General features: G+C 54.6%; 180 protein-coding genes and 1 pseudogene. 89 read left to right on the plus strand and 92 right to left on the minus strand.

What is annotated here, in order from left to right:
* Window positions 1-532: 532 nt before the first annotated feature.
* Together IV433_RS17405 and IV433_RS17410 are read right to left on the minus strand one after the other, a co-directional pair.
* Window positions 533-1453, minus strand: coding sequence for a L,D-transpeptidase family protein (locus IV433_RS17405; protein WP_152327030.1), 921 nt, complete (start codon window positions 1451-1453; stop codon window positions 533-535).
* A 265-nt stretch (window positions 1454-1718) separates the two neighbouring features.
* A complete protein-coding gene (locus IV433_RS17410) occupies window positions 1719-3272 on the minus strand; it encodes a DHA2 family efflux MFS transporter permease subunit (protein ID WP_195815207.1) in 1554 nt (517 codons plus the stop codon).
* 81 nt (window positions 3273-3353) lie between these two features.
* Between IV433_RS17410 and IV433_RS17415 the strand changes: the two genes are divergently transcribed.
* Window positions 3354-4478: an HlyD family secretion protein gene (locus tag IV433_RS17415; protein WP_195815208.1), complete on the plus strand. Its 1125-nt coding sequence runs from the start codon at window positions 3354-3356 to the stop codon at window positions 4476-4478.
* A gap of 38 nt (window positions 4479-4516) precedes the next feature.
* Window positions 4517-5122 carry a TetR/AcrR family transcriptional regulator gene (locus IV433_RS17420; protein ID WP_195815209.1) on the plus strand — a complete coding sequence of 202 codons (606 nt, stop codon included), beginning with the start codon at window positions 4517-4519 and terminating at the stop codon, window positions 5120-5122.
* A gap of 88 nt (window positions 5123-5210) precedes the next feature.
* Here IV433_RS17420 and IV433_RS17425 read toward each other — a convergent pair whose 3' ends face one another.
* The gene (locus tag IV433_RS17425) at window positions 5211-7328 is read right to left on the minus strand and encodes a TonB-dependent siderophore receptor (RefSeq protein WP_195815210.1); all 2118 of its coding nucleotides are present in this window, start codon (window positions 7326-7328) and stop codon (window positions 5211-5213) included.
* Window positions 7329-7733: 405 nt separating this feature from the next.
* Between IV433_RS17425 and IV433_RS17430 the strand changes: the two genes are divergently transcribed.
* Entirely contained in the window at window positions 7734-8417 is a 684-nt protein-coding gene (locus tag IV433_RS17430) for an O-methyltransferase (protein WP_195815211.1), read from the plus strand.
* Window positions 8418-8428: 11 nt separating this feature from the next.
* Here the strand turns inward: IV433_RS17430 and IV433_RS17435 are convergent, their stop codons facing one another.
* The 3 genes from IV433_RS17435 to IV433_RS17445 all read right to left on the minus strand — a co-directional run bounded on the left by IV433_RS17435 (window position 8429) and on the right by IV433_RS17445 (window position 11626).
* Window positions 8429-10390, minus strand: coding sequence for a glycoside hydrolase family 3 protein (locus IV433_RS17435; RefSeq protein ID WP_195815212.1), 1962 nt, complete (start codon window positions 10388-10390; stop codon window positions 8429-8431).
* 133 nt (window positions 10391-10523) lie between these two features.
* Window positions 10524-11042, minus strand: a complete 519-nt coding sequence (locus tag IV433_RS17440) for a chromate transporter (protein ID WP_370530269.1) — start codon at window positions 11040-11042, stop codon at window positions 10524-10526.
* On the minus strand, window positions 11042-11626 hold the full coding sequence (locus tag IV433_RS17445; protein WP_195815357.1) for a chromate transporter: 585 nt from the start codon (window positions 11624-11626) through the stop codon (window positions 11042-11044). The genes IV433_RS17440 and IV433_RS17445 overlap by 1 nt, the downstream gene beginning before the upstream one ends.
* A gap of 123 nt (window positions 11627-11749) precedes the next feature.
* Here IV433_RS17445 and IV433_RS17450 point away from each other — a divergent pair, with 123 nt between their 5' ends.
* Window positions 11750-12667 (plus strand): LysR family transcriptional regulator, encoded by a 918-nt coding sequence (locus tag IV433_RS17450; protein ID WP_195815358.1) that lies wholly within the window; start codon window positions 11750-11752, stop codon window positions 12665-12667.
* Here IV433_RS17450 and IV433_RS17455 read toward each other — a convergent pair.
* Entirely contained in the window at window positions 12664-13017 is a 354-nt protein-coding gene (locus IV433_RS17455) for an ArsR/SmtB family transcription factor (RefSeq protein WP_152327037.1), read from the minus strand. The genes IV433_RS17450 and IV433_RS17455 overlap by 4 nt on opposite strands.
* Before the next feature lie 261 nt (window positions 13018-13278).
* On the opposite strand from IV433_RS17455, the gene fusA reads away from it, so the two are divergent.
* Window positions 13279-15384, plus strand: coding sequence for an elongation factor G (fusA, locus tag IV433_RS17460; protein ID WP_195815213.1), 2106 nt, complete (start codon window positions 13279-13281; stop codon window positions 15382-15384).
* Window positions 15385-15539: 155 nt separating this feature from the next.
* Here fusA and wrbA read toward each other — a convergent pair whose 3' ends face one another.
* The 3 genes from wrbA to IV433_RS17475 all read right to left on the minus strand — a co-directional run bounded on the left by wrbA (window position 15540) and on the right by IV433_RS17475 (window position 17462).
* A complete protein-coding gene (gene wrbA / locus IV433_RS17465) occupies window positions 15540-16139 on the minus strand; it encodes an NAD(P)H:quinone oxidoreductase (RefSeq protein ID WP_195815214.1) in 600 nt (199 codons plus the stop codon).
* Between the two features lie 301 nt (window positions 16140-16440).
* On the minus strand, window positions 16441-17013 hold the full coding sequence (locus IV433_RS17470; RefSeq protein WP_195815215.1) for a helix-turn-helix domain-containing protein: 573 nt from the start codon (window positions 17011-17013) through the stop codon (window positions 16441-16443).
* A 206-nt stretch (window positions 17014-17219) separates the two neighbouring features.
* Window positions 17220-17462, minus strand: coding sequence for a hypothetical protein (locus IV433_RS17475; protein ID WP_195815216.1), 243 nt, complete (start codon window positions 17460-17462; stop codon window positions 17220-17222).
* 343 nt (window positions 17463-17805) lie between these two features.
* On the opposite strand from IV433_RS17475, the gene IV433_RS17480 reads away from it, so the two are divergent.
* The 12 genes from IV433_RS17480 (at window position 17806) to IV433_RS17535 (ending at window position 28709) form a co-directional block, all read left to right on the plus strand.
* Entirely contained in the window at window positions 17806-18333 is a 528-nt protein-coding gene (locus IV433_RS17480; protein ID WP_195815217.1) for a fimbrial protein, read from the plus strand.
* A 119-nt stretch (window positions 18334-18452) separates the two neighbouring features.
* Complete coding sequence (locus IV433_RS17485; protein ID WP_195815218.1) at window positions 18453-19010, plus strand: fimbrial protein; 558 nt, start codon at window positions 18453-18455, stop codon at window positions 19008-19010.
* Window positions 19010-21565, plus strand: coding sequence for an outer membrane usher protein (locus tag IV433_RS17490; RefSeq protein ID WP_195815219.1), 2556 nt, complete (start codon window positions 19010-19012; stop codon window positions 21563-21565). Before IV433_RS17485 ends, IV433_RS17490 begins: the two co-directional genes overlap by 1 nt.
* A 90-nt stretch (window positions 21566-21655) precedes the next feature.
* Window positions 21656-22414, plus strand: a complete 759-nt coding sequence (locus IV433_RS17495; RefSeq protein WP_229893473.1) for a fimbria/pilus periplasmic chaperone — start codon at window positions 21656-21658, stop codon at window positions 22412-22414.
* A 34-nt stretch (window positions 22415-22448) separates the two neighbouring features.
* Window positions 22449-23006: a fimbrial protein gene (locus IV433_RS17500; protein ID WP_195815220.1), complete on the plus strand. Its 558-nt coding sequence runs from the start codon at window positions 22449-22451 to the stop codon at window positions 23004-23006.
* Window positions 22999-23553: a fimbrial protein gene (locus IV433_RS17505; RefSeq protein ID WP_195815221.1), complete on the plus strand. Its 555-nt coding sequence runs from the start codon at window positions 22999-23001 to the stop codon at window positions 23551-23553. Before IV433_RS17500 ends, IV433_RS17505 begins: the two co-directional genes overlap by 8 nt.
* Window positions 23554-23563: 10 nt before the next feature.
* Window positions 23564-24061: a fimbrial protein gene (locus IV433_RS17510; RefSeq protein WP_195815222.1), complete on the plus strand. Its 498-nt coding sequence runs from the start codon at window positions 23564-23566 to the stop codon at window positions 24059-24061.
* An 8-nt stretch (window positions 24062-24069) separates the two neighbouring features.
* Window positions 24070-24603, plus strand: coding sequence for a fimbrial protein (locus tag IV433_RS17515; protein WP_195815223.1), 534 nt, complete (start codon window positions 24070-24072; stop codon window positions 24601-24603).
* An 18-nt stretch (window positions 24604-24621) separates the two neighbouring features.
* Window positions 24622-25542, plus strand: coding sequence for a fimbrial protein (locus IV433_RS17520; protein ID WP_195815224.1), 921 nt, complete (start codon window positions 24622-24624; stop codon window positions 25540-25542).
* A gap of 20 nt (window positions 25543-25562) precedes the next feature.
* Window positions 25563-27245: a PglL family O-oligosaccharyltransferase gene (locus IV433_RS17525; RefSeq protein ID WP_195815225.1), complete on the plus strand. Its 1683-nt coding sequence runs from the start codon at window positions 25563-25565 to the stop codon at window positions 27243-27245.
* A gap of 392 nt (window positions 27246-27637) precedes the next feature.
* Window positions 27638-27997 carry a hypothetical protein gene (locus IV433_RS17530; RefSeq protein WP_195815226.1) on the plus strand — a complete coding sequence of 120 codons (360 nt, stop codon included), beginning with the start codon at window positions 27638-27640 and terminating at the stop codon, window positions 27995-27997.
* A 52-nt stretch (window positions 27998-28049) separates the two neighbouring features.
* Window positions 28050-28709 carry a DUF3313 domain-containing protein gene (locus IV433_RS17535; RefSeq protein WP_195815227.1) on the plus strand — a complete coding sequence of 220 codons (660 nt, stop codon included), beginning with the start codon at window positions 28050-28052 and terminating at the stop codon, window positions 28707-28709.
* A 49-nt stretch (window positions 28710-28758) separates the two neighbouring features.
* Here the strand turns inward: IV433_RS17535 and IV433_RS17540 are convergent, their stop codons facing one another.
* From IV433_RS17540 to IV433_RS26180, 4 genes are all read right to left on the minus strand, one after another.
* Complete coding sequence (locus tag IV433_RS17540; protein WP_195815228.1) at window positions 28759-29286, minus strand: phospholipase D family nuclease; 528 nt, start codon at window positions 29284-29286, stop codon at window positions 28759-28761.
* Between the two features lie 42 nt (window positions 29287-29328).
* Window positions 29329-29562 (minus strand): hypothetical protein, encoded by a 234-nt coding sequence (locus IV433_RS17545; RefSeq protein ID WP_195815229.1) that lies wholly within the window; start codon window positions 29560-29562, stop codon window positions 29329-29331.
* Complete coding sequence (locus tag IV433_RS17550) at window positions 29559-29975, minus strand: hypothetical protein (RefSeq protein WP_195815230.1); 417 nt, start codon at window positions 29973-29975, stop codon at window positions 29559-29561. Before IV433_RS17550 ends, IV433_RS17545 begins: the two co-directional genes overlap by 4 nt.
* 67 nt (window positions 29976-30042) lie before the next feature.
* Window positions 30043-30942: a YadA C-terminal domain-containing protein gene (locus tag IV433_RS26180; RefSeq protein ID WP_229893474.1), complete on the minus strand. Its 900-nt coding sequence runs from the start codon at window positions 30940-30942 to the stop codon at window positions 30043-30045.
* Between the two features lie 328 nt (window positions 30943-31270).
* On the opposite strand from IV433_RS26180, the gene IV433_RS17560 reads away from it, so the two are divergent.
* Window positions 31271-31597, plus strand: a complete 327-nt coding sequence (locus IV433_RS17560) for a hypothetical protein (RefSeq protein ID WP_195815231.1) — start codon at window positions 31271-31273, stop codon at window positions 31595-31597.
* Window positions 31598-31696: 99 nt separating this feature from the next.
* Here the strand turns inward: IV433_RS17560 and IV433_RS17565 are convergent, their stop codons facing one another.
* Window positions 31697-32011, minus strand: a complete 315-nt coding sequence (locus IV433_RS17565; protein WP_326838663.1) for an EthD family reductase — start codon at window positions 32009-32011, stop codon at window positions 31697-31699.
* Between the two features lie 164 nt (window positions 32012-32175).
* Here IV433_RS17565 and IV433_RS17570 point away from each other — a divergent pair, with 164 nt between their 5' ends.
* Window positions 32176-33522 carry a cation:proton antiporter gene (locus tag IV433_RS17570; RefSeq protein ID WP_195815233.1) on the plus strand — a complete coding sequence of 449 codons (1347 nt, stop codon included), beginning with the start codon at window positions 32176-32178 and terminating at the stop codon, window positions 33520-33522.
* A 72-nt stretch (window positions 33523-33594) separates the two neighbouring features.
* Here IV433_RS17570 and znuB read toward each other — a convergent pair whose 3' ends face one another.
* Entirely contained in the window at window positions 33595-34380 is a 786-nt protein-coding gene (znuB, locus tag IV433_RS17575) for a zinc ABC transporter permease subunit ZnuB (RefSeq protein WP_195815234.1), read from the minus strand.
* Window positions 34377-35135, minus strand: coding sequence for a zinc ABC transporter ATP-binding protein ZnuC (gene znuC, locus IV433_RS17580; RefSeq protein ID WP_104921747.1), 759 nt, complete (start codon window positions 35133-35135; stop codon window positions 34377-34379). The genes znuB and znuC overlap by 4 nt, the downstream gene beginning before the upstream one ends.
* A gap of 95 nt (window positions 35136-35230) precedes the next feature.
* On the opposite strand from znuC, the gene znuA reads away from it, so the two are divergent.
* The 3 genes from znuA to lpxM all read left to right on the plus strand — a co-directional run bounded on the left by znuA (window position 35231) and on the right by lpxM (window position 38579).
* Window positions 35231-36151: a zinc ABC transporter substrate-binding protein ZnuA gene (znuA, locus tag IV433_RS17585; RefSeq protein WP_195815360.1), complete on the plus strand. Its 921-nt coding sequence runs from the start codon at window positions 35231-35233 to the stop codon at window positions 36149-36151.
* Window positions 36152-36171: 20 nt separating this feature from the next.
* Window positions 36172-37506 carry a murein DD-endopeptidase MepM gene (gene mepM / locus IV433_RS17590; RefSeq protein WP_165057806.1) on the plus strand — a complete coding sequence of 445 codons (1335 nt, stop codon included), beginning with the start codon at window positions 36172-36174 and terminating at the stop codon, window positions 37504-37506.
* A 92-nt stretch (window positions 37507-37598) separates the two neighbouring features.
* Complete coding sequence (lpxM, locus tag IV433_RS17595) at window positions 37599-38579, plus strand: lauroyl-Kdo(2)-lipid IV(A) myristoyltransferase (protein WP_195815235.1); 981 nt, start codon at window positions 37599-37601, stop codon at window positions 38577-38579.
* A 61-nt stretch (window positions 38580-38640) separates the two neighbouring features.
* Here lpxM and IV433_RS17600 read toward each other — a convergent pair whose 3' ends face one another.
* The 6 genes from IV433_RS17600 to IV433_RS17625 form a co-directional block, all read right to left on the minus strand.
* On the minus strand, window positions 38641-39861 hold the full coding sequence (locus IV433_RS17600; RefSeq protein ID WP_195815236.1) for an MFS transporter: 1221 nt from the start codon (window positions 39859-39861) through the stop codon (window positions 38641-38643).
* Between the two features lie 79 nt (window positions 39862-39940).
* Window positions 39941-42325 (minus strand): GNAT family N-acetyltransferase, encoded by a 2385-nt coding sequence (locus tag IV433_RS17605; protein ID WP_195815237.1) that lies wholly within the window; start codon window positions 42323-42325, stop codon window positions 39941-39943.
* Window positions 42326-42339: 14 nt separating this feature from the next.
* A complete protein-coding gene (locus IV433_RS17610) occupies window positions 42340-43665 on the minus strand; it encodes a lysine N(6)-hydroxylase/L-ornithine N(5)-oxygenase family protein (protein WP_195815238.1) in 1326 nt (441 codons plus the stop codon).
* 13 nt (window positions 43666-43678) lie between these two features.
* Window positions 43679-45247, minus strand: coding sequence for a pyridoxal phosphate-dependent decarboxylase family protein (locus IV433_RS17615; protein ID WP_229893476.1), 1569 nt, complete (start codon window positions 45245-45247; stop codon window positions 43679-43681).
* 633 nt (window positions 45248-45880) lie between these two features.
* Complete coding sequence (gene pyk / locus IV433_RS17620) at window positions 45881-47323, minus strand: pyruvate kinase (RefSeq protein ID WP_195815239.1); 1443 nt, start codon at window positions 47321-47323, stop codon at window positions 45881-45883.
* Between the two features lie 233 nt (window positions 47324-47556).
* Window positions 47557-48426 carry a MurR/RpiR family transcriptional regulator gene (locus IV433_RS17625; RefSeq protein WP_195815240.1) on the minus strand — a complete coding sequence of 290 codons (870 nt, stop codon included), beginning with the start codon at window positions 48424-48426 and terminating at the stop codon, window positions 47557-47559.
* 410 nt (window positions 48427-48836) lie between these two features.
* Here IV433_RS17625 and zwf point away from each other — a divergent pair, with 410 nt between their 5' ends.
* Window positions 48837-50312, plus strand: coding sequence for a glucose-6-phosphate dehydrogenase (gene zwf / locus IV433_RS17630; RefSeq protein ID WP_152327060.1), 1476 nt, complete (start codon window positions 48837-48839; stop codon window positions 50310-50312).
* 204 nt (window positions 50313-50516) lie between these two features.
* Window positions 50517-51158 (plus strand): bifunctional 4-hydroxy-2-oxoglutarate aldolase/2-dehydro-3-deoxy-phosphogluconate aldolase, encoded by a 642-nt coding sequence (locus IV433_RS17635; RefSeq protein ID WP_195815241.1) that lies wholly within the window; start codon window positions 50517-50519, stop codon window positions 51156-51158.
* 179 nt (window positions 51159-51337) lie between these two features.
* Here the strand turns inward: IV433_RS17635 and IV433_RS17640 are convergent, their stop codons facing one another.
* Window positions 51338-51682: a RidA family protein gene (locus IV433_RS17640; RefSeq protein ID WP_101080008.1), complete on the minus strand. Its 345-nt coding sequence runs from the start codon at window positions 51680-51682 to the stop codon at window positions 51338-51340.
* A gap of 144 nt (window positions 51683-51826) precedes the next feature.
* Between IV433_RS17640 and IV433_RS17645 the strand changes: the two genes are divergently transcribed.
* The 5 genes from IV433_RS17645 (at window position 51827) to rnd (ending at window position 58474) form a co-directional block, all read left to right on the plus strand.
* Complete coding sequence (locus IV433_RS17645; protein ID WP_195815242.1) at window positions 51827-53740, plus strand: ATP-dependent DNA helicase; 1914 nt, start codon at window positions 51827-51829, stop codon at window positions 53738-53740.
* 72 nt (window positions 53741-53812) lie between these two features.
* Window positions 53813-54514 carry a tRNA (adenosine(37)-N6)-threonylcarbamoyltransferase complex dimerization subunit type 1 TsaB gene (gene tsaB / locus IV433_RS17650; RefSeq protein WP_195815243.1) on the plus strand — a complete coding sequence of 234 codons (702 nt, stop codon included), beginning with the start codon at window positions 53813-53815 and terminating at the stop codon, window positions 54512-54514.
* 62 nt (window positions 54515-54576) lie between these two features.
* On the plus strand, window positions 54577-55209 hold the full coding sequence (locus tag IV433_RS17655) for a Slp family lipoprotein (RefSeq protein ID WP_195815244.1): 633 nt from the start codon (window positions 54577-54579) through the stop codon (window positions 55207-55209).
* Window positions 55210-55562: 353 nt separating this feature from the next.
* Window positions 55563-57260, plus strand: a complete 1698-nt coding sequence (fadD, locus tag IV433_RS17660) for a long-chain-fatty-acid--CoA ligase FadD (protein WP_195815245.1) — start codon at window positions 55563-55565, stop codon at window positions 57258-57260.
* A gap of 92 nt (window positions 57261-57352) precedes the next feature.
* Complete coding sequence (gene rnd / locus IV433_RS17665) at window positions 57353-58474, plus strand: ribonuclease D (protein WP_195815246.1); 1122 nt, start codon at window positions 57353-57355, stop codon at window positions 58472-58474.
* A 349-nt stretch (window positions 58475-58823) separates the two neighbouring features.
* Here rnd and minE read toward each other — a convergent pair whose 3' ends face one another.
* The 3 genes from minE to minC are packed head-to-tail and all read right to left on the minus strand — an operon-like array spanning window position 58824 to window position 60629.
* Entirely contained in the window at window positions 58824-59099 is a 276-nt protein-coding gene (gene minE, locus IV433_RS17670) for a cell division topological specificity factor MinE (protein ID WP_152327067.1), read from the minus strand.
* Between the two features lie 3 nt (window positions 59100-59102).
* Entirely contained in the window at window positions 59103-59915 is an 813-nt protein-coding gene (minD, locus tag IV433_RS17675) for a septum site-determining protein MinD (RefSeq protein WP_013575324.1), read from the minus strand.
* Window positions 59916-59939: 24 nt separating this feature from the next.
* Window positions 59940-60629, minus strand: coding sequence for a septum site-determining protein MinC (gene minC / locus IV433_RS17680; protein ID WP_152327068.1), 690 nt, complete (start codon window positions 60627-60629; stop codon window positions 59940-59942).
* A 136-nt stretch (window positions 60630-60765) separates the two neighbouring features.
* Here minC and IV433_RS17685 point away from each other — a divergent pair, with 136 nt between their 5' ends.
* From IV433_RS17685 to IV433_RS17700, 4 genes are all read left to right on the plus strand, one after another.
* Window positions 60766-61038 (plus strand): YcgL domain-containing protein, encoded by a 273-nt coding sequence (locus tag IV433_RS17685; protein WP_195815247.1) that lies wholly within the window; start codon window positions 60766-60768, stop codon window positions 61036-61038.
* Between the two features lie 122 nt (window positions 61039-61160).
* Window positions 61161-62336: a lytic murein transglycosylase gene (locus tag IV433_RS17690; protein ID WP_195815248.1), complete on the plus strand. Its 1176-nt coding sequence runs from the start codon at window positions 61161-61163 to the stop codon at window positions 62334-62336.
* A gap of 22 nt (window positions 62337-62358) precedes the next feature.
* The gene (locus IV433_RS17695; RefSeq protein ID WP_195815249.1) at window positions 62359-63015 is read left to right on the plus strand and encodes a fumarylacetoacetate hydrolase family protein; all 657 of its coding nucleotides are present in this window, start codon (window positions 62359-62361) and stop codon (window positions 63013-63015) included.
* A gap of 106 nt (window positions 63016-63121) precedes the next feature.
* Window positions 63122-63571, plus strand: coding sequence for a YcgN family cysteine cluster protein (locus IV433_RS17700; RefSeq protein ID WP_101080018.1), 450 nt, complete (start codon window positions 63122-63124; stop codon window positions 63569-63571).
* 324 nt (window positions 63572-63895) lie between these two features.
* On the opposite strand, the gene iraP is transcribed toward IV433_RS17700, so the two are convergent.
* The 4 genes from iraP to nhaB all read right to left on the minus strand — a co-directional run bounded on the left by iraP (window position 63896) and on the right by nhaB (window position 67893).
* A complete protein-coding gene (gene iraP, locus IV433_RS17705) occupies window positions 63896-64237 on the minus strand; it encodes an anti-adapter protein IraP (RefSeq protein WP_152327073.1) in 342 nt (113 codons plus the stop codon).
* A gap of 133 nt (window positions 64238-64370) precedes the next feature.
* Window positions 64371-65495, minus strand: coding sequence for an AI-2E family transporter (locus IV433_RS17710; RefSeq protein WP_195815250.1), 1125 nt, complete (start codon window positions 65493-65495; stop codon window positions 64371-64373).
* 161 nt (window positions 65496-65656) lie between these two features.
* A complete protein-coding gene (gene dsbB / locus IV433_RS17715) occupies window positions 65657-66187 on the minus strand; it encodes a disulfide bond formation protein DsbB (RefSeq protein WP_195815251.1) in 531 nt (176 codons plus the stop codon).
* Window positions 66188-66369: 182 nt separating this feature from the next.
* Window positions 66370-67893 carry a sodium/proton antiporter NhaB gene (gene nhaB / locus IV433_RS17720; RefSeq protein WP_195815252.1) on the minus strand — a complete coding sequence of 508 codons (1524 nt, stop codon included), beginning with the start codon at window positions 67891-67893 and terminating at the stop codon, window positions 66370-66372.
* A 244-nt stretch (window positions 67894-68137) separates the two neighbouring features.
* Between nhaB and fadR the strand changes: the two genes are divergently transcribed.
* The gene (gene fadR, locus IV433_RS17725; RefSeq protein WP_195815253.1) at window positions 68138-68857 is read left to right on the plus strand and encodes a fatty acid metabolism transcriptional regulator FadR; all 720 of its coding nucleotides are present in this window, start codon (window positions 68138-68140) and stop codon (window positions 68855-68857) included.
* 85 nt (window positions 68858-68942) lie between these two features.
* Here fadR and IV433_RS17730 read toward each other — a convergent pair whose 3' ends face one another.
* Together IV433_RS17730 and IV433_RS17735 are read right to left on the minus strand one after the other, a co-directional pair.
* Window positions 68943-70478 (minus strand): SpoVR family protein, encoded by a 1536-nt coding sequence (locus IV433_RS17730; RefSeq protein WP_152327078.1) that lies wholly within the window; start codon window positions 70476-70478, stop codon window positions 68943-68945.
* 252 nt (window positions 70479-70730) lie between these two features.
* Window positions 70731-71561, minus strand: a complete 831-nt coding sequence (locus IV433_RS17735) for an alpha/beta fold hydrolase (protein ID WP_195815254.1) — start codon at window positions 71559-71561, stop codon at window positions 70731-70733.
* Window positions 71562-72131: 570 nt separating this feature from the next.
* Between IV433_RS17735 and IV433_RS17740 the strand changes: the two genes are divergently transcribed.
* Both IV433_RS17740 and dadX read left to right on the plus strand, forming a co-directional pair.
* Window positions 72132-73433, plus strand: a complete 1302-nt coding sequence (locus IV433_RS17740; RefSeq protein WP_195815255.1) for a D-amino acid dehydrogenase — start codon at window positions 72132-72134, stop codon at window positions 73431-73433.
* Window positions 73434-73505: 72 nt separating this feature from the next.
* Window positions 73506-74579 carry a catabolic alanine racemase DadX gene (gene dadX, locus IV433_RS17745; RefSeq protein WP_195815256.1) on the plus strand — a complete coding sequence of 358 codons (1074 nt, stop codon included), beginning with the start codon at window positions 73506-73508 and terminating at the stop codon, window positions 74577-74579.
* Between the two features lie 6 nt (window positions 74580-74585).
* Here dadX and IV433_RS17750 read toward each other — a convergent pair whose 3' ends face one another.
* Window positions 74586-75782 carry a multidrug effflux MFS transporter gene (locus IV433_RS17750; protein WP_195815257.1) on the minus strand — a complete coding sequence of 399 codons (1197 nt, stop codon included), beginning with the start codon at window positions 75780-75782 and terminating at the stop codon, window positions 74586-74588.
* A gap of 155 nt (window positions 75783-75937) precedes the next feature.
* Window positions 75938-76768 carry an ammonia-dependent NAD(+) synthetase gene (gene nadE, locus IV433_RS17755; RefSeq protein WP_195815258.1) on the minus strand — a complete coding sequence of 277 codons (831 nt, stop codon included), beginning with the start codon at window positions 76766-76768 and terminating at the stop codon, window positions 75938-75940.
* Window positions 76769-77234: 466 nt separating this feature from the next.
* Here nadE and IV433_RS17760 point away from each other — a divergent pair, with 466 nt between their 5' ends.
* Window positions 77235-77999, plus strand: coding sequence for a DUF481 domain-containing protein (locus IV433_RS17760; RefSeq protein WP_195815259.1), 765 nt, complete (start codon window positions 77235-77237; stop codon window positions 77997-77999).
* A 75-nt stretch (window positions 78000-78074) separates the two neighbouring features.
* Here IV433_RS17760 and IV433_RS17765 read toward each other — a convergent pair whose 3' ends face one another.
* From IV433_RS17765 to yeaG, 3 genes are all read right to left on the minus strand, one after another.
* Window positions 78075-78266 carry a hypothetical protein gene (locus tag IV433_RS17765; RefSeq protein ID WP_195815260.1) on the minus strand — a complete coding sequence of 64 codons (192 nt, stop codon included), beginning with the start codon at window positions 78264-78266 and terminating at the stop codon, window positions 78075-78077.
* A 212-nt stretch (window positions 78267-78478) separates the two neighbouring features.
* Window positions 78479-79753, minus strand: coding sequence for a YeaH/YhbH family protein (locus IV433_RS17770; RefSeq protein ID WP_195815261.1), 1275 nt, complete (start codon window positions 79751-79753; stop codon window positions 78479-78481).
* A 34-nt stretch (window positions 79754-79787) separates the two neighbouring features.
* Complete coding sequence (gene yeaG / locus IV433_RS17775; protein WP_195815262.1) at window positions 79788-81722, minus strand: protein kinase YeaG; 1935 nt, start codon at window positions 81720-81722, stop codon at window positions 79788-79790.
* A gap of 520 nt (window positions 81723-82242) precedes the next feature.
* Between yeaG and IV433_RS17780 the strand changes: the two genes are divergently transcribed.
* Entirely contained in the window at window positions 82243-82992 is a 750-nt protein-coding gene (locus IV433_RS17780) for a MipA/OmpV family protein (protein ID WP_195815263.1), read from the plus strand.
* A gap of 120 nt (window positions 82993-83112) precedes the next feature.
* Window positions 83113-83967 carry an aldo/keto reductase gene (locus IV433_RS17785; RefSeq protein ID WP_195815264.1) on the plus strand — a complete coding sequence of 285 codons (855 nt, stop codon included), beginning with the start codon at window positions 83113-83115 and terminating at the stop codon, window positions 83965-83967.
* 73 nt (window positions 83968-84040) lie between these two features.
* Here the strand turns inward: IV433_RS17785 and IV433_RS17790 are convergent, their stop codons facing one another.
* Together IV433_RS17790 and gapA are read right to left on the minus strand one after the other, a co-directional pair.
* Window positions 84041-84910 (minus strand): D-hexose-6-phosphate mutarotase, encoded by an 870-nt coding sequence (locus tag IV433_RS17790; protein WP_195815265.1) that lies wholly within the window; start codon window positions 84908-84910, stop codon window positions 84041-84043.
* A 171-nt stretch (window positions 84911-85081) separates the two neighbouring features.
* Window positions 85082-86080: a glyceraldehyde-3-phosphate dehydrogenase gene (gapA, locus tag IV433_RS17795; RefSeq protein WP_193333173.1), complete on the minus strand. Its 999-nt coding sequence runs from the start codon at window positions 86078-86080 to the stop codon at window positions 85082-85084.
* A gap of 349 nt (window positions 86081-86429) precedes the next feature.
* Between gapA and msrB the strand changes: the two genes are divergently transcribed.
* On the plus strand, window positions 86430-86843 hold the full coding sequence (msrB, locus tag IV433_RS17800) for a peptide-methionine (R)-S-oxide reductase MsrB (RefSeq protein WP_195815266.1): 414 nt from the start codon (window positions 86430-86432) through the stop codon (window positions 86841-86843).
* Between the two features lie 82 nt (window positions 86844-86925).
* Window positions 86926-87198: a YeaC family protein gene (locus IV433_RS17805; RefSeq protein WP_195815267.1), complete on the plus strand. Its 273-nt coding sequence runs from the start codon at window positions 86926-86928 to the stop codon at window positions 87196-87198.
* A gap of 72 nt (window positions 87199-87270) precedes the next feature.
* Here the strand turns inward: IV433_RS17805 and pncA are convergent, their stop codons facing one another.
* From pncA to sppA, 3 genes are all read right to left on the minus strand, one after another.
* On the minus strand, window positions 87271-87900 hold the full coding sequence (pncA, locus tag IV433_RS17810; protein ID WP_195815362.1) for a bifunctional nicotinamidase/pyrazinamidase: 630 nt from the start codon (window positions 87898-87900) through the stop codon (window positions 87271-87273).
* 20 nt (window positions 87901-87920) lie between these two features.
* The gene (ansA, locus tag IV433_RS17815) at window positions 87921-88934 is read right to left on the minus strand and encodes an asparaginase (RefSeq protein ID WP_165057761.1); all 1014 of its coding nucleotides are present in this window, start codon (window positions 88932-88934) and stop codon (window positions 87921-87923) included.
* Window positions 88935-89090: 156 nt separating this feature from the next.
* Window positions 89091-90944 carry a signal peptide peptidase SppA gene (sppA, locus tag IV433_RS17820; protein WP_195815268.1) on the minus strand — a complete coding sequence of 618 codons (1854 nt, stop codon included), beginning with the start codon at window positions 90942-90944 and terminating at the stop codon, window positions 89091-89093.
* A 179-nt stretch (window positions 90945-91123) separates the two neighbouring features.
* Here sppA and IV433_RS17825 point away from each other — a divergent pair, with 179 nt between their 5' ends.
* The 3 genes and pseudogenes from IV433_RS17825 (at window position 91124) to IV433_RS26420 (ending at window position 94188) form a co-directional block, all read left to right on the plus strand.
* Window positions 91124-91675 carry an NAD(P)H nitroreductase gene (locus IV433_RS17825; RefSeq protein ID WP_195815269.1) on the plus strand — a complete coding sequence of 184 codons (552 nt, stop codon included), beginning with the start codon at window positions 91124-91126 and terminating at the stop codon, window positions 91673-91675.
* Between the two features lie 247 nt (window positions 91676-91922).
* Entirely contained in the window at window positions 91923-93869 is a 1947-nt protein-coding gene (locus tag IV433_RS17830) for a DNA topoisomerase III (protein ID WP_195815270.1), read from the plus strand.
* Between the two features lie 22 nt (window positions 93870-93891).
* Window positions 93892-94188, plus strand: a pseudogene (locus IV433_RS26420) (DUF1496 domain-containing protein).
* Between the two features lie 82 nt (window positions 94189-94270).
* Here the strand turns inward: IV433_RS26420 and IV433_RS17840 are convergent.
* Both IV433_RS17840 and xthA read right to left on the minus strand, forming a co-directional pair.
* Window positions 94271-94660, minus strand: a complete 390-nt coding sequence (locus IV433_RS17840; protein WP_195815271.1) for a pyrimidine (deoxy)nucleoside triphosphate diphosphatase — start codon at window positions 94658-94660, stop codon at window positions 94271-94273.
* 5 nt (window positions 94661-94665) lie between these two features.
* Window positions 94666-95475, minus strand: coding sequence for an exodeoxyribonuclease III (gene xthA, locus IV433_RS17845; RefSeq protein ID WP_195815272.1), 810 nt, complete (start codon window positions 95473-95475; stop codon window positions 94666-94668).
* Between the two features lie 254 nt (window positions 95476-95729).
* Between xthA and tyrR the strand changes: the two genes are divergently transcribed.
* On the plus strand, window positions 95730-97304 hold the full coding sequence (gene tyrR / locus IV433_RS17850) for a transcriptional regulator TyrR (protein WP_195815273.1): 1575 nt from the start codon (window positions 95730-95732) through the stop codon (window positions 97302-97304).
* 108 nt (window positions 97305-97412) lie between these two features.
* Here the strand turns inward: tyrR and tpx are convergent, their stop codons facing one another.
* Complete coding sequence (tpx, locus tag IV433_RS17855) at window positions 97413-97916, minus strand: thiol peroxidase (protein ID WP_152327103.1); 504 nt, start codon at window positions 97914-97916, stop codon at window positions 97413-97415.
* Window positions 97917-98048: 132 nt separating this feature from the next.
* Between tpx and ycjG the strand changes: the two genes are divergently transcribed.
* Complete coding sequence (gene ycjG / locus IV433_RS17860) at window positions 98049-99026, plus strand: L-Ala-D/L-Glu epimerase (RefSeq protein WP_195815274.1); 978 nt, start codon at window positions 98049-98051, stop codon at window positions 99024-99026.
* A gap of 208 nt (window positions 99027-99234) precedes the next feature.
* Window positions 99235-100791 (plus strand): ABC transporter substrate-binding protein, encoded by a 1557-nt coding sequence (locus IV433_RS17865; protein WP_305079900.1) that lies wholly within the window; start codon window positions 99235-99237, stop codon window positions 100789-100791.
* Window positions 100792-100855: 64 nt separating this feature from the next.
* Here the strand turns inward: IV433_RS17865 and IV433_RS17870 are convergent, their stop codons facing one another.
* The gene (locus IV433_RS17870; RefSeq protein WP_195815276.1) at window positions 100856-102061 is read right to left on the minus strand and encodes an MFS transporter; all 1206 of its coding nucleotides are present in this window, start codon (window positions 102059-102061) and stop codon (window positions 100856-100858) included.
* Window positions 102062-102173: 112 nt separating this feature from the next.
* Between IV433_RS17870 and IV433_RS17875 the strand changes: the two genes are divergently transcribed.
* The 3 genes from IV433_RS17875 to IV433_RS17885 all read left to right on the plus strand — a co-directional run bounded on the left by IV433_RS17875 (window position 102174) and on the right by IV433_RS17885 (window position 105232).
* Complete coding sequence (locus IV433_RS17875; protein ID WP_195815277.1) at window positions 102174-103130, plus strand: LysR family transcriptional regulator; 957 nt, start codon at window positions 102174-102176, stop codon at window positions 103128-103130.
* A gap of 158 nt (window positions 103131-103288) precedes the next feature.
* Window positions 103289-104272 (plus strand): zinc transporter ZntB, encoded by a 984-nt coding sequence (gene zntB / locus IV433_RS17880; RefSeq protein ID WP_195815278.1) that lies wholly within the window; start codon window positions 103289-103291, stop codon window positions 104270-104272.
* A 282-nt stretch (window positions 104273-104554) separates the two neighbouring features.
* Window positions 104555-105232 carry a hypothetical protein gene (locus IV433_RS17885; RefSeq protein WP_195815279.1) on the plus strand — a complete coding sequence of 226 codons (678 nt, stop codon included), beginning with the start codon at window positions 104555-104557 and terminating at the stop codon, window positions 105230-105232.
* A 57-nt stretch (window positions 105233-105289) separates the two neighbouring features.
* Here the strand turns inward: IV433_RS17885 and ttcA are convergent, their stop codons facing one another.
* A complete protein-coding gene (gene ttcA / locus IV433_RS17890; RefSeq protein ID WP_195815280.1) occupies window positions 105290-106225 on the minus strand; it encodes a tRNA 2-thiocytidine(32) synthetase TtcA in 936 nt (311 codons plus the stop codon).
* A gap of 430 nt (window positions 106226-106655) precedes the next feature.
* On the opposite strand from ttcA, the gene IV433_RS17895 reads away from it, so the two are divergent.
* Window positions 106656-107897, plus strand: a complete 1242-nt coding sequence (locus tag IV433_RS17895) for a diguanylate phosphodiesterase (protein WP_195815281.1) — start codon at window positions 106656-106658, stop codon at window positions 107895-107897.
* Between the two features lie 87 nt (window positions 107898-107984).
* Here the strand turns inward: IV433_RS17895 and IV433_RS17900 are convergent, their stop codons facing one another.
* The 4 genes from IV433_RS17900 to ycgZ all read right to left on the minus strand — a co-directional run bounded on the left by IV433_RS17900 (window position 107985) and on the right by ycgZ (window position 109393).
* On the minus strand, window positions 107985-108242 hold the full coding sequence (locus IV433_RS17900) for a biofilm development regulator YmgB/AriR family protein (protein WP_195815282.1): 258 nt from the start codon (window positions 108240-108242) through the stop codon (window positions 107985-107987).
* 109 nt (window positions 108243-108351) lie between these two features.
* Window positions 108352-108687 (minus strand): biofilm/acid-resistance regulator YmgB/AriR, encoded by a 336-nt coding sequence (locus IV433_RS17905; RefSeq protein WP_326838664.1) that lies wholly within the window; start codon window positions 108685-108687, stop codon window positions 108352-108354.
* Window positions 108668-108961, minus strand: a complete 294-nt coding sequence (locus tag IV433_RS17910; protein WP_195815284.1) for a hypothetical protein — start codon at window positions 108959-108961, stop codon at window positions 108668-108670. Before IV433_RS17910 ends, IV433_RS17905 begins: the two co-directional genes overlap by 20 nt.
* Window positions 108962-109153: 192 nt before the next feature.
* Window positions 109154-109393, minus strand: a complete 240-nt coding sequence (gene ycgZ, locus IV433_RS17915) for a regulatory protein YcgZ (RefSeq protein WP_152327116.1) — start codon at window positions 109391-109393, stop codon at window positions 109154-109156.
* A gap of 277 nt (window positions 109394-109670) precedes the next feature.
* Between ycgZ and IV433_RS17920 the strand changes: the two genes are divergently transcribed.
* The 3 genes from IV433_RS17920 (at window position 109671) to nudI (ending at window position 110772) form a co-directional block, all read left to right on the plus strand.
* Entirely contained in the window at window positions 109671-109904 is a 234-nt protein-coding gene (locus IV433_RS17920) for a YgdI/YgdR family lipoprotein (RefSeq protein WP_195815285.1), read from the plus strand.
* A gap of 32 nt (window positions 109905-109936) precedes the next feature.
* The gene (locus IV433_RS17925; RefSeq protein ID WP_195815286.1) at window positions 109937-110164 is read left to right on the plus strand and encodes a YgdI/YgdR family lipoprotein; all 228 of its coding nucleotides are present in this window, start codon (window positions 109937-109939) and stop codon (window positions 110162-110164) included.
* A gap of 182 nt (window positions 110165-110346) precedes the next feature.
* Window positions 110347-110772: a nucleoside triphosphatase NudI gene (gene nudI, locus IV433_RS17930; RefSeq protein WP_195815287.1), complete on the plus strand. Its 426-nt coding sequence runs from the start codon at window positions 110347-110349 to the stop codon at window positions 110770-110772.
* Window positions 110773-110828: 56 nt separating this feature from the next.
* Here the strand turns inward: nudI and IV433_RS17935 are convergent, their stop codons facing one another.
* Window positions 110829-112628: a sodium:solute symporter family transporter gene (locus IV433_RS17935; protein WP_195815288.1), complete on the minus strand. Its 1800-nt coding sequence runs from the start codon at window positions 112626-112628 to the stop codon at window positions 110829-110831.
* Between the two features lie 241 nt (window positions 112629-112869).
* Here IV433_RS17935 and IV433_RS17940 point away from each other — a divergent pair, with 241 nt between their 5' ends.
* The 4 genes from IV433_RS17940 (at window position 112870) to IV433_RS17955 (ending at window position 117932) form a co-directional block, all read left to right on the plus strand.
* Window positions 112870-114207, plus strand: coding sequence for an alginate lyase family protein (locus tag IV433_RS17940; RefSeq protein WP_195815289.1), 1338 nt, complete (start codon window positions 112870-112872; stop codon window positions 114205-114207).
* On the plus strand, window positions 114204-116342 hold the full coding sequence (locus IV433_RS17945; RefSeq protein ID WP_195815290.1) for a heparinase II/III domain-containing protein: 2139 nt from the start codon (window positions 114204-114206) through the stop codon (window positions 116340-116342). Before IV433_RS17940 ends, IV433_RS17945 begins: the two co-directional genes overlap by 4 nt.
* 10 nt (window positions 116343-116352) lie before the next feature.
* Window positions 116353-117129, plus strand: coding sequence for an SDR family NAD(P)-dependent oxidoreductase (locus IV433_RS17950; protein ID WP_195815291.1), 777 nt, complete (start codon window positions 116353-116355; stop codon window positions 117127-117129).
* 92 nt (window positions 117130-117221) lie between these two features.
* Window positions 117222-117932 carry a FadR/GntR family transcriptional regulator gene (locus IV433_RS17955; protein ID WP_195815292.1) on the plus strand — a complete coding sequence of 237 codons (711 nt, stop codon included), beginning with the start codon at window positions 117222-117224 and terminating at the stop codon, window positions 117930-117932.
* A 610-nt stretch (window positions 117933-118542) separates the two neighbouring features.
* On the opposite strand, the gene fhuB is transcribed toward IV433_RS17955, so the two are convergent.
* From fhuB to IV433_RS17990, 7 genes are all read right to left on the minus strand, one after another.
* Window positions 118543-120465, minus strand: a complete 1923-nt coding sequence (gene fhuB / locus IV433_RS17960) for a Fe(3+)-hydroxamate ABC transporter permease FhuB (RefSeq protein ID WP_195815293.1) — start codon at window positions 120463-120465, stop codon at window positions 118543-118545.
* Entirely contained in the window at window positions 120458-121378 is a 921-nt protein-coding gene (locus IV433_RS17965; protein ID WP_195815294.1) for an ABC transporter substrate-binding protein, read from the minus strand. The genes fhuB and IV433_RS17965 overlap by 8 nt, the downstream gene beginning before the upstream one ends.
* Window positions 121378-123729: a TonB-dependent siderophore receptor gene (locus IV433_RS17970; RefSeq protein ID WP_195815295.1), complete on the minus strand. Its 2352-nt coding sequence runs from the start codon at window positions 123727-123729 to the stop codon at window positions 121378-121380. The genes IV433_RS17965 and IV433_RS17970 overlap by 1 nt, the downstream gene beginning before the upstream one ends.
* Before the next feature lie 128 nt (window positions 123730-123857).
* Entirely contained in the window at window positions 123858-124889 is a 1032-nt protein-coding gene (locus tag IV433_RS17975; protein ID WP_195815296.1) for a FecR family protein, read from the minus strand.
* Window positions 124882-125490, minus strand: coding sequence for an RNA polymerase sigma factor (locus IV433_RS17980; RefSeq protein ID WP_326838665.1), 609 nt, complete (start codon window positions 125488-125490; stop codon window positions 124882-124884). Before IV433_RS17980 ends, IV433_RS17975 begins: the two co-directional genes overlap by 8 nt.
* 315 nt (window positions 125491-125805) lie before the next feature.
* Entirely contained in the window at window positions 125806-129336 is a 3531-nt protein-coding gene (gene nifJ, locus IV433_RS17985) for a pyruvate:ferredoxin (flavodoxin) oxidoreductase (protein ID WP_195815297.1), read from the minus strand.
* Between the two features lie 239 nt (window positions 129337-129575).
* Window positions 129576-130232, minus strand: a complete 657-nt coding sequence (locus tag IV433_RS17990; protein WP_195815298.1) for an MgtC/SapB family protein — start codon at window positions 130230-130232, stop codon at window positions 129576-129578.
* Window positions 130233-130481: 249 nt separating this feature from the next.
* On the opposite strand from IV433_RS17990, the gene IV433_RS17995 reads away from it, so the two are divergent.
* Window positions 130482-130766, plus strand: a complete 285-nt coding sequence (locus IV433_RS17995) for a putative hemolysin (RefSeq protein WP_195815299.1) — start codon at window positions 130482-130484, stop codon at window positions 130764-130766.
* Between the two features lie 32 nt (window positions 130767-130798).
* Here the strand turns inward: IV433_RS17995 and IV433_RS18000 are convergent, their stop codons facing one another.
* Both IV433_RS18000 and IV433_RS18005 read right to left on the minus strand, forming a co-directional pair.
* A complete protein-coding gene (locus IV433_RS18000) occupies window positions 130799-131215 on the minus strand; it encodes an META domain-containing protein (RefSeq protein ID WP_152327128.1) in 417 nt (138 codons plus the stop codon).
* Window positions 131216-131417: 202 nt separating this feature from the next.
* Entirely contained in the window at window positions 131418-132143 is a 726-nt protein-coding gene (locus IV433_RS18005; protein ID WP_195815300.1) for a pirin family protein, read from the minus strand.
* A gap of 157 nt (window positions 132144-132300) precedes the next feature.
* On the opposite strand from IV433_RS18005, the gene IV433_RS18010 reads away from it, so the two are divergent.
* The 4 genes from IV433_RS18010 to IV433_RS18025 all read left to right on the plus strand — a co-directional run bounded on the left by IV433_RS18010 (window position 132301) and on the right by IV433_RS18025 (window position 136813).
* Window positions 132301-133191 (plus strand): LysR family transcriptional regulator, encoded by an 891-nt coding sequence (locus IV433_RS18010; RefSeq protein WP_195815364.1) that lies wholly within the window; start codon window positions 132301-132303, stop codon window positions 133189-133191.
* A gap of 131 nt (window positions 133192-133322) precedes the next feature.
* The gene (locus IV433_RS18015; RefSeq protein WP_195815301.1) at window positions 133323-134105 is read left to right on the plus strand and encodes a phytanoyl-CoA dioxygenase family protein; all 783 of its coding nucleotides are present in this window, start codon (window positions 133323-133325) and stop codon (window positions 134103-134105) included.
* A 707-nt stretch (window positions 134106-134812) separates the two neighbouring features.
* Window positions 134813-135655, plus strand: a complete 843-nt coding sequence (locus IV433_RS18020; RefSeq protein ID WP_195815302.1) for an AraC family transcriptional regulator — start codon at window positions 134813-134815, stop codon at window positions 135653-135655.
* A gap of 99 nt (window positions 135656-135754) precedes the next feature.
* Window positions 135755-136813 (plus strand): NAD(P)-dependent alcohol dehydrogenase, encoded by a 1059-nt coding sequence (locus IV433_RS18025; protein WP_195815303.1) that lies wholly within the window; start codon window positions 135755-135757, stop codon window positions 136811-136813.
* Between the two features lie 123 nt (window positions 136814-136936).
* Here IV433_RS18025 and IV433_RS18030 read toward each other — a convergent pair whose 3' ends face one another.
* The gene (locus tag IV433_RS18030; protein ID WP_195815304.1) at window positions 136937-137383 is read right to left on the minus strand and encodes a VOC family protein; all 447 of its coding nucleotides are present in this window, start codon (window positions 137381-137383) and stop codon (window positions 136937-136939) included.
* An 85-nt stretch (window positions 137384-137468) separates the two neighbouring features.
* Between IV433_RS18030 and IV433_RS18035 the strand changes: the two genes are divergently transcribed.
* Complete coding sequence (locus IV433_RS18035) at window positions 137469-138404, plus strand: helix-turn-helix domain-containing protein (RefSeq protein ID WP_195815305.1); 936 nt, start codon at window positions 137469-137471, stop codon at window positions 138402-138404.
* 39 nt (window positions 138405-138443) lie between these two features.
* Here IV433_RS18035 and IV433_RS18040 read toward each other — a convergent pair whose 3' ends face one another.
* Window positions 138444-139367: a DMT family transporter gene (locus tag IV433_RS18040; RefSeq protein WP_195815306.1), complete on the minus strand. Its 924-nt coding sequence runs from the start codon at window positions 139365-139367 to the stop codon at window positions 138444-138446.
* On the minus strand, window positions 139364-139951 hold the full coding sequence (locus IV433_RS18045) for a TetR/AcrR family transcriptional regulator (RefSeq protein WP_195815307.1): 588 nt from the start codon (window positions 139949-139951) through the stop codon (window positions 139364-139366). The genes IV433_RS18040 and IV433_RS18045 overlap by 4 nt, the downstream gene beginning before the upstream one ends.
* A 220-nt stretch (window positions 139952-140171) precedes the next feature.
* Here IV433_RS18045 and IV433_RS18050 point away from each other — a divergent pair, with 220 nt between their 5' ends.
* The gene (locus tag IV433_RS18050; protein WP_195815308.1) at window positions 140172-140603 is read left to right on the plus strand and encodes a CopD family protein; all 432 of its coding nucleotides are present in this window, start codon (window positions 140172-140174) and stop codon (window positions 140601-140603) included.
* A gap of 196 nt (window positions 140604-140799) precedes the next feature.
* Window positions 140800-142854 (plus strand): FUSC family protein, encoded by a 2055-nt coding sequence (locus IV433_RS18055; protein ID WP_195815309.1) that lies wholly within the window; start codon window positions 140800-140802, stop codon window positions 142852-142854.
* Window positions 142855-142922: 68 nt separating this feature from the next.
* Here IV433_RS18055 and yahO read toward each other — a convergent pair whose 3' ends face one another.
* Window positions 142923-143201, minus strand: coding sequence for a DUF1471 family periplasmic protein YahO (gene yahO / locus IV433_RS18060; RefSeq protein ID WP_195815310.1), 279 nt, complete (start codon window positions 143199-143201; stop codon window positions 142923-142925).
* A gap of 370 nt (window positions 143202-143571) precedes the next feature.
* Between yahO and gntK the strand changes: the two genes are divergently transcribed.
* The 5 genes from gntK to IV433_RS18085 all read left to right on the plus strand — a co-directional run bounded on the left by gntK (window position 143572) and on the right by IV433_RS18085 (window position 149988).
* Complete coding sequence (gene gntK, locus IV433_RS18065; RefSeq protein WP_255562187.1) at window positions 143572-144129, plus strand: gluconokinase; 558 nt, start codon at window positions 143572-143574, stop codon at window positions 144127-144129.
* Window positions 144126-145463 carry a gluconate transporter gene (gene gntU / locus IV433_RS18070; RefSeq protein WP_195815311.1) on the plus strand — a complete coding sequence of 446 codons (1338 nt, stop codon included), beginning with the start codon at window positions 144126-144128 and terminating at the stop codon, window positions 145461-145463. Before gntK ends, gntU begins: the two co-directional genes overlap by 4 nt.
* 15 nt (window positions 145464-145478) lie before the next feature.
* Window positions 145479-147293 (plus strand): phosphogluconate dehydratase, encoded by a 1815-nt coding sequence (gene edd / locus IV433_RS18075; RefSeq protein ID WP_195815312.1) that lies wholly within the window; start codon window positions 145479-145481, stop codon window positions 147291-147293.
* Window positions 147294-147324: 31 nt separating this feature from the next.
* Complete coding sequence (locus IV433_RS18080) at window positions 147325-147966, plus strand: bifunctional 4-hydroxy-2-oxoglutarate aldolase/2-dehydro-3-deoxy-phosphogluconate aldolase (RefSeq protein WP_195815313.1); 642 nt, start codon at window positions 147325-147327, stop codon at window positions 147964-147966.
* Window positions 147967-148653: 687 nt separating this feature from the next.
* On the plus strand, window positions 148654-149988 hold the full coding sequence (locus tag IV433_RS18085; protein ID WP_195815314.1) for an MFS transporter: 1335 nt from the start codon (window positions 148654-148656) through the stop codon (window positions 149986-149988).
* A 65-nt stretch (window positions 149989-150053) separates the two neighbouring features.
* Here IV433_RS18085 and IV433_RS18090 read toward each other — a convergent pair whose 3' ends face one another.
* From IV433_RS18090 to IV433_RS18105, 4 genes are read right to left on the minus strand one after another with little or no spacing between them, the layout of a single operon-like run.
* Window positions 150054-150743 carry a GGDEF domain-containing protein gene (locus IV433_RS18090; protein WP_195815315.1) on the minus strand — a complete coding sequence of 230 codons (690 nt, stop codon included), beginning with the start codon at window positions 150741-150743 and terminating at the stop codon, window positions 150054-150056.
* The gene (locus IV433_RS18095; RefSeq protein ID WP_195815316.1) at window positions 150727-151137 is read right to left on the minus strand and encodes a DUF1987 domain-containing protein; all 411 of its coding nucleotides are present in this window, start codon (window positions 151135-151137) and stop codon (window positions 150727-150729) included. Before IV433_RS18095 ends, IV433_RS18090 begins: the two co-directional genes overlap by 17 nt.
* Window positions 151138-151152: 15 nt before the next feature.
* Window positions 151153-151707 (minus strand): SiaB family protein kinase, encoded by a 555-nt coding sequence (locus IV433_RS18100; protein WP_195815317.1) that lies wholly within the window; start codon window positions 151705-151707, stop codon window positions 151153-151155.
* A 9-nt stretch (window positions 151708-151716) separates the two neighbouring features.
* The gene (locus IV433_RS18105; RefSeq protein ID WP_195815318.1) at window positions 151717-152973 is read right to left on the minus strand and encodes a SpoIIE family protein phosphatase; all 1257 of its coding nucleotides are present in this window, start codon (window positions 152971-152973) and stop codon (window positions 151717-151719) included.
* A gap of 281 nt (window positions 152974-153254) precedes the next feature.
* Between IV433_RS18105 and IV433_RS18110 the strand changes: the two genes are divergently transcribed.
* The 6 genes from IV433_RS18110 to efeB all read left to right on the plus strand — a co-directional run bounded on the left by IV433_RS18110 (window position 153255) and on the right by efeB (window position 160079).
* The gene (locus IV433_RS18110) at window positions 153255-154454 is read left to right on the plus strand and encodes a ceramide glucosyltransferase (protein WP_195815319.1); all 1200 of its coding nucleotides are present in this window, start codon (window positions 153255-153257) and stop codon (window positions 154452-154454) included.
* A gap of 7 nt (window positions 154455-154461) precedes the next feature.
* The gene (locus IV433_RS18115) at window positions 154462-155031 is read left to right on the plus strand and encodes a DedA family protein (protein WP_195815320.1); all 570 of its coding nucleotides are present in this window, start codon (window positions 154462-154464) and stop codon (window positions 155029-155031) included.
* Window positions 155028-155705, plus strand: coding sequence for a glycosyltransferase family 2 protein (locus tag IV433_RS18120; protein ID WP_195815321.1), 678 nt, complete (start codon window positions 155028-155030; stop codon window positions 155703-155705). Before IV433_RS18115 ends, IV433_RS18120 begins: the two co-directional genes overlap by 4 nt.
* Window positions 155706-155934: 229 nt before the next feature.
* Window positions 155935-157560, plus strand: coding sequence for an iron uptake transporter permease EfeU (gene efeU / locus IV433_RS18125; protein WP_195815322.1), 1626 nt, complete (start codon window positions 155935-155937; stop codon window positions 157558-157560).
* A gap of 14 nt (window positions 157561-157574) precedes the next feature.
* On the plus strand, window positions 157575-158801 hold the full coding sequence (gene efeO, locus IV433_RS18130) for an iron uptake system protein EfeO (protein ID WP_195815323.1): 1227 nt from the start codon (window positions 157575-157577) through the stop codon (window positions 158799-158801).
* 3 nt (window positions 158802-158804) lie between these two features.
* Window positions 158805-160079 carry an iron uptake transporter deferrochelatase/peroxidase subunit gene (gene efeB, locus IV433_RS18135; RefSeq protein WP_195815324.1) on the plus strand — a complete coding sequence of 425 codons (1275 nt, stop codon included), beginning with the start codon at window positions 158805-158807 and terminating at the stop codon, window positions 160077-160079.
* An 18-nt stretch (window positions 160080-160097) separates the two neighbouring features.
* Here the strand turns inward: efeB and IV433_RS18140 are convergent, their stop codons facing one another.
* Complete coding sequence (locus IV433_RS18140) at window positions 160098-161120, minus strand: LacI family DNA-binding transcriptional regulator (protein WP_195815325.1); 1023 nt, start codon at window positions 161118-161120, stop codon at window positions 160098-160100.
* Between the two features lie 222 nt (window positions 161121-161342).
* Between IV433_RS18140 and IV433_RS18145 the strand changes: the two genes are divergently transcribed.
* A complete protein-coding gene (locus IV433_RS18145; RefSeq protein WP_195815326.1) occupies window positions 161343-162539 on the plus strand; it encodes an L-talarate/galactarate dehydratase in 1197 nt (398 codons plus the stop codon).
* Window positions 162540-162554: 15 nt separating this feature from the next.
* Here the strand turns inward: IV433_RS18145 and IV433_RS18150 are convergent, their stop codons facing one another.
* Window positions 162555-163481, minus strand: a complete 927-nt coding sequence (locus IV433_RS18150) for a LysR family transcriptional regulator (RefSeq protein WP_195815327.1) — start codon at window positions 163479-163481, stop codon at window positions 162555-162557.
* Window positions 163482-163664: 183 nt separating this feature from the next.
* Between IV433_RS18150 and IV433_RS18155 the strand changes: the two genes are divergently transcribed.
* Together IV433_RS18155 and IV433_RS18160 are read left to right on the plus strand one after the other, a co-directional pair.
* Window positions 163665-164414, plus strand: a complete 750-nt coding sequence (locus IV433_RS18155; RefSeq protein WP_195815328.1) for a glucose 1-dehydrogenase — start codon at window positions 163665-163667, stop codon at window positions 164412-164414.
* Between the two features lie 177 nt (window positions 164415-164591).
* A complete protein-coding gene (locus IV433_RS18160; protein ID WP_195815329.1) occupies window positions 164592-166220 on the plus strand; it encodes a dipeptide ABC transporter ATP-binding protein in 1629 nt (542 codons plus the stop codon).
* On the opposite strand, the gene IV433_RS18165 is transcribed toward IV433_RS18160, so the two are convergent.
* The 7 genes from IV433_RS18165 to IV433_RS18195 all read right to left on the minus strand — a co-directional run bounded on the left by IV433_RS18165 (window position 166217) and on the right by IV433_RS18195 (window position 173765).
* Window positions 166217-167038, minus strand: a complete 822-nt coding sequence (locus IV433_RS18165) for a sulfurtransferase (RefSeq protein WP_195815366.1) — start codon at window positions 167036-167038, stop codon at window positions 166217-166219. The two genes, IV433_RS18160 and IV433_RS18165, sit on opposite strands and share 4 nt — an antisense overlap.
* 49 nt (window positions 167039-167087) lie before the next feature.
* A complete protein-coding gene (locus IV433_RS18170; RefSeq protein ID WP_195815330.1) occupies window positions 167088-168071 on the minus strand; it encodes an ornithine cyclodeaminase in 984 nt (327 codons plus the stop codon).
* 2 nt (window positions 168072-168073) lie between these two features.
* Window positions 168074-169072 (minus strand): 1-aminocyclopropane-1-carboxylate deaminase/D-cysteine desulfhydrase, encoded by a 999-nt coding sequence (locus IV433_RS18175; protein ID WP_195815331.1) that lies wholly within the window; start codon window positions 169070-169072, stop codon window positions 168074-168076.
* A gap of 62 nt (window positions 169073-169134) precedes the next feature.
* Window positions 169135-170517, minus strand: a complete 1383-nt coding sequence (locus tag IV433_RS18180) for a M20 family metallopeptidase (protein ID WP_195815332.1) — start codon at window positions 170515-170517, stop codon at window positions 169135-169137.
* Window positions 170514-171428 carry an ABC transporter permease gene (locus tag IV433_RS18185; protein ID WP_195815333.1) on the minus strand — a complete coding sequence of 305 codons (915 nt, stop codon included), beginning with the start codon at window positions 171426-171428 and terminating at the stop codon, window positions 170514-170516. The genes IV433_RS18180 and IV433_RS18185 overlap by 4 nt, the downstream gene beginning before the upstream one ends.
* A 1-nt stretch (window position 171429) precedes the next feature.
* On the minus strand, window positions 171430-172275 hold the full coding sequence (locus tag IV433_RS18190; RefSeq protein ID WP_195815334.1) for an ABC transporter permease: 846 nt from the start codon (window positions 172273-172275) through the stop codon (window positions 171430-171432).
* Window positions 172272-173765 carry an ABC transporter substrate-binding protein gene (locus IV433_RS18195; protein WP_195815335.1) on the minus strand — a complete coding sequence of 498 codons (1494 nt, stop codon included), beginning with the start codon at window positions 173763-173765 and terminating at the stop codon, window positions 172272-172274. Before IV433_RS18195 ends, IV433_RS18190 begins: the two co-directional genes overlap by 4 nt.
* Before the next feature lie 185 nt (window positions 173766-173950).
* Between IV433_RS18195 and IV433_RS18200 the strand changes: the two genes are divergently transcribed.
* Window positions 173951-174616 carry a GntR family transcriptional regulator gene (locus IV433_RS18200; RefSeq protein WP_195815336.1) on the plus strand — a complete coding sequence of 222 codons (666 nt, stop codon included), beginning with the start codon at window positions 173951-173953 and terminating at the stop codon, window positions 174614-174616.
* A gap of 82 nt (window positions 174617-174698) precedes the next feature.
* On the opposite strand, the gene IV433_RS18205 is transcribed toward IV433_RS18200, so the two are convergent.
* Window positions 174699-176210 (minus strand): anion permease, encoded by a 1512-nt coding sequence (locus IV433_RS18205; protein ID WP_152327167.1) that lies wholly within the window; start codon window positions 176208-176210, stop codon window positions 174699-174701.
* 635 nt (window positions 176211-176845) lie between these two features.
* On the opposite strand from IV433_RS18205, the gene IV433_RS18210 reads away from it, so the two are divergent.
* On the plus strand, window positions 176846-179623 hold the full coding sequence (locus IV433_RS18210; RefSeq protein WP_195815337.1) for a flavocytochrome c: 2778 nt from the start codon (window positions 176846-176848) through the stop codon (window positions 179621-179623).
* A 774-nt stretch (window positions 179624-180397) separates the two neighbouring features.
* Window positions 180398-182713: a molybdopterin-dependent oxidoreductase gene (locus tag IV433_RS18215; protein WP_195815338.1), complete on the plus strand. Its 2316-nt coding sequence runs from the start codon at window positions 180398-180400 to the stop codon at window positions 182711-182713.
* 17 nt (window positions 182714-182730) lie between these two features.
* Here IV433_RS18215 and IV433_RS18220 read toward each other — a convergent pair whose 3' ends face one another.
* Window positions 182731-183618 carry a LysR family transcriptional regulator gene (locus IV433_RS18220; RefSeq protein WP_195815339.1) on the minus strand — a complete coding sequence of 296 codons (888 nt, stop codon included), beginning with the start codon at window positions 183616-183618 and terminating at the stop codon, window positions 182731-182733.
* 104 nt (window positions 183619-183722) lie between these two features.
* Here IV433_RS18220 and IV433_RS18225 point away from each other — a divergent pair, with 104 nt between their 5' ends.
* A complete protein-coding gene (locus IV433_RS18225) occupies window positions 183723-184355 on the plus strand; it encodes an NADPH-dependent F420 reductase (RefSeq protein WP_195815340.1) in 633 nt (210 codons plus the stop codon).
* 86 nt (window positions 184356-184441) lie between these two features.
* On the opposite strand, the gene IV433_RS18230 is transcribed toward IV433_RS18225, so the two are convergent.
* The 10 genes from IV433_RS18230 to IV433_RS18275 all read right to left on the minus strand — a co-directional run bounded on the left by IV433_RS18230 (window position 184442) and on the right by IV433_RS18275 (window position 193241).
* On the minus strand, window positions 184442-184921 hold the full coding sequence (locus IV433_RS18230; RefSeq protein ID WP_195815341.1) for an Hcp family type VI secretion system effector: 480 nt from the start codon (window positions 184919-184921) through the stop codon (window positions 184442-184444).
* A 268-nt stretch (window positions 184922-185189) separates the two neighbouring features.
* Window positions 185190-185843, minus strand: a complete 654-nt coding sequence (locus tag IV433_RS18235; RefSeq protein WP_195815342.1) for a hypothetical protein — start codon at window positions 185841-185843, stop codon at window positions 185190-185192.
* A gap of 763 nt (window positions 185844-186606) precedes the next feature.
* Entirely contained in the window at window positions 186607-187284 is a 678-nt protein-coding gene (locus tag IV433_RS18240) for a DUF1989 domain-containing protein (RefSeq protein ID WP_195815343.1), read from the minus strand.
* Window positions 187285-187298: 14 nt separating this feature from the next.
* Window positions 187299-187964, minus strand: a complete 666-nt coding sequence (locus IV433_RS18245) for an amino acid ABC transporter permease (protein ID WP_195815344.1) — start codon at window positions 187962-187964, stop codon at window positions 187299-187301.
* Window positions 187964-188617: an amino acid ABC transporter permease gene (locus IV433_RS18250; RefSeq protein ID WP_195815345.1), complete on the minus strand. Its 654-nt coding sequence runs from the start codon at window positions 188615-188617 to the stop codon at window positions 187964-187966. The genes IV433_RS18245 and IV433_RS18250 overlap by 1 nt, the downstream gene beginning before the upstream one ends.
* A 3-nt stretch (window positions 188618-188620) precedes the next feature.
* Entirely contained in the window at window positions 188621-189268 is a 648-nt protein-coding gene (locus IV433_RS18255) for an urea carboxylase-associated family protein (protein WP_195815346.1), read from the minus strand.
* Entirely contained in the window at window positions 189252-189881 is a 630-nt protein-coding gene (locus IV433_RS18260) for a DUF1989 domain-containing protein (RefSeq protein ID WP_195815347.1), read from the minus strand. The genes IV433_RS18255 and IV433_RS18260 overlap by 17 nt, the downstream gene beginning before the upstream one ends.
* Before the next feature lie 3 nt (window positions 189882-189884).
* The gene (locus tag IV433_RS18265) at window positions 189885-190721 is read right to left on the minus strand and encodes a transporter substrate-binding domain-containing protein (RefSeq protein ID WP_195815348.1); all 837 of its coding nucleotides are present in this window, start codon (window positions 190719-190721) and stop codon (window positions 189885-189887) included.
* 250 nt (window positions 190722-190971) lie between these two features.
* The gene (locus tag IV433_RS18270; RefSeq protein WP_195815349.1) at window positions 190972-191823 is read right to left on the minus strand and encodes a MurR/RpiR family transcriptional regulator; all 852 of its coding nucleotides are present in this window, start codon (window positions 191821-191823) and stop codon (window positions 190972-190974) included.
* Between the two features lie 779 nt (window positions 191824-192602).
* The gene (locus IV433_RS18275; protein WP_195815350.1) at window positions 192603-193241 is read right to left on the minus strand and encodes an NAD(P)H-dependent oxidoreductase; all 639 of its coding nucleotides are present in this window, start codon (window positions 193239-193241) and stop codon (window positions 192603-192605) included.
* 619 nt (window positions 193242-193860) lie between these two features.
* Between IV433_RS18275 and IV433_RS18280 the strand changes: the two genes are divergently transcribed.
* A complete protein-coding gene (locus IV433_RS18280; protein WP_195815351.1) occupies window positions 193861-194475 on the plus strand; it encodes a helix-turn-helix transcriptional regulator in 615 nt (204 codons plus the stop codon).
* Between the two features lie 42 nt (window positions 194476-194517).
* On the opposite strand, the gene IV433_RS18285 is transcribed toward IV433_RS18280, so the two are convergent.
* Entirely contained in the window at window positions 194518-195102 is a 585-nt protein-coding gene (locus IV433_RS18285; protein ID WP_195815352.1) for a hypothetical protein, read from the minus strand.
* Window positions 195103-196337: 1235 nt separating this feature from the next.
* Between IV433_RS18285 and IV433_RS18290 the strand changes: the two genes are divergently transcribed.
* From IV433_RS18290 to IV433_RS18305, 4 genes are all read left to right on the plus strand, one after another.
* Window positions 196338-197564 (plus strand): TolC family outer membrane protein, encoded by a 1227-nt coding sequence (locus tag IV433_RS18290; protein WP_229893485.1) that lies wholly within the window; start codon window positions 196338-196340, stop codon window positions 197562-197564.
* Window positions 197565-197672: 108 nt separating this feature from the next.
* On the plus strand, window positions 197673-215654 hold the full coding sequence (locus IV433_RS18295; protein ID WP_195815354.1) for an Ig-like domain-containing protein: 17982 nt from the start codon (window positions 197673-197675) through the stop codon (window positions 215652-215654).
* Between the two features lie 107 nt (window positions 215655-215761).
* Window positions 215762-217939 carry a type I secretion system permease/ATPase gene (locus IV433_RS18300; protein ID WP_195815367.1) on the plus strand — a complete coding sequence of 726 codons (2178 nt, stop codon included), beginning with the start codon at window positions 215762-215764 and terminating at the stop codon, window positions 217937-217939.
* Entirely contained in the window at window positions 217939-219114 is a 1176-nt protein-coding gene (locus IV433_RS18305) for an HlyD family type I secretion periplasmic adaptor subunit (RefSeq protein WP_195815355.1), read from the plus strand. The genes IV433_RS18300 and IV433_RS18305 overlap by 1 nt, the downstream gene beginning before the upstream one ends.
* The last annotated feature ends 164 nt before the right edge of the window (window positions 219115-219278 follow it).

Below are 219278 nucleotides of genomic sequence, written 5' to 3' on the forward strand. Positions count from 1 at the left end.
CGCCTATTCGCCTTGTATATACAGAGTCAGAGCTCTTGGTAACCGTCCAATTTCAATGCTGGCGTGAAAGGTGAAACAGAGGGCTTTTACTTAGGTCCAGGATTTTCTCATGAGGCTCGAATCCGGCTCACTCTGTTTCATGTAATGGTAGCTAACCACTACGAAAAACAAGATACAAGGCTCGAAGACCGAAATGAAGGCACCGCGAAGCGGCAAGTTTTCGCGGCAATAGCTGTCGCACCTGAAACATAGCCAGCGAGCGGAGCGCGTGTTGAGAAAAAGCGTGGGAGATCAAAGAGGGAGGCGCTTTCCTCCCTCTTTGTCGGTTTCGGCGTCAGCCGCTGAGCGATCACTGCTACTAAAAAACCGAAATATTCTCGGTCTTTCGACATCGCCTCACTGCAAGTGAAAACCCCAAATTTTCCCCCTCAAGCCCATAACCGCAGGTCTTAGGACTGCAAGTCCTAAAAAAATCCCAAAAAAAAAGCCCCGAAACAGTTTCGGGGCTTTCTAAATCAGCAACCAATTAATGTTAGTTGATTTGCACCGGCATACCTGCACGCATCTCGATTGCGCGCTGAACCACAGTCTGGTTAACAGACGGAGACGATGCAACGGTGTTTGCGCTGCCAGTCAGTGTGATCGGAATCGGCTGCTGGGAATCAAACTCTTCCTGGTTGGAAGACAGCGGGTTGTGGATCTCAATATAACGTTTGCCGTCCGGCTCAACGGTGGCTTTCACCGGCTCGTTGATGAACTGAACGCGGGTGTCTTGCGGCACATTGTCGTACAGCCATTTGATGTCCGCGTCACGCAGACGCACACAACCGTGACTTACACGCAGGCCGATACCGAAGTTGGCATTGGTACCATGAACCGCATACAGACGGCCAACGTACAGCGCGTACAGACCCATCGGGTTGTCCGGGCCAGCAGGGAAGACGGCTGGCAGGAATTCACCGCGAGCGGCATATTCCTGATGCATTTTTGCAGTCGGGGTCCAGGTCGGGCCCGCTTTTTTACGCTGAACAGTCGTCACCCAGTTCATCGGGGTGTCTTTGCCCAGTTCGCCGATACCGATTGGCAGAACGACAACGGTATTGGTGCCTTTCGGATAGTAATACAGACGCATTTCGGCACTGTTGATGACGATGCCTTCGTGTGGCGTTTCCGGCAGGATCAGTTGCTGAGGGATAGTCAGCACGGTGCCCGGCGTAGGCAGGAACGGGTCAACGCCAGGGTTGGCTTCAAGCATGTTGCTCAAACCCATCTGGTATTGCGCTGCAAAATGTTCCAGCGGCAGGCTGCTGCCCTGCGGAACGGTTACCGTAATGTTTTCACCGACCAGACGACCATTGTTCGCCGGAAGAGGATAGACCACAGCAAAAGACGCCTGGCTATATGCAGCAACTGCCAAAACCAGGGTAAGGATTGCGCGAATGCTCATTTTCATATTTTCGTTGGTCGTTAATGCCACACTGGCAGTTGTTGTCAGGATGTTGATTTCCCCCCGATGCGGAAGTTTTCGCCCGGAGGAATAGTGTACTTGCACATAGCTCTTGAAAGGGACTCAGTAACTGTAACGAATCGCATTTCAGGGCCGCCAATTATAAGGATTTATTTCAAACAGGCCAAAGCTTTCTCACCCTGTTCGAAAAGTTCCCTTCCGCAAACGCATTTTATGAGTGCAACTGCACAATTCCTTCACATTTCCACCTTCATTTACGGCAAAACGGCACCATGATCAGCGCGGCAATGAACATCCACGCCATGACCTGGAAGATATCGTTGAAAGCCAGCGTCAGGGACTGCGCCGCCACTTTTGCGCCGAACAAACCTTTGGCCATCAGCAGCGCGTGTGCGGTATCCGGCGTCAGGTGGCCGATTTTTTGCGCCAGTGATCCAATCACGTCCTGTGCGTGGTCGCCGTATTGCCCCAGACTTTCACCGAAACGCGCCGCGTGAACGCGCGTCCAGTCCTGCAACCAGGTATTCACCGTCGCAATACCGACAGCGCCGCCCAGATTTCTCATCAGGTTAAACAGGCCTGACGCATAGCGCAGTTCCGGCCCCTGAAAGGCGGTCAGCGCCATATTCACGCTCGGCACGATGCATAACATAATGAATAACCCGCGCACTACCTGCGGCCAGAAAAACTGTTCCGCGCCCCAGTAAGGCGTGACGGCGGTCGTCAGCCATAAGCTCAGCGCGAAACCGGATAATCCCACGGTGATTAATATCCGGCGATCCACACGATTGATCAGGCGCGCAGCGATAATCGTGCTGAAAAACTGCCCGACACCGACGACAAAGACCGTTGTGCCAATCTCCAGACTGTTGAAATCACGGATACGGCCGAGGAAAACCGGCGTCAGGTAGGTCGAGGCGTACAAACCAAAACCGACGACCAGATTGAATAAACAGGCAAAAGTAAAGGTCGGATCGCGAAAGGGCGTCAGGCGCACAATCGGGTTTTTGGAATAGAAGGAACGCTCGAGAAACAGAACAAAGGCCACCAGCGAAAACCAGGCGGAAATCTGGATCTGCGGATCGCTGAACCAGTTTTTACGCGGGCCTTCTTCGAGCACGTATTCCAGGCAGCCGAGTGCCACGGCCATCGAAAACAGATGCACCCAGTCGATACGTTTAAGCATGGAAAAATCCGCTTTATCAACGTGGATGAACATTACCGCGCCGGTCGCCACCAGCACGCCGGGTAATATGTTGATGAAGAAGATCCAGCGCCAGTCGAGAACCTGCGTCACCACGCCGCCCACGGTTGGCCCAAGCGTCGGTGCCAGTACGCTGACCATCCCGAGGATCGCCGGAATAATCGCCTGCTGTTTGCCCTGAAACATGGCGAAGCCGGTCGCGAAAACCGTCGGCACCATCGCGCCGCCGGTAAAGCCCTGTAGCGCGCGGAAGAAGATCATCGACTCAATATTCCACGACAACCCGCAGCCGATGCTGCTGAGCGTAAACAGAGCGGCGGACGCGCTGAACAGCCAGCGTGTCGAAAGCGCCTGCGCCAGAAATGCCGAGAACGGGATCATCACCAGCTCGGCGATCAGGTAGGAGGTTTGCACCCAGCTGATTTCGTCGGGCCCGGCGGAAAGCCCGGCCTGAACATCATTGAGCGAGGCGGCAACGATCTGGATGTCGATCAGCGCCAGAAACATGCCGAACGCCATTATGCTGAAAATCAGAAACTTGCGTGATGTCGGGTAATCCGCTGGCGAGATCGCGGCGGGGTGATTCAGGGTGGCTGACATTTTTGTGAGATCCCGGAACTTGTTTATATGATGATCATCATATTAATATGATTACCATCATGCAATCAGGTGCGAAAAAAAATGAGCGAAGCTACAGTGGATGACGGGGTTGTGGCCCCGCAGTCAATAGTGAATAAGCGATCAAAACGGATCTGGGTGGTCAGTGCGGTTGCGCTGGCTGTGGCGCTAGGCGGGGCGGCCTGGTTGCTGGCGGCGCCTTCATCAGAGTCCACCGATGATGCGTATCTGACGGCCGACGCGACCACCGTTGCGCCAAAAGTGAAAGGCTTTGTGTCGCAGGTGCTGGTGCGGCACAACCAGCAGGTTCATGCGGGCGATAAGCTTGTGCTTATCGACAGCGAAGAATTTACGGCGCGATTAGCCGCCGCGCGGGGCGATCTGGATGATGCCCGTGCGCAGGTCGCGCAGCAGCAGGCGGCGTTGCTCAGCCAGCAGGCGCAGGAACAACTGGCGCTGACGCAAATCGATGCGGCGCGAACCGCCATCCGATCCTCGAAAGCCGAACAACAACACGCCGAGGCCGAGCAGCAACGCTATCAGTCGCTGGCGGTCAGCGGCGCGACGTCCCGTAATGATGCGGACCGCTATAGAACCGTGGCGGTGACGGCGGAACAGACCTCGGCACATGCGGCTGCCATGCTGAATGTCGCACAAAATCAGGCGGCGGTGACGCACGCGCAGCGGGCTGAAATTGAAGCGGCGCTGGCACTGGCGAATGCGGCAGTGGTAAAAGCGCAGGCGGCAGAAGATCTGGCGCAGCAGGATCTCAACCACACGACAATTTTTGCGGCGGTGGATGGCGTGGTCGGAAACCGTCAGGTGCAGGTCGGCGATTACGTGACGCCCGGACAGCGGCTGATGGCGCTGGTCCCCGATGAAGGGATTTACGTCACCGCCAATTTTAAAGAGACACAGACCGGCAGAATGCAGCCCGGCCAGAAAGCCGATGTGCAGGTGGATGCGCTGCCCGGCGTGACGTTCAGCGGGGAAGTGGACAGCCTCGCGCCCGGTTCCGGCTCAACGTTTGCGCTGCTGCCGTTTGAGCCCGGCACCGGCAATTTCACCAAAATTGTCCAGCGCGTGCCGGTGCGTATTCGTCTGGATCCCGGTCAGCCGGAAGCCAGCGCGCTGAGGCCGGGGTTATCTGTTGATGCGCGCGTTTCGTTAACAGAACCGGTCAGGTAAACTGAGGCGGCAATTTATTCGATTATCAGGGTCTTACTATGCGCTACGAAAGTGAACATAAGCCTAAAATCCGCGAGCGGATTGTGAAGGAAGCGGCAAAAGCCATCCGCGCCAAAGGGCCGTTGCAGGTCAGCGTGGCGGGCGTGATGAGCAAAGCCGGGCTGACGCATGGCGGATTTTATGCGCACTTTGCCTCGAAAGACGCCCTGATCGAAGCCGCCATTCAGCAGATGTTTAATCAGGTGATGCAGCGCTGGGACAAAGATAATCAGGGGCTGAGTGCGCCGCAGCAACTGGCCGGATACATCGATTTTTATCTGTCGCCGTGGCATCGCGATAACCGTTCGCAGGGTTGTCCGGTGTCGGCGCTGGCTTCTGAAGCACCGCGCATGACCGCGCCTTGTCAGGCTGAATTTGCGCGCGGGATTGAAAGAATTCGCGGCATGATTATCCGCCAGCTCAATGAAATGGGTGTGGAAGATCCGCAGGCGACAGCGGTGTCAGTCAGTTCGGAGCTGATGGGCAGTTTATCGCTGGCGCGATGCGAACCCGACCGGCAGGCCTCGGATGCTTTGCTGCACAGTGCAAAGGAAAATCTCAAAGCACGGCTGCATTTACCTGTGCAGAACATACCGGCGCAATAGAAAAGAAAAAGCCCTGAAAATTCAGGGCTTTTTTATCACGGAAATTTGAGGGGACGTGTGAAGGTTTTCCCTTTTCCGCCGTCAGCTATCAGAAATCATAACCGACAGTGGCGACCACGGTACGTTCCTGACCCCAGTAGCAATAGCTGGTGCCGTAACAGGCCGCGACGTATTTTTTGTCGAACAGGTTGTTGGCGTTCAGCTGCACATACGCGCCTTTCAGCTGCGGATTGAACTGCACCAGATTCATACGCAGTGACGCATCAACCAGCGTTGCGGATGGCATGTGACGGGTGTTTTCGTTATCTGCCCACTGTGTGCCGATGTAACGAACGCCAGCGCCCAGATCCACGCCGATTGGCGTGTTGTACTGACCCCAGATGGAGGCCATCTGTTTTGGCGTCACGTACGGCGTGTTGCCGTTGTTCTGCGCCGCGTCGCGGATACGCACTTTATTGTAGGTATAACCCGCCATCACGTTGAAACGCTCGGTGACCTGTTTCTTGGCTTCCAGTTCCAGACCCTGTGAACGGATTTTACCCGCCGGCTCGTAGTAGCTGCCCACAACCACGCGGTTACCCACGTCTTTTTGCGTCAGGTCATACAGCGCCGCGGTGTACATATCGGACGTACCAACCGGCTGGTATTTGATCCCCGCTTCGTATTGCTCACTCTGCATCGGTTTCAGCAGCGTGCCATCTGCGCCCGGCAGGGCAGACGGTGTCATTGCCTGGCTGTAGCTGACGTACGGAGAAATCCCGCTGTCGAATGCATAAAGCAGGGAAGCGCGGCTGCTGAAGTGTTCGTCTTTACGTTCGCTGTTGGAGGTTTGCGCGTAAATACTTTCGTAGCTGCGGCTCGAAGTTTTCAGGGTGTCGTAACGGCCGGATAAAGTCAGGAACCACTTGTTCCAGCTCATTTCGTCCTGCAGATAAGTGCCCATCTGCTCGTAACGGTTTTTGCCGCGCGAATGGCTGTAGTAATCCAGCGCATCGCCACCCACACCGGTGTACGGGTTAAGCGTCTCAGCCGTTGCGCCGTCAGATTTCACGTCGTTGATGAAGTGAGAATAGTCAAAGCCCAGCACCACTTTGTGCGCGACTTCGCCGGTGGCGAAATCAGCTTCCAGCTGGTTATCGATAGCAAACGTGTCGAGGGACGATTTCTCACCGGAATAGTAACGGTTCATCAGCGTGCGATCCGCGTTCCAGCCTGCCTGATACACCTGATCCAGTTCGGTATTGGAATGGGTGTAGTTGGTGTTCTGGCGGAATGACCAGACATCGTTAAACGTGTGCTGGAATTCGTAGCTGTAAATTTGTTCCCAGCGTTTGAACTGGTTGCGCGTGCTTTCGCCGTCAAAGAAACCACGGCTCAGTTTCTGACCGTACAGGCTGCCGTCGGCCGGAACTGCGGCGTGATAACCCCCGGACGGATCTTTTTGCAGATACGCGCGCAGCAACAGGGAGGTGTTTTCATCCGGCGTCCACAGAAGTTGCGGGGAGATCGCATAACGTTCTTCGCGCTGATGATCGTACTGCGTGTCGCTGCTGCGGGTCATACCGGTCAGACGGAATGCCAGCGTATCGCTGAGCGCATTGGTGTAATCGAATGCGCCGCCTTTGGTGTTTTGCGTCCCGCCGGAAAGCTGGAAGTGACCTTCTTCAGCAAATTGCGGACGTTTGGTGGATTCCACCACGACGCCACCGGGAATGCTCTGGCCGTAAAGCGCAGAAGACGGGCCTTTGACCACATCAATACGCTCAAGGAACCACGGATCAACCTGAATGGAGTTGTAAGTTGCGCCGTCGCTCAGAATACGCAGGCCATCAAGGAATGTGTTGTTGACGTCACCGCCGTGGAAACCGCGCAGGGAGATGGTGTCATAACGCGTTGCGCCACCGGCAAAGTTGGTGAAAACGCCCGGCGTATAGTTCAGTGCCGCGTTGACGGTCGTGGCGTTCTGGTCAGTCATTTGCTGACGCGTGACCACAGAAACCGCCTGACCGGTGGTGATTAACGGCTGATCCGTTTTGGTCGCGCTTTTACTGGTTTTCGCACTGTAACCCTGCGTCGGAGCATCTGCGGTATCAGCAGGCGCGGCTTTGACAACGACGGTATCTTCGGCTGCAAGAGAAGCTGCCGGAACGGACAGCGCCATAGCGCACAGAAGCACCGAGCGTTTGAGGGGGAAAGCCAACAACATATTCATAGTCCCTATAAATAACCCGATAAATAATCGAGTAATTAATTGATGCGAGTGTATTGATGCGTGTGTATAGACCCAAAAGCCAACAACGTTCCGTACTAAAGCGCCTGTACAGAAAATGACAGGGATTAACAGAAACGAGACGAATGTTAAACTTAATGATAATTGTTATCATTATTATTTTACAAATTCAAGTGAACTTTCTGCAAAAAGTGTGAAGTGGCGACATTTTATCCGCATGAAATGAATGGGTTTTTTGATTATTTAACGGGCAGATGGACGGTTTTTCAATCGTAGGGGAGCAGCGATAAACCCTAAAAAGGTGAAATAAAATCAGGCAAAACGGGTGGAAATGATTAGTTTTAAAGGGACGTCATAAAACACTTTTAAACAGGAGGCCGCATGAGTCAGGTAAGCCCTGAGAAGTACGCTGAAAAATGGACTGAGGTGGATCACTATCTGGTCCACCATCTGGTAGAAAGCGATCCGGTGTTAAAACAGGTGCTGGAAAACAATCACCAGGCCGGATTACCGGCGCATGACGTTGCGCCCAATCAGGGGAAATTGCTGGCGATGTTTGTGCAGATGACCGGCGCGCAGAAAGTCCTGGAAATCGGGACGCTCGGCGCGTACAGCACAATCTGGATGGCGCGGGCTCTTCCTGCATCGGGCAGCGTCATAACGCTCGAAGCGGATCCGCATCACGCCCGGGTGGCACAGACCAATATCGAACTGGCGGGTTTGCAGGATAAAATTACGCTGCATACCGGCGCGGCGTCCGACACGTTGCCGTCTCTGGTCGCGCATGCGCCGTTTGATTTGATTTTTATTGATGCAGATAAACCCAATAATCCGCTGTATCTGGAATGGGCGCTGAAGTTGTCAAAACCGGGGACATTAATTATCGGGGATAATGTTGTGCGTGATGGCGAAGTTGCCGATCCGCACAGCGACGACGCCCGGGTTCAGGGCGTGCGTCGCTTTATTGAGATGATCGAAAAAGAACCGCGCCTGTCGGCAACGGCATTACAAACCGTCGGCAGCAAAGGTTGGGACGGTTTTGTGCTGGCGCGCGTTACCGGCTGATTCCTGACAGTTTACCGCGCCAGCCCGAAGCCAATCTCAAATAACGGTGATTCGCTGTCATGCGGCATATCCGACTTCTGTTGCAAAACGGCTTCCATGGAAGAAGGCAGTTCGAAAGGCAGTTTTCCGGTATAGGCTTCCGTTCCGGTGAGGCGGGTAAACAGCACGGTATCACTGACGCCAAAATTGCCGATAACCGCTTTGGCTTTATCGACGACGTTGGTGAGAATCGCCGGGCGATCCAGATAAACCGTCACGATGGTCGGGACGGATTTGCTGGCTTTCACGATGGCCTGATAACCGGCGTTGTCTTCAGTGAACGCCAGCGAACCTTCATGATGGCGTTTGCCGAAGAACCACTGCTTATGCGGCTGTTCATACGGCGCTTGTGCGCGGATCAGCGCCACATCAGCTTTTTCCGGGGAATCCACGACGGTGAAACCCGCTGCCTGCGCGGCTTTCGGTTCGATGCCGTGCAGCCAGATTTTTTTGCCTTTTTTCAGCGGCAAAATCTCATCTTTGTTTTGCAGCAGAACCAGCGAATGGCCCTGCGCCGCATTCGCTTCTTTCTGCCAGCTCTCGCGGCCCACGGTTTGCACCGCTTTCTGGGGGTCCACATACGGATTTTCAAACAGGCCGGTCTGGAATTTCTGTACCAGAATGCGGGTCACGGATTCGTCCAGACGTTGCTCTGTCAGCTGTTTCTCATTAACTGCGTTCACCAGCAGTTGCGAATCGGTCACGCCACCGAACTGATCGACACCGGCTTTCACCGCTTTGACGAAACGCTCCTGCGGCGTCAGGTTTTCCACGCCCCACGACATGCCGCCCGGCACCGGTTCTTTTCCTTCCGGCGCGCCGTTCAGGCATTCATCGCTGCAATCATTGGTGATCAGCCAGTCGCTGAGGATCACCCCTTTAAAACCGTACTGCCCGCGTAAAATATCGTTCAGCAACTGATGGCTGAACCCGGCACCGACCTGTTCCAGCGGTTTGCCTTCGAACATGGCATTTTTCAGGATGGAATAGGTGGGCATGACGCTGGCGACGTTGGCTTCAAACGCGCCGGTAAACGGGTAGATATGTTCTTTCAGATTGTTACCGGGGAAGATGGCGTTCTTGCCATAAACGTTGTGGCTGTCGTAGCCGTTTTCCGCCGCGCCGTAGCCGACCCAGTGTTTTACCACCGAAATGACGCTGCCGCTGTTCAGCCCGTCGGCCCCGTTTTGCATGCCTTCGATGTAACCGCGCACCATGTTATGTACGCGCGCCGGATCTTCGCCAAAAGTTCCGCTGATGCGCGCCCAGCGGGGTTCGGTTGCCAGATCGGCCTGCGGCGAAAGTGCTTCGCGAATACCGACCGCCAGGTATTCCTGACGCACAATATCGGCGTAACGGCGGGTGACTTTTTCATTTCCAACGGCCGCCAGCCCGAGCGTTTCCGGCCATTGGGTGAATTTGCCGGATGAGGTGCTTGCGCCAATCAGATATTCAAAGGAATTACGCGGATCGCTGCTGATGGTCACCGGGATCCCCAGCCGCGTCCCTTCGGCAATCTGCTGAAGCTTGTTGTTTTCTTCGGCCATAATGGCCGGATCTTCCGCCGAAAGACGGGTAATGAGGCTGTTGACTTTGGCACCGGCGATCATCTTTTTCGCGGCGTCCGTATCGTAGTGCGTTCCGGCTCCAATCGGGCTGTTGGCCGTTGGCGCCGAGCCGTGCATCATCACGCCCGCTTTTTCTTCCAGCGTCATACGTTTGATCAGATCCGCCGCACGCGCTTCAGGCGTCAGCCGCCAGTCTTCGTAAGGTTCCAGCATGCCCGAATGATTGAGATCTTTGAATTTCAGGCCGTCAACGGTCAGTAACGGGGCCTCACGCTGGCTGAGTTCGGGCTGAGTGTCACTGGCGAAAACGGGCGGAGCGGAAAGCAGCAGGGCAGAAACAGCAAGGCTCAGAGGTTTGATCTTCATTATCATCCTTAATGATTGATATATATAGATACTCAATCCTCAATCAATAACCTATTTGCGGGCTGGATATTGCGATCGGGTTCGCAAATAAAAATCCTCGGGGATCAGGGGGCATTGCGCCCCGTAAAATAATTCAGCCCAGCGCCATCCCTAATACCGCGCCTACCGCCAGCACCCATAACGGATGGATGCGTTTGTTCAGGGCCATCAGCGTACACAGCGCGATCACACCGGCGAGGGGTAATGTGGTAGCGGAGGCTTTGGCGATTAACAATCCGCTGGAAACCACCAGCCCGACGGTGACCGGCACCAGGCCGCGCTGGATCACCTGCCGCCACGGTTTATCTTTGTAACGCTTCCAGCCGCCCATGACGACAATTGTCACAATGGAAGACGGGCCGAATTTTGCCAGCGAAGACACCAGCAGCCCGGACCACCCGGCGACCTGCCAGCCAATGAGCGGCACGATCATCATATTCGGGCCCGGCGCGGCCTGCGCCAGGGCAAACAGGGCGCTGAACTCCTGCGCGCTCATCCAGTGATGGATATCCACCACCGCGCGCTGCATCTCGGGGAGAATGGTATTTCCGCCGCCAAATGCCAGCAGGGAAAGTTCGGTAAACAACAGGGCGAGTGAGAGTAAAACGGCCATCAGTTTTTACTCCGTGCGCAGATAAAAATGCTGACCGGTGCCAGAACCAGCATGACCGGCAGCATCGGGATACGGAACGCGGCGATGGCGATCACGCCCGCAGCGACCAGCGCCAGTTGCAGCCATTTTCCCCACAGCGGCGCGAGCATTTTGAGGCCTGTCGATAACAGCAATCCCGCCGCCGCCGCGGCCATACCGGCGAACAGATGTTCTACCAGCGGTTCATTCTGATAACGCGCATACACCAGACCCAGCAGCACGACGCAAATCGTCGGCGCGAGGATCAGCCCGAGAATGGCGGAAAGCGCACCGCGCAGCCCGCGAAATTCCATCCCTAATGCGACTGATAAATTGATGATATTGCCGCCGGGCAAAAACTGGCACAGCCCGAGCAGTTCGGTGAACTGTGCAGCGGTCAGCCAGCGGCGTTTATCTACCAGCATGTGCCGCGCCATGGGCAGCACACCGCCAAAGCCCGTCAGACCTAAAATGAAAAAGCCCATGAAAAGTTGTCCGCAATCGGGTGCGGGCGCAGTCTGGTCTTCGGTACTGAGCATGATTTTTTCCTGCGTGTAATCGGCCATCTCGACACTCTCCCTCAAATGTAATTCAAAGCCGCCAGAGGCGTAAATTTCGTTACGGATCATGCGCGCTGTCGTGACATGATGTCTAATGCCTTTAATAACGAGGAAAGATACCCTGTGAGTATGGCAATGATTGAACTGAAACGGCTTAACGCCTTTGTCACCGTGGTGGAAGCCGGCAGTATTACCCGCGCTGCCGAGTTGTTGTTTATTCAGCAACCGCCGCTGACGCGCCTGTTGCAGGGGCTGGAGCAGGATTTCGGCGTGCCTTTATTGCAGCGTTTGCCGCGCGGGGTGATTCCGACCGAAGCCGGTGAAGTGTTGTTGCAGGAAGCGCGCGCGGTGCTGGCGCGGGCGGAGCAGCTGAATGCGGCGATGCGTCGCGCGGCACAGGGCGAACAGGGGCGCATCCGGATTGGGTTCACCAGCTCGGCGGCGCTGCATACGTTTGTGCCCGCGCTGTTGCGCCGGTATCGCGAGATTTATCCGTCTGTCAGCACGCAGCTTGAGGAAAGTGGCAGCGGCGAGTTGCTGGAAGCCGTGGTCGCCGGGCAACTTGACGTGGCGTTTGTGCGCATGCCGGTCAAAGACATGCCGGAACTGGAGATGGAAAAGGTGCTGGAAGAGCCGATGTGGGTCGCCGTTCCCGCCGGACACCGGCTGGCGGCGCGGGTTTCCGGTCAGCCGCTGAAACTCGAAGAACTGAGCAACGAACCCTTTGTGCTTTACCGACGTCGCGCCGGGCAGGGGTTGTACGATGCGATACTCGCGGCGTATGTCCGCGCCGGATTCAGCCCGCATATTGTGCAGGAAGCGCCACGGCTGACGTCGTGCCTGAGTCTGGTCGGCGCGGGGCTGGGGATTTCGATTGTTCCGGCGTCCATGACGCGGCTCGGCGGCGACGGCGTGGTGTTTTTGCCGCTGGATGCCAGCACGCGGCTCAGCGCGCCGTTATATCTCGCGCGGCGGGAAGACAGCCATGCATCGTCTATAATAAGTACGTTTTGTCAGTTGGTCAGAAAGCAGCTGGCCGGAGATTAAAGGTGTTGCTCGGAGATGTGTTTTTGCGTGGATTCGACGGTAATGCCGTCGGATTCGATGGCGCTGAGCAGACAATCGAGCAGACCGGGGAAGCGGGCGTCCAGATCCTCACGGCGCAGGGAAAGTAAGTTAGCGCGTCCGTCCGGGCGCTGCCAGATCACGCCGCTGTCACGCAGCACGCGCCAGTGGTGAGTCAGCGTCGATTTCGATAATCCCTGCAACAGGGTGCCGCACGGGTGTTCGCCGCCTTTCGCTAAGGTGCGGATCACCGCCAGGCGTAGCGGATTTCCCAGCGCAGTCAGCACATTTTCGAGACGAATCTGCTCGCGTTCAGGGTGGTTGGCTATCATCGGATCATCCTCAGTTTTAAATCTGGAGCGGGGCTTACTAACGGCCGCGCAATATAACTTATCCGTCTGCGGCTGTACAACGCGACGGCCTCTGACCGATTTCATCAATAGAATAAAATTATTGTACGACTATACACGTACAATTGTAGTATACTCTCCGCATTAAGAATTTTAGTAGTCACTTTATTTCTTAACTCAACTTTGTGACGGGATGTGAAATCACTCTCCGCCAACTTAGCCATCAACCAGTAAGGACGTTATATGGCTCGCAAAACGCCAATCGAGCGCTACCGCAATATCGGTATCTCAGCACACATCGACGCAGGTAAAACCACCACCACCGAGCGTATTCTTTTCTATACCGGCATGAACCATAAGCTGGGAGAAGTGCATGACGGCGGTGCGACCACAGACTGGATGGCTCAGGAACAGGAACGCGGCATTACCATTACGTCCGCTGCGGTGACCTGTTTCTGGCGCGGGATGGATCACTCGTTTGATGAGCATCGCATTAATATTATCGACACCCCGGGGCACGTGGATTTCACCATTGAAGTGGAACGTTCCATGCGTGTGCTCGACGGTGCGGTAATGGTGTACGACGCCGTGGGCGGCGTGCAGCCACAGTCTGAAACCGTCTGGCGTCAGGCAAATAAATACAAAGTGCCGCGTCTGGCCTTCGTTAACAAAATGGACCGTCAGGGTGCAGACTTCTTCCGCGTTCGCCAGATGATGGTTGACCGCCTGAAGGCCAATCCGGTGCCGATTGTGATTCCGATTGGCAGTGAAGAACATTTCACCGGCGTGGTCGATCTGCGCAAAATGCGTGCCATTCTGTGGGATGACGAGACGCAGGGTATGACGTTTACCTACGAACCGATCCCGGCTGATTTACAGAAGCTTGCGGAAGAATGGCGCGAAAAAATGGTCTCAGCGGCGGCGGAAGCCAACAATGAGCTGATGGATAAATATCTCGAAGAAGGCACGCTGACCGAGGATGAAATTACTCAGGGTCTGCGTCTGCGCACCATCGCCGGTGAAATCCAGCCGATGCTGTGTGGCAGTGCGTTCAAGAATAAAGGTGTTCAGCGCATGCTCGACGCCGTGGTCGAACTGATGCCGTCGCCGCTGGATATTCCGCCGGTTGCCGGTACGGACGAAGACGGCAACGAAGTGTTCCGTCATTCCGACGATAGCGAGAAGTTCTCGGCGCTGGCGTTCAAACTGATGACTGACCCGTATGTCGGCCAGCTGACGTTTGTCCGCGTTTATTCCGGCGTGCTGAAAAAAGGCGACAGCGTCTACAACCCGGTGCGCGGCAAGAAAGAACGCATCGGGCGTATCGTGCAGATGCATGCCAACGACCGCATCGAGATAGATGAAATCCGCGCCGGTGATATCGCGGCCTGTGTCGGCCTGAAAGATGTCACTACCGGTGAAACGCTGTGTGACCCGAGCGACATTATTACGCTGGTGCGCATGGAGTTCCCGGATCCGGTGATTTCGCAGGCGATTGAACCGAAGACCAAGGCCGACCAGGAAAAAATGGGGATCGCACTGTCGCGGCTGGCGTCGGAAGACCCGTCGTTCCGCATCCGCACTGACGAGGAATCCGGCCAGACGATTATTTCCGGGATGGGCGAGTTGCATCTGGAAATCATCGTTGACCGTATGAAACGTGAGTTCGGCGTGGAAGCTAACATCGGTAAACCGCAGGTTACGTACCGCGAAACCGTGCGCAAAATCGTTCAGGATGTCGAAGGGAAATTTGTGCGACAGTCCGGTGGTAAAGGCCAGTACGGCCACGTTGTCTTCACGCTCGAACCGCTGCCAGCGGGCACCGGCTTTGAGTTTGTCGATGCGACCAAAGGCGGCGTCGTGCCGCGCGACTACATTCCGGCGGTCGAAAAAGGGGTTACGGAAGCGCTGAACAACGGCATTCTGGCCGGTTATCCGGTGGTGGATGTGAAAGTCACGCTGACGTTCGGTTCCTATCACGAGGTCGACTCCTCGGAAATGGCGTTCAAAATGGCGGCCATCTTTGGTTTCAAAGAAGCAGCCAAACGCGCGGACCCGGTGATCCTCGAACCGATGATGAAAGTGGAAGTGGAAACCCCGGAAGAGTACGCCGGTGGCGTGATGGGCGATTTATCTTCCCGTCGCGGTACGGTTCAGGGCATGGAAGAGATTGCGGGCGGCGGCGGTAAAATCATTAAAGCCGAAGTGCCGTTATCTGAGATGTTCGGCTACTCCACCGTTTTGCGGTCGATGTCGCAAGGTCGTGCAACCTACAGCATGGAGTTTAATCACTATGCCGAGGCACCGCGCAATGTTGCAGAAAACATCATTGCATCGCGTGGTAAATAACTGAAACGGGCGTACTCTCCGCTCAAGACAAAACGGTCCGCAAGGGCCGTTTTTTTTTGGGGTTTATTTGGAGATATAAAAAGTTCGCAGCACCGTGCTTACTCGTGATGGGAATTTAAGGCGCAAAGATTTGCGCCTTTTGCAGAGGTTACGCGTTAGCTGAACAATTTTTGGGTAATGGTGGCAACGTGTTTGCCCTGATGCACGGCAATTCGCAGCTCTTCTGCGCTTGGCTGACGTGAACCGTCGCCGCCTGCGATGGTGGTTGCGCCGTAAGGTGTGCCGCCACGAACCTGGGAAATGTCGAACAACTCAGGGGTGGTGTAACCGATTGGGACGATGATCATGCCGTGGTGGGCGAGGGTGGTCCAGGTTGAGGTAATCGTCATTTCCTGACCGCCGCCGGTACCGGTTGAGCTAAATACGCTGGCGACTTTACCGGCCAGTGCGCCTTTGGCCCATAAGCCGCCGGTCTGGTCGAGGAAGGTTCGCATCTGGCTGGACATATTCCCGAAACGGGTTGGTGTGCCGAGGATGATGGCGTCGTAATCGGCAAGTTCTGCCGGTGACGCGACGTCTGCTGTCTGGCCGGTTTTCCCGCCTGCGGCTTTAAATGCCTCTTCAGGAATGGTTTCCGGGACGCGTTTTACCGTGACTTCAACACCGGGAACGCTGCGGGCGCCTTCTGCAACACTCTGCGCCATCGTTTCAATATGACCGTACATAGAATGGTAAAGAACCAGTACTTTTGCCATTTTTAACTCCTCATGAGGTGGTGTTTGTTCCGTACTTTGTTCCGGTTTCTGGCCGGCAATACGGGCGAACAATCCGCTTAAAAATCCCACATTAACTCCTCCGCCAGTATGGCGGTTGTGGTGAGCAAGAGACTCCATCGTCTGCGCACAGGCAGTTAGTTACAAACGCAAATTTTTGAATAGACTCATCAATTAATTAGGGCAATGCGAAAACCGGGACGTGATAAGTGCGGCTCGCCGGCTGTTTGCGTCTCTATAGCGTAGGACAGATCGCCTGTTTACGCGGGCACACAAACCTGAATTAAAATCGCTCGGGGATTGAATTAACACTTTTCAGTACTCCGTTTTCGATCACGACATATTCGCCTTTCCTGAGTTCAGAAAGAATATGCATGACGGCACTGCGGGATGCCTGAACTTTAGCGCGGATAAAATTCTCGACAATAATCTGCTCACGAATGGATTCCGGTTTAGCCATCAGTTCATAAAGTTGCATGCGCACGGCTTCGTATATTCTGCGCGAATTGAGCCGGAATATGACTTCGGGGGCGAGGCTCGCGAGAAGTTGCATATGTCGCGCAAAAGGTTCCCAAAGATTTAATTCACTCAGCAGAATATCGAAGACATCGATATCGATAATGGCAATTTCGGCTTCCTCGAAGATTTTAATGACGTATAACGATTCAAAATCATCGGGGATCGGGATAATGCCCCGGATTGTCGGGGCCGGGATGTAATCAATCAAAATATCATCCGGTTGCCGGTGAATGGACACGGCACCCGTGCGGACGATGTAACATTTCGACTGTTCCTTCACGCTGCGCGTGAAACGGTGCCCGGCAGCATAGGTTTTGTATTCAAGCCAGGGGCTCATTTTTTGCAAAAGTATATGGCAGTAAGTGTTATCAACCATCGTGGGAGCAGGCGTGAATTTTTTAGTCATGAAGTTTCAAAATCTAGTGAAGACGAATACTTTAAGCGTAGCAACAGGCAGGGAGAATCACGAACCGCGGGCCTGAAATAGTGAAAATAAAGCCAGCGGGGAATCAACCGGAATAGCCATCAAAACAATTCGTTAGGCTAAACTGCGGTAAACCAGTGGGTGACCAGATCGATGCCAATATAAATCACTTCATGATCTTCATCGGACATCAGGGGAATGCAGGGATAAAAATCCGGCTTTTCCTCTTCCAGTAACGCCTTCACATCCCGGTCATCAAACATACTGAAGTCACACTGACTCAGGTACCACGTACTGAAATCATCAAAAGACGACAAAACCTGTACATCGTTTTTACTGTTATCTCTTTTATAGACATGCATATTTTCTCATTTTCCCGGTTCATCTGTTAATAAATAAAGCGCAATGCTTTTTTCAGAATACAGAGACGACGCAAACACGCATGTAAAATTCGCTCCAAAAATGGACTGAACTGATTTTGCCCGAAACAGTAACACTCATTACTATTTGCACATCGGATGGCTACTGAATTCCGAAGTGTGTTGTCCTGAATTAATTATCAAGGATGACGAAACCGCCTTTCATGATTTTTTAAAGCAATTCCAATAAACCGAATACGCATTTATTCGACGGATTATTAATGTGCTTTATTAAGTGATGAACGTTGTGCGGATATTAACTGAGAAAGACAAATAAAGGTTTTATATGAATATCCAGAAAATCGTTTTAATTTTAGCTATGGCTTCCGGTGTGGCAATGGGCGCTGCAAATGCGAAAGACCAGGGCCACGGCACAATCACTTTCACCGGTTCTATTATTGATGCGCCTTGCTCAATTACGCCTGAAAGCTCCGATCAGACTATCGACCTGGGTCAGGTTTCCAATCTGGCGCTGAAAGACGGCGGCCGTTCAATTCCGCAGGTTTTCACTATCAAACTGGAACAGTGTGATATCACGACGTCCAAAACCGTGACTACCACGTTTTCCGGTACCGCATCGTCTGCAAATAAAGACCTGTTAGGTCTGGCGGGTACGGCGAAAGGGGCTTCTATCGGCATCAGCACTACCACCGGTGATCTGGTCAAATTAGGCTCTGCGTCTCCGGCGCAGGCGCTGCTGACGGGCACCAATAACCTGTCCTTTGCCGCTTATCTGCAAGGCGACGGCGCGAGTGCAACTATCGTTCCGGGAAGCTTCCAGTCAGTGGCTAACTTCGCACTCGACTACCCGTAAGAAACTGAGCGGCGGATACCCCGGTATTCGCCTTCACGTCGCCATGCTGGTGCTTATTAAAGCCATACCAAAACGCTCAGCATGGCGTGTGTCAGCGATGTACAAACCCGGATTTTCGCATGTCATTAGCCTGCTCAATTTGCAAGAAAGCGCTGCCTTCTCTGCTGGCACTGTCCGCTCTGGGCGCGACCTTTAGTTTTGCACTCGCCTCGCCGTCTGCCCCTGAATTTGGTCACGTCCACATGCAGGGCAGCATCATCGATACGCCTTGCGCAATATCCACCGCAGACATTCATCAGAGCATCGAAATGAGTGTATCGACGGTTGGCGAGATGGTGCTTAACGGCCGGGGCTCACAAAAGGCTTTTTCACTGAATCTGGTGAATTGCGATCTGAATTCACACAGCCAGGAACAACCCGACAGCACGCATTTCAGCACTACGTTTGACGGGCCTTCTGATCACGGTTTGTTTCGCATCAGCGGTGCCGAAGGTGTCGGATTGCAGATCACTGACGCGCTGGGCCATCCCGCGACGCCGGGGCAGCCTCTCCCCTCAGGGGCATTAGTGCCGGGAACTCAGCGACTGGATTATATCCTGCGTCTGGTGAGTAACGATCAACCTCTGAAAGTGGGCGAGTATCACGCCATTTTGCGTTTTAAAGTTGACTACTTCTGATGATTTTAAAAGTGAAAAACCGTATTCCGTCCGCCAGAAACAGTCGGTTACCTGCACCTTTTTACGGGGTTTTATGCCCGATAGCCGTAGGTGTTCTGATGGCGCTGTTTCCGGTTCGCAGCGTCCTCGCTGAAGAGGCCGTGCAGTTCAACACCGATGTGCTGGATGTGAAAGAGCGCGCCAATATCGATCTGGGGCAGTTTTCTCAGCCGGGCTATGTGATGCCGGGGAAATATCAGCTTTCGCTGCACGTGAATAAATTCGATATCCCGGATCAGAGCGTTGAGTTTCTGGCTCCCGAAGGTGACCCGAAAGGCAGTGAAGCTTGTCTTACGCCGGAAATGGTCGGGAAATTTGGCCTGAAAGCGGCGACGTTAAAAGGGGCGACCTGGTGGCACGAAAACCAGTGCCTCGATTTGAAATCTCTGGATGGCATCACGGCAACCGCCGATCTCGGCACCGGCGCGCTGAACATCAACGTGCCACAAGCCTACATGGAGTACACGTCGGAAACCTGGGAACCGCCATCCCACTGGGATAACGGCATTGCGGGCGTGCTGTTTGATTACAACGTGAATGCGATGAACTCAAGCCAGAGCGACGGCGGGCGCAGCCGTACCGTCAGTGGCAACGGGACCACCGGCGTGAACCTCGGGCCGTGGCGTCTGCGCGCTGACTGGCAGGCGCAGTACAACAAGTCCACCGGCGAAAACAGCACAACGCAGAAGAACTGGGACTGGAACCGTTTTTACGCTTACCGCGCCGTGACGTCACTGCGGGCGAAAATGGTGCTCGGCGAAACGTCACTGAACTCCGCCATGTTTGACAGCTTCCGGTTTAGCGGTGCCAGTCTGGTCACCGACGACAACCAGCTGCCGCCAAACCTGCGGGGCTATGCGCCGGAAGTGGTCGGTGTGGCGAAAACCAATGCCAAAGTCACCATCAGTCAGCAGGGGCAGGTGTTGTATGAAACGACGGTCGCGGCAGGGCCGTTCCGGATCCAGGATCTGAACTCTGCGGTCTCCGGCAAGCTTGATGTGAAAGTCGAGGAGCAGGACGGCAGCATTTCTACTTTTACCGTCGATACCGCCAGCATTCCTTATCTGACCCGTCCGGGGCTGGTGCGTTACAAAGTCTCCGCCGGTAAGCCTGAAGATTACAGTCACCACATGCAGGGCCCGGATTTCGCCACGGGGGAATTTTCCTGGGGCGTCAACAGCGGCTGGTCGCTGTACGGCGGCGCGCTGTTAGCCGGAGATTATAACGCAGCGTCACTCGGTGTCGGGCGTGACCTGCTGGCCTTCGGGGCGATGTCGGTGGACGTCACGCAGTCGCAGGCTCAGTTACCGGATGAAGGCACTAAAAGCGGCAAATCTTTCCGTGTCAGTTACTCAAAACGCTTTGATGAGTACGACAGCCAGGTGACCTTCGCCGGTTACCGCTTCTCGGAAAAAAACTTCATGAATATGTCGCAGTATCTGGACAGACGTTACGGCGAAAACACCAGCGACGGCAGCGACAAAGAGCTGTACACCGTGACATTCAATAAGCAGTTCCGGCCGCTCAATATCAGCGCTTACCTGAACTACAGCCATCAGACCTACTGGGATCGCGATGCGACCGATACCTGGAACCTGTCGGTTTCTAACTTTTTTGACGTCGGACGCTTTAAAAACGTCAGCGTCAGCGTCTCGGCTTACCGCTCGCAGCGCGACGGATCCAACGACGACGGCATGTACCTGAGCCTGTCTTTGCCGTGGGGTAACGGCGGCAGCCTGAGCTACAACAGCCAGTACAGCGACGGCAGTAACAACCGTACTGTGGGTTACTACAACCGGCTGGATGAGAACAATAACTACCGCATTAATGCGGGCACGACTTCCGACGGGCAGGGCACCGGCAGCGGGTATTTCACCCACGACGGCGATAAAGCCAGCATGACCGCCAACGCCAGCTATACCGGCAGCGAGTACAACGCCTACGGGATTTCCATGCAGGGCGGTTTAACCGCCACCGCACAAGGGGCCGCGTTGCACCGGATCAGCACGCCTGGCGGCACGCGAATGATGGTTGATACCGACGGTGTGAGCGATGTCCCGGTCCACGGCTCCGGTGGCACGGTGCGGACAAACTCCTTTGGTAAGGCTGTTGTCAGCGATGTCAGCAGCTATTACCGCAGCAGTGTGAACGTTGATCTCGACAAACTGCCGGACAACGTGGATGCCACCCGTTCGGTGGTGCAGGACACGCTGACGGAAGGCGCCATTGGCTACCGCAAGTTCGGCATTCTGGCCGGGGAAAAAGCGATGGCGATCATCAGACTGGCCGATGGCAGCTCACCGCCGTTCGGCGCGGAAATCCGCAATAAGCAGGGCACGCAGACCGGGATCGTCGGCGAAAACGGCAGCACCTGGCTCTCCGGTATTCGTCCGGGAGAATCCATGGACGTCAGCTGGAATGACGCCGTGCAGTGTCGCATTGACCTGCCATCTCCGCTGCCTGAGCAGGGCAAAGGGCTGTTGCTGCCGTGCCGCCTGCTGAAAAAGAACAACTGACAACTCCGTGACGCAGGCATAGCGAAGCGCAATCTGGCCGGATGCCTGACTCCACACAACCTTTTATGACTCAGTGAAGTCTCTGTGAACATGACTATGAATATCTCAAAAAGCCGTATGAAAATCGCCCTGAGCGCTCTCGCTCTGATACTGACCGCCCAGCAGGCGCATGCCGCCATTGCGCTCGACAGAACCCGCGTGATTTTTAACGCCGGGCCGAAATCCCTCACGCTGGGTATCAGCAACCAGAATAAATCCCTGCCTTATCTGGCGCAGGCCTGGCTCGAAGATGCCGACGGGAAAAAAATTGAAGCACCGGTGATGGCGTTGCCGCCGTTACAGCGTGTGGAACCGGGAGCCAAAGGGCAGGTGAAGATCCAGACAACCGGTAGCCTGGCCGGATTGCCGCAGGATCGGGAATCGCTGTTTTATTTCAACGTGCGTGAAATCCCGCCAAAAAGCAGCAAACCGAACACCCTCCAGCTGGCGCTTCAGACCCGCGTAAAAATGTTCTACCGCCCGGAAACGCTGGAAATTAAGCAGGGTGACGATAATGAAGCGCAGAAAAAACTGACGCTCGTCCGCCAGGGCGACAGCTATCAGCTGACTAACCCGACGCCGTATTTTGTGACGATCGTTGCCGCGTCGGCGTCGGCAAAAGGTAATTCCGTCGACGGCTTTAAACCGGTGATGGTGAGCCCGAAAAGCAGCATTGCGCTGGGCGCTTCCGGCAGCGTGCTCGGCAGCCATCCGGTGCTGACGTTTGTGAATGATTATGGCGGTCGTCCGAAGCTTAATTTCAGCTGCAACGGCAGCACCTGTGCGGTCAGCAGCGTCACCGCAGGCTGATGAGCGGGCAATGCGCAGGATAACGGAGAGGGGTATGAGCAGAAAAAAAGTGGGGGCGCGGTATCTGGCCTGCGTGATGCTGACGGGCGGAATGCTGCTGTCGGCCAATTGCGCCGCAGGTAACCAGAACACCAGCGCAGGGGAGGGCGATCTGCAAATCCACGGCGCGCTGATGGAAGCGCCGTGCCTGCTGGAAATGCGCTCAGAGTTTCAGGACGTAAAAATGGACAGTTCGGTCATTGCCCACCTTCATAAAACCGGCGATACCGGTCAGCCGGTTCAGGTTACCTTTCGTTTGCTGGGTTGCCTTGCGGCTCGCGCGGGCATAAAGGAAATGCCCGTTGTGAGTTTCCAGTCACCGGCTGATCCGGATGAGCCAACGTTACTGCAAATTGGCGGTATCTCCGGCATTGGCCTGCGGATCCTCGATGAGCAGGGGCGGCAAATCATGCCCGGCGAACGGCACCGGCCACAGTTCAGCAGCACCGGTGGTAATACGCTGGTTTACAACGTGATCCCGGTGCGCACCCGCGCACCGCTGACCACGGGCCGCTTTCGGGCCACGGTAGATTTTCGGATGAATTATGAATAAGACGAAAGCAGGCATGTTATTTGCCGTCGTTACTTTGCTGACGCCTGTTTTTGGTGTGCAGGCAGCGCCCGGAAATACCGGCGATAACGACTCTATGGATATCAACATCACCGGCACGGTGGTGGCGAACGGTTCCTGCACCTTTAACCAGGGCGGCACGCTGAATGTCGATTTTGGCGAGGTGAAGCTGATGGCGTCGGGCACCGATACGGTGGAGCTTTCCGGAAATTACAGCAAACCGCTGGTTAGCGATTTCTTCTGCGACGGGGATACCGAGGGGTTGTTGCAGATGAAATTCACCTCCACCTCCGGCAGCTATGAAACCTATCAGGGTGCGCAGGTGCTGGCGGCGGATAAAGCGTTTATCGGGATTGAACTGCTGGTCAACGGCGCACCACAGAATATGGGTGAGTGGTTCACCATCGATCAGAACGCGGCTCCGGCGCTGAAAGCCCAGCTGGTTCAGCTGAATACGACCACCAGCGAAAGCATTGTCAGCGGTGACGTCTTCACCGCGTCCGGCACGCTGACAATGGCGTTTAACTGAGGTGCGCGTGATGAGAAAAACGGTGTTTTTATGCCTGCTGGCGGCATTGCTGATGCAGACGACGTACGCAGCGCAAACCGGCGACAGCGTGACGTACAACTTTAAAGGGCATTTTCTGGTGCTTCCCGCCTGCGTGATCAGCGATGACAAGGTGCTGGATATTGCCTTTAACACCGTCGGTGTGAAAAAAGTGGACGGAATGAACTACAAACAAACCATTCCGTACACCGTGGAATGCAAGGGCGAGCCGGATAATACGCCGCTGAACCTGACGGTCACCGGTACGGCAGAGAGCTTTGATGACGCGGCGGTGACAACGGACGCCGCCGGTCTCGGGATACAAATTCAGGCCGACGGCCAGCCGCTGAAACTGAATACGGCGAAGGCGACGACGCTCGGTGCGCTGAGTTCACTGGTATTAACGGCGGTGCCGGTCAAAGACCCGGCCACGGAACTGACGGCGCAAACCTTCTCTGCCACGGCGACGCTGAAGGTGGATTATCAATGAGAGGCCTGATGAAATTCTTTGTGTGCTGCGGGTTTGCCGTGGCGGTTGTGCTGATCGGTATATTGTTTATCACGCCGGTCGGCGCTGCCGAAAATAACCTGAAATTCAGCGGCACGCTGGTCAGCGACCCGTGCGAGCTGGATCCGGCCACCAGCGAACTGACAATAGATTTTGGTACGGTGATCAGGAAAGGGCTGTACCTGCACCCGCGTACTAACGCGAAACCTTTCACCATCAACCTGATTGAGTGCGACACCGCGCAGGGCGACCAGGTCACCATCACGTTCAGCGGTACGGAAAGCTCAGCGCTCCCGGGCACGCTGTCGGTCACCGGCACAACAGGCATTGCGATCGGGCTGGAAAACACAAACGGTACGCCGCAGGCACTGAACCAGCCAACGCCGGTTTATACCCTGGCTAACGGCACCAACAGTTTTACCTTACAGGCTTATGTGGCAGGTGAACCTGACGCTATACAGGCGCAGTCAATAACGACGGGTGACTTCAGCGCGACGGCCACTTTTGAAATGGCCTACCCATAACTTCAAATCAGAATACAGATGATGAAAATGAAAAGTTTAAATTTGGGACGATTATTCCTGCTTTTTATAGTGTTGATGCTGGGTGGACAGCAGGCGAGGGCAGATATACATGGTGTATTGGGAATTAATGGCCCCAATTCAGGTGCTAAATGTGCAGACAGTAAGTCGTGGTATTTATGGATATTTACTTCAGAAAAATTCCAAGTTTCTTCAGGGCCATGCTCCATAACTAGCGATGGTTATGTTCCCAAAACGGGAATGTATAAGGTAGAAATGATCATTAGGGACGTGAGTACAACTAGGTTAATTTATGATGCGTCGACAAATCCCTTTATGCTTGATGCTACAAAGACAATTGCGCAACAATCTGTTGCTGCATACGGATATTCAGATTCGTTCTCTTCGGTTTCGGCCGGAACAATTATATGTCAATATCTTGTAGATAGTGCAGGCCATAGGTATACCCCAATCGGTGGCAGCGGTGGTTGTAATGACGGAGATTCTTCACCTTTACCACCAACCCCGCCAATACCCGACACCGCCTGCACCCTTAACGACGGCAATGCCCTGAATGTGAATTTAGGTAACGTTGACCGTTCGCAGATGCCGACCGTTCCGGGTTCCGGTTCTATGCGCCATCTTCAGGTGCCGGTTGATTGTACCGGCGGCGATGTGACTGTGAATATGCAACTTAATTACACGCCGATTGTATTAAGCGCCGGACAGGTGATTAAATCATCATCAAACGGATTGGGGGTATCAGTGGTTTATAACAGCAAAATACTCTCTTCAACGGATATTACGCCGGTGACATTTACCACCGGTTCGAATTCTATGGATCTTGCGTTTCAGGCAGTGCGTGACCCGAGCGTTGAAATAAAAGATGTACCCACCGGGGCATTTACCGCGAGTGCCGTATTAGTGATGACTCAACAATAATTATAATTCTTGGAAAAATCATGTCAGAGCTGTTTCTATTTCCTTCTTTTTCAGATGAGCGCATTAATATCGGCGTGTCGTTTTTATTATTCCTCTGGCTCTGCGGCGGTCTGAATTTCGTATTACCGAATCACGGCGGAGCAGGGCTTTCATTGCCGCAAAATATACTGGCGTGGGCGTTTATGTCCGTTATTGCGCTGTGGTGTGTTTTTCATCTGACGAAACGGCGAACGGCTGCGGGCAAGTTAACACTTCCACCGGGCACCGGCCTGATAGTTGCCGGCGCTGTGCTCTGGTCTTTGCCGTTGTTATGGTCACCGCGTGCTGACTGGCAATTAAACGCGCTGCCTAAAGTTCTCGCGTTATGGGGAATGGTCGCATTTTACGTGCTGTTGTTATGCACCACGTCCTGCCGCAGCCTGCGTTCACGCTGGTTAATTATTCTGGTCATCGCCGCACTGTTGCAGGCTTTTCATGCGCTGTGGCAGTTAAAAGATTTTGCCGAATTACCACGCGGACGACCTTACGGCAGCTTTCAGCAAGCCAACGTATTAGCATCTTTCCTGGCCACCGGGCTTACCTGCGCGTTATGGCTTTTCTTACAGCAAGGCAAACGGCTGAGGCGAATGATTTGTGGCGCGGCACTGTTTGTTATCCCCGCCGTGATGGTGTTTTTACAAAGCCGGGCCGGGAATATCGGGGCGATCCTCGCCACGGTTCTGTTGCTTTCGCTGACTGTTACGCATAAGAAAAAGCAGGCAGCGCTGGCCGTTTTGGTCATGGCAGCAGGCACCGGAACGGGGCTCTTCTGGCTCTGTTACGGACATCTCTTTTTCCCGTTCTTCACGCCAGCCATAAAAGAAAGCTCCACACTTTCGCGCTGGAATATGGTGAAACTGACCTGGCAAATGATCCGCCTGCATCCTCTGGCCGGTAGCGGGTACGGCGGCTTCGAGGCGGTGTACGGCGCACTGGCAAAACTCACGGGGACGGGGCTGGATAACGATACCATTCAGTATCCACACAATGAGCTGTTATATGCCTGGGCCGAGGGTGGCTTAACGGCGGTTTGCGGGATTTTACTGATGATTGCAGGCGTGTTTAAACGTTTGTGGAGCGCAGGCGGCACGCGTTTCGTCGGCGTCGCGCTGCTGTTGCCCATCGCCGTGCATATGAATCTGGAATATCCGTTATACCAGTCCGCCACGCACGGGCTGACGATCATTATGTTGCTGGTAGTTTGCGGCGCGGCATCTGCGCGCAACAAAGAAGAAAGGCAAAATCTGCCCATACTATGGCGAAGCGCGGCCACGCTTATTCCGGTCGCGGTGCTGACGTTTATGGTTACCGGCCTTCAGACCCAGCAGCAATTAACCCGCATCGAGCAGCAGGGATTATTGCCATTTGTTTTCAACCAACAGGCGGTAACGGATTCATTACTGAACCCTTACAGCCAGTCTGGCCGGATCGATTTCGACCAGCATGTCGCATTATTACTGCGATTTAATCAGACGCAGGATCTGGCCTTACTCGAAACCTTCAGCGACTGGGCGGAAGACTATTTGCAGGTGCATAACGATCCGTCCGTGTATGCCAGTTTGCTGATGATACTGCGGGCGCAGCGTTTGCCGTCGGCGGAACGTATTTGCCAGGAGGCCAAAGGGCGCTGGCAATCCGACCCGCGTTTTATCTGCGATCAATGACAGCGGGTTAATTGCAATATTGACTCTGGAATTTCCAGTCTCAAATTGGACTGAGTATTGATTGAAGTGTTCCGGCTTTTATCGATAATCAGGCGTCCCTTATCAGAGCGCTCAGTATGAATAACATCAGTATCCAAAGTGATAATTATTATGTGAAGGAAGCTATCAGAAACATAATTAATGAATCCACGTTTATATCTCACGCCGGACAGTCGGTGGCGATATTTTTCTTTGAAAAGCAGTGGGTAACGCGTCATGAGTTTCACTCGTTATTATTATGCCAGGCTGACAGAGTTCTGATTATTGGCTCAGACGTAGTGCTGTCCTTTATTGAGAAGAATATTTTAATTAAGAATATCTGTCTCTTATCCAGCAAGGCGACGCTGAAAACCATGAGGACTGCGCTGAAAAATTTTCTTAACGGTGTTTACTCCGTATTGCTGCAATATCCGGAACCGCCACAAGAGGCCTATAAACTGACGGAGAAAGCCATCAGAATTATATCGTCATATTTATCAGGCGTGCCCCTGGCGGCCATTTCTAAAGCGGAAAAAATTAACGCTAAAACGTTATACGCCTACAAATCAAAAGTGATGGCAGAAAAGGGGCTGATCTCTTCATTAAGCCTGGTGAATCACTGGAAAATGGTGCGGCTGGCTGAAATCTATCTGGAGAATATTACGCCCGCGCAATACCTGAAAAGCGAGAAGCGAAGCGCGCAACCCACGCCGTATGCTTATCAGGTTTTGTGACGCCAGGTTCTTTTACGCATAAATTTTTACTTTCAATTTCTAAGGACAGGAAATGCACACCTTGCCCAAACTGATGGCGGTCGCCGGGATAGTCATGTTGTCCGGCTGCACATCAAAAATCGCTGAGCCTGAAAAATATTCCGGCTTCCTGCAGGATTATTCAGGGCTGACTGAAGCGGCGTCGCCGTCAGGAAAGCCGGAATTACGTTGGGTTTCACCTCAGTACGATCCGAAAAATTACGACAGCATCGTGTTCACGCCGGTGACGTATTTCCCGCAGCCTTCGCCAGCCTCACAGGCCAATGCGCAAATGCTGGAAACCATTCGTGCGTACACGGAAAGCCAGCTCAAAGCGGCGCTGGCGGCGCACAAAACGCTGGCAATCTCGCCGGACGTGCACAGCCTGATTTTCCGCGGGGCGATCACGCATGTGGACACGAATAAAGAGGGGCTTCAGTTTTATGAAGTCCTGCCGGTCGGTTTGCTGATCGCGGGAGCTGAAGCGGCTTCCGGGCATCGGACAATGAATACCCATCTGTATTTTGAAGCGGAGCTGATTGATTCCACGACTCAACAGCCCGTGATGAAAGTGGTGCGAAAAGCGGAAGGAAAAACGCTTTCCAATGAATCAAAACCGGTGACGCTCGAGGCGCTTAAAGAAGCCATAGACGCGATGGCCTCGGACGCTGCCGACATCCGTTCGGCAAGCTGACCCGCCTCCCGGTGTAATGCACAATGCCCGGCGTTGTGCATTACACCCCTCAGCCATTCTTCCCGATCAACACTTCTGACAACGCCCACCGGCTGGCAAAATGTTGCTGAAACTGTTTCGTCACGCCGGGCATGTCGCGCAGGATCACCACGTTTTCGCTGTTAGCGGTTTCTGCTGTTTGCGAATAATTGAAGGAGCCGGTTTCAACGGCGTTGCCGTCGGCGATGATCACTTTGTCATGCTGGATGTGATAGTGCTTATCGACACGCAGCTGGATGCCATGTGCCGAGGCATCCGCAATATTGTGTAGTGCTTTCGGGTTATGCATATTCTGACGGTTATCGACAATAACCTGCACCGAAACGCCACGGTCGGCGGCGGAATCCAGCGCGGCAACGACGTCATGCGCCGTAAATTCGTAGGCCATCATTTTGATGCTCTTGTGCGCATGGTTGATCAAATCCAGAACCAGCGCGCGGGCGGAGCCTTCAGGCGAAAACCCCACCTGAACCGTTTGTGCCTGAACGCTGCCCGCGAGAAGGGCGGTCACGGCGAGACATTTTATCCACGTTTTCATTTCTTCAGAGTCCCCTGGCGAGCTGCGAATGAATTGTGTGAATCATTCGCAGGTGCTTTTCTCGGTTTCCCAGCTGACCAGAACGGCCACTTCATCGGGCTGGGCGATAAATTTACTGAGCGTCGCGGTATGCCCGTCTTTCATCATGACGGAAATGGCGACGCCGGTGACGCCGTCGGCCAGCGGCGTTTCCTCGACACGTTGTAACATCTTCAGGCAGGTATATTGCTGCGCCGGATGTAAATGTCTGAACTGATCGGTGTGGTGTTTTTTCATACTGCGGTCCTGCCGTAGATCTGCCCGTTACGCATCAGCACCACTTTATGCGTGCGCTTGTAATAGATCGCCGTAAAAATCCCTTTGCGGTAAACCTGAGCATCCGCGTTATCTTCATCCAGTGCCGCCGCGGTGCTTTCGATGTATCCCTGCTTATCGCCGGGAAAGATTTTGATGTCGATACCCTTGATCCTTACATGCACAACGCGTTTGGCGGTCTGCGCATATTGCTTTGCCGAGTTCTCCATCGCCTGTTTCATGGCGGTGGTTTCAATCGCCGTCTGGCGGTTTTGTTCCACGATATAACAGGCATCTTTAGAAATACCCTGCGCCCGGCAATCCGCCATCCGCGAGGCCTGAGTGGAACAACCGGCAAGAAGAACCAGTGCGGTGATGATAAAAATTCTTTTCATAAATTGACCGTTAAATGGTTTAGCACAATGCCGTGGCTGACGCCGCCAGCCACGGATAATTGAGTGATTACCAGCCCACGCTTACGCCCGCGCCGTAACCAACATTGCTTTGCGAGTCATCGGAAACGGACATTTTGACGATAGTCGCCTGCCCGGCATGGAATGATGCGCCAACGGAAAGCGCATTTTCGGAGTCGTAACCACTGATGCCCGCGCCGACCGCAAACTGTTGTGATTCCTGAACCTGCGGAATGTTGGCCTGCGCCATCGCAGAAGCAGAACCCGCCGCGGCTTCTTTTTTGTTGTCATCAACCTGGGATTTCAGATCACTGAATTTCTGATTGGTGTATGACTCTGATTCAGACAGAACCTGTTTATCCGCCTGAAAACGCGCATGGGATTCAGACAAGACTTCAGCGTGATTCTGTTCAGCTTGTGCGTTCAGTGCGGTGATTTGTTTGTCGTAATACGCGGAGCGGACTTGTTGCTGGACAAGAGTTGAAGTTGTCTGTGTAACATGGTCAGGTTGAGTTTGCTCAATGGTGCTATCAGGCAACACTATTTTAACTTCTGGAGGGGTGATGGTCTGTTCAACTGGGTCAACTTCGGTTTCAGGCGTGTGCGCTGGCGTTTTGACCGGGGCTTTTAATTCCTGACGCAGCGACGGGTTGGCTGTAAAGACATCTTGTTGTTCATCGTAGGACAAGTTTTCCCACGAATTCAGAACTTTTGGGTTATTAGTGCCTAATTCGTAAACCTGACTCAGGAATGACTGACTGTCGGAGTCCGCAGCAACAGCCGGAACCGATGCTACTACAGTGAAAGCCATCACAGCGACAGTTGCTAAAACACGGCGAATGGTCGACGCCGATACTCCGAAGTAACGCGCCAATTCCGTTTTGTTATGATTTCCTGCGATGTAAGCATTTACGATCTGAGTATTACGGTCTGTTGCCTGAGCTTTCATAAGTTTTTTCCGACATTAAAATAAGTATCTAATAGCGACAAATAATGGCGTTAACAGAACGGTATTTTTGTCTCTTGGCGGAAATCATACATACGATGAATGTGACTTGTTTCACAAATTCATGGTCATTTGACTTACGTCAAGAAACGTAAAGTTAAACCGCTACATGAATTTGTTTCACTTAGCGCGCTTATTTGTAGCTGTCAGACACAGTTTTATGCCTCTAAAGGGGTAAGAATTAGGATTTTTCGTAGCGATTAGCGACGCAATGAAATACCTACGAGATTCCTGTACAATGTGTGAGGTTTTAAATTCGGGAGATAAGGCTATGGCAGATAACGCAAATGAGTTTCTGGACTACGTGCAACGATTGAATATCGATCAGCCTGCGTTGTGTATCCTGCTTGGATTGCCCCGCAGTACGTTAAATAAGTGGATCAACGGCACCGTGACGCAAATTCCTCAGGTGGCAGTGACGGCGGTGAGAATGCTGTGGTTCATGCGCGAAAGCGATGAGGCCCTGTTCGAAAAATGGGCGATGGTGCAGGATTTTGGTGTGACAGCTGAGTATGCGGTGAACGATAAAGCGCAGGTGTTTCTGCATACCATTAAGCGTGAACCGAGTGCGCCGATTAAAAGATTACTGAGTAAATAAGTTTTCAGGCCGGAGTAAAAGGGCGCAAAAGCCCGTTAAAAAAGGCGATAGACCTGCTGAGGTTTATCGCCTTTTTTATTTATGCGTTGAGGGAATTGTTCAGATAACAACCTCAAAAATCATCTTAACCGGTTCGATATTGGTGAAGTTCGCCACGTCTGCCACAAAGTCAGCGGCGTTGTCTTTCATGCCCTGTTCGAAATCTTCCATTGATTTGCAGTAAATATGGCATGCGGCGATAAACGGGGCGTCCGCCGGAGCATTTCCGGGGATTTTGTCGATGGCATAAGAATGGCAAAACGCGCCCATGCGGCTTTTAATCAGCGGCAAATGCACGTCACGGTAATAGGCATGATCAAAGGTTCCGTTTTTGATGTTCGGGTATAGCACGCTGTATTTAATCAATTTTTTCACCTTCGTTTTTAATATAACTCTTCACAATAATCGTCAAAACAATCGTCAAAACAGAAAAGGAGTCTAGCGCATGGTCTGCGCCTGTGCCGCGCCTTTTGTGCCCGATAACGTCTGAATTTCGCGATGTACTACGCTTAGACGATGGCATTTTAAAAGGATGAAACATGGGTTTTTTGGGATGGACCGCCGCAGTTGGCGGATTATTGTTAATTATGTCTCTGGCGTCGGGATGGATTTCCCGCGGACCGGTGACGACTTTTGGATTGTATCTGGCGGCGGGCGTGGTGTGCGGCCCGTGGGTTCTTGATTTACTGCACGTTGATCTGGTGGAGTATTCAACGCTGACCGCGCGTTTTACCGAAATCGCAATGGCGGCTTCGCTCTTTATTACCGGCCTCAAACTCCGGCTGCCTTTCCGTTCGCAAAGCTGGCGTGTCGGCGCGGTGCTGGCGTTTCCGGCGATGCTGCTGACCGTGCTGTGTGTCACTGTGATTACGCATTACATCACCGGAATGTCCTGGCCACTGGCGCTGGCGCTGGGGGCGATTATCGCGCCGACGGATCCGGTTCTGGCGAGCATGATTGCGGTCAATGATGCGAATGACGACGACGGCCTGCGGGTTGCGTTGTCGAGCGAAGCGGGGATGAACGACGGCTCGGCGTTGCCCGTTCTGATGCTGGCGTTAATGTTGTTTACCGCGCACGAACGGTTGTCGTCTGAAGCTATCTGGCACTGGGCGTGGCGCGATGTCGTCTGGGCGCTGCTCGGCGGGCTGGGTATCGGTTTTGCGATGGGTAAACTTGTCGGGCTGAGCGCCACGCGTTTTCACAGCAGACAACGCACGGTTGCACCGAGTGATTTTCTGGCGCTGGCGCTGATTGCGCTGAGCTATGCCGCCGCGCAGAGCCTTGATGCGTCCGGCTTTCTGGCGGCTTTTGCGGCGGGTGTCGGTTTGCGCAGCGCCGAGGTGCGGGTGGTTTCGCTGCATCCGCCGGAAGATCTGGAAGAAGGGCGGCGGCCACCGCCAGCGGAAGGGATGGTGAATCCGCATCAGCGCCACAGCATGCAGGCGGAAATGCCGCAAAATTCTATCGGGCTGATGGTTGGCGATGCGCTGTCATTCGGCGATACCATCGAACGGCTGTTTGCCGCCGGGATTGTAATGGTACTGGGGATTACGCTGGCGGAGCACTGGGAGCCGATGGGCCTGCTGATCGCCGCCATACTGTTTAGCGTGATCCGCCCGCTGGCCGTGTATCTCACGACGCTGGGCATCCGCGTCCCGCACGGACGGCGGCTGATGATTGGCTGGTTTGGTATCCGCGGGATCGGCAGTATGAATTACATCGCTTACGCGTGGACGCACGGACTGCACGGCGCGGAAGCTAATTACATGACTAACATTGCGTTTACGGTGATTGTGGCCAGCGTGGTTATCCACGGACTGACGGTGTCACCGGTGCTGCACTGGCGTCAGGCGAGGCAGGCGGCGAGGGCGCAAAAAGAATAATGTAAGAGGTATAAATGAAAACGGACGCTCAGGGCGTCCGTTTTTACAGGTATTTTTGCAATGATATTGCCGTCAGGCGATCTGCTTTTTGCCGAGACTGAGCATAAACAGCACGGCGGCGGAAAGCACCACGGACGGGCCTGCCGGTGTGTCGTAGAAAGCTGAAAACGTCAGGCCCGCGGTGACGGCGATAATGCCAATCACAATGGCGACTGACGCCATCTGTTCCGGCGTTTTCGCAAAACGGCGCGCCGTGGCGGCCGGAATAATCAGCAGCGACGTGATGATCAGCGCCCCGACAAATTTCATCGCCAGACCGATAGTCAGCGCCGTGACCAGCATCAGGATGATCCGCGAACGTTGCAGGTTTACGCCATCAACATGCGCCAGTTCCGGGCTGATAGTCATGGACAGCAACGCCCGCCACTGCCAGCAGAGTACCGCAATCACGATGGCAACGCCGACGGCAATCATCCAGATATCGCTGTACGTGACCGAGAGCAAGTCACCGAACAGATACGCCATCAGATCGACGCGAACGCCGGACATCAGGCTGACCACCACCAGGCCGAGTGATAATGCGCTGTGCGCCATAATCCCCAGCAGGGTATCGACGGCCAGATGCGGTTTGCGCTCCAGCGCCACCAGTAAAACCGCCAGCAGCAAAGTCACGGCGATGACGGTATAAAACGGATTGACGTTGAGCAGCAGGCCAAACGCGACGCCGAGCAGGGATGCGTGAGCCAGCGTATCGCCGAAATAAGACATACGCCGCCAGACGACAAAAGAGCCCAGCGGACCGGCGGCAATCGCCAGCAAAACCCCGGCGATCCAGCCGGGTAATAACAGCGCGATCATGCGTCACGACCTCCGGTGTTGCGCAAAATAATCTTCCCTTTTAAGTCGTGGCGATGATTATGGTTGTGACGGTAAATCGCCAGTTGCTCCGCGCCCCGGTTGCCAAACATGGCAATAAATTCAGGGTGCGTGGACACCACCTCCGGCGAGCCGGAACAGCAAATATGCTGATTCAGGCACAAAACTTCGTCGGTTTTTGCCATCACAAGGTGCAGGTCGTGCGACACCATCAGGACGGCGCAACCCAGTTCACAGCGCAGGTTGTCGATAAGGTTATACAGCGCAACCTGGCCGTTGACGTCAACACCTTGCGTCGGTTCATCAAGCACCAGAAGCTGCGGGCTGTTGAGAAGCGCACGCGCCAGTAAAACGCGCTGGTTTTCACCGCCGGACAGTTTCTGCATCGGCTGATCGAGAAGATGCGCCGCCTGAACGCGTTTCAGCGCAGGCAAAATGTCACTTTTTTTCACGCCGGGTTTGAGGCGCATAAACCGGCTGACGGTCAGCGGCATCGTCGGATCAAGATGAATTTTTTGCGGAACGTAGCCGATGCGTAAACCCGGCTCGCAGGTCATCGTGCCTTCGGTTGGCGCAATCAGGCCAAGCACAACGCGCACTAACGTTGATTTTCCTGCGCCGTTCGGGCCAAGCAGGGTCAGTATTTTTCCCGGTTGCAGGCTCAGCGAGATGTTGGACAGCACGCGGCGAGAACCGAAAGTTACCGAGATATTTTGAAGCGTAGCTAATGTGGGCATGTCATAGGGTCTTGCAGAACAAATCGGATGTTATAATATTGCGTTTCGCGAAAAATAACCAGTTTTCCCCCAACACGAAGATGAGTTCACCCCGCATGATACAGAAAAAAAGCGTTAAACGGATGTTACTGGCAGCCGCAATCCTTAGTTCCGGTGCGGTTTTCAGCGCTCAGGCCGCCGTTCTGGCCTCCGTTCGTCCGCTGGGGTTTATAGCCGCAGCCATTGCCGACGGCGTAATGCCGACCGAAGTATTATTGCCCGATGGCGCGTCGCCGCATGATTTTGCGCTGCGGCCTTCGGATATTCAGCGTATGCGAACTGCGGATCTGGTGGTGTGGGTGGGGCCGGAAATGGAAGCCTTTATGACCAAATCGGTCGCGCAGTTGCCGCCGAATCGTCAGGTGGAAATCGCCGCACTTCCGGCGGTGAAACCGATGCTGATCAAAGGCAGCGATGATGATGAACATGACCACGATCACGACGACGGCGACCATCATCACGGCGAATACAATATGCACGTCTGGCTGTCGCCGGAAATCGCCCGCGAGACCGCCATTGTCATCCATAACAAGCTCGTGCAGCTCGTTCCGCAGAAAAAGCAACAATTAGATGCAAATTTGTCGCATTTTGAAGAGAGCTTGACAAAAGCTGACAAAAACCTTGGTAGTATTCTGCAACCTGTTCAGGGTAAGGGATATTTTGTTTTTCACGATGCCTATGGCTACTTTGAAAAACACTTCGGCCTTTCGCCACTTGGTCACTTCACGATCAATCCCGAAATACAACCTGGCGCACAGCGTTTACATCTCATTCGAACACAGTTGGTTGAGCAAAAAGCGACCTGCGTTTTTGCTGAGCCACAATTCAGGCCGGCCGTCATAACGGCTGTTGCCCAGGGAACAAAAGTGCGTATGGGCACATTGGATCCGCTGGGGAGCGGCATTGTACTGGGCGCGGACAGCTACGTGAACTTCCTGTCACAGCTGACGAACCAGTATTTGAGCTGCCTGAAGTAAGCTAAAAGGACAGAATTTAAGTGCAGCTGATAGCCCGATCTATCGCTCTGGCGTATAGCAACCTTCCACGGCCCCACCGCATTATGCTGGGGTCGCTGACCGTCGTCACACTGGCCGTCGCCGTCTGGAAACCGTTAGCCTATCACCCGGACAATGACCTTTCCGACACCAAACCGCTGGTTAAAAACATCACGTTAGATAACCAGCAATTGCGTTCGCTGCTTCCCGAAGCCAGTGAGCCTATCGATCAGTCGCCTCCGGCTGACGATGATATTCCTCAGGACGATCTGGACGATAAAACCGCGAACGAAGCGGGCGTTCATGAATACGTGGTTTCTACCGGCGATACCCTCAGCAGCATTCTGAATCAGTACGGCATTGATATGTCGGAAATTGCTGCGCTTTCGGACGCTAACCGTGATTTGCGTAACCTGAAAATCGGCCAGCAATTGTCATGGACGTTAAACGATGCGGGCGATTTACAGCGCCTGACGTGGGAGAAATCCCGTCGCGAAACGTACACGTTTGACCGCTCCGGCAATACCTTCAAATCTTCACTGGAAACCCTGAAAGGCGAGTGGAAAGACTCGGTCATTAAAGGCACGCTGAACGGCAGTTTCGTGACCAGCGCCAAAGCGGCCGGGCTCACCAGCGGTGAAGTCAGCGCGGTTATCAAAGCGCTCCAGTGGCAGCTCGATTTCCGTAAATTGCAGAAAGGCGATGATTTCGCGGTGCTGATGTCTCACGAAGTGCTGGAAGGGAAAAACGAGCAGAGCGAATTGCAGGCTGTGCATATGCGTTCCGGCGGCAAAGATTATTACGCCGTGCGTGCGGAAGACGGTAAATTTTACGACCGCACCGGCAGCGGGCTGGCGAAAGGTTTCCTGCGTTTCCCGACCGGCAAACAGTATCGCGTTTCCTCAAACTTTAACCCGCGTCGTCTGAATCCGGTCACGGGCCGCGTTGCGCCACACCGTGGTGTCGATTTCGCGGTGCCTGTCGGTACGCCGGTGCTTGCGGTGGGCGACGGCGAAGTCGTGGTCGCGAAAAACGGTGGTGCGGCCGGTAACTATGTCGCTATCCGTCATGGTCGCCAGTACATGACCCGCTATATGCACCTGCGCAAACTTCTGGTAAAACCTGGCCAGAAAGTGAAACGTGGCGACCGCATTGCGCTTTCCGGTAACACCGGCCGTTCAACCGGCCCGCATCTGCATTTCGAAATGTGGATTAACCAGCTGGCCGTCAATCCTCTGACCGCCAAACTGCCTCGTACCGAAGGGCTGACAGGTAAAGATCGCAGTACTTACCTGGCAACCGTCCGCGAAGTCGTCCCTCAGCTGAAGCTGGACTGAACCTCAGGTTATACTGATTCGCTGCCGTGATTTATTGCAAAATAACTCACGGCACTTATCATTAAGCCAGAATTTGTCATAAGAGCCTGAGCATGCAGCCAGAAAAAGAAAAACGATCATCCGTAGAATTTATTCCGCAATTTCAGAAAGCCTTTTACCATCCGCGCTACTGGGGCGTCTGGCTGGGCGTCGGGGCGATGGCCGGTATGGCTTATCTGCCTGCGAAAGTCCGCGATCCGATTTTAGGCAGTCTGGGCCGTCTGGCCGGAAAGTTTGCCAAAGGCGCACGTCGTCGTGCGCAGATCAACCTGTTGTATTGCCTGCCCGAAACCCCGGAAGCTGAGCGCGAACATATCATTGACGAAATGTTTGCCACCGCGCCGCAGTCGATGGTGATGATGGCGGAGCTGGCACTCCGTGACCCCAAAAAAATCACGCAGCGCATCCACTGGCACAGCAAGGAAATTGTCGACCAGATGCAGCGCGACGGCAAAAATGTGATTTTTTTGGTGCCACACGGCTGGGCTGTGGATATCCCGGCGATGCTGATGGCCGCCAGCGGTCAGCCAATGGCCGCCATGTTCCATAACCAGAAAAATCCGCTGACGGATTATCTGTGGAACAGCGTGCGTCGCCGCTATGGCGGGCGTTTACATGCCCGAAATGACGGGATCAAACCCTTCATCAGCTCCGTGCGTCAGGGTTACTGGGGGTATTATCTGCCGGATCAGGATCACGGCGCGGAACACAGCGAATTCGTTGATTTCTTTGGAACCTATAAGGCAACGTTGCCTGCGGTAGGGCGTCTGATGAAAGTCTGCCGTGCGCAGATAGTGCCGCTTTTCCCGGTGTATAACGGCAAAGAGCAACGTCTGGATATTTTTGTGCGGCCACCGATGGATGATCTGGCGACGGCAGATGATATCCGGATAGCGCGCCGTATGAATGAAGAGGTGGAATTGCTGGTCGGGCCAAATCCTGAGCAATACACCTGGATCCTGAAATTGCTGAAGACGCGCAAGCCGGGTGAACCGGAGCCGTATTCCCGTAAAGAGCTTTTCCCGAAAAAGTAAGTGTTAAATATCGGACAGAACGAAAGAGGCTGAGCGCAAAACTCAGCCTCTTCTGCATTTGTTATCCCGCTTTTATAGCGCGTTTCAGAAACAGCGTAATCAGCAGGGTTCCCGCCGCACCGAACAGCAAACCGGCCAGCATGAAAATGCCGTAGCCCTGTGTGAAATAAAGTTGTTTCGCCAGTTCAATCCCTGTCGCAAAAACCACAATGGTGATCAGCCCGAGCGCCGCGGCCACGGTGCCTTTGCCCGTCGGGCTGGAGAACAGCGTCAGCCGGTAAAGCCCGGCATTGACCAGCCCGGAGCCCAGCGCATACAGGCTCAGCCCCGCCGTTATCCAGTACCAGGCATTAACCCTAAACAACGCCGCATAAGCGCTGATGCAAAGCCCGAGCACAATCGGCAAAATTCCCAGCCAGACCGGCGTACGGATATGCACTTTGCCACTGAGTTTACTCAGCGCAACGTTGCCGATGATAAGCCCGGTAAATACCGGAACCTGAAGCCAGCCGTATTGTAACGGCGTCATTCCGGCGTCCTGAATCAGCAGTACCGGCGACTGCGCAACCCAGGCCAGCAGCGGCAACGTGATCAGCCCGATCGATAACGAGCCGGTGACCACGCCAGTATTGGTGAACACTTCGCGGTAATCCGCCAGTAAGCGGCGTATCGAGAAACGCCCGTCGCGGCCAGACGCCGTTTCCGGCATGCTGCGCCACAGGCCCCAGAATGACAGCGCGGAGATCAGCGCAAACAGCGCAAACATCGCTTTCCACGGCGCGTAGTGAATGAACGCCGCGCCCGCCAGCGGCCCGAGCAGTGGCGCGATCAGCGTGATATTGGCCATCAGCGCCATCAGCTTTACGCTCAGGGCTTCGCTGAACGCTTCCTGAATGGCGGCGTAACCCACCGCGCCGATAAAGCACAGGCTCATGCCCTGTAAAAAACGCATCAGAATGAATTGCTCGATGCTTTGCGTGAATACCGTGAGAAAGCAGGTGACGGTAAAAAAGGCCACGCCCGTCAGCAAAACCGGTCTGCGGCCCAGCCGGTCAGAGAGCGGCCCGAGCAGCCATTGCAGAAGAATTCCGCCACACAGATAAGCGGTCAGCGAGGTGGAAACCCAGTCGGCGCTGGCGCTGAAGTCGCTGATCACCTGCAACATACCCGGCTGAATCATATCGTGGGCAATATAGGTGGCGAATTCGAACATCACCAGCGACAGCGGAAACAGCCACTGACGCCAGCTCAGCTGAGAGGCGGGTTCAGAAACGGACGACATAACAAGACTTCTCCATTGCTCAAAATCAGAAAAGCGCGACCCTCTCAGGCCGCGCTAAAAAACGTGTTAAGTGCGGGACTCAGTATTTATTCGCGTAGGCCGCAATCGGGTTTTCCAGCGTCCCGGCAAACTTGAGGTTTTGCGCCGGATCCGACAGGTTGATCATCTGTTGGTTATTTGCCAGTTGCAGACGGTTCAGGCAGGAATGCGTGAACTCCGCGCCAAACATGTCGTAACGGGCAAACTTCTCAGCCAGCTCCGGATACTGAATCTGGTAATCGCGGACGACTTCCGCCACCACCTGCCAGAACTGTCCGGCCGGATAATTGCCGTTTTCTTCCAGAATTCGGGCGATAAAGCGGAACACACCGGCAAACACGTCGGTGAAGATCGACAGGATTTTCAGCTCTTCCGGCACGTCTACCGCCAGACGTTTGGCTTTTTCCGGCAGATGCGCATCCGGATTCATCACGGCGATTTCTTCCGCGATATCTTTCATAAACGCGTTAACCGGAATGTTGTTTTCGAAACGCAGGATCAGGTTTTCGCCGTGCGGCATAAACACCAGATCGTACTGATAGAAGCAGTGCAACAGCGGGCTGAGGTAAGCGTGCATGTAACGCTTGAGCCAGTCGCCGGTCGCCAGACCCGATGATTTGATCATCTCAACAATCAGGGCGTCGCCGTGTTTGTCGGTATGTAAAAGTGCGGCCATGGTCATCAGACGCTGGTTCGGCTGCAACTGAGCCACCGGGTTCTGACGCCACAGCGCGGCAAACATTTTTTTATACGCGCTGTCGCCCTTAATCGCCTCTTCGAAATAGTGGTTGTGATAACCCAGTGAAGCCACTTCCTGAAGAATGCTGAAACCGGTGGACTGCAGGTAGGAATCGTTTTCGACCAGTTCCGCCAGCCATTCGTTGATGCCCGGCGTGGTCGCCATGTAATACGGTGAAAGTCCGCGCATGAAGCCCATATTCAGAATCGACAGCGCAGTTTTCACATAGCGTGCTTTCGGGCGGCTGACGTTATAGAAGGTGCGGATGGACTGCTGCGCGAGATAATTATCCTCGCCTTCGCCCAGATAAATCAGGAACTGGCGGGCGATGTCCGGCGCAAATACCGTCAGTAATTTATTCTGCCACTGCCACGGATGAACCGGCATGAAGTAGTAGTTTTTCGGATCCACACCTTTATCGACCAGACACTGCGTGAACGCGCAAATCTGCGCATCGCCCAGTTCTTCGGCGATCAGTTTTTCGTAGGGCAAACCTTCCACGCTGGCGAAATGAGCTTTGTCGTGATGCACCGCGACCCAGACCAGTTGCAGCGGATTTGCCGCTTCCGGCGCATAACGCACGTAGTCACCGGCATCAAAACCGATGCGGCCATTGTTGGCGATAAAACTTGGATGGCCTTCGGTCATGCTGGTTTCCACGGTCTGGAAATCAGCTTCAGAAAGTTGTTTTGCGGTCGTGTGGTTGTTCGCCAGTTTATACGCGCTGCTGTAAAGCGTGCTGCTGATTTCTTCCATGTAGGTCGGCAACATCGCCTGTGAAATGCCAATCTGACCGGCAAATTCAATGATGAATTTCAGCGCATCCAGCGGTTGCGGCGTGAAGTTATCCAGACGCTGAATGCTGTCGAGATCAATCATCCAGTCGTTCAGCGGTAACTGACGCGCACGGAAACGGTATTCAGTTTCGGAAGCCGGAACGGCCAGCTGATAATCGGTCCAGGTGCCGCTGTTTTGCAGCGCGACCGGCGCGAGCAGGCGTTCGTGCGTCAGCTCAGACAGGCATTTGCGTAACAGCAGGGCATTGGCTTTCGCCCAGATTTCCGGTTGCAGATGCTGGCCGGATTGCAACTGAGATGAAGTCATGGTGTTTTTTTCCTTCTGGCGGGCCTGCAAAAAATCTTCGCGCTGGCAGAAAGCCAGCCACGCGGTTTTATGAGTCAGTTGAATTTGTTTCTGATAGCGGAAACCTGCACGCTTATTCAGTTTGTGGATTTTTTCGTTACGCACGTCCGGCTCAACCACCACGCGTTTCACGTCAGGCTGGCTGAACAGATATTCCATCACGGCTGAAAAGACCTGCCAGCTGAAACCGGAAACGGGCTTATCCGCCGGAGACAGCAAAATGTGCATGCCCATATCGCCGGGCTGAACGTCGTAGTGATCGCGTAATGGATCGTCCTGTACCGGGTAGCATTCGATTAGAAAACGCGGCTGCCCGTCGATTTCGCCCATCAGCGCGGCCAGCGGTTTTCCGGCAGTCAGATCACGGTAGAAAACATCAACGTCGGCCACGCTGCTGTTCTGCATTCCCCAGAAATGTGCGTAAGGCTGCGTCATCCACGCATGCAGGACGGCGGCGTCATTTGCCAGATGCAGCGGGCGTAATGTCAGCTGCCCGGCGTCGCGACGGCAGGTGAACAGGGGAGCGGGTGTAAGTTCAGACATGGGTTATTTCTCCGTTATCTGTCTGCAAGGCTGCGGGCGCAAAAAGTCTGGAAGGCGATCGATTTTTCCACCGGATAGACTTCCTCACCGAGCATTTCACGAATAATGGAACTGTTGCGGTAACACGCCATGCCCAGATCCGGCGTGACGAAACCGTGGGTATGCAGTTCGGCGTTCTGGACAAAAATCTGATTGTTCGCGTCGATGCTGTAGTTGCGGTTGACGGCGTAGCGCCCGGCGTCATCCCACTGAATCCGGTTGTAAATACCTTCGATAAACTGCGGCGGCTGATAACCGTAACCGGTGGCGAGCACCACGGATTCCGTCTGATGGCGATATTCCTGCTGCTGTTCGTGGTGAAGCAGCGTCATCTCCAGCTCGCCTTTGCGGTTACCCGTCAGCGCGGTCAGCTCCGAGTGCGTGTAGAGATCGACATTCAGCGGGCCATCCAGGCGTTTGGTGTACATCAGGTCATAGATGTCGTTGATCAGGCTGATGTTGATGCCTTTGTACAAGCCTTTTTGCTCGCGGTTCAGCTGGTCGCGCTTGCTCATCGGCAGGGCATGGAAGTAATCGATGTACTCCGGCGAGGTCATTTCCAGCGTCAGTTTGCTGTATTCCAGCGGATAGAAACGCGGCGCGCGGGTCACCCAGGTCAGGTGATAATCGTACTTGTCGATTTCTGAAAGCAGGTCGTAATAAATTTCCGCCGCACTCTGGCCGCTGCCAACCACGGTGATGGATTTCGAGCGCTGCATCCGCTCTTTGTTCGGCAGGTAGGCGCTGGAATGATGAACGTTGCTGCCTGCTTCACGGGCGCAGGCCGGCATCCACGGTGACGGACCGGTGCCCAGCACCAGACGTTTGGCGCGGTAAATCTGTTTCTCGCCGCCCCGGGTCGGACGCGCATGCACCAGATAGCATCCGGTTTGTGCGTCCCACGTCACCAGCTCCACGCGCGTGGAAAATTGCAGGCTGGTCAGCTGTTCGCACGCCCACTGGCAATACTGATTGAACTCTTTGCGCATCATGAAGAAGTTTTCACGGATGTAAAAAGAGTACAGTTTTCCCTGTTGCTTCAGATAGTTGAGGAAACTGTAAGGGCTGGTCGGATCGGCCAGCGTCACCAGATCGGCCATAAACGGCGTCTGCAAGTGGGCGCTTTCCAGCATCATGCCGGTATGCCAGTCAAAGCCGTCATTTTGATCTAAAAACAGTCCGTTCAGCGCTTTTACTGGCTCCGTCAGACAGGCCAGGCCGAGGTTGAACGGGCCGATGCCAATCGCAATAAAATCGTAGGTCTGTTTATCTGCATTCAGTTCAGGGGAATTAAGGCTCATGGTGCAACTCCTGTTAGCGGTTCTTCGCGGCGCTCAGCGCGGCGGCGGTCAGTTCTTTGCCGTAATGCGTGATAAGGCTGAGCACATCGGCGACGTCTTCCTTGGTGGTGGTCGGATTGAGCAGGGTGAATTTCAGGTACTGGCGCTGATGCACTTTGGTTCCGGCAATCACGGCGCTGCCGTCGCGGAAAATGGCTTTACGGATGTCGGCGTTGATGGCGTCAATTTGCTCCTGGCTCATCGACATGCGCGGAACAAAGCGGAACACCAGCGTGCTCAGTTCGGGTTTGTGCAACACTTCAATGTTCGGGTTTTGTTCCATCAGCTGATGGGTTTCGGTGGCGCGTTCCAGCAGCACATCGAAGGATTCGCCCAGCGCCTGCTGGCCCATGATGCGCAGCGTCAGCCACATTTTCAGGGCGTCGAAACGTTTGGTGGTCTGGATGCTTTTGTTGACCAGATTCGGCGTGCCTTCCAGTTTTGCACTCAGCGGATTCAGGTATTCCGCGTGGTGAGTGACGTGTTCCAGATGGCGGTGATCGTTGACCAGAAACGCACTGCAACTCACGGGCTGGAAGAAGGATTTGTGATAATCAACGGTCACGGAATCGGCCAGATGAATACCTTCGATGCGCTGGCGGTGCTGCGGGGAAACCAGTAAACCACAGCCATAAGCGGCGTCAGCGTGCATCCAGATTTTCTCTTTGCGGCAGATTTCCGCGATTTCATTGAGCGGATCGATACTGCCGAAATCAGTGGTGCCCGCCGTGGCCACAATGGCAATCGGGATCAAACCTTCTGCGTGACAGCGTTCGATTTCCTGTTTCAGCGCGCTGATATCCATACGGAATTTGTCGTCACAGGCGACAGGCACCACGGCGTCATAGCCGAGGCCGAGCAAGGCGGCGGATTTCTGAATGCTGAAATGGCTGACCTGTGAACTGAAGATGCGCCAGCGGTTAGCTTCCGGCGGTAAGCCCTGATATTTGATGCTGTGCTGCGGACGCGTGCGTTTGCAGTGACTGTCGCGCGCCAGCAACATCGCCATCAGATTTGATTGCGTGCCACCGCTGGTGAAAATACCGTCCGACTGCGCGCCAAAGCCAATGCGTGCCAGCGTCCAGTCGATGACCTTTTGCTCAATCAGCGTACCGCCTGCGCTCTGGTCCCAGGTATCGACGGAAGAGTTGATCGCGCTGATAAAAAGTTCGGCCAGTTGCGACGGAACGACGGTCGGGCAGTTGAGATGTGCGAGGTATTTCGGGTGATGGAAATAAACAGCGTGCTGAAGATATAAATCGTCAAGTTCTTCCAGCGCCAGCCGCGTTCCGTCTAAGGGTTTGGTTAAATCAATATGGCGAAACTGTTCGGCTAATTCGGCAGGGGACACACCCGAAAAAGGCTTTTCGGTCTGATTAATATGAGACTTAATTAATTCAATCCCTTGCTCAATCTGTGCCTGCCAGTCCGGGGTGCTATTTTGATTGAAAATATAACCCTGATTTTTGCTTAATTTTTCCTGAGCAGGCGTGAGGCTATTCGCGCTGTCCTGCATTAATTCCCAATTATTTATCTGGCTCATTCTGGACCCTTTTAATCTGACCTTTTCATCGGGAGCAGGCGCGGGGCGGCCTCCCGAATGTATTAAGGAAATTTCAGTGAACGTAAGCGTTAGCAGGCAGGGCTCATGGCCACGCCTGTTAAGTGTATGGTTAATTATTTTTCTTTATCAGAAATTGCAGGTTATTTGTCTTGTGTGATTTCCTTTGTGCGGATTTATACAAGGTTTTAACGATTGGGAATCATTATAAATGCAAATCATTATCATTCAATAACGACATTGAACATTTAGCAAATACCTGTGTTTTTGATGTTTTTATGTGATCGCAGTCACATAAAAATGTAAATTTGGCTTTGGATACTCTTAATCCTATGAGAGAAGTCTGTATTTGTTATTCAATTCTGTGCTCTCAATCCGGGCATTCAGGATACAAAAAGTTATATTTAGCCATAATAAGTGCAGGTGTAATTTGTTTTTATCACGAAGGGATTGTTGTGATGCAGGGGAGTATTTCCACAAGATGGCAAAATAATGATCAAATTAAGAACGTTAAATGCCTTCATACGGCAGGGGAATAAAAGGATTAAATGCAGGGAAATAAAAAGGCCGATCATAATAATCGGCCATTGAGTTATATTTTATTACATTTAGAGATTAATCAACACGCAACAGGCGGCTGGTATTGGTTGTGCCTATGGTGCTCATGACGTCGCCCTGAGTGATGATCACCAGGTCGCCTGAAAGCAGATAACCTTTATCACGCAGCAAGTTCACCGCGTCCTGAGCGGCTGCGACGCCGTCGTTGACGCTGTCGAAGAAGACCGGCGTGACGCCACGATAAATGGCGGTCAGGTTAAGCGTGTGCTCATGGCGGGACATGGCAAAAATCGGCAGGCCGGAGCTGATACGTGACAACATCAGCGCGGTGCGGCCAGATTCGGTCATGGAGATAATCGCCGAGACGCCTTTCAGATGGTTGGCGGCGTACATCGCTGACATGGCGATGGCTTCTTCGATGTTATCGAATTCCACGTCCAGACGGTGTTTGGAAACGTTGATGCTTGGGATTTTTTCCGCACCGAGACAAACACGCGCCATAGCAGCCACGGTTTCTGACGGATACTGCCCGGCAGCCGTTTCAGCAGAAAGCATCACGGCGTCGGTTCCGTCGAGCACGGCGTTCGCGACGTCCATCACTTCCGCACGGGTTGGCATCGGATTGGTGATCATCGATTCCATCATCTGCGTCGCGGTAATAACAGCGCGGTTGAGCTGACGGGCACGGCGGATCAGTTTCTTCTGAATACCCACCAGTTCCGGGTCACCGATTTCAACGCCCAGGTCACCACGGGCCACCATCACAACATCGGAAGCGAGAATGATGTCATCCATCGCCGCGTCGGTCGCGACGGCTTCAGCACGTTCAACTTTAGAAACGATTTGCGCATTACAGCCGGCATCGCGTGCCAGACGGCGTGCGTAGTTAAGATCTTCGCCCGTGCGTGGGAATGAAACTGCCAGATAATCTACGTCCATTTTGGCCGCAGTAATAATGTCAGCTTTATCTTTTTCAGTCAGGGCTTCAGCGGAAAGACCGCCGCCCAGCTTGTTAATGCCTTTATTGTTGGACAGCGGGCCGCCAACGGTGACTTCGGTGAAGACTTTCATGCCCTGAACTTCGAGCACTTTCAGCTGCACACGGCCATCATCAAGCAGCAGAATGTCGCCCGGTACCACGTCGGCAGGCAGACCTTTGTAGTCGATACCCACTTTCTCTTTATCGCCTTCACCCTTGCTCATGTTGGCGTCGAGCAGGAATTTGTCGCCGATATTCAGGAAAACTTTGCCTTCTTTAAAGGTCGATACGCGGATTTTTGGCCCTTGCAGGTCGCCAAGAATAGCCACGTGGCGGCCAAGACGGGCGGCGATTTCGCGCACTTTGTTGGCGCGCAGGATGTGGTCTTCAGGGGTGCCGTGGGAGAAATTCATACGTACAACGTTTGCACCGGCGGCAATGATTTTTTCGAGGTTGTTGTCGCGGTCAGTTGCAGGACCGAGGGTGGTAACAATCTTGGTTCTTCTGAGCCTTCTGGACATGCCTTACTCCGTTAACTGGTGAAGCAATTATTGTGCAAAAAACAGCGGGTCCACATTGGGTTGAGGTGTAATTGTAATACAAAAGGGTTTCACCTGTGTGACCCGCTGACCTCATGTCTGACATTTGTCCTGCGCACTTTGCGCGTAGATTTTCCGCCAGACTCCCTATTAAATCGTTGGTGTTCAATTAATATGTTTAGTGAATGATTTGCTGCCTGCCGCGCAGGGCAATGTCATTCAGGCAGGTTAGGGACGACAATACCCTTATCAAAGCGCGATTCTTTCAACGCTTCTTTGACCCGCTTCAGGTTATCTCTGAATTTTGCGCCGCGGCGCAAGGTAAAACCGGTGGCCAGTACATCGATCAGCGTCAGTTGTGCAATCCGCGAGACCATCGGCATATAAACGTCGGTGTCTTCGGGCACATCGAGCAGCAGGGCGAGCGTGGCTTCGTGCGCCAGCGGCGTATTAAAAGAGGTAATAGCAATGACCGTGGCATCGTTTTCGCGGGCAAGGTGCGCAAGTTCCACCAGGTTTTTGGTGCGTCCGGTGTGAGAAATCAGCACAACCACGTCGCCTTCGCTGGAATTCATGCAACTCATGCGCTGCATGACGATGTCATCGAAGTAGACCACGGGAATGTTGAAGCGGAAAAATTTGTTCATGGCATCATGCGCGACGGCGGCGGAAGCCCCCAGCCCGAAGAAGGAAATCTTCTTGGCCTGTGTGAGTAAATCGACGGCGCGGTTGATGGCGGCGATATCCAGGGTGTTTTTCACCTGATCGAGGCTGGCCATCGCAGATTCAAAGATTTTACTGGTGTAAGCGCTGACGCTGTCGCTTTCATCCACGTTACGGTTCACATAAGGCGTACCGTTTGCCAGACTTTGTGCCAGATGCAGTTTAAAATCTGGAAACCCTTTTGTGTCGAGACGACGGCAAAAACGGTTTACAGTAGGTTCACTGACGTCGGCCATACGGGCGAGAGTGGCAATACTGGAATGAATAGCAATGTGCGGCGATGCGAGGATAACTTCTGCAACTTTGCGTTCTGACTTGCTCAGAATGTCAAGGCTGGTCTGGATTTTTTCCAATGTATTCATAAGCATGCCACTCATAGGTTTCAACGATTTCTTTGAAAAGAGGAAATCGTTCTGATTTGATGAAAATATACTACGCGCTTCAGGCCGTTGGCAGCGTCAGTCAGGCGAATTTACGGCTTTTTTTGTCAGAGTTTGACCGAGATCTAACTTTCAGTATGGTAAATTCTGTTCAGTTTTGTCATAAAATTACAGAATGCGGTTGGTTTTCGACGCGTCTGGAATACGCAGGATAAAAACAGGGTTTTATCAGCAAGTTATCACGCTGTCAGATCAAGGTTTACGGCTTACGGGCAATCAGAGTACATTGTTGCTGAAATAAAATTACAATATGTACCCGAGATAATTCGAGTTGCAGCTCACGCAAAGGCAACCAGAAATAGATTAGGTATTCCTGCATTGAGGAGAAGAACATGGCGGTAACTCAGACAGCCCAGGCGTGTGATCTGGTAATTTTCGGTGCAAAAGGCGATCTTGCGCGTCGTAAGCTGTTGCCTTCCCTGTATCAGTTAGAGAAAGCAGGTCACATTCACCCTGACACCCGCATCATTGGTGTTGGGCGTGCGGAATGGGACAAAGCGGCCTATACCGAAGTGGTTAAAGAAGCACTCACCACCTTCATGAAAGAAAAAATTGATCCGGAACTGTGGGATAAACTCAGTGCCCGTCTTGATTTCTGTAACCTTGATGTCAACGATCTGAAGCATTTCAAAGTGCTGGGCAAAATGCTTGACCAGCAAAACCGCGCCACCATTAACTACTTTGCGATTGCGCCAAGCCACTTCGGTGCGATTTGCCGTGGTCTGGGTGAAGCAGGGCTGAACAAAGAACCTGCGCGCGTTGTGATGGAAAAACCACTGGGCCACTCTCTGGAGTCTTCTCAGGTCATCAACGATCAGGTTGCGGAGTATTTCGCCGAATCTCAGGTTTACCGTATCGACCATTATCTGGGTAAAGAAACGGTACTGAACCTGCTGGCGCTGCGTTTTGCCAACAACCTGTTCGCCAGCAACTGGGATAACCGCACCATCGATCACGTGCAGATCACCGTTGCGGAAGAAGTGGGTATCGAAGGCCGCTGGGGTTATTTCGATGACGCGGGCCAGATGCGCGACATGATCCAGAACCACTTGCTGCAAATTCTGACCATGATTGCCATGTCGCCTCCGGCGGATCTGAGCACCGACCGTATTCGTGATGAAAAAGTCAAAGTGCTGCGTTCCCTGCGTCGCATCGACCAGTCAAACGTGCGTGAAAACACGGTGCGTGGCCAGTACACCGCTGGTTTCGTCCAGGGCAAAAAAGTGCCGGGCTATCTGGAAGAAGAAGGCGCGAAAAAAACCAGCAGCACCGAAACCTTTGTGTCTATCCGTGTGGATATCGACAACTGGCAGTGGGCTGGCGTGCCGTTCTACCTGCGTACCGGTAAACGTCTGCCGACCAAATGTTCAGAAGTTGTGGTGTACTTTAAGAGCCCGGCGCTCAACCTGTTCCGCGATTCTTATCAGCAGTTGCCGCAGAACAAACTGACCATTCGTCTGCAACCGGACGAAGGTATCGAAATCGAAGTGCTTAACAAGGTTCCGGGTCTGGAACACAAACATCGTTTGCAAACCACCAAACTGGACCTGAGCTTCACCGAAACCTTTAACGAGCAACACATCGCCGATGCCTACGAGCGTCTGCTGCTGGAAACCATGCGTGGGATCCAGGCGCTGTTCGTACGCCGTGACGAAGTGGAAGAAGCCTGGAAATGGGTCGACTCCATCATGAATGCATGGGCGGCGGAAAGCGAAGCGCCAAAACCGTATCAGTCCGGCACATGGGGGCCGGTGGCTTCTGTGGCCATGATTACCCGTGACGGCCGTTCCTGGAACGAGTTTGAATAACCGGTAATCCTTTAAAAAACGCTGCCTGTGCAGCGTTTTTTTATGACATATCAATTCTTTTAGCAGTTAGGAATAGTAGTATCTCGTCGAATCGGGTGTGGTCGGTTTCTGGCAACGTTTTTTCTTTCTGAAAAGTTGCCGGACCCTGTGGCAGGGGCGCGCCATCAATCACAACGGTGCCTGCGGGCATGAACGGAGAACAAGATGAAAAACTGGAAAACAAGCGCGGAACAAATTCTGACCTCAGGGCCGGTTGTTCCTGTGATTGTTATCAACAAACTGGAACATGCGGTTCCGCTGGCGAAAGCGCTGGTTGCCGGTGGTGTGCGGGTGCTGGAAGTGACGTTACGTACCGCTTGTGCGATGGACGCAATCCGTGCGATTGCCAAAGAAGTGCCGGACGCCATTATTGGTGCGGGTACCGTTCTCAATCCTGAACAACTGGCCGAAGTCACCGAAGCAGGCGCTCAGTTTGCGATCAGCCCTGGCCTGACAGACTCTTTGCTGAAAGCAGCCAACGCCGGTTCTATCCCGCTGATTCCGGGTATTTGCACCGTATCAGAACTGATGATGGGTCTCGATGCCGGTCTGCGTGAATTCAAATTCTTCCCGGCGGAAGCCAACGGCGGCGTGAAAGCGTTGCAGGCGATTGCCGGTCCGTTCCCGCAAGTGCGTTTCTGCCCGACCGGCGGGATTTCACCGGCGAACTACCGTGATTATCTGGCGCTGAAAAGCGTGCTGTGCATCGGCGGTTCATGGCTGGTGCCTGCGGACGCGCTGGAAAGCGGCGATTACGCACGTATCACGCAACTGGCAAAAGAAGCCGTTGCGGGCGCAAAAGCGTAATACCCGTCATCCTTCGGGCCGCCTCTGCGTTGGCTGCCCTCTCGAACCCCGGTCACATACTGAATGTATGCTCCCGGGGATTCACTCAGTTGCCGCCTTGATGCGACCCGAATGTTTAGGGTATTTCAAAATGCGAAAACCTCCCGCGGGAGGTTTTTTTTATCTCTGAGATCCGGCGCTTAGCGTGCGGCGATGATCTTAATTTCGATTTTGTATTTCGGGTTCATCAGGTTGGCCTGCACGGTGCAGCGAACCGGCGCGTTACCCGGAGACACCCACGCATCCCAGGCTTCGTTCATTGCCGGGAAATCTTCCTTGTGAACCAGAAACAGCGTGGCATCGAGAATTTTGCTCTTGTCGGAACCGGCTTCTGTCAGCACGGCATCGATGATGGCCAGCGTTTCAGCGGTCTGATCTTTCGCATTTGCATCCAGATTTTCCGGCACCGCCGTGTAGTAAATAGTGTCGTTGTGGATGACCACATCAGACATGCGTGGCTCAGGTCGGATCCGTTCGATAGTCATACTTTTGTGCTCCTGTTAGTCACTTTTTATTGATGGCGGTAAGGGTAACACAAAGGCTTGCTGCGTTGGATTGGCAGATGGCGGTGGCGGTAAGGGCGTTCGGTTGGCATAATCACTGCTGATCCGTACAGGTAGAGAGATTCAGTGACAGACGATTTTGCAACAGATGGCGCCCTGGCGCAGAAAATTGAAGGTTTCAAACCCCGTGAACCGCAGCGTCTGATGGCGCAGGCCGTCAGCAAAGCCATCAGCGGAAAACAGGGGCTGGTCGTTGAGGCCGGAACCGGAACCGGGAAAACCTACGCCTATCTCGCGCCGGCATTACGCTCGGGCAAAAAAGTCATTATTTCTACCGGCTCGAAAAATCTGCAAGACCAGCTCTATTCCCGTGACCTGCCGAAAGTCGCTTCTGCGCTGCAATTCAAAGGCCGTCTGGCGTTGCTCAAAGGGCGTTCTAACTATCTGTGTCTGGAGCGTCTGGAGCAGCAATCACTTTCCGGCGGCGATCTCGCCAGTCAGGCGCTCAGCGAACTGGCGCATCTGCGGCACTGGTCGAGCAGCACGGAAGAGGGCGATATCAGCACCTGCACCGTGGTGCCGGAAGACAGCTTTGTCTGGCCGCTGGTGACCAGCACCAACGATAACTGCCTGGGCAGTGACTGCCCGCTGTACAAAGAATGTTTCGTCGTCAAGGCCCGCCGTAAGGCGATGGACGCTGACGTCGTGGTTGTTAACCATCACCTTTTTATGGCCGATATGGTGGTCAAAGAGAGCGGCTTCGGTGAACTTATCCCGCAGGCTGACGTGATGATTTTCGACGAAGCCCATCAGATCCCCGATATCGCCAGCCAGTATTTTGGCCAGCAGGTGACCAGCCGTCAGTTGCTCGACATGGCGAAAGACATCACCATCGCTTACCGTACGGAAGTGCGTGATTCTGTACAGTTGCAGAAAAGCGCTGACCGCCTGAGTCAGAGCACAATGGATTTTCGTCTGGCGCTCGGTGAGCCGGGTTTTCGCGGTAATCTGCGCGATGTGCTCAGCCAGCCTGCCATTCAGCGTGCGCTTTTGCTGCTCGATGACGCGCTGGAGCTTTGCTACGACGTGGTCAAACTGTCTCTCGGGCGCTCGGCCTTGCTGGACGCCGCCTTCGAGCGCGCCACGCTGTACCGCAACCGTCTCAAGCGCCTGAAAGATGTATCGATTCCCGGCTACAGCTACTGGTACGAATGTAATTCCCGCCATTTTGTTCTGGCGCTGACGCCGCTATCGGTCACCGATAAATTCAGCGAAATGATGAAAGAAAAGCCGGGCGCGTGGATTTTCACGTCCGCAACGCTTTCGGTGAACGACCAGCTGCATCATTTCACCGAACGTCTCGGGCTGGATGAGGCCGAAACGTTGCTGCTACCGAGCCCGTTTGATTACGCCAAACAGGCGCTGTTGTGCGTGCCGCGTTTCCTGCCTGAATCTAACGGTCAGGGCAGTTCCAAACAGCTGGCGCGTATGCTCCGGCCACTGATCGAAGCCAACAAAGGGCGCTGTTTCTTCCTGTGTACGTCGCACAAAATGATGCGTGAGCTGGCGGAGGAATTCCGCGCCAGTCTGACGCTGCCGGTGTTGTTACAGGGGGAAACCAGCAAAGGCCAGCTGCTGGCGCAGTTCGTCGAAGCGGGCAATGCGCTGCTGGTGGCAACCAGTAGTTTCTGGGAAGGCGTGGATGTCCGCGGCGACGCGCTGTCGTGCGTTATCATCGATAAATTGCCGTTCACATCCCCCGACGATCCGCTGCTCAAAGCGCGCATCGAAGATTGTCGTTTGCGCGGCGGTGATCCGTTCAATGACGTACAATTACCGGATGCGGTCATTACGCTTAAACAGGGCGTCGGGCGACTGATCCGCGACACCGATGACCGTGGCGTGATGGTGATTTGCGACAACCGCCTGGTCATGCGCCCGTATGGCGAAGTTTTCCTCAACAGTTTGCCGCCCACGCCGCGTACACGTGATCTTGCACAAGCGATACGCTTTTTACAGAACGTGGAAGAGCAGAAATAGCCTTCACGTTATGTTAGGATAGCGCCCCGAAAAAAGGCCCTAACTTATTCATTTCCCCGCCTGAGGTTTGGCATGTCCACGCGAATTTTAGCAATTGATACGGCGACAGAAGCCTGTTCGGTTGCGCTATACAATGAGGGCGAAACGCTCGCTCATTTTGAACTCTGCGCCCGCGAACATACGCAGCGTATTTTGCCGCTGGTGCAGCAGATCCTCGCCGAAGCGGGCCTGACGCTGAGTCAGCTCGATGCTCTGGCCTTTGGCCGCGGGCCGGGCAGTTTTACCGGCGTGCGTATCGGTATCGGCATGGCGCAGGGATTGTCGCTGGGCGCTGAACTGCCTTTGCTGCCGGTTTCCACCTTACAGACCATGGCGCAGGGCGCTTACCGCCAGACTGGCGCTGAAAACGTGCTGGCCGCCATCGATGCGCGCATGGGCGAAGTGTACTGGGGCGAATTCTCCCGGAACGCAGAGGGCGTCTGGAGTGGTGAAAACACCGAGAAAGTGATCAAACCTGAACAACTCATCGAACAGGCCGGCTCACTGACCGGCCGTTTTGCGACCGTCGGCACCGGCTGGGAAGCTTATCCGCATTTGCTGGGTGAATCTCCGGTTGCAGAATTATTTGATGGCAAAATGTTACTGCCGCACGCGGAAGATATGCTGCCGCTGGCGCTCCAGCTCTGGGAAAACGGCGTTCGCGTAAATCCTGAAGATGCTGAACCCACTTATCTGCGCAACGAAGTTACGTGGAAAAAGCTGCCGGGCCGGTAAGTTACCGCAACTTGTGTACTTAAAAGTGGTCAAAAAAAAGAGTATGCACAGGAGTCATCGCAATGCGTAAGTGGTCAGCAGTCCAGCAGTTTTCGGTTCAGACAGGTAAGAAATGGGCGTTGAGCGCTGTTGCGCTGAGCGTTCTGGTGTTGTCAGGATGTGTCACCGTTCCGGATGAAATCCGCGGGACCACGGCAACGCCGCAAATGAATTTACAGGCGGTGCAGGGCGCACCAAGTCTGTATGTCGGGCAGGAGTCGCGTTTTGGCGGCAAAGTGGTGGCAGTCACCAATTTGCAAAATAAAACGCGTCTCGAAATCGCCACGATGCCGCTTGATGACGGCGCACGGCCGATTCTGGGCGCGGCGTCGCGTGGCCGCATCATGGCTTACATCAACGGTTTCGTCGATCCGGTGGATTACCGCAATCAGCTCGTGACCGTGGTTGGCCCGATCACTGGCGTTGAAAAAGGCACGGTAGGGCAGTCGTCCTATAATTTCGTGACTATCAACGTAAACAGTTTTAAACGCTGGCGTATCGAGCAACAGGTGGTGATGCCGCCTCAGCCGATGGGCCCGTGGGGCTGGGGATACGGGGGACCGTACGACAGCTGGGGGCGAGGGTTTGGGCCCGGTTGGGGCCCCGGCTGGTATGACATGGGGCCCGCACGGGTCCAGAGTGTCGTCACCGAATAACCGGCACAATCACGGCGCGCCGCCTCCGCACGGGGCTCCACCGGCACACGGTGGTCAGCCTCCGAACGGCCCGCCACCTCAGGCTGCGATGAGGCCAGCACCGGGACATCCGGTGCCACCGCCGCCGAAAAAGTAAAGACAGACAAGATCGTTGTTAAGGCGGCTTAATTGCCGCCTTTTTCTTTTTAAGCCACGGACGGTTTGGCTAACGAAGGGCACAGAAAAAGTGACCCGCCTCTCAACCTCGACATTGTTTGAAACACAACTGGTAAGCTGAGTTAAAATATTGTTAAAGACGTGATAAAACTCGTCGAATTGAGATGGCAACAGTACATGATTTCAGGAGTGATACCTTGGAAAAGGTTTGGCTAAAACGTTATCCGGCAGATGTTCCCGAGAACATCGATCCTGACCGCTACAGCTCGCTGGTCGAGATGTTTGAAAATGCCACGCTGCGTTATGCAGACAGTCCAGCGTTTATCAACATGGGCGAGGTCATGACGTTCCGTAAACTTGAGGAACGTAGTCGTGCTTTTGCGGCTTATCTGCAAAACCAGTTAGGGCTGAAAAAAGGCGACCGCGTGGCCCTGATGATGCCTAATCTGCTGCAATATCCGATTGCGCTGTTTGGCGTCTTGCGTGCGGGCATGGTCGTGGTGAACGTCAACCCGCTCTATACGCCACGCGAGCTGGAACATCAGCTCAATGACAGCGGTGCCAGCGCCATTGTGATTGTGTCCAACTTTGCCCATACGCTGGAAAAAGTGGTCTACAAAACGCAGGTTAAGCATGTGATCCTGACCCGTATGGGTGATCAGCTTTCTGCGGCAAAAGGCACGCTGGTAAATTTTGTCGTCAAATATGTCAAAAGGCTGGTGCCTAAATATCACCTGCCAAATGCGATTTCCTTCCGCAGTGCCCTGCAATACGGGCGTCGCTTGCAATATATCAAACCCGATATCATCAATGACGATCTGGCGTTTTTGCAATATACCGGCGGAACTACCGGCGTTGCAAAAGGCGCGATGCTGACACACCGGAACATGCAGGCCAATCTGGAACAGGCAAAAGCGGCGTACGCGCCGTTGCTTCAACCGGGCCATGAACTGGTGGTGACGGCGCTGCCGCTGTATCACATTTTTGCGCTGACTGTGAATTGTCTGCTGTTCCTCGATCTGGGGGGAAAAAGTCTGCTGATCACCAACCCGCGCGATGTGCCTGGCATGGTGAAAGAGCTGTCGAAATATCCGTTCACCGCCATCAGCGGGGTGAACACGTTGTTCAACGCGTTACTCAATAACGAAGATTTTCGTGAGCTGGATTTCTCGACGCTGCGCCTTTCTGTCGGCGGCGGGATGTCAGTTCAGAAATCGGTTGCCGATAAATGGGAAAAGCTGACCGGCAAGCATTTGCTGGAAGGTTATGGCCTGACGGAGTGCTCGCCGCTGGTCGCGGGCAACCCGTACGATCTGAAACATTACAGCGGTAGTATCGGTTTACCTGTGCCGTCGACGGAAGTGCGTCTGGTGGATGATAATGGCCATGATGTCGCGCCGGGGCAACCCGGAGAGCTGTGGGTGCGCGGGCCGCAGGTGATGCTGGGCTACTGGCAACGGCCTTCGGCGACCGATGAGGTGCTAAAAGATGGCTGGTTATCGACGGGCGATATCGTTACAGTGGACGAGCAGGGCTTTTTGCGGATTGTGGATCGCAAAAAAGACATGATTCTGGTTTCCGGTTTCAACGTTTACCCTAACGAAATTGAAGAGGTGGTTTCACAACATGACAAGGTGCTCGAAGTTGCCGCCATTGGTGTGCCAAACGAGTCGTCGGGTGAAATCGTCAAAATTTGCGTGGTGAAGAAAGACCCGTCACTGACCAGCGAAGAACTTCTGGCACATTGCCGCCGGTTATTAACCGGTTACAAAGTACCGAAGATTGTTGAATTTCGCGATGAGTTACCGAAGTCAAATGTCGGTAAGATCCTCAGACGCGAACTTCGCGATGAGCAGGCAAAACCGAAGGACGATCCGAAGCAGGATGCGGCGTAACGTTTGCCCGCTGCGCTGTGATGGTCACTCTCAACGCCGGATTTGTCCGGCGTTGTCACGTTATAACGCATTAATATTAAGAGAATTAAGATTTGAATTATCAGTTGATCACGACCAATGACGCGTTGGAGCAGGTTTGTCTTCAGGCCAAAGCGCACAGCAAAATCGCGCTGGATACCGAATTCGTCCGTACCCGCACTTATTACCCGCAACTCGGGCTCATACAGCTGTTCGATGGTGAACGGCTGACGCTGATTGACCCGTTGCCGATTACCGCCTGGCAGCCTTTTATCGATTTGCTGGTGAATCCTGATGTCGTGAAATTCCTCCATGCCGGTAGTGAAGATCTGGAAGTGTTCCTCAACGCTTTTGGCGTGATGCCTTCTCCGCTGATTGATACGCAAATTCTTGCCGCCTTCAGCGGACGTCCGCTGTCTTGCGGGTTTGCCCGTCTGGTGGCAGAAACGACCGGCGTTGAGCTGGATAAAAGCGAATCGCGCACAGACTGGATTGCCCGTCCTCTGAGCGAAAAACAGTGTGTCTATGCCGCTGCCGATGTCTGGTATCTTCTGCCGCTGGCCGACCAGCTGATGCGTGAAACCGAAGAAGCTGGCTGGATGGAAGCCGCGCAGGATGAATGTCTGGCGTTGTGCCGCCGTCGTAAAGAAGTTCTGCAACCTGAACTGGCTTATCTGGAAATCGGCAATGCGTTCCAGCTGCGTCCGCGTCAGCTGGGTTGCCTGAAGTTGCTGGCCGCCTGGCGCCTCAATCAGGCACGTCAGCGTGACCTGGCCGTCAACTTTGTAGTGCGTGAAGAAAATCTCTGGCAGGTAGCCCGCTATCAGCCTAAATCGCTGGGTGAGCTGGAGGCGCTTGGCCTGAGCGGCCCGGAAATCCGTTACCATGGCCGCACGTTGCTGGCGCTGGTGGAAGAGTCTGAGGCATTGCCGGAAGACGATTTACCGGCTCCCATTTCGAATCTGATTGATCAGCCGGGCTATCGCAAAGTCTTCAAAGACATCAAAGCGCTGATCCAGACCGTGAGTAAAGAAAGCGGGTTAAGCGTTGAGTTACTGGCCTCACGTCGCCAGATTAATCAGTTATTAAGTCGTCACTGGAAGTTAAAAGAGAAAGAATCACAGCCGGAATTAATCAGCGGCTGGAGAGGAAAACTTCTGGCTGAAAGGCTGAACGAAATTCTCAGTCAATATTGATGGGCTTACCGCGTTCAAAATAGCGGAATACGAAAACTTAAATTAAAAGGCGGAGATTTTCTCCGCTTTTTTGTTTTTAGTTAACCGCATATTTAAATAATAGCGTTCGGGTAATGTTCGCGGATGAAATCACACTAAGGATATTAATCGCCAGGCTAAATGGGATGAGTCTTAATCATAATTTCAGATAATAAATAGAGCAGGGTGCGGAACAATCTCGTGGGGATATATACAGTGGTGTTGCCAGGGAAAATAAGCGGGCGGTAGAAAATCAGGGAAAAAAATTGAGTAGCCCCCTGAGAAAACAGGGGGCGCTATGCTGAAAGAAACACCTGCAGGCAGACTGCTGTCATTTAGGCGCGTCTTCCGATTCTGACTCTGGCAAAGTGACGTTAAGTTCCAGTACGGAAATATCGTCACCTTTTTGCTCGAACTGAACCTGCAACATTTCGGGGTCAATCTTAATGTACTTACAGATGACCGCCAAAATATCACGTTTCAATTCAGGCAGATACGACGGTTCACTATCCCCTCGACGCCGTTCGGCTACGATGATCTGTAGCCGTTCCTTGGCTATATTGGCTGTCGATTTTTTGCGGGACAGAAAGAAATCTAACAATGCCATGGTTTATCCCCCAAAAAGGCGTTTCAGGAAACTCTTCTTCTCTTCCTCAATAAAACGGAACGCACGTTCTTCACCAAGCAGACGGCTGACGGTATCGTCGTACGCTTTCCCTGCATCAGATTCCTGATCCAGAATGACCGGTTCGCCCTGGTTGGACGCACGCAGTACGGACTGATCTTCAGGAATAACACCGATCAGAGGAATACGCAGGATTTCCAGCACATCTTCCATGCTCAGCATGTCGCCACGGCTGACACGGCCCGGGTTGTAACGGGTGAGAAGCAGGTGTTCTTTAATAGGCTCTAAGCCTTGTTCCGCACGACGGGATTTTGAGGACAAAATGCCCAAAATGCGGTCGGAGTCACGCACGGAAGAGACTTCCGGGTTGGTCGTAATGACGGCTTCGTCGGCGAAATACAGCGCCATTAATGCGCCGGTTTCGATGCCCGCAGGCGAGTCGCAAACCACGAAGTCAAATTCCATTTCGGCAAGATCGTTAAGGATCTTTTCTACGCCTTCGCGGGTCAGTGCATCTTTATCACGGGTTTGCGAAGCCGGAAGAATAAACAGGTTTTCAGTGCGTTTATCTTTGATAAGCGCCTGATTCAGCGTGGCATCACCCTGGATCACGTTGACGAAATCATAAACCACGCGGCGCTCACAGCCCATAATCAGATCGAGATTACGCAGACCGATATCGAAATCGATAACAACGGTCTTTTTACCTTTTTGAGCTAAACCGGTAGCAATGGCCGCGCTTGAAGTGGTCTTGCCAACGCCCCCTTTACCCGATGTAACAACTATGATGCGTGCCATGAATGGATTCCTTGTCGAAAGGGCTTAGTTTAAAGGTTGTATGGTTAACACATTATTTATCAGGCTGAGGCGCGCGGCCTGACCGAGATAATCGGTCGGGATTTGATCACTCAGCCAGTATTGCCCTGCGATAGAGACTAGTTCAGCGCCTAAATGGGTGCAAAAAATCTGACAATTTGCATCACCTGCTGCACCAGCCAGCGCTCTTCCTCGCATCATACCGTAGATGTGGATATTGCCATCGGCAATCAGTTCCGCACCTGCGCTGACACTACTGGTCACGATGAGGTCGCTGTTACGGGCATAAATTTGTTGGCCGGATCTGACCGGAGAACTGACAATGCGGGTTTTCGCCGGAGCATTGTCGGGCACGACAGGAACCGGTGGTTCTGCGGCGATGCGCTGTGCACGGCCTTCACTCAGCAACGGCAAACCGGTGCGGGAAAGTGCGCGTTTCTGCCCTTCGTCTTTACAACCACTGATGCCCACAACGCGAAAACCTGCAGAAGCGACAGCCTGTTGAATGTCTTTCCAGTTTGCTTCACCGCTCAGCGAGGCAACGTTGATAACAACAGGGGCATTTTTCAAAAAGGCCGGAGCTTGCTCCACTTTTTCCTGTAATGCCTGATAAATAACCTCCGGTTGTGAACTATGTAAATGAACAACCGATAAGGTAAAACTGCTGCCTTTTAGTTCTATTGGCGATTGTGACATCTATCCTGACTCAGTCTCAGCAACTCTAAATCCCCGGAATACCACTCGGGGGGCGATATTCCGATGTACGTTAAGCATGTTATAGTTACAGTTATATCTAGGCAAGCCACCGTTTCAATAAAATAGAGTTAAAAAAATGCTTTGTGTGATCTATAGAAGTACTAAACGCGACCAGACTTATCTGTATGTCGAAAAAAAAGACGATTTCTCTCGTGTGCCTGAAGAATTACTCAAAGGTTTTGGCGTGCCGCAGTTCTCAATGATACTCAATCTGGCCGGGCGTGAAAAATTAGCGTCTGCGGATATTGCAAAAGTGCGTCAGGCTCTCGAAGAGCAGGGTTATTATCTGCAGGTTCCACCACCGGTTGAAAGTTTATTGAATATTCATCTGACTGACGCGAGTAAATAACGCTTTCCTGACATTTGTTTCGGCATTTTACGCACTTTCGGACGTCATGACTTGCAATCATCGCTGGAGTACTCAAAGCTTACAGCGATGATTCAATTGCAGATGTGATAAGGAAGAATTTGATGAAATTGTCGGCACTGGCCGTGTTAACACCGCTGATTATCCTCAGCGGTTGTGCAGCGCAGAAGGCAACCTCAGGACAAACCACGCCGCAGACTGCGGCAACGACACAACCTTCAGCCGCCGCGCCGGCTGCTACGCCCGGTAAAACATCGCTGGCCGAACAGGGAAGAGACCCCGCTGAGTTTCCCGCTTATGTTGAAAAACTGAAAGCGCAGGCTCTGGCGCAAGGCATCAGCCAGCAAACCATCGACAGTACTTTCGCCAACATTCATTTTGTTGACCGTGTCATTAATTCCGATCGCAACCAGCTGGAAAAGAAAATCACGCTTGATGATTATCTGACCCGTGTCTTGCCGGAGTGGAAAATCAAACAGGGGCAAACCCAATACCAGAGTAATTTGCCTGCGCTCCAGCAGGCCAGCGACCGTTACGGCGTTCAGCCGCAATACATCGTGGCGCTGTGGGCGATGGAAAGTAGCTTCGGCAAAATCCAGGGCAAGGAAGATGTCTTCTCCGCGCTGGCAACGCTGGCCTTCGAGGGCCGTCGTGAAGCCTTCTTCACCAAAGAATTTATGGCTGCGCTCAAAATCGTCGATTCCGGTCATGCCACCAGCGATATGATGAAAGGATCCTGGGCTGGTGCGATGGGTCAGTCGCAGTTTATGCCGACGTCCTATCTGAATTACGGCGCCGACGGCAACGGCGACGGCAAAATCGACATCTGGAAAAACACCGATGATGTCTTTGCATCTACCGCGAATTATCTGTCGAAAGAAGGCTGGAAACGCGATCAGGGCTGGGGGCAGGAAGTGAAATTGCCCGCAGGCTTTGATGGCAGTCTGGCGGGTCTGAAAAACAACCAGATGCACCCGGCCAGTTACTGGCAACAAATGGGGATCACCCAGGTAGACGGCAGCCCGCTGGCCTCAACGGCAACCCGCGCATGGATTATCACACCAGATGATACGCAAGGGCGCGCATTCCTGGTTTACGATAACTTCCGCACGATTATGCACTGGAACCGTTCAACCTATTTCGCACTGAGTATCGGAATGATGGCGGATGGCATTATGGGTTCGCAGGCGCCGGTTGTTTCAGGTGAAGCCGCACCGGCGACCACCTCTGCGCCTTCCGCACCGTTAGCGCCAGCCCCGCGTAATCCGTTCAGCGGCTGATTTTTCCAAAAGGAGTGGCTGTATGTATCAACACAGAGACTGGCATGGCGCGTTACTGGATTTCCCGGTGAACAAAGTCGTGTGTGTGGGCAATAACTATGCCGATCACATCAAAGAAATGGGCAGTCAGATTTCCGCCGAACCGGTGGTGTTTATCAAACCGGAAACGGCGCTGTGCGATATCCGTCAGCCGCTCGCGATTCCGAAAGATCTGGGTGCGGTACATCACGAAGTTGAGCTGGCCGTGCTTATCGGCACGCCGCTCAAACAAGCCACGGAAGATCGCGTTGCCAACGCCATCGCCGGTTATGCGTTGGCGCTGGATTTAACGCTGCGTGATTTGCAGATGAAATTCAAAGCGGCGGGGCAGCCGTGGGAAAAAGCCAAAGGCTTCGACGGTTCCTGCCCGATCAGCGGATTTATTCCGGTAAGTGAATTTGGTGATGCGCAGCAGGCTGATTTGCAGCTGGTCGTTAACGGTGAAACACGGCAGGAAGGCAATACCCGTAACATGCTGACGCCGCTGTTGCCGCTGATTGCTTACATGAGCCGTTATTTCACGCTGCGCGCGGGCGATATCATTCTGACCGGCACGCCGCAAGGCGTCGGGCCGCTGAAAGCGGGTGACGAAATTGTGGCTACACTTACCGGTAAGTCTGTTTCAACCCGCGTGATCTGAAACAAACCCTCTCTCCGCCGGAGCAGCTTTCCGGCGGCTTTACTTGCATCTGCAGGCTAAAGCGTCTATATAAGCACCCTCATTTTATTTATACCGGATGCACATTATGACTGAACCCGCTTTTTGGCAGCAAAAAACGCTGTCTGAAATGACTGACGAAGAATGGGAAGCATTGTGCGACGGCTGCGGACAATGCTGCTTACATAAGCTGATTGATGAAGATACCGAAGAAATTTACTTCACCAACGTTGCCTGTAACCAGCTCAATATCAAATCCTGTCAGTGCCGTAACTACGAGCGTCGTTTTACGCTTGAAGAAGACTGCATCAAGCTGACCCGCGAAAACCTGACCACCTTTGACTGGCTGCCGCCGACGTGTGCTTATCGTCTGATTGGTGAAGGGCGCCCGCTGCTGCCGTGGCATCCGCTGCTTAATAAAGCCTCTAAATCAGCAATGCACACCGCACAAATCTCCGTTCGTTATATCGCGGTTCGCGAAGACGATGTGGAAGACTGGCAGGATCACATTATGAATAAGCCAAGCTGGGCGAGATAACTCGCTGAAAGGAAAAAAGAAAGTATTTCAGGGGTGAGAGTGTGGGGCAGAGACGGGGCATGGCCCGCTACGTGGAGTTCAAAATCCTTCTGATTCCCTGCCTCTCCCGCGTTATCGGGATGCAATGATTTACTTAAAAATTCCGTAGACTACCGTTCCCGCAATAACCCAGAACGCGACACAGGCTGTCACGCAGATTACCCAAACGGCCCAAACGGGGAGTTTGTTTAAACGTTCTAACCCCATATTTGCTATCACCTCTGATTTTAGACATAAAAAAGCCCCGGCGACCGCCAGGGCGTAATACTTATCATACATTCATTTTTATATTTCTGAATCGGGTCTGACGCCATTTAATGCATTCAGCGCTTCCGCATCCAGTTCCGGATCGGCTTTATCGATCAGTCGCGTAATTTCAATCAGCGCCTGGAATTGTTCAAACAGAAGTGTGGCATCCGATTTCAGTACATCATCTGCGGAATCCAGCACGGAATTGATCGCTTTGTTCACGCTTTCGATGGCTTCCTGCGGACCGCCATTTTTGCCCACGGTAAGGAAAACAGCACTCAGCAAAAGCGACTGAGCTTCAACTTGTGCGGTCAGCTGCTTTGCATCCACCTCCATCCGGGAAATCTTTGCGACCATGCTTAAGATAATATTTTTCATTGCTACCCCTTCAGAGACAAATGTTGAATCGCCTCCACATTTCTACGCCAGGTTCGAAAATCTTCATAATGAAATTTGAAAAAAATGAGCGGCTGCACATGCCGCTCACTGATGGGGGTAAACCGGTAATAGTTTAGGGTGCGGTTTTATCCGCGTCCGGGTGGTTTTTCCCTTCTTCTATAAAGTCTTCGTCAATCATATCGGTATTATTCTGATGCTCGCGCCCGGAAAGAATATTCCAGCAGGCGATGAACAGGGCTGCAATCAGCGGACCGATAACAAAGCCGTTGATACCATAGACTTCCATCCCGCCCAGCGTGGTGATCAGAATGAGATAATCCGGCATTTTGGTGTCTTTGCCGACCAGAAGCGGTCGCAGAATATTATCGACCAGGCCGATAACCACCACGAAGAAGACGATGAGGAAAATCGCCTGCCACAACATTCCGGAGGCGAAGAAGTAGATCGTCGCCGGCACCCAAATGATCGCCGAACCGACCGCAGGAATAATCGACAGAAACGCCATCAGCGCGCCCCACAGCAGGCTGCCATCGAGACCCGCAATGTAGAATGCCAGCCCGCCAAGCGCACCCTGAACGATCGCCACCACCACCGTGCCTTTCACCGTTGCGCGTGAAACGGCGGCAAACTTCATGAACAGATGATGTTTGACATGGCGGGAAAGCGGCAGGGCTTCCAGCGTCAGATTAACCAGATACGCGCCGTCTTTAATCAGGAAGAACAGGATATACAGCATGATGCCGAAACCGACAACAAAGCCGAATGTGCTCTTACCAATCACGAAAACGCTGCCTGCCAGATACTGACTACCCTGTAATGCGACGTCTGAAAGTTTTTTCTGAATCTCAGCCGTGCTGTCTAAATTATGGTCGGCAAGGAAATGACGCGCCCATCTTGGTAAATGGTGAATGGTGTCCGACACCAGTGTAGGCAGTTGCGATTCATTGCCCTGAAGTTTGGTGTAAACCGTATTGAATTCTATGGCCAGTGAAGAAGTAATAATCGCCAGCGGCGTGAAAACAATCAGACAAATAATCAGCACGGTCAGCAGTGAGACCACGCCGTTGCGGTCGCCGACAAATTGCTTCAGCCGGTTTTTCATCGGATTAAAAATCACCGCCAGAATAATCGCCCATAGTACGGAAGAATAGTAAGGCCTCAATACATCCAGGAAGGCCAATGTCACAATGAAAAGGATCATAATAAAGAAACCCTTTGAAAACCCTTTAACCACCATATCTCTTCCTCTGTTGAGCGTTTTAGCTCTCGTAGCATAGAACTCATTGCCGTTTTTACAACTATCGCTCTTTTTTCGTGCGGCAGCGTCTTTCATTTCCGCTGAAAAAACGCCATAAAAAAAAGCGCCCTGAGGCGCTTTTATCGTCGACATGTCTGGAATTAACGGCCGAACAAATCACGACGTTTTGGTTTTACGAACTGGGCCAGTAACACCAGGATCCCGATGATCATAAAGACGCTGAAGACAACGACCAGCCACTGAGGCATCCCCAGAGACAGGAATTCCCACTGTTTTTCAGCACAATCACCGCTGGCGATGAACATCCACGGGAACCATTTGTCCAGTGGCAACCAGGTCGGGAAGCGGGCTGCAAAATCGCAGGTGGCGAACGGAGAAGGGTGCAGCTGAATCATGGTGTGTTCCCATGACAGGCGGATCCCTTCATACGCGCTGTAAAGCCAGATGAGGATACCGGCGTAACGCAACCAGGTCGCCGGGGCAATTGCGCCCACCAGACCCGCAGCCAGTATTCCCATCAGCGCACAACGTTCGTAGATACACATGACGCACGGTTTCAGCAACATCACGTGTTGGAAATACAACGCAACCAGCTCAAGCGCCAGAGCGGTCAGAGCCATCAGAAGCCATGCACCGCGGCCTTGCGAGCAACGGTTAAGATATTGCAACATAGAAATTTTTTCCCTGCAGTTAGCTACTGACACGCAGTGTAAACCAATTGGACCCCGCTGCCAGCCTGTCTCCATAAATATTCGGTAAATAATTAATATAAATCGGACAATTCGACTTTAAATTCGGCTATTTTCTGAGTCGATGCTCAGGCACAGAATTACCCACCTGATCCTCGTGCCGGTCAATGTAATGGGGAAAGTGCCAGCCATCCCATGTCGGTGTACCACTGCGTCATTTCCGGCAGCAGGAATTGCACACAAAGCAGACCTGCGAGCGTCATCACAATCGTGTAAGGCAGCGCCATCCACACCATCCGGCCATACGAAAGGCGGATCAGCGGGGCAAGGGCGGACGTCAGCAGGAACAGAAATGCCGCCTGACCGTTCGGTGTCGCGACGGAAGGCAGGTTTGTTCCGGTATTAATGGCGACCGCCAGCATCTCAAACTGTTTCAGATTAATGGCACCGTTTTCCAGCGCTGATTTCGCTTCATTGATATAAACCGTACCGACGAAGACATTATCGGAAACAGAAGAAAGCAATCCGTTGAACAGATAGAACAGCGAAAGCTGATTGGCGGGCGCAGATTGCAGCACGAAATTCACAATCGGGCTGAATAAGTGCTGATCGACAATCACGGCGACTACCGCAAAAAATACCACCAGCAGCGCGGTAAACGGCAGGGAATCCTGAAATGCTTTACCGATCGCATGTTCGTCCGTCACGCCGCAAAATGCCGTCGCGAAGATAATCACGGACAGCCCGATCAGCCCGACTTCGGCCAGATGAAACGCCAGCGCGATAATCAGCCATACGCCAATCAGCGCCTGCACGGCCAGTTTGATACGTTCCTGACGTGTGCTGTTTTCGGTATTTTTCTGGTCGTACTGTTTGAGAACCTCGAAGACCGGTTGTGGCAACCGTGCGCCATAACCAAACAGGCGGAAACGTTCGACCAGCGCGCAGACGATAAAACCGCAAATGAACACCGGCACGCTGACCGGTGACATGCGGATCAGAAAATCAGTGAACTGCCATCCGGCGGCTTTCGCGATGATCAGGTTCTGTGGCTCGCCGACCATCGTCATGACGCCGCCCAGCGCGGTACCCACGCCGGCATGCATCATCAGGCTGCGTAAAAATGCACGGAACTGTTCCAGAACGCCGCTGGCTTCAGCATTTCCGCCCTGAGCGGACGCGACGTTGTGATAAATCGAGTAGAACCCTACGGAAACGCTGATGACCACGGCAATGACCGTCAGCGCGTCCAGGAAGGCGGAAAGGAAAGCGGCGGCGAAACAAAACGCCAGCGAGAGGGCGATTTTATTGCGCAGGTTCAGCAGAAGTTTGGTGAAAACCGTCAGAAGCAGCTGCTTCATAAAGTAGATACCGGCGACCATGAAAATCAGCAGCAAAATCACTTCCAGATTGCCCGCCACTTCTTCGCGAACCCTTTCAGCACGGGTCATACCTATCATCACGGCTTCAATGGCCAGCAAGCCGCCCGGTTGCAGCGGATAGCATTTGAGCGCCATACCGAGCGTGAAGATGAATTCGATCATCAGTAACCAGCCCGCCAGGAAAGGGCTGACCAGAAAGAACACCAGCGGGTTAATAATCAGAAAGGCCAGAATGGCTATTTTGTACCAGCCAGGGGATTGCCCGAGAAAGTTTTTAATAAATGCGTGGCGGAAGGTTGTATCCATAATTCCCAGCGGTCCTTCAGGGTTATTTTGCTGCGGTATCAGAAAGATAGACCAGTGTAATACTCCGGTGAAAAATTTTCTCCTGCGGCGGGGTAATATTAAGTCCTTCAAAAAAGGGAAATTCTGCCAACCCCTGCACAGTTTCAACATTAGTTCCGTCCGGGCGCTATAACCGCTGATTTTCATCTGGTATGATGAGCTCAACTATATCCCTGATAAATGCCTCACACGGAACGACAAACACATGGTTATTAAGGCACAAAGTCCTGCCGGTTTTGCCGAAGAGTACATCATCGAAAGTATCTGGAACAGCCGGTTTCCGCCGGGTTCAATCTTGCCTGCGGAGCGGGAACTTTCAGAACTCATTGGCGTAACCCGAACCACATTACGTGAGGTTTTACAACGTCTTGCCCGTGATGGCTGGCTGACCATTCAGCACGGCAAACCAACGAAAGTGAACAACTTCTGGGAAACTTCGGGTCTGAATATTCTGGAAACGCTGGCGCGACTTGATCACGACAGCGTTCCGCAGCTCATCGATAATCTCCTGTCCGTGCGTACCAATATCGCGACCATTTTCATCCGCAAAGCGATGCGGACGAATCCGGAAGAAACGCAGCAGGTGCTGGCGAAAGCCGCCGAAGTGGAAGATCAGGCTGAAGCCTTTACGGCACTTGATTACGGTATTTTCCGCGGTCTGGCCTTTGCATCCGGTAATCCGATTTACGGTCTGATTATTAACGGGCTGCGTGGTCTGTATACGCGCGTCGGCCGTTATTACTTCTCCAACCCGGAAGCGCGCAAACTGGCGATTACTTTCTACAAAAAATTGTCCGACATTTGCCACGAAAAAAGTTACGAGGAGATTGTGGATTGCGTGCGTAATTATGGCCGTCAGAGTGGTGAAATCTGGCACAGCATGCAGGGCACCATGCCGGGTGATCTGACCGAACAGAAACGCTGATTTATGCGGGTTCTGTTGTAATGAGAAAGGGCGCTTAGCGCCCTTTTTTAATGCCTGAATTTGCCTGCTCTGAACAGTGTGCCGGTCAGAGCGGCGTTGGCCGTGGCGGGCAACGTTCCAGCAATTCCACGCTGCCGTCTTCGTTGAGCTGCTCGATAAATACATCGAAGCCCCACAGACGGTGAACGTGTTTCATCACTTCACGGCGGCTCTTGTCCAGCGGCGCGCGGTCTTGCGGGATATATCGCAGCGTCAGCGAACGGTCACCGCGCAGATCAACATTCCAGACCTGAATATTCGGTTCGTGGTTACTCAGATTATATTGCGCCGACAATTCCTGCCGTATCGCGCGATAACCTTCCTCGTTATGAATCGCAGCGATTTCCAGATAATTATTATGATCGTCATCGAGCACAGTAAACAGACGGAAATCACGCATCACTTTTGGTGACAGGAACTGGCTGATAAAGCTTTCATCTTTGAAGTCCCGCATCGCGAAATGCAGCGTTGTCAGCCAGTCTGAACCGGCGATATCCGGGAACCAGTAGCGGTCTTCTTCGGTCGGTTCCTGACAGATACGTTTGATATCCTGGAACATCGCGAAGCCCAGCGCATACGGGTTGATCCCGCTGTAATACGGGCTGTTATACGGCGGCTGATACACCACATTGGTGTGGCTGTGCAGGAACTCCAGAATGAAACGATCCGAGACTTTTCCTTCGTCATACAGATGATTCAAAATGGTGTAGTGCCAGAATGTCGCCCAGCCTTCGTTCATCACCTGAGTCTGTTTTTGCGGATAGAAATACTGGCTGATTTTACGCACAATGCGCAAAATTTCCCGTTGCCAGGATTCTAGCAGTGGCGCGTTTTTCTCCATGAAATACAGCAGATTTTCCTGCGGCTCAGAAGGGAAGCGGCGCGCCTGTTCCGGGGCATCCACGCTGTCTTTACGCGGCAGCGTTTTCCACAGCGAATTCACCTGACTTTGCAGATACTCTTCACGGCTTTTCTGCCGCGCCAGTTCTTCCTGCAAAGAAATCTTCTGCGGGCGTTTATAGCGGTCAACGCCATAATTCATCAGCGCATGGCAGGAATCGAGCAACCGTTCCACTTCATCGACACCATAACGCTCTTCGCATTCGCTGATATAGCGTTTGGCAAACAGCAGATAATCGACAATCGAACTGGCGTCGGTCCAGCTTTTAAACAGGTAGTTATTTTTGAAGAAAGAGTTATGGCCGTAACAGGCGTGCGCCATGACCAGCGCCTGCATCGTGATGGTGTTTTCTTCCATCAGATAGGCGATACACGGGTTGGAGTTGATGACGATTTCGTACGCCAGACCTTGCTGGCCATGTTTATACAGTTGCTCGGTTTCAATGAATTTCTTACCGAACGACCAGTGTGTGTAGTTGATGGGCATGCCGATGCTGGAATAAGCATCCATCATTTGTTCAGAAGTGATGATCTCGATTTGATGCGGATACGTCTCCAGCCGGTACGACTTGGCGACCCGGTCAATTTCTTCGAGATAGGTTTGCAATAACTCAAACGTCCAGTCCGGTCCATCGCTAAGACGTTTGTCCTCAGTTTTTTTCTTTTGGGTCACTGTCGTCATAAGCCGCACCCTCATTCAGTTATGGACGCTACAGAGTGTTTGATTCACAACCTTTTCTTAAGATTTCGCACGTCCTTTGATAATCGTAGCTCAATCTGAGTGTGCTGCAGGATAAACACCATGAATCCATTCCTCATCAAATCTATATCCTGATGGAAAGGGGCTGTCAATCGGTGCGCGATGGAGACCCAAAGCCGCAAAGAACCGGGCTTTGGGTCAGTTTCAGACAGGTGAAAGCGGGGTAACGCGGTATTAACTGCGGATAAATTCTAATAAATCTTCATTAATCTGATCTTTATGTGTGCTGCATAAACCGTGCGATGCGCCCGGATAGACTTTGCCTGTTCCGTGTGGAAGAAGCTTTAGCGCGGCTTCGCTGGAAGAGGCCGGGGGCACAATCTGGTCATCGTCACCGTAGATGACCAGCGTCGGGATAGTCATTTTTTTCAGGTCTTCACGCTGGTCGGTTTCAGAGAATGCTTTCACGCAATCATAAAGTGCTTTGACTGACGCCTGCATGCCCTGACGCCAGAAACTCTGACGCAAACCTTCTGAGACTTTTGCCCCTGCGCGGTTAAAGCCGAAAAAGGCATCTGGCAAATCCAGGAAAAACTGCGAACGGTCTTTTTGTACGCCGTCGCGGATCCCGTCGAATACGGAAAGCGGCAGACCGGCCGGATTGAAATCCGTTTTGACCATAATCGGTGGCACTGCACCAATCAGCACGGCTTTGGCAACGCGCGCCGTACCGTGGCGGCCAATATAACGCGCGACTTCGCCGCCGCCGGTCGAATGCCCGATATGCACAGCGTCTTTCAAATCCAAATGGGCAGTCAGTTCGGCCAGGTCATCGCCGTATTGATCCATATTGTGCCCGTCCCACGGTTGAGAGGAGCGCCCGTGTCCGCGGCGATCGTGCGCAATCACACGAAAGCCTTTCTCCGCCAGAAACAGCATCTGATCTTCGAATGCATCGCCGGATAACGGCCAGCCATGGCTGAAAACTACCGGCAGACCGCTTCCCCAGTCTTTATAAAAGAGTTGCGTGCCATCTTTGAGCTTCAGAAAGTTTGAGTTATTCACGGGTGACTCCTTATCGCTGAATGAATGTCGCTGAAATGAACGGTGCGGGTTATGAAACTTTCGAAGTGTAGGTCACTAATTGAACGATTGCGATGTTGCTCACATTTCGGGCTGGACATGCAGACGGACAGTTTGCGTGGAGCCAGCTTCTTATGTAGTCGCGTTCAGGTTAAAAACCCGTTTTATAAACTCCCTGCAAGCATTAACCCGGTTTGAGGTGCGGGATATCAGGTAATGTCACACACTGCACTAATGGTAGTGATTTGTGCTGAAATATTGCTCGTATGCAAGAATAAAAGACCACAGCCAAACGCGGCGCGAAAGTGGAAGCGGTTGGTGACAGCAATGCAGTCAATGCTGTCAAAAAACCATAACTTTCTCTCTGAAAAGCCGGAATGTTGCGGGATATCGTTATTTATTTGCAGCTATTGAAAAAAATCCCGCCATGAACGATAAATAAATGTGAAACAACTCACGGTTATGAACGCCTGTGTTGGCGATTTTTCGCAGTCAGGTTAATTTCCTGTCATCAGAATATTATGCTTTGTTTTGTCGTGGAGTGGAGTCGATATGCGTGTGGTGATTTTAGGCAGTGGTGTGGTCGGTGTCGCCAGTGCATGGTATCTGGCTAAAGCGGGACATGATGTGACGGTTATCGATCGTCAGTCCGGGCCTGCGGAAGAAACCAGTGCGGGGAATGCGGGGCAGATCTCACCGGGCTATGCTGCACCGTGGGCGGCTCCGGGTGTTCCTGTTAAAGCAATCAAATGGATGTTCCAGAAGCATGCGCCGCTGGCAATTCGTCTGGACGGAACCCAGTTCCAGCTGAAATGGATGTGGCAAATGCTGCGTAACTGCGACATGAACCACTATCAGACCAACAAAAGCCGCATGGTCCGTCTGGCGGAATACAGCCGCGATTGCATGAAGGCGTTGCGCGAAGAAACCGGTATTCAGTACGAAGGCCGTCAGGGCGGTACGTTGCAATTGTTCCGTACGGCGCAACAGTTTGAGAGCGCGGCGAAAGATATCGCGGTACTCGAAGACGCCGGTGTACCGTATCAGTTGCTGGAATCGAGCCAGCTGGCGACGGCAGAACCGGCTCTGGCACAGGTCGCGCACAAGCTGACCGGCGGTCTGCGTTTGCCTAACGATGAAACCGGCGACTGTCAGTTGTTCACCCGCACGCTGGCGGACATGGCGCGGCAGGCGGGCGTGAAATTCGAATTCAACCGGACGGTCGATAAACTTCATGTTGAAAACGGCGAGATTACCGGCGTGCAATGTGGCGACGAGCTGGTGAAGGCGGAGGCTTATGTGGTGGCATTCGGTTCTTATTCCACCGCGCTGCTGGCAGATCTGGTTTCCATTCCGGTGTATCCGCTGAAAGGCTATTCGCTGACAATTCCGATCACTGATCCGGCCTCTGCACCGGTTTCTACCGTGCTGGATGAGACCTATAAAATTGCGATTACGCGTTTTGATAACCGTATCCGTGTCGGCGGGATGGCGGAAATTGTTGGTTTTAACCTGAAGCTGGCGCAGGCGCGTCGCGAAACGCTGGAAATGGTGGTTAAAGATCTCTATCCGAACGGCGGCAACGTGGAGGCGGCGACTTTCTGGACAGGCTTGCGCCCGATGACGCCTGACGGCACGCCGATTGTGGGCCGTACGCGCATCAAAAATCTGTATCTGAATACCGGCCACGGCACGCTCGGCTGGACAATGGCCTGCGGTTCCGGTCAGCTGTTATCGGATATTATGTCAGGCGTGACACCGGCTATTCCGTCTGATGATTTATCGGTTGAACGTTACAGCCCCGGTTTTATCGCCCGTCCGGCTGGCCCGCATAAAATGCATCCGGTGGCTTAAAAACCGGTTTTCCTTCCTCCGCGCGGTGACTGACGCCGCGCGGGCGTTACTTTGCACTTTGCCGGAGCTGGTATGCCTCGCCCGATTTCAGCCACATTATCTCTGTCTGCGTTATCCCAAAATCTCAATGTTATCCGCGGTTTTGCCCCCAACAGCAAAGTCTGGTCTGTGGTGAAAGCCAACGGATACGGCCACGGAATCTCACGTATCTGGAAAAGCCTGTCGGCCACGGAGGGTTTCGCATTACTCGATTTCAACGAAGCAATATTACTGCGTGAATCCGGCTGGCAGGGGCCGATCCTGCTGCTGGAAGGCTTCTTTTCTCCCGCTGATTTAATCACGATTGACCACTATCGCCTGACGACGTCTGTACACAGCGACTGGCAAATTCAGGCGCTGGCGCAGGCAAACCTCAGCCAGCCGGTGAGTGTTTATCTGAAAGTGAACAGCGGTATGAACCGTCTGGGATTTGCACCGGCGCGCGTCAGCGATGTCTGGCATCAGCTGCGTGAGCTGAAGCAGGTCGGGGAAATCACGCTGATGAGTCACTTCGCCACGGCGGACAGCGTTGAAGGCGTAGATGCGCAGATGGCGGCCGTAAATCTGGCCGGGCAAAATATTTCCGGCCCGCGCTGTCTTGCCAATTCGGCGGCAACACTCTGGCATCCGTCGACGCATTATGACTGGATCCGTCCGGGGATTATTTTGTACGGCGCATCACCGAGCGGGCAGTGGCAGGACATCGCCCAAACCGGGCTGCAACCGGTGATGGCGCTGAAAAGTGAACTGATCGCCGTGCAGGCACTTAATGCAGGTGACCGCGTCGGGTATGGCGGGCGTTATCGTGCCGGACAATCTCAGCGTGTGGGCGTGGTGGCCTGCGGTTATGCCGATGGCTATCCGCGGCATGCGCCTTCCGGCACGCCGGTTTGGGTGGATGGCGTGAGAACAAAAACGGTAGGAACGGTTTCGATGGATATGCTGGCGGTGGATTTAACGCCGTGTCCGCAGGCACAAATCGGTGCGCCGGTCGAACTGTGGGGCAGTAATCTGCCGGTAGATGATGTGGCGACGGCTGCCGGTACGCTGGGCTACGAGTTGCTGAGTGCGCTCGCGCCACGCGTACCGGTAAACACCGTCGGGTAAGGTTTTTTAGCTCTCCAGACGGGTCAGCTGGCCCGTCGATTTCTTACTGGCACGACGCGCCAGCATCGCCAGACATCCTCCCGCCAGCATTACCAGCGCAAGGCTCAGCTTAGGTTGTAACGGCAACGCCATCGCAATAAAGCCGAGCAGTGCGCCACCGGCCATCTGCACCGAACCGACCAGCGCAGACGCCACACCGGCTTCACTTGAGAACGGCTCCAGCGCGTAGCTGGTGGCTGGCCCCATCAGGAACGCTAAACCTGCACAGGCGCTGGCAACCGGCAGCATATACAACCAGGTCGCGGTTTGTTCTGCCGGTGGCACCAGCGTGATCCCGGCAATCAGCCCCAGACAACCGATAAACATCAGGATACCGCCGGCTTTCAGACACACCGGGCGTCCCACTTTGCGGATAATACGGTTGGCAATAAAACTCACTGCCATAATCCAGAAGCCGTTTGCACCGAACACAATGGAAAATTCTAACGGTGTGAGGCCTGCGACGTTCATCAGCACGGTCGGTGCCAGCGAGACATAGGTCAGCGCCATGCCCATCGCACCGGCGTTAACTGCGGCAAAAGTGATGAAACGTGTATCCGACAGGATCCGCGCGTACTGTCGAAACGGCAGGCCGGAGTTGGTTTGGGTATCCGCCGGGCGGGTTTCCGGCAGTTTGAAAATGACCAGCAGCATGACCGCAACGGTATAGCCGGCCAGCGCCCAGAACGGCGCACGCCAGCCATAATATTGCGCAATCAGGCCGCCAATCAGCGGCGCAAGCGCGGGGATAATATTGAGCGTTCCGTTGAGGAAACCGTAGGCGCGAGCGGCATCGTTGCCGCTCATGCGGTCACGCACACCGCTGAAAATTACCACCGACGTACAGCACACGGCCAGCCCCTGAACCACACGGGATAACAGGAACATCCACGGCGCAACCGACGTGGCCGCGATAATTGCGCCCGCCAGATAAACCACGATGCCGATAATCGCGATCGGGCGACGTCCAAACTTATCCACCAGCGGACCGGCGACCAGTTGCCCTAATCCCATCACCAGTATGAATAACGAAATCGAAGACTGAATTACCGCTTCGGTGCTTTGCAAACCGAGGGCAATCGCCGGGATGGCGGGCAGGTACAGGTCGATACCCAGAGGGCCGAGCAATACCAGGCTCAGCAGCAGAAAAAGGAATTTTTGCATTGGAAACATCACTGTCAGTCAGTCCGGAAGGGGACTAAGGGTAATGATTTCGTTAATGAATGGAAAGTAACTTGTGATTTCAGAGCCGAAAGGGAGACACCGGTAGAATAAACGGACACGCAATACGTGCCCGTTACAGAGATTGCCGACAGAAATTACTTTTTCTTCCAGAAATCATCGAACACAGTAATCGGCGGCTGACGTTTATGTTCAGTGCGCAGATACCAGCCTTCGATAATCGCCGCGACGTTGTCATCCACTTTTTTGCCTTCTAGATAATCGTCGATCAGCTCGTAGGTCACGCCCAGTGCGACTTCATCCGGCAGGGAAGGACGGTTTTCTTCCAGATCCGCGGTCGGTGCTTTGGTGTACAGATGCTCCGGGCAGCCCAGCGTTTTGAGCAGTGCTTTACCCTGACGTTTGTTCAGGCGGAAAATCGGGTTGATATCCGTGCCGCCGTCGCCGTATTTCGTGAAGAAACCGGTAACGGCTTCGGCTGCGTGATCCGTCCCGACGACAACGCCTTTTTTCATCCCGGCGATGCTGTACTGGGCTTTCATTCGCTCACGGGCTTTCTCATTACCTTTGATAAAATCGCTCAGCTCAATGCCAATTTCACGTAACGTCGCTTCGCTCGCCAGCACCGCATTTTTAATATTTACGGTCAGAACCTGATCGGGCTGAATAAAAGTGATGGCGTCCTGACAATCGGACTCGTCAGCCTGCACGCCGTACGGCAAACGCACGGCGATGAACTGGTAATCATCTTCTTTCGTTTCCGCGCGTAATTCGCTAATTGCTGTTTGGCAAAGTTTGCCGGTAAGAGTAGAATCTTGCCCGCCGCTGATACCCAGAACCAGTGTCCTGATGAACGGATGGGCCAGCAGGTAACTTTTGAGAAAATCGACGCTGACACGGATTTCCTTTGCGGCATCGATATGCGGTTTAACGTGCAATGCCTGAATAATCTCTTTTTGTAAAGCCATGACCACTCCTCCTGAAGGCTGCCTTCGAGGAACCCGAGGCAAAAATAAGATGTTATCGGGATAAAACTACCCCGCATCGCTCAAAAGGACAAGATTCAGCGACGAGTTCGGCGGAAATCTGTACGTCGCCGGCTCGCAAGCTCTCTGACGAGAGCGGCAGGGCAAGAAGTCAGTTTGGCGCACCAGGAATGATTACAGAACTGCATTGAAATAAAAATCAATGAAAGAGAACGTAATGATTTTGTATGTTTCTATTGCCGGAAATATATGTCATTCGGAACTATCTAAAAAAGCCGCTTTATTAAGATATCCCGTGCTGAGTGCGTTATATTTGTTGCGGTAAAAATATTTGTATGTATGTGCCATCGAAACGGAGTTGTCAGGCTTGATTAACGGATCCTAATTAATGGCATAAATCGTGTGGTCTACTCTCGTTATTTGCCTTAAGTCTTATTGGGGAAACAAAATGTTTTTTCGGGTTGTACGTCGTTTACCAGCTTGTGCCGTAATTTGCGGTGCAGCGCTGTATAGTATTTCAAGCCTTGCAGACACCACCATTTTCACTGCGCTCGATGATCCTGCTCAGGCGAAGAAGCCTTTCGTAGGCAATGTGCAGGCGGGTTACAGTGCACAAACCGGTAACACCAGCAACTCCACGCTGAATGCTGATACCACCATGACCTGGTTTGATACCAACACGGCTTACAGCCTGTGGGGTTCTGCGCGTAACACTTCTTCTTCCGGTGTCCGTTCATCCGAGAAGTATCAGGCGGGCGGTCGTACCCGTTATAATCTGGATAACGCGAACTACGTCTTTGGTCAGGCGAGCTGGTTGAGCGACCGTTATAACGGCTATCGCGCGCGCGATGTCGCAACCATCGGTTACGGTCGTCAGATCTGGAGCGGTCCGGTTCATACGCTGAATCTGGAAGCCGGTCCGGGTGTTCGTCACGATGAATTCGAGCAGGGCGGCCACCAGACCCGCGCTCTGGCCTACGGTTCAGGGACTTACGGTTATCAGATCAGCGATACCGCACGTTTCACGCAGGGCTTCTCCGTATTAGCCAACGATGAAACCACGCTGAACTCAGAAACGGCGCTGACTGTTGCTATCAATAGCCACTTCTCGCTGAAAGTTGCGTATGACGTGACTTACAACACCAAACCACCAGCCAGTGCGCCGGATAAAACCGACACCGTCACTTCTGTGAATCTGGTTTACGGCATGTAATTTCCTTCGCGGAATTATCGAAAAGGCCAGGGGAGAGATCCTCTGGCTTTTTTTATGCACCGGGCCGTTCTGACCTTAAATATAATGACTCACCTGAGTCTCAATTCTTGCCGCTGTGGTTTTAAATTCTTTTGCCAGTAAAGCAATAAACGCATCGCGGTCGATATGCTCTACCTTTCCCTCGTGATAACCCTCTGAATATGAAACATAAAGCCCGTCTTTGAACCCGATCTCTACAGGTTTATCTTCAATACGAATTTTTTCCATAATGTATTCCTCAACCTTTTGTTTAAACAACAATAAAAGAAGGCAACATCACAGGTGATTGGGGTCTTAAAATTATGGAAGATAGTGTGACGCCGGACGGGAACGTAATCTGTGATCGTGGGCGAATAACCTTATGCGTAGCAGGTTCTTATGCGGATAATACCCGCAAAAAAGCCGGCGAGGATTGCCGGCTTTTTAATTAACGTCGAACATTAACTGTTCTCAGTTTGCTTATGGAAGAGTTCCCGGAAGACCGGATAAATATCTTCCTGTTCGCGGATATGCTGCATGGCAAAATTATCGAATTTCTCCTGCAACACTTCGTATTCACGCCACAGCGTCTGGTGGGCGCGGCGGGTGATTTCGATATAGCTGTAATAACGCACCATCGGCAGGATCTTCTGTGCCAGAAGCTGGTGGCACAGAGGGGAATCGTCAGCCCAGTTATCGCCATCGGAAGCCTGCGCGGCATAAATATTCCACTGCGCCGGGTCATAGCGTTCCTGAATGACTTCATCCATCAGTTTCAGCGCGCTTGAAACGATGGTCCCACCGGTTTCCTGCGAGTAGAAGAACTCCTGTTCATCCACTTCTTTGGCTTGTGTATGGTGACGGATATAGACCACGTCGACGTTTTTATATGTCCGGCTCAGGAACAGATAGAGCAGAATATAGAAACGTTTGGCCATGTCTTTGGTTGCCTGATCCATGGAACCGGAGACATCCATCAGACAGAACATCACGGCCTGGCTGGAGGGCTCAGGGCGACGCTCGTAGTTGCGATAACGTAAATCAAAGGTGTCGATGAACGGCGTTTTGGCGATTTTCGCCCGCAACTCGGCGATTTCTTTACGCAGCCGTTCTTCTTCCAGTAATTGTGCCGGTTCACTGTGTTCGACCTCGGTCAGCGTCGATTCCAGTTCACGCAGCTCCCGTTTTTTCCCCGCGGTCATCGCCGTGCGGCGAGCCAGGGAATTTTGCAAAGAGCGCACCACACTGATATTCGCCGGTACGCCGTTAGACGTATAACCGGAGCGGTGGGTTTTGAATTCAGTCAGCTGCTTATGCTGATTTTTTCTCAGATTAGGAAGCGCCAAATCTTCAAACAGCAGATCGAGATATTCGTCTTTGGAGATCTGGAAAGAAAACTCGTCTTCCCCTTCACCGTCCTGACTGGCTTCGCCCTGACCACTGCCGCCGCCACCGCCCCCTTGCGGTCGTTCGATACGGTCATTCTGCACAAAGTGGTCATTGCCGGGGTGAACACGGTGGCGTAAGCCACCGCGGCCCTGATGGAACATGGGTTCGTTGATATCTGCATTGGGAATCGAAACCGACTCCCCGCTGTCCACGTCGGTAACCGAACGCTTGTTAATGGCCTCGGCAATCGACTGTTTGATTTGCGACTTATAGCGACGCAAGAAGCGCTGGCGGTTCACCGCGCTCTTGTTTTTGCCATTCAGCCGTCGGTCAATAAAATACGTCATATTTCCCCCAAACGACGTTGCCAACGATCCCCTGTTACGAGGATTTTCTTACGCGCAGATACCATTCACACAGCAGGCGAACCTGTTTGCGTGTATATCCTTTCTCCATCATTCTGTCGACAAAATCATCATGTTTCTTCTGTTCATCGGTCGACGTCTTGGCGTTAAACGAGATAACCGGCAGTAATTCCTCGGTATTTGAGAACATTTTTTTCTCAATAACCGTGCGCAGTTTTTCGTAACTGGTCCAGTTTGGATTGCGGCCGCTGTTGTTGGCGCGGGCACGCAGCACGAAGTTGACGATTTCGTTACGGAAATCTTTTGGATTACTGATCCCCGCCGGTTTTTCGATTTTTTCCAGCTCTGCGTTCAGGGATTCACGGTCAAACAACTGGCCGGTATCCGGGTCGCGGTATTCCTGATCCTGGATCCAGAAGTCAGCGTAGGTGACATAACGGTCGAAAATGTTTTGCCCGTACTCTGAATAGGACTCCAGATAAGCGGTCTGGATCTCTTTGCCGATGAATTCAGCGTATTTCGGGATCAGATAGCCTTTCAGGTGTTCCAGATATTTTTCCGCGATGTCCTGCGGGAATTGCTCGCGCTCGATTTGCTGTTCCAGAACATAGAACAGATGGACCGGGTTGGCGGCGACTTCCACATGATCAAAGTTGAACACGCGGGACAGAATTTTAAACGCGAAACGCGTCGACAGCCCGTTCATGCCTTCGTCCACGTCCGCATAATCGCGGTATTCCTGATAGGACTTGGCTTTCGGATCGGTGTCTTTCAGGCTTTCGCCGTCATAGACGCGCATTTTGGAATAGCTGCTGGAGTTCTCCGGCGTTTTCAGACGCGAAAGAATGGAGAATCGGGCCAGCGTTTCTAACGTGCCCGGCGCGCAAGGAGCATGCGCCAGTTCACTGTTGCTGAGCAGTTTGTCGTAGATTTTCATCTCTTCAGAAACGCGCAGGCAATAAGGCACTTTGACGATGTAGACACGGTCAAGGAACGCTTCATTATTCTTGTTGTTGCGGAACGTCACCCATTCAGATTCGTTGGAGTGCGCCAGAATAATGCCGTTGAACGGCAGGGCAGAGATCCCCTCAGTCCCGTTATAGTTACCTTCTTGTGTGGCGGTCAGCAGCGGATGCAGCACTTTAATCGGTGCCTTAAACATCTCGACGAATTCCATCACACCCTGGTTTGCGCGGCAAAGTGCACCGGAATAACCGTAAGCGTCCGGATCGTTTTGCGCGTGGTTTTCCAGCTTACGGATATCTACTTTCCCGACCAGCGCGGAGATGTCCTGATTGTTTTCATCGCCAGGCTCAGTTTTGGCGATAGCAATTTGTTCGAGAATTGACGGCCAGACTTTCACGACTCTGAATTTCGTGATGTCACCGCCAAATTCGTGCAGACGTTTTGCCGCCCACGGCGACATGATGGTGCCCAGATAGCGCGGAGGAATGTTGTATTCTTTTTCGAGAATATGCGCATCTTCCTGCGGATTAAACAGGCACAGCGGATGATCGTTTACCGGGCTGCGTTCGCCGTTGGCGCTCAGCACATAAATCGGTACACGTTGCATCAGGGATTTCAGCCGTTCGGCCAGTGACGATTTACCGCCACCCACCGGGCCCAGTAAATAGAGGATTTGTTTCTTTTCTTCCAGCCCCTGCGCGGCGTGTTTCAGATAGGAGACGATCTGCTCGATGGCCTCTTCCATGCCGTAAAATTCTTCAAATGCAGGGTAACGTGCAACAACACGGTTCGAGAATAAACGCGACAGGCGTGGTTCAAGCGCGGTATCTACCATCACTGGTTCACCGATTGCCATCAACAGACGTTCCGCCGCATTGACATAAGCACTGCGATCTTGCCGTGCAATGGTAAGAAATTCCTGCAGTGTGAACTCTTCGTCCTTGGCAGCCTCATAGCGCTGGCGATAATGGTCAAATATGTTCATACGATGCCCGTCCTTCGTTATTTTACCTTTCGTTTTGAAGCGTTAGCGCAACCTCAAAGACTTGGGTATAGCACAGGTTAATGAGAGCTAAGCCCCCGGAAGAAAGATCTCCCACCTGAATACAGCAACCCTTATGCCAACTTGCAGAACCCCTTTGACGCTGACAGTTGCGATGATTTGAAAACTGTCATAAATCGGTGGGACGGGCGACCGTTCAGGCTAAGTCTTTCATCTATTTATAAGCGTAGTTTGGCATTAGAAAAATTTCCTCTCTGGTTTTGCCGTTTTTTAAGTCATTTCAATGACTCAGTTGTCCGGAATGCTCTGAAAAGCCTTGCAGGACGTGCCTTACAGACCGGAAGTTGTTTCTTTAGTCATTTTTATTTCATATTTTGCAGATAAATTGTGCGATCGCTTCGATTTTTCAGGGTAAGGTTTTTTAGAGAACGAGAAATGCTAAGCGCGACCCTTACGCTTCATTTACACTACCGACGATTTTTTACTTAATGGAATTAAGACAATGAAGATTTTGAACCTCAAAACACTGTCCATCGTGGGCTCGGCAGTGCTTTTCAGTCATGCAGCTGTCGCAGGAACCTGGTCACTCGGCGCTTCGGCTCTGGGGGATGTCAACGCATACCGTGGTTATGACAATAAGATTTTACCCGTGCCGATCGTGTCTTACGACAGTGACGATTTCTATTTCAAATCACTGACTGCGGGCTACTATCTCTGGAAAGACAGCAGCAACAAATTCAGCGTTACCGCAACTTATATTCCATTCGGTTTTGATCCCGACGACTCTGACGATCACCAGATGAAACGCCTGAACAAACGTCGCGGCACACTGATGGGCGGTCTGGCATATTCACATGTTGAAGACTGGGGTACGCTGCGTGCAACGTTTAACGGTGATGTGCTCAATAACAGCAATGGCCTGGTCGCCGATGCGGCTTATCTGTATCCGATTCATCAGGACAACTGGGCGCTGGTTCCTGGTTTTGGTGTCATGTGGAACAGCAGCAACCAGAATGATTACTACTATGGCGTCACCAAAGGCGAATCGCGTCGCAGTGGTCTGAGCAGCTATTCTGCCGATGACAGCTTCAGTCCTTACGCCGAGATTTCCGCTCGTTATAACTTTACCCGCGACTGGCAGGGCTTCTTCACCGGCCGTTACATCCGTTTAGCGGATGAAGTGAAAGACAGCCCGATGGTAGATAAATCTTATACCGCGATTGTCTGGACCGGCGTGACTTACAGCTTTTAATTAAGCGGGCACTTTTCTGGTGCGCAGTCTGCACATTCATGGGGCGTTTCGCCCCATTTGCACATTTATAGTTCATCACGAGTTCATCACTTATTTTGCAGACCCGACAGGAGGAAACAGATGAAAGCGAAAACCGTGCAATTTCCTGATGGCACAAGCGTTCCCGCAATCGGACAAGGCACCTGGTTTATGGGAGAACAACGCAGTGAGCGGCGCGCCGAAGTCGATGCGCTGAAACAAGGGCTGGATGCCGGTATGACCCTGATCGACACCGCAGAAATGTACGCGGACGGTGAGGCGGAAAGGGTGGTCGGCGAGGCAATAGCCGGACGGCGTGATGAAGTGTATCTGGTCTCAAAAGTCTATCCGCATCATGCCGGAGGGGAGAAGGCGATAACCGCCTGCGAACAAAGTCTCAAAAGATTGCAAACAGATTGTATAGACCTGTATCTGTTGCACTGGCGTGGTTCGATTCCGTTACATGACACCGTTGCGGCGATGGAAAAGTTGCAGCAATCAGGCAAAATCCGCCGCTGGGGCGTGTCCAATCTTGATACCGATGATATGCAGGCATTGTGGAAGATCCCCGGCGGCCAGGAATGTATGACCGATCAGGTTTTATATCACGCCGCTTCACGGGGCATCGAATTTGACCTTTTGCCGTGGTGCGAAGAACACGCTATCCCGGTAATGGCGTATTGCCCGCTGGCACAGGCCGGAAAATTGCGTCATGACGTGCTGGAAAATCCGGTGATGCAGAAAATTGCCTCCGCGCGCGGCGTAAGCAGTTCGCAAATCGCGCTGGCCTGGGTGACGCGTACCCGCAACGTGATTGCGATTCCTAAAGCCGTTCAGCCACAGCATGTCAAAGAGAATGCGGCAGCGCTGACGCTGTTTCTGACGGATGAAGAAATCGCGTTGATCAATGCTGCCTTTCCGGCACCACGCGAGAAAACCTCGCTGGATATGGTCTGAATTCACTCAATCTGACGCAAACAAAAGGGGCCTGATGGCCCCTTAGTTTTTACGACGGGAAAAATCTGTCCGGTTATTTGCGGATTGAGAATGTCACCGCAAGACGTGCCGGTGCAGCGGCGGTCGAAACATGCTTGTTTGATACCTGCGCCGTTTCAACACAAACCATGGTTTTGTAACCGTCGTCTGGCATATCGGCCATGCTTACGGACAGCGCAGAACCCGGGTTCCAAGCCACAACGTCAGCGTTGTTTTCGTGCGCAACAACCAGCGTGCGTTTCAGAACCGGATCCACGATTTCACTGGTCGCCTGAGGCTGGGTGTAGATGCGGTCAGTCTGCCCGGTAAAGGTCAGGTCACCGGCCTCTTCTTTCAATTTCGCGCCATCGACTTTATCAATGAAGCTGGCACCGAGGCCTTTAACGGTGACATCCGCGATATCGCCGATGTTGAAATAGGTATGCAGGGCGCTGTTAGCGTCGAAGTCACCCGCAGATTCCAGCTCAATGTGGCAGGTTGCGCCGAGAGTGAAGCGTGCGGTCAGCACAAATTCATGTGGCCACAGTTCCAGGCTTTCTGGTGAGCTTTTCAACGTTAGCGTCAGAACAACGCCTTCAGCGCTTTCTTTGTGATCGGTCAGTGTCCAGGCGAAGTTACGCGCAAAGCCGTGAGATGGCTTACCCGCCGGGCCAAACCACGGCCAGCAGATTGGAATACCGCCACGAATTGCGACGCCTTCTTTGAAAGCGCTGGCGCTGCTCATCCACAGCACAGGCGCTTCGCCTTCAGGCTGCCAGGACAATAAATGTGCGCCTTGCAAGGCTACAGCCGCTTTTACTTTGGGATGAGAAACAACGATCACCGGCAGTTCGTCAATCTGACACTGGCTGATGGTGGTTGAAATTTGGTTTACGACCGGAAGAGAAAAGAGTTGTTCTGTCATTATCTAAAGTCCTGTCAGGGTTTTAACAATTACGAAGATAAGAACCAAGACTACAGATGAACGTCGTCAATCTGTTTGATCGCACTCATGTGCCTGATAAAAAATGTGCGACTGACAGAAAGCAAAAGGGCGACTTGCGTCGCCCTTCAATCAGTTCATCAACATTGCCAATTATTTGGAAACGTGAGAAATCAGATCCAGTACTTTATTTGAGTAGCCAGTTTCGTTGTCGTACCAGGAAACCAGTTTCACAAAGTTGTCATTCAGCGCGATACCTGCTTTAGCATCGAATACTGAAGTCAGTTTTTCGCCGTTGAAATCGGTAGAAACAACGTCGTCTTCGGTGTAACCCAGAACGCCTTTCAGGTCGCCTGCTTCAGAAGCTGCTTTGATTACTGCGCAGATTTCTTTGTAGGTTGCTGGTTTTTCCAGACGTGCAGTCAGGTCAACAACAGAAACGTTAGGAGTAGGAACGCGGAACGCCATACCTGTCAGTTTACCGTTCAGAGCAGGGATAACTTTACCTACTGCTTTAGCTGCACCGGTAGAAGAAGGGATGATGTTCTGAGATGCGCCGCGGCCGCCGCGCCAGTCTTTGTGAGACGGGCCATCAACAGTTTTCTGAGTTGCGGTAGTTGCATGAACAGTGGTCATCAGTGCTTCAACGATACCGAAGTTGTCGTTGATAACTTTAGCCAGTGGTGCCAGGCAGTTAGTGGTGCAAGATGCGTTAGAAACGATTTCCTGACCTTTGTATTCTTTATGGTTAACGCCCATAACGAACATAGGGGTGTCATCTTTAGATGGACCAGTCAGAACAACTTTCTTAGCGCCTGCAGTGATGTGTTTACGTGCAGTTGCGTCGTCCAGGAACAGACCAGTCGCTTCAGCAACAACATCAACGTTAACTTCATTCCATTTCAGGTTAGCTGGGTCACGCTCAGCGGTAACACGGATGGTTTTGCCGTTAACAACCAGGTGACCGTCTTTAACTTCAACAGTACCGTTGAAACGACCATGAGTTGAGTCGTACTTCAGCATGTATGCCATGTATTCTGCGTCTAACAGATCGTTGATTGCTACGATCTCGATGTCAGAACGTTCCTGAGCAGCACGGAAAACAATGCGACCGATACGGCCAAAACCGTTGATACCTACTTTGATAGTCATATATTCCACCAGCTATTTTTTTAGTGAATAAAAGGTTGGTTGTAAAATTACAAAAACCTTGCTGAGCGTCAAGCGGAATCGTGTCAATTATTGCTGTAAGTCAAAGCGACGACCTACTGTTGCTCGCTTATTGCACGTTCCGTTTTTTTAATCGGCTCACAACCACATGGGGGCGAAAAACAGAATATAAAGGGCAAGAAGATCAGGAGTGTGATCGCCATCACAAGTTGGAGCTGGCTAACGCTGATGCCATACAGTTTAGGACAAAACAGGCTGAATTGTTGTTAATTTTTTGTTATTATAAACTGTTAATTTAGTTGTAATTTAAATTCGTCAGAGAACGATAATCATGAGCAATGCATCCAAATCTGCTTCTGCACCCGAACAACTCACTGAAATTCAACGTTATGTCACCCAGGAACACGGAACCGAGCGTCCGTATACGGGAAAACTGCTGCACAACATTCGCCAGGGCATTTATCATTGCGTAGTGTGTAACGCGCCTCTGTTTTACTCCGAGACTAAGTATGAATCCGGTTGCGGATGGCCAAGTTTTTATCAACCTGTTGACCACGATGCGATAAAATATCTTACTGATAATACGCATAATATGGACCGCGTTGAGATCCGCTGTTCCAGCTGCGGGGCGCATTTAGGGCATGTTTTCCCGGATGGCCCGCAACCAACAGGTGAACGTTACTGCGTAAATTCTGCTTCGATGAGTTTTACCGACAGCAAAAATGGCGAAAAAACGGCCGGTTAGGCTGCGCTGTAATCTTACCGACAAAATCGATTCAGCTATTATTCAAAACCTTTTGAATAATCGTGTTGAACAGAGGTGCCAAATGGAAATTAATCAACTCATTGATGTAATTACGCCGGAAATCTACGCACGTCTGGCGCTGGCCGTAGAGCTGGGGAAATGGCCCGACGGTGTGGCGCTGACGCGAGAACAAAAAGAGCACAGCCTGCAGGCAGTGATGCTGTATCAGTCTCGTCACAACGTGGATGCCCAACATATGAGCATCGGCACTGACGGGCAGATCGTCACCAAAAGCAAACAAGAGCTGAAACAGCAGTTCGCTCAGGACGCGCTGATTAGACTCAAACCGGAGTAATGGGAAGGGGTATGTCTGAGGCATAAAAAAGGCGCATAACGCGCCTTTTTTGCATCTGAAGGCCTGGAGGAATCAGCCGTTCAGTGCGTCTGCTGTCCCGATTTGTGCGCCAGCCTCTCGCATTGCTTCAACAGCTTCAGCACTGTCGTGAGGTTCGATGTTCACGCCGCGGCAGCCATCGGTCAGCAGCGTAACCTGATATCCCTGCGCCAGCGCGTCCAGCACCGTGAACTTCACACAGTAATCTGTCGCCAGCCCCATGACATAAAGATGTGAAATTTTTGCGGCCTTCAGCCAGTCGTTCAGCACGGTAGCGGCGCGGTGGCCGTTATCGAAGAATGCGCTGTAACTGTCGATTTCTGCGTCCGTGCCTTTCTGCACGACAAAATCTAAAAGACGCGTATTCAGTGACGGATGGAATTCCGCGCCGGGTTCCTGCTGAACGCAGTGAACCGGCCACCAGATCTGCGACAGCCCGTTCAGTTCGCCCGATGTCCAGGCATCCTGATGTGAGTTCGCGGCAAAACTTTTGTGTCCGGCAGGGTGCCAGTCTTGCGACGCCACCACGGGAATACCGCGGCTTTTACACCACGACATCATCTGATTGGCGACGGCAATAGTTGCATCCCCGTCATTAACGGCCAGCGCGCCACCGCGGCAAAAATCGTTTTGCAAATCGACCAGCAACAACGCAGATTTCATATCGCCTCTCATACGGACAACTATTCCGTCAGCTCGCCACGCAGATTCTGCTGCATCAGTTCGCGGATTTCTTCCGGGGTATGCGACTGGCTGAGCAGGTAATGCAGCTTAGTCAGCGCGGCTTCCACCGTCATATCAAACCCGCTGATCACGCCGGAATGCGCCAGCGCATTGCCCGTTGCATAACCGCCCATGTTGACGCGTCCGGAGATACATTGCGTCAGATTCACGACCACAATGCCGCGCTCAGAAGCGTCCTTCAGCACTTTCAGCAAATCGCCTTTTTGCGGGGCATTGCCGACACCGTAAGAGCGCAGGATCAGCGCTTTCACCGGCTGCATCAGAAAGTTTTGCACAACTTCTGCGGAAATGCCGGGGTAAATTGTCACCACGCCGATAGGCTGCGGGGTGATGTGATGCACTTTCAGCGTCGAAGCAGGAACAACCGGCAGCGACGGTGTCGACAGGCGGCGGATATGAATACCTGCTTCCAGCAGCGGAGAAAGATTGGGTGACGCAAATGCATCAAAACCGTCGGCGTGGGCTTTGGTGCTGCGGTTGCCGCGATACAGACGGTTGTTGAAAAACAGGGTGACTTCGTTAACCGGATGATTTGCCGCGATATACAGCGAGTTCAGCAGGTTAATCTGCCCGTCAGAGCGCAGGGCTTCCAGCGGGATTTGTGAACCCGTGACGATCACCGGCTTGCTCAGATTTTCCAGCATGAAAGACAGCGCAGAGGCCGTGAAAGCCATGGTGTCCGTGCCATGCAGAATCACAAAACCGTCGTAATCGTCGTAATGCGCCTGAATGTCGTCCGCGATGTGCTGCCAGTCTTCCGGCGTCATGTCGGAAGAATCCATCAGTGGCGCGTATTCCTGAATCGTGAATTCAGGCATTTCAGGGCGGTGGAATTCAGGCATCAGCGCCAGCTGGCGTTGTAAATGGCCGGATACAGGAATGTAACCCTGCTCAGAACGCTGCATACCGATGGTGCCGCCGGTATAGGCAACGTAAATAGATTTTTTAGTCATCGAAGATGTTCTTTTTTTAGAAAGGTGAAAGCAACTGCGCTAAGTATAAAGGCTTCGCTGCCGCTGTCCCACCCAAAAAGCGCCGCGCCACAAAAAAGCCCGGCGTTCTCAGGGAGAAGCGCCGGGCGGATTTTCATGCAAGAGTGGTTAACGGAATTACTTCACGTCACCACACGTCAGGCAAAGTGCATAACGGTTTTGCGGATCGTTCATGTTGCTGAACAGATCAGCCTGTGATTTCAGCTCCATCGCCATTTTGCTCACCGGCGCAGGCAGATAGGCCTGAATAGCGGCAGGCAGCATGGCGTGAACGGACACGCTAACCTGAGAGAACAACATATCGCTCAGGCTTGGCTCGCTGACATACCAGTTCAGCTGCCATTTTGGCAGTTTCGCCAGATCTGCGGCTTTCTTCACTGCGTCATCGAAATCACCCAGCTCATCCACCAGACCGTTGGCCTTGGCGTCAGAACCAATCCAGACGTGACCCTGTGCAATCTGATCAATCTGCTCCGGCGTTTTATGGCGGGAATCCGCCACCAGGCCGAGGAAGGTTTTATACCCATTCTCAATGTTCAGCTGCATCATTTGCGAGAACTCCGGCGGCAACGCTTTGGTCGATGCGATATCGGCCAGCGGAGAGGTCGCCACGCCGTCAGTATGCACACCGGCGTAATCAAGCGTGTTCTGATACGTATTGATCACACCAAAGATACCGATGGAACCGGTCAGCGTGCTCGGGCTGGCAATGATGTAGTTCGCTGGCGTTGAAATCCAGTAACCCCCGGAAGCCGCCATGCCACCCATTGAAACCACAACCGGTTTACCCGCGGCTTTCGCGGCGGCCAGTTCAGAGCGGATCACTTCAGACGCGCTGACGCTGCCGCCCGGGCTGTTAACGCGCAATACAATCGCTTTCACTTTCGGATCCAGGCGGGCATCGCGAATTTGCTGTGCGGTAGTATCACCGCCCACTGCACCGGGTTGTTCTTCGCCGTCATTGATGGCGCCGGTGGCGAAGATCACTGCGATCTGCGGATCGTTGTTATCCGGTTTTGGCCTCGGTGAATAATCGTAAATGCTGGTGTAGTTAAAGTCTTTGGTGGTTTTATTCCAGCCAAACGCTTTCACCATGTCATTGTCCGCTTCGGTACGCGACGCCAGAGAGTCCACCAGTTTGGCTTTCAGCGCGTACTGCGCCATATCGCCGCCGGTGGCCTGCATGCCTGCAAGAATGCCCGCAGCACCCGGGAACAATTGCTCAGGCGTAATCTGACGGTTAGCTGAAACGGTATTGAGGTAGTTACTCCACAAGCCACCAATCCAGCGGCTGTCCGCCTCGCGGGCCGCAGGGGACATATCATCACGGATCAGCGGTTCAACGGCGGATTTATACGTTCCGACGCGGAAGATGTTGGTGGTGACTTTCAGCTTATCCAGCAGAGATTTGTAGTACAAATTATTGGTCGCAAAACCGTGCAAATCGACCGCGCCCTGCGGCGACAGGTAGATTTTATTGGCGTAGCTCGCCAGATAATATTGCGACTGATTGTAGCTGTCGCCGATGGCGTAAATCGGTTTACCGGCATCACGGAATTCGCGCAATGCTTTACCGATATATTGCATGGATGACTGATCGGTGCCGGTGAAATCGGTCAGCTGCAACACGATACCGGTGACGTTTTTGTCATCTTTTGCAGAACGAATAGTATCGACCAGATCAAACAGGGAGTTTTCCTGCAACCGGTTGCTGGATGTCCCCAGAAGCTCGCGGCCCCACTGGCGGACTTTATTATTCACGGAAGGTTTATCCACCACCGAGCCGCTAAGATCGACCAGCAGCGCGCCTTTCGTGGTTTCAACCGGCTTATCCTGCACGGCATACCAGATGCCGACGCCGGCCAGAATGATCAGAATAAGAAATACGTTGAGAATGAATTCTCTGACGAAATTAAGAAGACGCCAGGTCCACTTAAAAAAACCGGCGATAATTCGCCACAATGTGCGCATGGTCTCTCCAATAAGACGGTTAAGTCTCGCTATCCTAATGACCTGCCGGAGAAATGTCAGCTTTAAATCATTTCAGAATTTGGCGGTGACGCATTATCCGAAAGGCTGCCGGAGGTTGGAAAAATGCGTTGTGCCTATGTTAACGTAAGGTAAATAGCAATTATTCTCAGGAGATTAAAATGGACGCACTGGATTTGTTACTCAACCGCCGTTCTGCATCCCGTCTGGCGGCTCCCGCACCGGCAGGTCAAGCGCTGCAAAATATCATCAACGCGGGGATGCGTGCGCCGGACCACGGTGCGCTCCAGCCGTGGCGCTTCGTGATTGCGGAAAATGATGGTCTGACGCGTTTCAGTGAGCTGCTGGGTGCGGCGGCCATCAAAGACGGCGCTGACGAAAAAGCCGTTGAGAAAGCCACGCAGGCTCCGCTTCGCGCACCGCAGATCATCACCGTGATTGCGGCCTGCAAGGAAAGCCCGAAAGTGCCACAGTGGGAACAGCTGTTGTCAGCCGGTTGTGCCGTGCAGGCGATGCAGATGGCAGCTCTGGCGCAGGGGTTCAACGGTATCTGGCGCACCGGCGCGTGGACCGACCATCCTGATGTCCGCAAAGCCTTCCATTGCGGCGGGAACGATAAAATCGTCGGTTTCCTGTATCTCGGTACGCCACAGCTCAAGGCCAGTTTGCAGGTCATTCCGGTGGACAGCGCGCCTTTTGTGACGCATTTCTAAGCCATTCCCTCACGACAGGCAGACCGGTTTTTCAGCAGAATATGTTCAGTTCATTCTGATAAACCGGTTTTTCGCTGCCTTTGTGAGCGACCGCCATCCCGGATGTCTCTGCCCATCTTACTAATTGCGTCGCCAGCGGCTAACATAGCCACCTCTGGATGATGAGGACGTTGTGAATGAAGGATGGGACGATGGAAATTTTTGTAGCGATCACACTCGCGGTCACACTTCAGGCCGGTGCGGTCTGATGCGTCTGTTTATTGCCGAAAAACCCAGCCTTGCCCGCGCTATTGCAGATGTCCTGCCGAAGCCTCATCGCCGCGGCGACGGATATATTGCCTGTGGCAACGATCAGGTGGTGACCTGGTGCGTCGGTCACTTACTGGAACAGGCCCAGCCGGATGCTTACGACAGCCGCTTCGCCCGCTGGGCGCTGGCTGACTTACCGATCATTCCCAATAAATGGCAGCTTCAGCCGCGTCCTTCCGTCGCCAAACAGCTTAATGTCATCAAACGTCTGCTGCTTGAGGCCTCTCAGGTTGTCCACGCGGGTGACCCGGATCGGGAAGGGCAACTGCTGGTGGATGAAGTACTGGATTATCTGGAACTCACGCCGGAAAAACGCCACGCAACCCAGCGCTGTCTGATTAACGATCTCAATCCGCAGGCCGTCGAACGCGCCATTGAACGCCTGCGCGACAACCGCGATTTTATTCCGCTGTGCGTTTCTGCGCTGGCACGCGCCCGCGCTGACTGGCTTTACGGCATCAACATGACCCGCGCCTATACGATTTTAGGGCGCAATGCCGGATACAACGGCGTGCTTTCCGTCGGCCGCGTGCAAACGCCAGTGCTCGGGCTGGTGGTGCGCCGTGATGAAGAAATCGAAAATTTCATACCGAAAGATTTCTTTGAAGTAAAAGCGCACATCGTCACACCTGCCGACGAACGTTTTATCGCGCTCTGGCAACCGAGCGAATCCTGCGAGCCGTATCAGGATGAGGAAGGGCGTTTGCTTCACCGCCCGCTGGCGGATCACGTGGTGGCGCGCATTGCCGGGCAACCGGCGATGGTCACCGGGTATAACGACAAACGTGAAAATGACATTGCGCCGTTGCCGTTCTCGTTATCCACCTTGCAGATTGAAGGGTCAAAAGCCTTTGGTCTGAGCGCACAGCAGATTCTGGATATCTGCCAGAAACTCTACGAAACGCACAAATTGATTACGTATCCGCGTTCGGATTGCCGATATCTGCCAGAAGAACATTTTGCCGGACGTCACGCCGTACTGAATGCCATCGGCGTTCACCGCCCGGATTTAATGCCGCAGCCAGTCGTTGATACCGATTTGCGTAACCGTTGCTGGGACGACAAAAAGGTCGATGCGCACCACGCTATTATCCCGACAGCGCGCAGCAGTAACGTCAACCTGAGCGAAGACGAGCGCAAAATTTACGGTCTGGTGGCGCGTCAGTACCTGATGCAATTCTGCCCCGACGCGGTTTACCGCAAATGCGTTATCGATCTGGATATTGCCGGTGGCAAGTTCATCGCCAAAGCGCGTTTCCTGGCTGAGGCAGGCTGGCGAACACTGCTTGGCAGCAAAGAGCGTGACGAAGAAAACGAAGGTACGCCGTTGCCGGTCGTGGCGAAGGGCGATGAATTACTGTGCGAGCGCGGAGAAGTGGTGGAGCGCCAGACGCAGCCGCCGCGCCCGTTCACCGATGCGACGTTGCTTTCCGCAATGACCGGTATTGCGCGTTTCGTGCAGGATAAAGAACTGAAGAAAATTCTGCGCGCCACGGACGGTCTGGGCACTGAAGCGACACGCGCCGGGATTATCGAACTCCTGTTCCGCCGCGAGTTTTTATACAAAAAAGGGCGTTATATTCATTCCAGCGACACTGGCCGCGCACTGATTCATTCGCTGCCGGACATTGCCGCAAGGCCAGATATGACGGCTGACTGGGAATCCACGCTGACGCGTATCAGTGAAAAAAGCTGCCGCTACCAGGATTTCATGGAACCGCTGGTCGCCACGTTGCAGAACCTCATCATTCAGGCCAAAACGAACCGGGTGTCTTCGGCATTCCGCAGCCTGCCTTCTAAGCCCGCTGCGGCGGTAAAAGGCAAAAGCGCACCTAAACGGCGTAAAGCCAGCCCCAAAGGGAAGGAAGCAAACAGTGATGAATAACGTACTGATGAATAAGAAGTTGATGCATAAAGCGCTGATGGCGTTACTGGTCAGTTCGTCATTGCTGTCGGCTCCGGTTATGGCGGAGCGTTACGGCAACGGCGCGGACGTCGTGGTGCCGCTGCCGCCGCAAATCTGGGAAAACAGCGGCAACAGTAATAATAACAGTGCGCCGACCTGCCATAATTGCTGCATCTACAACAACTAGAGCTACAGCGAGGGCGCGGTGGTCACGGCGGACAGCGTGGTGCTGCAATGCTCGCGCGACCCGAACGTGGTCGGCACCAATGAACTGAAATGGGAAGTACTGAAAAAATAACCCGGCCCTGAACAACAAAAAGGCGCGGAAACAGTCACCTGTCCGCGCCTTTTTTATGGAGAAGCGCTAAGCGGCGCCGTGGCTACAAGGCCCGCAGATAGGCGTCAATCAGCGGTACATCTGCCGGTGCCAGTTCAAAGGAACGAACCTCCTGCGGCGCAACCCAGCAAACTTCCGAGTGACACTGTAACGAAATCGTTCCTGTGAAACTGCTGACGCGCCAGCCATGCAGGCGGATAAGGCGTTCCGGCTGATGCAGTTCGCTGGTCGCGACAAAACCGGCAACCTGCGCGGTGATGTTCATCTCTTCGCGTAACTCACGTATCAACGCGGCGGGCTGGCTTTCCCCGGCTTCCACTTTCCCGCCGGGGAATTCCCACAAACCGGCCTGATCGCTGCTGGCATCGCGCCGCGCAAGGAGTAATTTTCCCTCACGTTCAATCAGCGCGGCGACCACATCAATCGTTTTCATCTGTATTACTTCAGGTCGAACGTTGCCCAGATTGGCGCATGGTCAGACGGTTTTTCCATTCCGCGAATATCGTAATCGATACCGGTCGCTAAACAGCGTTCAGCCAGCGGATTGCTCGCCAGGATCAGATCGATGCGCAGGCCGCGGTTTTCATCAAAGCCGCGTGAACGGTAGTCGAACCATGAGAATTTATCGGTCGTTTCCGGGTTAACAGCGCGGAACGTATCAACGAGTCCCCAGCCTTTCAGGCGATCCATCCATTCGCGCTCTTCCGGAAGGAAAGAACATTTACCGGTGCGCAGCCAGCGTTTACGGCTGTCTTCGCCGATACCGATGTCCAGATCGGTCGGGCTGATATTCACGTCGCCCATCACAACTACCGGATTATTCACAGACAAACTGGTGTTCAGGTAATCCTGCAAATCGCGGTAGAACTTCTCTTTGGCCGGGAATTTGGTCGGATGGTCGCGGCTTTCGCCCTGCGGAAAATACCCGTTGATGACCGTCAGAATGCCCTGTGGCGTTTCAATGTCGGCCATGATGATACGGCGCTGGGAGTCTTCATCGTCTCCCGGGAAACCACGGCGTACAGCCACCGGTTCCTGTTTAGTCAGCATAGCCACGCCATAATGGCCTTTCTGACCATGATAAAACACGTGGTAGCCGTACTGGCTGACATCTTCCAGCGGGAACATGTCGTCGTGAACCTTAGTTTCCTGCAAACCGATCACGTCAGGCTGATGCTGTTCAATAATGGCGGCGAGCTGGTGTGGGCGCGCGCGCAATCCGTTGATATTAAAGGAGACGAACTTCATAGTCGGGAACCATTTGGCGATGAAATCAGAAGGGCGATAGTAGCAGAAAAAGGCAGGGATGGCGAAATCCGCGCACCCGAAAATAACAGCAAAAATCACTGCAAAAGCAAAATGCTTACCCGGTCATTGTGGCAAGGCGATTTCCACCCGGGAATTATTTTGTCAACTTTTCGTGACAGTCTCTTCTTCCCGTGTACATGAAAGAGTATTATCCCCCCAGCGATTTCCGCACCGGCAGAAAAAGGTCAACACTGATGCGTCTGGAAGTTTTTTGCGAAGACCGCCTGGGGCTCACCCGGGAACTACTCGATCTACTGGTTTTACGCAGTATTGATTTACGCGGGATCGAGATTGCCTCGATTGGCCGCATTTACCTTAATTTTTCCCAACTGGATTTTGATACTTTTCGCGCCCTGATGGCAGAAATCCGCCGTATCGACGGCGTGACGGATGTCCGTACTGTTACGTTCATGCCATCTGAGCGTGAACACCGCGCCCTGCGTGCGCTGCTGGTCTCCATGCCGGAGCCGGTTTTCTCCATTGATATGAAAGGAAAAATCGAGCAGGCCAACCCGGCGGCGATGGCGTTGTTTGAACTCGATGAAGAGAAAATCCGCAACGTCACGGCAGCAAACCTGATCACCGGTTACAACGTCACGCGCTGGCTGGAAAGCGATAATGCTCAGCCGCATTCCGAGCGCATTGTCATCCGCAGTCAGGATTTCCTGATGGATCTCACGCCGATCCACATTGAGGATGAAAACGAAAAAGGCGGTATCGCCGGAGCCGTGGTCATGCTCAAATCGGCCGCCCGCATGGGCCGCCAGTTGCAGGATCTGACGGTCAACGACGACAGCGAGTTCGACCACATTGTCGCGGTCAGCAGCAAAATGCGCCACGTGCTCGATCAGGCGCGCAAACTGGCGATGCTGGATGCACCGTTGCTGATCGTCGGTGATACCGGTACCGGCAAAGATTTGCTGGCGCATGCCTGCCACCTGCGCAGCGCGCGCGGCAAAAAGCCGTTCCTCGGCCTCAACTGTGCTTCGCTGCCGGATGATGTCGTTGAAAGTGAACTGTTCGGTTATGCCGCTGGTGCCTATCCGAATGCCCTGGAAGGCAAAAAAGGCTTCTTCGAACAGGCCAACGGCGGTTCGGTATTGCTCGATGAAATCGGTGAAATGTCGCCGAGAATGCAGATTAAGTTGCTGCGTTTTCTCAATGACGGCACGTTCCGCCGCGTCGGCGAAGAGCATGAAGTGAAGGTGGATGTGCGCGTGATGTGCGCCACGCAGAAGAATCTGGTGGAACTGGTTCAGCGCGGAGAATTCCGTGAAGACCTGTATTACCGTCTGAACGTGCTCAGCCTGACGCTGCCGCCGCTGCGCGATCGCCCTGCGGATGTCATGCCGCTGACCGAACTGTTTGTGGCGCGTTTCTCTGATGAACAGGGGATGCCGCGACCTAAACTGTCCCCGCAGCTGGCAAATTATCTGACGCATTACGGCTGGCCGGGCAACGTACGTCAGCTGAAAAACGCTATTTATCGTGCGCTCACCCAGCTGGAAGGCGGCGAACTGCGCCCGCAGGACATCGTTCTGCCAGACTTTGATGCCGAAGTGACGATTGGCGAAGAAGCGCTGAACGGTTCGCTCGATGACATCAGCAAGCGTTTCGAACGCTCGGTGCTGACCCGTCTTTATCGCACTTATCCAAGTACGCGAAAACTGGCGAAACGTCTGGGCGTTTCACACACGGCGATTGCCAATAAACTGCGCGAATACGGCCTCAGTGCCCGACGCGGTGAAACCGGCGAAAGCGAAGAGTAATGTCTGCGGGTCAGTAAATTATTCATCCAATAAGAAGCAATAAAAAAGCAACGGACTGAGCCGTTGCTTTTTTTCGCCTGTCATCCGCAGATGACAAAACTCAGATCTTTATTTCAGGACAGCCAGCGCAGACTCGTAGTCCGGTTCGGTGGTAATTTCGTTCACCAGCTCGCTGTACAGCACGTTGTCCTGACCATCCAGAACGATAACGGCACGTGCAGTCAGGCCAGCCAGTGCGCTGTCGGTGATCGCAACGCCGTATTCAGATTTGAAATCACCGCCACGCAGGGTGGACAGCGTGGTGACGTGGCTCAGGCCTTCCGCACCGCAGAAACGGGACTGCGCGAATGGCAGGTCAGCGGAGATACACAGAACCACAGTGTTCTCAATTTCGCCCGCCAGCTGGTTGAATTTACGCACTGACGTCGCGCAAACGCCGGTATCAATGCTTGGGAAAATGTTCAGGACTTTGCGTTTGCCCGCGAAGCTGCTCAGGCTGACATCAGAGAGATCTTTAGCGACCAGGCTGAACGGCTTGGCGACGTCGCCTTTTTGTGGGATTTTGCCAGCAACGGTGACCGGGTTGCTCTGAAAGTGTACTGTCTGGGTCATGATTATTTCCTATGGACATTGGAGTCAAACGGCTTTCAGTTTAGGGGAACAATTGTAGATTGGATATAGATTAAATGCTAAATACTTGTATATCTTATATATGCCCGTTTGAGTATATACCGAGGAGCCGTTATGAGAAGTGTTCGCTTTTATCCGGAAGCCTGGCCGTTGCATACGGCATTTGTGATCTCCCGCGGCAGCCGCACTGAAGCGCGCGTAGTCACTGTCGAAATCGAAGAAAAGGGCATTCGCGGGGTGGGAGAATGCACGCCGTATCCCCGCTATGACGAAAGCGAAACCTCGGTGATGGCGCAAATTGCCAGCGCCGTCACGGCGATTGAACAGGGCGCAACACGCGAACAGTTGCAACATTTGCTTCCCACCGGTGCCGCCCGAAATGCACTGGATTCGGCGCTGTGGAATCTTGAAACGCAACTCACCGGCCAGACGCTCTGGCAACTCACCGGCACTGAACCGCTGGCGTCAATCAGCATGGCGCAAACCGTCAGTATCGGCACGCCGGAAGAGATGGCGGAAGCCGCGCTCGCGCTGCAACAAAAGGGCGCAACGCTGCTGAAAATTAAACTCGATGACCGGCTGATAGCCGAACGTCTGGTGGCTATCCGCGCCGCCGTGCCCAAGGCGTCCCTGATTGTGGATGCCAATGAAGCGTGGCAAAGCGACGGGCTGGCGGCCCGCTGCCAGTTGCTGGCCGATCTCGGGATTCTGATGCTCGAACAACCGCTGCCTGCGGGTGAAGATTCCGCGCTGGAGAATTTCATCCATCCCCTTCCAATTTGCGCCGACGAAAGTTGCCATACGATTGAAGGGCTTCCGGCGCTGAAAGGGCGTTATGAGATGGTAAATATCAAGCTCGATAAAACCGGCGGGCTGACGGGCGCACTGCGGCTGGCGCAGGCGGCGTACGCGCAGGGCTTTGAAGTCATGCTGGGCTGCATGTTATGCACCTCACGCGCGGTGCGGGCGGCACTTCCGCTGACGGCGGGCGCGAAGTTCATCGATCTTGATGGCCCGACCTGGCTGGCGCAGGACGTTGAACCCGCGATGAAGTTTCACTGCGGCGGAATCGACATCGCCGGTTCCGAGTAATTTCTCGCCTGTTGCCGTTGTTTTGTGCGCGAAGGCAAATCTGTAACGATTTCCTGTAGGGGATTGCGGTAACAAATGATAAAACTCCTGAATATTTCAGGGCTGGCCCCTTATGTGTTCAGGAGAATTTATGCCGCAGGGAAAATCGTTTCCTCTCTTATCGTATTCCGCCTGTGCCGCGCTGGTGGCACTGATTTCCGGTCAGGCCATGGCCGCTCAGGTTCCCGCCGGTACGCAACTTGCCGCCAGACAGGAAATCGTCCGTCATATCAAAGATGAACCCGCTTCGCTGGATCCGGCAAAAGTCGTCGGCCTGCCTGAAGCGCAGGTGGCGCGTGACCTGTTCGAAGGTCTGGTGAATCAGGACGCAAACGGGAAAAGCATTCCCGGCGTCGCCGAAAGCTGGCAGAACCAGAACAATCAGGTTTTTCTCTTCACATTGCGTAAAGACGCCAAATGGTCGAACGGCGATCCGGTGACGGCGCAGGATTTTGTTTATAGCTGGCAGCGTCTGGTTGATCCGAAAAGCTTAGCAACCGGTTCATGGTTTGCGGCGCTGGCCGGTATCGCTAACGCCGATGCGATCATTGCCGGGAAAATGCCGGTCGATAAACTCGGTGTTACCGCCATCAGCCCGACGCAACTGCGCGTTACGCTCGACCGTCCGGTGCCATTTTTTGTCAGCCTGCTGGCGAACTTCAGCCTGTTCCCTGTGCATAAAGCCACGGTGGAAAAATTTGGCGATGACTGGACTAAGCCCGGCAATCTGGTGGGCAACGGCGCGTATGTGCTCAAAGAGCGCGTCGTGAACGAAAAGCTGGTGCTGGAGCCGAACCCGAATTACTGGGATCACGCGCGTACCGTACTGACGAAAGTCACCTTCGTCCCCATCAACAAAGAATCCAACGCCACAAAACGCTATCTGGCCAATGACATCGACATCACCGAATCCTTCCCGAAAGATCAGTACAAAAAACTGATGCACGATATTCCGGGACAGGTCTACACGCCGTATCAGCTCGGCACCTATTATTACGCGTTCAATACCCGCCGTGCGCCGACCGACGACGCCCGTGTGCGTCTGGCGCTGTCGCTGAGTATTGACCGCACCGTGATTGCCGAAAAAGTGCTGGGTACCGGCGAAAAACCGGCATGGCATTTTACGCCTGACGTCACCAACGGTTTCAAAGCCACGAAAAGTGAAATGCAGGATTACTCGCAGGAAGAGCTGAATGCGCAGGCCAAAGGGCTGCTGGCGGCGGCGGGTTATGGCCCGAACAAACCGCTGCATCTGACCTTGCTGTACAACACCTCGGAAAGCCATCAGAAGATTGCCATCGCGGTGGCCTCGATGTGGAAAAAGAATCTGGGGGCGGATGTAAAACTGGTTAATCAGGAATGGAAAACCTATATCGACAGCCGCAACACCGGCAATTTCGATGTGATCCGTGCGTCATGGGTCGGCGATTATAATGAAGCGTCAACCTTCCTGTCCCTGCTGACGTCCACGCACACCGGTAACATCAGCAAATTCAGCAGCGCCGATTACGACAAAGTGATCGCTGAAGCCAGCCGTGAAACCAGCGACGCGCGCCGTAACGATGACTACAACAAGGCCGAGCAAATCATCGCCAGCCAGGCACCGATTGCGCCGATTTATCAGTACACCAATGGCCGCCTGATCAAACCGTGGGTGAAAGGCTATCCGATCACCAATCCCGAAGACGTCGCTTACAGCCAGGAAATGTACATCATTAAACACTGATCCTGGCGGTTCTCCCCAAATGCAAAAAGCGCCAGTCACGGCGCTTTTTGTTTTTATCTGACGGTCAGCTTTTACGGCTGAACAAACGGACCAGCAGGGCGGCGGCCGCCGCAACAGTGGCCAGCAGAACCACACCCGTCCAGCCACCGGCTTCCAGTGCTTTACTGCCCAGCGCGGCACCGGCGGACATTCCGATAAACACGACGGTAAACAGCAGGGCGTTCAGTCTGCCGCGAGCCGCAGGTTCGAGGCCATAAACCAGTGTCTGATGGGCAACCAGCGTGGCCTGAATACCTAAGTCAAAACCAATGGCACTCGCCACAATCAGCGCAAGTTGCGCATGCGGCGACAACAGCGGCAGCATGAACATCGCGGCGAATGACACCATCACCAGCGCGGAACCCATTTGCGTGACCCGCGCCGGGCCTTTTTTATCGGCTAATGCGCCTGCCAGCGGAGCCGCCAGCGCACCGGCTGCCCCGGCCAGCCCGAAAGCACCGGCCACCGCGCTGCCCAGATGGAACGTATCGTTGAGCATAATCGCCAGGGTTGACCAGAACGCGCTGAATGCGACAGACAGCAAACCCTGAGCCAGCGCCGCGTGGCGCAGCGTTTTATAGTGCTTCCACAATCCGAACATGGAATGCAGCAGACGGGCATAGCTGATGCGCGTGTCCGGCGTAAACCGTGGCAGAACCCGCCACAGCGCAGAACCAATCAGCGCGACGCTCACCGCTGCCAGCTGATACATCACCCGCCAGCCAAAATACTCCGCAACAAACCCGCTGACCACGCGGGAAAGCAGGATCCCGACCAGCAAACCGGTCATTACCGTTCCGACCGTTTTACCGCGCTGCGCCGGCGGAGCAAGATGCGCGGAAGCGGGCACGATATCCTGCGCCATGGTCGCGCCGATACCGGTGATCAGACTGGCGACCAGTAAGCCGTGAATGCCCGGCACAAAACCACACAGCAGCAGCGCAACGGCCAGCAAAATACTCTTGAGCAGGATAATTGTCCGGCGGTCGTGACGGTCACCGAGCGGGATCAAAAAAAGAATGCCCAGCGCGTAACCGGCCTGCGTCAGCGTCGGGATCAGCCCGACCGACGCGGTGCTGGCCTGCAAGTTTCCGCCCATAATGCCGAGCATTGGCTGGCTGTAGTAAATCGATGCCACGCTCAGCCCGGCACCGGCGGCCAGCGTAAAAATGATTTTGCCGGAAAGCGCCGGTTCAGCGGCGGTTGCAGAAGTTTGGGTGATGTCTGACATGATGTTTTCCTGATGAATGCGTGTGTTGTGTGGATGTCATGGCACGCATTCTTCACCCGAACGGTTATAAGTGGTAGCCTGCACAAAGGTAAAACTGTTATACGCGAGGCGTATGAATACACCACTCACCAGCGGTATTGACCGCATCGACTTAATGCAGACGTTTGTCCGTATCGTTGAAAGCGGCAGTTTATCCGCCGCCGCCGCCCAGCTGGGCACCAGCCAGCCAACGGTCAGCCGCCGTTTGCAGTCGCTGGAGAAAATGCTCGGCGCCCGGCTGATTCTTCGCACTACTCACGCCATGAAACTGACCGACGACGGCGAGCGGTGTTATGCGCAGGCCAAATTATTGCTCGAACGCTGGGCGTCGCTGGAAGATCAGTTACACGGCGCGGGAGATGAACCGGTGGGCACTCTGCGCGTGCGTGCGCCGCATGCGTTCGGGCAGGATCAGCTGATCGGGCCGCTGACCCGCTATTTACAGCAGTCACCGAACCTGACGGTGGACTGGATGCTCAACGACCGCACGCCGGATTTCCTCTCCGAAGATATCGACTGCGCAATTCAGGTCGGGAACGTTGCGGATCCGTCGATGGTGGCGGTTTTGCTGGCCGAAGTGCCGCGTATCGTGATCGCCACGCCCGAATTACTGCAACAGCATCCGGTGACGCAGGTCAGCGAGCTGGCGAGTTTACCCTGGGTCGCCCTCAGCACTTTTTACCGTAATGAAGTCATGCTGCGCCACGATACCGACGGCAGAATGGAAAGCTGCACGATTGCGCCGCGCATGGCGACAGACAGCTTATACGCCGTGCGCAAGGCCGCGCTTTCCGGGCTGGGCGCGGGCATTGTGTCGGCGTGGGTGGTGCAGGACGATCTCGCGCAAGGGCATTTACAACGCGTCTTGCCCGGCTGGAACGCGCTGCCGCTGCCTGTCTATCTGGTGTATCCGTATTCCAGCTATTATCCCGCGCGGCTGCGTAAATTTCTGGAAGTGATGCGTGGCGTTATGCCGGATCTGGCCGAAATGCAGGCACCGGGCAGTCAGAAATACTCTGGAAAATTGTGAAACAGTAAAGCGGGCGCTGTTTACATTTTTCCCGCGAACTCATGGCATGATCGCTTCAGGATATTGGGGTGAAGGGTTTTCACCTGAGTTGTGTTTTGGAACTTCAAGCACTTAACGCTAAACTTAGAAAAGATAACGCAGAAAAAGCGAGGAACATCGTGGAAGTGATAAAGGGAAATGAACTACAGGTTGCCGACGCCGTTTATTCATTCCAGATGAACGGCGAGGGCGGTGTGAACGAAATCAGCCCGCAGTGCGTGGCGAGCGATGAAAAGCCGTGCTGGCTGCATCTGGATTACACGCGGCCTGAAAGCGAACGGTGGATCAGCAATACGCCGGTGTTACCCGATACCGTGCGCGAAGCGCTGGCCGGTGATAGCGTGCGGCCAAAAGTGGTGCGCGTCGGCGAAGGGACGTTAATCACCCTGCGCAGCATCAATCTGAATGCGGATGCAAGACCGGACCAGCTGGTCACGATCCGCGTTTATCTGACCGATAAAATCATCGTCTCGACCCGCCATCGTAAGGTGTTCTCGATGGAAGAGATGATCAACGATATGCAAACCGGCAGTGGCCCGAAAAATACCGGCAGATGGCTGGTCGAAACCTGCGATGCGCTGACCGATCACACCAGCGATTTCATCGAAGACCTGCACGACAAAATCATTGATATCGAAGACGACCTGATGGAACAACAGGTGCCGGAGCGCGGTCAGATGGCGTTGCTGCGCAAACAACTGATCGTCCTGCGCCGTTATATGGCGCCGCAGCGTGATGTCTTCTCGCGTCTGGCGAGCGAACGTTTGCCGTGGATGAACGACGACGACCGCCGCCTGATGCAGGAAATTTCCGATCGTCTGGGGCGCGGGCTCGACGATCTGGATGGCAGCATTGCGCGCACCGCAGTGCTCTCTGATGAAATCAGTTCACTGCTGGCCGATTCCCTCAACCGCCGCACGTACACTATGTCGATGCTGGCGATGATCTTCCTGCCAACCACCTTCCTCACGGGGCTGTTTGGTGTGAACCTCGGCGGGATCCCCGGCAATACGTCGCCCATAGGTTTCGGGGTTTTCTGCGGATTTCTGATGTTGCTGGGGGTTGTCGTGGCGTGGTGGCTAAAGAAAAGTCGCTGGCTGTGATGTACTAATTGCCTGAAAAAAGCCAAAAAAAAGCCGGTCATAAGACCGGCGTCGTTCGAATTAAATTGTGCTATGCATTAATTCTAAAAATTTGGAAATAAGACAATATGGAGCACAACGCCCATCGCTTGACGTTGCATTCACCTGCGAAATAGATACTGCACCCAATCAACGGTTCTAATGTTGATTTCGCTCAATCTTTTTGAGGTTTATGCCCTGCAAGGTGCATTCACAGGCACTTTTGCCGGAACGATCTCATTTTTGCATACCCAGGAGTTTGTCTTGCATACCGCCGAAATGATTCAAAAAGCGTATGACGACGCGACCCGCAGAACGCTGGAAATCTGGAATTCTCACCCGGAATCCGGCGTTGTCCGCTCAGAACCGTTCTACCATCCCACCCGTCTGGCGATCACCAGCGGAAACCGCGCCGGGCCGGCCATGGCAGGGCTGATATCCGAACTGAAAGCGGTGACGCAGGGCGATCTGCTGGCCGACGTCGCGCCGCCAGATGGCATGCATTTTACTTTTTTTCCCGTCACGCAGGCGCTGTATAACAAACCGGAAGACGCACCGGGAACCGGTGAATTAATCGCTATTTTCAGAAAGCATTGCGACGGTCATATCATGCACATCCGCGATTTGCGGCTGATTGCGTTGCCGGATCAGCTGCTGCTCGCCGGATTTCCTGATGAACAAAGCCAGCGTGTCAGACAAGCGCTGGTGGATGATTTGATGAAAACGCCGTGGGCGGAAAAAATCCGGGAGCGGTTTCCTCATACGGAGATCCCGCCGGTTTTCTGGCACAGCACGCTGCTGCGTTACAGCGCACAATACCTGCCGGAACCGCTGCGCGTCTGGTTTCATGAAAATCAGCATCGAAACTTCGGAGCGCTCAGCCTGCCGGTCAGACTGGTGATGACCAACTACAACTGGACCGAAACGTTCACGCTGGTCTGAAAAGCAAAAAGCCCGCATCTGCGCGGGCTTTTCAAACGGTGACTTCCGGACGAAATCTTACTTAATTTCCAGCACGTTCAGACGTTCAACCGGCGCAGCCGTTTCGTCGTCTTCAGGCTGCCAGCCCGCAGGCTGCATCGGGATCTCTTCACGGTCAAACGCCAGATCGCCGCCATCAACCACTTCACCGCCATGTTTAATCCCTTTGAAATCAAAAAGATTCATGTCATTCAGATGTGAAGGCACCACGTTTTGCATCGCGCTGAACATGGTTTCGATACGGCCAGGGTATTTTTTATCCCAGTCATTCAGCATGTCGCCGATTACCTGACGTTGCAGGTTTGGCTGCGAACCGCACAGGTTACAAGGGATGATCGGGTATTCGCGCGCAACGGCAAAACGCTCAATATCTTTCTCACGGCAATACGCGAGGGGGCGGATCACGATGTGTTTACCGTCGTCGCTCATCAGTTTTGGTGGCATACCTTTCAGCTTGCCGCCGTAAAACATATTGAGGAACAACGTTTGCAGCATGTCGTCGCGATGATGGCCGAGGGCGATTTTGGTACAACCCAGTTCAGTCGCGGTGCGGTACAAAATCCCGCGGCGCAGACGCGAACACAGAGAGCAGGTGGTTTTGCCTTCCGGGATTTTGTCTTTCACGATGGCATAGGTGTCTTCGGTGACAATCTTGTATTCCACGCCCAGCTTTTCCAGATATTCCGGCAGGATATGCGCCGGGAAGCCCGGTTGTTTCTGGTCAAGATTGACCGCCACCAGGGAAAAATTCACGGGTGCGCTTTTTTGCAGATTGCCCAGAATTTCCAGCATGGTGTAGCTGTCTTTACCACCGGACAGGCAAACCATAATACGGTCGCCTTCTTCGATCATACCGAAGTCACCGATCGCTTTACCGACTTCACGGCGCAGGCGCTTTTGTAATTTATTCAGGTTGTACTGAGCTTTTTTATCAACTGATTGAATTTCTGACATTAATAGTAACTCTGACTCAAAAAGGGGTACCAGAAGGGCGTGGTCGTCATAGCGCGAGTTTAGCATTGTGCGTTTCTGTCTGCGCGCAGCTCATGTCTTCCGGCCGACGGCGTTGTGGCGCGTATGATACGGATTACGCCGCCGAATGTCAGCGCGTTTTATAGCAGATTAAGAAAGTGAAGGTTTTGCGCTACCGGTGACAGCAAGTTAAAAGCCTGCTGACTAACCCGTTTAATTGCTACCCCGCAGATTTGGGCCGCATCAATGTTTTTTTCTTGTCCAATCTCTTCATTTGAATTGCCGGCGCCGCAGGGAATTGCCGCCGTTTTCCGGTCTGATTTCATAAGGGAAAATGATAGATTGGGATGTTTCTATAACCGAAATTTCTGCTACCCTGAGGGTCTAAACACGCTCCTTTTGGAAACACCCGATGCTTTTAACCCTCGTTTACCGCAGCCATATCAGTGAGCATGTTCACTCTGCTTCACTGGTCGACATGGTGTCACAAGCCAACGTTAACAACGGACTGTTGAGCATTACCGGCATTCTGCTTTTTGACGGGATGCACTTCTTCCAGTTACTGGAAGGGCCGGAAGAGGCAGTGGACGCACTCTACAGTACGATTTGCCAGGATCAGCGTCACCATAACGTGGTGGTGCTTATGCGCGACTATGCGCAGTCGCGTCGCTTCGGCAATGTGGGGATGGAGCTATTTGACCTCAGGCATCATCACGAAGATGAGGTGCTTCAGGCGGTCCTCGATAAAGGTACATCGAAATATCGGCTCACTTACGAAGACCGGGCTCTTCAATTCCTGTGCACCTTTGTGCAGGCTCGTGAGAAGGAAAATTATCTCGAAATTCTTCCGGCTGATTCCTGGTCTTTCATCGCCGATGAACCCCTGAAAGCAGAAGTAGAATTTATCTTTCCCGAGATGCAGGACTACAGTTTTGCATTCCAGCCGATTGTTGACCCGCTGAGCCGCGAGATTATTTCTTATGAAGCGACAATCCGCGGGCCGGAAGGTGGATCAGCGATGGAGTATTACTCCCGTTTGTCCGGAACAACGATCTATGAGGCGGATCTCAAATCCAAAAAGCTGGCTTTTGCCATGGCGCAAAAAATGGGGATCGGAGACAAAACGATTTCAATCAAGCTTTTGCCTATGACACTTGTCATGGTGCCGGATGCTGTGGAGTCCCTGATTAATGACATCATCGCCGGCGGCCTGGTTCCTGAACAGATTGTGGTGGCAATCACAGAAAACGGCGTCATAACCCGTGAGGACAAGTTTTCCACGGCGATGAAACAACTTAAAGCCTCGGGAATGCGTCTGGCGATCGATGATTTTGGTGCGGGCTCTGCGGGATTGCTGCTGCTGACGCAATGCCAGCCGGACAAAATTATGATTGATCGCAATATGATTTGTGACATCCATACCAGCGGACCGAAACAGGCCGTCGTGCAGGCCATCATCAGGTTCTGCTCAGCTTTAGAAATCTCTGTTATCGCGACAGGCGTTGAAAAACCTGAAGAGTGGATGTGGCTGGATGCGGCAGGGGTGTGTAATTTTCAGGGCGAGCTGTTTGCTGAGCCAAGACTGAAGGGCACGCCTGTAGTGGCCTGGCCGGAAGTCAGCTACGAGTATCAGTCAGGTCATCAGGCTCTCTGAGAACTTGCAGGCGGCATGTAAGCTTTAAACGCATGAGCCCGGCAGATAATATTTGCCGGGCTCATTTCAAAATGATTTGCTGTGGATTTATACAATATCATCATCCGGTGTGCGGTAAACGACGTACTCAAGCGCTTCCAGATAAATATCCTGCTTATCGGTATCACTTTCCTGCTCAATCTTCTGAATCAGACAAAGAATAATATCTTTGTGAGTAACCACTTCTTTTTGATTCTTTAAGTTTTTATAAATACGGATGACCGTTTCGTTTTCAACCAGAAGTTCAGGGTCTTCTGTCAGAATATAATCAGCCAATGTGACATGAGTATAAGACACGTCTTGCATTTTAATACCCTCCGCGTTTGTAATTAGAAAATATCATTTAATATCCCGCGCCTGTCTGCAATGACTGAGCGGGAGGCGAATAATAGAAAAGTGGATCTTTCTTTAGGGATCAGAATCCGTAATCATCGGGCGTCATGCCCACCACCATTTCAAGTGCACCGCGCAGAATATCCAGCTGCACAACGTCAGAAGTGGTTTCAAGCTGATTAATCAGGTGCAGCATGATGGCCTTATTGGTCACCGTACCTTTATTCGCATGAATAAGACGAATTGCGGCACCCAGAACTTCTGCTTCGCTGGAGTAAAGTTCACCGGCTTTAGCGAAATGTTTATAAATGCCAGAACTGTTGACGGCGTCTGACATCGGCTGGGATGGATTTGATACAACCGAATCGCTGTGACTTAATGCACATTGGTTTGATGTATCAATGTTTTTTCTGGTCATCGGACGGCCCTTCAGCATTGAAAAAGTGTCGTACATTGTCGACATCCCGGACTTCATAACTGACACGCGCACGCTTGTCAGCCTGATCGTGGCGCATCTCATTAATGATTTGCTCCAGGGCACTTTTTCGATTTAGATTTTCAGCACTCGCAGCCATAAACTGTAACTGCTTAATGAGTCTGTCGATTGATATTGGACTTTTCGATTTAAGTAAGGAAATGACTGCCTCACCAATCAGTTTGTCCGTTAATTTTTCTTCAGTACTTCTATACATATTATCAGCCTCTGAATATATGCTGGCCAAAGGTCTGGGCAGAGTAGCTTCAGGTTCAGAGTTATTGCTTCATACCATTGGGAATTACGCTAACGGAAATAAAGCATTGGTAGGCTATGAATTAATCAAGCCCGCATAATATGTCAAACCGAATTTCTATGAAGCCAATTTTTACTCTGTCAACTTATCAGATCATGAATCACGTTCGAGAACCAGACGGATAAGCTTCATATAATGCTTTTCCTCTTCTTCGCTGCCAGCGGATTCAACACGATTCAAAAGTTTCGAACACAACGCTTTGCGATTAAGGTTCCTGCCTGCTTCCAGAATTTCAACCACAACGCGTCCCATTGTTTCCTCTTTAGAAAAACCCTGAGTGTAGAGAGAAGGGGAAGTTTCTGGTGACAATCCATCGTGCTTATTCTGACGCATGACATATCCTCTTGTTAATGTGTGCGTAGTTAATGATTACTTGTGTGACTATAAAGTTATACAAGATGTGGAAAGTTGTACAGGTATTTTTAGAAATAAATGACAGGAATACAGAATATTCTTAAACGATGCGTTGCTGAATCGGGACAGTTTTTCACCGGCAGAGGCGTACTTTCTTAGAAAATTTCCGTTTGTCCTATTTTTCAATGCCTCCGGGAAGAGCGCCTATACTTACCTGACTAATTGTTAAGACTGAACCCCTTTCAGGAGGAATTGTATGAACAGGAAAAACCTTATTGCCGCGTCGCTGGCTGCTGTTTCCATTTTATTCGTAGCCGGCTGTGCGTCGAATCAGGCGATCAAAACCACGGACGGAAAAACCATCGTCACAGACGGAAAACCTCAGGTTGACAGCGATACCGGCCTGGTATCGTACAAAAATGCTGAGACAGGAAAGACTGAGCAGATTAACCGCGATCAGGTTAAAAACATGAGCGAACTGGATAACTGAGTTGCTCAATAATCGTCAGACAGGAGAGAAATATGAACAGGACTTTGCTTTTGCCAGTAGCCGCATTAATCAGTGTCGCAGCCTTATCGGGCTGTACACGCACGAGCTATGCCATTCAGACCAATGACGCGAGAACCATCGTCAGCGACGGTAAGCCAAAAGAAGCGCCTACCGGATTGCTTGAATATACTGATGCCAATGGTGTGAAACAGCAAATCAACAAATCCGAAGTGAAACAGGTAACGGAGTTGCCTAAATAAGCCCGGTGTTTCTGATTCAATTTCCTGATTATTTCTTAAAAACCCGCTGATAAAGGCGGGTTTTTTATTTTTGCGCAGCACCTCTCAACTCTTCCCGACGCCCGCCACAGCGACGCCAGATTATGGTACTTTTTAGCGCGCACAATAGTCTCAAACAAACTCTCAAAACAAGGAAAGTCATCATGCGTCAAAGAACTATCGTTTGTCCGTTGATTGAACATGAGGGAACGTATCTGCTGTGTAAAATGGCCTCCGGGCGCGGCGTTTTCCCCGGCCAGTGGGCGCTTTCCGGCGGCGGAATGGAACCGGGCGAAACCGTTGAGCAGGCGTTATTGCGCGAAGTGCGGGAAGAGTTGGGCGAAGCACTGGAACTGACGCATATCACGCCGTGGACGTTCCGCGATGATATCCGCCTGAAGACGTATCCCGATGGAACTCAGGAAGAAATCTACATGATTTACCTGATTTTCACCTGTCAGGCGAAGAATACGACGATTACGCTTAACGACGAATTTGAAAGCTACGCCTGGGTGCGTAAAGAAGATCTGCTGAAGTTCGATCTCAACGAAGCCACACGCATCACGTTAAAACAGCGCGGACTGATTTAAACGGGAAACAGGGCATTCCATTCAGAATGCCCTGCATTCGTTTTCTAACTGCGCTGTTACCGCTGTGATGTCGCGATGTTGCGTTTCGCCGCTTTCCCTTCTTTTGCAGCTTTCATACCTTTCTCCGCACTGCGATGTAAAATCCAGCCGAAGATAAGTATCGACAGCGCGCAAATCAGGAACAGAACGCGGCCCCATAACGGGTTCGGCACCAGCACCATCAGCAGTAAACCTGCGCCCATATACATGGATATCCGGCCAATTTTATCGCGCTGCAACCGGTCAAATTCATCCTGCTCATTATCGGCATACACCGGCGTTTCCATATCGGTGAAAAACTGCTGACGCTGAGTTTCACGGGCCGTCGCATTCTCGCGGTAGAACAGGGTAGTCAGGCAGAAGAACCCGCCGGTGAAGACCAGATGCGAGAAGATATTCCACATAATCGCCACATCCAGCATCTCGCGCGCGGTCAGCGTGATACCCAGTAAACGGGCGACATCTGGCGCGGTAAATACGTTAGCGACGATGTAAGACACGACTAACCCGAACAACACCGTGACCCACGCCGCCCAGTCCGGGGTTTTGCGGATGAACACGCCAAGGAAGAGCGGCACGATAATCGGCGCCTGCATCAGCGTGCCGACTTTCATCATCAGGTCGAACAGGCTGACGGTCTGCATCGTGTGCATGTATTGCGCCACCAGGATCACCAGTACGCCGTTGACTACGCATGCGGCCTGACCGACGCGCAGCTGATACTTGTCGCTGCGTTCTGTGTTGCGGTTAACAATGGGCGTCCAGAAACTGCGGACAAAAATCCCCGAATTACGGTTCAGCGCGCAGTCCATCGACGACATCGTCGCGGCAAATAATCCCGCCATCAGCAGGCCAACGGTGCCCATCGGCATCGCGCGTTCCGCGAAAATCAGATACACCGCATCGGTAGCATTTTTCCCCAGTTCGGGGTGCGCGGTTGCGGCGTCAGGATAAAGAATGGCCACCGCCCAGGGCGGGATAAACCAGATCACCGTGCCAATCAGCATCAGAATCAGCGCGAACAGTGCCGCTTTTTTGGCGTTAAAACTGTCTTTAGCGTTCAGAAAACGATAAGAATCTTGCAGGTTATTAATGCTCTGCACGTTCTTGATAAAGAAAAACAGGAAACAGGCGACCAGCAGGGAGATGTAATGCGGGCCGACGTCCGGGCCGGTGAAAAAGCCGGACGGGAATTCTGTCACCAGTTTGACCGGGCCACCGACCTTGAACAGCGCGACCACCGCACAGGCAATCGAAATAATCGCCACCACCAGCGTCTGCACAAAATCACTCGCCACCACGCCCCATGCACCGCTCAGTAACGAAATCACCAGCACCACCAGACCGGTGACCCACAGCGTCAGCGTAATGTCGTGCTGGAACACCGCGCTGGCAAACACCGCCAGACTGTTCAGCCATACTCCCGCGCTGAGAATGCTCAGCGGAATAATCATCCAGGTGAAAAATTGTTCGTTACCTTTGCCGAATCGATGGTTGATGGCCTCTGTGGCAGTATCGACCCGAAGCTGGCGGAAGCGGGCGGCGAACCACCACCACGCCACCAGATAGCCGAACACGTTACCGGCGAACACGCTCACCACGTTGAAACCGTAGCGGTAAGCCTGTCCGGCGGCACCGGTGAAGGTCCAGGCGCTGAACTGAATCATGAACGCGGTGGCGCCCACCATCCACCAGAGCATGCGCCCGCCGCCGCGGAAATAGTGGCTCGACGAGCCGGAAGCCATCTTTTTGAACGCATAACTGATGGCAATCATTAAGACGAAGTAACCGATCATGACCAGAACATTGATATCCATTGTCGTTACTCTCTCGTTTGCAGGGGAGGTTTTTGGTTATGTATTGAGCAAGCGTAGAAGAGGAGATTTAAATTAAAAGTCCGACAAATAAGAAATGCTTAGTTTGTTATCGATTTGTGAAGCTGGTCACTTGTCGGGCTAATTGTGTGCTTTTAAGCCAATTCCGACTGGCGCTTCGAATCATTCATTGCTTTATTTGTATTACTAAAGCGCGCTAACCCTTTTTAATTCCGGAGAAAGCATGACGTTTATTCAGTGCCGTACCGTTGATGTTAAACAGCTCGCTGTCGTGGCGATGATGGCGTTTTGCAGTGCAGGTGCGCTGGCGGCAGAACCGGCATTTCTGAACACGGCACAGCTGAACGTGGTTCGCCAGCAATTGCATGAAAACACTGCGGCTCCGCAAACGCAGGATGCTTACCGGCATCTGCTGGCGGCGGCGGATTCCGCGCTGAAAAAGCCCGACCTGAGCGTGACTGACAAAGGCATGACGCCGCCCTCCGGCTCGAAGCACGATTATCTCAGCCTGAGCGCTTACTGGTGGCCGGACAGCAGCAAAGGGGACGGTTTGCCGTGGATCCGTAAAGACGGGCGCGTCAATCCGGCGAGCAAAAACGAGCAGAGTGACGGCGTGCGGCTGGCGGATTTCACCGCGCGGGTGCAGAACCTGACGCTGGCCTGGTACTTCTCCGGCGAACAGAAATATGCCGATAAAGCTGCCAGCCTGCTGCGGGCGTGGTTTATTACGCCGGAAACGTGCATGAACCCGAACCTGAATTATGCGCAGGGCGTGCCGGGTATTTCTGCCGGACGAAACGCCGGTGTACTTGACGGGCGTTACTTCTCCACGCGCATTGTGGATTCGCTGGTTTTGCTGCACGGAAATCCGGCATGGACGGACAATGACGATCAGCAAATCCGCGTCTGGATGCAGGATTATCTGACCTGGCTTCAGGGCAGCAAAATCGCCAAAAAAGAGGGGCGCACGCAGAACAATCACGGTAACTGGTATGTCACGCAGGTGTCCGGTATTGCGTGGTATCTCGGCGATAAAGCGGTGATCCGCGATATGGCAAAACTGATGGAAAGTAAGCTGGATATCCAGCTCAAACCCGACGGCACGCAACCCGCCGAACTGGCGCGCACCCGTTCGTTCCATTACAGCTATTTCAATTTGCAGGCGATCAGCATGATGGCGGTGCTGGCGCAGAAAAACGGCATCGATCTCTGGCACTACAAAACTCCACAAGGCGGCGGGCTGCTGACCTCGCTGGATTTTATGGCGCGTTACACGGACCCGTCCGTGCCGTGGCCGTATAAAACCATCGACCAGATCCGCGTGCGTCCTGTGCCGCTGCTGTCGTGGGCGGATAACGGCACCGGCGGGCAACGTTACGAGCAGCAAATCCGCCGCGCCACGTTTGAACTGCCGCCTGCCGTTAAACCCGCTGCGGGCGGGTATCATGAAGACGTCACGCGCGGCGCGGTGATGGAGGCGGAACGCGAAACCTGGCTGTTATCGCTGCCCGCGTTTGCGGCCGGTTATGTCGCGCCGCAGGCCGCCGGAGGAAAAAAATGAGCCGCTGGAAACCGCTGCTGATTAGCCCCGACGATGCCCAACAATTGCGGGCGCAGCGGGACGCCGGGACGCTGCCGGGCGCGGTGCTTCGCGAAAATATCGCCGCACTGGAAACATTCATGGCGCAACCGGCGCCGGTGCCCGGTCACGGCGAAGCGGGTGGCGCGGAACATCATCAGCACAAACAAAATTACGTTTACATCAATCTGGCCGGACGACTTTTTTTGATCACCGGCGAGCGGCGCTACCGGGAATTCGCGCTTTCACTGCTGAACGGTTACGCCGATATTTACCCGACCCTGGGCAGCGCGACCAGTAAAGACAGCAACGCGCCGGGCCGGATATTCCATCAGAGGCTCAATGAAAATATGTTCTGGCTGTACGCCGTCGAAGGCTATCACTGCCTGATGCCGTCGCTCAGTCAGCCTGAGCGTGCGCACATCGAAGACCACCTGTTTCGCGTGATGGCGGATGACGCACTCAGCCGCCATGCGAAAGATTTCGATATCGTACATAACCACGGGATCTGGTCGGTCGCGGCGGCTGCCATCAGCGGGTACGCGCTGGAAGATGATTCGCTGGTTGAAAAGGCGCTGTACGGGCTGAAAGGCGACAGCGAAAGCGGAGGATTTTTTGCGCAGCTCAGCCAGCTGTTTTCACCCGACGGTTATTACATTGAAGGGCCGTATTACCATCGTTTTGCGCTGCGCCCGTTGTTACTGCTGGCGGAAGTGATTGAACGCCGGCAGCCGGAATTGCAGATCTTTCAGTTCCGCGACGAGATTATCCGTAAAACCTGCGAAGCATTAATCCTCACCGCGTTCCCCGACGGCACCTGGCCTGCGCTCAATGATTCCTCGAAAACGATCAACATCTGCGACGACGGCGCGGTGATTGCCGCCAGCGTCTGTTATCACCGTTATCATCAGGATCCGCGCTGGCTCGCCGTCGCACAGAAACAGCAAACCGTCTGGCTGAGTGCCGCCGCGCTGGCGCTTTCCGCTGAGTTATCGGATTCCCCTGCGCAGCCGCTAAATCGGGAAAGCGTTGAACTTCGCGACGGGCCGGAAGGGCAGCACGGGGGGATCGGGATTTTGCGCAGGGGTGAAGAAAACCAGACCATGGCGCTGATGTGGTACGGACAGCATGGCAGCATTCCGCGCCTGCATTCGGCGCTGAATCACGGGCATTTCGACGGGCTGCATCTGAGCCTGTTTAATCACGGGCGCGAGTTTTTGCGCGACTACGGATTTGGCCGCTGGGTTAATGTCGAGCCGAAATTCGGCGGGCGCTATATTTCCGAGAACAACACTTACTGCAAGCAAACCGTCGCGCACAATACGGTCGTCGTCGACGGTCAGAGCCAGAACGGCGGGCAAAGTCTGGAGGCTGAAAAGCGTTCCGGCCAGCGGCATTTCTTTGTCACGCAGGCTCAGGCCGGGCAGGGAATGAGTGCGCGTTTGCACGATTACAGCCCCGGTGTTGGACAGCAACGTACCGTGCTGCTGCTCGATTTACCGGAGTTTTCATCCCCGCTGATCGTCGATGTTTTCCGTCTTACCAGCGACGAGCCGCATCGTTACGATTATTGCCTGCATCATCTCGGCCAGTTTGTGCGCAGCGATATCACGCTGAAAGCCGCCAGCGAATTAAAACCACTGGGCGAAAACCACGGCTATCAGCATCTCTGGGATTGCGCACGCGGCTCAGTGCCCGCCGGTGATTCTGCGCTGTTCAGCTGGCTGGACGGCGGAACTTACCGGACGCTCGTCAGCGCATTCCCCGACGGCGGCGAACTGATCGTCGCGCGCACCGGCGCAAACGATCCGCATTTCAACCTGCGCAGCGAACCGGCGTTGCTTCTGCGCACGCACGGTTCTGACGCCATTTTTGCCAGCGTATTTGAAACCCACGGTTATTTTGACGAAGCGACTGAAACCTCCCTCGACGCAAGAGGGAAAGTCTTACAGGTCCGGGTGGTCAGCCACGACGACCGTCAAACCGAACTGAATATTCTCTGCACCGGCAACCGGACATTAAACGTCCGCATCAGTAACGGTCCGACACCGGATGCGGAAAACGCCTTCAGCACGGCGTGGCGAGCCGTCTCATCTCTGAACATTCCCGAGTCATAAAGGAGTCATCATGTTTAACGATCTGAAAGACAAGCGAGTTCTGATTACCGGTTCAACGAAAGGCATCGGTCTGGCAGCGGCGCAGGCCTTTGCGGCGGCAGGGGCGAAAGTCGGGATCAACGGTCATCGCCACGACGCGAGCCTCGATAAACTGGCGGCCGGTATTGCCAAAAATGGCGGCGAAGTGGCGTACTTTGGTGCCGACGTGACGAAGTCTGCGGAATGCGAAGCGCTGGTCGCCAATTTTGTCGAACGTTTTGGCGGCATCGACGTGCTGATTAATAACGCAGGCGGGCTGGGCGGCCGTCAGGGGTTAGAAAATATCGATGACGAATTTTATGATCATGTTATGGATCTCAACGCCCGCTCGGCGCTGATGTTGACGAAATTCGCCATTCCGCATTTACGCCATGCGGCAAAACAAAGCGGTAAAACCACCTCAGTGATCAGCACCGGTTCGATTGCCGGACGCGAAGGCGGCGGGCCCGGCGCGAGTTTGTACGCGGCGTCCAAAGCCTGGCTGCACAACGTTCACCGCAACTGGGTGAAGGAATTCACCAAAGACAATATCCGTTTCAACATCATTGCACCGGGCACTATCGACACGGTTTTCCACGCAGATAAAAGTGCGGAAGTCCGTGAGAAAATCGCCGGTTCTATCGCCATGGGGCGCTTTGGCACCAGTGAAGAACTGGCACCCAGCTTCCTGTTTTTTGCATCCCATGCGTGCAGCGGTTACATCACCGGCCAGATATTAGACGTCAACGGCGGGCAGATGGCACCATAGCGCACAGTTTGTGAGTTTAGCGCGACGCCCGCATGCAGCGCGGCGTCGCCTGAACTATGATGTCGGCAATCTGCACAGAAAAAGGGAAGCGAATGACGATGCAGTTTGAAACCGCCGCAGGCATGACCCGGGGCCTTAACACCCACATTGCCCGCGATATTGCCCGCAAAATCCTCTCCGGCGAACTGGCACCCGGCGCCATTTTGCCCAGCGAAATCGAGCTCGGCGAACAGTTTGGTGTCAGCCGCACCGCGCTGCGTGAAGCCCTGAAACTGCTGACGTCGAAAGGTTTGCTGGAATCTCGCCCGAAAATCGGCACCCGCGTTAAAGAACGCCCGCAGTGGAACATGCTCGATCCGCAACTGCTGGAATGGATGCAGGGCATGGAAGCCACGGAAGATATTTATCATCAGTTTCTCGAATTCCGCAAAGCGATAGAACCGCATGCCACGGCGCTGGCAGCGGTGAACGCCAGTAAAGAGCAACGCATTGAACTGTCAAGAATTTACCGCCAGATGTGCCACGTTTCGGAGAATTTCGATGCGCAGGCGTGGGTAAATATCGATACCCAGTTCCACCGGATGATTTTCATCTCCTCCGGCAACTGTTTTTATGTCCCGTTCGGTAATGTGCTGACGACGATTTTTAAGTGGTTTTTCGAGTACTCGTCGAAGGAAGGCGGCATGTGTCTGAACGAGCATAAAAAGATCTACGAAGCGATCATGGCAGGGGATGAGGGAGCCGCGTATTCGGCTTCGCTGGGGCTGATGAAGGGGCATAAGCATCGGCTTCAGCGGGAGTAATTTGGGTTTTCAATTGCGGTGATCGCCTCTCATAAATCAAGACCTTGGGTTGCCACCCAAACCGGCCTCAAGGAGCGCCTGTCGCCGCGTCCCTTGAGAATCCCGGGCTCTTTCACTGCGCGCTGCCGCTCGCTGGCTATTTTCCAGCGGCTCCGGCTATTGCCGCAAAATCCCGCCGCTGCGCGGTTCCTTCCAGTCGGATTACAAACCGCGCGAAAAGATACGCGTTTTTCCATCTCTCCTTACAGCGTAATTTTTGAAAGCGGCCATAGCCTGTTAGTTCACAACCTGGCCATACCATTCATTATTTTGAAAAACGAAGAAGCATGAATATCGATTCTCTTGAATGATGGGATGGCGCGCTCAGAAATTTTGCTGACCGAGGGTTCGAGACCGCAAGGCTCGAAGCCCGTAGGGAAGGTACCGCGCAGCGGCGAGATTTCGCGCCACCCGCGGATATGGCGGAACATGTCCATCGTCCCAGCGATAGCGCGCAGTGAAAGAGCCCGGGGGTCTTGGGGGCGGTGGCGATATGCCGCCCCCAAGTCGGTGTGGGCCGACGCCCACGACTTTGACGTTAACGTTAAAACGAGCCCCGTTCCCCGCGATCCTACCGTCTCACCAGACCCCACAAAAACCACGGTCCCCCGAGCAATGCGCAGAGCATTCCGGCTGATACCGGCCACGGCCAGGCAATATTGCGGCCCAGCCAGTCGGCGATCACCATCAGCAATCCGCCATACAGCGCGGCGAGCAGGCATTGCGCACGAAAACGGTTCGCGCCGCTGTAACGGGCAAGCTGCGGTGCAATCAGGCCGACAAAACTCAGCGGGCCAATCAGCAGCGTACCGCCTGCGGTCAGCGCGGCGGCGGGCAGTAAAATCAGCATATTGCTGCGGCGCACGCCGGCACCGAGCGCCCGCGTGGTCTGCTGCCCGAGGCTCAGCAATGTAATCCGGCGCTGCAATAACAACGCCAGCGGGATCAGCACAAGCGCCTGTCCCGCGCCCCACATCGCGCGTTCAGGCGTGATCCCGGCGGTCGATCCGGTGCTCCAGTTGAGCAGCATCATCGCGCGCGGGTCGCCGCTCATCAGCAACAACATGCTCAGCGCCATACTCAGGTTGGTCAGACACAGCCCGACCATCACCATCGATTGTGGCTGGAAACGCGAGCGCATGCCGAACATAAACAGTGTGAAAATTGCCAGCAAACTGCCCGCCAGCGCGGCGGGGAAAAGCTGCGACAGTGGCTGATTGAACAGGATCACCAGCAACACCACCATCAGCGATGCGCCGCTGCTGATACCAAGCAGTTCCGGGCTTGCCAGCGGATTGCCGCTCTGTCGCTGGATCAGCACACCGGCCACCGCCAGCATCGCGCCCGCGCTGAGCGCACCGAGCATCCGCGGCCAGCGCCATTGCAGAAGTGAACCCATTGCCGCCGCGGTATCGGGTGTGCAGTTGACGAACAGCGAAAGCGCGATGCCGCCCGCGAGCATCAGCAACAGAACCGCAACCCGGCGGCGCGTCAGCGTGCGTAACACCGGCATGTTCAACGTTTGCGGGGCGATATACGGATTGCGCTGGCGGAACAGCAACATCAGCATCAGCGGCGCACTGAGTAATCCTGCGAGCGCACCGGTCGGCAAATCCCCGCCGGCGGGTGAGAGAAATTGCGCCAGCTGATCGACGGCGGTCAGCAGCCCGGCACCGGCCAGCGGCACGCAGATCAGCTGATGCGTGAAGCGCCGGACGCCCGCCAGACGCACCAGCGCCGGAGCGGCCAGCCCGATAAAACTGATGATGCCGACCTGACTGGTGATGAGCGCGCTGAGCGCCACGGCAACGGCGAGCGTGGCGATGCGGATTTTCACCACAGAAACGCCCAGCGCACCGGCGCTCAGATCTGACAGACCGATCAGCATCAGCGGTCTTGCCAGCAGCGCGCTTCCCGCCATCAGACACAGCACCGGCAGCAGTAAAAACTGTGCGACCGGCCAGCCGTTCTGGTTCAGCGAACCGGCCTGCCAGCTGAATAAATCACTCAGATAATCATGATTGAATAACACCATCAGCGTGTTCACGGAATTGCCATACAGGCTGATGACCATGCCGGTCAGAATGATTTTCAGCGGATCCAGCCCCTGACGGGCGATCAACAGATAAAGCACCAGCGCGGTCAGCGCCGCACCGGCCAGCGCCAGATTCGTCAGGCCGAAAACCAGTAAACCGGGGAGAACGATAATGCCCGCCGACATCGCCAGATTGGCACCGGCGGCAATCCCCAAAGTGGCCGGTTCCGCCAGCGGATTGCGCAGAACCTGCTGGAAAAGCAAACCGGCGGTTGCCAGCGCCATGCCCGCCAGCGCGCCGGTCGCCAGCCGTGGCAGAAAACTGTAATGCAGTAACAGGCTGGCCGTGGAAGGCAGATTACCGGCATGAAGGCGACCGAGATTACTGATTAACAGCAGGGCACACAGCAGCGCCAGCGGCAGGATAATCAGCCAGGGCAACGCAGATAATTTACGCATGAGAGTCAGGATCCGTGAGCGCTGTCGTGATGTGCTGTGCCAGACCAATGGCTGTCGTCAGGCCGCCAAACGGAAAGAAATGCGTCAGTTCCCGTGCGCGTCCGCCCGCAACCAGCGGCAACTGTTGCCATAATCCGTCAGGCTGGCGCAGGCGGGAAACCTGCGTCAGCGTCGTCGGTAATTCGGTGTAAAACAGCCAGTCAGCGGGCAATGACGCCAGCTTCTCAACGCTGACGTTTGCCGTGCCCATCGCGCCAACCGGCTGCGTCCAGGCGTTACTCAGGCCAAGGCGGGTGAGAATGACGTCCGGCAGGCTGTTCCGGCCATACACCGTGACGTATTTACCGTCCTGACTGCGCACCGCCACCAGGATCCGCTGACCGGCCACGCGGCTGAGCCGTTGCTGGCCGTCACTGAGGGCACGGGTGGCGCGGTTTATCAGCTGCGCCGCCTGCGCGGATGCGGAGAATTTTTTGCCCAGACCGGCAGTAAAACTGACTAATGCCAGCCAGAGATCGCCCGCAGCGGGATAGACCGAAACGACCTCCACCGGCGCGATGCGTTGCAGGCTGTCGAGAAGGGCGGGCGCGATCATATCGCTGAGGATCAGGGTGGGTTTCAGGGCGGCGATAAGCTCGATATTCGGTTCCCAATACGGGCCGATATCCTGCACATTTTCCGGTAAAACGGGTTCGGCGATCCGCCGGTGGAAATAGCCCACATCGGAAACGGCCAGCGGCGTAATGCCCAGTGACAGCAAGGTTTCCGCCGCCAGCCAGTTAATCGCGATAATACGATCTGCGTTTGTTGGTACGGACTGGGACGAAGCGGCCAGCGCCGCCGGGGCATTCACCCACGGCAGCGCCAGCAACGCTTTCAGACAGTCACGACGACTGAGTAAAAAAGCGGACATCAGAAGCTGTATTTCAGCGAGCCGATAAACGTCCGTTCCTGCCCCGGATAGCAGCTGGTGTCGTCGTCACAGGTGCCGACATAGTGGTGATCAAACAGGTTCTGAATATTGAATCCGACCGTCACATGCTGGTTCACCTGATATTTCGCACCCGCATCCACCAGCGCGAAGTTCTTCACCGGAATGGTGTTGGCGTTATCACCATACATACTGCCGACATAGCGCACGCCGGTGCTGAGCAGCAGGCCGTCGAGCACACCCTGATGGAAACCATAGTTCAGCCAGGTCGAGGCCATATGTTTCGGCACGTTAGCCTGTTGTTTGCCGCGATCTCCGTTGTTGCTCTTGGTGATTTCCGTTTCGGTGTAGGTGTACGACGCCAGCGCATCCAGATTTTCCGTCAGCTTCACCGTGGTTTCGGCTTCGATACCGCGCGAACGTACTTCGCCGGACGCCACCTGATAACCGGTAATGACGTTATTCACGATCTCATTGGTGAGTACGTTGCTTTTGGTGATATCGAACGCCGCCAGCGTCATCAGCAGCGTGGGATCCGGCTGATATTTCACGCCGACTTCATACTGGTGCGCCTGGCTCGGATCAAACGTACGGTTCCTGCTGTCGGTGCCGCTGTTTGGCACAAAAGATTCGGCGTAGCTGATGTATGGCGCAAGTCCGTTTTCGGCCAGATAGGTCAGACCGGCGCGCCCGGTCCAGGCGCCTTTGTCCACCCAGCTGGTGGTGTCAGTCAGGTTATTTTCGGTACGCATACTCACGTCATCATGACGGCCGCCCAATGTCAGCAGCCATTTTGGCGTCAGGGAAATCTGATCCTGCATGTAAACGCCGAGCTGTGCGGTGGTCTGATCGTTGTCATTGAGCGCGTAAGTCGGATCCGCAATATCCAGCCCGTACACCGGATTGTAGATATCCAGCGCCGGAGCGGCTGCGCCAAAACGTTTGGCATTACCGTCGAGGCGGCTGTAATCCAGCCCGGTCAGCAGGCGGTGCGTCAACGGACCGGTGGCGAAATCGGCCTGCAACTGGTTATCCATATTGAACGCGCGCATGTGTTCATCAAAACGGATGGCGTTACGCGAGACGGTGCCGGTGGTGAAACTGACGTTACCCGGCAGCAGGTTGTTAAGAATGGTGTCAGTCTGGCCGTAGCGCACGTTCTGGCGCACCTGGAAAATGTCGTTGAACTGATGGCTCAGCTCATAACCCACGGTGAACTGTTCCTGACGAAAATGGTTGTAATTGTAATCGCCGAGCAGGGTGTCGGTGACATTGCCGCCCGGTTTGGTGAGTACGGAAACGGTGCCGCCGGACGTATCACGAAGGTAATCCGCACGCAGGGTCAGGCTGGTCTGATCGTCTGGCAGCCAGGTAAACGACGGCGCGAGATACAGACGGTTATCTTCCACGTCCGGCCCGTTTTTGTACTGAAATTGCGTGTCGCTGTCGCGGGCGAGGCCAATGACGCGGTACAGATAGTGGCTGTCATCGTCAATTTTGTCGCTCATATCAAACTGCGCCTGACGGCGGTTGAAATTGCCCAGTTCAACCTGAACGTCATGTACGCCCTGTGCGGACGGCAGTTTGCTGACGCGGTTCACAATCCCGCCCGCATCGCCCAGCCCGAAAAGGGTGGATGACGGCCCGCGCACGATATCAATGCGTTCCAGCGCATACGGCTCGGTGCGGAAATAGCTGTAGCTATTGTTGAGCTGACGCAGGCCATCGCGGTAATCGTTGGTGGTCAGGGCATTGAAGCCGCGGATATAAATCCAGTCATAACCTTTCGGATCGACACCGTAGGTTTCGGTTTTCACGCCCGGAACATAACGCAGCGCTTCCGTCACGCTTTGCACGTTCTGGCGATCCATACGCTCGCGCGTCACCACGGAAACTGACTGCGGGACTTCAAGCAGCGGCGTGTCGGTTTTGGTGGCGGAATTGCTTTCCTGAGGAACAGTGGTCCACGCGCCGTATTGCCCGTTCACCGTCATGGTATCGGAACCGGCAGCAGGCTGCGGGGCGACGACAACCGTGTCATTTTCAATGCTGAAACTCAGGCCGGAGCCTTGCAGCACGCGGCCAAGCGCGGCTTCCAGCGTCATCGTTCCCTTCACGGACGGTGCCGTTTTTTGCGCCACAGAGTCGGGCGCGGCAATCAGCTGCACGCCAGCCTGCTGTGCCAGCGTATTCAGCGAAGCGATCAGCGGCTGAGCCGGAAGTGAAACGGTGAGCGTGGCCGCCGCAACGGCGAGCGGAGAGCAAACGGCCAGCGCGATGGCGGTCAGGCCGGTTTTGAAACGGACGCCTTGGTAAATCGTCGAAATGGTCATGCAGTTATCCCCAGAAAAAACCAAATAAGAATCATTATCCTTTCTGAAGACGAGACCGACGCCAAAACCCTGACGTCGTCTCCTGAAATTTTTTAAACTTTTTTAGCGGGGGGAAATTTTTGTGACGATCAGCGCTGCGATATCTGCGTTTCGCCGGTCTGCGTGCTGATTTTTACCGGCAACACTTTAGGCAATGCGCGGACGAAGCTGTCCGGGCGGTGAACGTTAAAACTGCCGCTGATGCGCAGCGCGGCGACGTCCTGCGAGGCCGCGTGGTAAGGCATTTCGCCGTAACGCGAGAATTCGGCCAGCGCCAGACTGAGCGGGGTGTTATTAAAATTAATCCGCGACTGCCGCCAGTCGGCAATGGTGTCCGGCGCGACAGACGCCTGACGCGTCAGTGTGCCGCTGGCATCGCTGGTCGCCCGCTGCGTGGCGCGAAGCACCATCAGGTGACGGTTTTGCGGATCCTGCAGCAGCGTAGCCATCACGCGCCAGTGCATATTTTGCAGCCACGACCGCGGCCCGACACGCACCGCGCCGCTGCTTACGGCAACGTCTGTGCCATCACCGCTCATCGATTTCGGAATGTACCGTACGCTGAAATGAGTCCCCAAAACCGTCACGCGGGAAGGGCCGCTGAAAACGATAAACGGCTTATCTTCCAGATGTTGCACCTGAAAATACGCCTGACCTTTGATAAGCGTGACTTCGCGGCGTTGCTCAAAATACGCAACCTGCAACTGCGTTTCGGCATCAAGGCTGACTAACGTGCCATCGGGCAACGTGAGTTGTTCTAATTCTCCGCGACCGGTATGAAACGCGGTGGTCATGACCGGCGGTGCAAACCACTGCCACGCGGGCCACATCAGCATCACGCAAAGCAGCGCGGCAACCGGGGCGGCAAACCAGAAAGGACGACGCGCCTGCGGTTTTTCCACCGGCAGCGAAGCCCGCAACCGGGCAATATTTTCCTGCGGCAAATCGCCGACGCGCTGCCACACGGCCTGCATCGCCTGAAATTCCCCGGCATTTTCGCCCTGCGAGAGCCACTCATCAAACTCGCGCTGTTCGCGTGCCGACAAACCGGCCTGTTGCCGGCTCAGCCACCGCGCGGCCTGTTCGCTGGCGGACAACTGCGCATCGGAGATGTTATTCATCGCGGGCATCCTTTTCTGCGTGAGCGGCGGCTTTCGGGGTGTGATGTTCCTGCTGCCAGGCGTCATTGCTGTTCCGGCAGGCAATCATGGCGCGGATAATATGCTTCTCGACCATATTGATGGATATTCCCATGTGGCTCGCGACATCCTTTTGCGACAATCCGTCAAAACGATGCAGGATAAAAGCTTCCCGGCATCGTGGCGGCAGGGCTTCGATGGTGCGGGTCATCAGCGCATTATACTGATTTTCTTCAATGAGTTCGTAAGGTTGCAGATGAGACGGTGCGGCAAAATGCGCGCCATCGGTTTCTTCAGACGCCTCATCCAGCGGAAGTTCGGGGCGGCGATAATGATCGACCAGCAGATTTCGCGCGATGCGATACAGCAAACTCCGGTGCGACCGGACCGGCTGAGTGACAGACAAAGCCCGGATAAACGTCTCCTGCGCTATGTCTTCTGCATGCTCGCGGTCACGAAGCTTACGGTTAATAAACCGATATAATTCAGTGTAATATTTCTCGAAAGCCGGCACTGGATTCTCAGATAATGAAAGACAGGGAACTTCTGCGATGCCTATTTTAGACATAAATCCCACAATCATTCATTCACAAATGATAATCATTCTCGAAATAAATTAACCTCAACCTTCCATTTGCCTTAAGTAAAAATTACGAAGTGATCTTTTAAGATGCCTGTTCGGAACCTGGGGTTGTGTAATTCGGAAGATTGATGCCGGGTGATTTTGATTTGCTCCTTCCCCTCTCACGAGGGGAAGGACGGGATGGGGTGTTGGTTTTAACGGCTCAGTGGCCTGCAAAACCCCCTCCCGACCTCCCCCTTCGCAGGGGGAGGAGCAAACCAATCCGTTGTTATTATTGAGAAAGGTAGGGTGGAGCCCACGACCTTGATTTAAATCTTACGACTCAGACTCGCTCTTCTTCCCCGCCAGCAGCGCCAGAAAGTCATATTTCTGCTGCAATTCCTTCTCCGCCGCCGCATACAACTGCGTCGCCACTTCCGGTTGTTGCGCATTCAGCCTTCTGAAACGCTGCTCATTATTGAGCGTATCGGTCAGCCCGCTGGAAGGCGGCCTTGAATCGAGCGCCAGCGCTGGTTTGCCTTCTTCCACGCGACGCGGATCAAACCGGTACAGCGGCCAGAAACCGGTGGTGGTCAGCTGCTTCATCTGATCATGGCTGAGCGCCAGATCGTAGCCGTGTTCTTCGCACGGGCTGTACGCGATGATAAGCGACGGCCCCGGATAGGCTTCGGCTTCCTGAATCGCCTTCACCGTCTGGTTGAGCTGCGCGCCGAGGGAGATTTGCGCCACATACACATGACCGTACATCATCATGCTCACACCCAGATCTTTACGCGATTTGCGCTTGCCCTGTTCGGCGAATTTCGTGACCGCACCCAGCGGCGTGGCTTTCGACTGCTGCCCGCCGGTGTTGGAATAACACTGGGTATCGAGCACCAGCACGTTGACGTTTTCCGTCAGGCTCAGGACATGATCCAGCCCGCCGAAACCGATGTCATACGCCCAGCCGTCGCCGCCGATCAGCCAGATGGATTTATCCACCAGATAATCCGCGTCGGTTGCCAGCTGGCGCGCGTCCGGTGTATCAATGTCGGCCAGAATCTTGCGCAGCGCGGTGACGTGCCCGCGTTTAACTTCCGGCGTAGACGTTTCATCGCGCAGGCCGCCCAGCACATCGGCCGGAATATGCGGCTCCAGCGATTCCACCAGACGCAGCACGCGGCGGCGATGCTGATCGACCGTCAGACGGAAGCCCAGCCCGAACTCGGCGTTGTCTTCAAACAAAGAGTTCGCCCACGCCGGACCACGGCCATCGGCGTTGGTGGTGTACGGCGTTGACGGTAAATTACCGCCGTAAATGGAAGAACAGCCGGTGGCGTTGGCAATCAGCAAACGGTCGCCGTACAGCTGCGTCAGCAGTTTGATGTAAGGCGTTTCGCCACAGCCGGAACAGGCACCGGAATACTCAAACAGCGGCGTGATCAGCTGCGAAGTGCGGATATCAATGCGTTCCAGCGTGGTTTTATCGATTTCCGGCAGCTTAAGGAAGAAGTCATAGTTGGCGCGTTCTTCTTCCAGATGTTCGATGCGGTCGGCCATGTTAATGGCTTTGATGGACGGATCCTGACGGTCTTTCGCCGGGCAGACTTCCACGCACAAATTACACCCGGTGCAGTCTTCGGGCGCGACCTGCAACACGTATTTCTGGCCGCGCATGTCACGGGATTTAACGTCCAGCGATTGCAGTGCGGGAGGAGCGTTTTCCATGGCGTCCGGCTGAACCACTTTGGCGCGAATGGCCGAGTGCGGGCAGGCGGCGACGCAGTGGTTACACTGCGTACACAGATCCGGCTTCCAGATCGGCACTTCTTCAGCAATGTTACGTTTTTCCCACTGCGTGGTGCCGGTCGGCCAGGTGCCATCCGGCGGGAAGGCGGAAACCGGCAGGGCGTCGCCAAGCCCGGCCAGCATGGTGGCGGTGACAGTTTTGACGAAATCCGGCGCGGCGTCCGAAACAATAGGCGGACGTTTACGCGGATTTTCCGGAATGGCCTGCAACGGGACGGCAACCAGCTCTTCCAGCGTGGCGGCCAGCGCCATCCAGTTGCGCGTGACCACGTCCTCGCCTTTGCTGCTGTAACTGCGGGCAATCGCGCCCTGCAATTCTTTCAGCGCTTCGTCGCCCGGCAGGATTTGTGTCAGGTGGAAGAACGCCATCTGCATGACGGTGTTAATGCGCGCGCCGAGTTTGCACTCGCGGGCAATTTTCGCCGCGTTAATCACGTAGAAACGAGCTTCGCGCTGAATCAGCGTCGCTTGCACTTCCAGCGGTAACCGCGCCCAGACTTCACCGGCGCTGAACGGCGTGTTAAGCAGGAAAATCCCGCCATGACGCAGACGTTCTGCCATCTGATACAGATCGATAAACTGCCACTGGTGGCAGGCAACGAAATGCGCCTGACTGACCAGATACGCGGATTTGATCGGCTTTTCACTGACGCGCAGATGCGAAACCGTCAAGCCACCGGCCTTTTTGGAGTCGTAGACGAAATAACCCTGCGCATACATCGGCGTGCTGTTACCGATGATCTTAATGTTGTTCTTGGTCGCTGATACAGAACCGTCACTGCCCAGCCCGTAGAACAGGGCTTCGAGTGAGGCGCGCTCAGGCAACTCTTCTTCAACCACCGGCAGGGAAAGCCCGGTGACGTCGTCATAAATGCCGACGGTAAAGCGCGGACGCGGTTTGCTGAGCGCCAGTTCGCGGAACACCGACAGTACGCAGTCCGGCCCGAATTCTTTTGACGATAATCCGTAACGGCCGCCGATCACTTTCGGCAGCGAATCGCGCTCGCCGCAGTTATAGGCTTCAGCCAGCGCGGTCATGATATCGAGATACAGCGGCTCGGCCAGCGCGCCCGGTTCTTTGGTGCGGTCCAGCACGGCAATGCTTTTCACGGATTGCGGCAGCACGGCCAGCAAATGTTCAGCGCTGAACGGACGGTATAAACGCACTTTCAGCACGCCGACCTTTTCGCCGCGTGCATTCAGGGTTTCGATGACTTCTTCGGCGGTGCCGATCCCGGAACCCATCAGCACGATCACGCGTTCTGCCTGCGGATCGCCGACGTATTCGAACGGCTTATATTCGCGGCCGGTGAGGGCGGCGAACGCATTCATGGCGTCGATAACGTGCTGGCAGGTGGCGTTGTAATACGGATTGGTGGCTTCGCGGGACTGGAAATAAGTGTCCGGGTTGGCAGACGTGCCGCGGATCACCGGATGATCCGGTGACAAGGCGCGGGAGCGGTGTGCGTCAATCTGCGCCTGCGGCAGCATCTGCTGGAGGGTGTCGTCGCTCAGCGGTGCGATTTTATTGATTTCATGCGAGGTCCGGAAACCGTCGAAGAAATGGATAAACGGCACGCGGCTGTTAAGGCTGGCGACCTGGGCGATCAGCGCGAAATCCTGCGCTTCCTGCACGCTGGCGGCAGAGAGCAGGGCGCAACCGGTCTGGCGCACGGCCATGACGTCGGAATGATCGCCGAAAATAGACAACGCGTGCGTCGCGACGGTACGCGCCGCAACGTGCAGGACAAACGGCGTCAGCTGACCGGCCAGTTTGTACAGCACCGGGATCATCAGCAACAGACCCTGCGACGAGGTGAAAGAGGTCGACAGTGCGCCGGTTTGTAATGCGCCGTGGACGGTGGAAATCGCGCCGGCCTCAGACTGCATTTCCATTACCGTCGGGACATCGCCCCATAAATTTTTCTTCCCTTCGCCAGACCAGGCACCGGCAATTTCGGCCATGGTAGAACTGGGAGTGATCGGGTAGATGGCAATGACTTCGTTGGTGCGATAAGCCACGGAAGCGACTGCGTTATTACCGTCAGTGGTGATCATGGAATACCCTTTGCTTTGCTCACAAAAAGGCCGGGAAACAGTAATTTTTACCGGCAATAATCATAAAAGCTTAGCAGAGGGGGGATTAATCAATTTATCCTGATTGTGTGCAGGGCTTTTTCACCTGACATTTTAAGGGGTTATGCGCGGCGGAGCAGTTTCAGGAATAGTCGTAGCCGCTGGCAGGAATAACCTGTGCGTCAGCGGCGAAATAGGGGAATTCTCGCCGTAAGTGGCGATTAATTAATATCGATGCGTTTTATTCCTTTCACTGACATCAGCGCTTCATAAAGTTTGTCGACACTTTGTTTGGGCCGCAGGATAACGTCCAGAATCAGTTCACATTTGCTTTCATCTTCATCGCGCTGATTGATTTTGATATGGCCGGGGCGAATACGCATTTTCTGTAATGCTAATAAAACCGATGGCACACTTTCCGGCAATAAACGTATTTCGATTAAATGGTGATGACCGACCCAGTGATTGCTGATCTGGCGAAAAACTTCCAGCACAATTAAGGTCATAAAAGCGCCATATATCCCGATCTCATACAGGCCGCTACCAATCACCAGACCGATGGCGGCAGTGACCCATAATCCGGCGGCGGTGGTTAATCCCTTAACAATTTGTTTCTGGATAATGATGGTCCCGGCGCCGAGAAAGCCCATGCCGCTGACCACCTGCGCTGCCACGCGGCTGGGGTCAAAACTGACGTGTGTTTGCATCAGAATATCGGCGAAACCGTATTTCGACACAATCATAAACATGGCGCTGCCAATCCCCACCAGAATATGGGTACGTAATCCGGCTTCTTTGGCGCGTAATTGACGTTCGATGCCAATCAATCCGCCCAAAGCACCGGCCAGGGCGATCCGCAGTAAGAAATCTGTCAGCATGTATTGCTCCTTTATCGTTATATTTCCCGTTCTTATTCAGGAGGAAAAGCGGTTAATCACTCTCTATTTTATGAGTCAAAGAAATAACCATACGAAATAAAATGTGTCGGAGTGTTTAATTTTGGAATTATTTTAGGAAAAAGTTGATGTTATTTCGCCAACGGACTCGACGCAGGCGAAAAACCTCGGATATGATGGCGATTCGAAAAAATTCCCCGCATTACCCAAAATCATTCAGGAGCAGGACAGATGATCACTGCGTTTCGCGTGTTACTGGCCGCCGGTGTACTGGTGTTAGCCGCATGCAGCAGCCACAACGATTCGGCTGACGTCCCCCAAAAAGGCAACAGCGTGAATGTCGGTCAGCGTACCGTCAACATGGACAGCCCGGCGTATGCAGCCTGTTCAATGGCAGGCGGGCAACTCAGATTAGCGCCACAGCTCGATGGCAGCCGCGTCGGCATGTGTTCGATGGCGAATGGTCGTCAGTGCTCTGAAGCCGCGTTGATGCAAGGGCGTTGTACTGCGGGTTAAAAAAGCCAGACGGGTGTCTGGCTTTTTCATGATTACATCCGGTCTTTCAGGCGGTAAACCAGCGTATGTTTACCCTGTTTCAGGACCATCTTGTTCTCATTCAGGGAAACGGCCGCGCCGTTATTGAGCACGTCGCTGATCACGTGATCCCATTTGTTCAGGTTCTCGTCCGGGCACAGCATCATGGTTGAGGCCAGGCCTTTCACCGTCAGCACGTTATTTTCCAGATTGCCCTGACCCATAAAGCGGTTACACATCTGACCGGAAACATGCAGGTTTGAGCCGAACTCAATTTCCGGAATACGGCCCTGTGCGGCCGGAACCGTCTGACCATCCACACTCAGCAACTCGAAACGATGATGCTGCAAATCAGTTTGCTTCACGCCGGTCTGGCTGCTACATGCGCTGATAGTGATGGCGGCTGCCAGAACAAACAGTGACTTCTTCATGTTCTCTCCTGAGAAATATTCCATATGTGTCATACATATCGTTATATTCATCTTAATATATTACGTATTGCATCGCAATTATAGCGCAGGTGAATGCGTCGTCAGAACACCGCCCGATGCCCAAAAAAAAGCCTGCGACCTTCCTTTTCAGGATGATCACAGGCTTGGGCTTTTGCGTACTTTACTCAGGCATTACGCCGTATCAGCGTGACGGATGATTCACTTCAACCGGACGCAAATCAAACAGCAGGACTTCCGCCTGGTCGCCGTCGGTAAAGGTGACGCTATCTTCATTGCGGATACGCGCGCCGTCGCCGGTTCTGAATTCGACACCGTTCACCTTGATGCTGCCGCGGGCGACGTGGAGGTAAGCATAGCGATCCGCATCGAGGGCAAACGTCGCCTGTTCCGCACCGTCGAAGAAACCGGCGTAGATTTTCATGTCCTGACGCACGGTCAGCGAACCGTCTGTGCCAGATGGTGAAACAATCAGGCGGAATTTCCCGCGTTTTTCCGCTTCTGCGACGGACACCTGCTGGTATCCCGGTTCGGTGCCATTTTCTGACGGCACAATCCAGATTTGCAGGAAATGCACGTTTTCTTTACCGGAGTGGTTGAATTCACTGTGTGTCACACCGCTGCCTGCGCTCATCAGCTGAACATCGCCGGGGACAATCACGGAACCGGTGCCCATTGAATCTTTATGTTCCAGCGCGCCTTCGAGCACATAGGAGATAATTTCCATGTTGCTGTGCGGATGCGCCCCGAAGCCGCGACCCGGTGCGACCTGATCATCGTTAATCACCAGCAGGTCTGAGAAACCGACCTGTTTTGGATCCCAGTAATTCGCGAAAGAAAATGTGTGACGGGAATGCAACCAGCCGTGGTCACCTAAGCCGCGTTGTTCAGAGAGACGTTGTTCGATCATGGTGTACTCCTCAGTGTTGTCAGGGGGGAAGTGCGTTTGCGCTTCCGATGAACAGAGAATACACGTAAACTAATTTGCTCAACAATGAGGTGGATTGACTATCACTGTCACACTTTGGTTGACAATAACCGGGCGTATTCCTCAGGGCGAAACTGACATGCAGATTGAAGATCTCCGTATTTTTGTGGCGGTAGTGAAAGCCGGGAATTTCACCGCAGCGGCCGAACAGCTGCTGCTTTCCAAACAGTACGTCAGCCGCCGGATGGCCGCGCTGGAAGCGTCGCTGAGCGTCAGGCTGCTCAACCGCAATACGCGCAAACTGTCGGTGACCGAATCCGGCCAGCTTTTTGCACAACACGCGCAGCGCATTCTCGACGATATCGAAGAAGCCGAAAGGGCCGTTTCGCCAAAACGACAGGCGTTGCAGGGCTCGTACCGCATCAGTATTCCGATGTCATTTGGCATCAGTCATCTCTCGCCGCTGATTGCGGAGTTTTTGCAGCAAAACCCGGCGATTCAGTTCCAGGTGGAACTGGTGGACAGGTATGTCGATCTGGTGGGCGAAGGCTTTGATATCGCCATCCGTATTGGCAATCTGGCGGATTCCTCGCTGGTGGCGCGCCGTCTGGGGCAGCTTCAACGTATTATCTGCTGCAGCCCCGGTTATCTCGAACGGCGCGGCACGCCGGAAACGCCGGACGATTTACTCCGGCACGATTGCCTGCGATATGGCCGCGAAGGGCAAAACGGCTGGGAGCTGGAGCGCCACGGCAAACTGCGGATTTTCGACGTGCGCGGGCCGGTGCTGAGCAACAACGGCGAAGTGCTGCGCGACGCCGCCATTTCCGGGCTGGGCATTGTATTGCTGCCTGAGTTTATCGTCGGTCCGGCGCTGGAAAACGGCTCGCTGGTACCCATCCTTGACGCCTTCCAGCCCGGCTCGCTCAGCCTGCATGCGCTCTATCCGCAGCACCGCCAGCGCAGCGAAGTCACCCGCGTGTTTCTCGATTTCTTACAGGAAAGGCTGAAAGCGCAGCGGGTGTCGTAATCTTTGCCACCCGCATCACATTCCCCTTCGGTTAACACAAATATCCAGCTCTTTGTAGGATTCGCATCGTTTTTTCCTATAAAAATTGCCGTACTTTTGTGTTGCACAAACGTTAACTAAAGAGGTGGGAAATGATAAATTCATCTGAGCAATACCTGGATGAGCAGTACCTGGACGCCCTCGGCGCAACGCAGTCGCTTACCGCAGAACAGGCCGCTGAGCTGGAAACCCGGGGTTACGTTATTATTCATAACGTGATCGACAAAGACTGGCTGGAAGAAATGCGCGTGACCTTCGATGCGTTGGTGGAAAAAGAGGGTGACAATCTGGCCGTTGAGCATCATCAGGAAGCCACCGCGACGCGTATTGCGAACATGATTAACAAAGGTACGGTCTGGGAAAAAGTGTGGTCGCATCCGCTGATTCTGTCCGTTTGCCGCCACATTTTCCGCGGCGCGTTTAAGGTATCGAGCCTCAATGGCCGCGAAGCGCTGCACCGTGGCGGACATCAGCCGCTGCATGCGGACTGGAAAAAGCCGCGTCCGGATTTTCCCAAAGTGCATCTGGTGAACTCCATCTGGGCGATTGACGATCTCAGCGCGGCAAACGGCGCACCGCGGATTATACCGGGCACGCATCACCGGCCGGAGCTGCCGGAAGATGTCCTGGCAGACGTCGGATTACCGCATCCCGACGAAGTGGTTTTCGAAGCGCCGGCCGGAAGCGTGATGATTTACGACGCGCACGCCTGGCACGGCGGCACCAACAATACCGTCGGTACACGCCGCCGCGTGCTGCACAGTTTGTACATCGATCGTGAAGATGCGCAGCAGCAGGACCAGCGCAAATGGCTTAAACCGGAAACCGCCAGCCGACTAACCCCGGCGCAAAAATGGCTGCTGGATGTGGTGTGAATGAAACCGTGGGCGTCGGCTAACACAGGTCAAGACCTTGGGCGTCGCCTAACACAGGTCAAGACCTTGGGCTCGCCGCCCAAACGGGCCTTAAGTTCAAAGTCGTGGGCGTCGGCCCACACCGACCAAAGACCCGGTAACGCGCGGGTCTCTGGACTCTGCGCTTTTTTAACTGCGCGCTACCGCTCGCTGGCACTATTTCAGGTATAACAGCTATTGCCGCGAAAACTTGCCGCTGCGCGGTGCCTTCATTTCGGTGTTCGAGCCCACGGTCTCGAAACTCTCACTCAGCAAGCTTTCTGAAAGCGGCTGGAGGCTCTATAAAAGATAAAGTCGTTGTCTATTTTTTAGATCAAAATCAGTGAGGTTGTGAATTAAAAGGTCTGTGGCCGCTTTCGAAACGACGTCGAATGAATGGTGAGAAACAGCGAGAGTCTTTTTTCGAGCAGGTTCGAACCTGAAATGAGAGCACCGCGCAGCGGCGGCGTTTGCGGCACTAGCCGGAGTTGCTGAAACAGTGCCAGCGAGCGGTAGCGCGCAGTGAAAGAGCCGGAGATTCTAAAGAGGCGCGGCGACAGGCGCCTCTTTAGGCCAGTTTGGGTGGCAACCCAAGGTCTTGATTTTGACCCGAGGCCAGTTTGGGTGGCAACCCAAGGTCTTGATTTTGATGGCAAGATTCAATGCAATTGAAAAACTGAGAGAACACCATGCTGCCCGTTGTGATAGACACACTTTTCCGATCGTTTTGTGGCGGTGAAGCGCAGGCCGTGCGCTTTCCGGATAACACACAACCCATGCCCGAACTGGCGTTGCTGGTCAGTTTCCCGCGCATCGAATTTGTGGTCAGAGGCCACGTTCATGACCGCAGTCTCCCGGCTGAAAAGGGCTTACTGAAAGAGGGCGAAGCGCTGTATATCCCCGGCGGTAAATGGAATCTCACTCAGTGGAGCGCGCCCGCCGTGCTGCTGAGCATATTGTTCAGCAAAGAAAAACTCGGTTTCAGCCTGCAATCCTGGGACGGCAACCGGTTTTCCGCAACGGACAAACAAAGCGTTGCCCGGCTGGGGCCGCGCGTCGGTTCGTTTTTATTGCAGGCGATGAATGAAATCGTTTCAAACCCGGATGACCAGCAAACCGCCCGCTGCGTGGTCGCCGGTTTACTGAGCCATTGTCAGGAACAGCTGGCGAACCGCACACAAATTCTGACCCGCAGCGGCGCGCTGTTTGAAGTGATGAAGAAATACATCGAGGAAAATGCCTCGCTGCCGCTGACCCGCGAAAACGTGGCGAAACGGTTCCATATCACGCCGAACTACCTGTCACATCTTTTCCGAAAATCCGGCGATACCGGTTTCAGCGAATACCTCAACCATGTCCGGCTGGAACGGGCAAAACTGCTGCTGAAAGGCTATGAACTGAAGATTAAAGAAGTGGCGAGCAGCTGCGGATTTACCGACAGCAATTATTTTTGCCGCGTGTTCCGTAAAAGCACCGCGCGATCGCCTTCGCAATACCGCAGCCAGTGGCTGAGCCAGCATCCCGAAAAGTAAACTGAACAGGATCAGGCAAGGATTCTGGAGAACTGTGGCTTGTGGCTTCGAGGGTAAATTCTATAGTGAAGGGGTCACTATCAACTCAGGAGTTTACCGATGAAAACTGTTGGATTTGCAGCGTACGATCCGAAAAAACCGCTGGCACCTTACGCATTTGAACGTCGCGGCCTGCGTGAAAATGATGTTGCAATGGAAATTTTGTATTGCGGCGTCTGCCATTCTGATTTGCATACTGCCCGTAATGACTGGGGCTGGAGCTATTATCCGATAGTTCCCGGCCATGAAATCGTCGGGCGCGTAACGCAGGTGGGCAATCAGGTTTCCCGCTACAAAGTGGGCGACCATGTCGCCGTCGGTTGTATGGTGGACAGTTGTCAGGAATGTGACCAGTGTAAAAAGGGCGAAGAACAGCTGTGCCGCGAAGGCAATACCGGCACGTATGCGGGTTACGACCGTTTCACCAAAGAGCCGACGCAGGGCGGATATTCCAAGCATTTAGTGGTGCGCGAAGAGTTTTGCCTGCGGATGCCGGAAGGGTTAGATCTCTCCAAAGCCGCGCCGCTGCTGTGCGCCGGTATCACCACCTGGTCGCCGCTGAAAACCTGGAATGTCGGGCCGGGCAGCCGCGTAGGCGTTATTGGTCTGGGCGGGCTGGGCCATATGGCCGTTAAACTGGCCGCCGGGCTGGGCGCGGATGTCACCGTGCTGAGCCGTTCCAATGCCAAAGAAGCCGATGCACTGGCGCTGGGCGCGAGCCGTTTGCTGGTCAGCGCAGACAGCGATGCCATGGCGCAGGCGCACGATCACTTCGATTTGATTATCGATACCGTACCGGTCAAACACGACATCACGCCATACATGCCGCTGCTGGATGTGGACGCAACGCTGGTGCTGGTCGGGCAGGTCGGGCCAATGGAAGAGTTCAATACCGTGCCGCTGCTGCTGGGCCGTCGCCGTGTGGCGGGTTCACCAATCGGCGGGATCCGCGAAACGCAGGAAATGCTCGATTTCTGCGCTGAGAAAAACATTCTGCCGGACTGCGAGATGATCCGTATGGATGAAATCAACGCGGCATTCGAACGTATGGAAAAAGCAGATGTTCGCTACCGTTTTGTCATTGATATGGCCTCGCTGGAAGCTCCTGCGGCGGTGTAAGAACGTGTGATTTTCGCAAAAAAAAAGCCAGTCAGTTATGTCACTGACTGGTTTTTGCAGAGCTTTTGGATCGTTCTGCGGATCGTTAACTGTCCGGCATTACCCAACGAGTGGTCATTTATCTTACAACTTTTGTGCAATATCCCAGATAAAGCCAAAAGGATCTTTTACACGCGCTTTTAAATCGCCCCAGAACATTTCAGCGGGTTCATTCACCATTGTTGCACCTGCCTGCACCATTTCATTTACCAGCGCAATTGTGTCATCAACGTACATATAGAAAATGAACGGTGTCTGAGAGCCGGATGTTTGCGGGCTGCTCAGGTCTGAGTCCCATCCTTCCTTGTTAATCGTGAAATTGGTGCCGCGATAGCGAATACGGGCGAAGAGTATTTCACCATCATCACCTTCAAGCTCTGCAATCGCGACCATACTCATCGCGCCGGTATAGAAATCAACGGCGTCCCTGACATTGGGTACGTTTAATGCAGTTGTCAGCCAGGTGAGTCCCAGGCCTTCCCACGGGTGCGTGCGGTTTTCAACATTGCTGAACCAGTCCAGTTTTTTCATTTCAGTTCCCTCCGGGTATCATTCAGTGAATGAGGTAATATTATGCCATATGCCTGAGGCGATAACGGTAGTTAAGGGAGTAAAAATGGTGAAAAACGGACATTTCGACAAGAATGCTTCTGCGGAACCGGATGTTATTAATCTGGATTATCGTCCTGCCGGTACCTATTCACTGGATATTGAGATTTTCTCGGTATCAAGCCTGAAAAAAAGATTGGGTCAGCGGCAGGAACAGATGCAGCTTGCGCATCAATATAGTTTTGGAATGCTGCTTTTTATCACTGAAGGTGAATGTACGCAGTGGATTGATTTCATCCCGGTTAACTGCAAAGTGGGTTCGCTTGTGATGCTATCGCCCGGACAGGCTCATCGGTTTGGGGACGAGACTCAGTGGGATGGATGGATAATGATGCTCCGGCCAAAGTTAATTTCGGCTCCTGGCCTGGCCCGGTCTCCTGCCTTTAATTTCAGAGTGAAAGAGCTCACCCGGAGAATTCCTGATCATCTTATGTTGAACGAACACGAGCAGGGCATTGTGGCGCAGGCCATTGAACAAATGAGAGAAGACTCGGCCATTACATCGTCGGGTGACAGCAGTGAGATCAACACATTGTTGCATCACCAGTTTTTCGCGCTTTTACTGCGCCTGTCTGTCACATATGGCCAGAATGGTGCGGACGGTTCGCCGGGTTCAACGAAGCGTTTTAAAGCTTTTAAAGATCTGGTTGAGGAAAACTATGCCCGCTGGCATCAGGTCGCCCAGTATGCCAGTCATCTCGGGTGTTCAGAGAAAAGCCTGACCCGCGCCGCCGTTCAGCTAACGGGCATGACGGCAAAAAATATCATTGCCTCGCGGATCAATCTTGAAGCTAAAAGGCTGCTGGCCAACTCCACAACGCCGGTTGCGCTTATCGCAGAACAACTCGGTTTTGAAGAGCCCACCAATTTTGTTAAATTTTTCAAACGCCAGGTGACCTGCACGCCTGGCGAGTTCAGAAGGAATCAGTGGGAACGAAATTAGCCTGATGACGGCGTCACCCGGCAAACGCCCATTCTTCTTTCAGGCCGACTTCAGCACCGGCCTTCTTCTCAGCGGAACGGTGATGAAAATCAGGCAGGCGACGACCAGCCCGATGCCGGTCCAGCCCATTGCGGGCAGGCGTTCGCCGACAATCAGCACCGCCAGAACCGCTGCCACCGCAGGCTCGAGCAGCGTGATGGTGGTTGCCAGGCTGGCGGGAATGCGTGCCAGCGCATAACCAAAACACACATAACCGGTAAACATCGGGATCAGCGCCATGTAAGCGCCGACGGCGGCGTTATTCCACGACGCCAGCAACGGTGCGCCGGTCACGAATAACACCGGCATCAGTAACAGGCCGCCGAGGCCAAACGTTGCGCCCATCGACACACGCGAAGGGACGCCGCGCTGCATCAGCTGGCGTGCCGCCCACGCATAGAGGGCATAAGTCAGCCCGGCAACCAGACCGAGCGCCATGCCCGCCAGCGCGTGCGGTTGCTGCCCGGAAAGGGCGTGCGAGCTGCTTTCCGCCAGACATAACAACACCATTCCGGCCACACCAATGGCCGCGCCCGTCATCCAGCGGCGGGTCAGGCGCTGGCCCTCGAGCCAGTATTCAATCAGCGCAGAAAGCAGCGGGGCGGAACCGATGGAAATCACCGTGCCCACCGTCACGCCAGCAAGATGCATCGAGGCATAAAAAGCCAGCGGATAGATGCCGACGGACAGGCCGCCGGTCAGTAAAATCCGCCAGTGTAAAGTGAGTGCACGGCGGTGTCTGAGAATGCCGCGTGCGGCGATGACCGCCTGCAAAAGGCCGCCGATGCCCATTGCCACTGCGCCAATCGCCAGCGGGCTGACCTGCGGGGCGAACGTGGCCGCCGTGCCCGTGGAGCCCCATAACACCGAGGCAAAAACCACGGCCAGAATGCCGAGTAGACGTTCTGCGGGCGAGCTTGTCACGGCGCCTCCATCATGGCTTCGGCCATCGCCATCGCCTGACGCACGCAGGCACCGTTGCCTTCCAGCCCGGCGCGGGAAATCGCTCCTTCGAGCAGGAATGAAAAGTGCCGTGCCAGTAATTGCGCTTTTGATTCATCGCCGGCAAACAGCTCCAGCAAATGGGTGGTGACGATGGATTCCACCTGTTCTTTGTGGCCGCGCACCGCCAGCCTGCCGGGCGCACCGGCCGGGAGTTCGGCGGCGGCATTAAGCAGCCCGCAGCCACGAAATCCGCGTTCGTAAGAAAACTCCGCGTGATCGTCATACGCGCGGAAAACTGCCAGCACTTTTTCCTTCGGGCCGGAGGCTTCCTGTTCGCGGCGTGCATACAGCGCCAGCCATTCGTCGTGGCGGACGGTGATGTACGTCGCGACCAGTTCTGCTTTGGATTCAAAATTGTTGTAGAGGCTTTTCTTCGCGACACCCGCTCTTTTCACGATGGCGTCAATGCCCGTGGCGGCGATGCCGTCGTTATAAAACAGGACACGGGCTGCGCCGAGCAGGCGGTCGCGGGCGCTTTCCGGTGGCGTTTCAGGTTGTGACATAACGTCGCTCATTTTGGTTTGTTATTGAGTAGGTAGCCCAGTCTACCTACTCAGTTTCCAAAAAGAAAGAAAACAGAAAGCCTGACGTTGCGAAAACGCGCAGACATTACCCGTGCCTTTATCAGGGGAAAAGGACATAATCCGGTAAAAGCCGTGAAGAGACAGCAGGTTGAAGTTGTCCGGCGTACCGCATTGTCGTTAACTTTAGAAGGAATAAAACATGCTTCATGAGTGGCTGAATGCCCTGCACATTATCGCAGGGATATTGTGGATCGGCGGAATGCTGGCGATGGCGCTGGTTTCCATCACGTTTTCTAAAACCGCCGGAATGCAGGATAACGCGGGCAAAGCGGCGTTGCTCGACACCGTCCGCCAGTGGAACCGCTGCGTCACCAGCCCGGCGATGATTGTGCTGTGGATTGCCGGGATTGTGATGATTGTCAGCCACGGCCAGATCCCGCATGCGTGGCTGCTGATTAAGATCCTCGTGGTGTTCTTCCTTTCCGCGCTGCACGGGCTGCTTTCCGGCGATTTACGTAAACGCGCCACCGGACAGCCCGCAAAAAATTACGCATTACTGCGTAATGCCGCGGGAATTATCGCTCTTTGCGTCATCATTATCGGGATTCTGGCGATCATCCGTCCTTTCTGAATCACCGACATCGTTACCCCGATCCACGCCGCGGCGTGGATTTTTTTTGCCTGACGGAAGCGGAAAGCGAGCGCGGGAGGCAATTTTGTAAGGTGACTAATAGTTTCGTATGTTTTGTTACACTCTTCAAAAGGGCGCAATCTTCCGCGCAGGCTAAAATACTGTTTTTAAAATACGCTGAGCTGTTGATTTAAAAATGAAATGGTTAACAAAAAATGCGCTCTTGTTCTCCGTCAAAACCTGTATAGCGGCATTTTTAGCCTTATATATCGCGCTTGAACTCAATCTTGATAAACCTGCCTGGTCAATGGTTTCGGTTTATGTCATTTCCCAGCTCTATTCTGCCTCGACGCTTTCTAAAGCCACGTACCGTTTTCTGGGCACGGTGCTCGGCGGGATTTTCATCTTTCTGGTGTATCCGTTTACGGTCACCGATCCGGTGCTTTTCAGCCTGAGCGTGTCGCTGTGGGTGGCTTTCTGCCTGTATCTTTCGCTGCATGACCGCACGCCGAAGGGGTACATTTTTATGCTGGCCGGATACAGCGCGGCGATCATGGGATTTGCCGACGTCGATACGCCGCTTTCCATCACTTATACCGTGATTTCGCGAGTCGAAGAGATCACGGTGGCGATTGTCTGTAGTTCGCTGATCCACATGCTGGTGTTCCCGGTGCGCATGCGCAATCTGCTGGAGAACAGCGTCAGTAACTGGTACGACAGTGCCAAAAAACTCTGTGCTGAGTTGCTGACCGTTACGCCAAAAGAGACGTCGCCTGAGCGCGAACACATTCTGGTGCAGATGGCGAACTATCCCATCAGCGTGGAAGCGCTGATTACGCACTGCGTGTTTGAAGGCGATTCCGCGCGCCGCCTGATTCGCCTGGTGACCGCGCAGTATCAGCATTTGTCGTATCTGATCCCGACCCTGACGGCGATTGAAAAACGTCTGAGCCTGCTGGGCGAGCAGGGCATTGCGTTCCCGGATTTTGTCTCCGCGACCTTCAGTCAGTTTTTGCTGTGGCTGAACAGCCCGGAGCAAAGCGGCAATGCGAAGGCGATTCAGGACGACATCCGCGCGTCGCAGGAAAGAATTAAAGCGTGCTACGACCGGGGCGAAATGACGCCGGAGGAAGGGCTGTTGTTTATCGGTTTGCTGGAACGTTTGCAGAATTTCATTCACATTGCGGAATCGTACTTTGGCGTGACCGAACGCGTCAGCCAGTTCAGCAAAGAGAAAAAGCGCAGCAAACTCAGGCTATTGAGAAAGCATAAAGATGAAGGGATGATCCTGTTGTCGGCCTTCAGCGCCTTTGCCGCCACCATGGTCGGCTGTCTGTTCTGGATCGGTACCGGCTGGCGCGACGGGGCTTCCGCGCCGATGATGGCGGCGGTCATCTGTTCGTTCTTCGCCTCACTCGATAGCCCGATTGCCTCGATCCACGTCTTTCTCAAAGGCGTGCTGATTGCGATTCTGATCAGTATTGTTTATGCCGCCGTGTTTATTCCGCTGACAGTGACGTTTGAATCCCTGATTATCTGCCTCGCGCCGGGCCTGCTGGCGCTGGGGCTGGTGATTGCCAATCCTTCCACCAACTTTATCGGCCTGATTATCGCCACGCAGATCCCCGGTTTTATCGGCATGAGCCATGATTTCAAACCTGACCTGCTGGTGATTGTTAACGCGGCGATATCCACGCTGGTGGGGATTGCAATTGCGTTACTGACCACGGCGCTTATCCGCAATAAACGGCCTTCGTGGACGGCAAAACGCGCATTGCGTAAAGGCATTAAAGAGTTATTGCAGTTTACCAATGAGATCAAAATTAACGCGTCGTCACTGCGCGGGCGTCAACAGTATGTCGCGAGTATGCTCGATAAAGTGAATATTATTTTGCCGCGTAATAAAGTTGATCCGGTGCCGAATGTCGCGCTGGGCGGAAATTTGATCACGGAAATCTGGCTGGGCGTGAATTGCTATGATTTTTATGCCCGCCATCAGGCTATTTTAAAAAGCTATACGCTGGAAACGGACGCGCTGATGTTTGAAATTAATCAGTACATCAAAAAACGGCTGAAAAATATTTATATCGCGCCGCCGCAATCGCTGCTTGAGGAATTAAACCGCGTGTTGTTAAACCTCGAAGCGCTGTGCCGTTCGGACATGACGCTATTTAAACCGCTGTTCCATCTGTTCAATATCCGTATGGCGTTGTACCCGACGGAACGCTGGCCGGAAGGGCTTGCTGCCTGAAAATCGCCTTTCTTGCTGCATAAAAAAACCACGCCTCGGCGTGGTTTTTTTACGATCACATTTTGGACTTATTTTTTCTTATACACGTCAGCGGTACCGTGGATTTTATTATTGGTATTGCCGGACGTTAATACAAAGACGTCGCCGCCTTTTTTATCGGCCTTCTTGGACAAATCTTCAATCGCGCCTGACTGGGAAGTTTTATTCGATGTGGTGACCGATCCGACTTTGGTGTATTCGGAAGCGACTTTTTCAAAATCGACTTTCTTCATGAGCTGAGCGGAAAAAGCGCTAAAGGACAAACCCGCAGTTAACGCCACAGCCAACAACGCGTGAGATATTTTCATTTTTGCCTCAGAAGTATGAGTACCGGAAACCCGGCGGAAGAACTTCGGGATACGCCTGTTTTAATTACCCTGTTAAGTAATAACTCGATGCAAAAACAGCGGTTTATTACGTGATTTAAGTAATAGACAAGGAACGTGATTATTACAAGGTGGAATCAATATTCTTTGCTGAGTCCGATGCTGTGTTATTCACCTGTTAATAACCCCACCCAAAATGTTTCATTGCTAATAGTTAACTTTGAACCCGATCACATTTATGGTTTTCACCCGCCGCCACCGATTGTCAGACGCCAAAATCCCTCTGATAATGTTACCGATAACATGTTACCGGTAACATTCTTAATAAAGATCCCGTGCCAGGAGCTAAATCGTGAGCCAGACCCAAAACAACAATCAGAATAACAACCGTATTTATATTTTCATGGGCGTGTCCGGCAGCGGGAAATCCGCCGTCGCCAATGCCGTGTCACACCAGTTGTCCGCCGGTTTTCTTGACGGCGATTTTCTGCACCCGCGCAGCAATATTTCCAAAATGGCCGCAGGCGAGGCGTTAAACGATGACGACCGCGCGCCGTGGCTGGCCGCACTCAACGACGCGGCGTTCGCGATGCAGCGAACCAATAACGTCTCGATCATCGTCTGTTCCGCGCTGAAAAAACGCTACCGCGACCGTCTGCGGGCAGGGAACGGCAATCTGTCGTTTATCTATCTGCAAGGCGATTTCCCGGTGATCGAGGAGCGCATGGCGGCGCGGAAAGGCCACTTCTTTAAATCACAAATGCTGATTTCTCAGTTCGCCGCGCTGGAGCAACCCGGGGTTGAAGAGAGCGATGTCATCACCATCAATATCAATCAGCCGCTTGACGGTGTGATCGCAGAAACCCTGCAACATATTCAAAGTTTCCAGCAACAGGAGCACTGCGCGTGAATACAGTTACTTTAGTCGGGACAGCGGTCGGGTCAGTTTTACTGCTCCTATTCCTGGTCATGAAAGTCCGCATGCACGCCTTTGTGGCGCTGATGCTGGTCTCCATCGCCGCCGGGATTTTCTCCGGTATGCCCATTGATACGATTGCCGACACCATGCAAAAAGGCATGGGCAGCACGCTCGGCTTTCTGGCGATCGTGGTGGCGCTGGGCGCGATGTTTGGCAAGATCCTGCATGAAGTCGGCGCGCTCGATCAAATTGCGGCCCATTTACTGAATCGTTTCGGCAAAAACAAAGCTAATTACGCGCTCGGGATTGCCGGGCTGGTATGCGCATTGCCGCTGTTTTTCGACGTCGCGATTGTCCTGCTGATCGGCATTGTGTTTGCCGTTGCGCGCCGTACAGACGGCAACATTGTCAGGCTGGCGATCCCGCTGTTTGCCGGTGTTGCCGCGGCCGCCTGTTTCCTGCTTCCGGGGCCGGTACCGATGCTTCTCGCGTCACAACTTAATGCGGATTTTGGCTGGATGATTGCCATCGGTCTGGTCGCCGCCATTGTCGGTATGCTGATTGCCGGGCCGCTGTACGGTAATTTCATCAGCCGCTATGTGAACTGGCCGATGCCGGTGGAAGAAAATGCGCCGACGCTGAACAAAGACAATCTGCCGTCTTTCGGTTTCAGTCTGGCACTGATCTTATGCCCGCTGGTGCTGGTGGGGATGAAAACCATCGGCGCGCGTTTTGTTACCCAGGGTTCTCATTTGCAGCAATGGCTGGAATTTATCGGCCATCCGTTCACCGCCATTCTGATTGCCTGCCTGATTGTGATTTACGGTCTGGCTAAACCGCGCGGCATGACCAACGAACAAACGCTCGCCATCTGTTCTGCTGCCGTACAACCGGCCGGGATCATCCTGCTGATGACCGGTGCGGGCGGCGTGTTCAAACAAATCCTGGTGGATTCCGGCGTCGGCCCGGCCATCGGTGACGCCATGATTGGCACCGGTTTGCCTATCGCCGTGGCCTGTTTTGCGCTGGCCGCCGTGGTGCGTGTGATTCAGGGTTCGGCGACCGTCGCCTGCCTGACCACCGTCGGCCTGGTTCTGCCGGTGACGCATCAGCTCGGGCTGAACGGCGGGCAACTCGCGGCGCTGGCAATCTGTATCACCGGCGGTTCCATCGTGCTGAGCCACGTGAACGACGCCGGTTTCTGGCTGTTCGGTAAATTCACCGGTGCCAGTGAACTGCAAACGCTGAAAACCTGGACCGTGATGGAAACCCTGCTGGGCACCACCGGCGGGATAATCGGCATGATTGCTTTCACGATGCTTTAAGAAAAGGAGAACGAAATGATTAACGAAACAGTCTCGCGCGTCACGCAGCGGATCATTGAACGCTCCAGCCCGACCCGCGAAGCCTATCTGGCGCGCATGGAATCTGCCCGTTCGAAAACGGTTCACCGCGCGCAGCTGGCCTGCGGCAATCTGGCGCACGGCTTTGCGGCCTGTCAGCCGGATGACAAAAACGCCCTGAAAAATATGGTGCGCAGCGACATCGCGATTATCACCGCTTACAACGATATGCTCTCCGCGCATCAGCCTTACGAGCATTACCCGCAGCGCCTGAAAGAGGCGCTGAAATCCGTCGGTGCCGTCGGGCAGGTGGCGGGCGGCGTGCCGGCAATGTGTGACGGTGTCACGCAGGGGCAGGACGGCATGGAGCTGTCGCTGATGAGCCGCGATGTGATTGCCATGTCCGCCGCAATAGGCTTGTCGCACAACATGTTCGACGGCGCGTTGTACCTCGGAATTTGCGACAAAATCGTGCCGGGATTAGTCATGGCGGCGCTGTCATTCGGGCATCTTCCGGCGGTCTTTATTCCGGCCGGGCCGATGAGCACCGGTTTGCCGAACAAAGAAAAAGTGCGCGTTCGCCAGCTTTACACCGAAGGCAAAGTCGATCGTCAGGCGCTGCTGGAAGCGGAAGCCGCGTCGTATCACGGCATCGGCACCTGCACGTTTTACGGCACGGCCAACACCAACCAGATGGTGATGGAAGTGATGGGCCTGCATCTGCCGGGTTCGTCATTTGTGCCGCCGGACACCGCATTGCGCGGCGCGCTGACCGATTCGGCGGCGCGTCAGGTGACGCGTCTGACCGAAACCAGCGGTAACTATCAGCCGCTCGGGCAGATGGTGAACGAGAAAACCGTGGTGAACGGGATTGTTTCGCTGCTGGCGACCGGCGGTTCCACCAATCTGACCATGCACATGGTGGCGATGGCGCGTGCGGCGGGCATCATTATTAACTGGGATGATTTCTCTGAACTGTCCGACGCCGTGCCGTTGCTGTGCCGCATTTACCCGAACGGCCCGGCGGATATTAACCAGTTCCAGGCTGCCGGTGGCGTGCAGCTGGTGGTGCGTGAACTGCTTAATCATGGCCTGTTGCATCAGGACGTCAGCACCGTCGCCGGTTTCGGGCTGGAGCGTTACACGCAGGAACCGTGGCTCGATAACGGCGAACTGGCCTGGCGCGAAGGGGCGCAAAGCTCGCTGGATACAAACGTGATCGCCAGCGTTTCTGCGCCATTTGAACATCACGGCGGCACCAAAGTGTTGTCCGGCAATCTGGGGCGCGCGGTGATGAAAACCTCGGCGGTTCCTGCAGATAATCAGATTATCGAAGCGCCTGCCGTCGTCTTTGAAAGCCAGCATGACATCGTACCTGCGTTCGAGGCCGGAAAACTTAACCGCGATTGCGTGGTGGTGGTGCGTTTTCAGGGGCCGCAGGCCAACGGCATGCCGGAGTTACACAAATTAATGCCGCCGCTCGGCGTGTTAATGGATCGCGGATTTAAAGTGGCGCTGGTCACCGATGGCCGTTTGTCCGGCGCATCCGGCAAAGTGCCGTCTGCCATCCACGTTACGCCGGAAGCGTATACCGGCGGCATGCTGGCGAAAGTGCAGGACGGCGATATCATCCGCGTGAATGGCCGCACCGGCGAGCTGGCGTTACTGGTGGATGACGCTGAGCTGGCGAAACGCACCGCGTACCAGCCGGATCTGAGTGCCGAACATACCGGCTGTGGCCGTGAGCTTTTCGGTGCCCTGCGCAGCCAGCTTTCCGGCGCGGAACAGGGCGCGTGCTGCATCAAATTTTAATGTCGAAGACGTGAGATAAGAGAAAACGAACATGAAAAACTGGAAAACAAGCGCTGAACAAATCCTGACATCTGGCCCGGTTGTGCCGGTGATTGTTATCAATAAACTCGAACACGCCGTGCCGCTGGCAAAAGCGCTGGTCGCAGGGGGCGTTCGCGTTCTGGAAGTGACGCTGCGCACCGCCTGCGCGATGGACGCGATCCGTGCAATTGCCCGCGAAGTGCCGGACGCAATTATCGGCGCGGGCACTGTGCTGAATGCGCAACAGCTGAAAGACGTCACCGACGCAGGGGCACAGTTTGCAATCAGTCCGGGTCTGACGGATGACCTGCTGAAGGCCGCAACGGCGGGAACCATTCCGCTGATCCCGGGGATTTCTACCGTGTCCGAACTCATGCTGGGGCTGGATCACGGTTTGCGTGAATTCAAGTTCTTCCCGGCAGAAGCCAGCGGCGGCGTGAAAGCGTTGCAGGCGATTGGCGGCCCGTTCCCGCAGGTGCGTTTCTGCCCGACCGGCGGCATTTCACCGGCGAACTACCGGGATTATCTGGCGCTGAAAAGCGTGCTGTGCATCGGCGGTTCATGGCTGGTTCCGGCTGATGCGCTGGAAAGCGGCGATTACGCGCGCATTACCCAGCTGGCGAAAGAAGCCGTTGCCGGTGCAAAAGCGTAACGAATAAACGCAGCAATAAAACGCAGCAATAAAACGTCAATAGAAAAGCAGGCCCGCAGGGAATCATTTCTGCGGGCCTGTTTTTTATTTTATAACGCACTTATTGTTAAAGCTGCTTTGCTGATACTAAAGAACAGAGCAGTGAGTTCTTATTTATGCAGAAATAAACAGGGCTAACGTTGTTCTCTGAAAGGGGAATCACACATCGTCAATGAATACGGGTTAATGAAGGCAATTATAAAGTAAAGTTTCTGATTGCCCATTGTGCAACTGACCGGCTTTGCACGATGAATGCCGGAAGTTTTCTGGCATATGAAATATGAACTGTGACTTGCATCACTCTTTTTAAGGCGTGGCCGGTTAGCGATAAAAGAGTGTTATTTCAACGTTATCGTAATGTGAGAGTGCAAAGTAAAATAAGAAAATTCCCCGCAGATCCTTGGGCGTCTGCACAGTGTTATTTCTATTTCCCTTTCTTATACTGATTCAACCCTCTGAAGGTAGCCTTAAATCACAATCATTGCGTCAACAATACGGGTGAATTAAGGGCGTTATTTACCAAAAAAAATGCCAAATGGATTTTTTATTTTAACAGGGATAGCAAACCTCCGGTTTCTGCATTTCACACTTTGACTGAGATTGTTTCAAAGCGTGCTGACGCCGGAAAATGTTACAGAGAGGGATAACATGAGTGTTGAATCTGTGGCGTCAGGAAATAAAAAGACGCATGTCCGTTACATTATTCTGCTGATTATTTTCGTTATTACTGCCGTTAATTATGCCGACCGCGTGACGTTATCTATTGCCGGAACAGAAGTGTCTAAAAATCTGGGATTAGACGTTGTCGATCTGGGGAAGATATTCTCAGCATTTGGTATCTCTTATCTGCTGATGCAGCTGCCCGGCGGCTGGCTGCTTGACCGTTTTGGTACCATCAAAGTCTATACCTACAGCCTGTTTTTCTGGTCGTTCTTTACGCTGGTGCAGGGCTTTGTCGGCTGGTTCCCGGTGGCGTACGCCGTGGGGTCGTTGTTCCTGCTGCAATTCCTGTTAGGTTTTGCCGAAGCCCCGGCGTTTCCGGCCAACGCCCGCATGGTGGCAGCCTGGTTCCCGACGCGGGAACGTGCCACGTCCTCTTCCATCTTCAATGCGGCGCAGTATTTCTCGCTGGCCATTTTCTCGCCTTTCCTCGGCTGGTTGACCTACGCCTGGGGCTGGGAAAACGTGTTTGTGGTGATGGGCGTGATTGGTTTTATCCTGACGCTGTTCTGGGTGAAGTTTGTCCGTAACCCGCTTGACCATCCGGGTGTTTCAGCCAGCGAGCTGGACTATATCGAGCAGGGCGGTGCGGTGGTGAATATGGATCAGGCGAAATCCAGACAGGGCAAACAGGGCCCGAAATGGAATTACGTTCGCCAGCTTCTGAGCAGCAGAATGATGTTAGGCATTTTCTTCGGCCAGTATTTCCTCAACACCATTACCTGGTTTTTCCTGACCTGGTTCCCGATTTATCTGGTGCAGGAAAAAGGCATGTCGATTCTGAAAGTCGGCCTGATTGCCTCAATTCCGGCTCTGTGCGGTTTCTGCGGCGGCATTCTGGGCGGCGTGGTGTCGGATAATCTGCTCAAACGCGGCTTCTCATTAACCGCCGCGCGGAAAATCCCGATTGTCTGCGGCATGATCCTGGCGTCCGGAATTATTCTGTGTAACTACACCGACAATAATGTTGTGGTGGTCGGGCTGATGGCGCTGGCCTTCTTCGGCAAAGGCTTCGGGGCGCTGGGCTGGCCGGTGATTGCCGATACCGCACCGAAAGAAATGATTGGTATGTGCGGTGCGATATTTAATATCTTCGGTAACGTCGCTTCTATCGTCACGCCGCTGCTGATTGGTTATCTGGTGAAAAACCTGCATTCATTCAACAGTGCGCTGATCTTCGTCGGCTGTTCTGCGCTGATGTCCATGCTCTGCTATCTGCTGGTGGTCGGCGAAATCAAACGTCTCGAATTTAAGAAAGTGTAAGGCCAAAAAAAAGGTGAATGCAGGCTGTCTGCATTCACGCTTTTATCTGCAATCCCGCGCCCTGACTATCCGCAATGCACCCGGTTTCTGCCGCGTCGTTTCGCTTCATACATGGCGGCGTCGGCGTCGTTGTATAACGTATCAAAGCTGCTGTTCTGCTTTCCCCAGCTTACGCCCAGGCTCGCCGTCACTAGCTGATTTGGCAGTAAATCCAGCGGCGATGCGTTGAGCAGCGCGTGAATATAACCGGCGACAATCACCGACTGCGCTTTGGTGTAACGCGGCAGCAGGATGGTGAACTCCTCGCCACCGACGCGCCCGATACTGCCCAGCTCCGGCACAGATTGTTCAATGCGCCGGATCAGCCCGCAAATCACCGCATCGCCAGCCGGATGTCCGTACTGGTCGTTGATCGCCTTAAAGTGATCGATATCGAGCAAAATCAGCCCGGCTTCTCCCGCGTTCAGCGCTTTCGTAATCTGATCAATGATGGCGCTGCGGTTATAGACCCGGGTCAGCGGGTCGTGCGTGGCCTCATACTCCAGCCGTTCATTGAGCTGGTTCAGATCCCGCTCGGCGCGGTCGCTGCGGCGGATCAGGCGGTAAGATTCATTCATGATCTTCTGATAATGCGCGGTCAGCTTGATCAGCGCGTCGCGGTAAACCTCCGCGTCCAGCCCCTGTGTCTCCGCCAGTTCGCGGTTGTCTTGCAGGATGGCGCTTTCTGCCGTGAATAACTCATCTAAGCTCGTCATGGTAGCTTTCCGCGTGGAGGTGGAAGGCGATGGCGGGGAAATCAAGGCTCAGTTCCTGGCCGAATTCTTCGGAAATATCATCCTCAGGATCGTAATACCAGTGCAGCGTGGTGGCGATCCCGGCGGCAGCGGCGTTATTCACCGCACTTAACAGGCTGAAAAGCATTTTGGTGCTGGAGCTGTTGAAGTAACTCAGCGCGACGTGCAGCGTCAGCGGCGAGCCGGTGCCCTGAGGTTGCGCGGGCACAAAGTTTTCCAGGGCGGTGATCAGGGGACGATAAAAAGCCGCCGCATTTTCCGGATAAGATTCTCCGGCCAGCGACAGAGTTCGGCCATCAAAATCAAATTCAACTTCCGGCGTGCAGGAAGTCGCAGGGATGCTGATATTGTTCATAGTGATGCGCTCTTTTTAGATTATGGCTTTCAGATGAAAAGTGGACAGTTCAGAGGCTTCCACCTGATGAAAAGTAAATTCCAGCGGTTCACTGGCATCGCGGGCGAGGGTGAGCAGGCCGATGTTGGCCCCTTTACTCCACACCGGGCTTTCCGCACGCAGCGACGCTTTATAGGTGAGTTTAATTTCGTCGGCGCTCATGGTTCTGATCGTCTCCAGATAGTCGCGCAGCCGCACAATATCTTCCGGGCGGATCAGGTTGGTGCTTTCGCACACGTACCGGCCATTATCGATGCCCAGCGTGACGGATCCGAAACGCATTTCGTCGTCAGCACGCGCCAGCGCCCGGCTGTCCGAGGAGTAACGCAGGATGTTTTGCACCATCTCAATAAAGGTGGAAAACAGTTTGCGGCGGGTGCTGGAAGACGCTTCATGCTGTTCCAGATACAAACGGATCACTTCGCCCATCGCGGTAATATTGTTTTGCGAGAAAAATCCGGTGTACTGCAATGCCACCACGTCATAATGCGGCGCACTGAACGGTCCGGTGAAAACGGGTTCGTTTGTCATAAATAAACTCTACGGTTGCCGGCCCCTGAGGCCACAATAACGAAAACCTAAAAAGGTCATATCATCGCGGCGTTGCTGATTGCCCTGCCAGTCGAGATAGGCCTGCATCATCGCTGCCGAGAGTTCGGGCACGGGCGCTGAACGGTGCTGTTCGAGCAGCGTTTTCACCTTTTTCTTCCCGAACATGATGTTGCGTTTACCGCCAACCTGATCGGTCAGGCCATCGGTATAAATAAACAGTAAATCCTGCGGATTGAGCGGGGTTTCATGCAGCGTCCAGCGATAATCAGCGGGCGTTTCCGTATACCCCACGCCCATCCGGTCGGCACTGAGCGCCACCGCTTCTTCACTTTCAGCCGGTAACAGGAAACCGGAAAGACGCGCACCGGCCCAGATCAGCCGCGGATCCTGCGGGTCGATAAACGCCGCCATCGCATCGCAGCCGTCGTTGGATGTGGAGGTCTGATTCGACTGTTCGGATTGCCCGAGCGTCTGTTTGATAAACTGATTCACGTGGCCGAGCAGCAAATCCGGGCGGTTGGCCGGGCATTCCTGCAAGGATTTATCCAGCGCCGACGACAGAATCACGGTCATGAACGCGCCCGGCACGCCGTGGCCGGTGCAGTCGGCGACAAACAGCAGCCACCCGCCGTCAACTTCATGAAACGCATAGAAATCGCCTCCCACGCAGTCTCTCGGCTGCCACACCAGGCTCCAGTCTCTGAGCTGCGCCGTCAGCGTTTTATGCGACTTGTTCAGCATCGATTCCTGGATCACGCGCGCGTATTCAATGCTTTGCATGATTTGCTGATGCTGCTGCGTCTGGACGTTCGACACGGTTTTGATGACGTCGATCCCCAGTCCCATGCCGATGTAATGGCCGCCGGTGGTCAGAATAAATCCGTCAGTGACCGAACGGTCGCCGGACTCCACCATTTTCTGCGCCAGTTCATCGAGCGTACTTTCTGAATCAATCACCAGCGGATGCTTATCCATAAACGCAATACAACTTTTCCGGTCATACAGTTCGCGAAAATAGGGGCGGGCCATCTGGGACAGAAAGATATGGCGGTTGATCAGCCCGAACGGACGGTTGTCCTCAACGACGGGCAGGCTGATCAGCGAATGGTGCCGGGTGAATAATTCCATCACTTTCAGGTTGTCACTTTCCGGGGTGACAAAAGGGACATCAATACACAATTCCCGGGCAGTTAAAGAACGGGAGCTGGGCGTAAATTGTCTTTGCAAATAGCCTGAGCGTTCCATGTTGACAGATCCGGTCACGATAAAGATGAACAGATTACTGCGGAAATATTTCAGTTTATCGGTGCCATTAAGAAAATTCCGAATAACAGATAATAAAAACATTTCCTTACGGCAAACGCCAACATTTATGCGCCCCGAAAGCCTGCTTTAAGAAAACCTTAATGAAACGTCTCTAGGATGATTATTACCTCGTAATCGTTTTGCCTGTTTTCTCACGATGCTGACCGCCGGAAATCACCGGCCACATCACGCCAGCGCTTAAAAAATGAAGGGGCATCATCATGGCTTTAAGCACCGCATTAACCGCCACTTTTGGCGGTTTCCTGATTACGCTGCAATTCACCTCTCTGGCGATCGCTTACTGGCGAATGCGGCGGGGCGTCCGGCGGGATGAAACGCAGGAAACGTCAGAATTTATCGCACTGGTGCGGCCGCTGTGCGGGCTTAACGCCTTTGAAGAGGAAACGCTGCGTTCCAGCTTTCATCAGGATTATCCCGGTTACGAAATTGTGTTCTGCGTCGCATCGCGCTTTGATCCGGTGATCCCGCTGGTGGAAAAACTGATGGCTGAATATCCGCATCAGCGTGCGCGTTTACTGACCGGAAATGACAAAATATCGGCGAACCCGAAAGTGAACAATCTCAATAAAGCGTGGAAAAACACCACTGCCGGTATTGTGGCGATGGCGGACAGCAACCTGCTTTTACCGCCGGATTATCTGCGTTCGCTGGTGAATACTTTTGACGCGGAAACCGGGATGGTAAGTTCGCCTGCGATCGGCATTCGTCCGGAAAATATCTGGGGCGCGGTGGAAGCCGCAATGCTGAACACGCATCAGGCACGCTGGCAGTATCTGTCTGATTTTCTCGGTAACGGTTTTGCGCAGGGGAAAACGCTGTGCTGGCGGCGCGAGGTGCTCGATAATGGCGGCGGCATGGTGGCGCTGGGCAGTGAACTGGCGGAAGACGTGGCGTCGACCAAACTGGTGCGCCGCGCCGGGCTGAAAGTGCGTTTACCGGCGCAACCTTTTGCGCAGCCCGTCGGGCATCGCACGCTGGACGCGGTCTGGAGCAGGCAGCTGCGCTGGGCGCGTATCCGCCGTGCCGGGTTTTTCTGGCTGTTCGTGCCCGAAATTATTATGGGTTTTCTGCCTGCGCTGGCGGCCGTTACCTGGCTGACCGCCGCCGGTGATTTGCCGCTGTTCGCACCGGCTGCGCTGTTTGTGTTGTGGTTTGGCGGTGAATGGGCGCTGGCAAAAGCGCTCGGCTGGCCGCATCAGCTGAGGGATATTCTGGCGATGTGCCTGCGCGATATCATGATGCCCGCGCTGTGGTTAGGGTGCTGGGCAGGGCGCGGATTTACCTGGCGCGGCCATACTTCAGGCGAAAAAAGCCTTTCGGGCAAAATAAAGCTAACCGGTAAAATAAAACTATCAGGTAAAAAACAACCCGTGCCTGTGAGTCAGTCGCCGGGAAAATAAGGACCGTATGTTTGCTCTTGAAACCATTGAATCACTGATTAAAGCGCACGGATTGCTGTTTCTGACCCCGCTGGCCATTATCGAAGGGCCGGTGGTGACGGTGCTTGCCGGTTATTTTGTCCGCCTCAACTATTTCAGTTTATCCGTCATCTTCGCCGTGGTGATGGCGGGAGAAATTCTCGGGGATATTCTTTTTTATTCCCTCGGGCGCTGGGTTATCGGGCCGGACGGACAACCGCCCGGCTGGCTGGCGCGTCTGGGGCTGACGCAGCCCAGACTGGAAAAAATGGTGCGCAGCTTTGACCGCAAAGGCGGGCGGTTGCTGGTGTTAGCCAAGCTGACCCATTCCGCCGGTGCGCTGGTGCTGACCGGCGCGGGCATGGCGCGAATGCCGCTCATCCCGTTTCTGTTCTACAACATTATCGCTGCCATTCCCAAAAGCCTGTTTCTGCTGGCGATCGGCTGGATGTTCGGCGACATCATCGCGCAGGTGAACAACTGGATCCTGTACGTCTCGCTCGGATTGCTTATCGTGCTGGTCGCCGCAGGCGTCATGTGGCTGAGGAGCAAAGAATGATCACCGTCAGTTGCATTATCCCGGCGTGTAATGAAGCGGCGCGGATCGGCAAAGTGCTGGATGTCGTGCGCAACCATCCCTTGCTGTTTGAGATTATCGTGGTGGATGACGGTTCAGCGGATAACACCGCAGACGTGGCACGGGAAAAGGGCGTTCGCGTGGTCAGGCTGGCGACAAATCAGGGTAAAAGCCACGCGGTGGCGGAAGGCATTGCGGCCGCAACGGGCAGCCATCTGCTGATGCTGGACGCCGATCTGCTGGGGCTGAACGGGCGCGATATCACCCGGCTGGTTCAGCCGGTAATACAAAATCAGGCGGATGTGACTATCAGTCTGAGGCGCAACAGCCCGTGGATCTGGCGGTGTATCGGGCTGGATTATATTTCCGGCGAGCGGGTGTTTGCGCGCGAACTGCTGGCAACACGGCTGGACGAAATCCGCGCTTTGCCGAATTTCGGGCTGGAAGTCTGGATCAACCGGTTGTGGATCGCCGCCGGATCTCGCGTGCGGGTGGTGAGCTGGCAGGGCGTGATCAGCCCGTACAAAGCCGCCAAAATGGGCTGGCTGCGCGGGTTAATGGCGGATATGTCGATGATGCGGGATATCTTTCGCACCATTTCGTTGCGGGAATCTGTACAACAAATCATCCGCCTCAGACGCCGCAGTCAGGCATGATGTTGGCCGGAATGTGAACGATAATTTTCTGCGCTGCGACCTTCACTTTGGCATTTTTATTCTCTGTTTATTATTTGGTTACAAATAAAGCACTCTTTACACCATATTCTTAATTTCACATCACTCTGTTGCAAATCCTCATACTCCATTTCTTCCTTCCCGTTCGGGCAACTGATATCAATTATCATTAATAATTGATAATGCTTCTTGTTGCCACGGAGTCAGCCCTTTGTTAGCCACTTTTATTATCGGACTTCGTGAAGGTTTAGAAGCCGCGCTTATCGTCGGGATTATTGCGGCGTTTCTCCGTAAGAATGGCAAAAGTCTGACCGCGATGTGGGTCGGCGTGGTGCTTGCCGTGGTGCTTTCTGTCGCGGTCGGTGTGGCGCTGGATCTGACCGAACGCGCGCTGCCGCAGGCGGAGCAGGAAGGGATGGAATCGGTGATTGGCGGCGTCGCCGTCTTCTTCGTCACCGGCATGATTTTGTGGATGAACACCCATGCCCACAACATGAAGAAAGAGCTGGAAAGCGAGGCCGCGCAGGCGATCAGCCAGTCGGGCGCCTGGGCGCTGGCGAGCATGGCATTTCTGGCCGTGCTTAAAGAAGGTTTTGAAACCAGCGTCTTCCTGCTGGCCACTTTCTCGGTGGCGCAGTCGGCGGCCTGGGCTGCCGCCGGGGCGGTTATCGGCCTGCTGGTGGCGGTATTTATCGGCTGCGGGATTTATTACGGTGGCATCCGCATTAACCTTTCCCGCTTCTTCCGCTTCACCGGCCTGTTCCTGATTTTCGTCGCCGGTGGCCTGATTATTACCTCACTGATGACCGCGCACGAAGCGGGCTGGCTCAACATCGGGCAGCAGCGCGTTGCCGATCTCTCCTGGCTGGTGCCGCCGGGCACGGTCCGTTCGGCGCTGATCACCGGCGTTCTGGGGATCCCTGCCGATCCGAACCTGATTGAAACTTTCGGCTGGGTGCTCTACATCGCGATTGTCACGGTGATGATCTACTGGCCCGCGAACCGTCGTCCTTCTGCAAAAGTTGCTGCCCGCGCCATGCTGGCGTCCGCCGCCGTTCTGGCGCTGGCGGCCCTTTCGCTGTTCCTGTTTTATCCCGCGTTTACGCTTCAGGTGCCGGACACCGCGCCGCTGGTCAGCAATGACGCGCAAGACGCCGCGGGGCAGCTACAGCTTCTGCCGGTGGCCGGAAACGGTTATCAGCTGAGTGTGAAAACGGCCAGCGGCGGTGCCACTGTGATTAACCTGCCTGCGGATGCGGCAACGGCGAGCAGCCAGGCCGGAATGCCAGCGGATGAGTGGACGGTTAAAAGTACGTATTCGCCGCCAGGCGCACCGGCGATTCTGGATCTCGATGCGGTGGTGGCGTTGTACGGCAACCGTATTCCCATCGGGCTGGATCCGGCGCAGCATCCGGGGCCGTATCAGGCGGCGTGGACACTTCACTGCAACGTTCAGGTTTCCGTGGCGCAGGGCGTTTTGCTGGGGGCCAGCGCGCAGGCCGACGAAGTGATCACGCTTTCGGGCAGCGGCCTGCAATCTCCGCGCACCGTCACGGCGCGCAATCCTACGGCTGCGGCGTCCGACTGTAACTGGCAGGTGAGCGGCGCGTATCAGCAGAGCGTTTCTGACGCGCTGCAACAGATGCAAACTTATCAGGATACATACCGTTTTTGGGCTGTCATGTTGCCTGTTCTTCTGGCGGCGCTGGCCCTTATTTTTGTCATCTCTGCATTACGGGTTCTCTTGAAACTCCGCAATGAACGGCTTTCTGTTTCGGGTAAAGACGGCCTGTCATTCGGTTCTCCATTACACACTGGCTTGCCAAAAAATAAATAAAGGATAGGAAACTTATGCGCATAAAGACGTTTAAGAAAAAAGAATCTCTGATGACGGCCGCGGGTCTGACGGCATTGCTGATGTTCTCCGTGGAAGCGCCTGCCAATGCGGCATCAGTGGCTCCGGTGAAAAACGGCGTTTCTGAAGTGAATATCACCATGACCAGCGCCGCAGACGGCACCTGCGTGGTCGACCACGATTCTGCGAAAGCCGGTCCGGTGACGTTTAACGTGGTGAACAAAACCGCGACGGCGATTACCGAATTAGAGCTTTTGAGCAACAACCGTATTCTGGGCGAAAAAGAGAACCTCGCGCCGGGGCTGCCAGCGGTGAAATTCACCCTGACGCTCGATGGCGGCAAATACCAAATCTATTGCCCGGGCGCGAAACGTGAACTGATCGACTTCACCGTGACCGGCAAAAGCGCCGCGCAGCCGCAGGGCAGCACCGCCACCATTCTGGCGCAGGGCACCAAAGATTACGCGACTTATGTGAATGGCGTGGTGGACGCGATGGTCGTGGCCGTTAACCGCCTGAAAGCGGATATCGATGCCGGCGACCTGGCAACGGCCAAGGCCGATTACGCCAAAGCGCGTCCGTTCTACGAACGTATCGAATCTGACGTGAACGGTTTTATTCTGCCGGGCTTCAAGGCGACCGATAACGCCGGGAATCTGGATTACCTGATCGACATGCGTGCCTCCAATCTGGATCCGAAAGCGGGCTGGCACGGCTTCCACGCCATCGAACGTGACCTGTTCGGTCAGGGCAAAATCACCGCAGAAACCAAACAAACGGCCACCGAATTGCAGCAGAACGTGGTGCGTCTGGACGCACTGACCAAAGCGCTGACTTACAAACCGGAAGATCTGGCTAACGGCGCTGCCGATCTGCTGGAAGAAGTGCAAAACACTAAAATCAACGGGGAAGAAGAGGCATTCAGTCACTTCGATCTGGTGGATTTCGCCGGTAACGTCGAAGGCGCGCAGCAGGCATTTGCTTACCTGCAACCGGGTCTGGAAAAAATTGATCCTGAGCTGACTAAACAGGTTGCCGCGCAGTTCGCTGCCGTTCACGACATGCTGGAAACCTATCGTGATCCTAAAGTCCCGGGCGGATACAAATACTACACGGCTGAACTGAAAGCGTCTGATGCCGCCAAACTGAGCCGCACTATTCAGGCGTTGCAGGAACCTCTGTCTAAAATCGCTGAGAAAGTGGCGGCGAATAAAGGAGCCTGATGAATGAGCGACAAACTCCATCCGGCCAGGGAGGCCGGTAAGTTTTCTCGTCGTGAATTGCTGAAAGGAGCAGTGGCAGGCGCCAGTGCTCTGGCTATTCCAACGGTCAGCTATGCGCACGGGCAGGCGACGGCCGCCCGCGACCCGGAAGATAAAATTGACCTTTCCCGTCAGTATTCTTTTTACGGTCACGAAGGACAGGCAGGGATCAGCACGCCGCCGCAGCGTCACATCATGTTTATGACGTTTGATCTGACGACCACCACGCGGCAGAACTTGCAGGTTCTGCTGGCGCGCTGGTCGTCGGCGATTGCGCAGCTCATGAAAGGCGGCACCATCGGACAGGTTGAACCTGCCCGTGACAGCGGCGTCGGGATGGATACCGGTGAAGCGATGGATCTCGGCCCGGCGTCACTGACGGTGACCGTCGGTCTGGGGCCGCGCGTCTTCACGGACACATTCGGGCTGACGCAGCACAAACCGGTGCTGATGCGTAACCTGATGCAGTTGCCAAGTGACGACATGCAGCCGGAACTGACCGGCGGTGATTTGTCATTGCAGGCCTGTGCGGACGATCCGCAGGTGGCGTATCACGCCATCCGCGATCTGGCGCGTATCGCCAAAAGCACCGGCGCAGCCCAAACCCGCTGGACGGTCATGGGCTTTGGTCGTGCGTCCGCCGGAAAAGGGCAGTCCACGCCGCGCAATCTGTTCGGCTTCAAAGACGGCACGCGCAACATCACCGAAAAAGCGGATTTCGACAAATATGTCTGGATCAAAGACGGTGGTCCGGCGTGGCAGCAAAACGGCAGTTATCAGGTTGTGCGCAAAATCAAAATTCACATTGAAAGCTGGGACACTGACCGTGTCAGTGATCAGAACAATGTGTTCGGCCGTCACAAAGTGTCCGGCGCGCCGTTAACCGGCACAAAGGAATTTGATACGCCTGATTTTAAGAAGAAGGATGCCGACGGTAACCTGATCATTCCGGCGACCGCGCACATCAGTCTGGCGTCGCATGAAAATAATCAGGGCATTAAGATTTTACGCCGCTCTTACAACTACACGGACGGTCTGAATAACATGGCGCAGCTGGATGCCGGCCTGTTGTTTATCAGTTATCAGAAAGACCCCGCGCAGTTTGAAGCGCTGCAAACCCGCCTGGGTTCTTCCGATGCGCTGAACGAATACATTTCCCACATCGGTTCGGGGATCTTCTTTGTGCCGCCTGCGCCGAAAGAAGGGTCGTATATCGGCGCGGAAATGTTCGAAGCCTGAAAATTTGCCTCAACGGTTTTACGCTGAACCTCTTTCAATCAGCGTAAAACCGATATCCACCACGCTTTCTGCCACCGGCAATCCTTCAATTTTATCTGCCAGCAACGTGGCGGCCTGTTGTCCGATTTTCCAGCGGTCAACTTTCACCGTCGTCAGCGGCGGCAGCGTGCATTGCGCAAAGTCCAGATCGCCAAAACCTATCACCGCAACATCCTCAGGAACCCGCAATCCGCGGCTTTGCGCCTCAAAAATGGCACCCTGCGCCAGCGTATCGGAGCTGCAAATTATCGCACTGTACTGTTCACCTCTGTCCAGAAGTTGCGCCATTGCCTCACGCCCGCGCGCAATGGTCGCGGGTAACGGCACGTGACTGTCGGTAAACGTCAGACCGGTGTGCGTGGCGAACACATCCAAAATGCCTTTATGACGAAGTGCGGCACGCTGGTCGGGCGTCCAGATCAGCCCGAAGCGCTGATGCCCTTTACCGAGCATGAAACGGGCGAGGGCATTGCCGATTTTCTCGTGCGAAAAGCCGATCAGCATGTCGAGCGGCGTCGGCGTCAGATCCCAGATTTCCACCACCGGAATAGCGGCATTCAGCACGCATTTTTTCAGCTCGCTGCTGTGGTGGATCCCGGTCAGCACAATGCCGTCCGGCCTGCGGGAAAGCAGCGTTGAGACAATATCCGCTTCCGTTTCCGGGCTGTAGCCCGACACGCACAGCAGCATGTGGTAATTGCGCAGCGCCAGCTCGTCGCTGATGGCCTGAATCGTGTCGATAAACATGCTGTTATTGATTTGTGGCACCACCACGGCAATCAGTTTGCTGCGTCGCGACGCCAGCCCGCCTGCCAGCATATTGGGAATATAGCCGGTCAGCTGCACCGCCTCTTTCACCTTAGCGACCGTTTTCGGGCGCACGATATCCGGCGTATTCAGCGCGCGGCTTACGGTGATCGGCGAAAGCCCCGCCGCGCGTGCGACATCTTCCAGCGTCGGTGGCCGGGCGGGACTTTTTTTAGCGTCAGAAGCGTTTTTCACAGGCGGAACCTTGTATTAATGATTGCGATATCATTACGCGTAAACAGCAGGGAAGCAGTATCTCAGGGATCAAAATACAAATCATGCTTACTTCCGGATATGTCAACATTTTTGTGACCGGTAACAAATTTACCTGCCTTATTTATAGCCAGCGTTAAGGCGCGGGTGTATCAATGATTGCGCAATCATTTTGAATATTCCCTTAACGTGGAGGTTTAGCAGATGGTTTCCGGAACAAATTCTCAGGCAGTGACTTACGCAAAAGCGACAGACACCAAAACGGCGGCAGAAACCGGTGACAGAATTGCGTGGGTGAAAATCTCGCTGTCCATTTTGCCGCTGGCGACGCCCGTCAGTGACGCAAAAGTGCTTACCGGGCGGCAAAAACCGCTGACCGAAGTGGCGATTATTTTCGCCGAAATCCGCACGCGTGACGGCTTTGAAGGCGTCGGGTTCAGCTATTCCAAACGGGCTGGCGGACAGGGGATTTATGCTCACGCAAAAGAAATCGCCGACAATCTGCTGGGTGAAGATCCGAACGATATCGACAAGATTTATACCAAACTGCTGTGGGCGGGCGCATCGGTCGGGCGCAGCGGCATGGCCGTTCAGGCGATTTCGCCAATCGACATCGCGCTGTGGGATCTTAAGGCCAAACGCGCCGGACTGCCGCTGGCGAAACTGCTCGGCGCACACCGCGATTCCGTGCAGTGCTACAACACCTCCGGTGGTTTCCTGCATACTCCGCTGGAGCAGGTCATCAAAAATGTCGCGATTTCACGCGAAAGCGGCATTGGTGGCATCAAGATAAAAGTCGGCCAGCCGGATACCCGCGAAGACATCCGCCGCCTGACCGCCGTGCGTCAGGAACTGGGCGATGATTTTCCGCTGATGGTCGATGCCAACCAGCAATGGGATCGCGAAACCGCCATCCGCATGGGCCGGAAAATGGAAGCATTTAATCTGGTATGGATTGAAGAACCGCTGGATGCTTATGACGTGGAAGGCCACGCCGCGCTGGCCGCCGCGCTCGATACGCCGATCGCCACCGGAGAAATGCTCACCAGCTACCGCGAGCATGAACAGCTGATCCTCGGCAATGCCAGCGATTATGTGCAGCCGGATGCGCCACGCGTGGGCGGCATCACGCCCTTCCTGAAAATTATGGATCTGGCCGCGCGGCACGGTAAAAAACTGGCTCCGCATTTTGCGATGGAAGTGCATCTGCATCTTTCCGCCGCCTATCCGCTGGAACCCTGGCTCGAGCATTTCGAGTGGCTGAACCCGCTCTTTAACGAACAGCTGGAACTGCGTGATGGCCGGATGTGGATATCAGACCGGCCGGGGCTGGGGTTCACGCTGAGCGAACAGGCCCGCAAATGGACGCAGCGGGAGTGCGAGTTTGGAAAACGTCCGTAACGGTAAACCCGTTTTTCAGCTCTGAATTGCTGGCAATTGACCGCTGACTTTTTGCGGAAAGGTTTCCACCAGCCAGTCGATGAAGACGCGCAGGCGATGCGGAACGTGGCGGTTTTGCGGGTAGACCACATGGAACGGATAGGGCGCAGGCCGCCATTCTCTCAGAATTTCCACCAGCGTTCCGCGTTGCAGCGCGTCGCAAATGGAATAGCTGAACGTCTGGATAATCCCCAGACCGGCCATTCCGGCCGCCAGATGGGCGTTGCTTTCATTCACGCCAATACGGTGATCGACTTTAATTTCCGTTTTCCCGCCATCGCGTTCAAAACGAAACGGAAAAGCCCGGCCATTCTGCGGTGAAAGATAACTCACCAGCCGGTGGCCATTTTTCAGTTCATCGGGATAGGCCGGTGTGCCGAAGGCTTTCAGATAGGCCGGTGTCGCGCAGGTGATAAGCGTCGCATGGCCGATATTGCGGGCAATCAGCGAAGAGTTGTCCAGCGGCCCGCCGCGTATCACGCAGTCCACATTGTCACTGATGAGATCCACAGGACGGTCAGAGACGCCCAGATCCAGACGGATTTCGGGATAACGCGTCATAAAATCAGCCAGTGCCGGGATCAGCACATCGCGCGCCGTCGAGCCGCCGACGTCAATGCGCAACAGCCCGCGTGGCTTGCTGCGCACGGCGTTAAACGACGTATCGACATCTTCCAGATCGCGCAGGATACGTGCCGTTTTCTCATAATATTCGCTGCCTTCCGGCGTCACCGTCACGCGCCGCGTGGTGCGCTGCAACAACCGCACGCCGAGATGCGCCTCCAGTTCCTGCACCATTTTGCTCAGCGTCGCATTGGGCATATCCAGAGAATCCGCCGCGCGGGTGAAATTCCCCGCCTCAACCACCCGGGCAAACGCCCGTATTGCCGTTAACTGATCCACACGCTTTTCCCGCCGGTTATCCGATGCTTTGATTATACACACACAGGAATAGTCTTTTTCATTTTTCGCTATTTTTCAATAAACCGTCAGGCGCTAAATTACCCCCCATGCCTGAGGCGGCAGACAACGGTCACCGACCTCAGGCAACTTTACTTAACCTGAACTGACTTTGAGGAATGAAAAATGACAACTCCACTGAACGGTAAAATTGCACTGGTCACCGGCGGGACAAGCGGCATCGGTCTGGGTACAGCGAAAGAGCTGGCGGAACAGGGCGCGCAGGTCTTTATCACCGGCCGCCGTCAGGCAGAACTGGACGCCGCCGTCGCTGAAATCGGCGCTGCGGCAACGGGTATCCGCGCCGACGCTTCCGTTCTGGCCGACCTTGATGCGGTTTATGCACAAATCGCCAAAACCGCCGGGCGCCTGGACATTCTCTTCGCGAACGCCGGTGGCGGTGACATGCAACCGCTGGGCGGCATCACGGAAGAACACTTCGACCGTATTTTTGGCACCAACGTCCGCGGCGTATTGTTCACGGTTCAGAAAGCTTTACCGTTACTGACCGATGGCGCATCGATCATTCTGACCGGCTCCACCACTTCAGTGCTGGGCACGGCGAGTTTCAGCGTGTACAGCGCCAGTAAGGCTGCCGTGCGTAACTTTGCCCGCTCATGGGCGCTGGATCTGAAAGACCGCGGCATCCGCGTCAACGTCGTCAGCCCGGGCCCGATCCGCACACCGGGCTTAGGCGATCTGGTTCCGGAAGAACACCGTCAGGGCCTGTTCGATGCACTGGCCGCACAAGTCCCGTTAGGCCGCCTGGGTGAACCGAAAGAAATCGGCAAAACCGTCGCATTCCTGGCCTCCGATGCCGCCAGCTTCATCAACGGCGTCGAACTCTTCGTCGACGGCGGAATGGCGCAGGTCTGAGTATTAAAACAAGAGCGAAAATGAACCGGCGGAACAGTGCCGGTTTTTTTTGTGTCCATCCGCTAACCAAACCGGCATAACCCCGCACAAAACCATCTAACCCGCTGCCTGCATTCGGGTTGTCACTTAAAGATATACGATATATTCTCTAAGTTCATTTCTTCGCCGGATTTGCCCATGACAACCGCCAGACCGCTTCTTGATGTCCGCTCTCTCGCCATTCATACCGCCGCCGGTTTTCCGCTGGTGAAGCCGGTTTCGTTGCAGGTGAACCGCCGTGAAATTGTGGCGCTGGTCGGTGAGTCCGGTTCGGGGAAAACCCTGAGCTCGCTGGCGCTGATGGGGCTGTTGCCGCACGGCGTGAATATGACCGGTGGCGAAATCTGGCTCGATGATCAGAGGATTGCCAGCCCGCAGATGCCTTTTGACGCGCCGGTGCGCGGGAAACGGATCGCGATGATTTTTCAGGAACCGATGACCAGCATGAATCCGGTGCTGAAAGTCGGGGAGCAGATTGCCGAGGTGCTGGTTCGCCATCAGCAGCTGAGCTGGAAACAGGCGCACCGCGAAGCGGTGGCATTGCTCGGTCGCGTCGGGATTGTGAACCCGGAACAACGGGCGAAGCAGTATATTCATCAGCTTTCAGGCGGGATGCGCCAGCGGGTGATGATCGCCAGCGCCATCAGCTGTAAACCGGCGTTGCTGATTGCCGATGAGCCGACGACCGCGCTGGATGTCACCATTCAGGCACAAATTCTGACGTTGTTGCAGGAACTGCAACAGGAAATGGACATGGGCATTTTGCTGATTACGCATGACCTGAGCGTGGTGGCGCGTTACGCCGACCGCGCTTACGTGATGCATCAGGGAAATCTGGTCGAGCAGGGGCCGGTGGCGCAGTTGCTGACGGATCCGCAGGAGCCGTATACCCGCAAACTGATTGGCGCGTCGCAGCCGGAGCCTCGGGAAAAGACCGGTGAAATCAGCGCGGATTCGCCGCTGGTGCGGCTGCGCGGGCTGACCAAAAGTTATCCGCAGGCGCAGCGTCTTCCCTTTGTTCCGGCAAAGCGTCAGACGGTGCTTTTCCCGACCACGCTGGATATCCGCCGGGGTGAAATTCTCGGGCTAATCGGTGAATCCGGTTCCGGCAAAACCACGCTCGGGCGCGCCATAATTGGCCTGACGGACACCGACAGCGGCGATATCGAATTTGACGGCGTCTCGCTGACACAAGCCCGCCACGGAACGCGGCAGAAAATGCGCCGCCGTGCGCAGATTATCTTTCAGGACCCTTACGCCAGCCTGAATCCGAAAATCACTATCGGCGAGCAGATTGCCGAACCGCTGCATGTGTATAAACTGCGGCCTGCGGCGCAGATTCAGGCGCGGGTGGAAGAATTACTGAAACTCGTCGGGCTGGAAGCGCATCACGCCAGTCGTCTGCCCGGCGAGTTTTCCGGCGGCCAGCGCCAGCGTGTGGCCATCGCCCGTGCGCTGGCGCTGGAACCTGAATTACTGGTGGCGGATGAAGCGGTTTCGGCGCTGGATCTGTCGGTACGCGGGCAGATTCTGGCGCTGCTGGATCAGTTACGCCAGCAGCTGGGGCTGACGGTGCTGTTTATCAGTCACGATCTGGCGGCGGTGAAACAGGTGTGCGATCGCGTGGTGGTGCTGTATCACGGGAAAATCGTGGAAAGCGGCGATACGGCGCGGGTTCTGCGTGCGCCGCAACATCCTTATACGCAAACCTTACTGGCCGCCGCGCCCGATATCACGCGGGCGCTGCAACTGCGTCGGGCGGGTTAACCGCCTGTCAGCATCGGCAGTTCGCGATGTTCTGCCCATTCATGCCATGACCCTACATACACCGCCAGCTGGCGATAACCGGCCAGCTGAAGCGCGGTGTACACCGTAGCTGCCCGCGCGCCGCGATGACAATAAATGATCACCCGCCGGTCAGGCGATAAGCCCGCGGCTTCTGCCCGCTGACGGATTTCCTCTGCGCTGAGAAATGCGCCGTTCTGCACCACATCTTCCCAGAAAAGCAGTTTCGCGCCGGGGATCCGGCCTGCGCGATGACAGCATTCATGCGCAAATTCACCGCAAAATTCCGTCGGGCGGCGTGCATCCAGAATTTGCGCGCCATTGGCCTGCGCGTTCAGCACTTCATCGCGGGTGGCAGTCAGGTCTTTCAGAAAAACGGAGGAGTTTAACGCGTTCGGGCTGTCCGGGCTGACCACCGCGCTGCGTCCGGTGCCGGGCTGCAATTTGCCGCCTGCCTCTACCCAGGCGTCCAGTCCGCCGTCCAGTATCAGCGCTTTTTCGATGCCGCCGAACTGAGCAAACCATGCGCCGCGCGGGGAACGCATGCCGACCTGTTGTTCGAAAAATACTGGTGTGACGTTGTCACTGATAGCCAGTTGTTGCCATGCCCGGTGAAAGGCATCCGCCATGCCCCGGATGCCTGCAACGGTGCTGTCGGGAATAAAATAATCGTACACGTTGAGATGAAGCGCATCGGGCAACGTTTCTGCCTGCCACTGTGAGAACTCACGGACGTCAATCAGGGCAAATTCCTGCCCAAGCTGGCGGCGCGATAACAGCTCTGCGGCACCGATCAGCAGCCGGTGATTGAGAACATTTTGTGCGGGTAAAGGATAAACAGCCAAAGTCTTACTCCGGGAAAAGCGGTAAAAGCGTGCCCGTTCCGCGTTCGGCGGCGAGTTTTAGTACGCGCGATGCGAGGGCGATGTCAAAAACGTTGAGGCCGAACGAGGAGAAATACACGCTGTCATCAGCCGCCGGTCGCCAGCCGTCGAGCAGCAGATTGCCTAAATCGGCGTCCACGTGTTCGGGCAGGAATTTTCCGGCGCGGTACATCTGGAACAGGCTTTTGGCACTGGTTTCACAGAAATCTCCCCATAAATCAACCAGCACGCGCGTCGAGCGGTTAATCGCTGCAAAGGACACTTCGTGATAGCCAACCTGAATCACCAAACGACCGGCGCGGACAGCTTCCGGCCCGAGCAGCGGTTCGGCGGCGCTGGTACAGGTGATCACGGCGTCAGCGTCCTGTGCCAGCGCATTGTGAAGATCGGGAACCCGAATCAGCGGCCAGGGGAATTGCGCGATATCCACCGGCAACGCAATGGCACTGCGATCCCACCAGCTGACCTGGTGCAAATCGGGGAAAAGCTGGCGAAGCATGTCGAGATGCGCCAGTGCCTGAACACCCGCACCGAGCAGTAACACGCGCTGAACCGGACGCGGCGCGGCATGGCGCAGTGCAAGGGCCGACACCGCTGCGGTGCGCGTGGCGGTCAGCGCGCCGCTCTCCACCAGCCCGAGCGGCTGGCCGTTATCGGCGCGGTTAATCAGCGTCAGCGCCATCGCCTGCGGGAGCTTGTCCTGCGCGTCCGGGCGATGTGCGGTCCATTTCACCCCGGCGGCGTTAAACCGCCCGCCAACGCTGGCGGGCAGCGCATACGCTTTGCCGCGCGGCGTGCCTAAACTGACGTGGGTTTCCGCAGGCATCTGCGCCGCATTCTGGCGCATCAGCGTGACAACGTCACAGATATCTTCCAGCGCGGCCTGCGGATCGGTGCCGCCCAGCGCCACCACGTCCGCGCGGCTCAGTGTGCGAAAACCGGATGTCATATTCAGTGCTCCAGCAACGTTTGTGCGAAAGGATAAAGCGCCGGTGAACCGCCGCAGTGCACGAAAATCACCCGCGAACCGGCGCTGATTTTGCCTTGCTCAGTCAGGCTGATTAAGCCGTGCATCGCTTTGCCGGTGTAAACCGGATCCAGCAGCACCCCTTCAGCCTGTGCAACGCGGTAAATGGCGTCGATGCCGCCGTCAGAAGGCACACCGTAGGCGGTGCCGACAAAACCGTCCTCAATCCAGATATCTTCCGGCGTCCAGCTTTGCGGCCATTCGAGCAGGTCAGCGCAATCCTGCGCCATGGCTGAAATGCGGGTCTGGAACCAGTCGGCTTTAGCGCTGACGCTGATACCGATAATTTTGGTGTCCGGCCAGTAACGGCGCGCACCGACGTACAACCCGGCCAGCGTGCCGCCGGAGCCGGTTGGGGCTACGATGACGTCCGGCGCAGGTTCGCCGCGTGTTTTCAGCTGAGCGTCCATTTCTTCGATGGCGCGGACATAACCCAGTGCGCCAAGCGGCGTGGCACCGCCCAGCGGGATAATCAGCGCTTTTTCGCCCCGCGCCTGTGCGGCGTCAGCATGGGCGTTCATCGCGCCTTCAATCTGGGTGAAATAGCCGTCCGGGTCGAGAAACTCCAGCTCCGCGCCAAAGAGTTTGTCGAGCAGCAGGTTGCCCTGATACGTCTCAGGCTGATTGCCACGCAGCACCAGCACCGGTTTCATGCCGAACTTACGCGCGGCGGCGGAGACCATGCGCGCGTGGTTTGACTGATGTCCGCCGGTGGTGATCACCACATCCACGTTTTTGCGGCAGGCGTCGGCCATCAGATATTCCAGCTTACGGACCTTATTGCCGCCGCCGCCGAAACCGGTGTAATCATCGCGTTTGATGTCCAGCGTGACGCCAAGTGAGTCGCCCAGAGTGGTCAGGCGCTCAAGCGGCGTGGGGAAGAACCCCAGTGAAACTCTTTCAAAATCATCGGACTGTTTCATGGTAAATATCCTGCTGGTTTATTTTTAAAACTTCCCCGGGAGCTGACGCAAAACACCGGCGGCTAAACCGCCGGTGCAGAAAAAGGGGGTTCCTCACTGAACAGGGTGATCCATTCAGTGACTGACTGCTGAAAACGTTCCAGCCCGCGCAGGGTGACGAATTCGTTCACGCCGTGCGCGTTGCCGCCGTGGCCGAGCCCGCCAATCAGGAAGGCCGGTGCCACGCGCGCGAAAATGTAAGCCGGTGCGCAGCCGGGTGCCCACGGCCAGATCTGCGGTTTCGCACCCTGCATTTCATAGCTGGTGAGCAGGGCGCAGACGCCGGGGCTGTGACGGGCAAAACGGTGGCCGGGATAACTGTCGTCGAGTTCCAGTTCCACGCCGTCGAATTCCGGGCGGGCGAGCGTCTGGCGGATCACCGCCAGCAGGCTTTCACCGTCGATGCCCGGCGGAACGCGCAACGCAATCTCGGCGCTGGCGCTGCGGGGAATGACACCGCGTGACTCCAGCGGGTCGCTGCGGATTTCCGAAATATTCAGCACCGCGCCGTTGATCAGCTGTTGCAGGCAGGCCAGCGTATCGCCGCTGACGGATAAGGTTTCGCTGCGGCGAAATGTCAATTCATCGGCGATGCTGAACTGCGCGGCGAGCGCACACAGCAGCCGGTTGACCTCTTCATCAATCACCTGCCGGGCAATCACGCCGCTGTTATGCGCGGGCGCGATGGCGTTCAGCGCGGCAACCAGCCGCCATACGGGGTTGGCGATCCAGTTAGCGTTACTGGCGTGAATAGCCGCAGACGGGCCGCCCCATTTGCCGCCGCTGACTTTTAAGCGGCCTCCGCTCAGCCCGCTGAATCCGAGATAAACGCGCGGCTCGCCGCCGCCGTATTCGCACAGTGACGGGAAAAAGACCGCGCTGGCGGCTGAAACCGGGCAGGGATCCTGCGCCAGATAACGGCGCAGCTCGCCGCTGCCCGTTTCTTCTTCGCCTTCCAGAATAATTTCAATATTGACGCTGAGTTTTCCGCTGTCGCACAGCGATTTCAGCGCCATCAGCATGCCCGCCAGCGGGCCTTTGTTGTTCTCGGCACCGCGCGCAATAAATACTTCGCCGACGCCCGGCCATTCAGACACGCCGCCGCTGAACGGCGGAAATTCCCAGCCCGCGTCATCTGCGGGCATCACGTCATACATGTTGTAAAGCACCAGCGTTTTTTCCGCCTGCCGGTCAATGCGCATATGCACCAGCGGTGGGGCGTTTTGCACGGTTTGTTCACTTACCGCCAGCACCGGAATGCCGCCCAGTTCGCTACGGATCCAGTCTTCCAGCCACTGCGCCAGTGCGCGTTGCTGATCAATCTGGCCGGAAACGCTGGCAAACGGCGTGATGGCAGACAGCAAATCCAGCGTCGGGTAAATCGCGGGCGTAATGGAAATACTCACAGGCGGATCCTCGGGTTCAGTACCCCATAGAGCAGGTCGATAATCAGGTTGATGCCGACAAACACCAGCGCGGCCAGCAGCACAATGGCCTGCACCAGCGGGAAATCACGGTTCTGAATGGCCTGCACGGCGAGGCGGCCAATGCCCGGCCAGGCAAAAATGATTTCCGTCACCAGCGCGCCGCCGAGCAGCGAGGCGAAATACATTCCCTGCACGGTAATGACCGGGATCAGCGCATTGCGTAATCCATGGCGCACCACAATCCGCCAGGCACTCAGCCCTTTGGCGCGCGCGGTGCGGATGTAATCCTGCTGCATCACGTCAATCAGGCTGGCGCGGATCAGGCGCGCAATCGCGCTCATGTAATACGCGCCGAGGCTCAGTGCGGGCATGATGAGCTGGCTGGCGCTGCCATAACCGCCGGACGGGAGCCAGCGCAGATTGAGGCTGAACACGATAATCAGCAGCAGCCCGAGCCAGAAAACCGGGATTGCCTGACCGCTGAACGCCAGCAAACGCGAGAGCAAATCCCACGCGGTGTTCTGGTAAAGCGCGCTGACGATGCCGAGCAGCAAACCGGCCAGCGTGCTCCAGAGCAGGGCGCTGACAGCGAGCAGCAGCGTGGCGGGAACGCGCTGACCAATTAACTCCGTAACCGGCTGGCTGTAGCGCAGGGATTCGCCGAGATCGCCGTGTAAAACGCCGGTGAGATAATGTCCGTATTGCCAGATAAGTGAACGGTCAAAGCCCATGCTGTGGCGGAAATTCTCGATTTCCTGCTGGCTCGAACCAGGCGGCATCATGACCGCCGCCGGATCGCCGGTAAGATGCAAACTGTAGAAAATCAGCAGGGAAACGCCGAACATCACCAGCACGGATTGCCCGAGGCGTTGCAGGATATAACGCAGCATGTCAGTCGAGCCTCGTGTGGGTTTTGCGCAGCAGGCTGTCGCCGAGCAGGTTGCAGCCGATCACCAGCGCGGCAATCACCAGCCCCGGATACAGCACCAGCCACTGCGCGAGCAGCATGTAAGAACGGCCTTCGCCGATCAGGTTCCCCAGCGTCGGCGTCGGCGGCTGAATGCCCATGCCGAGAAAACCAATCGACGCTTCAAGCACGATAAGCCGCGGAATATCCAGCGTCAGCAGGACAATCAGCGGCGTCATCAGGTTCGGTAAAACGTGGCGCAGCAAAATGCGCGGCGTCGAAAAGCCCATGGCTTTGACGGATTCGATGTATTCCAGCTCGCGGATTTCCAGCGTTTTGGCGCGTGCCACGCGGGCGTAAATCGCCCAGCTGGTGACACCCATAATCAGGATAATGTTGGTCAGCGACGCGCCGAACAGCGCCATCACCAGTAAGATCAGCAGGATAAACGGCACTGCCAGCTGGATGTCCATCAGGCGCATGATCAGCGCGTCCAGCCAGCCGCCCGTGTATCCGGCAATCATGCCCAGCACCGAACCGATCACCGCCGCAATCACCGCCGCCAGCAATACCACCATCAGCGAAAGGCGGGTGCCTGCCAGAATACGTGACAATAAATCGCGCCCCAGCTGATCTGTGCCAAGCAGATGCTGACCGCCGGGGGCAGAAAATGCCGCGACCAGATCGTTCTTCAGCGGATCCGGCAGCGGTAACCACGGCGCAAGAAGCGCCGGGATGATGACCAGCAACAGCAAAAGGCCGCCGAGAATACCGTCGCCATAAAAGCGACGACGGGGTTTTCTCTGCAAAACCGAACGCAGTGAAATCATTTAAGCCTCAGGTCGAACAGCGGAATGCGGGAGTCTGCGCGGCCTTTGAAGGTCACGTTATCCGCGCTGGCGTACAGTGAATCTTCCTTGTAAAGCGGGATCAGCGGTTGCTGTACCGCCACAACCTGCTGGATTTGCTGCAAAATCTTCTCGCGTTTTGCCGGGTCCACCGTGGTGCGGCTGCTGTTAAGCAGGGCGTCCAGCTCCGGAGAATTCACCGTAGAATACGGTTCGCCGGAATGCAGGATCGGATACAGCGCGGCATCGGCGTCCAGCGTCTGGGTGGAACCCCACGCCAGCATGTACAGCGGAGCCTGTTTCTGCGCCGCCACCTGCTGGGTATAAACCGACCATTCCGGGACTTCCAGCTCGGCTTTCACGCCGATCGCCGCCAGATCCTGCACGATCGCCTGTGCCACATCGGCGCTGGCGATATAACGGCGCGGTGCCTGGAATTTCAGGGTGAAGCCCTGCGGATAACCGGCTTCCGCCAGCAGGGATTTCGCTTTTGCGACGTCCTGCGCCGGTGCCGGGATCGCGTCATAGCCAAAATCTTTCGGCCCGGCCATCGTGCCGGTTGGCGTCCCGAAACCGTGGAGCAAATCGCGGGTATACGCCGTGCGGTTCAGTGCCAGAGAAAGCGCCTGACGCACGCGCACGTCGTTCAGCGGTTTCTGGTCATTCTTCAGCCCGAGGTAAATCGTCAGGCCGCCGTTTTCGACCTGCTCAAGATGCACGCCCGGTTTGTTTTTCAGCGCCGGAACCAGATCGGCCGGAACGCCATCCACCAGCTGAACTTCACTGGTCAGCAGGGCGGTAATACGTGCAGTGGCTTCAGGAATTGGCCGCCAGGTGACGGTATCGATTGCGGGCTTACCACGCCAGTAATTCGGATTGGCCTGCATCACCACTTTTTCGTCGGGGATAAACGTCTGCAAGGTATACGCTCCGGACCCGACCGGTTTACGCGCAAATTCAGCCGCGCCCACTTTGGTGACATAGGCCGGTGGCACAATGTATGTCGGGTAACGGCTCATGCGCGTGGGCAACAGCGGATCCGGGCCGCTGGTATGAATTTTCACCTGATAATCACCGGTGACTTCCACTGATTTAATTGTGCGGATATAAGAGATGGTCGGCGCGTGGTTTGCGGGATCAAGAATACGGTCGAGAGAGAATTTGACGGCCTGCGCATTGACCGGCTCGCCGTCGCTGAATTTAACGCCCTGACGTAACGTGAATTCCCAGGTGGTGTCGTCGAGCGACTTCCAGCCGGTTGCCAGCCCCGGCTGCAACTGCATATTGGCATCGCGCAGCACCAGCGTATCAAAGAGGTTGTCCACCAGCGTGGCGGATTCTTTCAGGAAACCCGGATCCATTGCCGTGGCAGAAGTGGTTTGCGCGATCACCAGTTCAGAAGCGAAAGCGGCGGGTGTTGCCAGGCCAGTCAGCAAAGCCAGTGACGCCAGTTTGAAGGCAGGTATTCTCATTACGGTCATTCCCAAAGTGAAGCCGCCAGAAAGGTTGACGGAATTAAATGAAGTCGGTGCGTTAGAAAAAACGTTCAATCAATGTTCAATTCCTTAATACATGATATATCCTATATAATGTATTTTTGGCAAGCCAGAGTTTAAACTGCAAAAGCAAATCGATAATTTTGCTAAAGGAAAGTCACATGTTTGAGATGGAAAAAGCGCAGCGAGTCAGCCTGACGATGCAGGTTGAAGCGAAGCTGAAAGGAGCGCTGATTGTCGGTGTACTCAAGCCGGGCGCGCGACTGGTCACGAAAGAGATTGCAGAAAAACTGGGAACCAGCGTCACACCGGTGCGCGAAGCGTTATTGCGGCTGGTCTCTGCCGGTGCGCTGGATGCCACGCCCGCGCAGGCGTTTCTGGTGCCAAAAATTCCCCAGTCGCGCTATCAGGAAATCACGCTGATCCGCAAAAATCTGGAAGGGCTGGCGGTGTCGCAGGCCTGTGAGCGGGTGACCGCAGATCACATCGCGCTGCTGAAAAATCTGAACGCAAAATTCCTGGCCGCCAAAAGAGAGAACAAGGTGGAAGAGGCGCTCGAGGCCAACCGCGAGTTCCGCTTTACGCTGTATGAGATGGCCGGAATGCCGACGCTGATGGCGCTGATCGAGCAACTCTGGGTGCAGATCGGCCCGTGCTTTAATTACCTCTATCCGCAATCTTCGCCGATGACGCAGGGCAAGCACAATTATGATCAGCTGCTGCTGGCGCTGGAAGCCGGCGACAGCAAACGCTGCGTGAAGCTGGTCCACAAAGCGATTGATGACGGCGCGGCTATTCTGGTGGAACACTATTTTTCACAGGAATAATTCAGCGCTGTGCCGGACGGATCCCGCCCATAAAAAAGGTGCACAAATGTGCACCTTTTTGCTTATAACGCCGTGGCGTTTATCAGAACATCAGAACCATCCACGGATAGGCAATCAGCATCATCCCGCCGAGGAAGATGGCACCGAAAATGGTGCCCAGACGCCAGTAATCTTTGGTTGGCAGATAGCCGCTGCCGTAATAAATCGGGCTCGGGCCGGTGCCGTACGGCGTGATAATCCCCATCACACCCAGCGATGTCACCATCATCAGGCAGTAAACCGGCATGTTGATGCCCGGAATGGCGGCGGCAATAGTCAGCATTGCCGGTAACAGCGCGGTGGTGTGCGCCGTGGTACTGGCGAACAGATAGTGCAGCAGGAAGAACGCAATCAGCAGCATCACAGCGGCGACCTGCGGGTCGAAACCGTTGAGCAACTGACCGCCTTCTTTACCCAGCCAGGCGATGAAACCGACGCGCGCAAGGCCATCCGCCAGCGCGACCAGCGTGGCAAACCAGGCGAAAGTATTCCAGGCCGGTTTGTTGCTGGTAATGTCGTTCCAGTTCAGTACGCCGGTCCACAGCATCAGAACCACCACCAGCAATGCGGCCAGCGCCGGTTCAATCCAGGCGGCGGCAAAAATCCACATCAGCAGGGCGGAACACACGAAGATCAGCAGCAGGATTTCGTTACGCGACAGCTTGCCCAGTTTCTCCAGTTCAGCCTTCGCCCATTTCGGCACTTCATCGTTAATTTTGACTTCCGGCGGATAGAACCAGTACGCCAGCAGCGGCATGGTCAGGATCAGAATCACGCCCAGCGGCAGGAAGGCGAGGAACCACATGCCCCACGAAATGTTGAAACCGATGATGCTTTTTACCAGTGCCAGCGCCAGCAGGTTCGGGGCCAGCGCGGAGAGGAACATCGAACTGGTGATACAGGCCGCGGTGATCGCCACCCACATCAGATAGGAACCGATTTTACGTGCGCTCGGGTCGTTCGGTTTGGAACCGTACAGCGGCGGCAGGTTGGCGATGATCGGGTAAATGGTCCCGCCGCTGCGCGCGGTGTTAGAAGGCGTGAAGGGCGCGAGCAACAGGTCGGCGAAGGTGATGGCGTAACCGAGCGTCAGGCTGCGACGACCCAGATATTTCACCAGAATCAGCGCCAGACGGCGGCCAAACTGCGTTTTGTCATAACCGGCGGCAAACATGAAGGCACCGAAAATCAGCCAGACCGTGGAATTACCAAAGCCGCTGACCGCCCATTTAAAGGCTTCGGTCGGCATTTTAAACTTCGGATCTGCCAGTTCTGCCGGGCTGAACAACAGCCACTGGCCGAACAGCGCGATGACTACCACGCCGGTCAGGCCGATCACCGCACCGGGCAACGGCTCGAAGATCAGACCGACAATCACCCCGACGAAGACGGCGAAGAAATGCCAGGCATAAGGTTGTAATCCGGCGGGAACCGGCGTCAGCAGCAACAGCACTGCTACCAGAACTGGCAGGAATAGCATGATCAGACGTTTTTTTTGCCCCGCAGAGGCCGGAGCGGCCTTGTTGGGGTCATTCAAAGTCGTTGTGGGTTTCATAGTTTGGTCTGCCCGTGATTGAAAGTGAGCGTTACGCCCTGGTTGTCCATGCGTGATTTCATGTTCGAAAAAGTCATTTTGCTATTTCACTTTGACATCTTAAATCCATGAATTTTTCTTTATCAGAAGCTTGTCACGTATTACAAAAAGATGATGATTTGAGTGAGAGATGATTAAAAACTAAATATAATCTGCAGCCTGCATGACCCCGCGAAGTCATTATTATTTAAATAAAATACCACTGTAAGTTGTGTGGTTATTTTTTGGCAAAAAGTCCTGCTAATGAGAATGTAGAGTAAAATTTCACAAAATCCAGTTTCCAGACTCAACCTGCTGATTTATCAGGTGAGATTTTTTATGTTAATCAAAAGTTGATTTTTGTCAATCGCTCGATAACAATTGGAGATGGTATTTGGTTTAATGTCGGGTAAATAAACAACTCCTGTTCCCTCGAACGTTATAACGACCCACATCGCCCTTTTCTTTATTCGCACAAACAGAAAAGTAAACACAAAAGTAAACAGAAAATCAGACCGATTTTTTTAAATTCATCACCTGCATCGGATTGCTTAATTTAACGGTAAGTAATGCGGCCACGGAAAATTCAAGACTTTTAAATTGCGGAGTTGATCAACATGAATAAGCTCACCCCGGTCCTTAAGCCACTGACGCTGCCGAACGGCGCGGTGCTGAAAAACCGCCTGCTCATGGCGCCAATGACCACCTGTACGGGCTTTTACGACGGTACAGTCACCAGCGAACTGGTGGAATATTACCGCGACCGCGCCGGCAGCATCGGGACCGTCATCGTTGAGTGTTGCTTCATTGATCGTTTAGGCCCGGCGTTTCCGGGCGCGATTGCCATCGACAGCGACAACAAAATTCCCGGCCTGAAAAAAATTGCGGACGCCATCAAATCCAAAGGGTCGAAAGCGATTCTGCAGATTTATCACGGCGGACGTATGGTCGAACCTGAACTGATCGGTGGCCGTACGCCGGTTGCGCCGAGTGCTATCGCCGCGCCGCGTGAAGGTGCTACCACACCGAAAGAACTGACCGGCGAAGAAGTGGAAACCATGATCACCAAATTTGGTGATGCCGTGAACCGTGCGATTAAAGCCGGATTCGACGGCGTGGAAATTCACGGCGCGAACACGTATCTGATTCAGCAGTTCTATTCCCCGAACTCCAACCAGCGCACTGATAAATGGGGCGGCGACCGCGACAAACGCGCGCTGTTCCCGATGGAAGTGCTGGAAATCACCCATAAAATGGCGAAACGCTTCGCCGACGCCTCCTTTATTATCGGCTACCGTTTCTCGCCGGAAGAGCTGGAAGTGCCCGGCATCCGTTTCGACGACACGATGTACTTGCTGGAAAAACTCGCCGCGCGCGGGCTGGATTACGTGCATTTCTCCGTCGGCCAGCTGCTGCGTCCTTCTATTGTCGATACTCAGGACCCGACGCCGCTTATCACGAAATTCCGCGCCATGCGTTCTGAGACGCTGGCCAAAGTGCCGGTGATTGGTGTCGGCGGTGTGGTGAATAAATCCGATGCCGAAAGCGCTCTGGAGCACGGCTTTGATCTTGTGGCGGTGGGCAAAGCCTGCATCGCGTACCCGGACTGGGCTGACCGCATCATCAATAACGATCACCTTGAGCTGTACATCGACAGCCACAAACGTGAAGAGCTGAATATTCCGGAACCGCTGTGGCGCTTCTCGCTGGTCGACGCCATGATCCGCGACACCAGCGTCACTGGCCGTAAATATAAGGCCGGTGTTTATCAGGAGAAAGTCGAAGCCGAAGCGCTGAAACTGAAAATCAACGTGGTGCTCGACACCGACCGTATTACCGATATTCAGCTGGTCAAAGACGACTCGCTGGACGTCGATTTCACCACCACGTTTGAAAGCCTGCGTACCCGCATGCTGGTTGCCAACAGCCCGCACGTTGATGCGATTACCGGCGCAACCACGCAGAGTGAGGCACTGAAAAAAGCCGTTTCACGCGCCATGACGACCTCGAACAAAGAACACGTCATTGATGAAGGCGGCAACCCGCAGGCACCGCAAAACTTTGATGTTGTGGTCATCGGCAGCGGCGGCGCAGGGCTGGCGGCAGCAATTCAGGCACACGACGACGGCGCGCATGTGGTGATTATCGAAAAAATGCCAACCATTGGCGGCAACACCATCAAGGCCTCCGTCGGGATGAACGCGGCAGAAACCCGCTTCCAGAAACTCAAAGGTATCGAAGACAGCAAAGACCTGTTCTATGACGAAACGCTGAAAGGCGGGAAGTTTAAAAACAATCCGGTCCTGCTGCGCGAATTTGTTGAACTGGCACCGGAAGCCATCGAATGGCTGGCGGCGAAAGAGATCGAACTTAACGATATCACCATCACCGGCGGGATGAGCATCGACCGCACGCACCGTCCGGCGGACCGTTCTGCGGTGGGCGGATTCCTCATCAGCGGTCTGGTGAAAAACATCAACAAACGCGAAATCGAAGTCCTGCTGGAAACGTCTGTTTCGGAAATCCTGTTCGAAAACGGCGCTGTCTCCGGCGTGCAGGTGGTCGATGAATACAACGACACCCGCATCCTGAATGCGAAAAGCGTGATCGTTGCCACCGGTGGGTTCAGCGCCAACCGTAATATGGTGGTGAGCTACCGTCCGGATCTCGACGGTTTCGTGACGACCAACCACGCAGGCGCCACCGGCAGCGGCATCGCGATGCTGCAAAAACTGGGCGCAGATACCGTGGACATGGGCGAAATCCAGATCCACCCGACGGTTGAACAAACCACGTCGTACCTGATTTCCGAAGCCATTCGCGGCGGCGGGGCGATTCTGGTCAGTCAGGGGGGTCACCGTTTCTACAATGAAATGGAAACCCGCGACAAAGTCTCCGCCGAAATTATTGCTCTGCCGGAGAAAAGCGCGTGGATTATCTTCGATGAGCAGGTGCGGGCAAATAACAAAGCGGCGGATGAATACATCGCTAAAGGGTTTGTGCTCAGCGCGCCGACACCGCAGGAACTGGCCGTCAAACTGAACATGGATCCTCAGGTACTGGCCGACACGCTGGAACGCTACAACCTGTTCGTGGTCGCGAAAAAAGACGAAGACTTTGGCCGTACGACTGCGCTGCGTCACCCGCTCAATCAGGGGCCGTTCTTTGCGATCCGCATCGCACCGGGCGTTCACCACACCATGGGCGGCGTCACCATCAACCCGGACACCGCGGTTCTGGATGCCCAGAAACAAATCATCCCGGGCGCCTGGGCCGCCGGTGAAGTCGTGGGCGGTATCCACGGCGCAAACCGGATTGGCGGTAACGCTGTGGCCGATATCATCATCTTTGGCACCCTGGCGGGGAGGAAGGCGACGGCGTTTTCAAAAGGATAAACATCGCGCTGTGCGCATAAGCGTGGGACTGACCGAGAAAATTTCGGTTTCTCAATTGCAGTGATCGCTCAGCGGCTGACGCCGAAACCGACCAAAGAGGCCCAGGACGGGGCCTCTTTGGAATCTCCACGTCTTTTCAACACGCGCTATCGCTGGGTCGATGGACATGTTCTGACGCACCGACGCGTGGCGCGAAATCTTGCCGCTACGCGGTGCCTTCATTTCGGTCTTCGAGCCATAGGTCTCGAAACGCTCATTCAGCAAAATTTTTGAGCGCGCCAGTTCACCTTTTTAGAAGATTAAAACCAGTCTGCATTTGAATTTAGATAAGCCATTGGCCGCTTTCAAAAATCACGCTGGAAGGAGAGGTGGAAAACCGCGTATTTTTTTCGCGCGGTTTGTAATCCGACTGGAAGGCACCGCGCAGCGGCGGGATTTTGCGGCACTAGCCGTAGTTACTGAAACATAGCCAGCGAGCGATAGCGCGCAGTAAAAGAGCCGGAGATTCTTAAGAGGCGCGGCGACAGGCGCCTCTTAAGGCCAGTTTGGGTGGCAACCCAAGGTCTTGATTTTGACCTGAAGCCAGTTTGGGTGGCAACCCAAGGTCTTGATGTTCGGGTCGCAGACCCAAAACCCCACCCCACGCCCAGCCAACTCCCTCATAACGTTATGATAAAAATAGCATTAACACCGATCGCGTAGCGAACACGTTACCGGCATGTTAATGTGCGTTTTTGCCTGCCAATTTTTGCCAATAATAAAAGCCTGCTAATAATGAAAAACAATCACGATCTGGCCGTTATGCACTGGGGGACGTACCGCGTCACCACCGATGACGGTGTTTTGAAATCTGTTAAACCGGTGGAATGGGATCGCAACCCATCCGAAATCGGCCAGTCGCTGGTCGGTGGCGTCGACGGTGAAAGCCGTATCCGCCGCCCCGCGGTGCGCCTCGGCTATTTACAACACGGCGCGGCCTCACGTGAAGGGCGCGGGAAAGAGCCGTTTGTGGAAGTCAGCTGGGACACCGCGTTATCGCTTATCGCAGGCGAGCTTCAGCGGGTGAAAACCGAACACGGCAATTCCGCGTTTTATGCCGGTTCCTACGGCTGGTCGAGCGCCGGGCGTTTCCATCACGCACAAAGCCAGATGCACCGGTTCTTCAACCAGTTTGGCGGCTACACCGGCAGCACCAATACATACAGCCTGGCCGCTGCCGAGCGTTTGTTACCGCACATCATCGGCGATCTGGATGTCCTGCAAAAACAACACACGCACTGGTCGGTTCTGGCCGGAAACTGCGAGCTGTTTGTCGCCTTTGGCGGCCTGCCGTGGCGCAATGCACAGGTTAACGGCGGCGGCGCGAACGATCACTCCCTGAAATACTGGCTCCAGACCATGGAGCAAACGGGTACGCGCTTTATCAACGTCAGCCCGGTGAAAAACGATCTGTCATCTGTGAAATCCGCGCAGTGGATCTCCCTCAAACCGGGCAGCGATACCGCGCTGCTGCTGGCGCTGAGCTACGTTCTGATCGACGAATCCCGCTATAACGCCGGTTTTGTTGCCAGCCATACCGTCGGATTTGACACCTGGCGCGACTACCTGACCGGCGCGAAAGACGGCAAAGCCAAAACGCCGGAATGGGCAGAATCCCTGACCGGTATGAGCGCGGAAAGCATCCGTGCGCTGGCGCGGGAGATGTCGGAAAAGCGCACGATGATCAACATCGCGTGGTCATTGCAGCGGGCAAGGCAGGGCGAACAGACCTTCTGGGCGACGGTGGCGCTGGCGTCACTGCTCGGGCAAATCGGTACGCCGGGCGGCGGGCTGGGTTTTGCCTATGCCTCGACCAATCTCGCCGGTTCCGACCGCCGCACCTTCTCCGGCCCGCGTTTGCCGATGGGCAAAAATGCGGTGAGCGAACATATTCCGGTTGCACGGCTTTCCGACATGCTGCTCAGTCCGGGCGCGGAATATCAGTTTGACGGCAAAAATTGCCGGTATCCGCATATCCGCGTGGTGTACTGGGCGGGCGGCAATGCGTTTCACCATCATCAGGACATCAACCGGCTGATCAACGCCTGGCGTAAACCGGACACCGTCGTGGTTCACGAACAGTACTGGACGGCGCAGGCGAAATTCGCAGATATCGTGTTGCCAGTGACGACATCGCTTGAACGTGAAGACATCGGCAGCGCCAGCAATGACGGCTTTATGATTGCCATGCGTCAGCATATTCCGCCGTTTGCAGAGGCAAAAAGTGACTACGGAATTTTAGCCGAACTGGCCGCAAAAATGGGCTTTGGCGAGGAGTTCAGCGAAGGGCGCGACCCGGCACAATGGCTGCGCCATATCTATGAAATTTCGCGTCCGCGTGCCGAAGCTGACGGCATCGAACTGCCTGACTTTGAAGATTTCTGGCAGCAGGGAAAAATGGAATATGCCCGCCCGGACACACCGCAGATCTTCCTGAAAGCGTTCCGCGATAACCCGCAAGGCGCGCCACTCGCCACGCCATCGGGCAAAATCGAACTGTTTTCGCAGACCGTCGCCGACTTTGATTACGAAGAATGTCCCGGTTTTCCGTTCTGGTTTGAACAGGATGCGCAGGAACAGCAGGCCTTCAGCGCCCGCTGGCCGCTGCATCTGCTTTCCAGCCAGCCACGCACGCGTCTGCACAGCCAGTACGATCACGGTGCCGTCAGCCGCAGTACCAAAGTGCAGGATCGCGAACCCTTGTGGTTACACCCGCAGGACGCCGCTGCGCGCGGCATCACAGAAGGCAGCATCGTGCGCGTCTTTAACGATCGCGGGGCGATTTTAGCGGGCGTGCATATCACGGAAGATTTACGTCCCGGCGTGGTGCAGATGTCCACGGGGGCCTGGTATGACCCGCAGGATCCGACGCAGCCGGATTCAATCGATAAGCACGGCAATCCTAACGTTCTGACAGAAGATCGCGGGAGTTCGCGCCTCGGTCAGGGGTGTACCGCGCAAAGTTGCTGGATAGAGATCGAGCGATGGGATGTGCCACTGCCGGATGTGACGGCGTTTCAGCCCCCGGCTTTTGTCGCGGCGGATTCGTAAAGCGGTAAAGGCGCGGTTCAGCCAAATGCCTCTTTAATCGCATTAATAAAGCAGCGGATTTTCACAGTTTGCCGCAGCCCGGCCGGTGTCAGAACATGCATCGGCCGGGAAGGGCCGGTGTAATCCGGCAAAATCTGCACCAGCCGTCCTTGCGTAATTTCCTCATTGAGCACATCTTCCGGCCCCAGCGTCACGCCGTAACCTTTGACTGCCGCATGCAACAAGGCCCGCCAGTCATTGGCGCGTAAACGCCCGGTGGGGTGGACTTCATGGGTTTTTCCGTCCTTGCTGAATATCCAGCGGCACGGATCCTGTGGCGGCCAGATCCCGTAAACCAGACACGAATGCTGCGCCAGACTGGCAGGCGTATCCGGCACACCGTGTTGCGCCAGATAGCCCGGCGAAGCGCAGGCAATCAGCCGGTAGGGCCGCAGCGGGCTGGCAATCATCGGGCCGTCGCTGAGTTCGCCAATGCGCAAAATCACCTCATAACCTTCCTCGACCGGATCGACCATCCGGTCGGTCAGCGTCAGCTCGACCTGCGTTTCCGGGAATTTATCCAGATATTGCGTAATAAAAGGCGCGAGCGCAGAAGACCCGAACGTCACCGGCGCATTCACGCGGATAACGCCGGACGGTGTGGCTTTCATCTCCAGCGCAATCGCATCGGCGGCTTCCGCCTCGGCCAGCACCAGTTTGCAGCGTTCATAATAGCTTCGGCCAATATCGGTGAGATGCTGACGGCGCGTGGTCCGGTTGATCAGCACGGTGCCCAGCCGCGTTTCGAGCCGGGCAATGTGCTTCGCCACCATCTGCGGAGAGATCCGTAATGCCTCCGCAGCGGCGGCAAAAGAGCCCAGTTCGGACGTCCTGACGAACACATTCATGCTGGTTAACCGGTCCATGATTCGCTCCTTTTTGTTGTTTGTTTGTGTCGAAGACGACGATTTATCAACGCTGAGTATCGAATTATTCTTTATCTTTCTGCAACGAAATGAAAGGTGAAATCGTGAAAATAGGCATTATTGGCGCGGGGTTTGTCGGCCGCGCAGTCGCCAGACTGGCACTCAAAGCGGGGCATCAGGTGATGCTGAGTAATTCACGCGGGCCGCAGACATTGTTCAGCCTGAAACCTATGATTGGTTGTGAAATCGGGACTGCCACGGAAGCCGCCATTTTCGGTGATATCGTGGTGATTGCCGTGCCGCTGACCGCCATCGGGCAATTACCGGCCGCCGAACTCACCGGAAAGCAGGTTATCGACGCCGTAAATTACTACCCTGATCGCGACGGTCAGGTGCCCGAACTGGATAACCACACGACAACCACCAGCGAATATCTCGCCGGTTTCCTGCCGGGCGCGACCATCACCAAAGCGTTTAACTCGATTCGGATGACCGATCTTGAAAACGAAGGCTTACTCGCCAGAGACCCGCAACGCCGTGCACTGCCGCTGGCCGGTGACAACACCGAAACGAAAAAACTTGTGGCCGGTTTGTACGATGCCTTTGGTTTCGACGCCGTCGATGCCGGTTCGCTCTCCGAAGGCTGGCGCTTCGAACGCGGCACGCCGACGTATTGTGTGCTGATGTCGAAAGAAGAACTGAAGGTTGGGCTGGAGGGGACGAGGAGGGACGTGTAGTAATACAGATATTAAAGCCCGGATGGATGGCCGGGCTTTGATTATCTGAGTGAGGTAGCCATATCTTTTTTTGAATAACTTTTTGTCTATACGGTTGTATGTCCATTCCAAGAATCTTTGTGTATTATATTACCGTTACAATGTTTCCATGTAATTGATTCATAACGTAATTGAATGTTTTCTAAATGTGTTCCTGTCATTCCACCGGGGAACAGATTCGGAGTAATTGCTGTTAATTTTATATTTTCCAAAATAATATTGAAGTATTCGCTTTCTATCCCGGCATCCATGATTTGATACATTTTAAGAATTGCTGATTTGAGCGTTAACCCATTCGTTAAGGCCCGATACAGAAAAGGAGTTACTCTGTCAAATTCCTTTTGTAGTGTAATCGGTTCATGAACTCGGGTGCCTGTTAATCTTCCTGTGTGCGCATCCGCAGGAATATGCATATTATGACTCAGCGACTTTATCTCAATTGAGCCAATTCTCCCTGTCACTAACGACTCTCCCACAATTGGAGAACCATTTTCGTCATTTAACCAAAGATAAACTGGATTTGACATGCGAGAACCTTTTTAAGTGAATTGTGATGTTTTTCAATTTTTCCCGAAAGACCTATCAATGATATTATATAATCCGTATAGAAAGACTAGCCAAAGAGCCATGCCAATAAACTTCGCAGGCCATGGTTCTAGCTTCATAATGCACAGTAGCGAACCTATTATTACCAGCAAGGGATATAAAAACTCCAGAGCGTAGTAAACTAAAAACGCCAAAATTTTTTTGAATGCGTTAAGCACGATTTTGGCAGTTTTAAAAAATGGCTGATTATTATGCATCCAGTTTTATCCTCAATTTTTCCATTATTTTTCTGAATGCAGGCGCTCCCTGTGTAACGCGAACTTGTATCGCATCAACGAAGGGTTGTGTAGAGGCTTCGAACAGGAAATAAAGAAGATCGTAATTTCTTAGCCTTAGCGTTTTGTATACGTCAGGGCTCTGTTGCTCCAGTCTTTCTGACGTTCGTATCGAACGTTCCATCATGCCGCCGATGAGCAGAACACCGGTCAGCGCGGCTATGGGTCTTGATTTAAAAGTAGCTGTTATAAAAGAAACTCGCTCCAGTACGGCGGCGGCTATAATCGATATTATTGTATTGGTTCCCATCCTCCCAATGATTGAAGCGATGACATTACGATACACTTTATCTTGCTCTGATTCAGAGAGATATTTATTGAATGAATTAAATATCATGCTTACAGCATTGATTATGTTTTCATAATTCAGAATGTCATTTTTAATGGCATCAGCCATTCTTATTCTGGTGGTTTCGTGTTTGTAGCGGGAATCTGTATCAAAAACCCCATACACCAGATACCCGAAATCGAGAGGGACAGTAAGTACACCATGCACTAACCCCGTGATAGTTTCTGGAGATAAAATAATTTCCGCTATCCGATCTGCTATATCATCAGTATCTGTCATGTTAGTCCATTAAACAGTAAGTTATTACATTCTTTTCTAAGCTTTCTATCGCCATTCTTTAGCACTTTCTAATACCCGCTAATATACTCCCGTGGCTAGCGTGGGTATAATGCAAAGAATCCATGCATTATGGATGATGTATAGATTTGAAAAATTATCTGTTCTTCTTAATTATGTGAGTATATATGAGGGTTTGTGCAGCGCCTGAATACAATGTCATTTTAAAGGGATTAATCTCCTCAAATCTTTATTCAATGAATTCAGAAATAAACCTTCTGATTTGAAATGCAAGCTTCATGAGTAAAGTTACAATGAGTTGATGCAAAAAAATGATATCTTGTAGTCGTTGTAAAACCCCCTCCCAGCCTCCCCCTTCGCAGGGGGAGGTGCAAATAAATATACAATTATTAAATTGTATTCCGAAAAATAACTGGCAAAAACCCCAAGCAGATCTTCCGAATTACATAGCCTCTAGCCGCTTTCAAAAATCACGCTGAAAGGAGAGGTGGAAAACCGCGACTCTTTTCGCGCGGTTTGAAACCCGAGTGAAGGGAACCGCGCAGCGGCGGGATTTTGCGGCAATAGCAGAAGTTACTGAAACATAGCCAGCAAGCGGTAGCGCGCAGTTAAAAGCGTGGGTGTCCAGAGGGCGCGCGCGTTAACGCGCCCTTTGGGCCAGTTTGGGCGGCGAGACCAAGGTCTTGATTTTGGCCTGAAGCCAGTTTGGGTGGCAACCCAGATTGTTGCCCTAATGTTTGATACCTCAAACCCCCTCCGGTACCCACGCTCCCTGTAATTTCACCTGCGGGAATCCCGCTGTCAGAATTCGCAGTTCAGCGTCGCGCGGCGTGTTATCGCCTTGCCCCTGAATGCTGACGATATCCTGCGGGCAGGCGGAGAAGGCGACATAGCAATCCATCTCAGCGCGCAGAATGATGTAATCGCCCGGACGCGTGACAACCGGCAGGGTTTTCAGCGTGCGGCCATCGGGCTGAACCTGAATATTCATGAAGATGTTAAACGACGCCAGATTGCCGTGCGGCAAATGTACGCCGAGTTCCGCCATGCCTTCGAACAGATTGTCGTGGCAGTTGCGGTGCGGTTCGGTGCAGCCGAGCAGTTCATAACGGCGTGCGTCGCAGGCGGCCATAAACGTGTCGTGGACGCCCGGCGACGTGTCGGCTACCAGCGTGAGAATCGGGTGGCGCTGGCTGGTGATAAAGCTGTCGCCGACCTGCGGATTCAGCCGCTGATTCCACACCCGCGTGGCTTCCATGCACATATATTCGCTGACATCCGCCGCGTTATACGCCCAGCAATCGACCACCTGCGTCCCGTGTAAATTCACCACCTGCACCGCTTCGCCCTTTTTCAGATGCACCGCTTTGCCGTGGCGCGCCGGAATAAGCTGGACGTCGCGATGCTCAAGATCAGCTGACATGTTTTTTCTCCTGGTTAATGTTGCATGCCGCGACGATAGCGCGTCATGCGAAATTCAATATGGCGCGCCAGCCAGTCAATCAGGCTGTTCAGCACCCAGTAACACAGCGCCACCGTGAGATAGATTTCCAGCGGCGCGTAAGTATCAGAAATCGCCTGTTTGGCGGCGTACATAAATTCCTGTACCGAAACAATCGAAAGCAGCGCCGAATCTTTAATCAGACCGATCATCAGCCCGACCAGCGGCGACAACATCTGCGGCAGCGTCTGAGGTAACACTACATCGCGCAACTGTTCGGTGCGGCTCAGCCCCAGAACCCGGCAGGCTTCCCACTGGCCGCGCGGCAACGCCTCAACGGCAGAGCGGATCACCTGAGCGATATACGGCGCGTAATACAACGTCAGCGCCAGTACGCCCACCTGAGGCGAAGTGAACGTGATGTCATATTCCGGCAACACGAAATAGAGCAGGTAAATGACGATCAACAGCGGCAGCGCCAGCGTCAGGCTGGTGTAAATACGCAGGACCCGCTGCCAGAACGGCGGGGCGCGCATTAACGCGGTTGCCATCAGCGTGCCCCACAGCAATGAACAAAATGCCGCGATGGCGCAAAGTTTGAGGGTGGCCGCCATGCCTTCGCCCAGCGACGGCAATGAGCTGAGAATCGCCTGCCAGTCCATTACGCAACCCTCCGTTTCGCTTCCAGATGGCGCACTGCGCCAATCAACGGCAGCGCAATCAGCAGATATCCCGCCGATACCAGCAGTAAAACTTGTGTCGCGTCATAGGTTCGCGCAATCACAATTTGTCCGGCGTAGGTCAGTTCCGTGAGTGCCACTACCGACGCCAGCGGGGTGGTTTTGAGCAAAATGGTGAACTCGTTGACCAGCATCGGCAGGCTGGCGCGCAGGATTTGCGGGTTAATCACAAACCACCACGTCAGCCACCGGCTCAGCCCCAGCGTGCGGGCGGCTTCGCGCTGGCCTTTAGTGACCAGACTCTGGTTCACGCGCAGGATCTCTGCGACGTACGCGCCGCTGTTCATCCCGATCGCCAGCACGGCGGCGAGCATCGGATGCCCGCCCAGCCCCAGACGTGGCAGGGTAAAAAACACCACAAAAAGCTGCACGATGGCGGGCGTGCCGCGCATCAGGCTGACATAAAGCCGCCCGAACGCGCGCCACGGCCATGCACGGCGAAGCTGGAGAAAACAGACAATCTGCCCCAGAACGATACTGAGCAGCGCCGCGAGAACGGTCAGGATCACCGTCATCAGCAGGCCATGCCCTAACTCGGGAAGTGCGGCGATCACCTGTTCACTCAGCCCCAACATGCGTTACTCCACGCCGAATGCGGACAGATTTTCCGCTACCGAAAGCCGCAGCGGCGCCGGTTTATCATTACCTTCGATGCCGGTACAGCAGGCCGACGCGATAAACAGCGTGTCCGCCACCACGCGGCAGGTGATGCTGTCGCCCGGCTGCGTACGGTTGGTTTCCGGCAGAATTTCGCCTTCACGCGTCAGACGGACGTGCATAAACAGATTGATCGGATCCGGCAGTTTCGGCACGTCCATGTTCAGCCGCGCAAGTTCGCCCTGAACGGCTTCGATGCAGCCTTCACCTTCATAACCCTGTTGTGCCAGCCATGCGCGGGTCGATCCCGGCAGCAACAGATCGTGGCGCTTCACGCTGTCTTTCCCCAGCACCATCACCGGACGGCGACGGTTATTCACCAGCCGCATCCCTGAACCGAGCAGATAGCTGTTGCTGAATACGCGGGTGTGATGCACGGAAAGCCACACGGCAGGATCGGTCAGGCTGAATCCAAACAACGACGCCACGGCACCTTCGCCCAGCGCGGTGATGCGCAGCAACTGGCCGCGCAGCACGCGGATGGAACCCGCTTCTCCGGCTTTGATTTCGACAGGCGCGGCGAGCGGACGCACGTCGCTTTCGGCCCAGGCCTCACGCATTAACAGCATGCTGAATCTCCCCGTGGTAATGATTGCTGATCTGAATATCAATCGGCGTGACCTGTAAACCGTTGCCGGGAATGATGTCCTGCGGGCAGGAAGACACGGCGCAAATCAGGTCGCACAGCGCTTCAAACACAATGCAGTCGCCCGCTTTACTGTTCGGATCCGTGACTTCCATCCGGCCATCGGCGGTCACCGGCCCGTTCTGAAACAGATTGAACGGCTCCGGCAGGCTGAAATACGTCACACCGTGCGCCTTCATACCTTCGAGCAGGTTATCCACGCAGTTGCGGTGGCCTTCTACGCCAAAATCGACACTAAACCGCGTGCGGTCGCAGGCCGGAACATTGGCATCGTGAATGCCAATCGTGTCAGCCACAATGCGCAGCATCGGGCGGTTTTCACTCGACCACAGCGCGTCGCCGGGTTTGAAGAACAGTGAGCGCAGATGCTGGCGCGTATGCACCGGCGAAAGCTTCTCGCTGAGATCGTCCGCATTCACCGCCACAAAGTCGGCGGCCTGTTGCCCCCCGGTGTCTGTGACGGTAATAAACTGGCCTTTTTTCACCTCGAAGGTTTTGCCGTGACCGGCAGGCACCGTCAGCGTTGATTGGCACATAACTTACTCCTGAGGGATGAAATCGCTGGCGGGCACGGTAAACGTGGTGCCGAGATACTGTTTTTGCAGCGCCGAAAGCTCGCCGTCTTTTTGCATCGCCAGAATGTGATCGCTGATGGCTTTGTTCAGGCTGACATCGTCCTTACGCGTGGCCCACGCCATCCACTGCGACGGCCCGGCCTCGCCGACCTGCACCACTTTATTCGGGTATTTTTTAACAATTGGCGCGAGTACCGAAATATCGTCATAAACGAAGTCGGCGCGTTTGGTCATCAGCGTGCTGACGGTCTGATCGAGCGTATCAACGCTGATAATCGTGATGGGCTTTTTGCCTTCTTTGGCCAGCGTTTCGTTAAAGCCTTTCAGCAACTGTTCCGGCACGCTGGCGCTTTTTACCGCGCCGCTCAGCCCGGAAAGATCGTCAGGCGTCAGCTTTTTGCTGCTGAATTTTTTCGCTTCGTTTTCACGCACCAGTACACCGTTGACGGTTTTGCTGTAAGGCGTGGTGAACAGCACTTTTTTGGCGCGCTCGGCGGTCACATTCAGGGAAGAACCTTCGGCATTGAATGACCCTGAAATCAGGCCAGGCAAAATGCCGCTGAACGCCGTTTTCTGAAACTCCAGTTTCACGCCGAGGTCTTTGGCGAACGATTCCATGATGGCCACGCTGTAACCGGTGATTTCGCCTTTATCGTTGGTGAACTCATAAGGCGGGAAGGTCGGGTCGATGCCGACGGTGATTTTTCCGCTGCTTTTAATGTCTGACAAAGTATCAGCCTGAGCGGCTGTTGCTGCGCCGAGCGTGAGCAAAGTGGCGATCAGCAGTGCTGTTTTTTTCATTATGGTGTTTCCCTGGTGTTGGTGAAATGTCATTCCTACCAGAGCAGATTCCGTGCCAGTTTTCTGATGGATGAACGGTAATCTCAACAGGGAACCCTTTTTTCTCAGTGAATCAATAAGAAACAAGTGTTTCTTTGTTTGCTAATTTAATTTCTAGGATTTCATATCAACCGAAAAAAAAGCGACGTCCGTAAACGCCGCCGCACTGATTTGGTGAGAAACTGCGCAGCCGGTGCGCTGTAACGGCGCATTATTCCAGCTCGTCGAGGCTCTGGTGCAGGGTTTCGATAGTGGCGAGATGGTAGCTGCCGGTTTTCCCCATACTGCGGGCGACCAGTGAGCAAAGCAGATTACAGACGCCGGAGAGGGCGACGGTGCTGTCAAAAATCAGGTTTACATCGGTGTGGCAGCGCAGCACCCAGTTGGCATGTTTCGCCGGTTTACCGGCCAGCACATCGGAGATATACAGCATCGGCACATGCATTTCGTGCAGGGCGTTCATGGCCGTTTCCAGTGCAGGCATGCGGCGGCGGAGGCCCACGCAAATCACGATATCCTGCGGGCCCAGCATGGCCAGATGTTCCGCCAGAGAATCCCCGGCACGCGGCAGCAGCTGGACATCGGGATGAATATGAACCAGATCGCGGTAAATCAGCATGGCGATGGTCTGACTGTGGCGCCAGCCCATCACCACAACGCGCCGCGCGCGGGCAATCGTCTCCACGCAGGCTTCCAGTTGCTCCGTTTCCAGCGAGCGGAACGTATTCACCAGACTGGAGACTTCTTTTTCCAGATGATTTTGTATCAATGTATCAAGGGGGGAAGCGCTGGGCACAGCCTGAAGATACAGCGGGGAGCCGCTGTTTTGCATTTCACGCGCCTGACGGCGGGCGGCATCATAACTTTCATAGCCGATATGACGGAAAAACCGCGTCGCAGTGGCTTTGGAAACCCCCGCGCTCTGCGCCAGTTCTGTTGCAGTATTCATGGCTAACTGTCCCGGCGCTGCCAGCAAGACATCGGCCAGACGCTGTTCGTGCAAAGAGAGCTGATCCCAATGCTGGCGGATACGGCCTTCTAACGATGCCGTTTTTGCGTTCATGGATGATCCCCGGAAATAAAAATCTGATCCTGCACAGAACGTGCCGGGTTGTCATCAGGTAAATGAAAGAGGGGGGATGTCGGTCAATATCAACTTCAAGGTCGTGGGCGTCGGCCCACACCGCTAAAACCTTGGGTTGCCACCCAAACTGGCCTTAAGAGGCGCCTATCGCCGCGCCCCTTGAAAATCCCGGGCTCTTTCACTGCGCGCTATCGCTTGCTGGCTATGTTTCAGCAGCCACATCTATTGCCGCAAAATCCCGCCGCTGCGCGGTTCCCTCCACTCGGGTTACAAACCGCGCAAAAAGATACGCGGTTTTCCACCTCTCGCTTTGGCGTGATTTTTGAAAGCGGCCAATGGCTGTTAGTTCGCAACCTGGCCATACCATTCATTATTTTGAAAAACGAAGAAGCATGAATATCGATTCTCTTGAATGGTGGGATGGCGCGCTCAGAAATTTTGCTGACCGAGGGTTCGAGACCGCAAGGCTCGAAGCCCGTAGGGAAGGTACCGCGCAGCGGCGAGATTTCGCGCCACCCGCGGATATGGCGGAACATGTCCATCGTCCCAGCGATAGCGCGCAGTAAAAGAGCCCGGGGGTCTTGGGGGCGGCGGCGATATGCCGCCCCCAAGTCGGTGTGGGCCGACGCCCACGACCTTGAATTTTATTTTGACTAAGGCCAGTTCGGGCGGCCACCCAAGGTTTTAGCGGTGTGGGCCGACGCCCACGACCTTGAATTTTATTTTGACTAAGGCCAGTTCGGGCAACCACCCACAGTTTACTTAATTTCAGTCACAAAATTCTCACGACTCCTGCGTACCTTCTTCAGGTTCACCAGCCAGTCGCCTTCGTGTGCGCGATAGCCGATTGGCAGAATGATCACGCTGCGCAGGTTTTTCTCTTTCAGACCGAGAATTTTATCGACGGCTGCCGGGTCAAAACCTTCCATCGGCGTGGCGTCCACTTCTTCGAAAGCGGCGGCGATTAACGCAGCGCCCAGACCGATGTAAGCCTGACGGGCGGCGGCCTGATAGTTAGCTTCGGTTCCGCGCTCAGCGACAATCCCCAGCAGCATTTTGCGATAGTTTTCCCAGCCTTCATTGACGAAACCGCGCACGTCGTTGGTCAGGTCGAACATCATGTTTACGCGTTCTTCGGTGATGTCATCCCAGGCGGCGAATACCAGCAGGTGAGAACTATCGGTAACCTGCGCCTGATTCCACGCAACGGCGCGGATTTTTTCGCGAACTTCCGGGTTAGTGACGACAAACAGCTCAAACGGTTGCAGGCCGCTTGAGGTAGGCGCAAGGCGGACGGCCTCGATGATGCGTTCAAGCTTGTCAGCCGGTACGGTTTTGGTTGGGTCGAATTTTTTAGTGGCGTAGCGCCATGCCAGTCTGTCGTTTAAGGTCGTCATCGTTTTTTCCTGAAGGATAAGTTTGGAACCGCAGGCTAATCGCCCGTGAAGTCATTTCCCCAAATACTTGCCGATATTCGCATTATCCGGTCCTTCGTGTTTTATGGATTTGAGCCCTGCCACGTCCGGATCACGTTTCTGCATGACGTGTTTCAAACATTTCGTGCTGAAAACACCAACTGATCCACAACTCAGATATTTCGCCTCATAAACTCTAAAATTCTTAGAATATTTGCAGCAAAAAACGTTTTGCGCTTGTTTGTGATCAATTTCGGCTGAAATGTGCGGATTTATTGATCAGAAGTGAGCGCGAAAAAACAATGTCAATCAGACAAAATTTTTAAAGCACGCAAAGACTATAAAGAATAAGGTTCTGACTTTGTGGGGGTATTTCAGTGAATTATTTCATCCGTCACTTGATTGATAATCAATTAATGATGAATTGTAATCAATTCATGGATTTTTATGATATGACTGTAAAAATCCTAACGAGACGCTTGAAATTCTCAAAATATCGACAGGAAAAATATCCCGAATTAAGATTGCGATGCATTCAGGGTGTCTAAGAATTTTCCCCTGAAAGGGAGATAAACGGAAAGTATTACCAACGGAATGATTAATGAAACAAACAGTGATAATTCATTCAGGTTATTATGAACGGCTGGCAATTTCGGCTGTTCTGAATCAGCTTGATTTAAAAACACATGCTTTCAGTTCACTGGCTGAATTTTACAATTCAGGAATAGGGACGGGGATCGACAGTATTATTCTCGAGGTTCAGGATGCCTCGGATGATTTCAATGCGGTCATGAAATTTATCCGGAGAATGAATTTCCTTTATATTCCCCCGCGGGTCATTGTCGTCACTAAAATTGAGCAAAATGATAAACTGGCGCAACTGTCTGATGAAAGCATTGATATGATTATCTCGGAACAGGAGGAAATCTCCGTGCTCAGGAAAATGCTTATTACCGGTGCCTCTGATTTGAATTATCAGCGGGCGATTAGCCCTTATTTTCAGCAAAAGAAAGCGACATCCGCGCAGTCTTCGCAAAAATTTTTAACGGCCACGGAATGGGAAGTTTTGATGGAAATTAAAACCATGAAGACCAATGCCAATGTTGCGCAGAAATTAGGGCGGAGCTGTAAGACGATTAGTACGCATAAGCGGAATGCGATGAAGAAGCTGGGGCTGAAAAACTCGATTGAGTTGTACAAGTACCTGATGCAATAAGCAAGATACAATAACCTGGCTTATATCAAGCCAGGCTGTGGGTCAGAGGGAGTGATTAAGCACCCGGTTGAGGTAACTGAAGAGCTCTTTAGTATTCTTCAGTTTAAGCTTTTTCATGGCGCTGTATTTATAGTAATAAAGATTCGACATGGGAATCGACGTGATTTTCTCAATATTTCTCATTGTCGGGTCTTTTGATAAGCACCGCAGCAAAATCGCTTCGTTTTTCGAGAGGAGATAATCCTCTACAAAAGGGCGTATCGCGTCGTACTTCTCGGTCAGCAGGCTGTCAAAGAAGAAGTAGCTCTTCGAGAAGGCATGCGCTTTGCATAAGTGAAAATCGGCCAGGCGGCTGTTCACAATCACATTATCGCTCAAAATAACAAACTTGCTGCTGACCAGGCTCATAGACTTCAGATTATAAATAAACTTATCGATATTAAATTCGAAACTCACTTCACCTGGTTCAATTATATAGATGTCGTAGTTCTCATTACTTCTGTCTAACGCTTCCTCCGCACTGATTTGATTGAAAGTTATGCCTTTTGGTATATGAGTTAAAGTGAATAAATGCTTTAGCCCGTTATACGTGAATGTGCATGAGTCAATAAGTGCAATGCGCATCATTAATTCATTCCTTTAAATGAACCCGCTCTCCGTAAAGAAATTGCATATGTTCGATAGTTTGCCTCTGTTATTACCATCCAATATGCCTGTGATCATAATATATATTCTGGATCCTACCGTCAATGTAACCCAAGGTTATTAATTTCTTACAATGTAATTAAATATTCTCGGATTAATCGCCTAACTCATTGAAAATCAAAATTAATCATCAATCGAGGGAGGGGTTTATGTTACCCGTTTAGGACTATTTTTCGTTTCTACATATAATACTTAAATAATCTTAGACTACTCCATAAAGCTGACGTGGTTATACATTAATCGATAAATCTATAGAGAGTTTTGACGCATCTCAAATGCATGTATGAATATTATCGTCATAGCGTCGTTGACTGATACTCATTTGCGCAGGCTACCTTCGTTTAAAAATGAAAACGAAAGCTGAGAGGGCGATCTGACATTGGGTTTGTCATACCAATATAGCGTCATTTCATGCTGCTGTCTTTGTATCCAAACAGGAACCTGAGAATGGCTTCCTGCTGGCTTTATTATTACGGCGATCTCTGAACGATAATTCTGCCAGAGCATGAAATTCTCTTAACTGTTTTCCCGATTATTATTGCGCTGTTTCTTCACCTGTAGATGAAATGATTAAGAGGAAAATTCGGGGATTTTTACTCAGAATAATCTCACCCTGGTCGCGTGTTTTTCGTCCCAAAACCGCAAAATAATGCAAATTCCCCCGCATTTATTTGTAAGGATTCCGCAAATTTCCCTAGGAAGTGACCGATTTTTGTAATGTTAATGTCGCTGTTGTAATCAAATTGCCATCCCTCAGACCATTTTTGGTTATCAGATTTTTCCCTTATGTTAGAAAAATAACATCCTGATTTTTAAGATTAATCCATACATGTCATGAATGTTTTTAATAGGAATATTCGCCCCCAATCAATGTGTTTCAAGCGGATTTGGTACTTTAGGACGGCTTTTTCTGTGTCAGGAACATTGCAATAATACCCCTGAAAGTCAGATGGGATGTGGGTTCCGGAAACTGTGCGAAGGCTGCACCAGGATGTTTCCGGCAAGGAAAATGACAGGAGTGTCAGATGAAAAATTCAATCAGAAAAGTCGCAGGAAAGTTAAGCGTTTTAACTGTATGCCTGGCTCTGCCATTTGTAACCCATGCGGATGTTACAAAAGGGGGAACTGAATGGGCCTCAGCACCTTCCCTGAGAGGGATGGAGTCTGTGGACCTGAAAACGGCGATCTTGCAGGCATTTTCCCGCAGCCCGTCGGTCACACAGCAGGCGTACCAGATGGGGATCGGCCAGGCGCAGATCCGCGAAGCGCAGAGCGCGTGGTACCCGCAGGTGGGGCTGAACGCCAATACCGGTAGCTCAACGCAGCAGGATTTCTCAAACAGCCTTAACAATGCGGCTGCGTACGGTATGACCTTGTCACAGCTGATTTACGATTTCGGCAAAACCAATGCCAGCGTGAATCAGCAGAAATCTTCTGAGGAAAGCTACCGCTACAAATTGCTGGCAACAATGTCCGACGTCGCAGAGCAAACGGCCACGGCGTATCTGGACGTGCTGAAATATCAGGAGCTTACGCAGGCGGTGGAAGAGAATATCCGCGCGCTGGAAGACGTCAGAAGAATGTCCTCTTTACGTTCTGACGCCGGGTTAACCACCCGTTCCGACGTATTGCAGGCGCAGTCGCGTATTTCCGGTATGCGCTCGACGCTGAAACAATATCAGGCGAGTTTATCCGCGGCGAAAGCACAATTGACCGCGCTCACCGGCGTGGACGCGAAATCTTATAAGCCTTTTGCCGCCGATAAATTCAGTGCGCCGGTGATGCCAAACAACATTGATTATTCCAAAATTCCGACGGTGCTTTATGCACAGGCACAAAAAGAATCCGCTTCTTATGAAGTGAGTAAAGCAAAATCTGATTATTTGCCGACGCTGAGTTTGCAGGCAAACCGTACGCGTTATGAAACCAAAAATGATCCGTACTGGAATAATCAGATTCAGTTACACGTCAGTGCGCCGCTTTATCAGGGAGGCGCGGTATCTGCGCGTGTAAGCCAGGCCGAAGGGCGGAAAAATATCGCCGGGACGGTCGTTGATCAGGCCAAGCTCGATATTCTGCAAAAAGCGTCAGTGGCTTATGCCAATTGGGCAGGAGCCGAAGGGCAGGCGCAGGCCAGCGCCGAACAATTGCAGGATTCTGTACGCTCGCGTGATGTGTACAAAAGCGAATATAAGCTTAACCAGCGCACGTTAAATGATTTGCTGAGCGTCGAACAGGATGTATTCCAGGCGAAGTTTTCACAAATCAGTGCGAAATATGACAGCGGATATTCGCTGGTAAATTACGCCACCGCCGTGAATGATTTATTACCGCAGTTGGGTATTAATCAGGGCGCGAAGCAATCTTTACCGGACTTGAAATGATTTGTTATTAAATGTTTGTCAATAAATGTTTTGTTATTTAATAGCCAGTGGCTCGCATAAGCATTGGAATAACACCTATCAGGCATAATAAGGATAAAGGAAAATATCATGAGCAGAGTCATGGATATTATCTCTCGTAAAACATCATTGAAAAATGAGTTTACTGCACAAGGGAATGCAGCTGTCGCAATGAATGAATCCGGCATTGTCGTTATTCATGGCTCGGCAAAAGATGTTGCCAGCTATGAACGTAACGGGAATGACCTGATTATTCACATGAAGGACGGCTCCGTTATTCGTTGCGTAGGATATTTCGAGAATATCGGACAGGACGACGAGAATAAACTGGTCTTTCAGGATGAAAACCAGGGGCTGACTGAAGTCAGTTTCCCGGATGCCGCTGTGGCTCATGATACGCCTGCCTTTGCTCTCCACGCGGTTGAAACGCCGCTGGCGGGTATTGAACCGCTGTTGCTGAGCAGCACAGAAGTCACGGTCGAGTGGCCGTATTTGCTCGCGGGCGTGCTCGGCGCGGGTGCTGCTGGCGCATTGCTGGGGCACGGCGGCGGCACAGATGAAAAAACCAAAGTCATTGATAACACGAAAGATGTTGAAGTGGCGCAGCCGACGTTCCTCGTCACCGATACGCAGGGCGACAAGCAGGGCATTCTTGCCGACCGGGACATCACCGACGACACGCGCCCGACCTTCACCGGTACCGGTTATCCGGGCGCGGACATCTCGATTGTGGACAGCAGCGGCAACATCATTGCTACTGCGGTGGTCGGCGCAAACGGCCAGTGGACCGCCCAGCTGGCGGCGCAGTCTGCCGGTAAGCACACTTACATTGTGGTGCAGGAAAGCAACGGTTCCACCACCACGGCGGGCACCATCACGCTGAATGTCGTGACGACCCCTTCCGCGCTGACCATTGACACCATCGCCGGTGACAACGTGCTCAATGCCGCAGAAGCCGCGGCAGATATGACGATTTCCGGCAAAAGTGACAACCTGGCCGCAGGCACCACGGTTACCGTGACCCTGAATGGCGCAAGCTGGCAAACCACCGTGGGCGCAGACGGCTCATGGTCAGTCAGTGTTCCACACGCCAATGTCAGCGCACTGGCGGATGGCGTGCATTCCGTGCAGGTCAGCGGTGTGGATTCCGCAGGCAACACCATCACTTCAAATTCCACCCTGAATGTTGATACTCAGCCTCCTTCGCTGACCATCGGCACACTGGCGGGCGATAACATTCTTAATGCGGCCGAAGCGGGTGCAGACGTTGTGCTGAGCGGCACTTCAACGGCGGAAGCGGGCCAGGTCGTGACGATCTCCCTGAACGGCCAGACGTACACCGCCATTGTCGGCGCAGACGGCAACTGGGCAGTTAACCTGCCTGCGGCACAGGCGGGCGCGCTTCAGGACGGTAATGTTTCCGTCAGCGCGTCGGTCAGCGATGCGGCCGGTAACAGCACGACTGCGACGCAAGATTTGCGCGTCGATACCACGGTTCCGGTGATCACCATCAACACCATTGCCGGGGATAATATCCTCAATAGCGCTGAACAGACTCAGGCGCAAATCGTCAGCGGCACCAGCACCGGCGCAGAAGCGGGCGACACGGTCACGCTGGTCGTCAATGGTCAGACTTACACCACCACCGTCGCGGCCGATGGCTCCTGGAGCGTCGGTTTGCCGCCGTCTGTTTTCAGCGCCGTCGCCGATGGCAGTTACCCGATCAGCGTCAGCATTACCGATAAAGCGGGCAATACCGGCTCGCAGAACACCGCGGTGCTGGTGTCTTCAGAAGTCCCGGAACTGGCGATCAACACCGTTGCGCTTGATGATGTGATCAACGCTATCGGGAAAAGCGAAGCACTGGTCATCACCGGTACCAGCAACAGTGCCGACGGAACGCCGGTCAGCCTGACGCTCAACGGCGTGACTTATTCCGGCACCATTAATGGCGGAAACTGGTCCGTTACCGTGCCTGCTTCCGATGTCTCGAAACTCGGCGAAGCAAACTACCAGCTTTCCGCCACCAGCACGGACGCCGAAGGTAACACCGGCAACGCGACCCACAACGTCCTCGTGGATTCCGCGCTTCCGGTTGTCACTATTGCGGTGACCGCGGGCGATGACATCATTAATGCCACCGAAATTGAAGCAGCGCAGATTGTCAGCGGTAAAGTCTCGAATGCCGCAGCAGGTGATGTTGTCACTGTCACCGTGGGCGGAAATTCTTACACCACTACGGTTCAGGATGACCTGAGCTGGAGCGTCAGCGTGCCTTCGGCTGACCTGAAAGGCTTCGGCGACGGCGATCTGAATATCACCGCCACCGTGACCAACCAGAATGGCAATACCGGCACCGTAGATCGCGAAATCGTGATTGACGCCGGTCTGCCGGGCCTGCGCATCGATACGGTGGCGGGCGACGACATCGTCAACAGTATTGAAGTTCAGCAAAACCAGATCATCAGCGGCACCAGCTCGGACATCGCGGCGGGCAGCAGCGTCACCGTCACGGTTAACGGCATCGATTATCAGGCTACCGTTGGCGCGAACGGCGCATGGTCTGCGGCCGTTCCGGCGGCGGATGTGGCGAACTGGCCAGCGGGCGCGCTCAATATCAGCGTGACCGGCTCCGATGCATCGGGCAACAGCGTGACGATCTCCAATAACGTGACCGTGGATCTGAGCAGTGTGGCGATCTCCGTCGATACCATCGCGGCAGATAACATCATTAATGCAGCTGAAAAAGCCGCAGACCTGACGCTGACCGGCACCACGCAGAACGTGGAAGCGGGGCAGAATGTCACCGTAAACTTTGCCGGTGGCAGTTATTCCGCGACCGTTCAGGCCGATGGCAGCTGGAGCGTGACCGTTCCTGCCGCCGATCTCCGCACGCTGAAAGAGGGCGACACCACCGTCAGCGTCAGCGTAACCAACGTGGCGGGCAACAGCGCGAGCGCCGCGCAGGATGCAACGGTCGATACTCTCGCGCCGACGATCACAATGAACACCATCTCCGGTGATAACGTGCTGAACAGCGCGGAAGCGGGCGCGGATGTTGTGCTGAGCGGGACGTCTACGGCCGAAGCGGGTCAGGTTGTCACGATCACGCTGAACGGCCAGACCTACACCGCGACCGTGGCGGCGGACGGCACCTGGAGCACCTCCGTTCCGGCAGCCGACGCGGCGGCTCTGGCTGACGGCACCTATTCCGTGAGCGCAACGGTGACTGACATTGCCGGTAATGGCGCGAGCGCGAATGGCTCATTGCTAGTGGATGTGACTGCGCCGACGCTGACCATTAACACGATTTCCGGCGACGACATTATTAACGCGCAGGAACATCAGCAGAACCTGATGATCTCCGGCAGCAGCACCGGCGTGCCTGCGGGCGGGCTGGTGACGGTCGAAATCAACGGCGTTTCTTACACCGCAGTGGTCGACGCCAGCGGCAACTGGAGCACCGGCGTTCCGGCTGCGGCTGTCAGTGCGATTACCGACGGCAGCTACACCGTCACCGCCACCGTGAAAGACGCGGCGGGCAACGACGGCGCGGCGTCTCACGCGGTTACCGTGGACACCGTTTCTCCGGTGCTGACGATTAACACCGTCGCGGCAGACGACGTCATTAACGCCGTGGAAAAAGGCGAAGCGCTGACCGTCAGCGGCACCAGCGACGGCGCGGACGGCACAACGGTTACCCTGAACTTCAACGGCCAGAACTACACCGCAACCGTCACGAACGGCGCATGGACGCTGGACGTTCCGGCGGCAGACGTCGCAAAACTGGGCGAAGCGGATTACACCCTGACCGCCAGCAGCACCGACGCGGCGGGCAACACCGGCAACACCACGCACGTTGTGCTGGTGGACAGCTCATTGCCGACCGTGAGCATCAATCCGGTGGCGACCGATAACGTCATCAACGCGACCGAAATTAACGCCGATCAGCTGATCAGCGGCAAGGTCACCAATGCGGCGGCCGGTGACGTTGTCACTATCACACTTGGCGGCAAGTCCTACACGGCAACGGTTCAGGGCGATCTGAGCTGGAGCGTCAGCGTGCCTTCGGCTGACCTGAAAGGGTTCGGCGACGGCGACCTGACCGTCAGCGCTACTGTCACCAATCAGCACGGCAACACCGCGTCGAATGACCGTGAGATCAGCATCGACGCCGGTCTGCCGGGTCTGCGTATTAATACCGTTGCGGGCGACGACATCGTCAACAGCATCGAGATCCAGCAAAACCAGATCATCAGCGGCACCAGTTCGGATATCGCGGCAGGCAGCAGCGTGACTGTTACCGTTAACGGTATCGATTATCAGGCAACGGTTGGCGCGAACGGCGCATGGTCTGCGGCCGTTCCGGCGGCAGACGTGGCGAACTGGCCAGCGGGCGCGCTCAATATCAGCGTGACCGGCTCTGATACGTCCGGTAATACCGTCACCATTTCCAATAACGTGACCGTTGATTTAAGCAGTGTGGCGATCTCGGTCGATACCATCGCAGCCGACGACATCATTAACGCAGCAGAAAAAGCGGCAGATCTCACCCTGACCGGCACCACGCAGAACGTGGAAGCAGGCCAGACCGTGACCGTGAACTTTGCGGGCCACAACTACACGGCGCAGGTTCAGGCAGACGGCAGCTGGAGCGTCACCGTTCCGGCAGGCGACATGACTTCCCTGAAAGACGGCGACGTCACTGCAACGGCGACGGTCACTAACGTGGCGGGCAACAGCGCGAGCGCGGCGAATACCGCGGAAGTGGATGCGTCTGCGCCAGCGCTGACCATCAACGTGATCGCCGGTGACAACGTGCTGAACAGCGCGGAAGCGGGCGCGGACGTTGTGCTGAGCGGCACGTCTACGGCGGAAGCGGGTCAGATTGTCACGATCACGCTGAATGGCCAGACCTACACCGCAACCGTTGCGGCAGACGGCACCTGGAGCACCCCCGTTCCGGCAGCCGACGCGGCAGCAATGGCTGACGGCACCTATTCGGTCAGTGCGGTTGTTACCGATATCGCAGGCAACGGCGCAAGCGCGAATGGTTCTTTGCTGGTGGACGTGACTGCGCCAACGCTGACCATTAACACCATTTCCGGCGACGACATTATTAACGCGCAGGAACATCAGCAGAACCTGATGATCTCCGGCAGCAGCACCGGCGTGCCTGTGGGCGGGCTGGTGACGGTTGAGATCAACGGCGTTTCTTACACCGCAGTGGTCGACGCCAGCGGCAACTGGAGCACCGGCGTTCCGGCTGCGGCTGTCAGTGCGATTACCGACGGCAGCTACACCGTCACCGCCACCGTGAAAGACGCGGCGGGCAACGACGGCTCAGCGTCTCATGCGGTTACCGTGGACACCGTTTCTCCGGTGCTGACGATCAATACCGTGGCGGCAGACGACGTCATTAACGCCGTCGAAAAAGGTGAAGCGCTGACCGTCAGCGGCATCAGCGACGGTGCGGACGGCACAGTTGTTACCCTGAACTTCAACGGCCAGAACTACACCGCAACCGTCACGAATGGCGCATGGACGCTGAACGTTCCGGCGGCAGACGTCGCGAAACTGGGCGAAGCGGATTACACCCTGACCGCCAGCAGCACCGACGCGGCGGGCAACACCGGCAATACCACGCACGTGGTGCTGGTCGACAGCTCATTGCCGACCGTGAGCATCAATCCGGTGGCGACCGATAACGTCATCAACGCGACCGAAATCAGCGCCGATCAGCTGATCAGCGGCAAGGTCACCAATGCGGCAGCCGGTGACGTTGTCACTATCACACTTGGCGGCAAGTCCTACACGGCAACGGTTCAGGATGACCTGAGCTGGAGCATCAGCGTGCCTTCGGCTGACCTGAAAGGGTTCGGCGACGGCGATCTGACCGTCAGCGCTACTGTCACCAATCAGCACGGCAACACCGCGTCGAATGACCGTGAAATCAACATCGACGCCGGTCTGCCGGGTCTGCGTATTGATACCGTTGCGGGCGACGACATCGTCAACAGCATCGAAATTCAGCAAAACCAGATCATCAGCGGCACCAGCTCGGATATCCCGGCGGGCAGCAGCGTCACCGTGACAGTGAACGGCATTGATTATCAGGCAACGGTTGGCGCGAACGGCGCATGGTCTGCGGCCGTTCCGGCGGCAGATGTGGCGAACTGGCCAGCGGGTCAGTTAGCGATCACCGTGACCGGCTCCGACGCGTCCGGTAATACCGTCAACATTTCCAACAATGTGACCGTGGATCTGAGCAGCGTGGCGATCTCGGTCGATACCATCGCAGCCGACGACATCATTAACGCAGCGGAAAAAGCGGCAGATCTGACCCTGACCGGCACCACGCAGAACGTGGAAGCTGGCCAGACCGTGACCGTGAACTTTGCGGGTCACAACTACACCGCGCAGGTTCAGGCAGACGGCAGCTGGAGCGTCACCGTTCCGGCGGGCGACATGACCAGCCTGAAAGACGGCGACGTCACTGCAAGCGCGACAGTCACTAACGTGGCGGGCAACAGCGCGAGCGCGGCGAATACCGCGGAAGTGGACGCGTCTGCGCCAACGCTGACCATCAACGTTATTGCCGGTGACAATGTACTCAACAGTGCGGAAGCAGGTGCGGACGTTGTGCTGAGCGGCACGTCTACGGCGGAAGCCGGTCAGGTTGTCACGATCACGCTGAACGGCCAGACCTACACCGCGACCGTGGCGGCAGACGGCACCTGGAGCACCTCCGTTCCGGCAGCCGACGCGGCAGCAATGGCTGACGGCACCTATCCGGTCAGTGCGGTTGTTACCGATATCGCAGGCAACGGCGCGAGCGCGAATGGTTCTTTGCTGGTGGATGTGACTGCGCCAACGCTGACCATCAACACGATTTCCGGCGACGACATTATTAACGCGCAGGAACATCAGCAGAACCTGATGATCTCCGGCAGCAGCACGGGCGTGCCTGCGGGCGGGCTGGTGACGGTCGAAATCAACGGTGTTTCTTACACCGCAGTGGTCGACGCCAGCGGCAACTGGAGCACCGGCGTTCCGGCTGCGGCTGTCAGTGCGATCACCGACGGCAGCTACTCCGTCACCGCCACCGTGAAAGACGCGGCGGGCAACGACGGCGCGGCGACTCACTCGGTTACCGTGGACACCGTTTCTCCGGTGCTGACGATCAATACCGTGGCGGCAGACGACGTCATTAACGCCGTCGAAAAAGGCCAAGCGCTGACCGTCAGCGGCACCAGCGACGGTGCGGATGGCACAACGGTTACCCTGAACTTCAACGGCCAGAACTACACCGCAACCGTCACGAACGGCGCATGGACGCTCGACGTTCCGGCGGCGGATGTGGCAAAACTCGGCGAAGCGGATTACACCCTGACCGCCAGCAGCACCGACGCGGCGGGCAACACCGGCAACACCACGCACGTTGTTCTGGTGGACAGCTCGCTGCCGACCGTGAGCATCAATCCGGTGGCGACCGATAACATCATTAACGCGACCGAAATCAGCGTCGATCAGCTGATCAGCGGCAAGGTCACCAATGCGGCAGCCGGTGACGTTGTCACTATTACGCTCGGCGGGAAGTCTTATACGGCAACGGTTCAGGGCGATCTGAGCTGGAGCGTCAGCGTGCCTTCGGCTGACCTGAAAGGGTTCGGCGACGGCGATCTGACCGTCAGCGCCAGCGTGACCAATCAGCACGGCAACACCAGCAGCAGCGATCGTGAAATCAACATCGACGCCGGTCTGCCGGGTCTGCGTATTGATACCGTTGCGGGCGACGACATCGTCAACAGCATCGAAATTCAGCAAAACCAGATCATCAGCGGCACCAGTTCGGATATCGCGGCAGGCAGCAGCGTCACCGTCACGGTTAACGGCATCGATTATCACGCAACGGTCGGCGCGAACGGCGCATGGTCTGCGGCCGTTCCGGCAGCGGACGTGGCGAACTGGCCAGCGGGCGCGCTCAATATCAGCGTGACCGGCTCTGACGCGTCCGGTAATACCGTCACCATTTCCAACAACGTGACCGTTGATTTAAGCAGTGTGGCAATATCCGTCGATACCATCGCAGCCGACGACATGATTAACGCAGCTGAAAAAGCGGCGGATCTCACCCTGACCGGCACCACGCAAAACGTGGAAGCAGGCCAGACCGTGACTGTTAACTTTGCGGGGCATAATTACACCGCGCAGGTGCAGGCAGATGGCAGCTGGAGCGTCACCGTTCCGGCGGGCGACATGACCAGCCTGAAAGACGGCGACGTCACTGCAACCGCGACGGTCACTAACGTGGCAGGCAACAGCGCGAGCGCGGCGAATACGGCGGAAGTAGATGCGTCTGCACCGGTCGTGACGATCAACAGTATCAGCGCGGGCGATGTGCTGAGCGCGGTTAATGCCGGTACGGATGTTGTGCTGAGCGGTACATCAACGGCGCAGGCGGGCCAGACGGTGACCATCGTGATGGGCACCGAAACCTTCACCGCGACCGTTGCGGCGGACGGCACCTGGACCACCAGCGTCGCGAACACCGTGTTCTCCGGTCTGAACGACGGTGCTTACACCATGACTGCCAGCGTTACCGATATTGCAGGTAACCCGGCGACGGCAACCGGCACCGCGCAGGTTGATCAGACCGCACCTGTCGTCACTGTCAACGTGGTGGCGGGCGACAACGTCATTAACAGCACCGAGCACGGGCAGGCGCAGGTCATCAGCGGCACTGTGACCGGCGTGGACATTGGCACCGTCGTGACCGTGACCATTAATGGCGTGAATTATTCCGCTATCAGCGATGCCAGCGGCAAGTGGAGCATCGGCGTTCCGGCTGACGTGGTCAGCGGTCTGGCGGACGGCAGCTACACCGTTGCCGCCTCTGTTACCGATCTGGCCGGAAATACCGGTTCTGCGAGCCAGAATGTTGTGGTCAATACCACTGCGCCCGTCTTTGTTATCAATGATATGGCGGGCGGCGATAATGTGCTCAATGCCACCGAAGCCCTGACCACACTGACCGTTACGGGTACGGTGACCGGGCTCGCGGACGGCGCGCAGGTGATTGTGACGCTGAACGGCCTGAACTATACGGGAACCGTGAACGGCGGCATGTGGAGTGCAGATATTCCGGCCAGCGCGCTGGCGAATCTGGGGCAGGCGCTCTATCAGGTCAGCGTCAGCGGCACCGACGTGAATGGCAATACCGGTTCTGTTTCCAAAGGGCTGCAAACGGCTTCTGATAATCCTTCCGTCACCATCAATACGGTAGCGGGCGATGACGTGATTAATGCGACCGAAGTGACGCAGGATCAGGTGATCAGTGGTTCCGTGACGCATGCAGAAGCAGGCCAGACGGTCACCGTGACCGTCGGCGGGAAAACCTATACGGCGCAAGTGCAGAGCGATTTTACCTGGAGCATTACCGTTCCTGCGGCCGATCTTGCCGCGATGGGCGACGGCAGCCTGAACATTTCCGCCAGCGTCACTAACGTCAGTGGTAATGAAGGTTCCGGCGATCGCAATATCGCTATCGATGCCGCGCTTCCGGGCCTGCGCATCGGCACGATTGCGGGCGACGACATCGTCAACAGCATCGAGATCCAGCAAAACCAGATCATCAGCGGTACCAGCAACGGGCTGGCGGCGGGCAGCAGCGTCACCGTGACAGTGAACGGAATTGACTATCAGGCCACCGTCGGCGTCAACGGTAACTGGTCTGCGCCGGTTCCGGCTGCGGACGTTGCAAACTGGCCTGCCGGTGAGCTGGCCGTTTCCGTCACCGGCGTCAGCCAGGCCGGAAACAGCGTGACGATCAGCAACACCATCACGGTGGATCTGAGCAGTGTCAGCATTGCTATCGACGCGGTGTCTGCGGACAACATGCTGAATGCGGCAGAGAAAGCGGCGGATCTGACCCTGAGCGGCAGCACGCAAAACGTGGAAGCCGGGCAGAATGTGACGGTGATTTTCGCCGGTCACAGCTACACCGCTCAGGTTCAGACTGACGGCTCCTGGAGCCTGACAGTTCCGGCTGCGGACATGAAAAATCTGAAAGACGGCGACACGTCCGTGAGCGTCAGCGTGACCAACACGGCGGGTAACAGCGCCAGCGCTGCGCAGGATGTGACAGTCGATACCCTCGCGCCGACGATCACGATGAACACCATTGCCGGTGACAACGTGCTGAATCTGGCGGAAGCGAGCGCCGACGTCATTATCAGCGGTACCACCACGGCGGAACCGGGCCAGATTGTCACCGTGGCCGGGTATACCTCGGTTGTGGCGGCGGACGGCACCTGGAGCGTGACGATCCCGGCGGCTGACGCGGGCATTCTCACAGACGGCACGTTCACCATCACCGCATCCGTCAGCGATGTGGCGGGCAACCGCGTCACGGTTGAGCATGATTTGCTGGTGGATATCACGCCGCCAACGCTGGCCATCAACACCATTTCCGGCGATGACGTGATCAACGCGCAGGAACTTCAGCAGAACCTGATGATCTCCGGCAGCAGCACCGGCGTTCCGGCAGGCGGCCTGGTGACGATTGAGATCAACGGCAAAACCTACACGGCGGCCGTGGATGCTCAGGGCAACTGGAGCACCGGCATTCCGGCGTCTGCGGTCAGCGCAATGACCGACGGCAGTTACACTGTCACGGCAACCGTGAAAGATGCCGCGGGCAATGACGGCTCTGCAACGCATGCGGTTACCGTTGATACCGTTTCTCCGGTTCTGACGATTAACACCGTCGCCACGGATGACGTCATCAACGCCACCGAAAAAGGCCAAGCGCTGACCGTCAGCGGCACCAGCGACGGTGCGGACGGCACAGTTGTTACCCTGAACTTCAACGGCCAGAACTACACCGCAACCGTCACGAACGGCGCATGGACGCTGGACGTTCCGGCGGCCGACGTGGCAAAACTGGGCGAAGCGGATTACACGCTGACCGCCAGCAGCACTGACGCGGCGGGCAACACCGGCAACACCACGCACGTTGTGCTGGTCGACAGCTCACTGCCAACCGTGAACATCGGCGCATTCGCCACGGATAACATCGTTAACGCGACGGAAATCAATGCGGATCAGCTGGTGAGCGGCACCGTGACTAACGCGGCGGCAGGCGATATCGTCACCATCACACTTGGCGGCAAGTCTTACACGGCAACGGTTCAGGGCGATCTGAGCTGGAGCGTCAGCGTGCCTTCCGCTGACCTGAAAGGCTTCGGCGACGGCGACCTGACAATCAGCGCCAGCGTGACCAATCAGCACGGCAACACCAGCAGCAGCGATCGTGAGATCAGCATCGACGCCGGTCTGCCGGGTCTGCGTATGGATACCGTTGCGGGCGACGACATCGTCAACAGCATCGAAATTCAGCAAAACCAGATCATCAGCGGCACCAGCACCGATATCGCACCGGGCAGCAGCGTCACCGTCACGGTTAACGGCATTGATTATCAGGCTACCGTTGGCGCGAACGGCGCATGGTCTGCGGCCGTTCCGGCAGCGGACGTTTCGAACTGGCCAGCGGGCGCGCTCAATATCAGCGTGACCGGCTCCGATACGTCCGGTAATACCGTCACCATTTCCAACAACGTGACCGTGGATCTGAGCAGCGTGGCGATCTCGGTCGATACCATCGCAGCCGACGACATTATTAACGCAGCAGAAAAAGCCGCGGACCTGACGCTGACCGGCACCACGCAGAACGTGGAAGCAGGTCAGACCGTGACCGTGAACTTTGCGGGCCACAACTATACGGCGCAGGTTCAGGCAGACGGCAGCTGGAGCGTCAAAGTTCCGGCGGGCGACATGACTGGCCTGAAAGACGGCGATGTCACCGCAACAGCCAGCGTGACCAACGTGGCAGGCAACAGCGCGAGCGCGGCGAACACGGCGGAAGTGGATGCGACAGCGCCAGCGCTGACCATCAACGTGATCGCCGGTGACAACGTGCTTAACAGCGCGGAAGCGGCTGCAAACGTTGTGCTGAGCGGGACCTCGACTGCTGAAGCGGGTCAGATTGTGACGATTACGCTTAACGGCCAGAACTACACCGCGACCGTGGCGGCGGACGGCACCTGGAGCACCTCCGTTCCTGCTTCCGTGGCTTCGGCTCTGGCGGACGGCACTTACGCGATCAGTGCGGTTGTCAGCGATATTGCCGGTAACAGCGCCAGCGCCAGCGGTTCGCTGCTGGTGGATGTCACCGCGCCGGTCGTTACGGTTAACACCGTGGCGGGCGACGATGTGCTGAACACCGCAGAACACGGGCAGGCGCAGGTGATTACCGGCGGCAGCACCGGCACCGTGCCGGGCAACGTAGTGACGCTGGTGATTGACGGCCACACCTACAGCACCGTCGTGGATGCCAGCGGCAACTGGAGCATCGGCGTTCCGGCCAGAGTGATCCAGGGTCTGGCGTCCGGCGATACCACGTTTGCGGTCAGCATTACCGACAGCGCGGGCAACACCGGCAGCCGCGACCACGTGATCACCGTGAACACCAACGCAGTCAGCCTGAGCATCGATACGATTGCGCAAGACGACATCATCAATGCGGCGGAAAAAGGCACCAGCCTGACGATTTCCGGCGGCAGCGATATGCTGGTTTCCGGTACCGAAGTGACCGTGATGCTGAACGGAAAAAGCTACACCGCCAGTGTAGATGCCACCGGCCACTGGACGCTGAGCGTTCCGGCAGCCGATATGGCGGCCATCACCGACGGCAATTACAGCGTCACGGCCAGCGCCAGCGATGCGACCGGAAATCCGGCCAATGCCACGCACAACGTGGTGGTCGATACCACGCCGCCAGCGCTGCTGATTAACCCGGTTACGGCCAGCGGAATGTTAAACGCGGTCGAGCTCGGCCAGCCGCTGACACTCAGCGGGACGTCCACGGCGCAGGCCGGTCAGACGGTCACCGTGACGTTCAACAATGAAACGTATACCACCACCGTGAATGGCAACGGCACCTGGTCGCTGAATATCCCTGCGGCGGACGTTGCCGCGCTGCCGGACGGTTCTCTGCCGGTCAGCGCCAGCGTCAGCGACGTGGCGGGGAATCCGGCGTCAGCCAGCACTTCTGTTCTGGTGGATACCGTGGCGCCAACGCTGACCATTAACACCATTGCCGGTGATGACGTTATCAACACCACCGAGCAGTTGGCGGGTCAGACCATCAGCGGCACCACGTCGGCGGAAGCGGGCCAGATTGTTACCGTGACGTTCAACAATCGCGAATACCACGCGACCGTGACGTCCACCGGTACCTGGAGCGTGAACGTTCCTGCGGCGGACTTTAACGGCGCGGCCGACGGCAGTTACACCGTCAGCGCCAGCGTCAGTGATGTGGCGGGCAACCCGGCAACGGGCGGTTCATCGGTCACGCTGAACGGCGCAGTGCCGGAAATCACCATCAACACCTTCGCGGCGGACGATGTGGTTAACGCCGCAGAGCACGGCACGTCGCTGGCCGTGACCGGAACCTCGACGGCTCCGGCCGGTTCAACGGTAACGGTGACCCTCAACGGTCAGAGCTATACCGCACAGGTTCAGAATGATCAGAGCTGGACGCTGAACCTGAGCGCCAATGCGGTGAGCGCGCTGGTGGATGGCGATAACTATGCCATCACGGCGTCGGTGACCAACAGCATCGGCAATACCGGCACGGCGACGCACGAAATTGCAGTCGATACGTCGGCACCGTCAATGACCATCACCATTGATTCAGTGAGCGATGACACCGGCCGCAGCAACAGTGATTTCGTGACCAGCGACACCACGATTACGCTCAAAGGCTCGCTTTCTGCGGCTCTGGGCAATGACGAGTCTGCACAAATCAGCCTGGATGGCGGGTTGACCTGGGTCACATTGACCGTGACCGGCACCACCTGGAACTATGCGCAGGGAAGCGCGCTGACAGACGGCAGCTACAGCTACACCGTGCGGGTGATTGACGCCGCCGGTAACGTCGGGTCTTCCGCGTCGCAGACGGTGGTGATTGACACCGTGGCACCGGACGCCAGCCAGTCCATCAGTATCGATGCGATTTCGCAGGATACCGGCCTGAGCAGCACTGACTTTATTACCAGCGACACCACGCTCAACCTGCGCGGAACGCTTGGCGCGGCGCTGGGTGCGGATGAATATGCGCAAATCAGTCTCGACGGTGGCAACACCTGGGCTGACGTGAGCATCAGCGGGCTGACCTGGACGTACATCGACGGCCGCACGCTGACCGACGGTGATTACAACTACCAGCTGCGCGTTATCGATCTGGCCGGAAATGTCGGAGCGACGGCAAGTCAGGTGGTTACCGTGGATACCACGGCACCGGACAGCAGCAAAACCATCACTATTGATGCGATCAGTACCGATACCGGCCTGAGCAGCAGTGACTTTGTGACCAGCGACACCTCGCTGACCGTCACCGGTACGCTGGGCAAAACGCTGGCCGCCGATGAAGTGGTGCAGGTGAGCGTTGACGGCGGTCTGACGTGGGCGAATGCGACCACGATCGGCACCGGCTGGACGTTTGCCGATGGCCGCACGCTGACCGACGGGGATTACACCTATAACGTCCGCGTGGTGGATACCGCCGGAAACGTCGGCAACGTGACCTCCAAAGTGGTCACCGTCGATACCGTTGCGCCGGACAGCAGCAAAACCGTGACCATCGACAGCGTCAGCACCGATACCGGCATTTCTGCCAGCGATTTTGTGACCAGCGATACCTCGCTGACGGTCACCGGATCTATCGGCGCGGCGCTGGGCGCAGGCGAAGTGGTGCAGATCAGCGTCGATAACGGCGCGACCTGGACCACCGTTTCGCTGTCCGGCAGCACCTGGACATACACCGACGGTCGCACGCTGACCGACGGCCAGACGCTGTATCAGGTTCGCGTGGTGGATCAGGCCGGAAACGTCGGTCAGACCGCGCAGCAGGTGGTGACGATTGACACCACGGCGCCGACGCAAATCATCACCATCGGTGCGATCAGCAACGATACCGGTGACTACGCGAACGACTTCATCACCAGTGATAACACGCTGACGATGTCGGGCACCCTGAACGCCACGCTGGCGACTGACGAGAGGGCGCAAATCAGCCTCAATGGCGGTCTGACCTGGACTGACGTAGTGGTTAACGGGCAGTCATGGAGCTATGACGCAACCGGCACCGTTCTTGCTGACGGCAATTACAACGTTCAGGTTCGGGTTATCGATCAGGCCGGTAACACCGGCACGGTCAGCAGCCAGACCGTGGTGATTGATACGCTGAACCCGGAAGCGGTGGCGAGCATCGTTCAGTATTCCGATGACGAAGGTGACCGTAAAGGATCGTTCGGTTCCGGCACTTACACCGATGAAACCGCACCGACGCTGAGCGGCACGCTGAGCAAGGCGCTGGCCGATGGCGAAGTGCTGAAGATCTACCGTAACGGCGTGTTTGTAGGCGTCGCGACGGTGGTCGGTCTGGCCTGGACCTTCGCGGATTCCGCGCTGGCGGACGGCACATACGTGTACGTCGCGAAAGCGCAGGATCTGGCGGGGAATACCACGCCATCGGGCGATTTCACCCTGACGGTGGATACCTCGATTCCGACCACGATTGCCACCGTGACGGCCGAATCCACGCAGGATACGACGCCGATCATCAGCGGTACGTTGTCCGAAGCGCTGGGCGAAGGCATGTATGTTCAGGTAGTGGTAAATGGCGTGACGTACACGTCCGAAACGGGCGGCGCAGTGGTGGTCGATCCGCTGAACAATACCTGGTACTTGCAGGTTCCGGGGGCGCTGGGGCTGGCAAGTTATAACGTCACGGCACAGGTGCGCAGCAGTGCGGGCAACGGGAACGATGCAGGTATCGACACCAGCGCCATCATTGTTTATGCCGAAACCGCCGTGGACACCAGCTGGGCGACCACTGCGGGTTCGACGTCCACCAATGCCATGGCTTTCAGCCTGAACAGCAGTGGTTTGTGGAACATTGTCACCGGGATCTCGGATTACACCAGTTCCGGCCTGAACAGCTATTCCGGCACCACGTTAACCAACACCCGTGGCAACATCGTGGTGAGTTACACGCTGGCGGATACCGACCGTAACGGCACGTCAGATATTTATGCGACGGAAACCAACTACGGCGGCAGCATTCAGGGTAAATGGACCGCAAATGCAGACGGCACGTACACCTACGGCCAGCAGGCGATCGGCACCACCATCTGGTACGGCGGCGTGATTGCCTATGACAAAACCGGCGACGGTTGGGTGGATCTGGCGTACGGCGATGCCGGGGGTGACTCACGCAGTTATCTGGTGAACAACAAGGGCGTTCTGACCGCTGACGGCACCAACGGCGCGGCGGGTCTCGCGGGTGTGACGTACCGTGAAATCTCCGGCGTGGATATCAACAACGACGGTACGGTCGATATCGTTCAGCACACCAACCGTAACGGCGCGTATGCCCTGACGGTAGTGAGCAACAACGGCACCGGCTCGCTGACGGAAACGCAAAGCATCGCTAACGTGTTTATCCCGAATGCCGCCAACTCGACCACCGCAGTGTCGATGACCTGGGCGGACTTCAACGGCGATGGCCTGATGGACCTGTACATTTCAACCGGTCTGAACTCCAGCGGCGGATACAACTACGGCGGCATGATCTACTACAACAACGGGACGGGCGGCTTGACGGCCACGCCAACCGCAGTAGAAACGGCGACCACCAACGCGGCATCTGGCGGGTATCTGTCAGCGGCTGTGGACTGGGACGGTGACGGTGACATGGACATCATCAAGTTCAGCACCTATTCCACCAGCCAGACCGCGACGCTGTACATGAACGACAGCACCGGCAAAGGCTGGACCAGCAGTCAGCTTGCCTCCGCACTGGTGAACGTGACGGGGATTGCGACGCTCGACTACGACTGGAACGGGACGCAGGACCTGCTGGTTTCGCAGGCCAACGGCAAAGTGGTGTACATCGCCAACAACAACACCATTGCTGACGGCACGGCCATTCACCTGCGCATTCTCGACGGCGAAGGGATGAACGTGTTCTACGGCAACACGGTGCAGCTGTACAACTCAGCCGGCCAGCTGGTGGCGTCGCAGATCATCAACGCCCAGTCGGGTATCGGGATTAACGATGCCTCGGCGCTGGTGAACTTCTACGGGTTGGATCCGAATGAAACGTATTCGGCGGTGCTGGTGCGCAATATCAACGGCGTGTCGTCCAATGAAACCTGGAATGACCTGACCGCGGGTGACGGCACCACCAGCTACTCGTTAACGGCGGATGCAGCGACCGGCGGCACCAGCGGCACCATCACCGGTACCGGCTACAACGATACGTTTATCGCGGAAAACGGCACCTACGTGTACGACGGCTCCGGCGGCTGGAACACTTCGTCAGACCACGCGACATGGAGTGCCACCGGCGGTGAGGACATCGTCGATTTCCGCAATGCCACCAGCGGGATCACCGTGGATCTGAGCAGCAGTAACGCCCAGAACACCGGGTTCAACACGTCAACCTTCAAGAATATCGAAGGGATTGCCGGGTCGAACTACGACGATACGATCACCGGCAGTTCTGGCGATAACGTGTTCAACGGCCGTGGCGGCAACGACACTTTCAACTTAGGCAACGGCGGGCACGACACGCTGCTGTACAAGCTGATTAACAGTGCCGACGCCACCGGCGGTAACGGTTCTGACACCATCAACGGCTTTACGGTCGGGACATGGGAAGGCACGGCGAACTCAGACCGTCTGGATCTGAGCGAGCTGTTGCAGTCGGGCGGTTACACCGGCACCGGTTCAGCAAGCTACGTCAACGGCGTGGCCACGCTGAACGCCTCGGCGGGCAATATCACCGATTACCTGTCGGTGACGACCGAAGGCAACAACACCGTCATCAAGATTGATATGGATGGCAGCGGTTCAGCACAGTCGATGACCACCATCGCGACGCTGACCAACGTGCATACCGATCTGGCGACGTTGCTGGCGAACCATCAGCTGATTGTTGGCTAATCAGTAGCGGAAAGCGGAGCAGGGGAAACCCTCTGCTCCGCGGACCCGGATGGCCTGTTTATGCTCCGGAATGAGCGTGAAGAAAGACGATTTAGGGAAGAATGATGATGAAAAAAGACAACATGTTAGAGAAAGGCTACACCGCGTGGCTCAGCGCCATGCTCGATATCGCGAAACACTACCGGCTGGATTACTCAGAAGAACACGTGAAAACTACGGTCGCCTGGGAGATGGGCGCACCGGCAGACGTGATTCTTGATGAGATGGCAAAAAAACTGGGGCTGGGCCGCGTGACGCGTGATTTCCACCCGAACGATCTCGACCCGATGAGCGTGCCGTTCATCCTGACGCTCGACAACGGGCGGCTGGGCGTGGTGACACATCTGGACGCCAGCGGCCAGTGCGCCGTGCAATTTACCGAAGATCAGGGGCTCGAAACCACCCTGACATCAGAACAGCTGGCGGAACGCGCGAAAAGCATCACGCTTCTGCGCCCGCTGCACAGCATTCCCGATGCGCGCGTTGATAACTACATCAAGCCGTACAAGAAAAATTGGTTCTGGGATCTGGCGTTGAAAGACTGGCGTCGTTACAGCGACATCATGCTGGCCTCAATGATTGCCAACGTACTGGCGCTGGCGGGCATGTTGTTTTCCATGCAGGTTTACGACCGCGTGGTGCCGTCGCAGTCCGTCCCGACCTTATGGGTACTTTTCGGCGGCGTGATGCTGGCGATTACCTTTGAATTCGTGATGCGCATGGTGCGCGTCCATATTTCTGACGTGGTAGGGAAACGCGCCGATTTGCGCATTTCCGACCGCGTCTTTGGCCGTGCGCTGCGCATTAAAAATAGTGCGCGCTCGAAATCCACCGGCTCCTTTATTTCGCAAATCCGCGAACTGGAATCCGTGCGCGAGCTGATCACTTCGACCACGCTCAGCGCGCTGTCGGATCTGCCATTCTTCCTGCTGTTCACCGTGATTCTGTGGATGATCGGCGGCCCGCTGGTGTTTGTGGTGTTACTGGCGCTGCCTTTGCTGCTGATCCCCGGCATCCTGATCCAGAGACCTCTGGCGAAACTGGCCAACGAAGGGATGCGCGAATCGGCGGTGCGTAACGCCTCGCTGGTGGAAGCGGTGGAATCGCTCGAAGACATCAAACTGATGCGCGCCGAGCAGCGTTTCCAGAACCAGTGGAACCACTGCAACGAAGTGTCTGCCGAAATCAGCATGCGTCAGCGTTTTCTGACCAGCCTGCTGATGACCTGGACGCAGGAAGTGCAGTCGATTGTGTACGCTGTCGTGCTGCTGGTGGGTTGCTATCTGGTGATGAAGGGCGACATGACCACCGGTGCGCTGGTCGGTACGACCATTCTGGCATCCCGCACCATTGCACCGCTGGCGCAGATTTCCGGCGTGCTGTCGCGCTGGCAGCAGGCAAAGGTTGCGCGTAAAGGGCTGGATGAACTGATGCAACGCCCGATTGATCAGGAAAATGGCCAGAAGATGGTTCACAAGGCGCAGATCGCCGGTGAATACGCGTTCAGTGACGCGGTGTTTTATTACGACGAAGAAGCCAAAGCGGTGAATCTGGCGATTTCACGCCTGAACATCAAACCGGGCGAAAAGATTGCCATCCTCGGCAAAAACGGCGCCGGTAAATCGACGCTCCTGCAAGTGCTGGCCGGGATGCAACAGGTTCAGCAAGGGCAGGTGGTGCTCGATAACGTCAACATCAAACAGATCGACCCGGCAGATTTACGCCGCGACGTGGCGCTTCACAACCAGCACGCCCGCCTGTTCTTCGGCTCGGTGCATGAAAACATCACCATGGGACGCCCGCAGGCGACGGACGAAGAGATCCATGAAGCGCTGGTGATCAGCGGCGCGCTGGCGTTTGTTCAGCAAAAAGAGGACGGCCTGAACTTCCTCATTCACGAAGGCGGCGTCGGGCTTTCCGGCGGGCAACGTCAGGCGCTGTTGCTGGCGCGTAACATCATCACGCAGCCGCAGGTTTTACTGCTCGATGAGCCCACCGCGTGGCTGGACGAGATTTCCGAATGGAACCTGATTTCCCAGTTATCCACCTGGGGCAAAGACAAAACGCTGATTATTGCCACGCACCGTCTGGCGCTGTTGCAACTGGTCGATCGCATTATCGTCATGGATAACGGGCGCATTTCGCTCGACGGTAATAAGGATGAGATCCTGAACAAACACTTCAGGCCGAAAGGACAGACCGCTGCCGCCACTGCAAAACCGGCGACAAGCAAGGAGGCATCATAATGAAAAAGCCTAAACTCACGACCCGTCAGCGGGCTGAAAAATCCCTGCCGCGCTCGACCATTCTGGTCTGGTCGGTTTCGCTGATGCTTTTGTGTTTCTTCCTGTGGGCGAATTTTTACACGCTCGATGAAGTCACGACCGGCACCGGCAAAGTGATCCCGTCATCGCACGAACAGATTGTTCAGTCGCTGGAAGGCGGCATCGTGCACACCATCGACGTGCAGGAAGGGCAAGTGGTGGAACGCGGGCAGCGGCTGGCGCAGCTGGATCGCACCAAAACCGAATCCGGCGTACAGGAAAGCGTGGCGCGTTTGCATGCCGCGCTGGCGACCGCGGCGCGACTGACGGCGCAGATCAACAATACGCCGCTGACGTTCCCGGCAGAGCTGGATGACGAACCGGAGCTGGTGAAATCAGAAACCGAGCTGTACAACTCCAGCCGTAACAGCCTGGAGAAACAACTTTCCGGCCTGAAGCAGGGCGTATCGCTTATCCGCCGCGAGCTTTCAATGACCACGCCACTGGTCAAACAGGGCGCGGCCAGCGATGTGGAAGTACTGCGTCTGCAACGTCAGATTAACGAAATGGAAAGCAAAGCGACTGACCTGGAAACGCAATACAACGTGCGCGCTGGTGAGGAACTTGCCAAGGCCAATGCGGAGATCGAGGCGCAGCGCTCGGTGATTCTGGGGCGTAAAGACTCACTGAACCGCCTGGAATTCTTCTCGCCGGTGAAAGGCATCGTCAAAAATATTGACGTCAACACCGTCGGCGGCGTGATTCCGCCCAATGGCAAACTGATGACGCTGGTGCCGATTGACGACCAGATGCTGGTGGAAGCGCAAATCTCCCCGCGCGACGTGGCGTTTATCCACCCTGGCCAGAAAGCCAAGGTGAAAATCACCGCCTATGATTATTCCATTTACGGCAGTTTTGACGGCGAAGTTACGACGATTTCCCCGGACACCATCCAGGATGAAGTCCGCCGCGACGTGTACTATTACCGCGTCAACATCAAAACGCACGCCAACTATCTGGAAAATAAACACAAAGAAAAGTTCTATATCTTCCCCGGCATGATCGCCACGGTGGATATCAAAACCGGCAATAAAAGCATCCTCGATTATCTGCTGAAGCCGCTGAACAAAATGAACGAAGCAATGCGGGAACGTTAATAACGGCGTTGTGAGAAACGGAAAAACCCACGTGTGAACGTGGGTTTAATAAGATGGTCACCCCCACCCTGTGAGCGGTACGCTGACAGGGTGTTTTTCTTTCTGAAGGGGATCATCATGCAAAACGTTACGCTCATCGGTATTGACCTCGGCAAGCATTCGTT

It is taken from the genome of Rahnella laticis, assembly GCF_015644585.1.
GTDB lineage: Bacteria > Pseudomonadota > Gammaproteobacteria > Enterobacterales > Enterobacteriaceae > Rahnella > Rahnella laticis.

What these genes read in the sequence shown, in the direction of transcription:
- IV433_RS17405 (WP_152327030.1), bottom strand. Translation starts at nt 1,453, where the DNA reads ATGAAAATGAGCATTCGCGCAATCCTTACCCTGGTTTTGGCAGTTGCT.
- IV433_RS17410 (WP_195815207.1), bottom strand. Translation starts at nt 3,272, where the DNA reads ATGTCAGCCACCCTGAATCACCCCGCCGCGATCTCGCCAGCGGATTAC.
- IV433_RS17415 (WP_195815208.1), top strand. Translation starts at nt 3,354, where the DNA reads ATGAGCGAAGCTACAGTGGATGACGGGGTTGTGGCCCCGCAGTCAATA.
- IV433_RS17420 (WP_195815209.1), top strand. Translation starts at nt 4,517, where the DNA reads ATGCGCTACGAAAGTGAACATAAGCCTAAAATCCGCGAGCGGATTGTG.
- IV433_RS17425 (WP_195815210.1), bottom strand. Translation starts at nt 7,328, where the DNA reads ATGTTGTTGGCTTTCCCCCTCAAACGCTCGGTGCTTCTGTGCGCTATG.
- IV433_RS17430 (WP_195815211.1), top strand. Translation starts at nt 7,734, where the DNA reads ATGAGTCAGGTAAGCCCTGAGAAGTACGCTGAAAAATGGACTGAGGTG.
- IV433_RS17435 (WP_195815212.1), bottom strand. Translation starts at nt 10,390, where the DNA reads ATGAAGATCAAACCTCTGAGCCTTGCTGTTTCTGCCCTGCTGCTTTCC.
- IV433_RS17440 (WP_370530269.1), bottom strand. Translation starts at nt 11,042, where the DNA reads ATGGCCGTTTTACTCTCACTCGCCCTGTTGTTTACCGAACTTTCCCTG.
- IV433_RS17445 (WP_195815357.1), bottom strand. Translation starts at nt 11,626, where the DNA reads ATGGCCGATTACACGCAGGAAAAAATCATGCTCAGTACCGAAGACCAG.
- IV433_RS17450 (WP_195815358.1), top strand. Translation starts at nt 11,750, where the DNA reads ATGGCAATGATTGAACTGAAACGGCTTAACGCCTTTGTCACCGTGGTG.
- IV433_RS17455 (WP_152327037.1), bottom strand. Translation starts at nt 13,017, where the DNA reads ATGATAGCCAACCACCCTGAACGCGAGCAGATTCGTCTCGAAAATGTG.
- fusA (WP_195815213.1), top strand. Translation starts at nt 13,279, where the DNA reads ATGGCTCGCAAAACGCCAATCGAGCGCTACCGCAATATCGGTATCTCA.
- wrbA (WP_195815214.1), bottom strand. Translation starts at nt 16,139, where the DNA reads ATGGCAAAAGTACTGGTTCTTTACCATTCTATGTACGGTCATATTGAA.
- IV433_RS17470 (WP_195815215.1), bottom strand. Translation starts at nt 17,013, where the DNA reads ATGAGCCCCTGGCTTGAATACAAAACCTATGCTGCCGGGCACCGTTTC.
- IV433_RS17475 (WP_195815216.1), bottom strand. Translation starts at nt 17,462, where the DNA reads ATGCATGTCTATAAAAGAGATAACAGTAAAAACGATGTACAGGTTTTG.
- IV433_RS17480 (WP_195815217.1), top strand. Translation starts at nt 17,806, where the DNA reads ATGAATATCCAGAAAATCGTTTTAATTTTAGCTATGGCTTCCGGTGTG.
- IV433_RS17485 (WP_195815218.1), top strand. Translation starts at nt 18,453, where the DNA reads ATGTCATTAGCCTGCTCAATTTGCAAGAAAGCGCTGCCTTCTCTGCTG.
- IV433_RS17490 (WP_195815219.1), top strand. Translation starts at nt 19,010, where the DNA reads ATGATTTTAAAAGTGAAAAACCGTATTCCGTCCGCCAGAAACAGTCGG.
- IV433_RS17495 (WP_229893473.1), top strand. Translation starts at nt 21,656, where the DNA reads ATGACTATGAATATCTCAAAAAGCCGTATGAAAATCGCCCTGAGCGCT.
- IV433_RS17500 (WP_195815220.1), top strand. Translation starts at nt 22,449, where the DNA reads ATGAGCAGAAAAAAAGTGGGGGCGCGGTATCTGGCCTGCGTGATGCTG.
- IV433_RS17505 (WP_195815221.1), top strand. Translation starts at nt 22,999, where the DNA reads ATGAATAAGACGAAAGCAGGCATGTTATTTGCCGTCGTTACTTTGCTG.
- IV433_RS17510 (WP_195815222.1), top strand. Translation starts at nt 23,564, where the DNA reads ATGAGAAAAACGGTGTTTTTATGCCTGCTGGCGGCATTGCTGATGCAG.
- IV433_RS17515 (WP_195815223.1), top strand. Translation starts at nt 24,070, where the DNA reads ATGAAATTCTTTGTGTGCTGCGGGTTTGCCGTGGCGGTTGTGCTGATC.
- IV433_RS17520 (WP_195815224.1), top strand. Translation starts at nt 24,622, where the DNA reads ATGATGAAAATGAAAAGTTTAAATTTGGGACGATTATTCCTGCTTTTT.
- IV433_RS17525 (WP_195815225.1), top strand. Translation starts at nt 25,563, where the DNA reads ATGTCAGAGCTGTTTCTATTTCCTTCTTTTTCAGATGAGCGCATTAAT.
- IV433_RS17530 (WP_195815226.1), top strand. Translation starts at nt 27,638, where the DNA reads ATGAGGACTGCGCTGAAAAATTTTCTTAACGGTGTTTACTCCGTATTG.
- IV433_RS17535 (WP_195815227.1), top strand. Translation starts at nt 28,050, where the DNA reads ATGCACACCTTGCCCAAACTGATGGCGGTCGCCGGGATAGTCATGTTG.
- IV433_RS17540 (WP_195815228.1), bottom strand. Translation starts at nt 29,286, where the DNA reads ATGAAAACGTGGATAAAATGTCTCGCCGTGACCGCCCTTCTCGCGGGC.
- IV433_RS17545 (WP_195815229.1), bottom strand. Translation starts at nt 29,562, where the DNA reads ATGAAAAAACACCACACCGATCAGTTCAGACATTTACATCCGGCGCAG.
- IV433_RS17550 (WP_195815230.1), bottom strand. Translation starts at nt 29,975, where the DNA reads ATGAAAAGAATTTTTATCATCACCGCACTGGTTCTTCTTGCCGGTTGT.
- IV433_RS26180 (WP_229893474.1), bottom strand. Translation starts at nt 30,942, where the DNA reads ATGAAAGCTCAGGCAACAGACCGTAATACTCAGATCGTAAATGCTTAC.
- IV433_RS17560 (WP_195815231.1), top strand. Translation starts at nt 31,271, where the DNA reads ATGGCAGATAACGCAAATGAGTTTCTGGACTACGTGCAACGATTGAAT.
- IV433_RS17570 (WP_195815233.1), top strand. Translation starts at nt 32,176, where the DNA reads ATGGGTTTTTTGGGATGGACCGCCGCAGTTGGCGGATTATTGTTAATT.
- znuB (WP_195815234.1), bottom strand. Translation starts at nt 34,380, where the DNA reads ATGATCGCGCTGTTATTACCCGGCTGGATCGCCGGGGTTTTGCTGGCG.
- znuC (WP_104921747.1), bottom strand. Translation starts at nt 35,135, where the DNA reads ATGCCCACATTAGCTACGCTTCAAAATATCTCGGTAACTTTCGGTTCT.
- znuA (WP_195815360.1), top strand. Translation starts at nt 35,231, where the DNA reads ATGATACAGAAAAAAAGCGTTAAACGGATGTTACTGGCAGCCGCAATC.
- lpxM (WP_195815235.1), top strand. Translation starts at nt 37,599, where the DNA reads ATGCAGCCAGAAAAAGAAAAACGATCATCCGTAGAATTTATTCCGCAA.
- IV433_RS17600 (WP_195815236.1), bottom strand. Translation starts at nt 39,861, where the DNA reads ATGTCGTCCGTTTCTGAACCCGCCTCTCAGCTGAGCTGGCGTCAGTGG.
- IV433_RS17605 (WP_195815237.1), bottom strand. Translation starts at nt 42,325, where the DNA reads ATGTCTGAACTTACACCCGCTCCCCTGTTCACCTGCCGTCGCGACGCC.
- IV433_RS17610 (WP_195815238.1), bottom strand. Translation starts at nt 43,665, where the DNA reads ATGAGCCTTAATTCCCCTGAACTGAATGCAGATAAACAGACCTACGAT.
- IV433_RS17615 (WP_229893476.1), bottom strand. Translation starts at nt 45,247, where the DNA reads ATGAGCCAGATAAATAATTGGGAATTAATGCAGGACAGCGCGAATAGC.
- pyk (WP_195815239.1), bottom strand. Translation starts at nt 47,323, where the DNA reads ATGTCCAGAAGGCTCAGAAGAACCAAGATTGTTACCACCCTCGGTCCT.
- IV433_RS17625 (WP_195815240.1), bottom strand. Translation starts at nt 48,426, where the DNA reads ATGAATACATTGGAAAAAATCCAGACCAGCCTTGACATTCTGAGCAAG.
- zwf (WP_152327060.1), top strand. Translation starts at nt 48,837, where the DNA reads ATGGCGGTAACTCAGACAGCCCAGGCGTGTGATCTGGTAATTTTCGGT.
- IV433_RS17635 (WP_195815241.1), top strand. Translation starts at nt 50,517, where the DNA reads ATGAAAAACTGGAAAACAAGCGCGGAACAAATTCTGACCTCAGGGCCG.
- IV433_RS17640 (WP_101080008.1), bottom strand. Translation starts at nt 51,682, where the DNA reads ATGACTATCGAACGGATCCGACCTGAGCCACGCATGTCTGATGTGGTC.
- tsaB (WP_195815243.1), top strand. Translation starts at nt 53,813, where the DNA reads ATGTCCACGCGAATTTTAGCAATTGATACGGCGACAGAAGCCTGTTCG.
- IV433_RS17655 (WP_195815244.1), top strand. Translation starts at nt 54,577, where the DNA reads ATGCGTAAGTGGTCAGCAGTCCAGCAGTTTTCGGTTCAGACAGGTAAG.
- minE (WP_152327067.1), bottom strand. Translation starts at nt 59,099, where the DNA reads ATGGCATTGTTAGATTTCTTTCTGTCCCGCAAAAAATCGACAGCCAAT.
- minD (WP_013575324.1), bottom strand. Translation starts at nt 59,915, where the DNA reads ATGGCACGCATCATAGTTGTTACATCGGGTAAAGGGGGCGTTGGCAAG.
- minC (WP_152327068.1), bottom strand. Translation starts at nt 60,629, where the DNA reads ATGTCACAATCGCCAATAGAACTAAAAGGCAGCAGTTTTACCTTATCG.
- IV433_RS17685 (WP_195815247.1), top strand. Translation starts at nt 60,766, where the DNA reads ATGCTTTGTGTGATCTATAGAAGTACTAAACGCGACCAGACTTATCTG.
- IV433_RS17690 (WP_195815248.1), top strand. Translation starts at nt 61,161, where the DNA reads ATGAAATTGTCGGCACTGGCCGTGTTAACACCGCTGATTATCCTCAGC.
- IV433_RS17695 (WP_195815249.1), top strand. Translation starts at nt 62,359, where the DNA reads ATGTATCAACACAGAGACTGGCATGGCGCGTTACTGGATTTCCCGGTG.
- IV433_RS17700 (WP_101080018.1), top strand. Translation starts at nt 63,122, where the DNA reads ATGACTGAACCCGCTTTTTGGCAGCAAAAAACGCTGTCTGAAATGACT.
- iraP (WP_152327073.1), bottom strand. Translation starts at nt 64,237, where the DNA reads ATGAAAAATATTATCTTAAGCATGGTCGCAAAGATTTCCCGGATGGAG.
- IV433_RS17710 (WP_195815250.1), bottom strand. Translation starts at nt 65,495, where the DNA reads ATGGTGGTTAAAGGGTTTTCAAAGGGTTTCTTTATTATGATCCTTTTC.
- dsbB (WP_195815251.1), bottom strand. Translation starts at nt 66,187, where the DNA reads ATGTTGCAATATCTTAACCGTTGCTCGCAAGGCCGCGGTGCATGGCTT.
- nhaB (WP_195815252.1), bottom strand. Translation starts at nt 67,893, where the DNA reads ATGGATACAACCTTCCGCCACGCATTTATTAAAAACTTTCTCGGGCAA.
- fadR (WP_195815253.1), top strand. Translation starts at nt 68,138, where the DNA reads ATGGTTATTAAGGCACAAAGTCCTGCCGGTTTTGCCGAAGAGTACATC.
- IV433_RS17730 (WP_152327078.1), bottom strand. Translation starts at nt 70,478, where the DNA reads ATGACGACAGTGACCCAAAAGAAAAAAACTGAGGACAAACGTCTTAGC.
- IV433_RS17740 (WP_195815255.1), top strand. Translation starts at nt 72,132, where the DNA reads ATGCGTGTGGTGATTTTAGGCAGTGGTGTGGTCGGTGTCGCCAGTGCA.
- dadX (WP_195815256.1), top strand. Translation starts at nt 73,506, where the DNA reads ATGCCTCGCCCGATTTCAGCCACATTATCTCTGTCTGCGTTATCCCAA.
- IV433_RS17750 (WP_195815257.1), bottom strand. Translation starts at nt 75,782, where the DNA reads ATGCAAAAATTCCTTTTTCTGCTGCTGAGCCTGGTATTGCTCGGCCCT.
- nadE (WP_195815258.1), bottom strand. Translation starts at nt 76,768, where the DNA reads ATGGCTTTACAAAAAGAGATTATTCAGGCATTGCACGTTAAACCGCAT.
- IV433_RS17760 (WP_195815259.1), top strand. Translation starts at nt 77,235, where the DNA reads ATGTTTTTTCGGGTTGTACGTCGTTTACCAGCTTGTGCCGTAATTTGC.
- IV433_RS17765 (WP_195815260.1), bottom strand. Translation starts at nt 78,266, where the DNA reads ATGGAAAAAATTCGTATTGAAGATAAACCTGTAGAGATCGGGTTCAAA.
- IV433_RS17770 (WP_195815261.1), bottom strand. Translation starts at nt 79,753, where the DNA reads ATGACGTATTTTATTGACCGACGGCTGAATGGCAAAAACAAGAGCGCG.
- yeaG (WP_195815262.1), bottom strand. Translation starts at nt 81,722, where the DNA reads ATGAACATATTTGACCATTATCGCCAGCGCTATGAGGCTGCCAAGGAC.
- IV433_RS17780 (WP_195815263.1), top strand. Translation starts at nt 82,243, where the DNA reads ATGAAGATTTTGAACCTCAAAACACTGTCCATCGTGGGCTCGGCAGTG.
- IV433_RS17785 (WP_195815264.1), top strand. Translation starts at nt 83,113, where the DNA reads ATGAAAGCGAAAACCGTGCAATTTCCTGATGGCACAAGCGTTCCCGCA.
- IV433_RS17790 (WP_195815265.1), bottom strand. Translation starts at nt 84,910, where the DNA reads ATGACAGAACAACTCTTTTCTCTTCCGGTCGTAAACCAAATTTCAACC.
- gapA (WP_193333173.1), bottom strand. Translation starts at nt 86,080, where the DNA reads ATGACTATCAAAGTAGGTATCAACGGTTTTGGCCGTATCGGTCGCATT.
- msrB (WP_195815266.1), top strand. Translation starts at nt 86,430, where the DNA reads ATGAGCAATGCATCCAAATCTGCTTCTGCACCCGAACAACTCACTGAA.
- IV433_RS17805 (WP_195815267.1), top strand. Translation starts at nt 86,926, where the DNA reads ATGGAAATTAATCAACTCATTGATGTAATTACGCCGGAAATCTACGCA.
- pncA (WP_195815362.1), bottom strand. Translation starts at nt 87,900, where the DNA reads ATGAAATCTGCGTTGTTGCTGGTCGATTTGCAAAACGATTTTTGCCGC.
- ansA (WP_165057761.1), bottom strand. Translation starts at nt 88,934, where the DNA reads ATGACTAAAAAATCTATTTACGTTGCCTATACCGGCGGCACCATCGGT.
- sppA (WP_195815268.1), bottom strand. Translation starts at nt 90,944, where the DNA reads ATGCGCACATTGTGGCGAATTATCGCCGGTTTTTTTAAGTGGACCTGG.
- IV433_RS17825 (WP_195815269.1), top strand. Translation starts at nt 91,124, where the DNA reads ATGGACGCACTGGATTTGTTACTCAACCGCCGTTCTGCATCCCGTCTG.
- IV433_RS17830 (WP_195815270.1), top strand. Translation starts at nt 91,923, where the DNA reads ATGCGTCTGTTTATTGCCGAAAAACCCAGCCTTGCCCGCGCTATTGCA.
- IV433_RS17840 (WP_195815271.1), bottom strand. Translation starts at nt 94,660, where the DNA reads ATGAAAACGATTGATGTGGTCGCCGCGCTGATTGAACGTGAGGGAAAA.
- xthA (WP_195815272.1), bottom strand. Translation starts at nt 95,475, where the DNA reads ATGAAGTTCGTCTCCTTTAATATCAACGGATTGCGCGCGCGCCCACAC.
- tyrR (WP_195815273.1), top strand. Translation starts at nt 95,730, where the DNA reads ATGCGTCTGGAAGTTTTTTGCGAAGACCGCCTGGGGCTCACCCGGGAA.
- tpx (WP_152327103.1), bottom strand. Translation starts at nt 97,916, where the DNA reads ATGACCCAGACAGTACACTTTCAGAGCAACCCGGTCACCGTTGCTGGC.
- ycjG (WP_195815274.1), top strand. Translation starts at nt 98,049, where the DNA reads ATGAGAAGTGTTCGCTTTTATCCGGAAGCCTGGCCGTTGCATACGGCA.
- IV433_RS17865 (WP_305079900.1), top strand. Translation starts at nt 99,235, where the DNA reads ATGGCCGCTCAGGTTCCCGCCGGTACGCAACTTGCCGCCAGACAGGAA.
- IV433_RS17870 (WP_195815276.1), bottom strand. Translation starts at nt 102,061, where the DNA reads ATGTCAGACATCACCCAAACTTCTGCAACCGCCGCTGAACCGGCGCTT.
- IV433_RS17875 (WP_195815277.1), top strand. Translation starts at nt 102,174, where the DNA reads ATGAATACACCACTCACCAGCGGTATTGACCGCATCGACTTAATGCAG.
- ttcA (WP_195815280.1), bottom strand. Translation starts at nt 106,225, where the DNA reads ATGTCAGAAATTCAATCAGTTGATAAAAAAGCTCAGTACAACCTGAAT.
- IV433_RS17895 (WP_195815281.1), top strand. Translation starts at nt 106,656, where the DNA reads ATGCTTTTAACCCTCGTTTACCGCAGCCATATCAGTGAGCATGTTCAC.
- IV433_RS17900 (WP_195815282.1), bottom strand. Translation starts at nt 108,242, where the DNA reads ATGCAAGACGTGTCTTATACTCATGTCACATTGGCTGATTATATTCTG.
- IV433_RS17905 (WP_326838664.1), bottom strand. Translation starts at nt 108,687, where the DNA reads ATGACCAGAAAAAACATTGATACATCAAACCAATGTGCATTAAGTCAC.
- IV433_RS17910 (WP_195815284.1), bottom strand. Translation starts at nt 108,961, where the DNA reads ATGTATAGAAGTACTGAAGAAAAATTAACGGACAAACTGATTGGTGAG.
- ycgZ (WP_152327116.1), bottom strand. Translation starts at nt 109,393, where the DNA reads ATGCGTCAGAATAAGCACGATGGATTGTCACCAGAAACTTCCCCTTCT.
- IV433_RS17920 (WP_195815285.1), top strand. Translation starts at nt 109,671, where the DNA reads ATGAACAGGAAAAACCTTATTGCCGCGTCGCTGGCTGCTGTTTCCATT.
- IV433_RS17925 (WP_195815286.1), top strand. Translation starts at nt 109,937, where the DNA reads ATGAACAGGACTTTGCTTTTGCCAGTAGCCGCATTAATCAGTGTCGCA.
- nudI (WP_195815287.1), top strand. Translation starts at nt 110,347, where the DNA reads ATGCGTCAAAGAACTATCGTTTGTCCGTTGATTGAACATGAGGGAACG.
- IV433_RS17935 (WP_195815288.1), bottom strand. Translation starts at nt 112,628, where the DNA reads ATGGATATCAATGTTCTGGTCATGATCGGTTACTTCGTCTTAATGATT.
- IV433_RS17940 (WP_195815289.1), top strand. Translation starts at nt 112,870, where the DNA reads ATGACGTTTATTCAGTGCCGTACCGTTGATGTTAAACAGCTCGCTGTC.
- IV433_RS17945 (WP_195815290.1), top strand. Translation starts at nt 114,204, where the DNA reads ATGAGCCGCTGGAAACCGCTGCTGATTAGCCCCGACGATGCCCAACAA.
- IV433_RS17950 (WP_195815291.1), top strand. Translation starts at nt 116,353, where the DNA reads ATGTTTAACGATCTGAAAGACAAGCGAGTTCTGATTACCGGTTCAACG.
- IV433_RS17955 (WP_195815292.1), top strand. Translation starts at nt 117,222, where the DNA reads ATGACGATGCAGTTTGAAACCGCCGCAGGCATGACCCGGGGCCTTAAC.
- fhuB (WP_195815293.1), bottom strand. Translation starts at nt 120,465, where the DNA reads ATGCGTAAATTATCTGCGTTGCCCTGGCTGATTATCCTGCCGCTGGCG.
- IV433_RS17965 (WP_195815294.1), bottom strand. Translation starts at nt 121,378, where the DNA reads ATGTCCGCTTTTTTACTCAGTCGTCGTGACTGTCTGAAAGCGTTGCTG.
- IV433_RS17970 (WP_195815295.1), bottom strand. Translation starts at nt 123,729, where the DNA reads ATGACCATTTCGACGATTTACCAAGGCGTCCGTTTCAAAACCGGCCTG.
- IV433_RS17975 (WP_195815296.1), bottom strand. Translation starts at nt 124,889, where the DNA reads ATGAATAACATCTCCGATGCGCAGTTGTCCGCCAGCGAACAGGCCGCG.
- IV433_RS17980 (WP_326838665.1), bottom strand. Translation starts at nt 125,490, where the DNA reads ATGATTGTGGGATTTATGTCTAAAATAGGCATCGCAGAAGTTCCCTGT.
- nifJ (WP_195815297.1), bottom strand. Translation starts at nt 129,336, where the DNA reads ATGATCACCACTGACGGTAATAACGCAGTCGCTTCCGTGGCTTATCGC.
- IV433_RS17990 (WP_195815298.1), bottom strand. Translation starts at nt 130,232, where the DNA reads ATGCTGACAGATTTCTTACTGCGGATCGCCCTGGCCGGTGCTTTGGGC.
- IV433_RS17995 (WP_195815299.1), top strand. Translation starts at nt 130,482, where the DNA reads ATGATCACTGCGTTTCGCGTGTTACTGGCCGCCGGTGTACTGGTGTTA.
- IV433_RS18000 (WP_152327128.1), bottom strand. Translation starts at nt 131,215, where the DNA reads ATGAAGAAGTCACTGTTTGTTCTGGCAGCCGCCATCACTATCAGCGCA.
- IV433_RS18005 (WP_195815300.1), bottom strand. Translation starts at nt 132,143, where the DNA reads ATGATCGAACAACGTCTCTCTGAACAACGCGGCTTAGGTGACCACGGC.
- IV433_RS18010 (WP_195815364.1), top strand. Translation starts at nt 132,301, where the DNA reads ATGCAGATTGAAGATCTCCGTATTTTTGTGGCGGTAGTGAAAGCCGGG.
- IV433_RS18015 (WP_195815301.1), top strand. Translation starts at nt 133,323, where the DNA reads ATGATAAATTCATCTGAGCAATACCTGGATGAGCAGTACCTGGACGCC.
- IV433_RS18020 (WP_195815302.1), top strand. Translation starts at nt 134,813, where the DNA reads ATGCTGCCCGTTGTGATAGACACACTTTTCCGATCGTTTTGTGGCGGT.
- IV433_RS18025 (WP_195815303.1), top strand. Translation starts at nt 135,755, where the DNA reads ATGAAAACTGTTGGATTTGCAGCGTACGATCCGAAAAAACCGCTGGCA.
- IV433_RS18030 (WP_195815304.1), bottom strand. Translation starts at nt 137,383, where the DNA reads ATGAAAAAACTGGACTGGTTCAGCAATGTTGAAAACCGCACGCACCCG.
- IV433_RS18035 (WP_195815305.1), top strand. Translation starts at nt 137,469, where the DNA reads ATGGTGAAAAACGGACATTTCGACAAGAATGCTTCTGCGGAACCGGAT.
- IV433_RS18045 (WP_195815307.1), bottom strand. Translation starts at nt 139,951, where the DNA reads ATGTCACAACCTGAAACGCCACCGGAAAGCGCCCGCGACCGCCTGCTC.
- IV433_RS18050 (WP_195815308.1), top strand. Translation starts at nt 140,172, where the DNA reads ATGCTTCATGAGTGGCTGAATGCCCTGCACATTATCGCAGGGATATTG.
- IV433_RS18055 (WP_195815309.1), top strand. Translation starts at nt 140,800, where the DNA reads ATGAAATGGTTAACAAAAAATGCGCTCTTGTTCTCCGTCAAAACCTGT.
- yahO (WP_195815310.1), bottom strand. Translation starts at nt 143,201, where the DNA reads ATGAAAATATCTCACGCGTTGTTGGCTGTGGCGTTAACTGCGGGTTTG.
- edd (WP_195815312.1), top strand. Translation starts at nt 145,479, where the DNA reads ATGATTAACGAAACAGTCTCGCGCGTCACGCAGCGGATCATTGAACGC.
- IV433_RS18080 (WP_195815313.1), top strand. Translation starts at nt 147,325, where the DNA reads ATGAAAAACTGGAAAACAAGCGCTGAACAAATCCTGACATCTGGCCCG.
- IV433_RS18085 (WP_195815314.1), top strand. Translation starts at nt 148,654, where the DNA reads ATGAGTGTTGAATCTGTGGCGTCAGGAAATAAAAAGACGCATGTCCGT.
- IV433_RS18090 (WP_195815315.1), bottom strand. Translation starts at nt 150,743, where the DNA reads ATGACGAGCTTAGATGAGTTATTCACGGCAGAAAGCGCCATCCTGCAA.
- IV433_RS18095 (WP_195815316.1), bottom strand. Translation starts at nt 151,137, where the DNA reads ATGAACAATATCAGCATCCCTGCGACTTCCTGCACGCCGGAAGTTGAA.
- IV433_RS18100 (WP_195815317.1), bottom strand. Translation starts at nt 151,707, where the DNA reads ATGACAAACGAACCCGTTTTCACCGGACCGTTCAGTGCGCCGCATTAT.
- IV433_RS18105 (WP_195815318.1), bottom strand. Translation starts at nt 152,973, where the DNA reads ATGGAACGCTCAGGCTATTTGCAAAGACAATTTACGCCCAGCTCCCGT.
- IV433_RS18110 (WP_195815319.1), top strand. Translation starts at nt 153,255, where the DNA reads ATGGCTTTAAGCACCGCATTAACCGCCACTTTTGGCGGTTTCCTGATT.
- IV433_RS18115 (WP_195815320.1), top strand. Translation starts at nt 154,462, where the DNA reads ATGTTTGCTCTTGAAACCATTGAATCACTGATTAAAGCGCACGGATTG.
- IV433_RS18120 (WP_195815321.1), top strand. Translation starts at nt 155,028, where the DNA reads ATGATCACCGTCAGTTGCATTATCCCGGCGTGTAATGAAGCGGCGCGG.
- efeO (WP_195815323.1), top strand. Translation starts at nt 157,575, where the DNA reads ATGCGCATAAAGACGTTTAAGAAAAAAGAATCTCTGATGACGGCCGCG.
- efeB (WP_195815324.1), top strand. Translation starts at nt 158,805, where the DNA reads ATGAGCGACAAACTCCATCCGGCCAGGGAGGCCGGTAAGTTTTCTCGT.
- IV433_RS18145 (WP_195815326.1), top strand. Translation starts at nt 161,343, where the DNA reads ATGGTTTCCGGAACAAATTCTCAGGCAGTGACTTACGCAAAAGCGACA.
- IV433_RS18155 (WP_195815328.1), top strand. Translation starts at nt 163,665, where the DNA reads ATGACAACTCCACTGAACGGTAAAATTGCACTGGTCACCGGCGGGACA.
- IV433_RS18160 (WP_195815329.1), top strand. Translation starts at nt 164,592, where the DNA reads ATGACAACCGCCAGACCGCTTCTTGATGTCCGCTCTCTCGCCATTCAT.
- IV433_RS18170 (WP_195815330.1), bottom strand. Translation starts at nt 168,071, where the DNA reads ATGACATCCGGTTTTCGCACACTGAGCCGCGCGGACGTGGTGGCGCTG.
- IV433_RS18175 (WP_195815331.1), bottom strand. Translation starts at nt 169,072, where the DNA reads ATGAAACAGTCCGATGATTTTGAAAGAGTTTCACTGGGGTTCTTCCCC.
- IV433_RS18185 (WP_195815333.1), bottom strand. Translation starts at nt 171,428, where the DNA reads ATGCTGCGTTATATCCTGCAACGCCTCGGGCAATCCGTGCTGGTGATG.
- IV433_RS18190 (WP_195815334.1), bottom strand. Translation starts at nt 172,275, where the DNA reads ATGATTTCACTGCGTTCGGTTTTGCAGAGAAAACCCCGTCGTCGCTTT.
- IV433_RS18195 (WP_195815335.1), bottom strand. Translation starts at nt 173,765, where the DNA reads ATGAGAATACCTGCCTTCAAACTGGCGTCACTGGCTTTGCTGACTGGC.
- IV433_RS18200 (WP_195815336.1), top strand. Translation starts at nt 173,951, where the DNA reads ATGTTTGAGATGGAAAAAGCGCAGCGAGTCAGCCTGACGATGCAGGTT.
- IV433_RS18205 (WP_152327167.1), bottom strand. Translation starts at nt 176,210, where the DNA reads ATGAAACCCACAACGACTTTGAATGACCCCAACAAGGCCGCTCCGGCC.
- IV433_RS18210 (WP_195815337.1), top strand. Translation starts at nt 176,846, where the DNA reads ATGAATAAGCTCACCCCGGTCCTTAAGCCACTGACGCTGCCGAACGGC.
- IV433_RS18215 (WP_195815338.1), top strand. Translation starts at nt 180,398, where the DNA reads ATGAAAAACAATCACGATCTGGCCGTTATGCACTGGGGGACGTACCGC.
- IV433_RS18220 (WP_195815339.1), bottom strand. Translation starts at nt 183,618, where the DNA reads ATGGACCGGTTAACCAGCATGAATGTGTTCGTCAGGACGTCCGAACTG.
- IV433_RS18230 (WP_195815341.1), bottom strand. Translation starts at nt 184,921, where the DNA reads ATGTCAAATCCAGTTTATCTTTGGTTAAATGACGAAAATGGTTCTCCA.
- IV433_RS18235 (WP_195815342.1), bottom strand. Translation starts at nt 185,843, where the DNA reads ATGACAGATACTGATGATATAGCAGATCGGATAGCGGAAATTATTTTA.
- IV433_RS18240 (WP_195815343.1), bottom strand. Translation starts at nt 187,284, where the DNA reads ATGTCAGCTGATCTTGAGCATCGCGACGTCCAGCTTATTCCGGCGCGC.
- IV433_RS18245 (WP_195815344.1), bottom strand. Translation starts at nt 187,964, where the DNA reads ATGGACTGGCAGGCGATTCTCAGCTCATTGCCGTCGCTGGGCGAAGGC.
- IV433_RS18250 (WP_195815345.1), bottom strand. Translation starts at nt 188,617, where the DNA reads ATGTTGGGGCTGAGTGAACAGGTGATCGCCGCACTTCCCGAGTTAGGG.
- IV433_RS18255 (WP_195815346.1), bottom strand. Translation starts at nt 189,268, where the DNA reads ATGCTGTTAATGCGTGAGGCCTGGGCCGAAAGCGACGTGCGTCCGCTC.
- IV433_RS18260 (WP_195815347.1), bottom strand. Translation starts at nt 189,881, where the DNA reads ATGTGCCAATCAACGCTGACGGTGCCTGCCGGTCACGGCAAAACCTTC.
- IV433_RS18265 (WP_195815348.1), bottom strand. Translation starts at nt 190,721, where the DNA reads ATGAAAAAAACAGCACTGCTGATCGCCACTTTGCTCACGCTCGGCGCA.
- IV433_RS18270 (WP_195815349.1), bottom strand. Translation starts at nt 191,823, where the DNA reads ATGAACGCAAAAACGGCATCGTTAGAAGGCCGTATCCGCCAGCATTGG.
- IV433_RS18275 (WP_195815350.1), bottom strand. Translation starts at nt 193,241, where the DNA reads ATGACGACCTTAAACGACAGACTGGCATGGCGCTACGCCACTAAAAAA.
- IV433_RS18280 (WP_195815351.1), top strand. Translation starts at nt 193,861, where the DNA reads ATGAAACAAACAGTGATAATTCATTCAGGTTATTATGAACGGCTGGCA.
- IV433_RS18285 (WP_195815352.1), bottom strand. Translation starts at nt 195,102, where the DNA reads ATGATGCGCATTGCACTTATTGACTCATGCACATTCACGTATAACGGG.
- IV433_RS18290 (WP_229893485.1), top strand. Translation starts at nt 196,338, where the DNA reads ATGGAGTCTGTGGACCTGAAAACGGCGATCTTGCAGGCATTTTCCCGC.
- IV433_RS18295 (WP_195815354.1), top strand. Translation starts at nt 197,673, where the DNA reads ATGAGCAGAGTCATGGATATTATCTCTCGTAAAACATCATTGAAAAAT.
- IV433_RS18300 (WP_195815367.1), top strand. Translation starts at nt 215,762, where the DNA reads ATGAAAAAAGACAACATGTTAGAGAAAGGCTACACCGCGTGGCTCAGC.
- IV433_RS18305 (WP_195815355.1), top strand. Translation starts at nt 217,939, where the DNA reads ATGAAAAAGCCTAAACTCACGACCCGTCAGCGGGCTGAAAAATCCCTG.